The organism is Paraburkholderia sp. BR10954 (genome assembly GCF_040965775.1).
GTDB classification, from domain to species: Bacteria; Pseudomonadota; Gammaproteobacteria; order Burkholderiales; family Burkholderiaceae; genus Paraburkholderia; species Paraburkholderia youngii.
Map to the genome: position 1 here is coordinate 1 of NZ_JBFRCK010000014.1, position 191891 is coordinate 191891.

Genomic DNA, 191891 nt, shown 5'->3' on the forward strand with positions numbered 1-191891 from the left:
ATGATCCTCAGGAAGCTGAGGCTTTTTTACGCCGCTGTTCTGGCCGCTTTGCTCAACCGCTCAATCGCTGTCGAATACCAGCCGTGAGGGCAAGCGCCGTCCAAAACGAATTATTCAGACCCGACTACTGATTGATTGGCTTTGTCAGTTCATCAAGTCGATTCCTGGTAATTCTCGTCACGCAGTCCCAAAACTCGACGAATCGCATCTACGCATGTCCAACCTCATACACTTCCGCATAACATTCGTTGTCGCGATAGAGCTTCCAGCTCTCCTGCCCTCTCCTCTCCGGAAATACGGAAGTGCCTCGGGTTCGCTATTGGCTCGAAGTTCGTTGTCGCCGTCAGCCATGATCCGCTCGATTGCAGATACCTTCTTTTCGAGCGTCCGTGAAATGCGTTCGAAATCGTGCTGAGCGCAAGCCGAAACGGCCATTATCGCTACGGCATTTGCCGGTGAAATATTGAATACGGTTCTCCACGAAGCGTGACGAACATTTCGTCGAGATGCCATGTACTACCCGGCTTATGTCGCGCTAGCTCAAGTGGAAGCGGAAATACCATCGAACCGCGCAGCTGATGGCCCCAGCCGGAAAACGGTGACCGTGATAGAGCGACTTCGATTTCTTCATCACGCCATCTGATCGGCCTCGCAACCTGACAAAGCCCCAATATCTAGTCGGCGATGCGTAAGCGGCAAGCGAAACAATTAACTACAAGTTCGAGTACTTTCGGCGTACCTGTTGGGGGAAACAAGAGTACGTTCGATTCGGTCACGCGATCTCGTGCATCTCCAACGCGCTCGGCGTTAAATGATGTGCCGGATCGCGCATTCTGCTGTGTCAGCGGCGGTTGAAGCGTCTCACGACGCAATAAAAGATCCACGGATGGATCTTGAGCATGGTCATAGTGATGGAAAGCTTCAGATGCCGATCGGCAAACAGGCCAAACAGGTGCTTCACGCGCAGCTTCTCCGATACGCTTTGCAGAATAGGGCTCGCGAGGCGGTAGGTCGGCGCGGTGATCGCGGTCTGAAACGCGATCGCGCGGAATGCCCAGCTGTATTTGAGCCGGAAGAAGAGGCGCTTGTAGTCGGTAATCGGGAGGGACGCGGTATTTTTTTCCACGCGGTCCATGATGGCAAAAAGGTCGACGACCTGCGGGTTGAAGCGTCTCGAAATTCCTGATTCACGGATCATGTATGAATAGAGGTTGTCCGGAATGAGGCGCACCACTTTCGAGTTGGCGAGCGTTTGCACCGACACGCAAACGTCTTCGAAAATGAGACCGCACGGATGATCGGCTGCGACGAAGATGGAGCGGCGCACAAGCTTGTTCCAGCAAAAGGCTTGCAGCTTGAGTTCGAGAATTTTCTGGACGGCTTCCACGCCACTGATAATCCCGTCGCCGGAATCGATCCGAGCGTTGACGGCGCCATCGGGACTGATGCGCTCGGCGGCGAAAATGACGACATCGGCGTCGTGCTGGTCGGCTTCGCGCAGCACGGTGCAAATGAGATCGCGATGGACGTGGTCGTCGCTGTCAACGCAGAGCACATAGTCGCCCCGCGCTTCCGATGCTGCGATTTTTCGCGTTTCAGCGAGCCCTTTGTTGTCGATGTTTCTGATTAACTTCCACGAAATGCGATCCTGTTGCGCGAGAACCCGGGCGGCGATTTCACCGGAACGATCGGGGCTGCAGTCGTCGACGGCGATGATTTCGAAATCGGTGCAGGATTGTGACAGCAGTGAATCGAGACAGTCCTCGATATAGTCCTCGACCTTGTAGATAGGCAGCAGAACGCTGATTCTCGGTGCGGACATAGACAATGCTCCTGGAGGTAAACGAGGCGTGAACTACCCGTTGTATATCGCAAAATCCCTGCTTCGCGAACAAATCAACTAATCACGAATCATGTTGTGGGAGCAAATCGGGCCGACCTGAAGTGCCGGCAGTCTGGGTCTACCAAGATCGCCAGCAACTGAAATAATCAGACAATTAATCGCGTAGAACGAGACTATGCCCTCGCGGCGCAATCATAGGACAAAGTCGAGCAGCATGCGGCCAGGAACGAAGGTACTCTAAAAGACTAGAATGCATCGCTGTACCAATATATTGCAGGAATCGGCACAAATTGATGAGATATTGGCGTATTCCACCACTGCGGCAGTGGATCAGGCAAGTATGTCAAATAGGAATTTTTTAATGAAATCGTTGTGGCGATGATTAGACGAATACGCCAACAGATATCAATTTATCCGGTGTCGTCAAATTAGCTGGATAACCCGCGCCCCAATGCTATTCGCATGAATTTGCGAACGCCTTCATCGCGGCCGACCCTCTCTTCGGCGTTACTGATCAACCTCTGCATCACATCCGCGGGGTAGATTTCGTCGAAAAGCTGATCGGATCCAGTACTGGCAAACACGTGATGCAGGAATGAACCCTCTGGTGGACAGACCCGTTTGAACACGCCAAGCTTAACCACACGATTATTCCAAAGTTTAAGCGTATATGCATTGGTGCAAAGCGCAGCGCACTCTTCGAAATAGTGGGGCAAAAATACCTTATAATAGGAATCGGCATGCACCGGATAAAACACTTTTTCAGGCAAGCCGGCCTTTGCACCATAGACTTCCGTCAAAATATGGAAGCAGCAGCACGCCATTTTATATTCGTGTTTTCCATCGCTTCTACCCGTCGAATTACATCATGCAGCTGTGGATTCCGCGGGTCGAGGCGCAGGAGTGCGGTGCAAAGCAGATCCGGCTTTCCCCGGCCGACCAAGTCGCCCGCAATGGTCAAGTCGAATCGTTTCAGGAGAAGAATATCTGTGTCCGCCCAGATTTCATCCGTTTTGGTAAACATTATCAACCGGAAATAATCTGTGAAATGCGCCATTGAAGGAACGCCATTAACGGGAAAAGCGCTCAGCGAGTCGGCGGAAAGGATCGACCGGGCGTCCTTTTCGAGCACGCCTTTTGGCAAGTTGCTGATGGGTTTGTAACTATATACAGCGATTTCGGTGTCATTAGCAGTGAATGTATTCAAACAGGCGATTTCATAAGGAGATAATTCCGGACCATTCCAGAACGTTGCAAATTTTGCATCGCTCATAATTTACCCTCCTCGATTTGCTTCGTTGAGAGCATCGCTGCATACCATTGGAGGCTCGGCATGGCGTGCCGTACGCGAGAAGGTGGTCGCCTGGTAACGGACTACGCTATACGAGTTTATCCAGGACTAAATGCGATCTCTAGAGCATGTCTCTTTTCGCCCGACTAATGTCGCCAATGGTTGGGTATGGCAAATTAATCATTTAATCGAAAATCTCCGCCGTCGCCAAGTCGATCCTGACGTTCACCACAACTGCCGACGGCTTTGTCAGCTTGCGAGGCCGGTAAAGTGGCGTGATGAAAAAATCGAAATCGCTCTATCACGGTCATCATTTTCCGGCTGGGGTCATCAGCTGCGTGGTTCGATGGTATTTCCGCTTCCAATTGAGCCTGCGCGACATCGAAGAGCCGCTGTTCGAGCGCGGCATTCTCAACGGCTCGAGCGCCTTTCCGGAGCCGGATGTATTGGCCACGTTGTGCGCTTGATATGATGAAGCCACGGGAGATACTCTTTCAGCAACCTCATAAAACTGACGATATCTTGCCGTCGCACCGGATTGCTGCCCTTTACCGCATGAATGAACAACATTGGATTGCCCAGTCGACCGCTCGCATATGATTTGCCTACACCTCTTGTTTTGCCACGAATGACCTTTATCGGAGTGTCCAGCATCCCGTATTGGGCGAGCGTCTGATTCAATTCAAAACTTGGGCTCGTCCTTGAATCGTCTCCCATGCCGCTCCCAGCCGAACCGACCGGGCGTGTATGGAACACGGAAAAACGATCAATAATGCCAACCTTTCCAAAAGAGGCGACCCACTTGGGCCACAAGAAATCGAGGCCCCAGCCTGATTTGTTCATCCCGAAGCTGTGTTTTATCGCATGCAAAGCATTCGAAGATAAACATGGCATCATCAACTCCACGAAATTTGTTTCGCGAAATTCAAACTCCCTGTTTTGCAACGTCGTTTGGTGACCGAAATAGCTTCTCTCGTCGAGAGAGGGTTGCGCGAGTGCGAAATTCTCTCGTTCTACATACTCGAAGAAGTCGTTCATGGTTTGAACATCCGTCAGGATGTCGTCGTCCGGGAGCCAGATGTAACGATATTGCAGAATCAATTCGGCATTTTGCAACATGAAGTCGTTAAGACCTTCCCATTTTGATCCTTTGAATCGATGTATGGCTTTGGCAAAGATGTCTGCATAATCTTCGTTCTTCCCGTAGTAACTCAGCACCAAATCAAAGTTTGGGGCCTGTCCGCCGCTGAACCATTGCGGATGCAAGGAACTGTCTCCACACCTCAGAACGACCAGGTACTTGTTCATCTTTCAATTTCCCTATGCGTAGAAGCAGATTGCGCGGCACGTAAAAGACAGTCACTGGCGAAGAATTGCATTTGACTGACACCAACCGCGCGAAATCACGAAACGACACACTCCGCTCGGCGACGCGCGCCCTTGCTCATTTCCATAGCGTGCGCACTCGCCGATAGATCGCGCGACTTACCCGCTTCGACGCTTCAAGCGTCCCCTTGGTGGCCTGCGGCGGGTGATCTTCGAGCCAGCGCAACCGCGCTTCGATATCGCGTTCACGGTCCGCGTAGAGTGAAATCGGGAAGGGATGGCCAAGTCTCCCGTCGTACAGCGCGCGAGCGGCATCGACGATGTCGCGGTTCTCCTCGCGCTGGGTGAAGTACGCGATGTGAACGAATGGCACGCCGCGCGCACAGACGATTCTCAGCCGGTGCCGCGCACAGTACATATGCATCATGTGCTCGTCATCCTGCCCACCGTCGTCGATCATGTCCCATAACCCCTTGCGAAAAAGAATGCAGCCGATCGAATAGCGCGATTCTGCCGGCACTTCGCAAGGTTCGAGGTCCCGAGTGGCGGCGATGAAAGCATCAGGTTGCAGCGTGGTCCGTTCATGTAGCCAGCGCGCGATGTGCGGATAGCCCCATATCGTGCCATTGGTGCCTTTCTCGATCTGGTCAGCAGGGATGATTCGCATCGGATAGCGCTTGTCCCCGTCGGCCCCGACGAAATGCGGATGCGCCTGGTTCGTGAAGTACTCGCGTTCCAGACTCATCGCACGCATCACTTCAGGGAAGCCCCAGTTGTTGTTGTTGATGAGCGGGGTGACGTAGGCAAGCCCATTCCCGCTTTCCTTTTCCGCCGCGTCGTACGTGGCGAGCATCTTGTCGAGCCACCCGCCGGTGATCGGGAACGCGTCGTCGTCCACCTTGCAGATCAGGTCGATTTCGGCGAATGCCGGCTGCGAGAATAGTTTTTTGATCGTGCGATAAGGGGGCCCAGGCGGAATATCGTCGACGACACGAACGACGCCCGGAAAAAGCCTTGCGTAGCGCCGCGCGACGGCAAGCGTGCGTTCCGCGTCATAGCCGCCCCTGCAGTTCTGAAGCAGGATGAACTCGACGCCTGTCGGCCGGTACGCCATGTGACTGGCGAGGGTTAGTTCGAGCGCTGCGTAGTCGCGACAGAGCAGGACCAGAATAGCGACTCGCCTCGATGCCGCGTTAGAACGGGATGCAGTCATGCTTCTCCTTCGTAGGACGAGTACATCTTATTACTGCTCCTTTAGACGAGTGTTTCTACTGCTTTGAGCGCCGCACCAACGACCTGGTCCATGTTGTAATAGCGATACTGCGCCAGCCTGCCCACAAAAGTCACATCGGTAACTGTCTCCGCGAGCGCGCTGTAGCGCATGAACAATGCCTCGTTTTCCTTGCGTGGAATCGGGTAGTACGGCTCGCCTTCGGCTCGCGGATATTCCTTTACGATCGAAGTTCCTCGATGCTGTTGCCCGGTGAGGTGCTTGAACTCCGTAATCCTCGTATATTCGTGATCGTTCGGATAGTTGATGGTACCCGTCGTCTGAAAACGCTCCACGTCGCTCAGATGCTGGTGTTGAAAGTGGAGGCTGCGGTACGGAAGCTTGCCGAACCGATACCCGAAATACGCGTCGATCGGTCCAGTGTACACAACGTGCCCACATTCGATATTCGCTTTCACCACGTCATAGTCGGTCGACAGACGCAGGTCGATATTTGGACTGTCAAGCATCTTTTCGAACATCGCGGTGTAGCCGTGCGCCGGCATAAATTGAAAAGTATCGGTGAAGTACCGGTCGTCGTCGTTCGAACGCGTCGGTATTCGCGCAGCGACACCCGCTGACAATTCAGACAGATCGAGTCCCCATTGCTTGCGCGTATAGCCACGGAAAAACTTGTCGCACAGATCCGGGCCAACGCTGCTCAGCACCACGTCCTCGCTGGTCGTATTGACCTCTCGCGCTTCACGTACCGACTCAAGGAACGCGATCGTGTCCTGCTCGCTCAGATCGAGGCCATATAGCTTGTTGATCGTCGTGCGATTGATCGGTATCGGATACAGATCCCCGTCTACATAGGCCTTTACGCGATGCTCGTAGAAGCGCCAATCGGTAAAACCCGACAGGTACTCGAATATCCGCTTGCTGTTCGTATGAAAGATGTGCGGACCATACGGATGGATCAGCACACCGTTCTCATCCTCGCGGTCATATGCATTGCCGCCAATATGATTTCGCTTGTCTACGACTAGCACACGCTTGCCGCTTGCCGCCAGACGTTCGGCACAGACCGCGCCTGCAAAGCCGGCGCCTACGATAAGGAAGTCATAATTCATCTCTGCGCATCCTCGTATAAAAAGCTGGAATCTTGCATTTGATCAGGTGGAGAGCCATCAAGGCCGTAACCAGAAATTCGGTGGCAAACACTGACATTGCCGCGCCCTGAGCGCCATAAGCCGATGCAAGAGGCACGAGCAGGGCAAGGTTGATCAAGCCGCAGACGACCAGTATCTCGCTGACTCTCTTCTTCATGCCGAGCGGCAGCATCACCTGAACGCCCAGTACATTGTTTAGACAGATGAGCAGCGGCAGGAGGGCCATCCACTTAAGGACGATGACCGCTGGTTCGTACCCAGGGCCCACGGCGATGCGAATGATCAAATCGGCGCCGGCCCAGAGCGCGACCGAAGCCAGCAACATGGCCGAGCCCCCCAGGTAGAGCATCTTGCGCACCAGCCCGAACGCCTTTTCGGAGTCTTCGGAAAAGAGCGCCGTCACGCGCGGGTAAATTGCGTTGGCGAACGGTACGAGCGGCGCCTGGGCGACGTTCCGAATCTTGTCGGCTACGCCAAAGTAGCCAACAGCGACGTCTCCCGCAATAAATCCAAGCAACACGCTATTAGTGGTTGTGTACAGACTGATCGCTGCCGTGGAAATGAACATGTGCCAGCCTTCACGAAGCGCTTCGATGACGTCCGCCATGCTCGGCATCAAGGGGATGATCAGTCGGTTTTTTGCGATCAGGATCGATGCGACGACTCCGGCAGCAATCACGCTCATCGAACTGATGAGCGACGCGATCCACGTGTCGGCCGGCGAGTGCACCAGGAAGAACGTTAGCGGAAGCAGTAGCACCCGCGCGCTCAACGTGGAGACCGTAGTAAACGTCATCTGCTCCAAGCCCTGGAAAAGCCACTGTGGAAACAGGACCGTTCCGATAACGACCGGATAGGTAGCCAGCAGAACCGGCAGCAGTTCGCGCAATCTTGCTACGAAGAACGCCGCTACAAGCAGGATGGCGAAGCAGACCAAAGCGATAAGCGCCTTTGCGCCTTGCGTCGCCCAAAAGATCTTCGATACCGCGTGCCGATCTTTTTGGACCCGTGCGACGTGAGCAGTCGCTGACCAGTTAAAACCGTAGTCCGTCAGCAGCACGAGATAACCAACTAAGGCTTGCGCGAAGACGTACGCACCGAAGTGTTCCGGGCGCAGAACACGCAACAGGTAGGGAAATGTTGCAAGCGGCAGCAGCATGTTGGCTGCTTGCAGAACTGACAGCGCAACGATGTTGTGTCGGAGTGGACTCGTCATGAGTTAGCCGTTGTCAATACATCGATGAAGGATCGCTTGGAGACAGATCTTTATATCTCCTGGGCGGAGTGCGAGTAAGGTCTCCGCGGAAGCGAATACCTGATCAGGCCGACGCCGGTTGGGCCTTGCTACCGGCTCCCCGACTCTTCGTCCGAGGAAGCCACCGCTACCGGCAATAAGCCGCAAGTCCGCACTGGTCGGGCGCGGATGCGTCACTGTTGTCCGACTCGGATGAAATTCGTGGCGCACCGTAAACGAATCGCCACGAGAATCGCAAGGAACTGAAATAAGCAGACAATTGATTAGGTAAAACGGGTTTGTGCCGTTGCGGCGCAATCCCACGAAAGGTCGACCAGGTGCGGCCAGGAAACGAAGTACTTTAGAAATTTGTACATGCTTCGCTGCACCAATGTCAGCAACCGGCACAAAGTGGAGAGGTATTGGCGCATTCTCCACTTCGATAGTGGACCGGACAAGTATGTCAATAGCTATCTACACACCGGCGCGAGAGCGTCGCCATGGGATGGTTGGGAGTACCTTTCCGCGTGCGCCTCGCTGCTGCGGCTATTTCCGGTGACAAAGTAGTCTCCGCCACTCGTTCGGGGGCCTACCGTGGCCACTTCGGCGCCATCGGTCTAGCCGGTACGAGAGTCACCGCCACGAACAAGCGCTGGGCGCACTCGATTCGATAGATAGCAGCGCATGCTCTGCGTTATGTGCCAGATGACGCATTTCGCAGGGTCGGCGGCAATGGACGCTTCTCATGAAGCACTAGAAGACGTTATGGTGACGGAGACCTCCGGCCGCTCGTCGCATCGCGCTTGCCAGTCACGACATCCCATGCTCGGCGACCGTTCTTCCACAGCGTGCGCACTCGCCGATAGATCGCGCGACTGACCCGCTTCGACGCTTCAAGCGTCCCCTTGGTGGCCTGCGGCGGGTGGTCTTCGAGCCAGCGCAACCGCGCTTCGATATCGCGTTCACGGTCCGCGTAGAGTGAAATCGGGAAGGGATGGCCAAGCCTCCCGTCGTAAAGCGTGCGAGCGGCATCGACGATGTCGCGGTTCTCCTCGCGCTGGGTGAAGTACGCGATGTGCACGAATGGCACGCTGCGCGCACAGACGATTCTCAGCCGGTGCCGCGCACAGTACATATGCATCATGTGCTCGTCATCTTGCCCACCGTCGTCGATCATGTCCCATAACTGCTTGCGAAAAAGAATGCAGCCGATCGAATAGCGTGATTCCGCCGGCACTTCGCAAGGTTCGAGGTCCCGAGTGGCGGCGATGAAAGCATCAGGCTGCAGCGTCGTCCGTTCATGTAGCCAGCGCGCGATGTGCGGATAGCCCCATATCGTGCCATTGGTGCCGATCTCGATCTGCTCCGCAGGGATGATTCGCAGCGGATAGCGCTTGTCCCCGTCGGCCCCGACGAAATGCGGATGCGCCTGGTTCGTGAAGTACTCGCGCTCCAGGTTCATCACGCGCATCACCTCAGGGAAGCCCCAGTTGTTGTTGTTGATGAGGGGAGTGACGTAGGCAAGCTCGTTCCCGCTTTCCTTTTCCGCCGCGTCGTACGTGGCGAGCATCTTGTCGAGCCACCCGCCGGCGATCGGAAACGCGTCGTCGTCCACTTTGCAGATCAGGTCGATTTCGGCGAATGCCGGCTGCGAGAGTAGTTTTTTGATCGTGCGATAAGGGGGGCCAGGCGGAATGTCGTCGACGACCCGAACGATGCCCGGAAAAAGTCTTGCATAGCGCCGCGCGACGGCAAGCGTGCGTTCCGCGTCATAGCCGCCCCTGCAGTTCTGAAGCAGGATGAACTCGACGCCTGGTGGCCGGTACGCCATGTGACTGGCGAGGGTTAGTTCGAGCGCTGCGTAGTCGCGACAGAGCAGGACCAGAATAGCGACTCGCCTCGATGCCGCGTTAGAACGGGATGCAGTCATGCTACTCCTTCGTAGGTGCCGACGAGCACATTGTCTAAGGAACATACATGCGAGTATCGGGACACACTGAATTTGGCGTCGTCTACATCACGAATTTACGAACACCAAGAGTGCCGATACTAATAACCGCGCCTCAGGGTGCAGCACCGATCGCGGCTACTAAAGAGACAAGACGGGGACACGCCGGTTCATCATAGTACAAGCAACGATGAAATGAAGTCGCATTCCATAGCGCGTCGCCCCTCCTCTCGGCGGCGAACGGTTACTTTAAGTATTGAGGCAAACAACTGCCGACCGGTCACGATCTTGCGCACACAGCGCGCGAAGCGTTCTGTTCGAGCGCGAACGCCTGTAGCGCATCAGGCTCGACCGGCAATTCCGCGACAGGGATGGCGGTGGGCGGCATGGCCATCATGATGCCCAACTCGCTCTACGTTTAGAAGCCCGGGGAGCCTTGTATTTGCGTGCGAGAGCAACGTCGACTCGCGCGCGTCACCGCGACGGCGCGATGCGGCGCGCGCGCCGGGAACGCCTCGACGACATCGAATTGCGACGGGTCAGCAGGACGCGCGCAGCGGCGCGATACTGCGAATCACTGCGCAATAAAAGCAGAGTGGCTATGCTTGCGAAAAAGTTACGTATCGCTAACGGGTTTAGCAGTCAGAGGCCATAGGCATGAACCACGTGGTCGCCACCAGCGACGAAGACTTGCCCGTTCACGACCATCGGCGACGCGAAGTTGCCCTCGCCGTTTTGAGCTGGCGTGTATTGGTCGTGGAAGAGTATGGTCCCGTCCGCGGCATCCAATGCATAAAAGTCGTTGCCCAAACCGTCTGCGTAATACACCACACCATTTGCGGCGACGGGCGGGATAGCCGGGTTGAACGCGACTTGGTTCAAGCCGACTTGCGCCGTCCACACGGGTTTGGGGTTCACAGTACAGTTGCTGTCGATCGACAGTGCAATCACCCCGTGTTGGTATAAGTTGTTGCTCCCCGAACCGCCAGGGGACACGACGTAAAGCCGATTCAGCACCGGGTCGAATACAGGAAGGCCTATGTTGCTGCCGTCGGCTGAAGTTTGGGAAATCGTCAACTTTTCAATGGGGCCCTGCTGCTGAATAGTGGCTCGGTTATAAATGAACAGGTTGCCGGACTTGTTGTAGGCCGCGAGCATCGTCGGGCAGGTGGGACGCTGAAAGAGCAATGCTGTAGCGCCGAAGTCGACGTCCGAGAGGGGCGGAGAAAGCGGCGAGTTCGACGCGGCTACCGCCAGGGTCGGCGTGAGCTTCACGACGTGCTCCGCGAACGCGGCATTTTCCGGATTGGCGAATGCGTTGCCTGTGAGTGCATAGACGACCGTCCCATCGGGCGGAATCGATACGCCTCCCATACCCCATATACCGCCCCCATCTGGCCCGCTTGCGCCGGTTGGGTACCAGCGTTGCAGAATCGCAGCTGGGTTGGTAGTGGACGCGCGGACGACCTGTCCATGGTACGGCTCCGTATCGCAGGGGTCACCGGCTGTCCCCACGTATATCGACGAACCATCGGGACTGAGCGTCAAGCCGCCATAGACCATCGTTATTGGAGTAGCGTTGTTTGGGTCGAGAAGTAGCAGGTTGAAGCCCGGGAGATCCACGCCGGTCTGCAGGTTGTACGCATGCAGGTAGCCTCGCCCGCTCACAACGAAAATCCGGTTGTTGGCATGGTCGATGACGGGCGTGCCCTGCACCCCGATCTTGCCTTGGAACAGCCCCTGGCAGGCCGACGTCAAGATAGCTTGAGGGATAGGGGCGCTTTTCCAAATGATATTCCCTGTCGCGGCATTCAGTGCATATGTACTGTTCCCCTCTGTCCCAACATAGACGATATCGGTTGGCACCCCGTTGATCATCACCCCGACAGCCAGTACCGGCTGAGTCAGGATGGCACCGTCCAGCACAGGTGAGTCCCAGTGCTTTATCAACGTCCTAACGTTGGTCTGGGTGAGCACCGTCTCGACTGGGTTATACCCAGTCCGCTGCCTGTTCATACCATACGTCGGCCAGTCGGTTGTCGTAAAGGTTGGCGCCGCGACGGCCCCTGGTGTCCGGCTCAATGTAGCGGCAGTCGCTGTTTCGGGAGCCTGGTACGGCGTATCCACCGCCGGCCCGCGGTCGTCGAGGAAATTATTCGGATTGATCTTGTCTCCGCCGTTCTGTTTGTCTACGTCCGATCCATCGAGGGCGAAGGCTGGCGGCACTTTCGGTCCGACGCCATGCTGGTGCGGGCCATGAGGGAATGGGTCCAGTGCGTTTGACGACGCTTGAGCGGCTACCGCAAGACCCGGCGCAGATGCCGCAGCCGGTGCCGCGTTCGAACTTTGCGCTTGTGCGCCCGAGCCCGAGCCCGCCGCGCAGGCGAGGATCAAAACTGCGACGAGCCGAGATGCGTCGATAACGCTGTGTGCGCTTTTCATGTAGCCACCTCTTGCAAATATTGCTGTTAGCATTGGGTAGACGGCGCACCGCGACTTCTCGCCTCGAATCTACTACTTCATACGCGCTTTGCTAACGTGAGGTTAATCGTACGCCATCTAAACTCAACCGCAAGAAATGGCCGCGATGGACTACCGTCTGGCGGACGGGGAATTGTCCCTATTGAGTAATGCAAGGCTCAAACACCGTTCGGCTGCTTCATCCGAATGCGCGATTTCGCTGGAAGCAGATCGGCACATCCGGCCACCCCGTCCTGAGCCGTTTTCAATCGACGTGCCATCCGCCGCCGCTGCGCTGACGTTGCGGCCGAAGGCAAACCAAATGATCGATCGATCCATCGCCAAGCAGATTGTCGAGCTCATCAAGAGCGAAGGACTCGACGCCGGCGCGCACCTGCCCGCACAGATGCTCGCCGACCGTCTGCGCGTCTCACGTTCCCCCGTGAACGAAGCGCTCGCGTTGCTGCACGAGAAAGGCATCTTGACGCGGGAAAAGAATCGCGGCTTCTTCCTCGCGAAGCCGCTCTCCGAATCTTTTGCGGACGTGGACGACGAACTGCGCCTCGCCGAGACCGACGTCGTGACGCGCGCCTATTTCCAGATCGCCGACGACCGCCTGAAAAACGAATTGCCCGATGAATTCTCCGAGCAGCTGATCCGCACCCGCTACGTACTCACCAGCGCGCAACTGACCGCGGTGCTCGGCCGCATCGCGCGGGAAGGATGGGCCGAACGCAAACCGGGCTATGGCTGGCAGTTCTCGCCAATGCTGACCACGCCCGACAGCCTGCTAAAGTCGTACCGGCTGCGCCTCGCCCTTGAACCGGCGGCACTGCTCGAGCCCGGCTACCGGCTCGAGCGCAAGGTGCTGGAGCGGTGTCGCGAGGTGGAGAAGCATCTGCTCGCGGGCGGCATCGAAACGGATACCGCCGACCAGTTGCACGATCGCGGCGTGCGCTTTCACGAGTCGCTCGTCGAGGCTTCGGGCAACAGCTTTTTCATCGACACGATCCGGCGCGTGAACCGCGTGCGCCGTCTGCTGTCGTATCGCTCGATGCAGCATCGCGAGCGCTATGTCGAACACGCGAAGCAGCATTTGCATCTGCTGGAACTGCTGGAGCAGGAGCGCAACGAAGAAGCATCGGAAGCGATGCGTCAGCACCTGCTGCATACGCTCGACGCGCTGTCCCGCATCAGCGAACTCCTTGAACCCTGAGACCGCCCTTCGCCCTGAACGCGGTCGCCACGAGAACCTCCATGACTATCGATCCCTCCGTCGTCACCGCCTTCACGCCCAGGGGCAAGCTGCGCGCATCGATCAATCTCGGCAATCCGATCCTCGCCAATCGCCATGCGGGGTCCGGCGAGCCGTTCGGCGTATCGATCGATCTCGCGCGCGCGTTCGCCGCGAAACTAGGCGTCGAACTGGAATTGGTGGTATTCGATACTGCCGCCAAATCGGTGCAGGCCGTCAGCGAGGAACGCGCGGATTTCGGCTTCTTCGCGATCGATCCATTGCGCGGCGAAACGATTGAATTCACCGCGCCGTATGTACTGATCGAAGGCTTCTATCTGGTGCGCGACGACTCTCCGGTGCGGTCGAATCAGGATGTGGATCAGGCGCACAACCGGGTCGTCGTCGGCAAAGGCAGCGCGTACGATCTGTTCCTCACGCGCGAGCTGAAAGCCGCGCAGATCGTCCGCGCGCCGAGTTCACCGAGTGTCGTGCCGACGTTCATCGAGCAGCAGCTGGAAGTGGCGGCAGGCGTGAAGCAGCAACTCGAAGCCGATGCGAAGCAAACGGCCGGCCTGCGCCTGCTCGACGAGCGCTTCATGGTGATCCGGCAGGCGATGGGTGTACCGAAGAGCCGCGGCGAAGCGGCGGCTCGGGCGCTGCGTTCGTTTGTCGAAGAGGTGAAAGCGTCGGGCTTCGTGGCGGAATCGCTCGCGCGACATGGGATCGCCGGGGCGTCCGTAGCGCCTGCGGAGTAGCCGTCGGCTCCAAGCCGACAACGCGTAGCAAGCGGGGCGTAACAGAAAGGCGGAGCCGCGCCCGATACTTCGGCGCCGCGCCGCCACATACTACCCTGACCAACCCTCAAACGAGCGTAGTCTGCACATCCACGTTGCCGCGCAACGCTTTTGAATACGGGCAGGTCAAATGCGCGCGCTCGATCAACGCGTGCGCCACGTCCCGCTCGACACCGGGAAGACTGACGAACAGACGCGCCTGAAGGAAATAGGCGTCATCGGTGGTGCCGAGATCGATTTCGGCATCGACGCTCGTATCGGGGGGCAACGACACGTGCAGCGCGCGCGCCGCCAAACCGAGCGCACCGATGTAACACGCCGACCAGCCGGCAGCCAGCAACTGCTCGGGGTTCGTTCCAACTCCCGAGGTGCCGGGCGACGACAGCTTGATGTCGAGACGGCCGTCCGAGCTGCGCGCGGCGCCTTCGCGGCCGCCGGTCGTATGGGTCTTGCCGGTGTACAGCACGTTTTCGATGCGGGTCATGGTGGCTTACTCCTGTTGATCCAGTGATGTGATATCTGCAAATCCGGGCTCGAACTTGCGTTGGACGTATTTGAACGCGCCGACGTATCTCGCATGTGTCTGGATCAGCGGGTTTGGTATGCGCACGTATCCGTGGGCCGCGCTGATACATTGCGATACAAGGAGCGGCGCGCGGCAACTAGCGCACGCCATCGCGCCCGTCGCTTCATTCAGCGACGCCGGTCGAAATACCGCCGCAGCAGATAGTTCGCGGTCGAGCCATGCAGCAGCACCGACAACACGATTGCATCGAGCACCGCGGACAGCAGCGGAGTCATCGCGCCGCGCGCGTATTCGAGGCCGAACATCAGGTAGTAAAATGCGCCGACACCGCGAATCCCCATCCATGCCATCAGATACCGCTGGCTGCTGTCGATGCGCGCACCCATCATCGCGACGACGACGGACAGCGGCCGTGCGACGAAAAACAGAAACACCGCGGGCAACACGGCGCGCACGTCGAGCATCTCGCGCCAATGCGCAGACACGACGCAGCCGATGATCAACATCAGCGACAACTCCGCGAGCCGCTCCATTTCGCGCGTGAAGCCCATCATCGATTCGGCGAGGATCGCATGCGCCTTTTCCGGGTCTTTCGCGACATCGGCCCTTTCGCCGTGCTGCACCTCGTCGAGCACTTCGGACGGGTTCTTGTCGCCGGTCGAGCGCAATTCCTCGTGGCGCACGGCGACGCCCGCCACGAATACCGCCACGAACGCATACGCGTGCACCAGCAGCGCCGCGCCGTATGACGTCGCCATCAGCCCTAGCGCGAGAAAGCCGTCGAGACCGATCGCTTCGCCGTAGCGGGTGCGCAGCAAGAAGATCGCGCGCGCGAACACGATTGCGGATACGCAGCCGACCGCGAGCGCGCTGACGATCCCCCACAGCACCGAGCCGGCGAAATGCACGCCGCTGCCGGAGCCGAACAGCCTCGCGCCGGCAAGCGTCAGACCCAGCACCGCAAACGGATAGGCGGCGCCGTCGTTGAGCCCGCCTTCACCCGACAAAGCGAAGCGCACGGGTTCGTCGTCGCCGGCCTGGGTCACGCGCAGTTCATTGGCGAGCACCGGGTCGGTCGGCGCGAGCGCTGCCGCGAGGAACAACGCCGCGCCGTCCGCGCGTCCGGTCAGCCAGGCGGTGAAGCCGAACATCAAGGCAACGGTGACGATCATCGCGGGCCCGCCAAGCCGCAGAGGCAACCACCACAATGGATTGCGCAGCCGCACGCGCAGATGCATGCCGATCGAAAACAGCGACACGACGAGCCCGACTTCGGCGAGCGTCGCGAGCAGCACGGTATTGGCGAGCAGATCGACACCGACGAGCCCGGACACGGCCGGACCGACCGCCACGCCGACCAGCAGATAGATCATCGCGCCGGTCAGCGGCAAGCGGCGGATCGGACCGCGCGCGACCGCCATGAACGTGAGCAGTGCGCCGATCAGCAGGAACCAGACCGGTTCGTCTCTCATAGTGGAATCGCGCGCGCCCCGCCTGTTCGCGTTTCGTCTGGTCGCGGCTCAATTCGCCGGGTGGCGTGCCCGACTGGCCTGCCGTGCCCGCGCCGCCTTCGGTGCCCGCGTCTTTGCCGGCCTGCGCGAATAGCAACGGCGGCGCGGCGACAGCCGGCTGAGTCCCGGCCCACTCGACGGCTTGCGCGCAGATGAAGTCACTCGCAACACTGAACATCGCGGCAATGATCAAGCGCTGTACAACCTTGTTCATGAGCGGCTCCCCGGTTTGGATAAGCTGGATATGCACTGTCCGCTCCGCTGCAAGCCGTGTTCCTCGCTCATACACCGAATGGAAAAGTCTCCGCCGCGTGGTACTTCTCGTCGGCGGAAACGGGCAGCGTGGTCACCGCGCTGGTGCGATCGAACCACACGAACGCATCGAACTGATCGGCCAGCGACGCTTCCGCGTAGTGGCTATACCGCTCGGTCTCCGGACGATAAATCACGCCGATGAAGCGCTCCAGCAGCGATGCGCGCAGCCGTTCGCGCAGCGCGTCGTGCACGCCGGGCCGCAGGTCGAGCAGAAAGCGTGCGAGGCCAGTGGCGTGCATGCTGAATTCGACGCTGCCATCGAGCGATGGCCGCACGGTCTTCACTTCCATCGGTCCGTCCCAGTCGCTGGCCGCGGCGACCGTGCCGCTGTGCGTGCCGAAGCCGATCAGCGCCGCCGCGTCGCCGAACTGCGCGCGGCACAGCTGGCCCAAATTGATCTCGTCCTGCACGCGGCCCATCTGCGTGGCGCTCGCGTCGCCGATGTGCGAGTTATGGGCCCACACGACCACACGCGCCTGCGGCCCGTGACTGTCGAGCGCATGACGCAGCGTGTCGAACATATGCGTGTCGCGCAGATTCCAGCTTTGCGGTCCGCCGTAATACATCGCGCGATAGTAGTGCTCGGCGACAGCCACGAGCCGCGCATTCTGCGCCGCGTCGAGGAAGCGTTCGCCGTCTTCCCGTGCATAGTCGAGCCGGCTTTTCAGCAGATCGCCGAGCTGGGCGACCACGTGCTCTTCGCACTGCGCGTAGCCGCCGCTCAACGCGGCGCGCCCATACACGGCGGGATCTTTCTGCCACGGACTGAGGCACCCATAACGCCCGCGCGCGATGCGCGCCGCGGCCGGGTCGACGCTGTCCAGATAGCGCAGCACCGCGTCGATCGATTCGGACAGGCTGTAGATGTCGAGCCCGTAAAAGCGCGTCTCGCTGTCGCGGTGCAGGGCATTGTGCGAGCGCAGCCACGCGACGAAGCTCATGAAATCGGTGTTGCGCCACATCCAGGTCGGAAAGCGGCGAAACGGTCGAGACCGTTCGCCGGGCATCGGCCGGTCGCGCACATGCCGGTCGATGATCGCGGCATCGGGCCAGTCGGCCTCGACCGCGATCATCGAAAAGCCGTGCCGCTCGACGAGGCGTCGCGTGATCGCCGCCCGCGCGCGATAGAACTCCGACGTGCCGTGACTGGCCTCGCCGAGCAGCACGACGCGCCGCCCGGCGAAGCGGTCGAAAAACGCCGCGAATTCCGCGGAATCGATATCGGGTAACGGTTCGGCCGCGTCGCGAAGCTCGAGTTCGAGTGCGGCCGGCTTAGGCGCGGCCGGCTTAGGCGCGGCCGGCTCAGGCGTGGCCGGCCCAGGCGTGGCCCGCGAATCCGCATGCGGCACGCCGCCCGGCGCCGGCCAGCCGTCGTCACCGACGAGCGGCACGAAGCGCACGTCGGCGAATTCATGTTCGTCGTAATCGTGCTCGTCGCGCCGCACGATCTTCACGAGCCGCTGACGGCTCGGACTGCTGCCGACCGGCATCACGAGCCGTCCGCCGACCGCAAGCTGCACGCGCAGCGCCTGCGGCACACGCGGCCCACCCGCCGCCGCGATGATCGCGTTATACGGCGCATGCGCGGCAAGACCCGCGGTGCCGTCGCCGACATGCACTTCGACATTCTCGTAGCCGAGCCGCTGCAAGCGCTCGCGCGCGCCCTCTGCGAGGCTCGCGTCGCGTTCGATCGAATCCACCCGGCCCGCGATCTCCGCGGCAATCGCGGCCGCATAGCCGGAGCCCGTACCGATGTCGAGTACACGGTCGCCGGGCTGCAATTCGGCGGCCGCAAGCATCTTCGCGACGATGTACGGCTGCGAGATCGACTGTTCGCCGCCGATCGGCAGCGGCGTATCGTCATACGCGAAGTCGCGCAGATCGGACGGCACGAACGCTTCGCGTGGCACGCGCCGCATCGCCTCGATCACGAAGTCGTCGCGCACGCCGCGTTGCACGATTTGCCGCTCGACCATCCATGCGCGCGCTTCGTCGAAATCGCCCATCGCCGCCTCCTCGCGAATGCGCAGCGCTGCGCGCGCCACGCATCGCGACGGGGCCGCGCGCGAGTTCGCTGCTCTTCTACGCTTCAGCAATGAGCATACCGCCGGCTTGAACCATTGGCGATGCGCGAAACGTGAAGCGCGCGCGGACCGATCCTTGCTGAGCTTTTGCACGAACAAAACGCCGGTCCGAATCCGTCGCACAACAAGGGCGAAAATCATGAACGTTCCAATGCAGGTCGTGTCCTTCCTCAGCTCGCGAGGTCTGACGCTCGCGACCGCCGAATCCTGCACCGGCGGCCAGATCGCGTCGTATCTGGCTAGCGTGCCGGGTAGCGGTGCTTGTCTCGATGTCGGCTTCGTCAGCTACTCGCCATCAGGCAAAGCAGGTTTTCTCGGTGTGCGGGAAAGCACGATGAAGCAATACGGGCTCACCAGCGAAGCGGTCGCGCGCGAAATGGCCGAGGGTGCGCTGCGTCAGGAAGGCTGCTGCGCTGACATCGCGGTATCGAACACCGGGCTTGCCGATGGCGGCTCCGCTGACAGCCCGCCAGCGGGCACGCAATGCTTCGCATGGTCGTTCCGACGGCCCGGCAATCAGTTCGTCACGTTCGCCGAGACGCGGCGCTTTTCGGGCGACCGCAACGACGTGCGTTCGGCCGCCGCGCTGTATGCATTGTCGCGCGTCGAGCATTACTTCGATCAACTCCCGCGCATCGAGCGGGACCACTGAAGAGAGGCCCAACGATGAATCTGCACCCTTCCTTCGACACCGACGCGTGGCAGCAGGCAGTGATCGACGAACTCGGCGTCGAGCGCGATTTCGACGTGGCCCGCGAGCGCGAGCGGCGTGTCGCGTTCCTCAGCGACTGCCTGGCGTCGCAAGGCTTGCACACCTATGTGCTTGGCATCAGCGGCGGCGTCGATTCGTCGACTGCCGGACGCCTCGCGCAGCTTGCCGTCGAACGTCTGCGTGCCACCGGCTATGAAGCGCACTTCGTCGCGGTGCGTCTACCGTACGGCAGCCAACGCGACGAAGAAGACGCCGCGGCCGCCCTCGCGTTCATCTGCCCCGACGAAACGCTGACGGTCAACATCAAGGAGCCCGCCGACGCGATGCTGTCTTCGCTCAAGCGAGGCAACGTGCAGTACGTCGACGACTTTCACGAAGACTTCGTGCTCGGCAACATCAAGGCGCGGCAACGTATGATCGCGCAATACGCGATTGCGGGCGCGCGGGTCGGCGTGGTGATCGGCACCGACCATGCGGCTGAATCGCTGATGGGCTTCTTCACGAAGTTCGGCGACGGCGGCGCCGATATCCTGCCGCTGGCGGGTCTGACGAAGCGCCGCGTGCGCGCACTCGCGCATGCGCTCGGCGCATCGGAGCGGCTCGTCGAGAAGGTGCCGACGGCGGACCTCGAATCGCTGACGCCGCAGAAACCGGACGAAGACAGCTACGGCATCGGCTACCGGGACATCGACGACTTTCTCGAAGGCAAGCCGGTCAGCGATGAAGTATTGACGACGATTCGCCGCTTTTACATGGCGACGCGCCACAAACGCGCGCTGCCGGTGGCGCCGACGCGATCGTCGGCGTCGGTGTAGAGCGCGGCGCCCGCTTATCCGGCGCGCGGGCGTTTGGCGCGCTTCGGCGCTTCGATGTCCTCGCTCGGCGTTTCCTGCAGTTGCTGTTCGGGCGCGATGCGCGAGCCGCGGTCGCGATCGGCGGACTGATCGGTCGGCTCCTGCGGCGCGGCAGCGCCTTCCGCCTCGATCTGCCGGCGCGCTTCCTCCCAATGGTCGTCGGCTCTGCCTTCCGGCGACGGATCGTTTTCCCAGATCTGGTATGCCCGCGTGCGGATGCGGGCTTCGAGTTCCTTGTCCATATGTGTTTCTCCGTGAACGTGAGCGATGCCGCGGCACGGCGCCGCGCGCGCCGGGTCCGGATGACGGCGAGCGAAAGGCGAGCAAGGGTTGTTCCGCGCGGCGCGCGTTGGGTCGATGGCATCACGTCAGCAACAGAGCGGCTGCCACACAACTCCACCGTGTGCCGGTCGTGAACCGGGACAAGCGTTTGATGGGGATGCCGTCGTCACCGCGGCGGGTCGCCGCGCGCTACCCAGGCCGCGCGCTTACGCCTCGGGGCAGGCAAGGTCGGCCGCGACGATCCGCGCGCCGTACTCCTCGGCGGCGAGCCGCGCCTCCTCGATGCTGTTGAACGGGCCGACTTCGGGCGCGCCATCGAACGGGAACAGACGGCGGCCATCCACTTTACGGCTCACCAGCAGATCGGCATAGAAACGTCCATCGGCGCTGCGTCGCGCAGTGACGTAGATCGAAAAATCGTCGCGCGAGGCGATCGCTGCCGCCGGATACTGCGTGAGTTTCAGCTTTCTCCTTGACATGGCTCCCCCTGCCTGCATCAGGCGATCCAGTTTTGCCCTCCTGAAATCGATGTTAATGGACATGCAAACGGGTGCGTTCGTCCGTAAGTGTCGACTTATGAACGGGACTGTCGCAGCGACGCTTTAGGGTTTCCAATCAGGTCCTGTCGCCAACTGCCCGGCTGCCCGCCTGATCCAGCCGCGCTTGCAGCGTTTCCTTGCGCGCCGCGATCTTTTTACCGAGCCCCGCGAGATCGCAGCCGGTGCGCCGCAAGGCCGGAAAGAGCTCGCCTTCCTCTTCCTCGACGTGATGCCGCACCAGTTCGGCCATGACCTTGAACGTCGCGTCGAAGCCTTTGTCGCCCGGCTTCAGCGTCGTGAACTTCGCGATTAGCGTCTTCACCAGAAAATGCTCGACGTAGGCTTCATCGACATCGAGCTTGCCGTCGTCGGGTAGTGCTTGCTGCGCGGCCGGATACAACAGCTCTTCCTCGATGATCGTATGCATCGTCAGCTCTTCGCACGCACGCTGCGCCAGCGCGGCTTTGGCTTCGAGCGTGTCGCGCTCGTCACCGCGCGACTTGCCGAACGCATCGAACAGCTTTTCGACGGCGCGGTGATCGGCTTCGAGCAGCGCGAGCGCGTCGGGTGCGCTGGCGGTTTCGCGTGCAGCGGTGGGCTTCGTGTCGTTAGAAGCGGATTGCGTTGCGCGGTCGTTCATGGCGGCTCCTTTGATCGGTCAAGTGCCCGCATCGAGCAAACGCCGTACCGTGTGACCGGTCGCGTGGCGGTACGTCGATTGCTGCTGTTGGTCCGGCGCGGCGTGTTGCGCGCCAACCTCCCTCCCCTCTTTTCAACGCCCGATGAGAATCGCCCAGATCGCTCCGCTTTACGAAAGCGTGCCGCCGTTCGCGTACGGCGCGACCGAACGCGTCGTGTCGTATCTGACTGAAGAACTGGTCGCCCGCGGCCACGACGTGACGCTCTATGCGAGCGCCGATTCGACGACCGCCGCGCGGCTCGTGCCAATTTGCCCGCGCGGTCTTTGGCGCGACACGAACGTGTGGGACACGCAAACGCATCACGTCCGGCAATTCGCGCGCGTGATTCGCGACGCGGATCAATTCGACGTCGTTCATTTTCACGGCGAGCCATTGCATTTCGCGTGGGCCGAGCGCTTGCCGTGCCGTACGCTGACGACGCTGCACGGCCGTCTGCTGCCGCACGATCATGGCCCGCTGTTTCGCGAATTCGCCCGCGTGCCGGTGGTGTCGATCTCCGCGAGTCAGCGCCGGCCGGTGCCGTGGGCGAACTGGCAGGGCACGGTCCATCACGGCCTGCCGCTCGACGAGTTCTCGTTTCAGCCGATAGCCGGTTCCTACCTGCTTTTCCTCGGCCGCATGATGCCGGAGAAACGTCCCGATCTCGCGATCGAAATCGCCCGGCGCAGCGGCTTGCCGTTGAAGATCGCCGCGAAGATTCATCCCGGCGAGCGCGACTATTTCCGCGAGCGCATCGATCCGCTGTTGCGGCGCTCGACCACGTTCACCGAATACCTCGGCGAAGTCGGCGGCCTCGCGCGCCGGCGGTTGATCGAGAACGCATGCGCGTTGCTGCTGCCGATCGAATGGGACGAGCCGTTCGGCATGGTGATGATCGAGGCGATGGCGTGCGGTACGCCGGTGATCGCGTTTCGCCGCGGCGCGGTGCCGGAGTTGATCGAAGACGGCGTGAGCGGCCTGATCGTCGACAACGTAGACGCGGCCGTGCAAGCCGTTGCGCGCATCGACGGCATCGGGCGCGACGCGTGCCGCCACGCGTTCGAGCGCCGCTTCACGGCCTCGCGCATGACCGACGGCTACCTGACGATCTACGACGCACTGCTCGCACGCGACACACGAGACCATCCGCGCGCGACCGGCAGTCAGCCCGCGCCGGTGTAATCGCCGTTCAGTTGCGATCGGGCGCCTTGGTACGATCGTCATGATCGTCGGACTCCGTCGCATAGCGACGCGATTGACCGAGTTGCCGGCGCAACTCGTTCACCTCGTTCTTCAGATCGATCACGCGCAGTTCGCGGCCGATCGCCGCCTTGTTGAACCGCTCGAGTTCCTCGTTGCGCGCGCGCAGGTCTTCCTCGGCGCGCGCGCGTCCGACCGCGGCCCACGTGCGCTCGGCCATCAGTTCGAGAAACATCAGTTCGTCGGGCGCCCACGTGTGCGCGGTGTCGAAGTGCACCGTCAGCGCGCCGAGCACGCGACCCGACTGCACGAACGGCATGTTGGCCCACGCGCCGATGCCGAGTGCGTGGCACGCGCGCCGCTCGGCCGCGCTAGCGGCGGGATCGGCCATCACGTCGTTGCTCCAGCCGCTGCGGCCGGTGAACAGCGCGGCGGTGAGCGCAGGCCCGGCGTCGTTGATCGCGCAGCGGCGGCCCAGCATATCGGCCGTGCCCGCGAGCGCGTCGGTCGCGACGATTTCCAGTTCGTCGGGGCCACGCGCTTCCGAGTAGTTGACGCGCGCGGCGCCGAACTGCTGACGCAGCATCCGGATCGCCGTCGATCGGGTATTACGGTATCCGGACAGCCCGCGCAGCGCGTCGGCGAAGCGCATCATGAAATCGTGCATCGCGCTTTCGCGCAGCACTCTTTCCGCGTGCTTCAGGTCCGAGATGTCGGTGACCGTGACGGCCACGCCGCTCGTGCCGGTCTGCGACAGAAACGGGCGAATGCGCCGCAGGAACCATCCCCCGCTGGCGTTTCGCACCTCGGCTTCGCGCGGTGTCCCGCTCTGCATCACCGCGAGCACGTCGCGCAGGAAATTCACGTCGTCGACCTTCGGCGAAATATCGGCGATGCCGCGTCCGACGTCGCCCGTTTTCAGCGGAAATATCTCGCCGATCGAAGGCGTGAACCAGCGCACGCGCAGCGCCTGATCGAGAAACATCGCCATCACCGCACCGGCGCTCAGCACGCCGCTCTGCATCTCCAGTTCCGCGATCTTGCCGGTGAGCCGCGCATTGGCCTGGTTCAGGTCGTCGTTGACGAGATTGAGTTGCTCGTTCGCCGCTTTCAGTTCCTCGTTTAGCACCTGCAACTCTTCGCGCGACGCCTCCAGTTCCTCGCGCGAGATGCGGATCGCTTCGCTCCACTCGCTCGAAGCTGCGACGTCCGCAGCGTGGCTCGGCAGCGCAACGGGTTCGGTGGCGCCGGGCCGAATCTCGCGCGCGCGGGAAATGAACGATGCGAGCAGCCGCGGCGCGGCGCCGTTTTGCGCGCTTCGAATCGGTGTGAGCCGGATCTGGAACGCGTGCGTGACGTTCCCTTCTTCACGCAGGCCGTTGACGATCGTCGGCTGACCGTCTTCGAGCGCTATCTTCGCGGCCGCCTTCAGGCTCGACGCCAGTTCGCGCTGCGTCAGTTCGAGCAGGTTGTCGGTGGGTTGGCCGGCCGGGACGCGCAGGTATTTTTCCGTGTCGCCATACACCCGCAGCACGCGAAATTCGTCGTCGATCAGCACCGACGGGAAGTCACGCTGCGCATGCACGCTCGAATGACCGATGAAAGGCACGGCGCTCGCGCGCAAGCTTGTCGCGACACGCAACGGGAAGCGGACCTCGACGTCGCTCGCGGGGCCGGTCTTGCGGTAAATATGCCAACGGCTCGACACGACGTTGAAACCGCCTTGCCGCGACAACAGCGGTTCGCCCTTGCCGAGGAACAGATAGCCGCCCACCTTCAGCGAGTTGTGCAGCAGGAATACGACGCGCTTGACCGCTTCGGGGTCGAGATAAATCAGCAGGTTGCGACAAGTGACCAGATCCAGGTTCCTGAACGGCGGATCGAGCAGCAGGTCCTGCGGCGCGAATACCATCTTTTCGCGCAGGTGGCGTTTGACTCGCCAGTTGCCGTCGGTGGAATAGAAGAACTTCTGCTGGCGTGCCGAAGAGACGTTCTTCAGCGCGTCGCTCGAAAACGCGCCGCGGCTCGCGCGCGCGACGATTTCCGGCGACGCATCGGTCGCGAACACCTGGAAATCGATGGGACGGCCAGTCTTTTCCGCATGCTCGTGCAGAAGCATCGCGACTGAATACGCTTCTTCGCCGGTCGCGCACGCCGGTGTCCAGGCCCGTATGACATCGCTCGCGCGGCGCTCGCTCAGCATCGGCTCTATGACCTCGTGCCGCAGCACGTCCCAGGCGGGCGCGTCGCGGAAGAACTCGGTCACGTGAATCGGAATGCCGCGAATCAGCGCTTCGAGCTCAGCCGGGTCGTCGCGCAACAGCGACTCGTAGTCGCCGAACGATTCGGTACGCCGCAAATCCATGCGCTGCTGGATGCGCCACAGCAGCGGGGTCGCTTTGTAACCACCCAGATCGAAGCCCGCCTGCTTGCGGATCAGCCCGACGATCTCGTCGAGCGTTCGCGTGATCTCGCCGGTCCACGCGACTTCGTTGGCCGGCCGCACATAGGCGGGTGACGCACAGCGCAGCAGCTGTTTCGCGATCTCGCCGACCGGCAGGATGTAGTCGGCGGCGCCGCGCGAAATCACCGCTCTCGGCATGCTGTCGTTCATCGTGGTGACCGGGTCCTGCACGAGCACCACGCCGCCGGCCCGCTTCACGCAGATCGCGCCGGCCGCGCCATCGGTGCCGGTGCCGCACAGGATCGCCGCGAGCGCGTGCGAGCCGCGATCTTGCGCGAGGCTTTCGAGGAATGCGTCGATGGTGTCGATGCCGGGACGGCGGCTGCCGCCGTCGACCGGCCGCGTGCGAAAGAGGCCGCCTTCGAGAGTCAGCACGTCGTCGGAACCCGCGACGTAGACGTGATTCGGCTCGGGACGCTCGCCGTTGTTCGCGGCACGGACCGGCAGCAACGTCCACTTGCTGACCAGATTCACGAGCTCGTCCGATCCACCCGGCAGCTGGTGTTGCACGACGACGAGCGCAAGCGCAGGTTCGGCGGGCAAAGCCTGAAGCAGGCAATGCATCGCTTCGATGCCGCCGGCGGATGCGCCAATGCCGACGACGTGGCAGCTTTCCGCTGGCGCGGAAGCTTGAATCGGAGTCGCCATGAGTGTGAGCTTGCGCAGGAACGTCGTATCGTGCCGGCCATGTCCGGCACGCGTGTCCTTACATGTTCATCATATGCCTGTGCGTGGTTCGCGGCGCTTTCGTCCCGCGCGGCTGATTTGTGGCCGGGGCTGAAGACCGGTGTCGGCGCAAGGGACGTTTTCATCGGCAGCAGCGCAATAAAAATGCCCGGACGGCATATCGCTTGCTCATTACGTTGACTGACAGGAAAGGCCCGTTTTTCCGTCCCGCTTCCACGTCCCGGAGTCCACTTGAGCCACCGTGATTTCATCGTAATCGGCACGTCCTCGGGAGGGGTCGACGCGCTGCGTGCGCTTGCGTCGCAGCTTCCCGTCGATATGCCCGCCAGCATCGCCGTCGTGCTGCACATCGGCGCGCATGGCAGCATGCTGCCCACGCTTCTGAACCAGGCCGGCCCGCTGCCGGCCAAGCACGCGCAGGATGGCGAACATTACGCGCCCGGCAGAATTTACGTGGCGCCGCCCGATCGGCACCTCGTGGTAGACGATGGCCAGCTGCGGTTGCTGCATGGCGCGAAAGAAAATTTCGCGCGCCCCGCGATCGACCCGCTGTTTCGCAGCGCGGCCGCGCAGATGGGACCGCGCGCGATCGGCGTGATCCTGACCGGCCTGCTCGACGATGGCGCCGCGGGCCTCGAAGCGATCCAGGCGTGCGGCGGCACGACGCTCGTGCAGGACCCCGACGACGCGTTCGCGAGCGAGATGCCACGGCACGCAACGCCCTTCGCCGACCACGTGCTGCCGCTCCAGCAACTGGGCCCATGTTTGGTAAAACTGACCGGCGGCATTGCCAATCCGCCCGTAAATCTCGGCCCGGCGCAGCGCGAGGCCTCCGACCGCGTCGTCCTCGAACAGCGCGCGTGGCTGTCCGGCACCGCGCCGTTCGACGCGATCGAGGGACTGGCCACGCCATCGACTTTCACATGCCCCGAATGCAACGGCACGCTGTGGCGCATCACCGGTTCGCGCGTGATGCGTTACCGCTGCCATACCGGCCATGCGTATTCGGCCGCGTCGCTCGACGACGGCCGCATGATCGATGCGGAGATGTCGCTGCGCAATGCGCTGCGGGCGCTGCGCGAGCGCGAAATGTTCAGCCGCGAGCTCGGCGAACACTTCGCGGCGATAGGAGACACCGCCGCACAACAACGCGAGGAGGACAACGCCCGGCGCGCGGGCCACGCGGCCGAACTGTTGCAATCGATGCTGCTGGAAAAATGAGTGCAATGCGGGATAATAACGATCCGGGCCGAGCAAGAAATGGGCTCGTTGCCCTATAAAAATCCACCGCTGGACACTATCCTTTTCCAAGAAGGGACACGCAGCCATGTCAAAGAAGCGAGGGCAAACTCTGCCTAGCCAGGCACTCTATCCGATCGTCGGTATCGGCGCATCGGCAGGAGGGCTTAACGCGCTGACGGAATTCTTCGAGGCGCTGCCCGCGCGCACGTCGATGGCCTTCGTCGTGGTCGTTCACCTGTCGCCGGACCACGAAAGCAATCTGGCCTCGCTGCTGCAAAAGGTCACCAGCATGCCGGTGCAGCAGGTCACGGGCCCCACGCAAATCGAATCGGACCACGTTTATCTGGTCGCGCCCTCGTTCGAGATGATCATGGTCGACGGCTACCTGCGCGTCACACAGAAGCAGTCCGAAGAGGGACGCCGCGCGAGCATCGATCTGTTCTTCCGCACGCTCGCCGAGGCGCATCGCGAACGCGCGATCGGCATCGTGATGTCGGGTGCGGGCTCGGACGGCTCGGTCGGCCTGTCGCGCATCAAGGAAATGGGCGGCATCACGCTCGTGCAGGACCCTTCCGAAGCGGAATACGACAGCATGCCGCGCAGCGCGATCGCGACCGGCATGGCCGACTTCGTGATGACCGCGGCCGAGATGCCGCAGCGGCTGCTCGATCTGTGGTCCACCGCGCGGGAAATCCATCTGCCGGCCGTGCAGCCGGACGAGCCCGAGGAAGACACGGTCAACGAGTCGGCCGAGCGCGCGCTGCGCGAGATCATGGTGATCCTGCGCACCCGCACCGCGCACGACTTCCGGCATTACAAACGGGCTACGGTTCTGCGCCGCATCGAACGCCGGCTGCAGGTCAACGGCATTACGGATCTGCAGGCGTATCGCGATTATCTGCATCTGCACCCTGAAGAAACTCAGGCGCTGCTGCAGGACATGCTGATCAGCGTCACCAACTTCTTCCGCGACAAGGAAGCGTTCGACGTGCTCGAGCGCGAGGTATTGCCCCCCCTCTTCGAAAACCGCGGCGAACAGGACCGCATCCGCGTCTGGTCGGTGGGCTGCGCGACCGGCGAGGAGGCGTATTCGCTGGCAATGCTGCTGCAGGAGCGCTCGCTGAAGTCGCCCGAGGGCGTGTCGTTCCAGGTATTCGCGACCGACATCGACGAGCGCGCCATTGCATTCGCGCGCGTGGGCCTGTACCCGGACTCGATCTCGGCCGACCTGACGCCGGCGCGCATCCGCCAGTTCTTCACGAAAGACGCCGCCCACTACCGGATCAAGAAGGAACTGCGCGAACACATGCTGTTCGCGCACCACAACGTGCTCAGCGACCCGCCGTTCTCGCGGCTCGACATGATCTGCTGCCGCAATCTGCTGATCTATCTGGACCGCGAAGCGCAGATCGAAATTCTGAAGATGTTCCACTTCGCGCTGCGGCCCGGCGGCGTGCTGTTCCTCGGCAGCTCGGAGTCGGCCGACAGCGTGAGCTCGATGTTCACCGTGGTCGACAAGCGCAACCGCATCTATCGCGCGAACATGGCCGTGCGCGGCGACACGCCGGTGCCGATCGCGATTTCGGGCACGATGAGTTCGCGCCCCCTCGTCACCACGGTGCAGCCGCCGGGGCGCCGGCGCTTTTCGTTCGGCGATTTGCATCAACGGCTCGTCGAGCAATATGCGCCGCCAAGCGTGCTGGTGAGCCGCGAATCCGAAATCGTGCATCTGTCCGACCGCGCCGGGCGCTTTCTGCAATATTCGGGCGGCGAGCCGTCGCATAACATCGTGGCCGTCGTGCGTCCCGAACTGCGGCTCGAACTGCGCACCGCTATCTATCAGGCCTTGCACACGAACCGCAGCGTCGAAGCGCGCCGCGTGCGCATCGAACGCGACGGCCGTTCGTACTTCGTCAACATGACCGCGCGGCCGGTGCACGACCCGGAAGCGAACGCGGACTTCGTGCTGGTGCTGTTCGACGAGGTCGAAGACAGCATGGCCAACGCCGAAACGGCGTCGGTCGACGTGCAGAAAGACCCGATCATCAGCCAGCTCGAACGTGAGCTGCAACGCACGAAGGAGCAATTGCAGTCCACCATCGAGCAGTCGGAGACCTCGACCGAGGAGTTGAAGGCGTCGAACGAGGAATTGCAGGCGATCAACGAGGAACTGCGCTCGGCGACCGAGGAGCTCGAAACCAGCAAGGAAGAGCTGCAATCGATCAACGAAGAGCTGACCACGGTCAACGCGGAGCTGAAGTCGAAGGTCGAGGAAACCGGCAAGATCAACGACGACCTGCACAACCTGATCGCCGCGAACGACATCGGCACGATCTTCGTCGACCGCAACATTTGCATCAAGCGCTATACGCCGCGCGCCACCGACGTCTTCAGCATCATTCCGTCGGATATCGGGCGCTCGCTGCTCGACATCACCCACCGCCTCGAATACGACAAGCTCGCCGACGACGCGGCCGAAGCATTCGACTCGCTGCGCCTGATCGAACGCGAGCTGAAGAGCAACGACGGGCGCTGGTATCTCGCGCGCTTCGTGCCCTACCGCACCACCGAAGACCGCATCGACGGCGCGGTGCTGTCGTTCATCGACATCACCGGCCGGCGTCAGGCGGAAGACCGGCTGCGCGAAGGCGAGCGGCGCATGCGCATCGTCGCCGAGGGCACCAAGGACTACGCGATCATCACGTTCGACGAAAACGGCGTGATCAATAGCTGGAACGCGGGCGCGGAACGGATTTTCGGCTATTCGGAAGCCGAAATGATCGGCCAGTCCGCCGACATCCTGTACACCGACGAAGACCGCGCGGCGAACGTCGCGCAACGCGAGTTCGCCGAAGCGCGTCTGAACGGCCGCGCCGAAGAGGAGCGCTGGCATCTGCGCAAGGACGGCACGCGCTTTTTCGCGAGCGGTGTGCTGTCCCGTCTCGACGAGCCGGGCATCAGCGGTTTTGCGAAGATCACGCGCGATCTCGGCGAGTTCGCCAGCGACCCGACCTCGGGACGCGGCACCCACGTCGAAACGCTGCGCGCCGCGAGCGAGCGCGAAGCGCAGCGGCGCCGCGATGAATTTCTCGCAGTCGTGTCGCACGAACTCAAGCATCCGCTCAACCTGATTTCAGCGAGCGCCGAACTGATCGCGCGCGCGCCGGAAACGCGCCAGAACCTGAACGTGTCGCGCGCGACCGATACGATCCGGCGCACCGTGATCGGCCAGGCGCAAATCATCGACGACCTGCTCGACATTTCGCGCGTGCGCACCGGCAAGCTGTCGGTCGTGCGCACCGTGGTCGACATGCGCGAGATCGTGCAGCGCGTGTGCAGCGCGGTGCAGGACGATGCCGCGCAGCGCGGCATCGCGTTGAGCGTCGAGGTGACCGATGCGCCGGTGATCATTCATGCGGATCTGACGCGTATCGAGCAGATCGTGTGGAATCTGATCAGTAATGCGCTGAAGTTCACGCAGCGCGGGTCGATCCAGGTGTCGTTGCAGGTCAACGACCACGCCGAAGCCGTGCTGCGCGTCAGCGATACCGGCATCGGCATCGAGGCCTCGCTGCTGCCGCATATCTTCGAGATGTTCCAGCAGAGCCGCGATCCGGGCTCGCGCCGCGGGGGCCTCGGCATCGGCCTCGCGCTGGTGCGCGATCTGGTCAACCTGCACGGCGGCGCAGTGCGCGCGGAGTCGGACGGCGTCGGCCGCGGTGCAACGTTCACGGTGACGCTGCCTACCCACCGGCTCGCCACCCGCACGAGCGCGGGGATCGAAGTCACCGGCGAGCCGCTGAAAGGCACGCGCATCCTGATGGTCGACGACGACGCCGCGACCGTCGAAACCTTCAAGCTGCTGCTGGAAAGCGAGGGCGCCGAAGTGCGGACCGCGACGAGCGGTGAGGAAGCGCTGACGATCATCAACGGCAACGCGCCCGATATCATCCTGTCCGACATCGGCATGCCGGGCATGGACGGTATGGAGTTCATCGGCAAGCTGCGCGGCATGCCGGCGATGAAGTCCGTGATCTGTATCGCGGTCAGCGGCTTCGGGCAGCAGGCGGACGTCAGCGCAGCCGAAGATGCGGGCTTCGACGCGCACCTGAAAAAACCGGTGGTTCTCGAAGACTTGCTGAGCATTTTCGCGCGGCTGCGCAGTTGAATCCGCCGCCCGGCCGGCGCGCAGCGCGTCTAGCCGTTGCTTTGCGACGGCGATGCGTTGCGCGACCCGGCCCTTGCAACGGCCGCGTTGACCTTGATCGGCGGCTGCTTGTCGCCGAACGGCGGCTCGACGACGAAGCGCTCTATCACGCCCGGCTCGAACACCAGGCAGCAAGTCGATCCGCCGTACTGGAAAAACCCCAACTCATCGCCCTTTCGGACGCGCTGACCCGGCAACGCCTCGATCATGCACGACGACACGTCCGCCATGCCGACGAACACGCACGCCACCTGCCCCACCGCCGCATCGTCGCATTCGATCACGATCACCGCGCGCGCCGCGAGCGCCGTGATGTAGCCCTGCGAATCGTTGAGCCCGCTTGGGTCTTCGCCTTCGCTATCGGCGGTCGAATAGTAACTGCCGTCCGCCGCGTACGCGCGCGAGATCACGCCACTGACCGGCGCATGCCAGCGGTGATAGTTGAACGCGCTCAGAAAGGCCTGATACACCGAGCCGCCCTCGAAGCGCCGCGCCAGTTCGCGCTCGCGCGAGCTCAGCATGTCTTCGAGCGAATACGGCTGTGACTTGATCCAGAACGTGTCGCGCAGCTTCACGCCGTGCTGCACGTTGTACGGCGTCGCCTCGCACGCGCTGACGATCAGCTTGTCGTTGTCCGGCTCCTCGACCGGCCGCATGCCGGGACGGAAGCGCCGCGTGAAGAAATCGTTCCACGACGTAAAGCCCCAATACGGTTGCTCGGGATCGCAAGCGAATTGCGCGAGGCCGATCCGTTTGTCGGCCTCGGAGCTGAACCAGCCGTCAGGCGACGACGCATTTAAATGTTCGCGTGAATGCGGACCGCTCAGAAAGCCGCACCAGCAATTCAGCACGTGCTTGAGCTGCGCGTTGAGCGCCGGGTCGCGAAACAGTGCATAGCCGGACGGCATGCACATCGGCCAGTCGAGCACCGCGTTCAGCGGACAATGAATCAGATCGGATTCGCTGAACGGCGGCGCGTAGGTCATCAGGTAATCGACGAGCGTCATCAGCTCGTCGATCGTTGCATAGCCGAGCACGTAGCCTGCTTGCTGTGCCTGCATGATGGCCCGCGTCATATCCATGCGCAGCACCGGATCGCCTTCGATCAGCGCCGCGAGTTCCGCGACGGCACGCGTGCGTGGCGCCGTGCGCGCACGTTCGCGCGCTTTCGCGGCCAGCGCGGTCCGGTAGCGAGCGAGATGCGCTTCGTCGCGCGGCAGCCATCCTCCGAGCCGGCGCCGTTGCGTGCGCGGGCTCGCCACTTCGTCGTTCGTCATGCTTCTCCTTTCTTATCCGAGTTGGGGATCATTTGGCGCGCGGCGTGCCGAGGCCGTCGTCCGGTTCCTTGCGCCCGCCACGAATCTGCTCGACGCAGGTCGCGACGGCCTGGGCCACGTTGGCCACTTCCTGCTGCATGTCCTCGTCGCGATCGAGCGCCTCATGGCTGGTCGCATAAGGCTCGTAATAGCCGATAAAGCGATCGAGCCGCGACTTCGCGCCCGCTTCGACGAAGCCCATCCAGTCGAGCCAGTCGGCGAGCGCCCTGCGCGAGTCCTCGATGCCGGCCACGTCGCCATGCACGACGACCCCATAGGCCCGGCCCGCCAAATGTTTCGGATAGTCCCAGCCGGCCAGTTCAAGACGCTTCGCTTCGTCCGCTTTCTTGCCGTGCGTCGAGGAGGGGTCGGGATTGCCGCCGTCGGCGCAAACGAGGCGATCCATCATCAGCTTCAGCGGCGCGGACACCTGATACCAGTAGACCGGCGTCACGATCAGCACGCCGTGGCAGGCGGCAAAGCGCTCGTAGATGTCGTTCATCCAGTCGTTGACGAGCCCGAGCGAATGGTTCGGATAACAGCTGCAAGGCCAGTGACACAGCGGCATCGCGGTCGACACACAGCCTTTGCACGGATGAATGTGCAGGTCGCGATCGGAGTTCAGATGCGACAGGTCGAGGAAATCGACGTCGAAGGACCGGCGTTCGAGCGCCTGTTGCGCGATCTTCGCGAGCCGGAAGCTCTTCGACATCTCGCCGGGGCACGTGTAGTCGTTGCGCGAGGACGCGTTGATCACGAGCACGCGCGAGCGCGTCGCCGGATCGCGCTGTCGCGCCTGCGCCGCCTTCACGCGCTCGCTCGCGGCACGCCATTCGACCGACAGGTCGTAGTCCGGATCGGCGAATCCCGGGCCGGCCTTTTCGGTGACCGGCGCCTTGCGGCCTTGCGAGTAAGCATCCCACGCGATCGCTTCGAGCCGCGCGAGCGATTCGTCTTCCGCCCGAAATGCCGGGTCGTAGAAGCGGGCCATGAAGCGCTCGCGAAATGCGTCGCGGGACATTGCTTCGGTTACCTGACCTTTGCGGACTTCGACGGTACGGATGTGATCGGGCGGTTTTGCAGGCGGGCTCATGGCTGAAGTTGTAAGCGGTATTCGAACCGCAGGGCAGCAAGGGCTGTTCCAGCGCCGCCCCGTCGCGCGCCGCGACTGCGGAACGCAGCTTGCTGAGTGCGGGTATGGAATCGAACCAGCGCCTGCTCGTCATCTCACCGCATCTCGACGATGCGGTCCTCAGTTGCGGACTTCTGCTCGCCGCGCATCCCGGCACGGTCGTTTGCACGGTTTTCACCGCGCCGCCCGCCGAGAAGCTCACGACCGATTGGGACCGCGCGGCCGGTTTCGCCGACGCATTCGAAGCGATGCGCACGCGTCAGGCGGAAGACCGGGAGGCGCTTGGGCTGCTGTCGGCGATCCCCGTGCATTTGCTGTTCCGCGACGCGCAATACCATGCGTCGCCCGCTGCGGACGAGCTGATGACGGCGTTGAGCCAGACAGTTGCTCACGCGAAGCCCACGCGTGTCTTGATGCCGTTGGGTCTGTTCCATTCGGATCACGTTATGGTGGCCAATGCCTGTCTCGCACTGATGCGGCGTCAGCCAGCCACGCACTTCATCGCCTATGAGGACGTGCCCTACCGGCGCATGTCCGGCGTCGTGCAAGCGCGCCTATGCGACCTCGCGACACGCGGCTATGCCGCTGATGCGCCGCACACGTTGGACGTGCCCGGCACGACGCAACACGAGCGCATGAAGGGCGCGGCACTCGACGCCTACCGCAGCCAATTGCGCGCGTTCGGTCCCGACGGACAGGCAAGCCTCTTTTCGGCCGAACGCTATTGGCAGCTCAGCTGCGATGAATCGAGTCGGCATCCGCAAAACGCGTGACGCACGGCACGGGGTTTGCTTCGCCATCGCTGTCCAACCTCGAAGCGATCGCTTAGCATGCGAACAATAGCCGCCCACCCGCGCATTTCGGTCGTCGTTCTGACGCATAACCGTGCGGGCGAATTGCTCACCACCCTGGAACGTCTGCTCGCGTTACCCGAAAACCCGCCGATCATCGTGGCCGACAACGGCTCCACCGACAACACGGTCGCACTCGTCAAAGCGCGCTATCCGAGCGTTCGCGTCGTCGAATGCAACGGCAATCTCGGCGCGGCGGGCCGCAACCACGCGGTCGCGTGCGTCGAGACCGACTATGTAGCGTTCTGCGATGACGACACGTGGTGGGAGCCCGGCTCGCTCGAACGCGCGGTGCAATTGCTCGACGCATGGCCACGCGTCGGCGTGCTGAATGCGCGCGTGGCCGTCGGCGCGGACCATGCGACGGACCCAACCTGTGCGTTGATGAGCGCAAGCCCGCTGGGACGTGTTGGCCTGCCCGGGCCCGCTTTGATCGGCTATATGGCGGGCGCGTGCGTGTTTCGTACCGCGCTGTTTCGCGAGGTCGGCGGCTATGAGCCGCGCCTTTTCATCGGCGGCGAGGAAACACTCGTTTCCCTCGACGTGCTCGCCTCGGGACAGGCGATCGCCTACTGCGAGCAGTTGACGCTCCAGCATCGTCCGTCGCCGGTGCGTGACAGCGCGTTGCGGCGACGCATGCTCGCGCGCAATGCCGCGTGGGTGGCATGGCTGCGCCTGCCGTTGGGCGAAGCGATGAGCGCGACGCTGCGCGCCCTCGACGTGTTCGCGCGGGAAGGCACGCTGCTGCGCGACGGCATCGAATTGCTGGCTGGGCTTGGGTGGACCGTGCGAGAACGCCGGGTGGTCCCGCAGTCGATCCTCGCAATGCGCGACCGCGTGCGCGCGGCCGAACGCAATCTCGACGCGTCCGCAACGACGTCCGTCGGTGGCAAGTTCGACGCGCCGACCTGAAACCTGAATTACGCGCTTTCCTTATCCTGGCAACGTCGAGTCCGCGCTCGACGGCACAGGCGCGAGCCGACGGATCGCGGCGATCAGTTCTTCAGGCGGCACGGGCTTGTTCAAATGCGCGTCGAAGTCCGCGCCGCGCGCGTGCTGTTCGTCGAGTGCGTCCGTGTAACCGGTCAACGCAATCGCGGGCATTGGCCTGCCCGGAAAGGACGGCCGCTCGCGTTCCAGTTCGCGCAAGCGGCGCAGCACGTCGTAGCCATCTTCGCCCGCCAGCATCAGATCGCAGAGCAGCACCTGCGGCCATTGCGCCGGGTCCGTCGCGCGCAGCCAATCCAGCGCTTCGTGGCCGGATGCGAACAGCCGCACGCGTGCGCCGCTCGTGCCCAGCACCGCTTCGAGCGCGTCACGTGCTTCTTCCTGATCGTCGATCGCGAGCACGAAGAGGCCGTCGAGCGAAGCGGGCTCGGCCGAATCCGGTGCGGTGGACTCTGGCGGCTGCGCATCCGCGACCGGCAGCAAGGGCAGCATCGCGACATAGGCGAGCCGCCCGTTGAGCGGGGTCAACGTGAAGCTGCCGCCCGCCGCCGCCAGCGCGCTTTCCATCTGCCGCGCCATTGCCTGCGATAGCTCGGCCGGCTTGTCGCCCATGCCGAGCACGCTGAACCATACGTGATTGCCGTGGCGCTCAGCGCGCAGTGCGATGCGCTGACCCGGTGTCGCCTGCGCGATCTCGTTGCGGCACAACTCGGCGATCAACGGCTGCAGCACGCTCGGATCGCCGGTCACACGCAGTTCGTTGTCGGACGGCTCCGCGTAGACGACCACGCGCTGCCCGGCGATCTCGTCGTGCAACGCATCGATCACACCCGCCGTCAATGCGCTGACGCTGACCGACCGAGCAGTCAGCCGGCGCTGCGCGTGTTCGAGTTCGCCCTGCTGCCATTGCAGCGACCACATCTTCGCGTACACAGCGTCGCGCGCGAGCAGCTCACGATGCGTGCCCTGCTCGACCACCTGACCGTGTTCCATCACCAGAATCCAGTCCGCGTCGACGACAGTCGAAAGCCGATGTGCAATCACGATCGACGTGCGGCCTTGCGCGAGACGCGTCAGCTCGGTCTGGATCGCGCGCTCGGAGCGCGTGTCGAGCGCCGAGGTTGCTTCGTCGAACACGATGATGCGCGGGTCCTTCAGGATCGCGCGCGCGATTGCGATGCGCTGGCGCTCGCCGCCCGACAGCCGCACGCCGCGCTCGCCAACGCGCGTGTCGTAGTGATCGGGCAAGCGCTCGATGAATTCGTCGAGCTGCGCGGCGCGTGCGGCGCGCACCACGTCCGCGCGTGTCGCCGACGGACGTCCATACGCAATGTTGTAGGCGATCGTTTCATTGAACAGCACGGTGTCCTGCGGCACGATGCCGATCGCCTCGCGCAGACTGCGCTGCGTGACCTGGCTGATGTCTTGCCCGTCGATGCGGATCATGCCGCGCTCGGGCCGGTACAGCCGGAACAGCAGCTTGACGAGCGTCGATTTGCCCGAGCCGCTGCCGCCGACCACCGCGAGCGTCTTGCCCGGATACGCATGGAAGTCGACATCGCGCAGCACCTGACGCGCGGTGTCGTAGCCAAAATCGACGTGCTCGAACTCGATCAGCCCCGCGCCGACCTTCAGCGGCTGCGCGTCGCGTGCATCGATATCCTCGCCGACGCGGCCGCGCGCCGCCAGAATCACGAACATGCGCTCGACGTTGACGAGTGCGTCGTTGGTCTCGCGAAACACGAAGCCGAGCGTGTTCAACGGCATGCAGACCTGGATCAGGTAGGCGTTGACCAGAATCAGATCGCCGACGCTCATGCTGCCGGCCACCACGTGCTGCGCGGCGAGCAGCATGACTCCCGCCACCCCCAGCGCGATCACCGCGCTCTGTCCCACGTGCAACGCGGTCAACGCGTTCTGATTCGCGATGCGCGCGTGGACCCACTTTTCCAGCACGTCGCCGAGCCGTTGCGTTTCGCTGTCTTCGGTCGCGAAGTACTTGACCGTGTCGTAGTTCAGCAGGCTATCGACGAGCCGTCCGTCCGATTGCGCTTCCAGCAGATTGACCGCGCGCTGGAACGCGACGCGCCGCCGCGTGAACACGAACGTATAACCCGCATACAGCACGAAGGTCGCGACGATCACGAACATGAACTCGCGCGCGTAGGCGTGCACCATGATCGCGACGATCACCGCGATCTCGAAGAAGGTCGGCACGATCGTAAACAGCGCGGTGCCGAGCAAAAAACCGATACCGTCGGCGCCTTTCTGCACGTCGCGCACGATCGCGCCAGTCTCGCGCCGCGCATGAAAACGCGCGCTCAACCGATGCAGATGCGCGAAGGTCCGCTCGGTCAGCGCCGCGACCGTGCGCTGCACGACGATGCTGAACACGACGTCGCGCGCCTCGTTCAGCGCGTCGCCGAGAAAGCGCAGCAGCGCATAGGCGAGCACGAGAAACACCGGAAACGCCACATGCGCGAGCGGATGGCCGAGCTCATCGACGATGTGCTTCAGCGTGAGCGGCATCAGCACGGTCGCGAGCCGGGCCGTGATCATCAGCGCGAGCGCCCCGCTGGTCTGCCAGCGATAACGCCATACCGCATGCGCGAGATCGCCGACGATTCGGCGCGTCAGTTCGGAGCGAGGCGGCGGGGCGGAATTCGGCATGGGATCCTGGTCGGGGGCGCGCCCGGATAAAACGTCGCACAAATGGGACGGGAAGCAAGTCGCGCGCCCGGCAGCGAGCGAAAAATGACCGGCGTACAGCGCTCTAGCCGCGCACCTCTTACCTGTTCAATGCGCGCGATGCTGCGCCCATCCTAGTACCGCCGCGCCATCAGCGGTGCGAAGTTACATGATCGTATGTAGAAAAAGGGAACGCCACAGCGTTTCTCCCTTGGCACGAAAAAGGGCACGCCACAGCGCTTCGTCCGCGCGGGCCAACGTCCGCCGTCGTTTCTCGGCACCGCAAGAACCGAATGGCACAGCGAATGCTCGGGGCGGGGAAACGATTCCTCAATATCGAAGAACGCGCAACTCGGGAAGGAGTGCAAATGAAGATCGCCCTGATCAGTGAACATGCGTCGCCACTTGCTGTCGCCGGTGGCGTCGATAGCGGCGGCCAGAACATCTACGTCGCGAACGTCGCGCGTCAACTAGTGGAAATGGGCCATCAGGTCGATGTGTTCACGCGCCGCGATCGCGCACTGCTGCCCGAGCGCGTCGACATGGACGGCGTGCGCGTGATTCATGTGCCTGCCGGACCGCCGCGACAATTGCCGAAGGAACAATTACTGCCGTTCATGGACGAGTTCGCCGCGTTTCTAATCGGGTTCTTTCGGCGTGAAGCTCAGCCGTACGACGTGATGCACGCGAACTTCTTCATGTCCGGCCTCGCCGCGTTGAAGGTAAAGGCTGCGCTCGGCGTGCCGCTGGTCACGACCTTTCATGCGCTCGGCCGCGTGCGGCGCATCCATCAAGGCGCGGACGACGGCTTCCCCGACGAGCGCTTCGCGATCGAAGACGAACTGGTCGCACGCTCGGACGTCGTCGTCGCCGAATGTCCGCAGGACCAGGCCGATCTGCTCGAACACTATCGCGCCGATCCCGCGCGCATCCGTATCGTGCCGTGCGGTTTCGATGACGAGGAGTTCCGGCCCGTCGAGCGCGAAGCCGCCCGCAATGCGCTCGGCTGGAGCCCGCACGACTTCATCGTGCTGCAGCTAGGCCGGCTCGTGCAGCGCAAAGGCATCGACAACGTGGTACGCGGCGTCGGCGTGCTGAAGCACACCTTCAACGCGGCAGCGCGGTTGTACGTGGTCGGTGGCAATTCGGACGCGCCCAACGAAATCGCGACACCGGAGATCGCGCGCCTGCGCCGGATCGCACGCGAATCTGGCGTCGAGGAGCAGACGAGCTTCGTCGGCCGGCGTGGTCGCGCGCGGCTGCGCTACTTCTACAGTGCCGCCGACGTGTTCGTGACGACGCCCTGGTACGAGCCGTTCGGCATCACGCCGGTGGAGGCGATGGCCTGCGCAACGCCGGTTATCGGCGCCGATGTCGGCGGCATTCGCTATTCGGTCCTCGATGGCGTGACCGGCTTTCTGGTGCCGCCGCGCGATCCGCACGCGCTCGCCGCGCGTCTCGACCGCTTGCGGCGCGACCCCGCGCTCGCGCGCCGGATGGGCGAAGCGGGCCTCGACCGGGCGCGGACCAGCTTTACCTGGCTTGGCGTCAGCGAAGCGCTCGCGCAAATCTATGCACGCGCGGCAAAGCTCGCGCCGAGCAAAACATCGCTCGACACCGGCTCCGAGCCGGCGCAGCTACCGCTGCGAGCAGCGGCCGGAGCGTCGTTCGGTTGACGACGGCGCACGCCGCGCGAACGCGCACGGCGTGCGCATTTGGAACGCGCCGCGGCCGGTCCAGCGGCTACGGCGCGCCTTTTTCCGACTTTCGGCCCACGCTCGCAAATACCACCAACCATCATGACGGTACCCGCTGTGTTCATCGACAAGGACGGCACCCTGCTCGAAGACGTGCCCTACAACGCCGATCCCGCGCTGATGCGCTTCGCGCCTGGCGCGCGCGAGGCGCTCGCGCTGCTCGCCGCCTACCCTTATGCGCTGTTCTAGATCAGCAATCAGTCCGGCATCGCGCTTGGCAAGTTCGAAGACAAAGCGCTGTTCGCGGTCGAACGCCGGCTGCGGCAGATGTTCGCCGAGTGCGGCGCCACGCTCGCCGGCGCGTACTGGTGTCCGCATCATCCGGAGGGCAGCGTCGAGCGTTACGCGATCGTCTGCGACTGCCGCAAGCCCGCGCCCGGCATGCTGCTGCGCGCCGCCAAAGAACATGAACTCGATCTCGCGCATAGCTGGTTCGTCGGCGACATTCTCGACGACGTCGAAGCAGGCAATCGCGCCGGCTGTCGCACGATCCTGCTCGACAACGGCCACGAGACCGAATGGCGGACCGGCCCGCAGCGCACGCCGAATGCGCGCGCGGCCGATCTGCACGAGGCCGCGCAACGCGTCGTGTTGAACGGCGTGCCGCCGGGCAGCGCGGCACGCCGCAAGGAGGCGCCGCGGTGAACGCACCTCTGCCACTGGCGCCGCCCACGCTCGCTCATGCGCGCGTGCCCGATACGTCGCAGCCGGTGTGCTGGGGCGACGACGTCAAACGGATTCTGTGCGTGCGCCTCGACAATCTCGGTGACGTGCTGATGACGACGCCCGCGCTGCACGCGCTGCGCGAGTCCGCCGGAGATCGCCATCTCACGCTGCTCGCGTCGCGCAGCGGCGTCGCGCTCGCGCCGTTTCTCGACGACGTCGACGACGTGATCGAATACGACGCGCCGTGGGTCGCGCCCGCGTCGAACGTGACGCGCGATCTGCTCGACGATCATCGGATGCAGCAGCGGCTGAAGCGCGGCTGCTTCGACGCGGCGGTGATTTTCACCGTGTACAGCCAGAGCCCGTTGCCGGCCGCGATGCTGTGCTATCTCGCGGGGATTCCGCGCCGCCTCGCGCATTGCCGCGAGAATCCGTACGCGCTGTTGACCGACTGGCTGCGCGAACCGGAGCCGCAGCAGCGCACGCGGCACGAGGTGCAACGCCAGCTCGATCTGGTGCGTCACGTCGGCGCCCAGTCGAACGACACCGCCATGCGTTTTCGCGTGCCGCCCGCCGCGCGCCGGTCGCTCGACTCGAAACTGAGGACCCTCGGCATCTCCCGCCACGACGAGTGCATCGTGCTGCATCCAGGCGCGACGGCCGCGTCGCGCCGCTATCCGCCCGAGCGCTTCGGCGAAGTCGCGACACGGCTCGCGCGCGAAACCGGCGCGCCCGTGCTGTTGACCGGCGGCGCGAGCGAGCGAGCGCTCGTCGAGGCCGTGATGCGCGCCGCTGCTCCAGACGTGTGCGCGCAGCTATATGACCTGAGCGGTGCACTGACGCTCGCCGAGCTCGCCGCGCTGCTCGAACGCGCAAGCGTGCTCGTCTCCAACAACAGCGGCCCCGTGCATGTCGCGTCCGCGCTCGGCACGCCGGTCGTCGATCTTTACGCGCTGACCAACCCGCAGCACACGCCGTGGCAAACGCCGCAACGCGTGCTGTACCGCGACGTCGAATGCCGCTGGTGCTACCGCAGCGTGTGTCCGCACGGGCATCACGCTTGCCTGCTCGGTGTTCCGATCGAAGAAGTCGTGCACGCGGCACTCGAATTGCGGCACGCGCATGCGCATGCGCCGCGTCGTGGCGCAGTCGAGCGCGCGGGCCGCAGCGATGACACGAGCACGCCGTCGCTGACGGATCAGCCAACCATCCCCTGAACCCACTGCCACTGCTAACGCCATGTACACACTCGGAATCAATGCGGTCTATCACGACAGCGCGGCCGCGCTGCTGCGTGACGGCGTAGTGCTCGCCGCCGCCGAAGACGAACGCTTCACGCACGTCAAGCACGCGAAACGTCCGGTGCCGTTCTCGACCTGGCAGCTGCCGTTCGACGCGATCGACTACTGCCTGAAAGCCGCCGGCATCACGCTCGCCGACATCGATCACGTCGCTTACTCGTACGACCCCGCGCTGTTCGGCGGCATGCCGAAGAAGCCGGGCGCGACGATCGAGTTGCCGTTCGATCCGGCCGGCACGCGTCCGGACAACCCGTCCGCGTCGCCGTGGGACCCGCTGTTTCTCAGCTATATCGCGAACGCGAAGGGCCAGTTGCTCGACGGCGCGCCGCATCATCTGCGCAAGCGGTTCCAGGGCGTGGATCGCGAGCACGGCTTCGCCTGGCACTTCGTCGAGCACCATCTCGCGCACGAGGCGAGCGCGTTTCTCGCCGCGCCGTTCGACGACACCGCCGTGCTGACGATGGACGGCCGCGGCGAAGGCGTGACGACCAGCATGGGGCAATTCGTCGGCGGCGAGTACACGCGCCTGAAACAGGTCGAGCTGCCGCACTCGCTCGGCTTGCTGTACGAAGCGGTGACCGACTGGCTCGGCTTCCTGCACTCGTCGGACGAGTACAAGGTGATGGCGCTCGCGTCGTACGGCAAGCCGGCCTACGTCGACGTGTTTCGCGAGATCGTCAAGTACCGCCAGGACGGCAGCTATACCGTCGATGCGCCGCGTCTGACCGAGCGCTTCGGTCCCGCGCGCGAACGCGGCGGTCCACTCGGGCAACGCCACTTCGATATCGCCAATTCGTTGCAGCGCGTGCTCGAGGAGACCGTGCTGGAACTCGCGCACTGGCTGCATCGGCAGACCGGTTTGAGCCGGCTGTGCATGGCGGGCGGCGTCGCGCTGAACTGCGTGATGAACTCGAAGGTGCGCGACGCGGGGCCGTTCAGCGAAGTGTGGGTGCAGCCGGCGGCCGGCGACGCCGGCACCGCGCTCGGCGCGGCGCTGTGGACCGACTATCGCGAGCGCGCGGCGCGCGGCGACCGCAAGCGTCGCTGGAAAATGGACCACGCGTACCTCGGGCCGGAATTCAGCGAAGCGGAAATCGAGCAGTTCCTGCGCTGGTCGAAAGTGCCGTACCGGCGCCTCGACGATATCGCCGGTGAGAGCGCCGATCTGCTCGCGCAAGGCAAGGTGATCGGCTGGTATCAGGGCCGCACCGAATTCGGGCCGCGCGCGCTCGGAGCGCGCTCGATCCTCGCGTCGCCGATCGATCCGCACATGCAGGCGAAGCTCAACGAGATCAAGGATCGCGAAGACTTCCGCCCGGTCGCGCCGGTCGTGATCGAAGAGGAAGCAAACGAATGGTTCGTGAACGGCCAAACTGCGCCGTTCATGCTGTTCATCTTCGACGTGCGCGCCGACAAGGCCGCGCGGATTCCGGCCGTGCGGCATGTGGACGGCACAGCGCGCGTGCAGACCATCAACCGCGCGCAGCACCCGCTGTACTACGACCTGCTGGCCGCGTTCAAGCAGCGCACTGGCGTGCCGATTCTCGTCAATACGTCGTTCAACACGCGCGGCGAGCCGATGGTGAATTCGCCGCGCGACGCGGTCGAGTCGTTCTGGACTTCGCCGCTCGACGCGCTCGTGATCGGCCCGTTCCTCGTCGATAAGGCGGGGAGCCGCGTATGAACGCGTCGGTCATGTGTCCGGCGCCACTGCATGGCGGCGTGGCCGCGCGCTACAGCAGTGAGGATGCCGAGGAAACCGGCCGCACGCTGCGCACGCCGTCGTGGCCCGACGTGTCGGTGGTCGTGCCCACCTATCGCCGTCCCCAGATGCTCGCGAACTGCCTCGACGCGCTGTGCGCGCAGCAGTTCGCGCCGCATCGCTACGAGATCGTGGTCTGCGACGACGGTCCAGACGACGCCACGCGCGCCTGCGTCGAACGGTTCGCGCGCGAGCAGGCGCCGCGCGGATTGGAGGTGCACTACCTGCCGGTCACGCGCACCCAGGGTCCGGCCGGCGCGCGCAACGCGGGCTGGCAGTATGCGCGCGCGTCGCTGATCGCCTTCACCGACGACGACACGCTGCCCGATCCGCACTGGCTGACGGCCGGCGTCGCGGCGCTCGCTTCCGGCGCCACGGCGGCCGCCGGCAGGATCGTCGTGCCGCTGCCCGAGCTACCCGAGCTGCCGACGGATTACGAAGCGGACGCGAGCGGCCTCGCGAGCGCCGAGTTCGCGACCGCGAACGTGTTCGTGACGCGCGCGGCGCTCGTCGCGACCGGCGGCTTCGACGAACGTTTCACGTCGGCGTGGCGCGAGGATTCGGACCTGCAGTTCACGCTGCTTACCGCCGGCGGCCAGATCGTGCACGCCCGCGACGCGGTGGTCGTGCATCCGGTGCGGCCCGCGCGTTGGGGCGTCAGCATCGCGCAGCAGAAAAAGAGCCAATTCGATGCGCTGCTTTACCGCAAGCATCCCGAACTGTTTCGAACGCGCATCGGCTCGCGGCCGCCGCTGCTGTATTACGCGATTCTCGCTGCGGCGTTGCTCGCGATCGGCGGTGGGTTCGCGGATCTGCCGATTCTCGCGGGCGCGGGTGTGATCGCGTGGTGCTGGTTGACCGGCTATTTCTGCGCGCGCCGGCTGCGCGGGCGCAATCACGGCTGGCGCCACGTCGCCGAAATGATCTGGACGTCCATTCTGATTCCGTTCCTGTCGATCTACTGGCGGCTCTATGGCGCCATCCGTTTCAAGGTGTTCTTTCCATGACCGTACCCTCGCTGCTGGCGGCGCTCGCGCCGCGCCGTATCGTCGTGTTTCGCGCGCTGCAGCTCGGCGACATGCTGTGCGCGGTGCCCGCGCTGCGCGCGCTGCGCGCCGCCGCCCCCGCTGCGCATATCGCGCTGATCGGACTGCCGTGGGCGCGCGCGTTCGTCGAGCGCTATGCGGCGCTCGTCGACGAGCTGATCGTGTTTCCGGGCGCCGTCGGTTTTCCGGAGCAGCCCGAAACGGACGATGGCTTGCCCGCGTTCTTCGCGCGCATGCGCGACCGGCATTTCGATCTGGCGATCCAGCTGCACGGCAGCGGCGGCGTCGCGAACGATCTGCTGCATCGACTCGGCGCGCGTGCCGATGCCGGCTTCGTGCAGCCCGATGAGACCACGCGCGAAGGCTGCTTCATCGATTGGCCGGATGCGCTGCCCGAGCCAGAGCGCTATCTCGCGTTGATGAGCGCACTCGGTGCGCCGGTACACGACCGGCGCCTGACATTTCCGCTCACCGGGCCCGACCTCGATGAGTTTGCCGCGCTGCGCGCGTATCACGGCATCGAAGACGAGCGGCTCGTGCTGATTCACCCCGGCTCGCAATTGCCGTCGCGCCGCTGGCCCGCCGAGCGCTTCGCCGCCGTCGCCGACCACCTCGCAGCCGACGGCTGGCAGATCGCGATCACCGGCACGGCCGCCGAGGCGCCGCTGACCTGCGCGGTGCTCGGCGCGATGAGCGCGCCCGCGCTGCATCTGGCCGGTGCAACGTCGCTCGGCGGGCTCGCGGCGCTGACGGCGCATGCGCGGCTCGTGGTTTGCAACGACACCGGCATCTCGCACATCGCCGCGGCGATGGCGACTGCGTCGGTCGTGATCGCGTGCGGCAGCGACACGCGGCGCTGGGCGCCGCTCGATCATGCGCGGCATCGCGTGCTGGCCGACTATCCGGCGTGCCGGCCGTGCATGTTCCGCGACTGCCCGTATGGCCATCCATGCGCGCTGAACATCGGCGTCGATGAGGTGGTCGAGACCGCCCGCGAGCAGCTTGCGCGCGCACCGGGCGCGCAAGCTGGCGCGCCCGGTAGCCTGCATGAGGGAACCGTTTCACTGTTTTTCGAGGATCTGCACCATGCTGCGTAATTGCCGCCGACTGCGTGTGTTGACCTGGCACGTGCACGGCAACTACATGTACTACTTGAGCCAGACGCCGCACGATTTCTATCTGGTGACGAAACCGGGTCATCCGCCCGGTTACGCCGGCAAGGTCGGCGTCTTGCCGTGGGGCGATAACGTGCACGAGATCGCGATCGACGACGTCGCCAATCACGAGTTCGACGTGGTGCTGTACCAGCATCGCACGCACTGGGAATACGACCGCGAGCACGTGCTGAGCGCCGCGCAGCGACTTCTGCCGCGCGTCTACGTCGAGCACGATCCACCGCAGGAAAACGCGTTCGAGCAATGGCATTGGGTCGACGATCCCGGCACGCTGCTGGTGCACGTCACGCACTTCAACCGGCTGATGTGGGACTGCGGCGTCACGCCTACACGGGTGATCGAACACGGCGTCGTGGTACCCGACGGCGTGCGTTACAGCGGCGAACTGCAGCGCGGCATCGTGGTAGTCAATCATCTCGCGCAGCGCGGCCGGCGGCTCGGCGCGGACATCTTCAGCGAAACGCGCACGCGCGTGCCGCTCGATCTCGTGGGCATGGACGCGCAGCGGCTCGACGGTATCGGCGAAATCGGCAATCTCGATCTGGCCACGTTCAGCGCGCGCTACCGCTTCTTTTTCAATCCGATCCGCTGGACCAGCCTCGGCCTCGCGATCGTCGAGGCGATGACGATCGGCATGCCGATCGTCGGTCTCGCGACCACCGAGCTCGCGACAGTGATCCGTAACGGCGAAAACGGCTTCGTGCATACCGACGTCGATGCGCTCGTCGACGCGATGCTCGGGCTGCTGCGCGATCCGGACGAAGCGCGGCGGCTCGGCGAAGGCGCGCGGCGCACGGCGCTGGAGCGCTTTCATATCGACCGTTTCGCGCAGGACTGGCACGACGCGCTGCTGCACGTCACCGCGTGACGCCACGCCGCTTTTCAACGCCCATGCGCTCCAACCACAGGATCACGCACCATGAAAGAACTCACCCGCAAGCGCATTCTGGTCACCGGCGGCGCCGGCTTTCTCGGCTCGCATCTGTGCGAACGGCTCGTCGCGCAGGGGCACGACGTGCTGTGCGTCGACAACTTCTACACCGGCACGAAGGACAACATCGCGCATCTGCTCGATTGTGCGAACTTCGAGCTGATGCGTCACGACGTGACGTTCCCGCTGTATGTGGAAGTCGATGAAATCTATAATCTCGCGTGCCCCGCGTCGCCGATTCACTACCAGTACGATCCGGTGCAGACCACGAAGACCAGCGTGCATGGCGCGATCAATATGCTCGGGCTGGCCAAGCGCGTGAAAGCGCGGATTTTCCAGGCGTCGACGAGCGAAGTGTATGGCGACGCGCTCGTGCATCCGCAGAAGGAAAACTATTGGGGTCACGTGAATCCGATCGGTCCGCGCTCGTGCTACGACGAAGGCAAGCGCTGCGCGGAAACGCTATTCATGGACTATCGCCGCCAGCATGGTCTGTCGATCCGCATCGCGCGCATCTTCAACACCTACGGCCCGCGCATGCATCCGTCCGACGGCCGCGTGGTGTCGAACTTCATGATGCAGGCGCTGCGCGGCGAACCGCTGACCGTCTATGGCGACGGCACGCAGACGCGTTCGTTCTGCTATGTCGACGATATGATCGATGCCTTCATCCTGCTGATGAACAGCGCCGACGATCCGGGCGGCCCGGTCAACCTCGGCAATCCGCACGAAGTGTCGATGCGCGAGATCGCGCAGCGCATCGTCGCGGTGACCGGCTCCGCTTCGCCGCTCGAAACGCAGCCGCTGCCGGCCGACGACCCGTGGCACCGGCAGCCGGACATCTCGCTGGCCATCAAACTGCTCGGCTGGCAGCCCGGCATGTCGCTCGATGAAGGGCTGCTGCGCACCGCGCATTATTTCCGCGCGCGCATCGAGGCGAGTCGGCCGATGCCGCCGCAGCAGGTGGGGGAACGAGTCTCGTGACGCGCATTAAAAAAGAAGCGACCGCGAAGGTCGCTCGGGGAGCAGTGCCACGGAGGCCGCTCAAAAGCCATGCCGCGAAGGGCCTGCGGGCTATGGCATTGGGTTCATGAGGAACGGAGGGTGGACTCCGCGTCGCTCATCAGCACCGTCATCGGTCCCGCGCTCAACGCGGCCGAGATGATCGCGAGGCGTTCGGCCGGGCAATCGACCAGATCGACGCTCAGCGACTCGCGTCCGCCCGCGGTGTTCACGTGCGCGGACCAGCCGCACACGTGCGCATGGTGTTCGATCAGGCTCTTCCAGACTGCGACGACTCGGAGTGATCCCGGGCTTGCATAAACAGTCAGACGTTTCACGTTCATGGCTTTCATACGGCATCGCGCCGCGCCTCGGGTTCGGATCGCAAGGTTTGATAATGTGGTGTGTAGGTTGAGGTTAGACGTGTGAACTTTCAAAGCAAAGCATATGCCTCTGTCCGTAACTGATGTGTTACGGACAGGCAGCTTGTGCGCGCGTGCCAAGGCAATGTGGCGCTTTCCAGCAATCGGTTGTGCGAAACGCGCCAGGCGGGATGCCCGAACGGCGATGCGGTAAGAACTATACGAAAGAAACCGGCAGGTATTTTCTACATGGCTGGCGTGTCCGCGCGAATCCGCATCACGGTCTGGCGCGAAGTGCCGAAGCGTCGCGCGACTTCGCTGACCGACTGTCCTCTGCCGAGGGATTGCAGCACGCGTTGGCGCTGTTGCTCGGACAGCGACGGCGGCCTGCCCGTGTGTTTGCCGCTCGCGCGAACGGCCGCGAGACTATCGCGGCTCCGCAGGCTGCGGCACGCGGCATCGAGCCGCACCAGCGCGCGCAGCGCCTTCACCGCCGAAGGCTCGGGACGTCCGGCCAGATCGGTATGGCCGACCTCGACGCAACGCAGCGCCACGCCGGCCTTCCGGCACTGCATAACGGTGGCGAGAATGTCGCGTGCATTGCAGCCGAGCGCGGCCAGCTCGAGCACGACGAGCGTATCTCGCGGCGCGAGGCGCCGGATCAGACTCTGCAGTTCGGGGCGTTCGCGCCCCTGTGTGTAGGTCGGCAGATCCTCGACCACGAGCCGCGCGAGCGTGACCATGTAGCCCGCCTTGTCGAGCCGGATCAGCGCCTGCTCGTGGCGAACCGCATCGTGCGCGCCGAATAGATAGATATGTAGTTTTTCCACGTCGCCTTCGTAGTCGCGATCCGCCATTCGCGGCGCTATTGCACCCGGAATCCCGTTAGTTCGAGCGACGACGCTTGCACAGGTCGTCGCTCATCGCGCTCAGGGCTGCCGCTGGCCGCCCTGATGCGTCGGAGGAGTCTGGTTCTGTTGCTGCTGTCCGCTGTCTCGGCCGGGTTGCGCCGGGTTCGACGGCTGGCGATTCGAATTCTTGTCGGAGGTCATGAGGTTCTCCTATGTGAGATTGCGGGTGACCATGGCTAACCACGGCCATCGTGACTAACTCGCAATCAGCGTTCCCGGTCGCTGCGCCGCCGCCGCGTGAGACCGTTCGGCGCGGGCATGCAGGTGCCTGTCGACGCAAGCGACCCGGAGGAGGAATTTTGAAAGTGTATCAATCACGTTGAGCGTCCAACACGGTTGGCGCGCTTATTGGCGCGATTGAACGGTGATTGTGTGTGGGCAGTGGCCCGCGGAATATGGTGGGCAAGCAATCTGCCTGGCGCAAAGGAATGTAGCGCCCTGCTCAAAGCTGGGCGCACGAGGCGATCCAGATCCAGCCCGCTGCGAGGAAAGCGACGGCTCGCTCGCCCTTTACTGAACCTGGCTGCGCAGCGTCTTCGCGGCGGCAACCATGTTCGTCAGCGCCGGAATCACTTCAGCCCACTGGCGTGTCTTCAGGCCACAGTCCGGGTTCACCCATAGACGCTGTGCTGGAATGCGTTCCGCCGCCTTTTGCATCAATTGCACGATGTGCTGCTGCGTGGGGATGTTCGGCGAGTGAATGTCGTAGACGCCCGGGCCGATCTCGTTCGGGTAGTTGAAGTCGTCGAACGCGGCGAGCAGCTCCATGTCCGAGCGCGAGGTCTCGATCGTGATGACGTCCGCATCCATGCCGGCGATCGACGCGATGATGTCGTTGAACTCGGAATAGCACATATGCGTGTGGATCTGCGTTTCGTCGCGCACGCCGTTCGCGGTGATCCGGAACGACTCGACCGCCCAGCGCAGATACTCACCCCATTGCGCGCGGCGCAGCGGCAAGCCCTCGCGCAGCGCGGCTTCGTCGATCTGCACGACGCGTACACCGGCCTTTTCCAGGTCGAGCACTTCTTCGCGAATCGCCAGCGCGAGCTGGTAGCACGACACCGAACGCGGCTGGTCGTCGCGCACGAACGACCAGTTCAGAATCGTCACGGGGCCGGTCAGCATGCCCTTCATCGGCTTGTTCGTCAGCGACTGCGCGTAGCTGATCCATTCGACCGTCATTGCGCGCGGACGGCTGATGTCGCCGAACAGGATGGGCGGCTTCACGCAGCGCGAACCGTACGACTGCACCCAGCCGAACTGGCTGAACGCGTAGCCGTCGAGTTGCTCGCCGAAGTATTCGACCATGTCGTTGCGTTCGGCTTCGCCATGCACGAGCACGTCGAGACCGAGCGCTTCCTGTTCGCGCACGCTGCGCTCGATTTCCCGCCGCATCGCGTCCCGATAGCCTGCCTGATCGAGCGCGCCGCTCCTGAACTGGCTACGAGCGTGGCGGATTTCCACCGTTTGCGGGAACGAGCCGATCGTCGTGGTCGGGTATGCGGGTAGTTCGAGCAGCGCGGCCTGCTTCGCCGCGCGCTCGGCATAGGCGTGCTGGCGATTGCCGAGATTGGCGTCGATGCGCGCGAGCGCGGCCTTCACCGCCGGGTTGTTCACGCGCGGCGACTCACGGCGCGCGGCAACCGCGGCGGCATTGGCGGCGAGTTCATTGGCGACCTTATCGCGGCCACCGTTCAGTGCGGTGGCGAGCACCTTTAGTTCGTCGAGTTTTTGCAGCGCGAACGCGAGCCAGGAGCGGATTTCCGCGTCGAGCTTCTCTTCGCTCGCGAGATCGACCGGCACGTGCAGCAGCGAGCACGACGGCGCAAGCCACAAGCGCTCGCCAAGTTGGCGCGCGAGCGGCGCGAGCCATTCGAGCGCGGCGTTCAGGTCGGTCTTCCAGATGTTGCGGCCATTGATCGCGCCGACCGACAGCACGCTGTGCGCGGGCAGTTGACGCGCGGCCAACGCGATTTCTTCGCGTGCGTTGATTGCGTCGATATGCAGACCGTCGACGGGCAAGCCGCACGCAAGTTCGAGGTTCTCTTTCAGCTGGCCGAAGTAGGTAGCGAGCAGCAGCTTGACGCCGCGTTCCTCGAAGCCTTGATACGCGGTCACGAACGCGTCGCGCCATGCCGGATCGAGTTCGGTGACGAGCACCGGCTCGTCGATCTGCACCCACTCGACATCCATCACCTTGAAATAGTCGAGCAGCGCGCGATAGACGGGCATGATGCGAGCCAACAGCGCGAGTTTGTCGGAGTCGTCCTTCGCCTTGCCCAGCCATAGATACGTGATCGGGCCAATGATCACCGGCTTCGCCTTGACGCCCTGCTCGCGCGCTTCACGCAGCTGTTCGAGGAAGCTGGACGTGTCGAGGTTGAACGTCGTATCGGCGGTGAATTCGGGGACGATGTAGTGGTAGTTGGTATCGAACCACTTCGTCATTTCGCCGGCCGCGACGCCGCCGCAGCAGGCGGCGTGCTCTTCGGCACTCTGCGCCGAACGGCCGCGCGCGACGCGGAAGTAGTTGTCGAGCCTGTCGCCATGAAAGCCCTGCACGCGTGCCGGCAGATTGCCGAGGGTGAAGCTCATGTCCAGCACCTGGTCGTAGAACGCGAAATCGCCGACCGGTGCGAGATCGAGCTCGCTCTGGTCATCCCAGTGACGCGCGCGTAGTTGCGCGCCTAGCGCCTTCAGTTCCTCGCGCGACGATTCGCCCTTCCAGTAGCGTTCGAGGCCGAACTTCAGTTCGCGTTTTGCGCCGATGCGCGGGAAGCCGAGATTATGTGTCGTGACCATGGAGGCTGCCTTCCGATGAAAAAATGCAAGGAACGATGTAAGGATTGGCAGCCATGATAGGGGCTTCGTTCCATGACGAAAAATGGCATTATTTCATTTATCCATTAGTTTTGTTCATTCAAGTTGTCGGGGCGCTCGGATCGGGTAACGGCGTCGGTTAGCGTCTCAACGCGAACCGACGCCATGTTTTTTTGCCATCACGCGTCGACAATCGTTTCGAAACCGCCATAAATGAGCCGCTGGCCGTCAAAAGGCATTGGATCTTTATCTGGTTGCAGCCGCGGGTCGGCCATTACCGCTTTCATTCCTTCGTCTCGCGACTGGCGCGACGGCCAGACAACCCAGGAGAACACCACTGTCTCATCATCCTTGCGCTTGACCGCCATTGGAAACGACGTCACCTTGCCTTCCGGCACGTCGTCTCCCCAGCATTCGACCACCTTCAACGCGCCGTGCTCCTTGAAGACGGCCGCCGCTCTTTCGGCGAACTGTCTGTAAACTTCGCGGTTGGCTGTAGGCACGGGGACAACAAATCCATCGACGTAAGTCATTCGGAAACTCCTTTTTCCCATACGGACTATAGGTGCGGTCCGCAGCGCATCGCAACACGACCGCCCATACGTACGACGAGCGGGGAGTCAAGAAATCGACAATAGTCGGCCCATCGCGACGCGCGGTCTTTGTCCACCCGATAACTGGCGCGGCAGGCGTTCAAGCAGCGGGGTCAGTCCAAGGCTCTGCGCGACGTCGTTCACGCGTGCCGCCATCTCTGCCTTGGACGCGCCTTTCAATTGCAGAGAAAACGCAAGATTCTGCGCGACAGTCATTTGCGCATAAAGCGCGTAATTCTGGAACACCATCGCGATGTTGCGATCTTTCGGCGCGAACTCGTTGATCGATTGATCGCCCAGCATGATGTCGCCTTCTGTGACCGACTCCAGCCCAGCGATCATCCGCAGCAAGGTAGATTTCCCACAGCGCGACGGACCGACGAGCGCCACGAATTCTCCTTCGGCGATTTCGAAATCGATGCCGCGAATGGCCTCGTCCGCAACGTTCACAAACGCTACGACAATACCAAGCTGCTATGAAGGAGACCTCTGAAGGCATCGAGCGTCGGCTTGAAGAGCAGGCCGTCGTCGAAGATCGTGTCAGCGGGACGCAACGCCAGTTGCACGAGCCACAGAAACGGAAACAGCAGCACCACAAGTAGCGCAACGACTACCACCTCGCGTGCATGGCGTTGCAACGCCGCGCCCAGCCGATACATCCGCGTGCCCTTGCGGCGGCGGCCGACTGGTGCCGTGTGTCCGTCTTTGCTCGGTCCAGGTGCGCCGGGCAGATCGCGATTGATCGAAGTACCAGTTTGCGGCATGGCTATTCCATCCGAGTTTGCCGATCAGCCAGCTCAGCAGAAAGACACCGACGAGGACGACCGTCGCGAGCGCGCTCCCGTAGCCCCAGTAAGAGAAATTTGAACGCCTCGATGAAGCTGTAGTAGTTGGTGACTTCCGTTACGGTGCCGGGACCGCCGTGGGTCAACACGTAGATCAATGGGTACGCCTTGAAGCTGTCGATGAGCCGGAACAATCCGCAGACCACCAGCACCGGACGCAGGTATGGCAGCAGCACGATATAGCGAAACAATTGCCAGCGCCCCGCGCCATCGAGGCTCGCCGCTTCGAGCGGATCGTCGGGAATGGTCTGCAATGTGGCCAGCACCATTAGCATCGTGAACGGGAACCATTGCCACGTGTCGGCGGCGGCGACTGCCCACAGCGCGGTAGACGGATTCGCGATCAACGAACTCACCGGATAACCGGCCGACTCCAGCACACGATGCAGTGGGCTGATATCCGGCGAATAGAGGATCTTCCAGATCAGCGCAGCGACAATGGGCCATCGAGTGAGACATCCAGGCACGCATCGCCGAAGCGCTGGTCCGCAATTGCGCCCGGGCCTCGGCCAACCGTCGCAGACCGCTTCATGCGGCTCAGATAACAAACGCGGCCGGATCGGTCGCCGGACGCTTTGCGCTGTCAGACCGCGATGTCACCGTGAAACTTGTTCAAGTACAAATCGTCGAACTGCGCTTCCGTCCGCCTGACACGTTCGCGATTCTTGCCCAAGGTCGGGGATTTACCTATTTCCGTCATTGGCCCGCAGGTGCAACATCGCATTACATTGCATAACATCCATGTATACGAAACAGCCGTCTAAATGCACATACTAAAATGAAGGCGTGACGCTGCTGGTCGCACCCGCGCCGCTGCTATGTTGGGCCTGAACACACGGTAGTGGATTTGCGTTTATCGTCCGTAATGATCGAGAGGCGGAGGCACTGTTCACCGGCCCCGTTTCAGAAAACAAAATGACCAAACTAAATCGCAGATCATTTATCCAGACCTCAATTGCATCGGTCGGCGGATTGATGCTGACTCCTGCGTCCGCCTACGCGGATGCGACGGTGGCACAGAAGCCTCCAGCGCAGAGCCCCGCTGGTCCGGATGACATCGTTGCCCTTGCAGACTATTGTTTGCAGACCACCTATGACAACCTGCCGAGCGCGGTGATTGCCATAACCAAGAATCAGATTCTGGACACAGTGGGCGCGGCGCTAGGGGGCACCAATGAGCCAGGAGCCAAAGAGATACGCGAGTTCACCATCGATATGGCCGGTAAGCGCGAAGCCGCAATCTGGGGTACCAGCATTCAGGTTCCCGCCCAGGATGCTGCTCGCGTCAATGCAATCATGGCTGACGCTCTCGACTATGACGATACCTATGAGCGGTCTTTCATGCACCCCTCGGTCATCACGATTCCGGCCGCCTTAGCCGTAACCGATATGCTCGGCAATGTCAGCGGCAGGGATCTAATTACGGCTACGGCTTTGGGCGTGGACCTTGCCTGTCGATTGGCCAATTCGGCACAGCCTGGCGTCGATGCGTTCATTGTGGGCTGGCACAACACTAGCCTTTATGGATATTTCGCTTCAACTTTTGTCGCAGGTAAGCTGATGGGGTTGACGCGTGATCAGTTGGTATCCGCACTGGGTATTGCATTTCATCAAGCTTCGGGTAATTCCCAGGCACATCTGGACGGTGCATTGACGAAGCGTATGGGCGCTGGCTTCGCTTCCTATGCCGGCGTAATGGCTGCGCGTCTATCTCAGCGGGGCGTCCAAGGAGCCAAAAATATTCTGGAAGGTCGCCGTGGCTTTTATTATCAGTTTCACGGTAACAAGTATTCGCGCGATTTCCTCTTTGACGGACTAGGAAGTACTTTTGCCGCGACCGAGGTCTCGTTCAAACCATGGCCGTCGTGCCGCGGTAGTCATACGGCGGTGGATGCAGCGCTGACTATGTTTGCAGAGAACAAAATTGAAGCTCCCGATGTGGAAAGCATCACCATCTACAATGGCCCGGGCGAATATCTGCTTCTCGATTTTCCGCTTGGCAAAAAGCAGAACCTAACATCTGTCGTGGATGCGCAATTCAGCAATCCTTGGGTTGTGGCGTGCGCACTGGTGGACCATAAGGTCGGATTCGAACATTTCACTACGGCAGCGATCCGGCGCCCTGATCTGCTGGCAATGGTCAAACGCATTAACACGGCGGAAGACAAAAGCCTGGCACGTCCGGGTGGCGGACCCGGTGCTACACGCCTTGACGTTTCTCTGAAAGATGGCCGGACGTTTACCAAAACGGTGGCATTTGCCAAAGGCGAACCCAAGAATCCAATGTCGCCCGTCGAGTTCCGTCAAAAATTTCTCGATTGCACGAAAAAGGCGGGAATGAGTAGTGCGCAAGCCCAAGCGTTGATGGCCGACATTCAACAACTGGATACCCTGCCAAAGGCCAACACCTTGACCACAGCAATGGCCTTGTAGCCGCGATCCTGCAGGAATTATATGGGCGGATTTACTAATCCGCCCCTAAGGAATCGCGTCTTCCTCATCGTCGAACGGAATACATGCCAATACCGGGCATCCGAACGTCCACGCCGTGCCGGGATAGGAGGCCTACCGCTGCACCAAGGCTAGCTTGACCCCGACTCCGACGAACGCGGCCGCAAAGCTCCGGCGCATCCACTTGAGAACATCGGGGCGCGAAAGAATGCGGTCACGGACCCTCGCCGCGAAGACGCCGTATGCCATGAAAACGACGAACGTCATCGCCATGAAGACGAGCGATAGTTCCAGCATGCGAAGCGCAGGCTGGTTTTCGCCGCGATCGATGAATTGCGGCAGGAACGCTAAGAAGAAGATCGAGAGTTTAGGGTTGAGAATATTCACGAGGATCGCGTGCAAGATCACATCCCGGTCGGTGCGGGCGGGGCTGTCGAACGTGATCTTCATCGGTCCTTTTTCCTCGAGTGTTTCCCATGCAATGAAGAGCAGGTAGGCGACGCCCGCATATTTGATCGCTGAGAACGCGACAGCGCTCGCATGCAGGAGCGCTGCCAGACCAGTGATCGCCGCCACCATGTGCGGCAGGATGCCGAACGTACAGCCCAATGCTGCGACGATTGCTGCACGCGCTCCACGAGACAAACCAGCGCCCACTGTGACGAGTGCGCCGGTTCCGGGCGAAGCTACGACGATCAGCGACGTGACCAGAAATTCGATGCTCATGGCCTCTCCGTCGTGGATGCGCAAAACCAGAGCACACATGCGACGCGCGTTGGAATATCGCGGCGAAAACAGGGGAAAAGGAAAAATAGCAAGATCGTGCCTCGCGCCGGGGAAAGAGATTGAGCCTCGATTCTCGGCGTCGGCGGTCCGACGGTCTTGAACAAAATTGCAGGCGTAGGCGGTCAGCCGGCTCCGGTGGCGTACGCCCCCGGTGTCATGCCAAAACTACGGACGAACAGCCGCGTCATATGGCTCTGATCGGAGAAACCGCTCTGCGCGGCAGCTTCGGCGAGCCGCGCGCCATGACGGATCAACTGACGTGCGTGATGAATGCGGCGCTGCAGGATGTAGGCGTGGGGCGTGAGGCCGGTCGCTTTCGCGAAAGCGCGCAGGAACTGATAGCGGCTCAGCCCGGCTTCGTCTGCGAGTGCCGTGAGCGTCACCATCCCTGGGGGATCGTCATCGATCAGAGCGCGGGCCGAAGCGATTCCGGCTGGAATGCACCGATGTGTGGCGGATGCGGGCTGGAGCAAGCTAGCTAGCACAAGCAGCAAGGTCTCGTCTGCCCTGAGTCCGTGCGGGTCTGCAATCTTGCCAGTCATTGCGCGAAATAGCTGGCCGAATTGCGCTGCGAGTCGTCGGTCACTGACTTTTGGTTGGCTGAACTCGCAAGTCGCTCCTTTGCGGCCTTCCGTAATGTCCGCGGCCAGCTCGGCAACGATCGCGGGGTCGAGATACAGCATTCGCCATGAGCGCCCGCCGTCGCCGATCGGTGCCCCGTCATGCACTTCACCGGGGTTGACAGTGATTACGTCACCCGCACTGGCTTCGACAAGACCACGGCCGCTCGTCGATTTCTGTGCGCCGCGCTCGATCAGACCCACACCAAACTGCTCATGGGTGTGGCGGCCAAAGACGAGCGTGGTGTCCGCTTCCACAGCTTCGATACCGCTTCTTTGGCAGAGCAACAGCCTAAATTTGGTGCGTTTCATTTCGCTCATGACCTCCGGGTCTCGTCGCACCCACCCACGTTGCCAGTGCGAGTCATGTCATATCATGTATCCAACTGCCTGGATAGGGACCATGTCAATGGCCATCATGGCTCCGGCAATCGGCCACTCGATTCAGCAAAATATTCGGAAACCGTTGGTCATCAGTCGAACGTGATCAAGTCCTTGAAGATCAGTCGTCCCCAGTTATTTCCGCGTGCGTGCACAAGCAGTCCACCCTCCGAAAGCCCGCCAAGTTGGATTGGCGCAAAACCGAGTTTCTCCGCAAGCGCACCAATTTCCGCTGCGGCGCCGTCATCATCGCTCGCGAGGAACACGACTCTCCTGCCACCCTGCACGGCCGGGTCCTGGCCGAGGACGGCCGCAGCCAGATGATTGAAGCCTTTCACCAGCCTGGCTCCGGTGAACGCGTTCGCGACGAAAGCTGACGACGGGAGACCGTCGAGTTCCTCGGGCGGGGAGAACGTGTTCATCACGTCGACGATGAGCTTTCCCTTCCAGTTGGGCAGCGCCTTCGCGACCTCCGCGTATGACTCGAAACGAACAGCCAAAAAGATGATGTCCGCCTTGACGGCTTCCGCCAGGGTTTGGGGAATGATCGTATGTCCGATCGCTGCTGCATCGGAAGCAAAGCTTGCCGGGTCTCGCGTGGTTGCAACGGATACTTCGATGCCGTTGCCGGCGAACGCCCTGGCAAGTGCGTGGCCGATCTTGCCGAAGCCAATGATTGCGTAACTCATATGTTTCTCCATCGTTTCCCGGCGGGCTCAGAGCTTGTAGCCGCCGCTCGCTTCAATCGTTTGGCCGGTCACCCAATGGCCTTCATCGGAGGCGAGGAACGCCACGACGGCCGCGATTTCTGAAGGCTCGCCAAAACGGCCCAGCGCGATTTGGGCCTCGACCGCCTTGACGAGTTCGGGATTCGCCCGAAAATCGGCGTTCGCATCCGTTCGCGTGAAGCCCGGCGCTACGGCGTTCGCTGTGATGCCACGCGGCCCGAGCTCGATTGCGAGCGTATGGGTCAGGGTGTTGATCGCCGCTTTCGCCATCGAGTACACGGGCGCAGCCGTCACGGGCTTCGTGGCGGCTGCGGAAGAAATGTTGATGATGCGTCCACCATCGGCGAGTCGATCGAGAGCGGCCTGAATTATGAAGAACGGCGCGCGGGCGTAGACCGCCATCAGGGTGTCCCAACTCTCCGGCGTCGCGTCCTTGAAGCCAACCCAGCCGGAATTGCCAGCGTTGTTGACCAGAATGTCGAGGGCCTTGCTTCCGTTGCGCTTGATGAACTCGTCGTCGAGTCTCTCGAACAAGGCCGGCACGCTCGCCGGATCAACGAGATCCGCATGGATCGCGAACGCGCTGCCTTGCGCTTTCTCGATGGCCGCGATCGCCTCGTCCGCGCTGGATTTGCTGGCGTTGTAGGTTAGCGCGACTGTCGCACCATCCTTTGCAAGACGTTCGGCGATGGCGCGGCCAATGCCTCGTGATGCCCCGGTAACGAGAGCTGTTTTGCCCTTTAGAGATCGTGTCATCTGATTTTTCTCCTCAGAGTTGTGCCAAGCCGCCGTCAACGGCGACCTCGCTGGCGGTCATGAAGCTGCTGTCCGACGACGCAAGAAAGGCGGCGACCGCCCCGATCTCCACCGGATCGGCCATACGCTGGAGCGGCGTCATCCCTCCGTAGGCCTTCTGGCCCTCTTCGCCTAGCGCCTCCTTCGCTAGTTCGGTCGCCGTCGCCCCGGGCGACAGCACGTTTATCCGGATGCCAGTGCCCTTCAGGTCTTCCGCCCAACTCCGGGCAAGATTGCGCACCGCTGCCTTGCTCGCGCTGTAGGCCGTGAACCCCGGGGCTCCTGTGGTGCCAGCGCTCGATCCGGTCAGGATGATCGAACCGCCTGAGCTCATCAGCGGCAGCGCCTTCTGGACCGTGAAGATCGTCCCCTTCACATTGGTGTCGAACGTGTCGTCAATGTGCTGGCCGGTGATCTGTCCGAGCGGAAGCGGGCTTCCCGTCCCCGCATTTGCGAAGACGATGTCCAGGGTTCCGCGCTCGGCCTTCACCGCCGCGTAGAGCCGATCGAGGTCGGCCAGATCGGTGACCGAGCCCTTCACCGCGCGTGCATTGGACCCGAGGGCGATCACAGCGGCGTCGAGCGCTTCCTGCCGGCGGCCGAAGACGAAGACGAACGCGCCCTCCTCGATGAAGCGCTGAGCCGCAGCGCGGCCGATACCGGTAGCGCCGCCGGTGATCACGGCGGTCTTTCCCTTCAGTCTGTTCATGTCACGAATCCTTCGAAACGAAAGCGACAAACAGGATTCTGCGGCTCTTGATTCATGAAGCCAATTGACTAAATATGCATATTTCCCATCTAGTTTTCAGATAGCTATGCTCGACAACGTCACGATCAATCAACTTCGGGCCTTCGTCGCCGTGTGTGATCAGGGAAGCTTTTCCGGGGCTGCACGGGAGCTGAGGCGTGCACAGTCGGCGATCAGTCACGCGATCAGCGCTCTCGAGAGCGCCTTCGATGTGGCGCTGTTCGAGCGCAACACTCGCAAAGCGACGCTGACGGCTGCTGGCCGCAGCCTCCTGCCTGATGCTCGCGGTGTGATCTCGCGCACCGAGGAAATGAAGATGCGTGCGGTTGCCATTGCTGAAGCTGGGGTCCCACAGGTCTCGGTTGCCGTGGATAGCTACTTTCCACGTGCGCACCTGATCGAATGCCTGCGCACCTTGCAGGCAGACTTTCCAACGGTTGCAATCAATCTGCGCATGACGACCATGCAGGACGGCGAGCGTTTGGTTCGCGAAGGCATGTGCGCGTTGGCGGTGACGATCACGGACGTGCCAGAGCTGAGCCCCGGCACCATAGAAAGGCAGCATCTATGTGACGCGCAAATGGTGACCGTCTGTGGGCCATCCCATCCGCTGGCCTCAATCGCGGGGCCAATCCGGCGGGAGGAATTTGGCCGGCACATCCAGCTCGTCGTAACCGACAATCAGCCCGATGCGGAAAAGACCCAACAGGGGGTCGCCAGTGAACGCCAGTGGCGGGTGAATGACCTCGGCGCGAAGCACGATCTGCTCAGAGGAAGCTTGTGCTGGGGGCACATGCCGCGCCATCTGGTCGAGGAAGACCTCTTGAAGGGGACACTTGTCGAACTCCAACGGCGCGCATGGCACATGCGCCCCCTCACGTTCATGATCTCGCAGCGGCGCGGCTACTCGTTTTCCGAATGCGAGGCACGGCTGGTCGAACTTCTCGGCAATCGTGATCCTTCGCAAACGGTGGGAAGACCGAGGCCAGCGTAACGCGCGGCCGCTGTCGACAGCGACACAAGAAACGGGCGCACAATAATGCGTCGCTTACCTGGCCCCGGAGGAAACAATTATGTCGCTCGATCGCTATACCCTGCTCGGTCGTTCCGGCCTGCGCGTGAGCCCGATGTCGCTCGGCACGATGACGTTCGGCACCGAATGGGGCTGGGGCGCCGACGAAGCAACGGCGCAGCGGCTCTTCGATCTATACGTCGACGCAGGCGGCAACTTCATTGACACGGCTGACCTTTACACGGAAGGCACGAGCGAGCAATGGGTCGGCCGCTTCACAGCGGCGCGCGCGATGCGCGAGCGACTCGTGATCGCGACGAAATACTCGTACAACGCGCAGCCCGGCAACCCGAACGCGGGCGGCAACCACCGGAAGAACCTGCTTCGGGCGCTCGAAGGCTCGCTCAGGCGGCTCGGCACAGACTACATCGATCTCTATTACCTGCACACGTGGGACCGCATGACGCCCGCCGACGAAGTGATGCGCGCGATGGACGACGCCGTCAGCGCTGGCAAGATCCGTTACGTCGGCCTCTCTGACGTGCCAGCGTGGTATGCGGGTCGGGCGCAGACGCTCGCGGACTGGCGCGGTTTCGAACCAGTCGCTGCAATGCAGTTGGAATACTCGATGATAGAACGCAACGCGGAACACGAGTTCGCGGACCTTGCTACACACCTCGGCATGGGGCTCGTGGCGTGGAGCCCGCTTGGCATGGGCGTGCTGTCGGGCAAATACCGTCCGTCGCAAGACGCCCAAAACCAGGCCGCTGTAACGGGCAGTGGTCGCCTGCAGACGCTAGGTACCGCGCCGCCGCCCGGATTCGACAAGCTATCTGCGCGCAACTTTTCGATCGTCGCCGAGCTGGAGGCAGTCGCGCACGCTGCGAATCGGCCGATGGCCCAGGTCGCCCTGAACTGGCTGTATCAGAAACGGGGGGTTGCGAGCATCGTCGTCGGCGCGACGAAGGCCGCGCAACTCGAACAATCGCTCGGTGCACTCGACTTCGTGCTGGCGCCCGAGTTGATTGCCAGGCTCGACGCGGCTTCGGAGCCGCCCCACCCGTTCCCGTACTACATGTTCGCGGATGGTCATCAGGCACGCATTCATGGACAGGTCGATGTGGCCGCACAACCGCCGAATCATGCCGACTTTCAGCGAGTACCCGCGCCGCAGCCCACCGGGAAGTGAGCAGCACACACTTACCGTCGCAACAACCACAAGAGCACTGACACCACGACCGAAATCACGATGCACGTGACGATCGGGAAATGGAAATTGATACCGCCGCGAACGATATGGATGTCGCCAGGCAGCCGGCCGAACGGGATACGCACGAACCAGCGCCATCCGAGGCCGGCAAGCAGGCACAGCACGCCCAAAAGAATGAGGAAGCGGTTCATGGTGCTCGGTCACTCACGAAAAAACAAATCGTGTCGAGGTCCCCTATCGAGAATGGCTCCAGCTACCGCGTCCATTTTTCTTGGGTTGCCTGCTGATAGCCACGTCATCGACGCGCTCAAAGGAATCCGCCGCAGCCATCCCGTGGGCACGCAGCACCTCGGCCAGCGAATCGCGCAAGAGTGCGATCGGCCGCACGAGCCGTCCCGGTAGCGGGTGGTGAACGAGCCAGACCTCGACGCCTGATTCGAAATCCGTGACATCAATCACCTGCAACACGTCGCGAAAGGGGCTGCGCGCAAGCACTTCCGGCGAGACGATCCCGATTCCGAGTTGGCGCGCGACAAGCGATAGCTGCAAGTCGGAGCCGAACGCCTCGACGGCGATGTTGAACGGCAACCCCGCCCGCGCGAGCGCGCGCGACAGCGCCGAGCGCATGCCGCAGCCGTCCTGGTTGAGCACCCACGGATGCTGCGCGAGGTATTCCAGCGTGACGGGCGCTTTCGGCAGCCCAAGCGAACGCGCCGCGACGACGGCAGTCGGCATGAAAGCGAGCCGCGTACTGACCAACGCCTCGGGCAGCGCGATATCACCGGGCATCAACACGACAGCGGCGTCTACCTGCGCCAGTTCGACCGATTGCAGCAGACGCGGTGACCAGCCCGCCGTAACACGCAGCGTCAGCTTGGCGTAGGTTCCGCGCAAGCGGTCGAGCGGCTGTTCGAGCGCGAGGTCGGAGAGGAACGGCGGCACGCCGATGCGCAGTTCGCCTTCCGGCTCGCTGTCTGGGGACGCGACGGCCAGCAGTTCGTCGACGGCGCCGAGCACGTTACGCGCAAGCAGGTAGACCTCCCGCCCGGCGGCGGTCGGCTTGAGGGGCTTCTCCTGACGGTCGAGCAGCGCGAGAGCCAGTGTGCTTTCGAGGCTCTGGATGCGGCGCGTCAGGCCGGGCTGGGTTAGATGGAGCCGTTCGGCGGCAGCGACGATCGAGCCACACTCGACGACGGCCACGAACGCCTCTAGATCACGCGTGTTCAGAACAATCTCGCATAATCATTATCAATACATTTCAATTGTCGCATAACGATGCGACTTCTAGCATAGACCATAAGTCCTTCAACCGGAGCGTCGTCATGGACCGCCCCGCAGATCTTTCATCCTGTACCGTCGGCCAGCCGCACGCCGAACGCGCCGACGAGCGCCAGCCCGGTCAGCTCACCACGCCGATGACGGTTTTTTTCGCCACCGCAGTCGGTCTCATCATCATCAACCTGTTCGCCGCGCAGCCGCTCACCGGCCCGATTGCCACCACGCTGAATCTGCCGCATGCGCTCGGCGGCCTCGTCTCGATGCTGCCGCAGCTCGGCTACGCCACTGGACTCGTGCTGCTCGTTCCGTTGGTCGATCTGGTCGAGAACCGCCGCCTGATCGTGCGGACGCTGTTCTGCTGCGCATTGCTCCTCGCTGTGCCGATGTTCGCGCGTTCGGCGTGGGTGTGCCTTGCCGCGCTATTCCTCGCTGGCGCGACATCGACCGTGATCCAGATGCTCGTGCCGATGGCCGCGTCGATGGCGCCCGAGGCCCGGCGCGGCCGCGCCGTGGGCAACGTGATGAGCGGCTTGATGATCGGTATCCTGCTGTCGCGCCCGCTCGCCAGTGTCATCACGGCTTGGGCCGACTGGCGCGCGTTCTACGGCACGACCGCGCTGATCAATGCGTTGCTTGCGAGTGTGCTCATGCGGCGCCTGCCCTACCGCGCGCCACCGGTAATCACACGCTACGCTGCCTTGCTGCGATCGCTCTGGACGCTTCTCGCGCGTGAACGCATCCTGCAGCGGCGCGCAATCTCCGCCGCTTTGGCAATGGGGGCATTTAGCGCGTTCTGGGCGTCGGTCGGACTACGGCTCGCGCAGGCACCGTTCGGATTCAGCATGCACGGGATCGCGCTTTTCGCGCTCGCGGGTGCGAGCGGCGCGGTCGTCACGCCGCTCGCCGGCCAGGCGGGCGACCGCGGGCACGGTCGCAGCGCGCTTCTGTTCGCGCACCTGTTGATCATCGCGGCCCTTGTGCTGATCGCCGTGGCGGGATCGGGCGGACTGGGGTTCGCCCCGCAGGCCCACCCCCGGCTCGCGATCGCGGCGCTAGTCATCGGCGGTGCGGCGATCGACACAGGCGTCGTCATCGATCAGACGCTTGGCCGCCGCGCCGTCAATCTCATGAATCCCGCCGCGCGCGGGCGGCTGAACGGGCTGTTCGTCGGGGCGTTCATGGTCGGCGGCGCGCTGGGAGCGGCGCTCTCGGGAGCCGGATGGGCTGTCGCGGGGTGGCGCGGTGTCTGTGGCGTGGGCGTTGCATTCGCGGGAGCAGCCTTTGCCTACGGTGTCGCGGGCCGCTCCAACCGGGTGGGAACCTGAGGCCTGCAACGCAGTTGAGCGCGCGCGGCCCGGCGCGAACAATGCGTTCAAGGCAACCTACTGCCAAGGGTTAGGCGCATGCGAATCCACTACCGAAGCGGCGCGAGCTATTGCAGAGTGACCGCACGCTCGGTCAGTCTTTCGTTAAGCGAAAAAGGCATTGGAGACAAGCTGCTGATCACCGGCTCAGTTGCCCATCTTCGGACGTTCGCAGACATGCTCAGGCAGGCAGTCGGAGGCCGGCTTCCCCCAATCTGTCGTTGCTATGCCACCAGCCGACGCGGCTGAGACAGTTCTGCGTGCGCGCCCCAGTTCGCGGCAGCGCCTAGGGCGCTAGTTGCCAGCGCAGGATCGGGTGGGTCGCGCCCGCCGGTATAACCCACGTCCCGGTCTCACTGAAATCCCACGAGGCGTCAAAACTGGCCGGATTGCTCATCTGTGCGGTCGTGAGCCCGTTGGACGCCGATAGCTGCGCGCCGTATCCGCTGCTCTTCGTTCGCGTTGTCGTCTCCTTGTCCCAGTACACGTTGGACGCGAGCGGCACTCCAGCCGGTAAGCCCTGGACGGCGACGATGCCGCCATAAGTGCCATAATCCGGGCCCTGGAAACTTGGTCCCAAGACCTCGCCCGACGCAAACGACTGCTCGATGAGGCCGGTATTTGACAGAGCCAGTCCGCCAGCGCTGAATGGGCCGTACACTTGCCCCGTGGCATACGACTGCGAAATCGTTCCGTCGTTAGCGCCGACCAGACCGCCACCGGAGCCATGATTGCCGCCGCTCACATGCCCTGTCGCATAAGATTGCAGGATGGTACCGCCGTTGCCACCGACGAGGCCGCCGAGCAGGCCGGCAGAACCGACGAACGCGCTGCTCCACGAGCGCTCGATCAGGCCGTCGTTGCGTCCGACGAGTCCGCCGAGGACCGCGCCTTCGAACGCGCCGGAACCGCGGCTGCCGGTAGTGTAGGCGTAGGTAATCAAGCCATGATTCTCGCCGGCCAGAATGCCCAGCGGGAGCCCGCTCGGGAAATAGAAATTGGTCGCTATCCGGGCGTTGGTCATCCCGACATTGCGCACGACACCGGTCGGCCCGATCGCGCCGAACAGTCCCGTCGCCGGTTGCTCGGTCGAACTCTGATCAATCTGGGTGAACCTGTCGATCACATGGCTCATCCCGTCGAACTGGCCGGAAAATGGCGTGGTCGCATTGCCGAGCGAAGAGAAAGCGAAAGACGTATCGGTCGCACTGGCGTCGAGGTCTTTGCCGAGCGCATATGCGCCGCCGAGATCGAGCGCGATGTTCTGTAAATCGCCAACCGAATTGACCAGCTTGTAGCCGGTCACCTGGGCGATAAGACCGCTATACGGAGCTGCTGTCCAGGCGCTGTTCGCGACGATCGTGCCGGGACTGTAGCTGCCGTTCATGTCGTAGAGCGCGCTGACGATGCCGGTACTTTTCGACCAGTCGATGGTCCCACCGCTGGTCACGCTGCCGCCGTTGTCGATGCCTGACGCGTCGGCGCGTAAGGTCAGGTTGCCCGTACCGTTGTTCGCGATGGTCGTACCCGACGTCACTGAGACGTGGCGGTACGCCGCGAGCGTGAGCGAAGCCGGACCTGACCAGCGCAGGCTCGACGTGACACCCAGGTCGCCCGTTGCTCCGTTGGCGCCCGTCGCGGTGACGTTGACCGAGGTGCCATCGTTCAGGCTGCGGCGCAACGCGTGCGCGTCGGCATCATCGATCGTGAAAGCGGGGGTCAGGAGGTTCCATTGGCCCGCATCGACCACCGCGTGCCTGCCGAACGTCAGTTGTGCCGCCCGGGTATCGACCGTTCCGCCGCTGCCGTCCGCGTTGCCTGCGGCGATCCTGCCGAGTTGGTCCACACGGCCGCTGTCGGCCACCAGCCACACATGGCCGTCGCGGCTGGCCGTGCCCGTCGCGCGGATGCGCGTGCCACCACCTGCAAGCGCATAGACGTTGCCGTCGGCGGCCTGCAGGCTGACCTGCGCCGCGTTTATCAGCCCGTTGTTGACGACCGTGCCCTGACTCCCCGTCTGAACGAACACCTGCCGGCTGCCCGCTGAGTCCTGCAACAGCAACTGGCCCCCTGCGGCCAGTTCCGCCGTGCCGTTGGGCGCTGCCACGGTGCCGGCGTTGATGACTGCGTGTCGCGCAATCAGGAACACATCGCCGCCGCTCGAACTGATGCTGCCCAGGTTGACCACGCTTGCATCGGAGCCGCCCGAGAGCGTAAGCGCGCTGCTGCCGCTCATGAATGCACTGTTGCAGACATCGAGGGTGGACGCGACGAAGCGGCCACCGGTGCTGACCACACCCGACGGACCCACGACGATGCCCTGCGGATTGATCACATAGAGGCTTCCCGTTGCGCTGAGCCTGCCAAAAATGGCCGAGGGCGAACCACCCGTTACCCGGTTCAGGGTCGCGCCCGTGCCGTTGTCGAACGTCACGCTGTTGTGCCTGCCGATCGAGAAACTGCTCCAGTCGATCACGCCGCGCGTCGAACCCGGTTGCGTGATCAAAAGAGCGTTGCCCTGGTTAACTATCGTGCCAGTACCGGCAGTATATGTGCCGCCTTGCGGAAGGCGGCCCGCCGCGAACGCAACGGGTGTCAGGGACAGTCCAGTCAGCGAAATGCCGACGGCAAGCCAGATGCGGCCGCGCCAGTGCTGTCGACGCAGTGCGCGTCGCGAGGGCCAGGGTGGTTTCGAATGCGACATACAGCCCCCTTTCCGCTGCGTGCGGAATGGCTGCCGACGACCCGCAGAGTCGACCGGAAATGCATGAGTCGCTGTGTCTGAAGAATAGCAGTCGGCGTCGCCGATGCATGCCGATATCTCAACGTTTTGCGCCGTCCTGTGCGGACTAACTACGAAACCGTTCAGCGCGAAACGGACGCGCATCAGCAAAAGTCGGTGTCCCGGTCATCATCTCCGCCAACAGTCGACCGGTGACGGGCCCCAGCGTCAAGCCATGGTGGTTGTGACCGAATGCAAACCACAACCCGCGATGACGCGGCGCGCGCCCAATGACTGGCCGCATGTCGGGTGTGCAAGGACGCAGGCCGAGCCACGGACTCGTGTCGAGCCGCTCACCCAGACCGAAGCTCGGCCTGGCGATTCGCTCCGCGCGTTCGAGCTGGATGCCTGTCGGCCTGGCGTCACGCCGCGCGATCTCGACCCCGGTGGTGAGCCGCAACCGCCCTTCCATCGGCGCCACCACGTAGCCCTGCTCCGCGTCGACGAACGGCATCGACAGCATCTGGCGGGTAGGACGGTAGTGCATGTGATAACCGCGCTTCGCGCGCAAAGGAATGCGGTAACCAAGCGGCGCGAAAACGCGGTCAGACCATGAACCGAGCGCTACCACGACTTCTTTTGCGCTGATCCGGCCCGACGATGTCTGAACGTTCCACGCGCCCGCTTGCGCCGTTAGCGTGGCGGCGTCGCCGGTGAGCACCGTTCCGCCGCCTGCTTCGAAAAGACTCGCATAACCTTTGGTCAGTGCCCCGGGATTGACGATGCTCTTCGGGTCCTGCCAATGCAACGCGCCACAAAAGCCGTCCGCGAGGCCTGGCTCGCGCGCGGCCAGCGCCGCCGAATCCAGCACCGCGACCCGCAAGCCATAGGTCCTGGCAGTCATTGCGGCGGCCGCCGCCTGCCGCGAAAATTCCGCCGGGGTGCGATAGGCGTCGATCCAGCCGCTGTCGCGAATGAGATGGCCGAGTTGCGCGCGCTCGATGAGCCGATCATGTTCCGCAACGCTTTGCTGGATCAACGGCAACATGTCGCGCGCGGCCGCCATCAATCGCTCGGGCGACGATTCCCACCAGAAGCGCGCCAGCCAGCTCGCAAAGTGCGGCAACGCCCGATAGTCCCAATACAGGTCGGTCGAACGATTCTTCGCATAGCGCAGCAACGTGCTGAAATCGCGCGGAAAACCGTACGGAACGACCGACGAGCTTTCAATCAGACCCGCGTTGCCGAAGCTGGTCTCTTCGCCCGGAGCGCGCCGGTCCACCAGTGCCACCCGGCGGCCGCGATCCTGCAACTGCAGTGCGGACGATACGCCGACAATCCCGGCGCCCAGCACTATCACATCGAAATCCATAAACTCGCTTCGCTTTTTCTGTCAGGACTGGACGCCGGGCTGCCGCATTTTGCGCAGCAAGCCGGCGCGAAACCTCTGGCGCCGGCTCGTGGACCCGTTACTTCGCGATGATGTCGTTGTTGAAATACTTCTGCGAAAGACTGCTCAGCGTGCCGTCTTTCTTCAGCGCGTCGAGTGCGGCATTGACTTTCGCGACCAGCGCCTTGTCGGCCTTGCGCAAGCCCCAGCCGGTGCCCTCGCCGAGCGTTGCCGGATCGCTGAGCGGCTTGCCGACGATCGCATACTCGTGGCCCGCCGGCTTGCCGAGGAAGCCGTCCTGCGCAGTTTGCGCCTCCTGAACGGCAGCGTCGAGGCGCCCGCCGAGCAAGTCGGCGTAGACCTGATCCTGGTCCTGGTACGAGACCACCGTTACGCCGGCATTCGCCCAGTGAGCTTTTAGGAAATCCTCCTGCGAGGACCCCTGCAACACGCCCACCCGTTTGCCCTGCAGACTTTTCACGTCGGGCAACAGGCCGGAGCCACGTCTGGCCACCATCACGATCGGCACGATATAGATCGGCTTCGTGAATTCAATCGATTGCTTGCGCTTGTCCGTGATGTTCATCGCGGAATTGATTACGTCGAATTTGCGGGCTTCCAACGCGGGAATCAGTCCATCGAACGCGTTTTCGACCCACACGCACTTCACGCCCAGCTTCGTGCAGACCGCATTGCCGACGTCGACGTCGAAGCCCTGCAATTGCCCGCTCGGCGACTTGCTTTCGAACGGCGGGTAGGCTGCCTCGATGCCGAAGCGCAAGGTGTCCTGAGCCTGCACGCCGACGGTCCCAAGCGAGCCCACCAACGCAGCGGCGACGATAAGTGAAAGTTGAAGCTTCCGAAACATAAAAGGTCCCCTGGTGTTTGGGCGACGACGATTGAGGGCATGCGCGACGGTTGACCGACCCGCTCCGAGACATCGCATGAGGCATGCTGACGCGCCGGCCTCACACCTGCTCTGGATTGACAGTCTATTCTGGACAGATATAAAAGCAAGCAATTTCAAAAATAAATGTCCAGACTGGACTGTTTGACTTAGAATCGCCTCACCGCCGGAGCACCGGCATCGTTGTGGAGCGCAGTTCAATGATCCAGTCAGAAAACGCATTGCCCCTGATCGTCGACCAGCAAACCGTTCGCGAGGCGCTTCCTCACCTCGACGTGCGCAGCGTGTTGGCGCAGATGTTTCGCGCGCTCGGAAGCCACATGGCAGTGCAACCTCCGCAGACGCTGACTCCTTTCCCGCAGAACGCTGGCGACTTCATCACCTATCTCGGCGTGATGGCGGACGCGAAGGTGTTCGGCGCGAAGCTGTCGCCGTACATCGTCACGCAGGCGAAACCGATCATTACCGCGTGGACGGCATTGATGTCGATGGAAACGGGGCAACCGCTGATGTGGTGCGATTCAGGCTTGCTGACGATCGAGCGCACCGCCGGAGCGACCGCACTCGCGGTACAGCAACTCGCTGCCGATCATGCGCGCCAGCTCTCTATTGTCGGCGCAGGGGCGGTCGGACGGGCTCATGTGCGCCATCTGGCGTGGACACGGCCGTGGCAATCAATCCGGGTGTTTTCGCCCGGGCTTGCGAACGACACCGAAAAACGTGCGCAGCTCGCGGCGCTCGATGAAAGAGTCTCCATCTGTACAAGAATCGAAGACTGTGTCGCCGACGCCGACGTCGTTGCGCTGTGTACCTCGTCCGGCACCCCGGTGCTGCACGAAAACATGCTAGGCAAGCCAGCGCTCATCACGTCTATCAGCACCAACGTGGCGAACGCTCATGAGATTCCGCCCGCATGGCTTGCCGACATGGACGTCTATTGCGACTACCGCCGCACCACCCCAGCCAGCGCGGGCGAGATGAAGCTGGCTTCGCAACATCATGGTTGGCGTCCCGAAGCCGTGCTGGGCGATCTCGCCGAACTCATGTGCGGCGAAGCGACTAAGCCATCCTATCGAAAGCATGCGTTTTTCCGCTCGATCGGGCTGGGTCTTGAAGACGTCGCGATTGCCTATGAACTGTTCAAATATCTGACTGCTCGAGCGGGCATGTAAGTAATCGCCACGATCTTGCCGACGCGCCAGATCGCACCATGCCGCCGGGGCAATGGCAAAGGCCGTTCGCCGACATGCTGGTCGTCGTGCCATCGAGCAGAAGTACCGCATCGCTCGTGGCAAAATGCCGAACATTTCGGACCTTCCATACCGTCGCCCACCCAAGTGGACTTTCAGAAAGCTGCAAGCATCTATCCCTATGCGAAAGCCCAAGACAACGGCCGCACGTCGGCTACTTCTGGATCGCTACAGCCGTGTCGCCGATGGCATTGCGCTGTTGTTTTTCCCCTACGTCGAAATCGTCATTCATGACCTGCAAAGTCAAACGATCGCCTACATCGCCAATAATCTGTCGAAACGCGAACTCGGCGACGACTCCGCGTTGGAAGAGATCGACCATTCCGCGGAGTCCGGTACGGTCGGGCCGTATGAAAAAATCAATTGGGATGGGAGGCGAATGCGGTGCGTCAGCACGGTGTTGTTCGACGATGCCGGTAGCGCTGTCGGCGTGATGTGCGTGAACTACAACATCGCCGTCTTCGAAGACATCAAACATGTGATCGATCGTGTGATCTCCGGCGCCGGTGTCGTGAAGCAGCCCGAAGAGCTGTTCAAGGACGACTGGCAGGAACGCATCAACACGTTCCTTCACACATGGCTGCAGGAACGTCAGTTGGCGCTGAATTCGCTGACTCGCGACCATCGTCGCGAGATCGTCGAAGCGCTGTGGGCCGAAGGGGCGTTCAAGGGGAAGAGCGCTGCCAACTACGTCGCGAATGTGTTGGGGATGGGACGTGCCACCGTCTATCAGCACATTAGAGATTTGCGAGGCACGGCGACCTGATACGGGACAAACAACACCGACCCGACATGCACGCGATGGCAAGGGCGATGCCCGTTGCGACAGCGCGTGCCTCACTCTGCTCGTCTGAATTTCCGGCGATAGACTCCTGTGCCGGTGCCTAGTTGCGTGCGCCGTGACCGCCGCTGTGGCCCCCGCCCTGCTCGAACTGAGTACTGCGACCGTGGAACCCATGGTGAAAGCCGTCGCCATGGTCAAAGTCGTGGAAGCGGCGGAAATCGCCGCCAAGGAATACACATGGCTGGCCGCGAGACGGGCACCCGGCATAGAACTCACACGGATAAGCCGGATACGCCGCGCACGTGTTGTAATAACCTGGCTCCGCAGCGCAATCTATCGTGCCAAGCAGCAGCACGGCAAACAGAACCTTCCCCTTCATGATGCAAACCTGCCATACCCCGTTCTTTCAGTACTCATCGCCACTATTCACAGCCGTCGGCATGATGGCGCCGTCACCCGATGGCATGTTTTGCGTAACAGGTGGCGCGTTTTGCGTTGTCCGGTGCCGCTGTCATGGTCTTTGATCGCCTATCCGCTGCGGCTGCATCGACGCAATGACTGAAGTTTAGACCATTCGATCCAGTGAATAACCAGACCTGTGAGCAAAGCTCAGTCCGGAGGCAGCCGGTCACGTCTGGCGAGTTCCGCGACCGGCTGAGGCAAGGTCCTTCGTCCCGAACTTTGATATCGTCAATGGTCGGCGACTCGCTCCCTGGAGCCGCTTGCTGGAGCGATGATCCCGAACAGTCCATTTGTCTCCTTGTTAGGACCGGCCGAGAAGTACAGCGTGTCGGGGCTCGAATTGCGGCCGCCACCGAGTGTCAGAGTCCACAGCCCGTCGATTGCCAGCGGATTGCCGAACTCATTCTCCAACTGATCGACGAACCCGCCGTCATTGTCGAAGACATTGATTCGACCATCGCCGAAGTTGCCAATGAGAATCTTGCCGCTGAAGCGGCCGAACGCAAACGATGCGCGCGTGATACCCCACGGCGAGTCGAGCGTCCCTCGGCTTGCAAAGCGACGCAGCAGGTGGCCGTCGGTATCGAATACATCGACGAATCCACGACCGCGTCCTGCATCGTCGTCGTGCTTCTCTTTGTTCTGCTTTGCGTAGGTGACGAAAAGATCCCCATCGATGTTCGCGATGCCAAACGGCGCGTAGCCGGCTGGGATGTTCGGGTCGACGAAGCCGCCGTCAGTCGTCGCAGGCGTGAACAGGCCGTCTGAACCGTTCGGCCCAAAGACATCGATCCGACCCGAACGGAAGTTCGTCGCAAACAGGAATCCGCCTTGCGCATTCACTCCGAAGACGAGCGCCTTGTAGACAGCCCCGTTGGCGGCGGAGGGATTGGACGAGTTATCGACCGCGATCACGGCGTTGTTCGCCGGATTCAACCCACCGGCCCAAGCGGAAATCGTGCCATCTTCAGTTGCGAAGATGAATATGGCCGGGATCTTGGTACCTGGCACGAGAAACGCAGACGAAGGATTCCATACAATCCCGGTTGGCGCCGCGGGCGTGGGATTCGGTGGAGACTTCGGAAGGACGGGATGACAGGCGCCGGCCGGTACCACGTTGCCTGGCAGCGGGATGGCGACCTGCAACGCCGTCACCTTTGTCCCCTCGCCGTCATACAGCGTGGAGCAGCCGGTGGCGTTGTCGCTGATCCAGAATGGACTTCCTGCCGGACTAAAGGCAATACCCCAGGCGTTCTGCAAAACACCGTCGACCTTCGGGGCAGCACCTGCCACGTTGGACACGAGCGGTTTGACGACATAGGCATCATCAGCAGCGGCATGCCCGATTGTGAAACCGGCGGCGAGCACAATCACAGCCGCCTTGAAACCACGCGAGATCAGAGACATAGCTACCCTCCTCGGCACTGGCGAGACATCGCCGCAAGCTAAACGACCGCAGGACTTCGAATATTCCCGCTCTACACGAAGAATTCCGAAGCCACGACTTGCCACGACCGATTGCTTCAGAGTCGACGACGTCGATCTATCTGCATGGTGATGAAGTGAAGCGGGCACGGCAGATGAGCGAGTTCGGCAGGTGGCTAAAGTGCCTTGCTAAAAGCCGCATCGTGCACTAAAAAACATCTACCTACCTCGTACGTCTACTGGCCGCCCAGCCAATGCGGTGGGCGCCTCCACCCAGCGAACGCGACAGTCTATGAGTCTTCTCGAGCTCAGAGGCGTTTCCAGACATTTCGGCGCCATTCAGGCCCTGATCGACGTGACGCTCAGCCTGGAGCCAGGCGAGGTGGTCGGGCTCATGGGCGATAACGGGGCCGGGAAATCGACATTGGTGAAGGTGGTCGCGGGCAACTTTCCGCCTTCGCACGGTGACATTCTCATCGATGGAAATCCCGTGCATTTCAACAAGCCGATCGACGCCCGCACTCGCGGCATCGAGGTCGTCTATCAGGACCTCGCGCTTTGCGACAATCTGACGGCAGCCGCCAACGTCTTCCTTGGCCGCGAACTGCGGATCGGGTTCGGACCTATCCGTGTGCTCGATCACGCGACCATGTATCGGCGTGCGGGTGATCTGTTCAAGCAACTGAAGTCCGAGACGCGCCCGCGCGACCTCGTCAGGCAAATGTCGGGAGGGCAGCGGCAAGCGGTGGCCATCGCCCGCACACGCCTCTCTGAAGCGAGGCTCGTCCTCATGGACGAGCCGACCGCCGCAATCAGCGTCCGCCAGGTCGCCGAGGTGCTCGATCTCATCAAACGCCTGTCCGAACACGGTATCGCCGTCATCCTCATCAGCCACCGCATGCCTGACGTATTCGCCGTCGCCCACCGGGTGGTTGTCATGCGGCGCGGGCGCAAGGTCGCGGACAAGAAGACCGAAGCGTCCTCCCCGGAAGAGGTGACTGGTCTCATCACCGGCGCCATCGCCGCTGCCTGAAACTGCCTTGCCTCGGAGCCCCACATTGAACGACGCGTCGCGAAGGCCCCCCACAATGCCGCCATTGCTCGATGATCCACAGTCCGCGAGGACGCATACTCGCTGGTCGGGACTACTCGCAAGCCAGGTGTTCTGGGTCGTGCTGGCAACGATCGTTGCCTGTATCGCCCTATCGATTGCGACCTCGACCTTCGCGACCTCCGAGAATCTTTTCAACGTTACGCGAAACTTCGCCTTCGTCGCCATCGTGGCGCTGGGAATGATGGCGGTGATCGTCACGGGCGGCATCGACATTTCGGTTGGCTCGACCATCGGCATCAGCGGTATCGTGCTCTCGGTCGTCATGAACGCGGGCTACCCGATCTGGGCCGGCATCGGCATGGGACTACTGACCGCCGGGCTGGTCGGCCTCGTCAATGGCTTGCTGATCGCGTATCTCGGCATGCAGCCTTTCGTCGTGACACTCGCCATGCTGAGCGTCGGCCGCAGCCTCGCACTCGTGATTTCCCGCAGCCGGACCATTTTCGATTTCGGCCCTGACGGCAGCAAACTCCTCGCGCTCGGCGGCGGCGCGACGCTCGGCGTCGCCAATCCGGTGTGGTTCCTGATCCTGCTTGGGCTGTTGTTCTGGTTCGCGTTCGGCTGGACGCGCTGGGGCCGCTACGTGTTCGCGATCGGCGGCAACCGTCATGCGGCGACTCTCACCGGCGTACCGGTACGCCGCATCGTTTGCAGCGTCTACGTGCTGTGCGGCCTGATGGCGGGCGTCGCGGCGATTCTCGAAGTCGGCTGGCTGGGCGCAGTCACGACAGGCCTCGGCACGGGCGACGAGCTGCGCGTGATCGCGGCCACCGTGGTCGGTGGGACCAATCTGATCGGCGGGGTTGGCAGCGCCTTCGGCACGGTCGTCGGCGCGGCGCTCATCGAAGTCATCCGCAACAGTCTGATCCTGCTCGGCGTCGACGCGTTCTGGCAGGGCACGGTCGTCGGCAGCTTCATTGTCGTCGCGGTGCTCTTCAACCGGCTCGGTGGCGAGCGGCAAGGGGATTGAAGTGTCTCTGGACGCACCGGCCGCTTTCGAGCCGGTGCGCAGGACGCGGGACGCGTTACGAAGACTGTGTAAGCCGACATGGGCACCGTAGAGCCGGCGCCCAACAGGAGGAAGCTATGAAAAAACTGTGGATGTGTCTTGCTGCGGCTGGAGGACTCGCGATGCTGGCGTCCCCGGGCTTTGCGGCCGATAAGACCCTTGCGCTGGTCGTCAAGGGTCTCGACAACCCGTACTTCGACCTTATGCATCAGGGATGCGAACGGGCGAACAAGGAACTCAACAAGCAAGGCTACAACTGTTATTACACCGGTCCCGCGACCGCGGCCGACGAGAGCGCGCAAGTGCAGATCATCGACGACCTGCTGACCAAGGGCGTCGCGAGCATGGCGATCTCGCCCGCGAACGCGCCGGCTGTGGCGGAGGTGCTGCGCCGCCGCGGCGGATCGGTCCCGGTCATCACTGCGGATGCCGATCTGCTCCCGAAGGATGCGTCGCTGCGCAAGAGCTATGTCGGCACCGACAACTACGAGCTGGGCGCCAAGCTTGGCGAGCAGTTGAAGATGCTGATGCCGAAAGGCGGCAACGTCTGCCTCGTGATGGGCAATCCGGCAGCGGAGAACATCAATCAGCGGGCCCAGGGCGCACGCGACGTGCTATCCGGCAAGAAAGGCGTCAGCAAGCTCGCTGGCGAGAACGGCTGGCATGAGATCAGTGGCTGTCCGCTCTACGTGAACGACGACGCCGCGAAGGCGAACCAGATGATGCAGGACACGCTGACCGCCAACCCCACGGGCCTCGACGCCTTTCTGCTGGCGGGCGGCTGGCCGCTCTTCGCTCCGCAGGCCTTTTCGCAGGTCGTCGCCCCGATCATGGACAAGATCAAAAACGGCAAATTCGTGATCGTCTCGGCTGACACGCTCGGGCCCGAACTGCAGGCGCTCAAGGACCGCAAGGTGAATGTGCTCGTCGGCCAGCGGCCCGAGGAAATGGGCTACCGCGCCGCGATGGTCATGCGTGACCTCGCGGAAGGGAAGTCCGTGCCTCCGGTCATTCACACGGGACTCGACGTCTGCACGTGGAAGAACGCCGACACTTGCCTGAAGCATTGAAAGCCGGTGACCACGGCGACGACGAAGCCGTACTTCGCGAGTCCCGGATGAAATGGCCATCGAAATGGATGAACGCGGTTCTGGCAGTCGTCGCGGTCGCTGCACTGCTTGCCGTCCCGTTGCCTCGGCCGGTCAATCTTACGACGAGGATTGCCACCGTGATCTCGATCGAGCGACCGGATACGGTGGTTTTCGACTACGTAACGACACCCGCTCACTGGCCCCGCTGGCATCCGTCTTCGCTATCGGTAAGAGGGGCGATCGACCACTCGTTAAACGTTGGTGAACAGGTTGCGGAAGAATTTCGCGTGGCGGGTCGCCGGGGAAGCGTCCTGTGGACCGTCGCCGTACGGGACGTCCGCGCAAATGGGCGATTGTCGGCACGATAGACGGGAAGCCAGCAGGCACAGTGAGCTACGCTCTAACGCCCGTAGCGTCCGGGACACGATTCGAGCGCGAGTTCGTGTACCGCGCACCGACACTGTGGTTTGCGGTGTTAAATGTCTTGTTCGTTCGAACGAGAATCCAGCAGGAATCCGACGAGGCAGTCGCGCGACTGAAGAAAGCCTTGGAAACAATGCCGTAGCCCGGATTTTTTCCGAATCTTTTGTTCACACACATTGCACTACAGAACCTGGAAGGCGGCGAATGCGCCGCCCACGAACACTTGCTGCGAGAAGATCTGCCAGATGCCGCCCACTCGCACGCCAATCATGCACATGGATTGGCGTGGATTCGCGCCAGCGCCCGGCACCGGGTAACCATTTGGAAAGCCGGGGATGCTCCTCGATCAGGCGCGGTGCGCTTGGCCAGCCCGGTTAGCGCAGATCGTTAATCGAGCGCGCCTTGTACCAGACATTCCATTCATCGAACGACCGCATGATGCGTTTGCTCGAATGCTTGCGCGCCGCCACGCTGTCCGCAACGGCGACGATCTCCTTGATGAACAGATCCATCACGTCGATGTTGCCGAAGAATTCCGCGGTCGAGTCATGACGGTTCTCGAAGTACGTGTGCAAGGAGATGAAGTCGACCTGATCGAAGCAGTCTTCGAGCACGCGATCTTCCCGCGCTCCATAGGTCGGCATGTCATGGGTCGACGAGCCGCACGCCGCGAGTTGAATGGTGGGATCGACCGCGCGCATCAGTTTGGCCGTTTCGAGCGCGACGCGGCCGTACTCGTCGGCGGTCTTGGGCCGCGGCAGCCGAATAGCCGAACAACCATTGGCGGAAGCCGGATTCGTAGATGAACTGGACGAGCGGTCGCGATGCATTGTTCGGTCCGCCGCCGGTCAGCAATTGCGCCTGACCGAACAGCTGGAACTGGAACACCGCTTCGATCACCGCAACCAGCGCGACGGTGCGCCGGATCGACGGCAGCGTGATCGCTCAGGGAAGGTCGAGCGGCGCTGCTCTCCACCTTCCCCCATTCGTGGGCGCGGAACAGGAAAGGTTACCGGCGGGCTTGCGTTGCCATACGGACTGCAAGGCCCGCTAGCACGGTGCCCATCAACCAGCGTTGAAGCGTAATCCACGTCGGGCGGCTCGCGAGAAATCCGGCAATCGAGCCAGCCATAGTCGCAATGGCTGCATTCACGCAGACGCTGATCACGATCTGCGTTGCACCCAGCGCAAGCGATTGATGAAATATGCTGCCGTGCGACGGATCAATGAACTGAGGCAATAGCGACAGGTAAAGCACGGCGATTTTGGGGTTCAGCAGATTGGTGGTGAACCCCATCAGGAACAGTTTGCGACGGCTGTCCACGGGAAGATCGCGGACCTGAAATGGTGAGCGTCCGCCGGGCTTGACTGCTTGCCACGCAAGATAGAGCAGATACATCGCGCCGCCAAAGCGGAGCGCATCGTAGGCGTAGGGTATTGCGAGAACCAGAGCGGTGATGCCGAATGCGGCACACAGCATGTAGAAGATGAAACCAAGGGCGACGCCAGCCAAGGAGATAAGTCCAGCTTGACGACCTTGGCAGATGGAGCGTGAAATCAGATAAACCATATTCGGTCCGGGTGTAAGCACCATGCCGAATGCAACGAGACCGAATGAAAGGAAATGGCTTAGATTGGGCATCGAAAACTCCAAAGTTACGCGTATCGAAGGCGGCGAATTTTCATCCGTGATTTTCCATTAGCTTTGCGGGTTGCCGCCAGCAGATGTTTTGCGAGACTCAAGCGAACGGATGCAGCGCCAGTTCGAGAACACAGGACGATGAGGAATAGGAAAAAGCAACGGCGGAAGGTTTTTGGACTGATCTTCTGCCGCACGATCGAGCCCAACTACATTCCAGCGAGAGCGGGCACGACAGCCAGCACGACAAGCCGAGCTGGTCAATCCTGAACGCGCCACGGGCGAGCATATGAGAGACTCCGGTGCCGCTGAACGTGGTACGTTGCTGCTGTACGCAAATACGGCAGCGCTTACTGGCCTCTTGCCGCACGCAGCCGGCGATATTGAACGCGCCCCCGCAATCGACCACCGCTGCGGTGGCGCCCAGTTCCGAGGAGTTACCATGCCGCTCGCCACCGCCTCCGCACGGCTCGCCGCCGATGCCCCCAACTATCTCGTGGCCCTCGAAGCCGGCCGCCATGCGCTCGCTGGCGACGAAGGCCCGCACGAAGGCGGTCAAGATCGCGGGCCTGCCCCTTTCGAATTCGTGCTTGCGGGTCTCGCCGCGTGCACGTCCGCGACGCTGCGCATGTACATGCAGCGCAAGGGCTGGCCCGACGGTGCCATCGATGTGACCACGACGCTCCACGCGGACCAGGAGCGCAACCCGTACATTCGTCGCACCGTCAACGTGGATGCGCCGCTCGACGCCACGCAACGGGCTCGACTCGCGGAGATCTGCGAAAAGACGCCCGTCACGCTCTTCATCAAGCGCGGCACGCGCATTGACACCACGATGATAGAGCGGTGAAGAGCGGATGAACGCGTACTGCAGGCTAGTTCCCGTCATTGCTCTCATATGGTCGATGCGCTTCGGCAACTGACGTTTCCTCTCAGTGTTGCCAGAACAGGGCGGCCGGCTGCATACAGCCATCGGAGGGACATACGCAAGGGATTTATTTAGCCCTTCAAGTTCCATCCGATCGTGCCGCGCATCGAACAAGAGCCGCATCGGCGACAATCAAAAAAAGCGCGTCAATCAACATCGGCTCATCAACTTCGCCGCGACATTCTCACCTTGCGTGGGGCGCATTTCTCATTCAGATTGTCGCGCCACACGATCGGGATTTCCCCGTCGGATAGCCGTTATGACCTTCGTCTCGTGCACGATAGCGCGGCCGAAAACGAGGCGGCGGATTACCTTGACCCGCCCGAGCCCGAGCCCGAACCGCCTCCGCCGTAACCGCCTCCGCCCGAACCGCCTGAGCCGTGACCGCCTCCACCCGGACCGCCTGAGCCGTGACCACCCGCGCCCGAACCGCCTGCACCCGAAATGCCTGCACCGTGACCGCCCGCGCCCGAACAGCCTGCACCCGAGCCGCCTGCGCCCGAGCCGCCTGAACCTGAACCGCCTGCGCCCGAGCCGCCTGCGCCCGAACTGCCTGCTCCGGGACCACCTGCGCCCGAACTGCCTGCGCCCGAACCTCCGGCGCCCGAACCGCCGGCGCCCGAACCGCCTGCACCCGAACCGCCTGCACCCGAACTGCCTGCACCCGAACTGCCTGAACCCGAACTGCCGGCGCCCGAACTGCCTGCACCGTGACCGCCTGCGCCCGAACTGCCTGCGCCCGAACTACCTGCGCCGGAGCCGCCTGCGCCTGAACCGCCTGCGCCCGAGCTGCCTGCACCCGAACTGCCTGCGCCGGAACTACCTGCACCCGAGCTGCCTGCACCCGAACTGCCCGCACTAGAACTGCCCGCACCCGAACTGCCCGCACCGCGACCGCCTGCGCCCGAACCGCCTGCGCCCGAACTGCCTGCACCCGAGCTGCCTGAACCCGAGCTGCCTGCACCCGAACTGCCTGCGCCAGAACTACCTGCACCCGAACTGCCTGCACCCGAACTGCCCGCACTAGAACTGCCCGCACCCGAACTGCCCGCACCGCGACCGCCTGCGCCTGAACTGCCGGCATTCGAGCTGCCGGCACCTAAACCACCGGCACCGGAACCGGCTGCGCCTGCGCCCGAGCTGCCTGCACCTGCGCCCGAGCCACCGGCACCTGCACCAGAACCACGTCCGCCCGAACCGGCCGCGCCTGCACCCGAGTTGCCGGCATTCGAACCGCCCGCACCCGGACCGGCTGCGCCTACCCCTGAACCGCCCGCGCCCAAACCGCCTCCTGCGCGAGCGCCTGCAGGCTGCCTTTGAACCAGTTGCAGTGAAGCAGAATTCCGAGAAGGTGCGCCGCGAGTATTCGGAGAAGATGCACTGCGGTGATCGAGCGAAGCGGAAGACCGGCGTGGGGCGTGCTCAGCACTGCTAGTTGCAGATCCCAGCGCAGGAACTGGCGATGGTCCCGCGACATGATCGGACGAAGACGCTCGTGGCGTCGGCGATTTGGGTCCAGTGGTCCCGCTCGCATGCCGCTCGATTGCTCTCACGTCCGGCGCCGAATGGCGGCGAGCTTGTGTAGCGGTATAGCTTGCCTCGTCGGGCCCTCGCGTAACCGACTGCGGCGCAGCACTATCCGGAGTAGCTTTAGCGCCATGATCGGACGGAACGGAAAACGCAGGCGGGGCGAGTTCAGCACTGCCAACCGCGGTTGGGTGAGTGGGAGGCGGCAGCACGACATGCCCGAACCACGTCGTGTGTGGCGCTGGCGACGTGGTTTCGATAATCCCGAGCGCCTGATCATCGTCGAACCGATCGATTTGCGCGACCACACCCATGACGGCGACAGCCAACGCGCTTGCCGACCCAGCCCAAAGCGCGAGATGTCGGCCACGCGAAGGCTGTGCGGTATCGATGTCTGCATCCGGGCTACCTGCACCCGAACCCGGAAGCCCGGTCCGCCTGAACATTCCAACACGCTTTGGATCGTTTCGCCTGGTCCTTCCATTCACTACGTTCATCTGCCGTCCCCTTACGGAGAGCTCATCGAAATGAGCCGCGGTTCGGCCTGTTCGCCCACGGTTCCGTCACGGCAATGGGGAGCCGTGAACCAGTTTTTCTATCCTAAGCCTCTGAGCTATGAAAACGCCCGCCATCTTCGTGGCTGATCTGGACTAGTGGCCGGAATCGCCGTCCGGCGCACCTCTGCGCGATCCCTCCAAAGTCGGCGGCGACTCATGCAAATGCAGCATTCACTGTGCCTGATAGGTCGCATCCCAATGAAGCTATGAGATCGTGGACATAGCATGGGCATACACGGCTCAACAGGGTCCGTGCGGGGCGGGGTTGCGGTTTGTGTCGCCTTAATGCCGCTTGCGTTATGAGGCACTTTGCATGCGCATCACGCAGCGACGGTCACCTGAGCGTGACGGAGACAAACCGGCGAGCATTTTGACGCTGGATCAGCACCGATATCGCTTTCTTCGCCTTTTCTTCCGCTGCGCTCGCTTGCTCCCGGGATTCGATCAGCTCGCCATTGAAGGACAGGACGATATCGCCAGTGCGAATGCCAGCCATCGCCGCAGGTCCAGTCACCTGGTCCACCATCATCCCTTCCGGAAGATCATTCGCCCGCTTCTCGTCGTTGTTCAGCGGATGCATCGTCAAGCCAAGGCGATCCGGTGCGGCGCTTGCGCTTTGGGCCGGAGGGGGATTCGACGCTGCGTCAGGGGTTTGCACGGCGCTTGGGGTTGCGCCGGGCGCGCCGACGATGATTTCAATCGTCATCGGCTTTCGGCTGCGGATCAGCGTGAGCGTCGTCTTCGTTCCGGGCTGCAGCCCGGCCGCATACTGCGACAGTTCGGCCGAGCGAGCGATCGTCCTGTCGCCAATCTGCGTGATCACGTCGCCAGGCCTAAGGCCACTCGCGGCGGCCGGCGTACCAGGCGTGACGATGTTGACGAGCGCCCCGGCCGGCCGTTTCACGCCAATGGCCACCGCCAACCCAGGTCCGACGTCCTGAACCTCTACACCAGCAATGCCCGCCGGGCCATTGCTCTGGGTTTGCAACTGCGCTCGCACCTTATTCGCCGAGTTGATCGGAATCGCAAAGGTCAGGCTCGGGTACCGCTCCGCGTCCGGATAAACCTGCACGTCGATGCCGATCACGTCGCCCGCCCGGTCAAACAGAGGACCGCCCGAATTGTCGGGACTGGCGGCGACCTCGGTCTCGAAAAAGGGAAAACTGCTGCCGTCGGGCAACAGGCGCGACGTGGCGCTAACAATGCCAGTCGTAACGGTGTTCTGGTAACGGTCGGGCGATCCGATCGTCAGCACCTGTTCACCGACGCGCACGCGCGACGAGTCACCAAGCTTGACGGCCGGCAGCGTCGCAGCATCGATCTGAATCACCGCAACGTCGCTATCTGTGTCGACGACGAGCACCTTGCCTTTGAACTCCCGCCGGTCGGTCAGACTGACCGTGACTTCGTCCGCCTGATCCACCACATGTGCGGTGGTCAGAATGAGGCCATCGGGGCTGATGATGAAACCGGAGCCGGTGCCCGTTGTCACGCGAGCAATATTGCGTTGCGGCTCCGGGGATTGCGGGGCGACGCCGCTGAAAAACGCGGCAATCGGATCGTGAGGGCCGATGTCCTCAGGGGGCGGCGCCGATGTTTGCTTCTCTGGAGCCGTTGCGCGGATATGGACTACAGCGGGCCCGTATCGCTCGACCATGGTGGGGAAGTCAGATGGCGTCGTGGCATTGGCCGGTGCAACCAACTTCCCCTGGGCGGGCTTGGGTGAGGCGTTGTCGGCGGCGAGCGCAGCTGGCAAGAGGCACGGACAGCCGCCCAGAAGTCCAGCTACCACCGCAGCATGGAGCAAGGTGCGATTCAAGGTCCGGCGGAACACGGCGCCTCCGAGGCGGTCGTCATCGCAGCGTATCGAAGTCTGAAGCGACCAAGGCTAACAGCGATGGCGAACAGGACAGACGCTGATGAAATAATTCTATGCCTCTGGCGGCGCTCCGGTGTGACACGGCTCACCACGAAAGCAAAATCACCCAGTTCTGGCGCGCCAGAATATAGAGAATGACGTGGATGACCGAGACAGCTCGATACAACCCAGACCAGCTACGGATTTCGCGAGTCGCTTGACCACGGACCAGTGCAATTTCGTACCTTCCTGACTAAAGCTTAGCCGTTGACCGCTCCCGCCGCGCCGGGTTGTTTGCTCTTGCGGCGCAGTTCTTCGGTCGTTTCGCCTCCGCCGTGCGGCAGCCAGCCCGGCGGCTGGATCGCGTGATTGATCGCGATCCACGGGCTCTTCGCGTTGAACATATCGCGAATCAGCGTGGCCCAGTGCTCGAACTCGACGACGAGCGGGTTGCGCGACGTGGTCGGCGTCACGAGACCGTAGCGACACGGTTCGTCAGCGCGTTCTTCCACGTAGGTACCGAACATCCGGTCAAAGATGATCAGCACGCCACCATAGTTCGCGTCCAGATAATCGACGTTCGATGCATGGTGCACACGGTGGTGTGACGGCGTATTGAACAGATATTCGAACCAGCCCAGCTTGGGAATGTAGGTGGTATGCAACCAGCCCTGGTACATGAGATTGAGGAACAGCGTGAGCAGCACGACCTCGGGCTTGACACCCAGCCATACGAGCGGCGCGAAGAACAGCGTCGAGCCAGTCAGTTTGCCGGTCAGGCCGAGACGATAGGCCGTTGAAAGCGTCAACTGGTTCGGCGAATGGTGCACGGCATGCGTGGCCCAGAAGAAGCGCACGCGATGCGACGCACGGTGATACCAGTAGTAGCAGAACTCCATTCCGATGAAAAGCGCGAACACCATGAGCGCGCTATTGATGTCGACCGTAAAGATGCGATGGTCGTAGACGAAGCTGAAAACTGGCGTCGCGACCGAGATCGGCAGCAGCGACATCAGCCTGCGCGCGGCCAGGTCGAACAGTGAGATCCACACCTCGTGCCAGGCAAATGGTGAGGACGCACTCTTCCTGCGGCTCAGCACGACTGCTTCGATCAGCGAAACGACAACGACGACGCCGGTGACGACAAGAAGAAGTTTTGTGAAGGATTCCATGACGATGCCATATCGGGTGGTGGCGGGAGGTATCGTCTGCGGTGGTGAGGGGTCAGTGCATCGCATCGATACGCGCACTTTAGACAGGGTTCGCGTGACTGGCTACGCAAAAGGTATTTCACCGCGTGTCATGGGATTACTATTCAAGGGTCGCGGCGAACAAGGCGATGTGCCGCCGCTTCGCCCTCGTTGGCTTCGAGAGCATCCTACCGAATTATTTCAACAAACTTACATCGTGACTGCGCGATTATTGGCAACACGGCACGCGTAGCCTTCCCGAATCTTTTATTCACAGACGCGAGCCTGTCCCCTTCCCCGGCAATATAAGTTGCACCCTTTTGAACTAGACTTGGAAAATGGAAAATCGGGAACGGGAGTGTTAGCCATGAGTGAACCGTGCATCATCTCTGTTGCGATCACTGGCTCAGTTCCGCGCAAGAAGGACAACCCGGCTGTGCCGATCACGATCTCCGAGCAGATCGAAAGCACCCAGGAAGCGTATGAAGCCGGGGCATCCCTCGTTCATCTGCACGTGCGCGACGAACAGGAGAATTCGAGTTCCGACCGATCGAGTTTCGCCGCACTTCAGGACGGCATCCGCAAGCACTGCCCTGACATCATCATTCAGTTTTCGACAGGCGGTCGTGGCCGTTCGTTCGAGCAACGCGGCGCGATGCTCGACCTGCGCCCGGATATGGCGTCGCTCGCAACAGGCTCCGTCAATTTCCCGACTACCGTCTATGAAAATCCGCCGGACTTCGTGCGCGCGCTTGCGCAAACGATGCTCGACTACGATGTCAAACCGGAAATCGAAGTCTTCGATCTGGCGATGTTGTACAGCACGGCAGATCTCGTCCAGCAGGGGCTGCTGAAGTCTCCTGTGCACGTTCAATTCGTGATGGGTGTAAAGAACGCGCTGCCTGCGCGCCGCGAGATTCTCGAGTTCGAGGTCCAGCAACTCAAGACGCTATTGCCGGATGCAACATGGACCGCCGCTGGTATCGGACGGCATCAGTTGGAGGTCAATCATTGGACTCTTGAAATGGGCGGGCACTGCCGCACCGGTCTCGAAGACAATGTGCGCTGGGACAAGGACACGCTGGCAAAGAGCAACGCGCAACTCGTTGCACGGGTGGCCGCTTTGTGTGATGAATACGGCCGGCCGGTGGCAAGTGCGGCCAAAGCGCGCGAAATGCTCGATCTTCCCGCGAGATAGGCCGACTGGGCGGGCCACTCGCTCCCGTCCGGCGTCCGCGTACGGGGACACCTGAATGCGCTACTCAACCCGACCGGGGCTCCGAGCCGTAGGTATTCGCTCAATGCTCCCGGCGTCGGCTGTCGCTACCTTTTCAGGTTTGGCAGCCCGACCGCATAATCGCGCTACGATACGCGTCGCACTTTGTCGAATCTCATACCCCCTCATGCTCGAACGCTTTCATCTCACCCTGATCCGCGAAGTGGACCGGCAGGGCTCGCTCACGGCAGCAGCCGGAGCGCTGCATCTGACGCAATCAGCGTTGAGCCATACCGTCAGGAAGCTCGAGCAGCAGCTCGGCACGCCGGTCTGGGACCGTGACGGCCGCAACCTGCGCCTCACCCAGGCTGGCCAGTATCTGCTGTCGCTCGCCGATCGGCTGCTGCCGCAGTTCGAGCACGCCGAAGCGCGCATGAAGCAATACGCGAACGGCGAGCGCGGCACACTGCGCATCGGCATGGAATGTCATCCGTGTTACCAGTGGCTGCTGAAGGTCGTGTCGCCGTACCTCGCGCGCTGGCCCGATGTCGATGTCGACGTCAAGCAGCGCTTCCAGTTCGGCGGCATCGGCGCGCTGTTCGGCTACGACATCGACGTGCTCGTCACGCCTGATCCGCTGAAGCGGCCCGGCCTCAGCTTCGAACCCGTGTTCGACTACGAGCAGGTGCTGGTGGTGGCCGACGGGCATCGGCTGGCCAACGCGCGTTACGTGGAGCCCGAACAGCTCGTCGATGAAACGCTGATCACCTATCCGGTCGACACCGACCGCCTCGATATCTACAACCTGTTCCTGCGCCCCGCCGACGTCGCCCCGCGCCGTCACAAGACGATCGAGACCACCGACATCATGCTGCAGATGGTCGCAAGCAAGCGCGGCGTGGCCGCGCTGCCGCGCTGGCTCGCCGAGGAATACGCCGACCGTATGCCGGTGGTCAGCGTGAAGCTCGGCAAGGCCGGCATCGCCAAGCAGATTTTTCTCGGCACGCGCGATGCGGATGCGTCGCTCGACTATCTGGCTTCGTTCGTCGAGTTCGCACGCAAGTCGAACTGGAAGGGCTCGAAGCCGCGGCGCTAAAGGTTGCATCTCGCGGGTCACACGCGGACCCGCGTTCCGTCATAGCGCGCGGCACGCTTCCGCGCAACGGCGACACGCATCGCTGCAATCCTGGCAATGCTGCGCCGGATGACGCGCGCATTCGTCGGCGCAGACATCGCACAGGCGCGCGCAGAGGTCGCAGAAATCGCGCATGAACTGCGTGTCGCGCGCGAGGGCCTCCGAAGTCAAGCGGCACAGCGACGCGCAATCCATGTCGAGCCGGATGCATTTTTCCATTTCATCGAGATGCCGCTCAGCGATGCACGCGGAGTAACACCGGGTACAGGCGCTCGCGCAACGGTCGAGCGCGTCGATACAGTCCTGGGGGGTCATTGCGGGTCCTTGGCAGCCTCGTCGCGCAGTAGAACAGCAATCACCATGCCGTCTCGCGGTCACACCGTGCGACGCGTGAGCAGTTCGCCGATCGCGCGCGGCGGATTGATGGTGCGGCGAGTCCGCGGCTGCGCGCGTCAACCGTCCTCGCCCACTTCCTGCGGCTCGGGCAGATCGGGGAGGTCTTCGGTGGTTGGCGGCTCCGGTTCGCCCGGCATGTTCGGCAGGTCCGTGTCGTCGTCGTTGGCGGGCGTTTGTTGCACGGAATGCTGCGTTGCGCTCATGGTCTGCTCCTTCAGGTTTCGTTCGATATGCCTGTCAGTGAGCATGCGGCAGACCCGCGACGGATCACAATCGGCCAGGGACGCCGATGCGGCGCATGTGCGTCATGGGATCGGCATCGGGCGATTGGTTGCCGCTCTGTCCCGAGCGCCGTTTTCGAGTGTCAGCAGGCGGCCTATGAGCTCGCCCTTGAGCTGATGCAGCAGCGACAGCTCCCGGCGAGTCGTGTCGAGCGCATCCCGCAGCAGGGGCTCGTCCCGGGCGAGGCTTCCTTCCATTTTGGCCAGCGCGGATGTTCGCACCCTGATCTCGGTGCTTACGTTGATCATTTCCGCCAGCACATCTTCAATACGTTCCGTCATCGTCTCCCCCAACCTTCGGGTTATTTACCTTCACATTCGACGCCTAAGCCTCCTTCGAGCGGTGCTCCGTGAAAAAAGGCGATCACCCGACATTGCGGCGTGATCGCCATTAAGCGTTTCTGGAGAAACGCTGTCCCCGAATCCGTGGGGGACGTCGCAGTATACGAACACTATGTGGCGTCGTGCTGTGTCCTTAAGTGTCGGGTAACCGGACACCGCCCCAGCTCGACACCCGTCCGCAACTCATGAGTTATCAACACCCGATGCGTATGTCTGCGCGCCGCTGGCGCGACTATCATGAAGGTGGGCACGCGCTTATCATGCCCTTCACGCGCTGCCCGGGTGTAATTCAGCGGCCGGCACAGGTAACGATGCCGGCCTTTTTGTGTCAGCGCTGATCATCGAGTGGCCGTCAGCACGCGCACCGGAATCGACTTGGCACCCGGCACCTTGCTCTCTTTCGCGTAGTGCCACAGCGGCAGCAGCGGATTGCATTCCGGGTAATAGCCGCCGATGCATCCCTGCGGCACATCGAACGGCACGACGCTCAGCCCGTCGACGCGGCGCTCGACGCCGTCGTCCGCGATCGTCTCGAGGCCGATGCGATCGCCGTGTGCGAGCCCGCGCTTCTCCATGTCGGCGGGATTCATCAGGATCACCATGCGCGAACCCTTGATGCCTCTAAAGCGGTCATCGAGGCCATAAATGGTCGTGTTGAACTGGCTGTCGCTGCGCAGAGTCATCAAGCGCAGCGAATCGGGCTCACGCTCGGGCATGTCCGGATCTTCGCCGATCGAGGTCGGCACCATGAACTCGGCCTTGCCGCTTTTGGTCTTCCACTTGCGCTCGCGCGCGGGCAGCGGCCGTATCACACCGCCGGGTGTCCACATGCGTGACTCGAAGTCACCGAACATCTCGGGCCACGTCTTCGCCATTTCCAGCCGTACCCGCGAATAGTCGTCGCGCCACGCATCCCAGTCGACGCTGGAGCGCTCGCCGAGGGTCGCCTTCGCGATGCCCGCGACGATGAACGGCTCCGAGCGGATCGTCGGCGCGGCCGGTTCGACCATGCCATGCGAGCCATGAAAGTGCGCCGTGCTGTCTTCCATTGACACCGCTTGCGCGCCGCCCGCCTGCCGGTCGATCTCGATGCGGCTCAGGCACGGCAGCAGATACGAGCGCTGGCCGTGCACCAGGTGGCTGCGATTGAGCTTGGTCGCCACATTGACGGTCAGCCCGAGCGCGGCCCACGCCGGTTCGGTGCGCACCCGGTCGGGCACCGAGCGCACGAGGTTGCCGCCGAGGTTGATCATCGCGTTGACCTTGCCATCGAGCATCGCCTCGAAGGCTTCGACGATGTTCATGCCTTTCTCGCGCGGCGGCTCGAACGAAAACTGTTTAGCCAACTGATCGAGGGGCGCGAGTTCCGGCTTTTCGGTGATGCCGACCGTGCGCTGACCCTGCACGTTCGAATGGCCGCGCACCGGCGACGGCCCCGCGCCCGGCTTGCCGACATTGCCGCGCAGCAGCAGCAGATTGCACAGCATGCGCACGTTTTGCACGCCCATCCGATGCTGCGTGAGACCCATACCATAGTGGATCATCACCGCGTTCGCCTTCATGTATTCGTCGGCGGCCGCTTCGAGCGCGGCGCGCGGCAAGCCGCTCACGCGTTCGATGTCGTCCCAGTTCGCCGCGCGCGCGTACTGCGCGAACTGCTCGTAGCCGTTCGTATGCTCGCGGATGAAATCGACATCGAGGACGCGCGCGCCGCCCGTACTGACCGCGCGATCGTCCGCTTCGATCACGAGTTTGCAGATGCCGAGGATCGCGGCGGTATCGCCACCCGTCTTCACCTGATGGTATTGCGTGCTGATCTGCGTATCGGTGGGTGTGAGCATGTCGACCGGTGACTGCGGATTTGCGAAATGCAGCAGCCCCGGTTCGCGCAAAGGATTGAACGTGATGATCGGCACGCCGCGTTTGCGCGCGTCCTGCAACTGATGCAGCATGCGCGGGCTATTCGTACCGACGTTCTGGCCGAAGAAGAACATCAGGTCGGTCTTCTCGAAGTCGTCGAGCGAGACCGTGCCGACGCCAACGCCAATCGCTTCCTTGAGCCCGACGCTGGTGCTCTCGTGGCACATGTTCGAGCTGTCGGGCAGATTGTTGGTGCCGTACATGCGCGCGAAAAGCTGCAGCATATACGAGGTTTCCAGCGATGCGCGGCCCGACGTGTAGAACACCACGCTGGCCGGGTCGAGCGTGCGCAGCTCGGCGCCGATCGCATCGAATGCCTGCTGCCACGACACCGGCACGTAGCGGTCGGTAGCCGGGTCGTAGCGCAGCGGCTCGGTAAGCCGTCCCGCTTCCTCGAGATCGTGATCGTGCCACTTCGCAAGCTCGCTGACAGTGTGGACCTCGAAGAAATCCGGCGTTACGCGTTTGGCCGTCAGATCCCACGCAGTGGCTTTCGCGCCGCTTTCGCAGAACTCGAACGTATGCGGATCGGCCGGCTTCGCCCACGAGCAGCTGACACACATGAAACCGTCGGGCTTGTTCTGATGCATCAGAACCTGGCTATCCTTCAGCGGTGCTTTTTCCCGAAGCAGGATCGTCGCGACCGCCTTGACGGAACCCCATCCACCCGATGCGTAGGGATATGCAGCGCTTTTGGCTTCATTGCTCATGAGTGCACCCGTCTGGTCAAAAATGTCACGTCATGATGGGTTAGCACGTCACGTTCCCGGTTGCGGCGTCGGGCGTGCTACCCGTTTGCGCGGACGGGGAGGTGGTGGGCATGCTGACTGACCGGGATATCGTGACGCGCGCGGTAGCGCTAGGAGCGTCGGCCGAGGAAACGATAGAAGGAATCGTCAGTGGTGAACCGAGCTGCTGCTACGAAGACGACGACGTCCAGGCCGTCAAGGACAGGATGGCGGACGCGCAAGTCCGCCGGATTCCGGTCGTCGATCAGAGCGATCACCTGATCGGAATCCTTTCCCTCGGGGACCTTGCCACCCGCTCCGACGACGAAATTTCTTCAACGCTGGGGGCGATTTCCACGCCTTGCGAACCGGAGCGCTAAAGCTGCTTTATGCGCCGGGAATTCAACAGCCAGCCAATCGAAGGGTGCCGGCGTAGCCTGATCTATCCCCGGCGTACGTAGTGATCGGATACAACGTGGCGCCCGTCGATCCATGCAATCGCGAGTTCCGTCGCCTGGACGTGGGCGTCGTTCGGCTCCGCGAAATCTCCGTCGACGCCCAACGTCCGCGTTTCGCCTGTCGGGTCGGTCACGATGGCTGCCGCCCTATAGCGATCGCTGTCCGCGGGAGTGACGACTGATCGGATCAGCAAACCGCGGTACTTGGTAACTTGATCGGTTTTCATAGAGCCTCCGCCGAATACTGTCGCGCGGGCCGCGGATGCGGCCCGTATGCTGCGATCAGCCATTAACCGGAATACGCCGCACATGGCTCTGCGCGTCGGGTCGTTTTGCAACAGTTACTGTGAGCACGCCATTGCGAAAGTCGGCCGTGACCTTGTCAGGGTCTGCATCCGGACTGAGCTGTACGGAGCGCTGGAAAGTGCCCTGCCAACGCTCGCTATACACCGCGCCGGCCGACGATCCCTTCTTTTCACCGCGGATGGTGAGAACGTCCTTGTTCAGTGACACATCGACGTCCTTCTGTTCCAGCCCAGGCAGTTCAGCTACGACCTTGATCTCCTTGTCGGTTTCGCTGAGTTCGATGTTCGGCCAGCCAAAAGACGGCCCAAACGATGAGCCGAGACGCGCCGGCAGCTCAAATCCCCGGAAAAAGTCGTCGAACAGACGGTTCATTTCGCGATGCAGCGCGAACATGGGGTGATCGTCGCGTTGATGAGCGCTCGGAAGATTGCTGTCGCGATTCCACGGAATAAGGTTTCTGAAGTCCATCTTTCACCTCCGTCACTAGCAGGCGAGCGAGCAACGGCATGCCGCCTGTCCGTGCTCCTTGCCTATACGCACGAATAATCGGAAACGGACCCGCGGCATTGGCCCGGCCCAAACGGTTGACGTAGCAAACGGCATATGCCGACAATCTGACGCGGCCTCGCCCGGCCGCGAGTTCAGCGACGCTCATATCCGGGCAAGCGCGATTGCTGAATGCTTTCACGAAGCGCTGTCCTCCTCGCGCGCGTCGCGCACCTGCAAGACTCCAGCCTCGATGCGCACCGGAAACACCGCCACGTCTTCGTAGGCCGGCGGAGCCAGCACCTTGCCGGTCCTGATACAAAAACGGGCGCCATGGCGAGGACACACCACCTCGTCATCCTCGACGGCACCGCCCGTCAGGATGCCGCCGTCGTGCGGACAGGTATCTTCGATCGCGTAGCAGACGCCGTCGAGATTGAACACCGCTACCTGTGTGCCGTCCACGTCGACGCTGCGCACCGAACCGGGCGGGAAATCCGTCATCGCCGCGACATCGACCCAGTTTGTCATGTCAAAGCATTCCCAATTGCAGACGGGCGGCTTCCGACATCCGCTCTTTCGTCCACGGCGGTTCCCACACCAGCTCGACGCGTACCGTATTGACGCCTGCCACCGAATAGACGACATCTTCGATCGTCGCCGGAAAGGTCTGCGAGACCGGACAGCCCGGCGCCGTTAGCGTCATGCGTATGGACACGTTGCCCGTATCGCCGTCGACGTCCAGGCCGTACACCAGCCCCAGATCGTAGATGTTCACGGGAATCTCCGGGTCGAACACCGTACGCAACGCGTCGATCACACGCGAGCGCAGGTCGCCGTCGCCGGGCTCCGGCCCATCTGCCCGTTTCAGCCAGTCGAATGCGCTCATCCTGTTCACCTCACTTCCTCCATTAATTATTCCGTCGAGATAGTGCCGCACTCGTCATGCAACGCTGCATGGAGCGTATGCCATGCGAGCGTCGCGCACTTCACGCGCGCCGGGAATTCGTGTACACCCGAGAACACCGCGAGCTTGCCGAGGTGCGAAGACGCGTCCGCCGGCGGCGCCGTCATCATCATGTCGTGAAACGCCCCGAAGAGCGCCTCCATCTCCGATTCCGTGCGCCCCTTCAGCGCTTCGGTCATCAGCGATGCCGATGCGATGGCGATTGCACAACCTACACCCTCGAACCCAACGTCCGCCACGACGCCATCCTCGATGCGCAGATACAGCGTGATGCGATCTCCGCACAACGGGTTATAGCCCTCCGCCTTGCGATTGGCATCCGGCAGCCGGTGACGGTTTCTCGGTCTCCGGTAGTGGTCGAAAATCACTTCCTGGTACAGGTCGCGCAGACTGCTCATTGCCCAAATACCTCCTGCACGTGCGCCATTGCCTTGACGAGCGCCTCCACGTCGGCTCGCGTGTTGTACAGCGCGAATGACGCGCGCACGGTTGCCGGCACGCCGAAGCGCTGCATGACGGGCATCGCGCAATGATGGCCGGCGCGCACCGCGACGCCGTACTGATCGAGAATCGTACCGACGTCGTGTGCATGCACGTGGTCGAGCACGAACGACAGAATGGCCGCCTTTTCGGTTGCGGTACCGATCAGCCGCAGATGTGGCATCGCACGCATTGCATCGGTCGCATACGCGAGCAGCCCGGCCTCATGTGCGCCGATCGTTTCGCGGCCGATTGCATTCACATAGTCGAGCGCCACCGCGAGCGCAATCGCCCCGCTAATGTCCGGTGTGCCCGCCTCGAACTTCCAGGGAATGGCGTTATAAATGGTCTTGTCGAACGTCACCGAGCGGATCATGTCGCCACCGCCCTGCCACGGCGGCATCGCTTCCAGTCTGTCCGCCTTGGCGTACAGCACGCCGATTCCCGTCGGTCCATAAGCCTTGTGCCCGGAGAACGCATAGAAATCGCAATCGAGCGCGCGCACGTCGACAGGCAGATGTGCAACCGCCTGCGCGCCGTCGATCAGGACAGGCACGTCGCGCGCGTGCGCGGCCTCGATCATCCGCGCGACCGGGTTGATCGTACCGAGCGCGTTCGATACATGCGTGATCGCCACGATGCGCGTGCGCTCGGCGATCATCTGCCGGTAGGCATCGACATCGAGCGCGCCGCTGTCATCGATCGGCACCACCTTCAACACCGCGCCCGTCTGCTCGCATACGAGTTGCCACGGCACGATGTTCGAGTGATGTTCCATCGCGCTGATCAGGATCTCGTCGCCGGGCTTCGCGAGAGGACGCACATAGCTCTGCGCAATCAGGTTGATCGCTTCCGTCGTGCCGCGCACGTAGACGATTTCCTCCGCGCGCGCCGCATTGATGAAGCGCGCAATCCGTTCGCGCGCACCTTCGTACGCGTCCGTGGCGCGCTGCGACAACTCGTGCACGCCGCGATGTACGTTCGCATTTGCATGCTCGTAGTAGTCGCGCTGCGCGTCGATCACGGCCGAGGGTTTCTGGGTAGTCGCGCCGTTGTCGAGATACACCAGTGGACTGCCGTGTATGAGCTCGCGAAAAATCGGGAAGTCGCTTCGCCAACGCGCCACCGTCTCGTCGTCCGGAATCATCACAGGTTCGATCGGTTTCATACCAGTCCCCGAATGCGCTCACCTTCCGGCGTGCGCGCGAGCAGCATTTGCGTCAGTCGGTCGCGCACCGCCTCGATACTCACATGCTCCAGACTGCTGCGCGCAAACGCCCAGATGAGCAAAGCCCGCGCCACGCGTTCGTCGATGCCGCGTGAGCGCAGATAGAACAGCTGGTTCTCGTCAAGCTGGCCAACGGTTGCGCCATGCGTGCACTTGACGTCGTCGGCGTGGATCTCCAGTTGCGGCTTCGTGTCGATCTGCGCATCGCGCGACAACAGAAGATTGAAGTTTGACTGATGCGTGTCGGTCTGCTGCGCGTGACGATGCACGACCACGTTGCCGTTGAATACGCCATGTGACGCACCGTCGAGCACCCCGCGGTAGTGCTCGCGGCTCGTTCCGTGCGGTTTCTCGTGATCGATGCGCGTGTGATGATCGACATGCTGCCTCGCGCTCGCGATATACAGCCCGTTCAGTTCGGCGCGGGCGTCGGCGGCCTGCAGCCGTGTGTCGATCTGCGTACGCGAGAGTGCCCCACCGAATGCGAACGAGTGCGACGTGAAGCGGCTCGCCCGCTGTTGCGAGACGTCGACATGCGCAATATGGAACGCGCTGCGTGCTTCGTGGTGGACGCGGCAATGCTGCACGTCGGCCTCGTCGCCCGCCACGATCCTCGTGACGGAATTGACCAGATACGCGTCGTCGGAGAAACCGGCAAACTGCTCGACGATCGAGCACCGCGAGCGCCCATCCGCCAGTACCGTGTTGAATGGATGTATCGCGAGGCCGGCTTCGTCGGTCAGGAACAGCATGACGAGCGGCGCATCGATCGCACAGTCCGGCGGCAGCAGGACCACGTAACCGTCGCTCAGGAACGCCGTGTTCAGGGCCGCGAAGCCATCGGGCGCTGCCTGATGCGCAATGACGGCTTTCAGCCGCTCCGGTATCTCACGAATGGCACGCGTGAGACTGCCGAGAAATGCGCCGTCCGGCAAAGGCGGCATGCGCGACAGCTTCGGCATATGGCGGCCGTTGACGAACACGAGCCGACCCGCTGTCCCGTAGGGCACGAGATCGTCGACGATGCGCTCCACATCCAGGTCGTCGCTGCGGCGCGACGTGAAATGCCATGCCCGCTTCGCGATGGTCGCCACATTCGTGTACTTCCAGTCTTCGAGCCGAGTTGTGGGAAAGCCAAGCCCTTCGAATTTTTCGAACGCCTGGCGCCTCGCGCTGCGCAACCACGGAAGGTCCGCGCCGGGCAGCGTACTCGACAGGGTCTGGAAAGCCTGATGGAGGTACTCGAGCGTCGGTTCACTCATTTGACGTCTACTCCTCGCGATATCACGTATGACCGCCTCGTTTCAGTACGGGTTAGGTGGCCCAGAATCCGGCCCGTTCGGCGCATCGCCATCGAGCCATCCATAACCCTTGCGCTCCAGTTCAAGTGCCAGCTCGCGCGTTCCGGATTTCGCAATACGCCCCTTTGAAAGCACGTGCACGCAATCAGGCACGACATATTCGAGCAAGCGCTGGTAGTGCGTCACCAGGACGATTGCGCGGTCCGCATCGCGCATCTGATTGACGCCTCGCGCAACCACTTGCAACGCATCGATATCGAGCCCCGAATCGGTTTCGTCGAGAATCGCGAGGCGCGGCTCCAGCACCGCCATCTGCAGCACCTCGTTGCGCTTTTTCTCACCCCCTGAAAACCCTTCGTTGACCGCGCGATGCAGCAGGCTTTCGTCCATCTGCATGAGCGCCATTTTCTCCTTCACCAGTTGCAGGAATTCCATTGCGTCCAGTTCGGGGTCGCCGCGGTGCGTGCGCTGTGCATTCAACGCGGCCTTCAGCAAATACACGTTGCTGACACCCGGTATTTCGACAGGGTATTGAAACGCGAGAAAAAGCCCTTCGCGTGCACGCTCTTCCGGCGCGAGCGAGAGCAGGTCACGGCCCGCATACTGCACGCTGCCACCTGTTACGCGGTAATGCTGGTGGCCCGCCAGCACGTTGGCAAGCGTGCTCTTGCCCGAACCGTTCGGGCCCATGATGGCGTGCACCTCGCCCGCGTTCACACACAGATCGACCCCGCGCAGAATCGGCTTGCCTTCTACTTCAACGCTCAGTTTGCTGATTTCTAGCATGACCGTTGTCCCTGTCAGCCCGTGCTGCCTTCAAGACTTACGCCGAGCAGCTTTTGTGCTTCGACGGCGAACTCCATGGGCAGCTCCTTGAGGACCTCCCTGCAAAATCCGTTGACGATCATCGACACCGCTTCTTCCTCCGAAAGCCCTCGCTGTCGGCAATAGAAGAGCTGGTCCTCGCCGATGCGCGACGTCGATGCCTCGTGCTCGACCTTCGCGGTCGGGTTTTTCACCTCGATATAGGGAACCGTGAGTGCACTGCAGCGATCGCCGAGCAGCAGCGAATCGCACTGTGTGTAGTTGCGCGCGTCCTCCGCCGAGCGGGCAATTTTCACGAGCCCACGATAGGCGTTCCTGCCGTGGCCGGCGGAAATGCCCTTCGACAGGATAGTGCTGCGCGTATTGCGACCCAGATGCGTCATCTTCGTGCCGGTGTCGGCCTGCTGATAGTTGTTGGTGAGCGCCACCGAATAGAATTCGCCGACTGCGTTGTCGCCTTGCAGGATCACGCTCGGGTATTTCCACGTGATGGCGGAGCCTGTTTCGACCTGAGTCCACGAAATCTTCGAGTCCGCTTCACGGCAATCGCCACGCTTGGTCACGAAGTTATAGATGCCGCCGCGCCCGTGCGCATCGCCCGGATACCAGTTCTGCACCGTCGAGTAGCGGATTTGCGCACCCTCCAGCGCGACCAGTTCCACCACTGCGGCATGCAACTGGTTCTCGTCACGCATCGGCGCGGTACAACCCTCCAGATAACTGACGTAGGCTCCCTTGTCCGCGATGATCAGCGTTCGCTCGAACTGTCCCGTGTTCTGCGCGTTGATGCGGAAATACGTGGAAAGTTCGATCGGGCAACGCACGCCCGGTGGGATATAGCAGAACGACCCGTCGCTAAAGACCGCGGAGTTCAGCGCAGCGAAAAAGTTGTCGGTATGCGGCACCACTGAGCCGAGGTATTGCCGCACCAGTTCGGGATGAGTCTGCACCGCTTCCGAAAACGGACAGAACACGATGCCGAGCGCGCCAAGCTTCTCACGAAACGTCGTCGCGACCGACACGCTGTCGAACACCGCATCCACCGCGACGCCCGCGAGGATCTCGCGCTCCTCCAGCGGAACGCCGAGTTTCTCGTACGTGCGCAGCAGTTCCGGATCGACATCCTGCAGACTCTTCGGGCGATCCTTCGGAGCAATCGGCGCCGAATAATACGCAATGTCCTGATAGTCGATAGGCGGGTGCTCAACCGATGCCCAATGCGGTTCGTTCATCGTGAGCCAGTGCCGGTAGGCCGAGAGGCGCCAGGCGAGCATGAAGTCGGGTTCATTCTTCTTCGCTGAAATCAGGCGGATGACATCTTCAGACACACCGCGCGGCAACGTATCCGACTTTACATTGGTCACGAATCCGTGCCGGTATTCGCTCCGGATCAGCTCGTCGATTCTCGATACACTTGAACTCATGCAGACCTCCGCTTTCAGCGTTGCGGCGGCCGGATCGTGCGCTTGGGGCGATCACGGAATCACGTGTGCGTAGCCGCTGGCGGGCTGTCTTGACGGCTCCAATTGCGTCAAACAGCGTGATCCGCCTGGCGACTGCCGTAGCCAATAGCGGATAGCCGTGCATCGGCGAGGCTGCCAATACTCTCCACGATGTCCGGATCGCGTGCCATTGTGATCGTGATCACCGTGACATAGTCGGCAAGCGTGCTCATGCGCAACATGATTAAGCCTCCGCGAACCGTACCTGTCTGGTCTGGTTTCACATTCAACCCTAGCACCGCGCCGCCGCTGATAAAAGAAAGACATCACTGCGCGTGTACGTTCTCGCTGCTGTCGTCAACTCGGCCCTGTCGCGGCTTGCGTCGAGGTATGACGATTGCCGAGCTTGAACTCCCGCGAAAGTGTCTTCTGATCTTTGACACTAGAGAAGCGTAGTGCGCTGGACCATAGCGTAGTCGAATGCCGGTGCTCGGACCGGATCACGCGTCGAGGCGAATTACCGGGAACAACGTTCCAAAGCAGCTACTGCTCTGTGGGTCGCTTCGACGATTTCCACGCACTCTGCGTGACGACGGGTGTGCTCGATCGCTGCACACTCACCGGCGCGGCTCACTTGCGCCAGATCGGCGCGAGCTTTTTCCAGCGCCGCCGACGGTGACCCATTGTCTGCAATCAGCTTCGCCAGATCGAAGACCGTGCCGGAAGACAGTTCCACGTATGCCGGGCAAGCAGCGCTGGCGGCGCCGCTGTACACCGAGAACCCCGCAATGGCAAATACGACGCGTCGTGCGACGCTAGTAGTCAAATTTCTCATGGCAACGTCCTGTTTGCTCCTTACTGGGCCCAAGCCGATTCGTGTGTTGTTTGTATAACTCCAGCGTGCACGAAACGGCCTGCAAAAATACCCGCGTCAGTGCCGGAACTCCCCGCAAGCTTGCGCCCTCAGTTCCAACCTGGCGCTCCGTGGCCACCGCATCCTGCATTCCCGCTCCAACTCTACGAGATCGAAGATACGCGCTACCAACGGACTGAAAGCTTACTCGGACGCAGATTGTGCGGGTCGATCGGGGCGCTGGAATGTTGCGGTGACGCCCGACGTGGCGGTGCGATGAGTTTGGCGCTTTGGGCTTCGCGCCGGAATGTAAGACACCGTCGAACTAGGGGAATCTACCGAATACTTCGCGCTTGCGTTGTCAGGGTACCTGATATCAAATACAGGACATGACGACGGACGGACGGGCGCGTTTTCAGGACGCGCTTAATTTTAACCATAATATCAGCCTACCTGATATTTAATTGCCGCGCTCAGGCCGCTGCGCCGGCTCGGAGCGAAGACCAGGTCGTACCCAAGATCCACAACCGCAGCTCAACAAAAAAAGCAAACAACAGGTCCGGAGATATCACTACGCAATTGAAGTCGACTCACGTCCTCATGTTCGGTGCGCTCTGCGCGCTGAGCGCAGGAGCCTCGGCGCAATCGAGCGTCACGTTGTACGGCATCGTTGACACAGGGATCGAGTATGTCTCGCACGCGAACGCGAACGGCGACAGCGTCGTTCGCATGCCATCCGTTACCGGAGAGTTCCCATCGCGTTGGGGGCTGCGTGGCAACGAAGATTTAGGCGGCGGCTACAGCGCTGTGTTCACTCTCGAAAGCGGCTTCAACCTGCGCGATGGCAGTTCCGGACAGGGCGGCAGGCTGTTTGGACGCCAGGCGTTCATCGGCGTGAAGAGCCCGTATGGGACGCTCGCGTTCGGCCGTCAGTACACGATGACCTATCTCGCAGTCCAGGGCGCCGACATCATCGGTCCGGACATTTACGGCATGGGCTCGCTGGATGCCTATGTGCCCAACGCGCGCACCGACAACTCGATCACCTATCTCGGCTCGTACAAAGGCTTTACGTTGGGCGTGGGTTATTCATTCGGACGGGACGCTGCGGGTACCGGCAACTCGCCGGGACAAGGAACCTGTACCGGCTCCGTTCCAGGCCACGCCACGGAATGCCGCGACTGGTCCGCAATGCTCAAGTACGACTCGCAATATTTCGGCGCTGCCGCGTCGTACGAGGAGCAACGAGGCGGCGCGACAGCAGCCGCCAACTTCTTCGACGGTGTTGCGCCGACACCGCTGATCAACGCCGCGGACAAGGACGCCCGTACGCAACTGAGCGCCTATGCACAATATGCAGGCGCGAAGATCGGCGCCGGTTGGATTGGACGCCGCGTAGTGACCCAGTCGCCGAGCGTGCCCAATATCCGTTCGGACCTGTTCTTCCTCGGCGCTTCGTACATGGTCACGCCTGCATTCCTCCTCGATGGCGAAGTGTTTCGCATCATCAATAGCGACCACGATACCCGCGCCACGATGGGAACGTTACGCACCACCTATCTGCTGAGCAAGCGTTCGTCGGTCTACGCGCAGGCAGCGTATCTGGCGAACAGTGCGAAGGCGCGTTACTCGGTCAGCGGCGGCGGTAGCGGGACCACGCCGGGCGCGGGCATGGGTCAAACGGGCGTGATGGTCGGCATCAAACACATGTTCTGATACGGGTCGAAAATGAAACGAACTTCAATTGCTGTGTGCGTATCGGCCGTGTCCGCGATGCTGGCGGCCTGCGGCGGCGGTTCCGATTCCCTCTCCACCAGTGCGACGCAATTGCCTCGGCTCTCCGCCGCACAACCCGCGACGCTGTCGGGAGACTGCGCCGCGCTCGCCGCCAGGTTGACGTTTGCCAACACGACCTTCACCTCCGTCGCCGACGTGCCGGCCGGAACGCTCACGGTGGCGGGAAAGTCCGTCCCCGAACATTGCGTGATCGAAGGAAAAATGAATCAACGCACGAGCGCCGTTGACGGCCGGACTTATGCGATCGGTTTTGAAATGCGGCTGCCAATTGCGTGGAATGGCCGCTTTTTCTATCAGGCCAACGGTGGTCTCGACGGCAATGTGACGCCGGCGACGGGGGTGCTCAGTGGCGGGGGCCCGCTGAACAATGCGCTGAACATGGGCTTCGCCGTGATCAGTTCGGATGCAGGTCATTCCGGGTCGCAAAACCCGTTGTTCGGTCTCGATCCCCAGGCGCGTCTCGACTATGGCTATAACGCCGTCGCTACGCTAACGCCGATGGCCAAGCAGGTGATCAGGTTGGCCTATGGCAAGGGCCCCGACCGCAGCTACTTCGAAGGCTGCTCGAACGGCGGCCGTCATGCGATGGTGGCGGCAGCCAGATCTTTCGCGGATTACGACGGCATCATTGCCGGTGACCCCGGCTTTCATTTGCCAAAGGCAGCGATCGGGGAGTTGTGGAGCGCGCAACAGCTCGCTACCGTCGCGACCGCGACGACCTCGTCGGGCATTGCCGATATCACCACCGGCTTGACGACCACTGAAAGGCAGCTGATCGCATCGAAGATCATCGCGAAGTGTGATTCGCTCGATGGTGTAGCGGACGGGATGGTCCAGGACATCAAAGCGTGCCAGGCGAACTTCAATCTGGCCACCGACGTACCGACGTGTTCGAGCAATGGGCGCGACGGCAGCTGTCTTACGGCGGCTCAAAAGCAGGCGATTGGAAATATTTTCTCCGGGGCGAAAAACAGCGCCGGCACGGCGCTCTATGCAAGCTTTCCGTATGACGTCGGTATCAACGGATCAGGCTGGGCCGCGTGGAAGCAAGGCAATTCCATCAGCCTTGATCCGGCCGCGGCAGCCTTCGTGTTCACGTCGCCGCCGCAAAGCGCTTCGATCCTCGGTTCGATGGGTGCCTACGGTCTGAACTTCAGCATGGACAATGATGCGCCGAAGATCTTCGCCACCAGCGGGGTCTATTCCGAGTCTTCGTGGTCATTCATGACCCCGCCGAACGAGACCGATCTGAGCGGTCTGCGCAGCCGGGGCGCAAAGTTGATCGTCTATCACGGAACGAGCGATCCGGTGTTCTCGTCGAACGATACGACCGACTGGTATCAGCGCCTATCGACGGCTAGTGGCGGAGACGCAAGCAATTTCGCGCGGCTCTTCACGGTAGCGGGGATGAACCACTGCAGCGGCGGTCCGACGGCCGATCAGTTCGACATGCTGACGCCCATGGTGGCATGGGTCGAGCAGGGGCAAGCACCGAACCAGGTCATCGCAACGGCCCGCGACACCAGCAACGCGATTCCGAATAGCGAAGTGCCGACTAGCTGGGGTGCCGGGCGCACGCGTCCGCTGTGCGCCTATCCGAAGGTGGCCCGCTACACGAGTGGAGACGTGAACTCGGCGAGTAGTTTCACTTGCAGCTAAGGCACTGACTCTGACCTGGCGAGGGAATCGGCGCAGTCGGCCCCGGCCGATGCGCTGTCCCGTCCGTGCGGAACGCGACATGCTGCTCCTTGCGCATACCTCTGTCCGCGATCATCGGGCGTGCGTTTGCGCCCCCGCACTGGAGCGCTGCCATGAAAATGCGCGAGTACGAAATCGGTTCGCCGTGGTATCAGGCCGTCTGTGCGACGCTACGCCGGGCCGTCCCATCGGGGCTGTTGTCCGGGTGCCTGTCGGCGGCGACGGCCTCGGCGGCATCCGCGGACGCATCGGGCAGCCCGCTCGCGCCGATCAATGCGGTTACCCACTCCATGTGGCCGCAACGCGCGTTGCGCGAACGCGGCTTTAGCATCCGCCATACGGTGACCGGCTTCGCGATCCATCAGGCGGCCGCCATCTTCTGGGCATTCCTGTTCGAGCAACTCGTTGACCGGATGGCCGGCCCTGTCCCGTCACGACGGCCCGGCGCCGCCGCGCTAGCCGCCGCCGCGACGGTGGCAAGCGCGTACGTGGTCGACTACAAGGTGGTGCCCAACCGGCTCACGCCGGGATTCGAGGCGCACCTGTCGCGTCGCTCGCTCGGCAACGTCTACCTGGTGCTCGGCGCCGGCCTGCTCGCGGCCGCGCTGCTGCGGCGGCCGGATCGATGAAGACTGCGCGCGCAAAAAAAGCGACCAGCCTTTGACCGGCATGGTCGCCAGAAGCGCATTTGAGAACGCTGTCCCCACGAGTCCAAGCGGAGGACAAATCGAGTATAGGAAACAGGTCCGCACCGCAGTCTGTCCGTAAGCCCTGCGTCGCGGACAGTTCTCCACGCGAAACGCGGTCGCGCACCATCATCCTGCCATCTGCTCCGCCGGCACCGTCACCGAACGGCCCGCGAGCCGCTCGAATTCATCGACGTCGTGGCTGAAAAAATCCCGGTATCGACGAGCACGAGCCCCGCCGAACTTTCGACGAGCAGACAATGGCAGACCAGATGCCCGCGGCGAATCAACGATTCGGGTTGCCCGTTGAACAGCATGCCGCACAACGGGCAGGTCGAAATGCAGTTCAGATGGTGCACTCTCATGCCGCACTCCCCGTCTTGGTAACTCCATTCCCGCTTGACGCTTCCGCGGCAGCCGTTGCGCGGCACTCGCCGTATGCGTCATTCAGCGAACAGATCCGGTCCGAACACCTCGTAGTGAATCTTCGACTCGTGAATGTCCAGGTTTTTCAATGCGTCGTGCTGTAGCCGCATGAATGGAACCGGACCGCAGATGTAGTAGTCGGCGTCGGGCAACAGGATCTCGTCGCGCAGCTTGCCGAGGTCGATGAAACCGGCGTTGTCGTAGTCGCGGCCCTGCACGTCGGTATCGAGCGGCGCGTCATAAAACACGATCGCGCGGAAATTCGGCTGGGTGGCGGCGGTCTGCTGCAGACGGTCGCGCATCGCGTGCACCGCGCCGTTGCGTGCACCATGAATGAACACCACGCGCCGCTGCGGGTCCTGAATCGCGCGCTTCAACATGCTGACCATCGGCGTCAGACCGACGCCGCCGCTGATCAGTACGATCGGCGTCTTCGCATGGACATCGATGTAGAACGTGCCGTATGGCGCTGCCAGCTTCACCTCGTCGCCGACGTTCACATGATCGTGCAGCAGCGAGGACACATAGCCCGCCGGCCGCCCGGCCTCGCCGCTCTCGCGCTTGACCGAGATCCGATAGCTATGCCCATTCGGCACGTCGGACAAACTGTATTGCCGGATCTGCTGCAGGCCGAGCGCGGGCACATCGACGGCAATGCCGATGTACTGTCCGGGCTCGAAGTTGGCGACCGGCTGTCCATCCGTCGGTTCGAGGATGAACGACGTGATCACGCTGCTCTCGGGCCGCTTCTCCTTGACGACGAACGTGCGCCATCCGGTCCAGCCGCCTAGCTGCGCCGCGCGCGTTTCGCGCAATTCGGACTCCATGCCCATCAGCACGTCCGCGAGATTGCCGTATGCCTGCGCCCACGCGGAGATGATGTCGTCGGTCGCGGCGTCGCCGAGCACGTCCTTGATCGCGCCGAGCAGATGTTCGCCGACGATCGGATAGTGCTCCGCTTTCACGTCGAGGCTCGCGTGCTTGTTGGCGATATTGCGCAGCACCGCGGCGAGACTGCCGGGGTCCTCGATGTTCTCGGCGTACGCGTACACGGCGCGCGCGAGCGCTTCCTGCTGCTGCCCCTGCTCCTGATGCGCCATGTTGAAAACGTTTTTCAGTTCGGGATGCGCTTCGAAGAGCCGTCTATAGAAACGTTGAATGATCGTATAGCCGTGCGCGGCCAGAACCGGGGCCGTCGCTTTTACGATGTCCTTGGTTTTCTGCGTCAGCATTTCTTTCCTCCTGCAGTAGGACGACTGGTTACCTCGCTCGTGCGCGTAGCAGCGCGACTATCTGAGTCGAGTGCCTCGCTCACATGCAAGTTCCTGGGGCATTCGCCCGCTGCTTCAAGCCTATCCAGGCGACCATGCTGCTCAAACCGATGCCGGCTGTCCATATGCCGAAGGCCACGGACACGCCGATGACGCACAGCGTGCGCACGAGGTAGGCGATATCGGCCGCCGCGCACGCCATCGCGTCGGCTGACGACGCGATGCGAGCCGGCCAGGAACGCGGCATGCGCAGACGGATTCGCGCCGTCCAGCCGCGACGGCGCTCCGCATGCGTGGCACGGCGGATGGAAGACCCAAGTGCCAACTCCAATGGAGGTCACGATGTTCATGCACAACAAAAGGCTGCAATACACGGTTCGCGTCGGCACGACCAATCCCGGGCTCGCGAATCTGATGCTGGAGCAGTTCGGCGGGCCGCAAGGCGAACTGGCCGCCGCAATGCGCTACTTCACGCAGGCCGTTGCGGAAGAAGACCCCGGGCGCAAGGACATGCTGTTCGACATCGCCACCGAAGAGCTGAGCCATCTCGAGATCATCGGCTCGATCGTCGCGATGTTGAATCGCGGCGCGAAGGGGGAACTCGCCGAAGCGGTCGAACAGCAAGCCGAGCTGTATCGCAAGCTCAACGGCGCGGGCAACGACAGTCACCTTACCCAGGTGCTATATGGCGGCGGACCGCCGCTGACGAACTCCGGCGGCGTCCCGTGGAGTGCCGCGTACATCGACACGATCGGTGAGCCGACCGCGGACCTGCGCTCGAACATCGCCGCCGAAGCGCGCGCGAAGATCATCTATGAACGGCTGATCAACGTGACCGACGATGCCGGCGTGCGCGAGGCGCTGGGCTTTCTGATGACCCGGGAAGTCGCGCATCAAAAGTCGTTCGAGAAGGCGCTGTATGCGATCACACCGAGTTTCCCGCCGGGCAAGCTGCCGCCGCGACAGGAATTCGCGAGCGTCTACTACAAGATGTCGCACGACGGAGCGGTGATCAACACACCGTGGAACAGCGGCACCGGTCTCACGATACGGACCGGTGAACCGGCGGTGGATGGCGGCGACGGCAGTGCGTCGGTGGGACTCGAAGCGCAACAGGAAACCGCCGTGACTGCGATGGCCACGCGTCTGCGCTCCGACCCGTCGAGCGATCCGACGACCGGTGCCGAAATAGGCAGCGAAGTCCCGCGCAGCAACGAGGGCGGGTGATCGCTCAAGGCGCTGCCGCGGGTATCGTCAAGGTCCGAAAAACGTGTTGCAGAACTTGCCGGCCACGTTGCAGGCCGGTTGACCCGAAGGCTGCGCGGTGCCGGGTTCGGGCGGCGTCGCGCACGCGGCCGTCGCGGCGATCGCGAATGTCATGACGAGCGCTGTGCGCAGCGCCGCCGCGCCACGGTTTTTCGCAGCGCGCGCCGCGTCGCGGTGCGGATCACACCTCGCGGAATTTTCGCGCTCCCGCGCATCGATGGCGCGAGGGCAGCCTCGTCGGACGTCAGGCATTGCGCCCTCCTTCAACCGCCATTCACATTGACTACACTACGCCAAATCGGTCGCGAAAGGGTTTCTTCGAATTCGCGCGAAGGCGGGGCCGCGCGTCCCAGTATGGCTGTCCGAAATGTCACAGTTTCGGACATACGCCTCTATGCACCTTCTTGCGGTTGCCGGCGTATGCTGATTCCGGCGTTTTCCGACACGTCGACAGACCGGTACGACTTACTGTCGACCACGCGGAAAACGTACGTTCCGTGAAAAATTGACCGCTCCAGGAAAGACCATGCTGAGCCCTCATGAATTTGCGGTTTTGATGCTGGTGAAGGCGTCGCCGGAGTCCACCGATATAGAGCGCGAGGAGTTCAACGCGCTGCTCGAGCGCCAACTGGTCGCGCTCGAAAGCACACCGTCAGGCGCGCATCGTCCGCGCGTGACGAACCACGGCGAATCGTTGCTACAGACCCTGATGCGAAAACGTTGAGGCGGTACAGGCGCGCCGAGCGAGCGACGCGGTATGGTCGAAACGCTGACTCACGACAACGACTAACAACAAATCGGAGAGAACCTGTGAATGCCGCGCGTAACTATAACGACGCCGCCAACGAACTGAAGCACATCAGCACGATGGTCCAGCGCCTCGAACAACTCGTTAAACGCGACTGCCTCGACTGGCAGGGCACGGTAGTTGCAACGCCCGCTTACTGGCGTGCGCGCATCGAGGCCAATGCCGAACTGCCGCCGGCGCTGCAACCGCAAGCGCGCCTGCTGCTCGCGCGGCTCGCCACGCTCGAAGCACGCAGCGAGCGCCGTGGCCGTCGCGCATGATCGGCGCCACCGGCGCAATCACACACTTAGGCGACGAAGGACATGATGATGCGGACCTACGAATACCACGGGTTCACGATCGAGGTGACCGTCGAGGCGGATTTCACGTTGCGTCCCGCCGGGCGCGCGGCGGTACGCACGCGCTATGCGGCGGTGGTTCACATCTATCAGGCGGGTGCCGCGGTTGCCACGTTCTCGCCGCTGCGCTTCGACATTGCCGGCGGACGGCCATTCGACACCGAGGCCGATGCGTTGATGGGCGGATATAGCGCGGCGCGCCGAATCGTCGACGACCTGTTCGCCCATGCGGCGGATGCCGCGGACTTTGCGTTGAGCGCCCTTGCGAGCAGTAAAGAGCTCCGCTAGCGGGCGCCGGCATCCGATGGACCGATCGTCGGGCATCAGGAATGGCGCATGCGGTATCCGCGAGCACCCTTTCCGTGGAGAAACGCCATGTCCAATGACGCCTCATCGTTGTCGCCGTCGATTACGTCGATGATCCGCCTCGACCATATGCACGTGCTCGCCGCTTCGCACCGATACCACGCGTCCACGCCGTGGTGGCGAAAACGCGCGATCGTCAATGGCGTGTGCGATGCGCTTGAAATCCACGCGCAACTGGAGGAAGAAATTTTCTACCCGGCGCTAGACCGCGCGCTGGGCAACGACGAGACACTGACGAAAAGTCGTTCCGAGCACAACGAGATGCGCGCGACGATCGCAAAGCTGCGCGCAATGGGCCCCGAAAACGCCGCGTACGACGGGCTGTTTCTTCAACTGATCCGAGAAGTCGCCCATCACGTCGCCGACGAGGAAACCATCCTGCTGCCCGACGCCGAGCGCGTGCTGAAAAACGAACTGCAGTCGCTCGGCGCCGCGATGACGCGCCGCCGGATGCAGTTGCTCGGAGAGCGTCCGATGAACATTGCGATGAATGCGGCGGGCACGTTTCCGATCGCCACGCTGCTACTGGGATCGACCTTATTGCTCGCGTTGCGGCGCAGCCTGCCGAGGTCGCGTCGCGCGGCACGGACGCAGCGTCAATATGAGTAGCGGATGCGCGAACGACTGGCGCAAGCGGGCATCAACGATTCGCGCCGGGCGCCGCCGGCGTCCGCGCGCGCCGCTGTTTCGTCTTGTCGAGCGTGCCCGGGTCGACGAGCGTGGCCGCGACGCGGCGCGCATTCTCGGCCGCGATGTCCTGCGCGTCGCCCCACGACACGTGGCCACACGTCCCGCGTCGCTCGAAGACCGTGCCATGTCCGCCACCCCTCTCGGTCACGAGCACGATCCATTGGAAAGCACCTTCCGAATCTCTGATGACGGTCCAGCTTACGAGGAAGTCGGCCATCTCTATCGCCTGCACACGCATGTTCGGCTCCTTCGGTCCGTTGCATCGGACCGTTTTGAGCGGAGATGCGCATTGCGCGTGCCTGGCGCGGACCGCGCGCGCGTCGCGTTGCAATCCCCGCCTCACGGCCGCTGATCCGTGTCGGACCGATGCGGGTCGGGCTCGTCGCGACTTTGCGGCGAGCCTGTCAACACCGCGGGCAGCGAAGGATTCTCCGGTTGGGTGTAGCGCGCGTGGATCGCCGCGCGGATGCGCGCAAGGCTTTGCGCGGCATCGAGCGCGCTGTCCTGCTCGATGCCGCGTGCTTCGTCGGCCAGGTCCGCGTCGCCGATCTGCTGTTCGAACCAGCGCGAATAGTCGCCACGCTGGCGATGAAACTGCCATGTCGCCGCATCGACACCCTCGGCAATCTCGACGAACAGCACGAGGTTGTGCGCGCGCAGGTTCAGCGCGTTGTGCTCGCCGCGAAAGTAAAAGCTGCGCTCGGGAATCAGCAGCCCCTCAGCGTACTTGCGACGATGCCGGCGCTTTTCCTTGCGACCGGGCTCGAGCCGCACGAGCTGCGGCGGCGCGGCGGCGCTGACGCGCCATAACAGCGCGTCGCCTTTGGCGAGTTGCCCCCCGTCGCCGCTCGACGCTGGCGGCTCACGTCCACTTGCCGCAGCAAAGCGCTGCAAGGCCGCATGCGCGCCGTCGCCCATCGCGAGCACCGTGCCGACCTGCTGCAGCAACACCGGCGATAACTGCTCCGGCGACACGGTGACCGCGAGCGCCGTTTCCAGCGCATCCGGAATCGCCTGGTTCGCGCCGGCCCATTGCGCGGGAAACACGTGATGCGCCTCTTCGAACACGAGCCAGTGCGGCCGCCCGGTGCGCGTGCGCAGACGCTGCACCTGCAACAGCAGATTCGCGCAGAACAGCGGCCGATCCGACGGCGGCACCCGCAGCAGATTGAGCGCGATGGCGGGCCGCGCCGGACGGCGCAGCAACTGCATCGCCTCGTCGATCGACGGTGCATTGCCCGCATCGCCGAGCACGAAGGTCGCATCGTCATTGTCATAGTCGCCTTCAGGATCGACGATGCACATCTGGCAGCCCGCGCCCGCGAGCCGTTCGAGCAGGCCCGCCGTCGCGGTGGACTTGCCGCAGCCCGATTCACCGACGAGCAGCACGACGCTGCCGTACGCGGGCAACGACACCGGCTCGCTGTCCGGCGCATCACAACGAGGGCCGAGCACGATGCGATTGCGCGGCGACGCGTCGGCGATGCTGCGCAAATCGTCGGCAACGAGTGCGTCGATCAGTTCGGCGACGCCCGCGCCCGCGACGCCGCCCGTCACGATATCGGCGTGCTTCTTCAACTCCGGCAACGCGTTCGCGACAGCCGCCGCGAGGCCGCACGCGTCGAGCAGCGCATGGTCGTTTTCCGCGTCGCCGATACCGGCCACGTTCAGCGGCGACAATTCGAGATCGGCGAGCGCCGCGCTCAGACCGCTCGCCTTCGACACGCCCGGCGCCACGATCATCACCGCGTCGCCGTTGAAGATGATCCGCAATTCGAGCCCGAGGTCGCGAATTACATCGAGCGCGACATGCTCATGGGGCTTCATCGTCGCGACCAACGTCTGGCTGACGCTGAAAGCGTTGGGTGCGCGCCGCCGTAACTCCGCGACGAAATTCTCCGGCGGTGCGGGTGCGAGCAGACGGCGCGCGCCATCGGCCGGGCAATACAGCACGCCGCCGTTTTCCGCGACCACGCGCGAAAACAGCTCGATGCGCGGGCAGATCGCGAGCAGGTCGTCGAGCTCCCGTCCGCTGACGAGGATCGCGTGACGGCCCGACGCGCGCAGGCGTTCGAGTGCGGCCCACGTCGAATCGGCGACTCGGCCGTCGCTGGCGAGCGTGTTGTCGTAGTCGGTTGCGAGCGCAAAAAATCGCATGGTGCACGACTCCTTCGATCGATTCATGCGTGCGCTCAGCAAGCGCTGTACCCCGTGACCCGCGCCCAACGGTATGGTGCTTGCTGCGGGTCGTGTCGAAGCGGCGGAGCCGCCGCCAGCCTGCCCCGAGGAACCCTGATGTCCATGCCCATCGATGCCGTGACCCTCGCGCGAATGCAATTCGGCTTCACGATTGCTTTCCACATCATCTTTCCGGCGCTGTCGATCGGTCTCGCGAGCTACCTCGCCGTGCTCGAAGGCGCATGGCTCGTCACCCACAAGCCCGTATATCTCGCCGTCTACCGCTACTGGCTGACGATCTTCGCGGTCGTGTTCGGCATCGGCGTCGTGTCGGGGCTCGTGATGTCGTATCAGTTCGGCACCAACTGGGCGGGCTTTGCGTTTCGCGCGGGTCCGATCGTCGGGCCGCTGATGGGCTACGAAGTGTTGACCGCTTTCTTTCTCGAGTCGGGCTTTCTCGGCGTGATGCTGTTCGGCATGAAACGCGTCGGCCCGCGTCTGCACTTTCTCGCGACCGTGCTCGTCGCAATCGGCACGCTAATGAGCGCGTTCTGGATTCTCGCCGTGAATTCATGGATGCAGACGCCGCAGGGCTATGCGATCGTCGACGGACGCTTCTTTCCGGCCGACTGGTTGCGCATCATCTTCAATCCGTCATTTCCGTTCCGGCTCGTACACATGGTGCTGGCCGCGTATCTGAGCGTCGCGTTCCTCGTCGGTGCGGTCGGCGCCTGGCATCTGCTCGGCGATTCGCGCAATGTCTGCGCGCGCCTGATGGTGTCGATGGCGCTATGGATGGCCTGCATCGTCGCGCCGATCCAGATGGTGGTCGGCGACCAGCACGGTATCAACACGCTCAAGCACCAGCCGGCCAAAATCGCCGCGCTCGAAGGCGACTGGCTCGCGCGTCCCGGTCAGCCGTTGATTCTGTTCGGGTTCCCGAACATGCGCACGGAGACGACCGACTATGCGCTCGAAATACCGCATCTCGGCGCGCTGATTCTGACGCACACCTGGGACGGCTCGATCGCCGGCCTCAAATCGTTCCCGCCGTCCGAGCGCCCGTTCTCGCCGGTCGTGTTCTGGGCATTTCGCGTGATGGTCGGACTCGGCATCCTGATGGCGCTGCTCGGACTGGGCAGTCTCGCGTTGCGCTATCGAAGGACCCTGTACGAAGCGCGCTGGATGCAGCGGATCATGGTCGCGATGGGGCCGGCTGGTCTGATCGCGTTGCTGTGCGGCTGGACCGTCACCGAAGTCGGCCGGCAGCCGTACACGGTGTACGGTCTGCTGCGGACGGCCGACAGTGTGTCACCGATCGCCGCGCCCGGCGTCGCGGTATCGCTCGCGAGCTTCGGCGTGGTGTACGCGATCGTGTTCGGCGCGGCCGTGGTCTTTCTGTTCCGGCTGATGGCGGCGACGCCCACGCTCGACACGCCCGGCCCCGCGAAGGACAAGCCGCATCGCAGCGCCGGCATCACACCGGGCCCAGCACAGGCACCGTCCGTCCCATCAACTCCGAGGAGTCACGCCGATGACGACAGGAACGTTTGATCTCGCTTTGGTATGGGCCGCGATCCTCGCGTTCGCGGTGCTCGCATACGTGCTGCTCGACGGCTTCGATCTCGGCGTCGGCATCCTGTTCGCGGTCGAGCACCACCGCGACGACCGCGACGTGATGGTGAATTCGATCGCACCGGTATGGGACGGCAACGAGACGTGGCTCGTGCTCGGCGGCGGCGGCTTGTTCGCGGTGTTTCCGCTTGCCTACGGGGTGATTCTGCCGGCGTTCTATCCGCCGATCATCGCGATGCTGCTCGCGCTGGTATTCCGCGGCGTCGCTTTCGAATTCCGCTTTCGCGCGATAGGTCGCGGCCGCGCATGGTGGGACGCCGCGTTCTTCGGCGGCTCGGCGCTCGCGGCGCTGTGCCAGGGGCTCGTGCTCGGCGGCCTGCTGCAAGGTATCGAGGTCTCGGGGTTCTCCTATGTGGGCGGCTGGTGGGACTGGCTGACCGGCTTCACGATCCTGTGCGGTCTCGCGGTGATGGCCGGTTACACGCTGCTCGGCTCGTGCTGGCTGATCTGGCGCACCGAAGGTCCGTTGCACGAGCGTTGCCGGCGACACGCGCGCACGATGGCCGTCGCGGTGCTCGCGCTGATCGTGGTGGTCACGCTATGGACGCCGATGCTGCCCAACTCGCTGACGGCGCGCTGGTTCCGCTGGCCGGACCTGCTGTTCACCGCCTGGGTACCGGTGCTGGTCGTGCTGCTTGCCTTCGGATTTTTCCGCAGCCTGTCTGCGCGCCGCCATCTGTTGCCGCTGCTGTTTGCGTACGGCATCTTCGTGCTGTGCTACGCGGGGCTCCTGATCAGTCTTTATCCGAACCTCGTGCCACCGTCGATTTCGTTCCGCGCGGCGGCAGCGCCGCGTGCGAGCCTGCTGTTTCTGCTGGTCGGCGCCGCGATCACGGTGCCGATGATTCTCGGCTATACCGTGTATGCGTACTCGGTGTTCAAGGGAAAGATGCGCGCGGGCGAGGGGTACCACTGACATGTGGCGCCGCCTTGCGCGGTTCGCCGGCCTGTGGCTCGCCGGCGTCGTCGCGGTCGCGACGGTGGCGGGTGTGTTGAAGCTTCTGCTGCGCGCGGCCACGCATTGAGCGTGGCGCGCGCTTGCAGTGTGATTACCGCGGCGCGACTACGGCAACGTATAGGCTACCACGGAGTCGCCCTGCTTCGTGCCGAGCGAGCCATGTCCGCCCGCTACCACCAGCACGTACTGCTTGCCGTTGCTGTCGGCATAGGTCATCGGCGTGGCCTGGCCGCCGGCCGGCAGACGCGCTTGCCACAGTCGCGCGCCGGTGCGCACGTCATAGGCGCGCAGGTAGTAGTCGAGCGTGCCGGACAGGAACGCGACGCCGCCGCCGGTGGTGATCATGCCGCCGAGGCTCGGCACGCCGAGCGGCATCGGAATCGGCAGCGGCGCGCTATCGCGGATCGTGCCATTCTTGTGCTCCCAGACGATATGCCCCTGGCGCAGATCCACGGCGGCCACGTAGCCCCAGGGCGGCGATTGACACGGAATGCCGAGCGGCGAAAGGAACGCGTTCAGTTCGAAGCCGAATGGCGTGCCGAGCGCGAGCTTGATGCCGCTCGTTTCGCTGCCCTTCTGTTCGCCGCTGTTCGAACCGATCTGTGCGCGCGGAACCAGTTTCGACGTGAACGCCATATAGCTCGGATTCAGGATCAGCACCTGCCGCACCGGATCGACCGCCACGCCGCCCCAGTCGAATACGCCGAAGTTGCCTGGGAACACGAGCGAGCCCTGCTCCGATGGCGGCGTGAACATGCCGTCGTAGCGCAACGACTTGAACTTGATGCGGCACCACAGCTGATCGAACGGATTGGTGCCCCACATGTCGTGCTCGTGCAGCCTTGGCGGCGCGAAGTTCAGCGCCGAGTACGGCTGCGTCGGCGACGTGTGGTCACCCGGCGCCGCGCCGTCCGGCACCGGACGTTCGGTGATCGGGATGATCGGCTTGCCGGTCTGGCGGTTCAGCAGGTAGATGCTGCCCTGCTTGGTCGATGCGACGATCGCCGGTTGCACGCCGCTCGCGGTTTGCAGATCGACGAGCGACGGCTGGCCGCCGACGTCCATGTCCCACAGGTCGTGGTGCGTGAACTGGTAGTTCCACACCATCCGGCCGGTCGCGAGATCGAGCGCGACGATGCCGGCTGCGACCTTCTCGGAAGCCGGTGTGCGCAGGCCGCCCCACTGGTCCGGCGTCTGATTGCCGAGAGGCAGGTAGACCATGCCGAGCTTCTCATCGACCGAGAACACCGACCACATGTTCGGCGAGTTGCGCACGTAGATCTGGCCCGATGCAATCGGCTGCGTCTTGTCCGGATTGCCAGCGTCCCAGTTCCATACGAGATGACCATCGTGCACGTCGAACGCGCGCGTGACGCCGGACGGCTCGTTGGTCGATTCGTTGTCGGTCACGTGGCCACTGATGATCACGAGGTCGCGCGTGACGGCGGGCGGCGACGTCGAGTAGTAGCCACCAGGCGTGAACGGCCCGATGTGCGTGCGCAGGTCGACTACGCCGTTGTTGCCGAAGTGCGGGCACAGCGCGCCCGTGTCGGCGTTCAGCGCGATCAGGCGCGCATCGGCGGTCGGCACGAAGATGCGGCGCGGGCACTCGCTTGCAGTTGCGGCCCGATCTTGCGGCGTGTTCGGCACCGGCGCCGGCACCGTGCCCTGGCCCGCCGCCGCCGCGCTCGCCGGGCTCTCGGTGGCTACCGCCGCGCTGGTGCGCGCGGCGTCGGCGGCGGCCGGCAGCGGCGGATAGAGCGCGTCGTCGTGATAGGACACGCCACGACAGGTCATATGCTCCCAGTGCTTGAAGCTGCCGATTGGACTCTGGATGTGCGGGTCGTAACGCCACAGTTCGTGGCCGGTCGCGGGGTCGAGCGCGATCACGATGCTATGCGGCGTGCATACGTACACCTTGTTGTCGACCTTGATCGGCGTGTCTTCGTAGGTGGTTTCGGTCGGGTCGCCTCGACCGGCTTTGTCGCCGGTCTCGATGCGCCATGCCTCCTTCAGCTTGCCCGCGTTCTCCGGTGTGATCTGCGCGAGCGGCGAGTAGCGCTGGCCGAGCGGCGAGCCGCCGTAGTCGCTCCAGTCCGCCGGCTTGCGATTCGAGTCGCCGGCAAGCGGCGCGTCGGCAGGCGCTGCCGACGTTACTTCGAGCTGGCCGGGGTGATCGTACGGGTGGTTGAACGCGGTGACGATGCCGAGCAGCACCGCGAGCACGACCGCCCCCGCGAGCGGCAGCACGCCTTCGCGCGGCGCGGCGGGCGGCCCGAGCGCGAGCCGCTTGCTCACCGGTGGCAGCAGCAGCCAGATCGCGAGCACAACCCACACCCAAAGACGTGGCAACAATTGCCAGAAATCGAAGCGCGCCTCGACCACCGCCCAGATCGTCGATGCGAACAGCACGATCGCGAACACGAACAGCGCAGCGCGCCGGCGCAGCCACAGCAGCACGCCGGTCGCCGCGATCGCGATGCCGGCGACCAGGTAATACCACGAGCCGCCGAGCATCGCGAGCCGGATACCGCCGATCGCGAGCAGCACGCCAATCACGACGAAGACGACGCCCGGCACCGCGAGCGCGACCGGGAGCCGCGCTCCACGTGGGGACCGGGTCGCCGGCGAGCCCTGAGCTGGCGGGGGCGGCGATGGAGTTTGCGGGCTACTCATTGCCCACGCCCTTCGAGACGTCGGCGGGGCTCTGATACTGCTGGTCGGGCAGATCCTGGAGCCGTTGCAGCACGTCGTCATCGGCGCCATTGGCTTTCGCGGTTTCGATGAGGCTGTCCTTGTCGGCGGGATAGGAAGCGCCCTTCAGCGCTTTCTGCACGTCGATGAACGGGTTCAGCGGGCGCTCGCCCGTGGTCGAACGGGAGTTGGTCATTTCGTTCCCCTGATGGGTTGCGTGGAAGGAAGATCAAGTGCTGGCCGGGGGGGGGCGCGTCACGGCGGCGCCGAGCCCGGTGCTTGCACGTCCGGCGTGTCGCGTACCGGCTGCTGCTCCGGCTGTACATCCGTGCCGGGCATCGCTTCGGGTACGCGCGGATGCTCGTGCCTTCGCATCCGGCGTGCCTGTAGGACGCCGGGCTGCGCGCTGCGATGCGCGCTAACGGTCTGCCCGACTCGTGCTCGCCGATCGCGATCCGCTCGGGCCGCTGCGCGCGTGCACCCAGCGGCCGCGTGACCCGTGGATCTGTCCCATGCTCAGCAGCCGTCAGAGCCGATGGCGTTGGTCAAGAATGGCGTGCCGCGTTAGAAAAAATCCACGCTCGCGCAGGCGTCGTTGCGCTTCAACGCTTCGACGCCAACAGCTTCCGGTACACCTCGATGTACTCGTCGGCCATGCGTGCCGCGGTGAAGCGCCGCTCGAAGGCTTCGCGACAGCGCGCGCGGTCCAGCTCGCCGATCCGGTTCACCGCATCGACGGCCTCGTCGACACTATCGACGATGAAGCCGGTCACGCCGTCGTCGATGATCTCGCGGACCGAGCCGCGGTCGAATGCGATCACCGGTGTGCCCGCCGCCAGCGCCTCGACCAGCACGAGCCCGAACGGCTCGGGCCAGTCGATCGGAAACAGCAGCGCCCGCGCGGCGCCGATGAAGCGATCCTTGTCACCGCCACCCAGCTCGCCGCGATAGCACACATGCGGTTGCCGCATCAGCGACGCGACCTCGTGCTCGTAGTAGACACGATCGCCGTCGTCGATCTTGGCCGCGATTTCGAGCCGCGCGTTCGCCCGGCGCGCGATCTCGATCGCGAGATCGGGTCGCTTGGTCCGCGCGATGCGGCCGACGAATGCCAGGTAGTCGGACGGCGTGCGGCTGAAGGTGTGAAGCTCGCGCGGCAGGCCGTGATGGACCGTGCGCTGCCACGCGAGTTGCGGCAGCGGCGCGCGCTGCGCGTCGGAGATCGATACCAGCGGTACGTCGCAAAACTCGCGGTACAGCGCCTCCAGACCGGGGATGTCGAGCCGCCAATGCAGCGTCGTCACGTGCGCGCAGCCGAGCCGCCTGCCGAACGGGAAGCTCGTGTAGTCGGTATAGAAGTGCACGATGTCGAAGTCGGCCGAACGTTGCACGACCCGTTCGAGCATCGCGACATGAAACGCCTGCGGGTCGGCAGTGTTCTCGAGCTCGCGCAGCGGCCGCGGATAGACGGACACGAGATGCGCGCGCGTCAGCGAGTCGCCGCTCGCGAACAGCGTGACCTCATGGCCGAGTTCGACCAGCGCCTCGGTCAGCCACGACACGACGCGCTCGGTGCCGCCATAGGCGACGGGGGGCACGCGCTCGTAGAGCGTCGACACTTGCGCGATGCGCATGCGAGCCTCCGTCGTTGTTCCGCCGTGCAGACCACGGTCGTCGAGCATCGATCATTCCTGACGCGCGGTGAACGATGGTATGGCGCTTGCGGGGTGTCGACCGAAGCGTGTCATCCGTCCCGCTTCGTTTCATCCCGTTCCACTTCGTAGAGGAGAAAAACATGAAGCGCGTTACCGCCATTGCCGCACTGTGCTGTGGGCTTGCCGCTATCCCTCATATCGCCGGCGCACAAACCGAGGCCGCCTCGACCACGAGCGCCAATCCGCTGCCTCAGGCCGACAAGGACTTCGTGCAGGCGGCGAGCATGTCGTCGTCGACCGAAATCGACGCGGCCAAGCTCGCGACGAAGAACTCCAGCGACAAGGATGTGAAATCGTTCGCGCATCACATGATGCTCGATCACACGAAGCTCACGGCGCAACTGAAGATGGCTGCGCCACACGGCGTCGCGGTGCCGAAGGACAATTCCGACACCACGGTGCTGGACTCGCTGAAGGGCCTGCATGGCAAGGAATTCGATCAGGCGTATATCCAGAAGGTCGGCTTGCAGGGACACGAGGACGCGCTCGGCGCATTCAAGAAAGAAATCTCGGATGGCCAGAACGCTGATCTGAAGAAGGCCGCGCAAAAAGCGCTGCCGACCATCGAGGAACACTACAAGATGGCGCAGGATCTCGCGACGAAGAAGGGGGTGACGAAGTAACGCCGAAGCCAGGTACCCGCGCCATTCGTGTAGTCCGGTAAAGCAGGCCGCGCTAGAAACTCATCGCGAATCCGAACGACACGCCGTGCACGTTGCGACCGAACACGTAGCGCACCATCGCTCGCGTGCGGGTGACGATGACGGGATATCTGCTGCTATCGAGTTCGAGGCCGACTCCCAGCGACGTGAGGTCGTTGAAACCCAGCACCCCGGCACTGTCGCCGAAATAGTGCGAGTAAGCGGCTTCGAGTACATAGCGGACTGGCCGGTCCAACGCGTGCCAGCCGGTGGGCGCGCGCCAGCGTGTCCATAGGCTCACTTGCTGTGCGGTGGCCGAGCCCTGAACGGCTTGCGATGAACCGCCGAAACTGCGCAGGTAAATATCGGTCGCCCGCAATTCGGCGTCGATTTCGTAGTTTTCGCGGTAGTGCTCGTAGTCGAGCATCAGGGAGCCGCCATAGCCGTAGGCATCTAGCGAGCCGCTCTCGAGGAACTGCAGGTTGCTGTCGGTGACGTGATTGAACAGCGTCTGCCCCACCTTCAGGTCACTCGACACGCGCCCGATCGTACCGTTCAGGATCGGACGGAATGCCAATTCGTCGGTGATGCGGAAATCCCAGCCTAGGCCGACCGTGCCGCTGAAAGTGTTCCACCTGGTGGGCACCGCGCGCTGCTGGGCGCCATCCGTGGCGATGAAAACCGGATCGTAGCGGCTGTAGGCGAGCGTGCCCTCCATGTACAACGGAAACGACCTGCTGAGCGTGAAGCCGCCGCCGAATTGGGTCTGCCCGAAGCCGGGATTACCGGTCAGGCCGTTATTGACCGACAGGTTGCTGGTCGTGACGTCCGGAACCGTCGTGTAGCTCATGATCGCGAGCACAGCGTCCGCGTGCTGCTTTACATTGCCGCCAATCACGGTATTGCTCGACAATTGCCCCGGCACGACCTGCGCGTGCGAGGCGCAGGACAGCAGGCTCAAAGGCACAGCGGCACCGGCGCCCAATGCGCGAAGCGACCAACGCTTCCGAAGTGCCGGCATAGTCAAACAACCTCGCCATGTGTCGACGACGAGATTGCAGACTGACTTGCAGGCTCACTTGCACGCTCACCCACGGCGTATCCAACCAGCATCATGCACTCCTGTCAGTCGGCCAATTGTGTTCGTCTTCCGCGAAGTCGCGATTCCGCTGCACTGAAACTGGTGCACGCAGTCGATGCGACTCCGGCGGGCGTTGCGCCGCTCACAGCACCTGGAAGGTCTGCGCTAGTATGTATAGAAATACCCGAAGTGAAGTTGTACGGCAATACGGGCATATCTTCAGTCGCTTGCCTTGGCGCTCGGGCAAGGGACACCACCCACTTCCCCACGGAGCATCGTTATGTCCACCCATTCGGTCCCGAACGACAAACCCGTCAAGATCCCCGGCCCGGACCATCCAATCACGATCGAGCAGCACCGCGCACGCGTGATCGTGATGGCTGGCGGCCAGGTGATCGCCGATACACACGACGCGTTGACGCTGCGCGAGGCCCGCTATCCGGCCGTGCTGTACATCCCCCGAAAGGACGTGGACATGAGCCGGCTCGAACGCACGGCGCACGCGACTTATTGTCCATACAAAGGCGATTGTGCCTACTTCTCGATTCCATCGGCCGGCGAGCGCGGCACCAACGCGGTGTGGACCTACGAGCACCCTTACGACGCTGTCGCGTCGATCCGCGAACATCTCGCGTTCTACCCTGACCGCGTGGATTCCATCACGCAGGAGCCGGCCGCTCATTAGGCGGACTCGCGCGGGTTATTTGCCCGGCAATCCGGCGCGGCGTGGCGGTCCCTGTTCCGCCACGCCCTCGCGGCATTTGACCACCGACCGACGAAACGGCACGGACTGCGATAACCCGTGCCGTTTTTTATGCTTGACGACTCGCGCGGATCACGCGCGGAATCGAAGCCGATTCACAGTGCCCGCGCGTCGAACGGATCACACCGAGCTTAACAAGACCTTAAGACTTAAGTATCGCCAAATAAAAAAACCAAGGTCACGTAAATGACTTTTTTACGGTTCAAATTCGTCCCGCTTTACCCAAATTCGTTGTCAAGCAAAGGACGAGACATGAAACCGATTACGAAATGGAAGCGTAAGCAAAGCGCAATGTGCGCCGCCGTCGCACTGCTCGCCGGGCTGTACTCGGCAGTCGCGACCGCCGGCGACGATCACGATCACGGCCGCGATCACGAGCGCGATCGCGCGTCGGTCAAGCATGTGCTGCTGATCAGCTTCGACGGTCTGCATGAGCAGGACGTCGCGCGTTGCATCGGCGCGAACACCTGCCCCAACCTGGCGCTGCTCGCGAAGTCAGGCACCACGTACACGAACGCGCATACACCGGGACTGTCGGATTCGTTTCCGGGCCTCGCCGCACTCGTGACCGGCGGCTCGCCGAAGTCCGCGGGCCTGTTCTACGACGTCTCCTACGACCGCACGCTCTATGCGCCGTCCGATACCGGTTGCACGGGCCCGACCGGCTGGAATGTCGTGTTCGATGAAACCACCGGCATCGACGGCGAGAACGGCGGCGCGCTGATCCATCTCGACGGCGGCGGCGCGTTCAATCCGCAGGCGATTCCGCATGCGCTCGTCAATGGCGTCTGCACGCCCGTCTATCCGCACAACTATCTGAAGACCAACACGGTCTTCGAAGTGATCAAGGGCAACGTGAACGGCGCGCGCACCGCGTGGGCCGATAAACACGCGTGGGGCTACGACTGGCTCAACGGACCGTCCGGCACGGGTGTCGACGATCTTGCGCGCACCGAAATAAATTCGATCGATCCGGATACCAATACCAACTATCTCGACACGTACACGCACACGGAGAAGTTCGACAACTACCATGTGCAATCGCTGATCCATGAAATCGATGGCAAGGATTCGACTGGTCAAAAGAACGTCGCGGTGCCGACCGTGTTCGGCGCCAACTTCCAGACGCTGAGCGTCGCGCAGAAGGCCACGGTCGTGTCGGGCGGCGGCTATCTGGATGCGAGTTTCACGCCGGGTCCGCAGGTGGCCGGTGCGATTGCGTATATCGACGACGCGTTGGGACGCATCGTGTCCGAACTGAAGCAACGCAATCTCTATTCGTCGACGGCGATCATCGTGACCGCGAAGCATGGCCAGTCGCCGACCGATCATTCGAAGCTGGTGAAGAACGGCGATACGCTGACCAAGCTGCTAGAAGCCAACAACTATCTGGATTCGGGCGGCGCTTTTGGGCAGAACGCTACGACGAGCGGCAACCTGAACGATGGCACCGGGCTCGTCGGCACCGGCATGGTGCAGACCGACGACGTCGGTCTGATCTGGCTGCGCGATCAAAGCCAGACGGCCGCGGTCGTGAAGACGCTGAAAGACAATCTGAGCTGCAACGCGCCGGGGATTTGCGCGGACGGTCCGCAGGCGTACATCCTGTCCGGCCCGCAACTGGCGAGCCGGTTCGGCGATCCGTCGCGCGGCCGCACGCCCGACATCATCGTTCAGCCGAACCCAGGCGTCATCTATACGTCGAGCAAGTCGAAGGACGAGGAGCATGGCGGCAACGCGCCCGACGACAGCCATCTCGGTCTCGTGATGTACGTGCCTCATGCGCATCATGCCGGGAAGGTCAACGACGAGCGAGTGCTGACCACGCAGGTCGCGCCGACGATCTTGCGTCTGCTCGATCTGAAGCCTGAGCTGCTGCATTCGGTCGCGATTGAAGGAACGCGTCCGCTGCCGGAGTTCGATCGCGAAGACTGAGTGCTTACTGTAGTCGACGTATTCGAGTAGCGAGCTGCGCCGCGATCGGTGTTGGAACGATCGCGGCGCGGTCGTTTTTTGCCGGGGTCCAGCCGCGCGGACCTCGCGTGCCGGCGCGTGCGAGAATGGGAGCCGCCTGATTTTCGCCAAACAGGCGCGCGTCGATCGCCTGACAAGGAGCCGCGCTGCCATGAACAACATTGCTCTCGGATGCGTAGCGGTGCTGGGGCTGCTGTTATTTGGCCTCGGCTTGTCGGTATCGATGATGCGTTTTCGCGAACGCACCACTGCGGGCTGTGCCGACGATCCGGCCGACCTGTTGCACAAGCTGGTTCGGGCGCATGGCAACACAGCGGAATACGCGCCGTTTCTGGCGGTGCTATTTCTCTTTCTGGGCGCGAGATCGCCGTCCACGGTGACGGTGTCGCTGATGGTCATCGCGACCTTGTGCCGTTGCTTGCTCGTCGTAGGGCTTGTCGCATTTTCGACGATGGCGAAGCCCAACCCTTTGCGCTTCGTCGGTGCGATTGGGACTTATGGCGCAGGGATTGCATTGTGTTTGGCGTTGATGAGCTGAGGCACGGTCCGGACCGACGCCCGCAATCAAAGGCCCGCAGCCAGCTCGTCGCGCCAACTCGTAATCGGGCGCCGGCTCGCGCTTTTGCTAGTCCCTTTCAACACTTCGCATTCTGTGCTTCCGTCGGTTCGCGTGAACCGGATATCGAATATCTGCGCGCCTACCTTGAGGTTTCGCAAGGTCAGCGTGTCGATCCAGGGGGGCAGCACCGGGTCGACGTACAGTTGCCTGCGCGGCGCGTCGGGCTGAAGACCCAGGATCGCATACACGAGCGAAAAAATCGATCCCGCGGCCCATGCCTGCGGCACATTTGCGCCCATGTACTGCACCGGAAAGCTCGCCTCCGTGCGCTGGAGGCCTGCAAATAGCTCGGGTAACTGGTTCAGCGCGAAATAGCCGCCTGCATCGCAGATGTCTTTCGCGATCCGTCCTGCCTCGCCGGCAAAACCATAACGCTTGAACCCTTCGGCGATGAGTCCGTTGTCATGCGGCCACACGGCGCCCTTCTGATAAGAATGCGGATTGAAGGCCGGATGTTTCGACGACAGTGTGCGCACGCCCCATCCGCTATACATGTCCGGCTTCATGAGTCTTTGCACTACTCGGCTCGCGCGCTCGGGCGGAACGATTCCCGACCACAGACAGTGGCCCGGATTGGAGGCGATGCTCATCACCCGTTGCTTGTCGCCATCGAGGCATAGTGCGTAGAAACCGGCGCGTTCGTCTCAGAACGCGTCATTGGATCGCTCGTACTAGTAGGCGGCTTTCGCGCGCAGCGTGGATGCACGGCGCTTGTCATAGAGCAGGTCGTAGATCGCGGCCATACGAAGCCATGCGTCATACACGTAGCCTTGCAGCTCGCAGAGCGCCTTCGGTCCTTTGACGAGCATGCCGTCGGGGTACACCACGGCATCACCGGCATCTTTCCAGCTCTGGTTTTTCAGGCCGTTCGTCGAACGCGTCTCGTACTCCTGGAACCCGTCGCCGTCACGATCGCCATAGTTGTCGATCCGCTGTCACGAAAGTCGTCACGCTTCGTGGCTTGTCGTGCGCCGAGCGCTGTAAGCGTGCCGCGCGCGAACCGCGAGTAAATCAGCGCCGTCTTCCCATTCCACCGCCGCACGACGCGCTACCAACTATCACAAAGTCTGATGCAACCTGTAGAACGGCGCAAGGTGACGGCGCAGGTCATCAGCGTCGAACCGATGATCGATCCCACGCAGAAGGTGGTTATGCGGGACATGACTGTCCAGGGTTAAATGAATAGAAGAGCCTATCCTGACCGCTTGCCTGTTGACCCATCATGACGATGCACTCCCGTCGATCGATGTCTTCCAGGATAGCCAAAATCTCGCTTCTTGGGCGGGTTTTTCAACAGAATCAACCCGAATGCGACGTTCGCTGTTGCGTTTCAACTGCCACTTACACTACTTACATATGGAAAGTGGCGCTTCACTCGGCTTCTGCGTTAAATTGGCTTCGACCTGTTTTGCATATGTTCAGGCCGCGCCAGGACGGTCAGATTTCATCTGGCCTTCGTGTAAAACCGCCGTGGTGTTGGCAGGATCTCACAGGATTCCTCGGCCTGTTCATTGCCATCCGCAGTGCTGACACACCTATCCAGGACAAACCCGCACCATTCGATCGTTATATGTGGGGGCGCGCACCGAGACCACCAAATATCTGTCGACTCAGCGGGGCTTTGCCTCTATTACTTGGGTTGTCCGACTGCGAGGGCATCGTCGCAGGCAACCCGTCGATCTGGAAAACCTCCACCCCCGCTTTGGGGTGCGATACGGCATCGCCCGCGCTATTTCCGCCTATCCCGACTTCAGCAAAACGCTGTCCGACAATCTTTGCAAACTTGCGTCAGAACCATGACTATGAGCTTAAAGGGCAAAAATCTCGCATCGGCGGCACTTCAAAGCGGTTTCGACGACAATGAGCCAGCCACCGCGAATCGTACGAGCATTTCCGCGTTGGCACCTTCTGTCACTGTCGTGATGGCCAACTTCAATGGCGAGAACTGGATCGGAGAGGCGATCAGGTCGGTCCAGAGACAGAGCCTCGCGGATTGGGAACTGATCGTTGTTGATGATGCGTCAACCGACGCCAGCACTGAGATTGTCCGCGCCGCTGCTGCTAACGACCCACGTATCGTTCTCCTCACATCTTCTTCCAACGCGGGGCCCTCGGTCGCGCGCAACCGTGCGCTGGCATGTGCGCGAGGACGCTGGATCACGATCCTCGACAGTGATGATGTGTTTGCGGACGGACGCCTTCAGTCGATGCTCGCAAGGGCCGAATCGGACGGCGCGGGCATTGTAGCGGACGACTTGCTCATCATGAGCGAAAGCGGCTCGCTGACCGGGTATTCGCTGCTTGGCCTGCGGACCGCGAGGACCGTCGATGCCGTTGCGCTTGTCAAAGCGCCGCAACTCGGCTATCTGCAGCCCATGATCAGAACCGAACTGCTGTCCGAGCTTCGGTATGACGAGCGGGTTCGCTCCGCCGAAGACTTCGATCTTTTGTTGCGCATGTTGGTCAGGCACGACGCGGAAATGGTCGTCTATCCGGCTATGGGTTACCACTATCGCAGACGTGATGATTCGCTTTCCACAGACAAGTCAGCGGATCGACGGGCGCTTCGAGGCATGCTCGAAGCAAACGCGCGTTTCCGCGCATCGCACGCGCTGTCAGGAAGGTTGGCCCACGCGTGTGCGCATCGGCAGCGAACCCTCGAAACCCAGCTTCGCTGGGTCGATGTCACCGAGGCAGTTCGTGAAAGGCGTTTCGCACAAGCCTTTCGGCACACAATGCATCACCCTTGGGTCCTCAGTTGCGCCGCGCGATTCCTTGCGAAGCATTTTCACTTTCTCGTACTCAGAAACAAACGCCGCGCCGTGACTTTGGGACTTTGAGCTGAGACGCGACGGATGCCGGCACGCCCCCAACGGAGGGTGCGGGCGCCCTTTGGGGCGCGGGCGATGCCTGCGATTTTCCAGAACAGCGTGGCTCGAGGCGGCCGCTCAGGGCGGCATTTGATCAGATACATGCGTGCAAAATTTACCGCAACTTCAGCACGGCCACGTCCCATTTGAACCGCGTCGACGCGTGTGTGATACGGACACGATCGAGTTCGTCGAAGGCCGCCTTCAACCTGTTCCACGTCCGTATTCCGTCGTCGTGATACCAGATACTGACGATCAATAGCCCACCGGGCGCGAGATAGCGCGCGAGTCGACGAATCTGTTCCTCCGGTTCTTCCAGGTAATAAAGCATCTCGTTGAAGACGATGACGTCGAATACCTGCGAAGGCTCGAAGGTAGCGGCATCGGCGACGGCGAACTCCGCTCCATCGATATTCGCCTGGCGGGCCTGCTCAATGGCGACTTCGGAAAGATCGACGCCGAAATAGCTAGAAATCGAGGCGCCCGAAAGCCAACTTGCAAGAACGCCAGCGCCGCATCCAACGTCGAGCACTCGCGCGGCGGGTTTCAGGTGCTTGCAATACCCGGCGATCACGCTATAGCGGGCAATCTCCTGCGTCGTCCCCAGATAATCCCAGGTGCCCGAGCCGTACGCCTGATTCCACGTCGCATCCGAGATTGAGACGCTGTGAGCCGGCAGTATCCTGGCCTTGATCGCTGGGGGAACAAACCTTTTAACAGGCCACTTGATGGCTTTACCGAGGAATCCGTACACTCCTCTTCTATCTGTCGGATCAAGCATGGTCGGCTCTCATGTCAAAACAACTGACGCTACGCGGCTTCTTCAGGCCAGCACCCGATATCCCCGCGCGACTTCAGGTGCGCGGCAGAATCGTCATTAAGCCTGTGCTGTAACGGACTGTCTGTCGCGATTGCTCGGATTGGCCAGCAAGCGTTCGAAGACGTTGCTGGTGATACGGTCGACGACAGCATGACTTTCGGCGTGCGGATCCATGAGGACGCGAGCCCAATCTGTCGTGCCTGCGTTGAAGACGATGCCCGGCTGAACTCCTCTTCCACCCGCCCGCTGCAGCACGCCAAATACGCCGCGTCCGCCGACGTCCCATCCGTTCAGCGCGCTTGTCATGCCAAGCACGTGGAAACCATTGGGGTTCGGCGGCAAGCCGTCTACTTCGTAGCCCACCAGACGATCTTCGGCACCAAAAATGTCTCCGTTGTTCAACTCCGTACCGGCGAGCGCCCAGTGACTCGCGTCCTCGACCCGGAATCCGGTTGCTGGGCGCTCGCGCCGGATCCAGCCACCACGCAGTAGACGCCATTCTCCCCACCAGCCGCCGCCATAACCATAACTGAGCCCGATCAGGTCGCTTTCGTCGTGACCGGGCCAATTTTCCGCGAGGCGAGTCACGCGCAGTTCGGGAGCATGAGGGCTGCCGCGCGAAAATTCGATTGGCCGATAGCAGGTGTTTCCACTAAAGATCGCGTAGTGTCCGCCGTTTGCAATGAAGCCGGCCATCCTGTCACGCATGCGCCTGCTCCAGTATTCATGATGACCCACGCTAAGCACGCAGCGATACTGGGTTAGATCAAGCCGGTCACCATCATCGAGATCCAGGTCGGAGTAGAAGTCGCAAGCAATGTTCTTCGCCTGCAGCCAGCGCACGAACTTCGCGTCCCAGTGTGGGAACTGTTGGCGCGGGGACCGAGGTTCATAGGGGTCGGCAGGCTCGCCGAACTGCGCCCCGAAGCCGCCACCTGGTCTTAGCAGGGTCACGGTCGTGACAGGTTTCTTACGTCTAACGGGATCGTGATAAAAACCGCCGCCGCCGATCGAGTTGTACGCTTGATACGTCGCGACAGGCACGATGTAAGCGACCGACGCCGATGGTCGCGGAGGGCGCGCGACCAACAATGCCATACTTCTGCTGTCCGGCGGCAGCCCGTATAGAGGCTCATGCGCGGCGCAGTTGCGCCCCAGCGGGCGCACGGGCTCGCCGTTGGCGCGCACCTCGTGAGCCACCGCGACATAGACCCCCGACGTCGCATCGGCTCGATCGAAGCGAAACCGGAAGCTCGGCCACCGCCATGCAGCGTCGCAACGCGTTGCGGTTCGTCCGCGCGGCGAAGTCAGCACCCATTGGCCACTCACGCTGTCGCAATCCATCGCGCCGCGGTCCTCTACAAGGATGCCGCAGTGGAACTCGAGCGCTTCTCCGATGCCTTGCCGGTAGATTGCAACAGAAAAGCGGCGCCCTGGCTCGACGGCGAGTTCGAAAATGCCGCCGGCATCGTAGGCGGGCGCGAGCGGATATAACCTCATCGATCACTTTCTCCGATCTTTGACGAAGCTGCACGTGGACGAGATGGCGGGTCATAGTGGCAACCATGTCCCGCACCGGGCCAATTTGACGCGGGGTTACTCACTGCGACGTGAATGCTTTGGGCGCCCTTTGGGTCTGTTCGGAATTGGCAAAATGATACCGCCCGCGCTCCGCTTTCAATTACACGGTATGCGACATAAGATACGCGGTATGCGCCGAGTGACATCGAAATGCTTGATCACCGGGCTGTTCAACGCCATCAAGCGACATTCGCCCCTCCCGTTAGACGGACGTTCAGACGTCGGCACCGCATTGCAAATGGTCCTTGGCCTTTGGGACACGAATGCCGGTATCGTCCGTCGCCATAGACTGTCCACAGCACGTATCACAGTCGACTGCAGTTTCGCGTTGATTTCGTAAAAGCATCCGGAGATGCCGCTACGCGCCAAGCGCCCACGAGCGCACAGAATAAAAGCCGAAGAAGGCACAAAACGCAGAGATATCGGCATACATTTGCGACGCCAGCGGCTATTCTTCAGACGCTGCGACTAATGCGTTTCCGGTCGGCTCTGCTGGTCGTCGGCAGCCATTCCGCGTCCCACGCGGAAAGGGGGGGCTATGTCACGTCCAAAACGGCCCGCGCGACGCGCACTGCATCGTCGGCAGTCAATCGCACGCATCGGGCTCGTCATCGGTATTTCAATTACCGGGCTGTCCTTTGCACATGCGACGCTCGCGGCGGGCGCCCTTCCACAAGGCGGCGCTTACGTGGCCGGCACCGGCACGATAGCAAGCCAGGGGAACGGCCTCGTGGTTACCCAACCGGGTTCGACGCGTGGCGTGATCGAATGGAACAGTTTTTCCATCGGCAGGAACAACAGCGTGGCGTTCGACAACGGCTCGGGCGCGACGCTGAACCGCGTGAAGGGCGGCTCGCCCTCAGCCATCTTCGGCAGGCTCAGTGCAACGGGCAGCCTGTATGTGATCAATCCGCAGGGCATCGTCGTGGGGCCCTCGGGCGTGATCAGCACCGGTGGCCGTTTCGTCGCGTCAACCCTTGATGTCTGCGACGACGCGTTCATGCAGGGCGGTGGCTCCATTACGCTGTCGGGCGACGCGGACGCAAGCGTGATCAACCTCGGCAAGATCAGTTCGAGCGGCGGCGATGTGTTCCTGATCGCGCGGGGCGCCGTCATCAACGCCGGCAATATCTCAGCACCCAACGGGACGGCCGAACTGGCTGCAGGCGAACAGGTGCTATTACAGGACTCGGGCAGCAGCAAACAGGTGTTCGTGCAGACGGGCAGTCAGGGCACCGTGATCAACAGAGGGCACATAAACGCCGCGCAGGTCAGCCTGCAGGCAGCCGACGGCAACGTCTACGCGCTCGCGGGCGGCGGCACGCGTATCCGTGCGACGGGCACGGCGAATCGTCACGGCCACGTGTGGCTCGTCGCCGATGGCGGCCGTGTCGAGCAGTACGGCAAGATCGCCGCGAGCAACGCGGATGGCAGCGGCGGAACGGTCGACACGCAAGCGGCACAACTGGCCTTCGGCAAGCACGCAGCCGTTCACGCGGGCCAATGGAACCTGCTGACGCCTACTTTCACGATCGATGACGCCGCCGCGCGCACCTTGCAGCGCAGCCTGAACGCGGGCACGTCGATCGATGTCACGACGACAGGCGCGAACGGCGCAACGGGCGATCTGGGCGTCGCTTCGAGCCTGGGCTGGAGCGGTCCGGCTTCGCTCACGCTCGCCGCGTATCACGACGTGTCGGTGGCGACGGCCACGACCATCGCGAACTCCGGTGCGGGCAACCTGACGTTGCGCGGCGACGCAGCCGGCATCGACAACGGTGGCAGCGTTAACAACAACGGGACGATCGACTGGTCGCGCAGCACGGGCATCGTGAGTGCATTGCATGACATAGCTGGTGGATACTTACCGGGAAACATTCTCTCAAACAGCACATGGTCTGCCGCTCCAGACAGTGGTCTGGTGACGCAAGTTACCGCCTATGCGCTGGTGAATACCGTCTCCGATCTGGGGGCAGTTAACTTCAACCCTTCAGGCAACTACACGCTCGGCAGGGACATCGACGCCACGCCCCCGCCCGGTGAATTGAGTCCGACCGTGGCTTCGTTCTCGGGCCAGTTTGATGGCATGGGACACACGATTTCGAATCTTTGGTTATCTGAATCGCTTTTCGGGGACATCGGGTCTTCGGGCGTCGTTCGGAACCTCAACATTCAGGGCACTGCCAACTTGCCCAAGTCTGACGCCTGGGCGGGCTTTCTCGCAGACAGGAACGACGGCACGATCGCATCCGTGCATTCAAGCGGCAGTGTTACTTCAATCGGCCGTCTTTCAACTGGAGGACTTGTGGGCTTGAACTTCGACGGCACGATCACGCGTTCGTCAAGCACCGCCGACGTTTCGTCTGATTCAGCGACGGGAGGCCTGGTCGGAACAAACAGCTTCGGCGTAATCCGGCAATCGTTCGCATCGGGCGATGTCACCTCGACCCATCTTCAAGGAGCGGGCGGTCTGGTCGGCTACAATTTTGGCGTTATCACAGAGTCTTATGCGACTGGAACAGTTCATGTGCAGCCGCAATGTGACACCGTCAATGCGTGCGGGGGTGGGTTAGTTGGCGGGACTTCAGGCACGATCAGTCAGTCGTTCGCAACCGGCAAGATTGACCAGCCATCCGGACCTGCGGGCGGGCCGGGCGGCATCGCGGATTACAACGCAAATTACATCGCGTCTTCCCCGGGGACCATCACAAACGATGTCTACTGGGATACGCAAACGACAGGCGCGCCAGTCGGCGTCCGCACCACGATCCTGGGCGCGAACCTGGGTAACGCTCAAGGCTTGACTACTATGCAGATGAGCACGCCGTCCAGCTTCGGTTCGACATACAACTTTGGCCCAGGCGGTGTTTGGGCGATGCCCGTTGGAGCGACGCATCCGATATTGCAGTGGCAACTGGCGCAATGAGACCGGCTGCTATCCACAACCATCAGCGAACAGTCATCCTGTTGCATTGTGGCGGTAGTGGGTCAACCAGCAGCCGCGCCACGACTGCCTATCGGGTCAGTCAAGGTCGAAGACGAGTTCAACCGGGCAGAGAACGGCCATCAACCCACGCGGGAGCGCGAGCGGCGCATGCGAGGCTTTCGCGACCCGAAGCGTACGCAGGCCTTCCTGTCGAGCTTTGGTCCGATCCGGCAGCACTTCGCACTGGAACCACATGGGCTGCGCGTTTTTCTCTATCGTAAACACCTCGCGGCCCGGTTCGTCGCGTGGCGCGAATTTACCAATGTCACCCAGACTCCGTCGAATGTCTTCTGAGCCGCAGTGCGTTATGGATCACCATCGACGACGTCGATCAAGTTGACAGTGCCGATCGAACCAGTCGAGCGTCTGGGGAAAATACGACTTGAGCGCGCTGCGCAAGCGACTAGTGAAGCGGACATTGAAGTCCAGCGGCGCTCATCCAGCACGCTGCTGGTGGCCACCGCGGCGCTGCGCTTCCTGTACCACGTCACGCTCAAACGCGGGTGGTCGGTCGATGAACTCCCGATAGCGCGCGGACGCCACGAAGCCACCCGGCCGAAGTTCGGCGATATCGACAGCAGTACCAAATCCTCCCGACAAACTGTCGAGATGGACGACATCGAGCGCGTGGCCTCGATCCGAATCTGTGCAGCTATTCGGCAGCCGTTCGCGGGGTTAGCCTGCGCACCTCATTTGATGAAAAGCATAGTTTTCCTACGCAATCGCTGACGAGCGATGCAACGAGTGCGCGCCGGCCACGGTGCAGCCGCTTCACGAACGCCGGTAGAGATAGGTCATACCCGAAGCTCGGAACCGCAATGGTTAGACGAGGTTTGATCTGACGTTTGACTGCCACCGCGCCACGCTGTGAATACTGGGTACGCAAAAATGTTGAAGCAGCGTCACCAAAATGCCATTCCGCCTGATTACGCTGACTTGAGCCTCTCACGCTGGTTCCATCGCAGTTTCGCAAGCTGACTGCCGTGTCGTCCTCAACAAATCGCTTGATGGTCAATCCTGTCGAATGGCAATGAATCTGAAGGAGTCCCAAAATGGAAACGCCGAAACCAAATCGAATTGCCCTTGCCGCACTGTTGGTAACTGCGGTGAGCAGTGGACTGCTGCTCTCGACACCCGCCCGTTCCGATAGTGAATCCTCCACCAGAACGCCTATCAAGCACATCGTCGTGATCTTTCAGGAGAACGTCTCCTTCGATCACTACTTCGGCACCTATCCGCACGCGAAACCAAACACGGACGGCACGCGCTACTTTGGCAACCCGAAGGAAGATACGCCAAGGCCAAATACGCTATTGAGCGCGGGCTTGCTGACCAACAATCCCAACGGCCAGAATCCGTTCCGGATTGACCGCAGCGTACCCGTGACCTGCGATCAAGATCACGGCTACAGCGACGAACAGTTCGCGTTTCACGGTGGATTGATGGATCGCTTCCTCACGCACAGTTGCAACGATGCGATACTCGGTCCGAACAGCACACTGGGCTACTACGACGGCAACACTGTCACCGCGCTGTGGAACTATGCGCAGCATTACGCGATGAGTGATAACTCGTTCGGAACGAGTTTCGGTCCGTCAACGCCCGGTCTTCTCAACCTCGTGGCCGGCACGACTTACATGGGAACGATCACCAACAACATTCTGACGAGCGGCAACATTGCCAATGGCGGCACCAGCGGAGCGGTCATTGGCGATCCGGATCCGGCCGGTGACAAGTGCTCCGATCCCAAGCGCACTCAGATCACGATGTCAGGTGAGAATATTGGCGATCGGTTGAATTCCGCTGGTCTTACCTGGGGCGCGTTCATGGGAGGCTTCGACAACTGCGCGGCGACCCATAACAACGTCGCCGGCGCCAGTGTCGTCGACTATATCCCCCATCATGCGTTTTTCCAGTATTGGAAGAGCACGCAGAATCCGCAGCACCTGCCACCGAGTTCCGATGCCGCGATTGGCAAGTTGGATCAGGCCAATCATCAATACGATTTGCATCGGTTCTACACAGCGATCGCGCATCACAACCTGCCGGCGGTGAGCTTCCTCAAAGCACGAGCGTTCCAGGACGGCCACGCCGGATATTCGGATCCGCTGGACGAACAGATGTTTGTCGTCGATTTGATCAACGCCCTCATGCATTCACCGGAGTGGCGTGAGACCGCGGTCATCGTCGCCTACGACGACTCGGATGGATGGTATGACCATGTGATGGGCCCCATCGTTTTCCAGTCCAACGTGCTGGATGACCAGCTTCTCCCGCCCGGAAACTGCGGTCAGCCAAAGGCCAACGATCCTGCAAGCGGTACCCAGAACGGGCGCTGCGGCTACGGCCCCCGGCTGCCGCTGCTGGTGATATCGCCGTGGGCCAGGACCAACTACATCGACCATCAGGTGACCGACCAGTCGTCGATCATTCGTTTCGTCGAACACAACTGGAACCTGCAGCCTATCGGCGGCGGTTCCGCGGATGCGGTTGCGGGGTCGTTGAACGGGTTCTTCGATTTTGACCATGGTCCGCGTGCGGGACGTCTGATTCTCGACGACCGCACGGGCCAGATCGCTTCGTTCGATCAGTAACTGCGGCTATGCGTGCGGGCGGCATCAGTCCTCGCACGCATCTCGGCGGCTCAATCATCATCCGCCTGAACAAAGGTCCTGACTATGAGCCGGCATCGGACGATTCGAACCTCTCGATTTTATTGCCAGCGAAGACAAGGTGGTCGGCCTTCTTGCGCGGCGCTTCGGCGTGCCGCTCGCGCCAGCGCCGCACGAACGAGCTGACACGGCCATAGCTGCCGGCATAGCCCTGTTCACGGATTGCCTCGAACATGAAGCGCGCCGTGCGCCGGTCACGCTTCGGTCGATGACTGTCCGCCCGGAGCCAACCCGTCAATTGCGCAGCCCAGTCATCGATGACACTGGGACTGGTGCGCTTCGGATACTTTGGATTCCCGTGGACTGCATAGAAACCGCTAGGTCCGAAACGACAGCAAGCACGGTCATTCCTGATCCGCCATCCCATTTTGTGGCCACGCTTATTTCATCTATCCCGCGCAGCAACTCCTTTAACGCGAGTGGCTTCTTGAGACGTAGATCGCCAGGCCCGCGCTCGACTTGGACGACCGCATGGCGTTGCGTGCGGCGCTATTTCAGGGTCGAGCTAAAAAGGCGGCAAGCTCAATCGTCCTGCTGGCGCCGAACCGACAACCACGTCCCCGCCGGACAACGGAGCCAATAGCCGCTCCACACGCGGCCGCGCCACCGCCAACGCCGTCCCGATCCCACCCACCAGCCCCACCCCGTACAAGGCTAGAAAGGCCGTATAGGACATCGCCGGGGCGATAAGGCGCGCCACGCCTACAAAAGACGCATAGAGCCACGACACCGAACTGATGGCCCCCAACAAGACGCATATCGTCGCCGCCCGACGTGGGCGACGCTGCGGTGTGGTCAGCATCGGAAACGCGACTCGATGCAGCAGCAAGCCGTTCGCCGTCAGCAGGCATACCACTGTCAGCTTTGCAGCCAGCTTCGGCTTGGAGACCAGCACAGCCATATGTAAGCCGGTGCCAAGCAGGATCATAGCGACGCCCGTTATCCAGAGCAGGCCGAGCAACCCTGCAATGGTACGTCCGGTGGCTTCCAGTCTGACGGCATCAATGCGCCGAGCTGTGAGCAGCGCCACGTCTTCCCGCAACACGCGCGCGATGGCGAAGGCGAAGACGAGGGTGTGGCTATATAACAAGAGCTGGCGAGCGGTGATGGTAAGCATGTTCATGACGGGCCTCACTTCCTTATGAGGGTTTCGCGGACCGACTCCTGGCCGGCGGTCGGTGATCGTTTTTTGAGGCGCGTGGCCTTCCAATTTCCGACCAGAGCCCACTGTGCCGACGGTTGCATTTAACGGCTTGCCTGCTCGACCGTTCTAATCGTCAGTCCGGCTGGTGAGCGTCGCGGCTACTGCTCGACAAAGCTTCGGGAATCTGGCCAGCTACTCCCCGTATGATCTTCCGGCAGTTCCGGGCGCTTCGTTGCGACACAACGAACGTCAACAGTTTTGCGAACTTGCTCACGGCAGGGTCTCTCATAGGGTCTTGTCATTTTTTGATAGTGCAAGGAAGATGATAGATGGGCCGTATGTTTTTACTACGCACGTTGGGAAAAAACCTGTTGTGTTGTTTGTGTTGTGTTGGAAAACGAACATAACGAGGAGAAGTAAAAAACGGTTCTAGAGCTACGCGAGGAGGTTGTCCTCGCAATCTTTTTATTCAACAACAGCGTATCTGTCCCGCTGCTGCGTGTGCTGACCGATCGCGGCACGGAATACTGCGGCAATCCCGAGCATCACGAATATGAGCTGTAGCTGGCCGTGGAGGATCTCGATCACACTCGTACCAAGGCCAAGTCGCCGAGGACCAACGGGATCGTCGAACGGCTGCACAAAACCATGCTCAACGAGTTCTATCGTGTGGCCTTCCGAAAGAAGATCTACGAATCGATAGACGTGTTGCAGACTGATCTTGATGCGTGGCTCGACCAGTACAACAATGAACGTGAACATCAGGGACGATGGTGTTACGGCAAGGCCCCGATGCGCACCTTTCTCGATTCACTGCAACTCGCCAGGGAGAAACTCATTCCCCATTGATCGCGTCTTCTCTGTCGGCCCAGACTACCTGTCAGATCGAGTTTCAGCTAACACACTTCAGCTATGGGATTCGTGAAACAGGGGCGAGGTCACTTTCCGGCCCTGAACGCTCCCCAAGATCATTGGAAAGATAAGGAATTGAAAGCGTCGCAGCCGCAGAGCAGGCAGGGCCGCGCCGTGGAAAAGTGCTCATCGTCCACCACCCTCTGGATGTTCGTCGCTTCGGATTCGCAGACCGCGAAAAAAGTAACCTGCGGGCGCCTTTTTTTCGGAAAGATAAACCTAATTTCCGCCGTGCTCTAACCTCCGGCCCACTTCCTGCCGACATCCAGTAGTATCTCTTACCTGATGAGACGCTCGAAAAGGTAACTATTACCTAATCACTATCGCTTATTCCCTTTTTGCGAATTCGCTCGCTGGCTGCGCAAAGGCAGGTCAAGTGAGGATCGCTCCGGTAATCGAAATCCCTCCGACAAGCAGTTCGATAGAAAACGCGGCGCCTTGATGAACGCCTGGGAGCCGTCGTCCGATCGTATTGCAGCGGTTTGATAAGCATACCGAATTAAAAGGTGCAACCACTTTCTGGCGCACGTCAGGCCTGTGTGACTCGAGTGCTTACCAACTGAATTTGGCCGGGTCTTCCGGCTGCGGATTATTTCTGTGATCAATCGACGACGATTTCTCGGCTGCCTGACGGCAGCTGCAAGCAGCTATGTACTGGTGGCGTGCGGTGGCGGGAGCAACAGCGACGCCACTGCGCCTGGCAGCAACAGCAGTGCGGCCAAGGCAAACGCCAGCGTATCCACCTCACCTAACGGCACGACGACCCCGCCGGCAGCGTCCATTGTCGACGCCTCCGGCATCGTGTGGACGACCTCGAACGGGTATATCTACAGGAACGGGACCAAAGACCCCTACTCGTACAACGTCACAATGCTGCTGTGGTACAACGGCAGCGTCTTCCAGCAGAACACGAGCGGGGAATATTATGTGTGGCTTGGGACGGGGTGGACAAACTCTGTCGATCCGCGCCTCATTGCGGCCAACGGTACGACTTCTGCCAACGGCACGACAACCCCGCCGGCGTCCGCCATTGTCGACGCCAGCGGCAGTGTGTGGATGACCGCCAACGGGTATATCTACAGGAACGGGACCAAAGACCCCTACTCGTACAATGTCGTGATGCTGCTGTGGTACAACGGCAGCGTCTACCAGCAGAACACGAGCGGAGATTTCTATCAGTGGATTGGGTCGGGATGGACACCGGCTTCCAATCCCTGCCTCGGGGGCACTTCGGCCAGCGGCACGACAACCCCGCCTGCGGCGTCCATTGTCGACGCCAGCGGCATCGTGTGGATGACTTCCAACGGGTATATCTACAGGAACGGGATCAAAGACCCCTACTCGTACAACGTCGCGTTGCTGCTGTGGTACAACGGCAGCGTCTACCAGCAGAACACGGGCGGGGATTTCTACAAATGGCTTGGGACGGGCTGGACACCCTCTGTCGATCCGCGCGTCGGGGGTAATATTTCGGCCAACGGCACGACAACCCCGCCGGCGACGTCCATTATCGACGCCTCCGGCATCGTGTGGACGACCTCCAACGGGTATATCTACAGGAACGGGACCAAAGACCCCTACTCGTACAACGTCACAATGCTGCTGTGGTACAACGGCAGCGTGTACCAGGAAAACACGAGCGGCAATTTCTATCAGTGGCTTGGGTCGGGATGGACGTCGTGTATCGATCCGCGCCTTGGCGGCACTTCGGCAGACGGCACGACGATTCCGTCCGCCGCCTACATCATCGACAAGTCCAGCAACATCTGGACGCTTTCGAACGGCTATATCTACAAGAACAAGGTCAAGGATCCGTCCTCCTCCAACGTGAGCCTGCTGTTGTGGTATGGCGGCATGATCTACCAGTCGGGGACGGGCGGGCAGTTCTCTGTCCTGACATGGAACGGTAACTGGTTACCGTGTACGGACCCGCGTATCGCCGCGGCGGCGACGCCGGGCGCGTTCTACGGCATCAACGGGCACTACGATTATACGTTTACGCCCGCGCAGGTCGTCGGCGCGCTGCGTGCGCTAGGATGCACGACGTATCGCGTCGGCGTTTTCAACACGCCGACTCAGATAAACGCGTTGGTAGCCCTGGCAAGCGCTTTCAAGTCCGCCGGACTGACGCTTTTCCCGCTCGTCGAATACGGGCTCCGTGACACAAACAACAACCTGTACACGAGTGAATCGGCGGCCTATCAGGCTTCATTCGCAGGAGCTGCGGCGATTGCCACGGCGCTGGCGCCGTATGGCGTCACGATGTACGAATGTGGCAATGAACTGACCCGCGACGGGGCGATCATCCTGAATTCGGCAACAGCCGGAACAGGCAGGGGCGACTTCAACAACGCGAACTGGCCGATCATGCGCGGCGCGATGCGCGGCATGATCGATGGCATCAAATCCGTGCAGCCGAACGCCAAGTGCGGTATCAACTTCTGCGTGGCGGACGTCGCCGCTTCCGACATGCTCTGGGATGGCTTGCAGCCGAATGGAACGAGCGGTTACCCTAAGGTTCGCTGGGACATCACGACGTGGCACAACTACCAGCCTTATGGCGATATCTTCGATGTAGGCTCGGACGGTGCCGGTCCAGGCTTCAACCTGCCAATCTACTGCAAGGCGCGTTATGGAGTGCCGTTCATCATCTCCGAATGGAATGCCGCCCCCGAAGATACCGAAGCGTTCCGCGCGACCTACGTCAGTCAGCAACTCGGCGAATTCTATGCGGCGCGCAAGACGTCTGCGGTTCAGTCAGTGATGTACTACGACTTGACGAGTGGTGACCAGACGTTCGGCATCGTCTCGAACAGTCTGGTACCGATCCAGCCGACTTACGGTGCGTTCCAGAGCTTCGTCGCAGCGAATCCTGACACCTGAGCCGATGCGGACGCCAGAGTCGGTATTCGCGATCGTCCCGGCACTAGCATGTCTCGATATGCCGAATGTGCGTGAACGCTAGCGTTTTCACACCTGGCTTCTGCGTTTGAGAAGGTCCGCAATTGCGTCGGCAGCGAACGCTTCGAACGCTGCGAACGCAAATCACGACTGGGACGACCGGAGCTTTCTTGAGTCTGCGGGTGACACGCATTGGTGGCGGCAATCACGGTTTCGATTCCGCAAATGGCTCAATGAGACGGGATCGCTTCGGAGTTTGACAATGGGGGCTACACCGGAACCCGCTACTAATTTCGGGGACGTGCGGAAAAGCTGCGCGTCATCGTTCAACGTTTTTCTAGTTCTAGAGGTTTGATATGGGAAGTCTCAGCATCGGTCATTGGCTAATCGTTCTGGCCATTATTGCGCTTGTTTTCGGCACCAAGAAATTACGTACCGCCGGGTCCGACCTGGGCGGTGCCTTCAAAGCATTCAAGGAAGGCATGGGTGGTGGGGCACCGTCGACCACTAATGCAGCCGCGGCCCAGCCGACGATTGATGTTCAGGCGAAGGATGTAATCGCGAAGTAACGGACCCGCCACATTAGCATCCAGAGCCACAGCCTCCGGTTTATAGAAATTCGCTCGTTTCTGCGGTGTGCTCGGTACAAGCCCCGATCTCGCCGATATCCTGCCAGGCGGCCGCGCCGAGATCGTCCCACTCAATGTCAACAATAACGAGCCTGCGATGCCGGCTCCAAAGGCAGTTGATGGTTGAGAGTGTGAGTTCGGCGATGCAGGTAGCAGGCGTCCGGCCGCTCGATAGCTCCACCGTCGGCAATCCGCCACATTGCTGACCTAAAATCGAGCCCGCTCCAATGTCGGCTCTGGCGTGCAATAGCCATCGCATCTCTCCCTGCCCGCAGCCCTCGATACGAGAACGTGACGCCCGCATAACGCTGACCCTAATGTTTCTCGCCCGCGAAGCGCCCAGCCGAGTCTCGACAGATTCCGTCATTAGCGCTCGGAACTTGAGGCATGTTGCGAGTTGGTACCCATGTGCCCCTCAGGGTGCGCCCCGCGATTTGTCTTGGTAGGGCCGTCACCTCACTGGAACCATAGTTGCACCCGGTAAGACCGTCAGTGTTCAGAGTCGGTGACAGCCAAATCCAGCACTGACATACCGTTATGAGAGAATCTTCTCCCTGGATTTCAGCTCGGACTTCTTTAACGATTCTGCAGGTGCTTTCCTTATAAAATAGCGACGCGCTGCCTCGTTACTCAAATCTTGCGACGACGCTGCGGGGTATTCCCGTTGGACAACGTCTACAAGCGACGAAGCCAGTTCCTGGGGTACTCCAAGCAGCATGAGTCGTGACACCGCATCAATCGCCGACTTCACGCATGTGTACGTCGATATCACCACGCGGAGACCGACAACTATCACCGACAGCTTCAAGACGGCGCTCCATAGGCTTCGATCGTACGCCAGCTGAATTACGTCCATCGCATGGATTTCTGGTCGCATGCTCGGAACGACCCCTTCGGAAACGCGGCGACTTCGTGCGGACTTCATTCGGGACGTGGATTACATGGCAATCGCACCGCAGGCCGTGCAGATGACTTCTTGTTCGGCGCGTCGCGTGACCTATCGCTCCATCAGTATTCCTCTATTATCTGGTCGCATTCCTCGACAGCGTCAACGTCAGCATCGCGCCACTGCTGACTTCGCGGTTTCTGTTTTAAAAGCCCGCGTAGACGGCCTGTCTTCGATTCACATCATCCATCAGAGCGCCGACCATTTCCGCCGCGTTTTGCCGACGCAAGACCACTCGCTCGACAATCCGACATGCGCCGCAATTTTAGGTTCATCGCCGTAATTGCCCGACAGTTGTTTGACTAACCGCTCGGCAAAGCCCCGATACTTCTCCCACGGAATGGTCGTCACCGGCCGCATGCGACCGCGTGGTCCACGCTTGCGGATGATGCGGTGACGGAGGAAGACGAAGCCGTCGTTCACGTGTGTGATATGGGTCTTCTCCGTATTCAGCGTGAGCTTCAGTTCGCCTTCGAGGTGAATGCTAGACACCGTCGGGTGTCGCATAACAAAACGTTTACCCGCCCCCATCAGACGCTAATTTGAAGGTCACCGCGTCGCGATGCCAGATCGGCGAGAACCCTCCGGTCAATCGTTACTGACAATCCGAAATGGTGCGCCGCAGCTCGATTTCGGCGTTTGGAGCAGACTCTGTTGCGCGTGAATGCGGCGCGGGCCGTTGGTGCAGACTTTGTTGTGAAACGGGACAATTAAAGCTGTCGAAGAAACTACATGAAGTTCTCGGCTCCAGCGACCGGACTGTCCGTAAGCTGAGTAGTTAGGCAAGAGTAGACAAAATGCGCCGAAAGTCTGTCGGACCCCCTCTACGGTGCTCCGCGCATCGAAAGTTTACGTGATAGTCTGTCGAGACCCCGACAATCAAGGGTCCTAGCACCACCACGGGGCCCCAAGCGAAACTCACGCTAAGAGCGGCTAACACAGCCTGGACATCAAGCCCAAGGTTTCGTATCCTGGGCGCATGTCCAGAAGAAAAATCAGCAAGGACTGTGGGCGGCGCTGGAACTGTTGATTCCGGCATTTACGCTGTCACCCAAAGGCGGCCGTCGGCGCACAGTTGACGACCGCGCATCACTGTACGGCATCCTGTATGTCCTGCCAACGGGCATCCCAAGGGAAGACCTGCCGCAGGAACTGGGTTTCGGCAGCGGCATGACATGCTGGCGACGGCTACGAGACTGGCAGGCCGCAGGCGTGTGGGAGCAACTGCATCTGGCAATGCTTCGCCGGTTGCGTGAACACGACCAGATTGATTGGGAACGGGCGAGCCTCGATGCTGCCAGTGTTGCCAGCCCCCGGGAGGGCAGGAAACCGGCCCCAACCCGACAGACCGGGGAAAGCTCGGGTCGAAACGGCACATCGTTGTAGACGCGCGCGGCATCCCACTGGCCATCAGGGTCATAGTGCTTTGCTTTCCTTGGCTGCTGCCGTTATCTGCTCGCGCTTCGTTGACGACTTGTGTTAGCGGCTCTAAGTACGCGGATGAAGCTCGTCTAAAAACCAAGCTATGTTTTCCTGCAGCTGTTTCGCATCGGACTTATTGGGATCTTTCGAAACAGTCTTTGGTCTGCCCTTCTTAGCTCTAGAGACCACCGCTTTGTTCGACAGGTTTGCCAGTGCCTTGCGCTCTTCGCAAGTCATGGAAGCCTCCAGCACCTTCATATCGACCAGATTCCGACGTTCCTGTTGCCGGTCAACGTCGTCGGTCAGGCTTACCACGGCCTCTATCGGGCACCACAAGTCCTTGCGCGTCTTTCGAAAGTCACCGTACAGCATGGACAGAGCCTCCACATCGTCGCGGAACGTCGCGTATTCCCGGCTCTTATAGGCCCTTTCCAACGCTGGATAATCGACCTCCCTTTTGTTCGCAAATTCGCTTTCGAATGCAATGCAAAGAAGTTTCACAACATTGCGCTTTATACCACCAGTTAAATTATGGATTGCTTGCGCGTCGTTTTCGGGGTCAAAGGTATAGACGTCTGGGATAATGTTGCGAAAACGACTAAGCAGTATTTTCCAGTCCTCACTATCGTTGCGATCCGGGTAGAGAATTTGAACTTTCCCAAGCAACCGATGCCGGTCCTCTTGATTGCGCGAGTTGAGCTTATGCAGCAGACTAAAGTTCGCGATATAGACAGCCGGGACCCCTATGTAGCACATTGCCAGGATCATCTGCGTAACCCGGGCACTCGCGTCACTACTTTGCGTGGCGAACTGGAATTCGTCCAGTAACACGAGCGACCATCCATCCCTGTATGCCAATCGACGAAGGTACTCCGTCAATACATCAACACTCCCTTCCCGGTCTGCGAAGCGAGTAAGAATACCTCTCGGTGTGCTGCATGAACGCACTGTGACTGATCGGTAGCTCGTGAGTGGGACGCCCGTCAGATCTTCAACCTGGATCTTGGGAAGAGAGGGCAAGAGGCGTTCGAGAGCTAGTAACAACTTGCTCTTTCCAGTACCCGCTAGACCTGTCAAGCACCAAGGGAAACAAAATTCCGGAAGTGGCGGATGCGGGCGATGCACTCCTTCCACAAACGCACGACAGCTCTCGTATATCTCGAGACTGTGACCCCATGCTATAGCCACCCATAGTAGTAGAATGTCTAAGCACTGAGCATTAGGATAGAACGTTTCCGATAACGCCCTTTCCAAGCGACCAATGGCTTCGAGCGCTGACATATTGCCTATGTTGGGAATGGGCTCCGGCTGCACTTCCACTCGCTTGCGGATTTCCTCTCGATTCAAGAGCGGAGTAAAGCGGGAAACCCATGGAGTTTGATTGACGGTCATTCCGCTTATTTCCTTCTGGAGGTGTATTGGTCGACGTCGTGCGCCTCCCGACGGGAGGCCGCGGTCTTCTTCGGATGACCGGCCCTACGGGTTCCGCTATCCCAACTCATCCCACTCTCCTGCTCGAATCGGTCAAGCGACTCAGCCAACGAGGCTAATTTGTGCACTCTGAATGCGGAATCAGTCGTCGCGCGTTCAGCGTTCCATTCAGAAAGCTCGAGAATGGATATAGACAGCGATTCGTCGTCCCCGCGAATCGGTAGTTGAGCATCCAAGCGCAAAATCTTATTGTCCACCTCGATCCATACGTGCCGAATATTAAGGTCTTGCATGTAGCCTTGGACGGCCATCCTTTTAGGGTGTAGGCGTGCAACACGATTGAGCAGACCACTCGCTTTTAGCCCATCTGAATGATACTTCAGGTCATCGAGATAAACCCCGTCCGTTTGCGCTGTCATTCCGACCGGTGTCAAGAACGTTCGTACCGCGTCCGCGATGCTCATTGGAATGCCTGAAGTCCGTAGATTTCGTTCGTAGTATTTCCACAATTCATGAGGGGTTGGCAGAACAGAGGCCAACTCCGCTTCCATCGGCATGCGCGCCGACATATCCGCTGTGTGGTTGTATTTAATTAGCGCGTGTATTTCCCGCTTGGCCAGGTTGACGACCGTATGGTTGCTTGCCACGTAGTGGGGTTCACCTTCGAATCTGACGTTGCGAGGATGCGATGATTCCACAGTCGCTTTGGACTGCCCGGAATATGCCGGCGTGATGTCTCTGATGGGCAGTCGGGCGCCTTCAGGCGCAATCAGGTTTTCGCTCGAACCGACACCGCGGTCTGTTTTGTAATGCGGTGGCAGGCCCTGGGTCTCCCACATGCCGGGCTCAAGACGAATCCCCCACAGGGCGCAAAGGTATTGTTTCGGGACAGCCATAGAGAAAAGCGCCATGCGATATGCGCTCGCTCGCTCCGCTGCGAAGGAAAATCCTATGCCGAGTTTTGCTCCGCACAGCACGTCGCGCGCGACCACTTCCCACAGTGGAGGCAGTATGCTGCCTTCCACGTAGCCCTTTGGCCTGTCTGCGAGGAGATTGCCGTCGAACTCTACTTCTTCTAGCAGATAAGCCACCTCTTTGGAGAACCGCCCCTTCGAAGGAGAAAGACTTCTTCTATGTCGGGCCGATCCCAATCTGTTCTTCTGTATGTTCTCTATTCCAACCTCTTTGTTCACGATATATTGAAACTGCCTGAAGGTTGGAAAAGGCTCATCTTTCGGATGGTAGAACTCTTTTGTTCCGCGAGGTACTTTCATGGCTTCACCTCCCTGATTTTGCATCCAAATTTCTTAATCATCGTTTCTGCGTAAATGTTCCCCATCGTCTTGCCCGGTGATTCGAATTGCTCGTAGCCTTCAATGCACAGGTCCGCCATGCCGCGGGTCATCCGATGGCCGTATCCCTTTCCAAACGCTTTCGATGGAGCGCCTTGCTTCTTGGTTGCGCAGCCATTCTTGGTTGTGCACCTATTTCGGTCCCAGCGACCGATGTTGTTGAACGGTGGTAACAGCGCCCATCTATTTCGCCCAAAGCAAATGTACGTCAGCACCCATGTGCGATACCGCGTCTCATTTTGGCGCGGCGTACAAACCTTTGCGGCCGCGTTTATAGCGGAATCGACATCTTCAGCGGAAAAGAATTCTTCCAGGTTGTCAATAACCGGCTGAATTTGCAGGAGACGACGGTCGGTGTAGTCTCTATATGAAAGCTTTGAGTTTGGCCGTTCGGCATCAATCTTGTCCAAGTTCTTGCCTTCGAGGCGCTCTAACCATGGCGGCAAAGTGGAAGGGTTTTCGGATGCGACAAGTTCGCCCCGAGACAAACCACCTTCAAATTTGTCACGTGAAATCGTCAGGGCGTGAGCCGTCGTACCCTCGAAGAAAACGAGCACTACTCGCTGAGTTTTCCGCGAATCCCCTGTGAAGTAATAGCGTGTCGCTTTTCGAATCTGGCCAAATCCATCAGGGGCGGTAATTTGAGCGCCTATAGTTAGCATGGGGACTCCGAGAACCAGTCTGCATACTTCACCAGAACATCCTGCATTTCTGGCCTCAGCGGACGGTCAATCAGAACTGGCTGGAAGAGGTCCACTCTTAGCTTCCTAAACCAGATGCCCTGAAATAACACGTTTCTGCAATCGTCAACGGAATATTTACCCGCACCGGTCAATCGAAAAATTAGTTCGCTGGGCGGCGTCTCTGTCTCAAGGCAATGATGAAACCGAGCCAGCAACTCGGCCTGTTCATCGCCTGAAAGGGATACTTCGCGGCAGTGATGAAGAAACAGTTGTCGGAGATTTGCGCGAACATTCCAATCGATGAGATCGGACGCCAGAAGAATTGTGCGAATTGCCGCATCAGCGTAGTAGGTGCACTCCAACTCATGTCGGGGAAGCAAACTCTCAGGAAATTGGTCGCGTCTTTTCCCGGTGCCAATTGGGCGCTTGAATCTGATTTCGCTATCCTTTACCGACCAATTGATGCAGCAATAGTCGCCTTCCGGCTTGCAAAATGCCAATAGGAAGTCTCCGACGTAGGGAAATACGAGTTCACATGGTCTGCCACCGGGGCCTGGACCCCATACTCGTGGCAGCAGATGGGTGTATCCGAGGCGCTCTGCGACGTCAACGATTCCCCTGAGTGGCGCTAGTTTGCCGGCGATGGCGCCCGGGAAGTTGTGGAGCGGGTGGGGCCGACCATGAGGCATCATCGCCAGCTGCTCCTGCACTCCGACGACCCCTGGATGATAGAGGGCCAGCAACAGCGCATGGCTCTCTTGCGCAGAAAGAACATGTATGTCGCGCCCCGGCACCTTCATTGCTCTGAAAGTGAGAGCGTGAGAGATGTTTGGTGCTTCTCCTCGAACTGCCCGGATGGCAGGTTGGTATTCGCTTCCCCAGCCGGGATCGCGCTGACGTTCCATGATGATGAGCAAACGCTCGAAGCTTGGGCGCCGGGTTCCCATTTCGTATCTCCCACGTCATCTCTCGACGACGAAACCGCCCCGGTCCGGCTGTCGATCCGCTCACTGGCGAGCAGGATTCCCACTTGACAATCGGGCGTTGTATGCTATATATTTGCCTATGATGGGGCGTTTGTGTCCGTACAAATTGCAATACGATGGTAGGACAAAATCTCCGGAGAGACAAGCTGTGCCTCGCCCAATCTTCAGACGATTGCAGACGGATCGGGCCGCCGTCGTTGAGGCGTCAAGAGGCTCACGCAAAGGAGATACGAACGCAGCGTGGCCCAGGTTGGGCATGCACCTGTCGGACGCTATTGGGCAATCGGCTAGAAAGCAGCCGGTTTTTTTGGCAACTCAATGTGCTCGATCGAGGGCCGTGCGTAAGGGATGCTGGAAGACTTGTTGAGCAGCAATGCTGAAGCGACCTATCGGCTCACTGAGGAGGCATCCCTTGATTCGCTCAAGGTTGCAGCAAAGGTGACCATGGCTAATTTGCAGGCTAGGAACAATAGGCCACTTCGCGGCCGTCCTTTCGGCGCTGCGTCGCGACAATCGCTCCATTCGGTTGACCCTGCAGCGCATTGGTCTTAGAAGACCCTGCGAGCTCATCTAATGCCCATATTGCTTAAGCCGGCTCAAGACGAGTTTCTTCTAGGGGTTATTGGTCGACTGACCCATCTCAACATCGGAAGCTCTTGCGTTGAGACGATGCGCAGTCTTGTCGCTCACTTCGAGCTGGAAGAGAAACACAGGCCCGCAACTGGTCGCCACCATCAGACGGAAGCGTACCTCGAGGCCCTCGCATCGACTTCCGGCAAGTCCGTATTTGAATTTCTTTTCGATCACTCGAACTTTGCGGCCCAGGGAGTTATGCCTACGCCAGCGGTCGCGGCCCCGTGGCTTTATAGGCGGATGCATCGGACGAAAATCAAACCGTATTCACATCGCACACGTCTTCAGCTTTGTAAAAAATGCCTCCCGGAGCAGGTGCGAAACCTCGGATTTCCCTTTTGGCATCGACAACACCAACTAGACGGCATTTACTGGTGTCCGGTCCATGCGACCCCACTGCTGGCTCTTGATGGTTGGCCAGCACAAGACACACTGATCCCGGTGGCAACTGTCGCCTCACAGCGGACGCCTGCCTCAGCAGCAGATTTCGAGAAGTATCCAGTTCTCCGAAGCGTTTGCGATGTAATGACCGGGTTTCTTCGGCACCCCCTACTGGACAATGTCACGCGCATCGACGATTGCCTTCGAGAACAGGCGGTAGCGCGAGGTCTGTGTCGTCATGATGGTGATCCAGCAATGCCGAGCGATTTGTCGTTTTTGACTGACCTCGCCTTTAACGCGTGTCCCGCATGGTGGCTCCGCAAAGTCTTTCGTTTGCGGAAAGAGACGGCCCGAATTGGAGACTCGGCTCTCCACAACGTGTTTTCGGGCAGAGGCCGAGCATCTTCGGTAAGCTACGCCTTAGCATTAGCACTTTTATTATCGCCTAGAGAGCGAGCTGATATGTTAGACCGGCCGTCTGATCCGTCGAGCTAATAGTCACGCGGCCCCGCACAAGCACATATGGCGGCAATCAATGTTGAGCCGCAGGCTGATAGTCGCCGCAAGAAAATTGAAGGACTGTTAGCTCGCGGGGAGCCGCATCAACATTGCCGCCCAGAGCACAGCGGTGACTCTATGGCGTCCCTGCTCCCACCAGAACGCATGACTTGGACTCTCGCGCAGAGCGCCACGAAATCGCCTGGCGCCTCGAAGAGGAAACTCAATAACAACAAATGTTTCACTGGATAATGCGGTGCGGGCCATCTCATAAGCAATCTTGCGATAGACCCCCCTCGCCCCCCCCCAACTTCTCCGATTCTCTCAGGAAACAGCTGAAGGATACTCCCGTAGTAAGCAGTGAACGCGTCTCGAAACTGCTCTAACTGAACGTCGCCTTTAAAAGTGACCCAACCTCGAGCCTTGGTCTGAAGCCGATAGATATGGCGTAACGATTCGCCGTCGAGCCATAGACCATCCAACCGCCGTATGAAGTTCGCCCACTCAACAAGTCGTGTCAACTGCCTGCAGCAGGACAGGCTCTCATCAAGACCATTCGCTACGGTTTGACTATCGAGAACATCAGGCAAGCAATACTCGCCCAATAGGACCGGACGCAGGGATGGATCGGCAACTCTGAGCCACTGGTGATGGATGAGACAGGAAAAACTCGACGGCTGCTGATGAGATTCCATCCACCACCCATGTCCGCGTTGACTCAATTGTTCGACGACACAAGCCGAACAGAACCTGAGAGGCCTTATTATGTTGAGTCCGGCCTTCCAGATCCCAAGCGTTCGATCTAGCTCTCCAGATGGCCCTCCGTAAAGCAAGTAACGACGAACTCCCTCCCTGACGTAGTTCGGCAAAAAGGGCGCATGAAACCCGAATAGCGTACCGCGCCTAAGCACGTCAGACAGTGTGCCGAATGCTCCTCCGGTTATGCTGTGAAAATGGACCAAACGGGACGGAAAGCCACTCGTGAGGCCTGCAGTGGGGTGTCCAAACAACAGTAGACTGGTGGCTCCAACGTCACCGCCGCAGTTCAGGCGATGGAATCGGGCGCACCAGCTATAAACCGTCTCCCCCGGCAACACGGCAGGGATGCAGCATGTTGCAAGGTGCTCAGCCGCGGCCGCGTCGACATCCGTCGTCACTGGTAACACCAACCTATCGTCTATACATGACATGATTTGCTTCGCAGTAGCGTTGCGTGCCAGCTGCTCGCAGGTCGACGCATCTCATCGGACGAGCGTGATACCCGAGCTAAGGCGTGACTGCGCTGTGGTTGGTGTTCGTATTCGGTGTGTTCGGAGACACTCTCTGAATCACCGCCAGCGAATGGGTAAGCGCATGCCCGTCACAACTGCTAGGGAATGATTTCGTCACACACTAAGGCTCGTCACGCTGCGTGGTGGGGACCCCTATTGGCTATCTGTCGAATTTTGCCGCTGGGGGCCGCAAGCGCTTTTCTTAGTCTGAGACAGGTCAAGGAGCAAGGCTTGACCGAGTCCGAACCTGAAACTGCGAGCGCGCGCACACCGGCGCCAGCCGCCCCGAAAGCGGCTGCTTAACGTAGAATGACCGGTTTGTTGTGATTTCTGTGCCCGGTCGCCGCGGAGAGCACGGGGAATCGATAGCCAATTCCGCGTGTATTTCCACACGCGAATGTTAGCCGGAATTTGGGAAATAAACAAGGGCTTTCGGTGGAACGAATCGAAATCTGGTCAAAGTTGGCTTCTCGCGCAGCGCGGGTCCTGCTCGTCCGCAAGGACGTCAGCTATGCGGGGCTGGCCTCCGAACTCTCTCGATTGGGCCTGGATGAGTCTGCTCGCTCCGTCGAAGGGAAGATCCAGCGCGGGACCTTCCGGTTCAGTTTCTTCTTGCAGTCGCTGGTTGCGGTTCAGGCCGATTGCCCGGCGCACTGGGATTCTGCCTTAAAGGTCCGCGGAGACTGGGAGCACCGCGCAGCGGTCTTGGTTCGGCATGAACTCGAGCTTCGCCCTTGGCTAACGTGGGAAGAGCTCGCGCGTCGCCTCTCTGTCATAGGCGCGCAGGCGGAGCCTGACGCGTTGGCTGCGCAAATTCGAGGCGGCGCCTTCCCAACCACTCTGTTTCTTCAGTGCGCTGTGGTATCGGCATTCGAGGGTCTTGAATTATTTTTGGACCGATCCGACCTGCGAGCCGCCGCAAAGCAATGCATGCTGGCTCTTTGAGCAACCAACCCCCCGTTCGGCATCGCCCACATCCTTCCTTGCCTCTCCTTCAAACTCGTCTATATTAGAGTCAATAGCGTGTGAAAACACACGCTGAATGGCGCGCCGATCGTCGCCTGATGCAGCCCCCCTTCTTCGCGGGGATTTACGCGCCAGCCGGTGGTGGGCCGCCAAAGTGGCGCAGAAACATGATGTTGAGCGCGAGGTGCTCCGCTACAGCAGAGTGCGGTCGGTACCGGGCAGACCGTTGCTTCGTCACAGCTTGGGCGGCATGAGGCGGTGCTGCCGTTAAGTCGTTGAGTGCAATCGGGGGCTGTTTTAGCCGGGCGGCGCTCGGCCTTGAATGGAGGCAGCAATGCCAATCTGGAACGTCGCACCTGTGAGCGAAGAACCCGAGGTCTCGTTGTCACATTGGCGCATCCTTGAGACGGCGGAGGGATCCAGGCATTTCGTCGGCAAAAAGCGTCCCGCCCATACTGGCCGAGTTAGCTCGATGCTATGCAGCTTCGACCCCTTGACCTTACGTGGCGCGACTCATACAGGTCGCGTCTACCAACTAATAGGTCAAAGTGGTCGGGATATCGACGCTCAGTATGTATGGGAGCGGTGGTGCGAGGTCAATGAAGTGGCGTCTTACACCGACGTCACCGAGCTGTTGCTCGCCGGTGCACAATAATGACAACGCCGGCCGAGCGTACGAAAGCAGTCTTGGAGACGCGTGGTTTCCTGAACGTACTCGCAACCGCAGAGCAAATTACTATCCCAGGTCTGGTTCAATCGGTCGCGATGGGGCTTCTTAGACACTATCCGCTGGACGTAGACCTAGAGGTGTCCGCTCTGGCGCTACCGAGGATCTGGGCTCCCCCAAACAGCAGTAGTCGCGAATGAGCGTTCAATACGTCATACATACGTTTACGGTTGCCGCAATCATGGCGATTTGCCTGACCACACCACAGGTCGAGTGAGTTCGGCGATTGCCACCTTTGATCCCTTGGTCTTACGCGGCACCACTCGCTCAGGCCGCGTACCACCTGATAGGCCATAGCGATTGGGATGAAAACGCACAATACGTTTGGGAGTGCTGGCGCGAACTCAATGGCGTGACTTCATACTCCGACGTCCATCCTGCCTATATCCAGGACATGGACAGATAAGAACTAGTGGTCCACAAAGTAACAACGATGACCGGGACTGAAAGTGATGAACACGGCAATCTCTCACGTCACGATGCGCGATTTCTGCATCTCGTGCACGTCGAAGCCGTGGCGGCAGTTTTGTTCGACCCCGTGGCAACTCTCGCGTTTCTTGACGTTCCTGATGCCGAACTGGGGCGACTCCTCAAAACCCGCATTATGGAAGTCGTTGGTATGTCCACCGCGTTGAACATCGATCTCCGCGCAATCCATGGCCCGAGCCCTGAGGAGGCCAATTGCGCCAAACTCGCTCCGGACCTTCGCATGGGCGAGCGCCGTTCTCTTGTTGACGACGGGAAGTTGCTACGCACGTCGAGGTACTGTGCGGCGTCGGGAATTTCGGAGCGGAAACTGAGCAGAGCAGTCTCCGCCGGTCGGATTTTCAGTGTCGATATAGAGGGCGAGCCTTGCTATCCGGCGTTCTTCCTGGTGAGGGATCTCGACCGCAAGGACTTAGCGAAGGTAGTCCGACGGCTCGATGGCCTGACCGGATGGAGCAAGTGGGAATTTCTCACGTCGCCAAACATGTCGCTCGGCAATATGACGCCACTACAAGCACTCATGCACAGGGAAGTGAAGCAAGTTTTGTCAGCTGCTCGGGCTTTCAAGGAAGGATCCATTCTGGCCACCGTAACGGCGAAGGCGATCGGCGTGCTGGGGTCGAAGGAAGCAGCAAAGCATTGGCTCGCTACACCAGCCATTGCCTTGGACCGTTGCCGGCCGCTCGACCTCCTGCACGACCCGAACGGCGTTGAAAGTGTCATGACGCTGCTCGTTCGCATTGACCACGGGGTGTACACATGAGCATGGGCCGAATAGTTAGACGTGGCTTTCACGCAGCGTTGTTGAGCGGTTTGGCGCCGGTTTTTAACCGAATTGCCATAGTCGATGGTCAGTAAAAAGCTGCAAATTTTTGAGGCGCACAAATGACAGTCGGCGAACTTATCGACCTGCTTCGACAGGCAGACCCCGGTAGCCGTGTGCTCTTCTTGGGCGAATACTCCGATCGTGATGAAGCTGATGAAATTCAAGAGGTTGTGATTCCGAGCCAATTATGGACACACGAGCGGGGCACCTACGCTGGCGAAAGATACGACGTTTGGTACCCAGGACCGCGTGCCAGGCGTGAAGAGGGATACAGCGATGTGACACATGAGGCGGAGAGTGTCGTAGTGCTCTCAACGGGACCAACCAATCTGCGATTCCCCTGAGAGTTGAACGAACATCGGCGAACGGTGCTGCACAATGATGTTCGCGACTTACGATACACAAGAGGCACCTATGGCAACCAAAGGGTGGAGCCCTGACGACTCGGCTAGACTGGTGCGCCTCGCGCGTGTCCTGGCTCGCGCTGCCGAGGTGTTTGACGATCTCGATTTGGCACTCGCCTGGCTTAAGACACCGGTTATTGCCCTGGAACACGCCACGCCACTGAGCCTCGTAGACACCGACGTTGGCACGGAGAGCGTGATGGATGCGCTGGGACGTATCGAGCACGGCGTGTTTGCGTGATGCGTTCGTAGCGTGCATCCGCGGAGAACCACTGGAGCACAAACACCATGCGCGTAAAGCTCGAAATCCCATCCCGGGTCGAGATGGAGAAGCGGGCGGTGAACGCTGTTCTCAACAATACGAAATGGCTAACCGCCTAGAGGGTCGCAGTCGGGACCGCTTCGTGGCTGGCCCCCGCGCTATGTTGCCGAGAGGGGAACGCAGGAACCTCTACGCCCCGACGAACTCGATCGACGAAACACTAGACACGCTCTGCGTGCGTCAATGCGCTAACAACGGAGAGACGAGGTGAGACCAGAATTGAGTGCCCAGTTGCGTGCCGCCTACGCGCTGATCTTTAATGTCGAGCCGATTGCCAATCCGGACGATCCCGACATGCCTGCCATACCGTCGGCATTTGCGAGCTGGGGCTTCGAGTGCGCGGATGGCTGGTTTGACCTGATCGATGTCCTCTGCGCGACGCTACAGAATGCGACCGCAAACGGTGCTCCGCAAGTTGTTGCCACGCAGGTCAAGGAGAAATTCGGCGTACTCCGCTTCTATGCCAATGGCCACAACGCGGTACAGGAGGGAATGATCGAACTCGCAGAAATGATCAGTGCGCGGCTCTGCGAAGTGTGCGGCAATCGAGGCCGTGTTATTCGAGACCAGTGGATCAGGACGCGTTGCCCCGAGCACGAACAAAACTGAAGAGGCGTCTTGGCGAGGTACGTCAGAGTGAATGTCGGCGGCCGGAACCGTTTTGCACCATGCCGCGGCCTCGCATGGTGTAAAACCGCTCCCGCCTTCCCAAGCTGCCCGGGATTAAACTTTTGCAAGACCAATAGCCGGAGACCAAAATGCGCCTCGAAATCGGCCTCATCTTCGCACTTGCCATCGTTGTGGCGACGGGCGGCGGCCTTGCCGCCTGGGCGCTCTGGCTGAAGGCACGGAGGTAGCGAGATGAGCACGAAAGCAACGCTCCGTTGGCAGGACCGGGACGGCAATTTGCCGCCGTGGCAGATCTATGAAGAATTGTGCGAAGCGGACGATGTCGTCTATCTTGAGTTCGAGGGTGTGAGAGTCGACATCACGATGATCGACGGGCCCTACCAGCGGGCAGGCACTGTCCGGCTAGAGTTGGCCTCCGGGACTGCGCGGCAGCTTGGCATCCTGCCTCCTGACTGGAAACGTGACACGAAGTGGTCGGATCCTGACGCGATCCAGCGCGGCATCAAGCAGGTGCGGCGGCTGTCGCAGAAGAAGACCGACGAGGGCGGGTCGGAGGAGCCATGAGCACAAAAGTCACAATCGAGCGTCAAGAGCAGGAGGACGGCGCGCCCGGCTGGCACTTGTATGAGGAGCTGCTGGACGCGGAGGACTTCGTGTATTTGGAGCTCGACGGTGTGCAGCTTGACGTTGGCGTCGGCCGCGGCGGCTCGCTGGCCGGGTCTCCAGTCGACACGGTGCTGCTCCGGCTGCCGACAGCTACAGCGGTGCGGCTCGGCTTACTGCCGCGTGGGTGGCCACGTAGAGCTATAGGTAAGGTGACAACATGAGCTTGGAAACCGGTTTGTGATACCTCCTCGTCGCATTGAGATCTGAGCGCCGTCGGGCAACGACGTCCTTGTGAAAGCGTGAACCATGAGCCTCGAATATCGTGAGAAGACCGTCCGCGAGGTGGCTGCGTGTACGTGCGATCGGTGTGGTCGCCGGATGACCTCCGATGGAGGTGACGACAATGAGTGGTACGAGAAGGTGTCGCTTGCCTGGCGCGGCGGCTTTGGTTCAGTGTTCGGTGACGGCAACGAGTTGCGCCTCGACTTGTGCCAGCGCTGCGTCAAAGAGACCCTTGGCGAGTGGATCAAGGTCGCACACCCGGAGTTCGGCTCGCGCGAAGGATTTGACGAGCGCGAGGCAAGCAACGAATTCGTCGGAACGCATGGATTGCCGGTGTCGCCAGAGGCGTTCGAAGCGTTCCGGGCAGCCCTGGATGCGCCGCCGGTGCCTAACGAGCGACTGATTCGCCTGATGAGGAGCTGTTTCCCGGCCCGGGAACAAAAGAATGGAGTGTCGGTGTCGCGAGAGGACAGCGAGACGGCGCACCTGTTGCGCTCGCCCGCTAACGCGGAGCATCTTGGGCGATCCATCACGGCACTGGCTGGCGCCGTGAGATTGCTAGTCACCCGGCGCGACGGGCCGCCGGCGCTCAGGGCGCGCCGGCTCGCGCAGGTGCTGAGGCTCGTGTGGCAATCCGACAAGGACGCCGCTGCGTGGCTCACGACCGAGCATCCTGAGCTGGGTGGACGCACGCCGCTCGAGGCGGCGAGGTCAGAATCGGGCGCGCGGCGTGTCGAGCAGATCCTCCTCCGGATTTTTTTTGGCATCCCCGGCTAAGTTGTCGTCATCCCATTTTCAGTAACTTTCTGGAGCCTCCCGTCATCGGACCGGGTTCGGCCATGAGGGGACGTTCGCGTATGCATCTTGAACGTCGGCAATGGAGCCCTTTTGCGACGACCGTCGATGTCTCACGGGGGCTGAGGAAGATGTGAGTCTCAAAGCGCCACTTTCAAACGCTCCGGGTGCTGCACGGGCCAAGGAGATTGGCTGAGTCTGAGAGAGCGGGCCCGCCGCTCCCTCATCCCGTGACTCTCGTAGGGCTACCCCGTCCAGTAGAACTAGAAGTACGTTCGTACGCCCAGGCCGAACGTATAGCCAGAGCTGGCTCCATTTTTTCAGGGAAACAGCCGGGACTGGAGTGAATATCGCGGCGGGACTTCAGCGGGATTCGGCGTGCATTGCCTTCTTGACGCCTTCATCCCTCATAGGCTCGTTTCCTCCGGTGACGTGGATGGCACCCTCCGGCGCCTTCATGTCGTAGCAGCTCTTGATAAGCTCACCGTCTTTCATGACCAGGGAAATCCTCGCCGGGTCCTGCAGCACTTTCAGGTCTTCAAGCGGGTTGCCGTCGACCAGAACGATGTCTGCGTAATACCCTGCCGCCAGTTTCCCGATGCTGTCCGGTTGCATCATCAGTTCGCCGCCAAGGCTGGTTGCCGACAACAGTGCTTCCTTCGGCGTCATGCCTATGTATTTCACGAAATGCTCGAGGTCCCGGGAGTTCGTACCATGCGGCATCCACGCAAAACCGTAGTCGCCGCCCGGGAGAATCCGGATGCCACGCTTGTGCATCTTGGTGAGCGTCTCCGATGCGATTTCCAGTTCGCGCGCGTACCCCATTTTGGTCGCGACTTCTTCCGTGATGCCCCACTTCTCGGCGTGGTACAGCGTGCTGACAAGCCACCCAATTCCGGGAGCCACGAAGTGCTTATCCTTGTTTGCTTCGAGCATGTCGAGCGCTTCTTCGTCCGCGAAGCTTGCGTGGAAGACCAGCTCCAGACCGTGACGGACACACTGCTTGACCGATTCGCTTGAGCGGGCGTGAGCGGCAACTCGCTTGCCTGCGCGTTTCGCCTCCGCAGCCAGCATCGCTATTTCTTCCTCGGAGAAGGGCGAGACTTCTGCGGGGATACCTGCGATGTATTCACCTGAGAGGTTGATTTTCAGCTGGTCAACGCCGTATTTGATGAACATGCGCGCAGCACGTCGCACTTCTTCTGGCCCGCTGACAACCTCACCGAAGTTCAGTTCACGGAACGGCAGATGAGGCAACGTGTTATCACCCAGACCTCCGAGTGTCGTAATTTCCTGGCTGCCGGCCAGATAGCGCGGCCCAGGGAACTCGCCGGCGTTGATTGCATTGCGCAACACGACGTCCAGGCGCGGCTTCGCGGCAGCAGCGCCGAGCGCAGACGTGAAGCCCATTTCGAGATAGCGCTTTGCCACCCTGACGCACCACAGGATGTGTTCTTCCGGCGGCATGAATTGAATTGCCGACAAAGAAGGCTGGTCATTCCACGAAAAGTGGGTGTGCGCCTCGGTCATGCCTGGCATGATGAACCGTCCGCGCCCGTCGATGGTGTGCGCTCCAGCTGCATTCACCCTCTCGCCGTTCTTTGCTACACGTGTAATCCGATTATCTTCGACCAGAATTTCGCCGATATACGGGTCGGCGCCAGTGCCGTCGAAAATGTTTACGTTGGTAAAAGCGATTCTGTTCATGTCTCCTCCGATAGGTGGGGGACTTACTGCATTGACTTGTAGAAGGCCTTGAGCTCTGCGGCACATTCGGCGGGCTTTTCGAAGGTCGTCCAATGACCGCAGCCTGAGAGGACTGTGACCTTGCTTCCAGCGACGCGCTCGCCAATTGCCTTTACCGCGGCCGGTTGACCCACACCATCTTCATCACCGGTGACCAGCAACGTCGGTACGGAAATCTTTTCGACTTCGGCTGCTTGCGCGCCCGCCAGTGCCTCGCAGCTTTGCGCGTAGCCTTCCGGCGACTGGCGCATCACGCTTTCCCGCACCAGTGCGACCGTGACTGGACGCTGAGCCTTCGTCTCAGCGCTCGTCGCACCCTTGACGATTGCGTCGGCAATTTCCTGCACGCCCGCGATGCCTTTCTCTCGCGACAGCGCTGCTCGAGCCTGAATGCCCGGGCGACCCTGGTCCGGAGGGGCAAGCAGCGGCCCAAACAGCGCCAGGCTCTTCACGAGTTTTGGGTGTTTGATGGCCAGATGCTCCGCGACGATAGTGCCCATCGAGTGTGCGACGACGTGCGCTTTCGAGATGCCCAGTTCGCCCAGCACAGCAGCTAACGTCTCGACGTACAGGTCGATGGACAGCGGTTGTGAAGGGAGCGCCGAACGCGCGCTACCGGGCAGCTCGGGACGGACGACTTTCATACCCTCGAAGGCGGAAAGAACTGGGGTCCAGTTATTCGACGAACCACCGAGGCCGTGAATACAGACTACCGCCTGTCCATCGCCGTCGACTTCGACCGCGATGTTCTTGACCAGAGTCGTTGTCATTCACCCACCTCATTTTCCAGCACGCCGACGTTCTCGATTTCGATGCGAACCACGTCACCCTGTTGCAGGAACTTCGGCGGGTTGAAGCCGATACCAACGCCCGCCGGTGTGCCGGTTGCGATGACGTCGCCCGGTTGCAGTTCGATACCAGCGGACAGCGTCTCGATAAGCGTCGGGATGTCGAAAATTAGCTGTTTGGTGTTCGAGTTCTGGCGCAGTTCGCCATTCACCCAGCACCTCACGTCAACGTTCTGGCCGTCGACTTCGTCGGCGGTGACAAGGTACGGTCCCATCGGACAGAAACCGTCGAGCGACTTGCCGATGAACCATTGGCGGTGGAGCTTTTGCAGGTCCCGGGCCGTAAAGTCGTTGATTACGGTATAGCCGAAAACGTACCCCATTGCGTCCGCCTTCTTGATTCCACGGCCTGCCTTGCCAATAACGACCCCAAGCTCCGCCTCGTAGTCGAGCTGGCTGGTGACGCCGACGTGGCGGGGAATCTTGACGCCCGGTCCAATGACGGTGCTTGCCGGCTTGGTGAAGATGACGGGCGCTTCCGGGGCGTGTTCGCCGTCCTTGGCGCTGCTGTCGAAACCCGATTTCTGGAATTCGGCCGCGTGCTCGTGATAGTTCTTGCCCACGCAGAAGATATTGCGACGCGGCTGGTCGATAGGCGCAAGTACGGTGGCGTCGCTCAGCGGACGGCCTTCGCCGCGCGGGCGAAGGTCTCCCTTGAATTGGCTGAATGACTGGACCAATTGGACCATATCGCCGTTAAAATCCGGGACCAACGCCGACACTGGCCAGAAGACCGATTTGTCGACATCCACGACTGCAATCAGCGCTGCGCCGTCAACATGGAGGTTTGCGAGTTTCATGAATTGGCTCCTGAGTTAGTCCAATTGGTTTGCGTATGACGTACTGTAGAACCATATTGGACCTCTTGCAAGTAGGGGTTAACCAATAAATCAACCAATTGGTACATGATGTGGTAAGATTTAGTCAATGCAACAGGGGAGCATTGCGATGGGAGAAGTCGAGGCGAAAAGCCCAGTGAGGGCGACCGGTGCGAGAGCGTTGGCGGCGTATCTCTACGATGAGATTGCGTCTGGCCGTATGGGTGACGGCGTCAAACTGCCCGCTGAACGTCAATTGAGCGAGCAGTTCGGTGCGTCGCGTGGCGCTGTAAGGCGCGTCCTGCAGGACCTGAAGGACCGTGGCCTGATTACGCAGTCTGTGGGCAGTGGAACCTTTGTGCTTCCCGGTGCTGCGAAAGCATTGCCGCCGCCGGAAATCGTCATCAACGAGATTTCCGAAACACAGACCAGCCCCGCTGAGCTGATGGAGGCGCGGCTTCTCATCGAACCGCTGATGCCGAAGCTGATAGCGCGCAACGCCACGTCGTCCGACTTCGCGCGGATGATGGAATGCATCGAGCGGTCCGAAGCGGCGCAAACGGTAGAAGAATTTGAGCACTGGGACGGCGAGTTGCATCGTACGTTCGCGCTGGCGACACACAACACTTTCTTCCTAAAAGTGCTTGAGTTGACCAATCGAGTTCGCGAACAGGGCGAATGGGGGCGACTCAAGCGCCACTCGCTAACGCCCGAGCGACGCAAGGAATACGAAGCACAGCACCGGGCGATTGTCGAAGCGCTACGTGACCGCGATGCAGATGAGGCTGGCGAGGTGTTGACAGGGCATCTGCGTCAGATTCAGCGCAACTTGTTCGGTATCTGACGGCCCGGGCCCAAAGCCGAGGCTGCGCACTGCGCCACGTCCCATGCGCTAGCGGTGTCGAGGCTTAGGAGTTCATTTTGGATATTTGATGGCCGATTTACGTCACCGGCCGGCCGCAGTACGTCAACTATCTGCCGTTCGCAACGTCAGCCTGAAGGACAACAACGGGTCGGCTTGAGCCGATCGCATCAGGCTGGAAGGCTTCGGAACAAGCAGTCAGCGTCGTGTCATTTACCTGCCGGCGGGATATCCGCCGATTTCACGTCGTTACGCGGCGATACCCGCCATACAGCGTTACCGACGTCGTCAGCCACGAGCAACGCGCCGTGCGCGTCAAGCGCGACGCCAACGGGTCGACCCACGGCGTAGCCATCTGCCGTCAGAAAGCCGCTCAGGAATTCCTCAGGTACCCCGGCAGGTTTTCCATCGACAAATGGCACGAACACCACCTTGTATCCGGTACGCGGCTTGCGATTCCATGATCCATGCTGACCCACAAAAGCGCCTCCGCGATAGTGAGCCGGGAACAGCGTCCGGTCATAGAAGACCAGACCCAGCGAGGCCGTGTGATTGCCGAGGGCATAGTCGGGCACGATAGCCTGTGCAACCAGGTCAGGGCGCTGCGGTTTGACGCGGGTGTCGATATGCTGGCCGTAATAGCTGTAGGGAAAGCCATAGAACGCGCCATCTTTCACGGCGGTCATGTAGTCCGGAACAAGATTGTTGCCTAGATCGTCGCGCTCGTTGACTGCTGTCCACAATGCGCCGCTATCCGGTTGCCAGGCAAGTCCGTTGGGATTGCGCAATCCTGTCGCATAGGGCCGCAAGCAGGCTGTGTCGATATCGAATATAAGGATTCGCGCTCGACCTTCTTCGGCTTCGACTCCGTTTTCTCCCGCGTTGCTATTCGATCCGACGGTGATGTACAGGTGCCTGGCAGAGCGATCCGCCAAAATATTCTTGGTCCAATGATGGTTGATCGGCCCCGCCGGCAGGTCGGCGACCTTGACGCCGCGGCTCGTAATCTGGGTAGCGCCCGTTACATAGTCGAAGCGCAGCAGAGCGTCCGTATCGGCAACATAGAGTTGATTGCCAATCAACGCCATCCCGAACGGTGAGTGCAGGCCGCGCAGAAACACGGTCTGCGTCTTTGCGACGCCGCTGCCGTCCGCGTCGCGCAGTAGCACGATGCGATCGGGACTCTGCACACCGGCGCCCGCGCGCTTCATGACCTGCTTTCTGACCCAGCCGAACAGGCCACTGCCTTCATCGTGCTCTTTTGGTGCGTCGCTTTCCGCTACCGACACGTCACCGTTGGGCAGCGTGTAAAGCCAGCGCGGGTGTGCGAGGCCACTGGCAAACTCGGTGACGGCAAAGCCGGCGGGAGCGATGGGCATGAAACCTTCAGGGCGTGCCTGAACCGGCGCGATGTTAACCATTGGAACCAATGCCGATCTTGGAGCCGGCATGGCCGGCGACGCGCCGAAGCCAGTATCGCTTGAACTTGATGGTCCGACGGCGCAGGAGGCTAGCGGGATAATCATTGACATAACCACACGGCCTAGCACGCGCATGCGGATTCCACTCAATGAGCGTTGGTTGATATGTATAGAGGGATAGCAAGAAGCCCGCCCGTGACGTTGCGTGCTTAGGCGGAAACTCCCGCTAGATTCGGGCGGAAGACCGTCGACTCCGGCTTTTCGATCCTGCATGCGTTACGGTGGCAACCATACGAAAGCGGCATGCGCCCAGCATCCGGATCGTCCCTGCCGAGCGTCAGGTTGATCTGGTCCCCGACAAACGGACGCTATACGGTTGATAAATGAGCCTTGTGGGAGAAAGCGATGAAAGCGGTACCGAGGCGGAAGCACACGGAGCAGTTTCGCGCAGCAGCGGTCGAGAAGGTGATTGTGGGCCGGCGAGGATTGCGGGAGGTTGCGCGAAGTCTGGAGATGTCGGATAAGACGCTAGCGAACTGGGTGGGCGATGCGCGTAAGGCGGACGCGCCAGTCAAGCGTGGGCAAAGGCCACCCGTAACGGATCTGGAGGCTGAGAACGCACGCCTGAAGCAGGAGAATGCACGTTGGCTGGAATATCAATGGAAAGGTGGTCCGCCCCGAGCCCTCTCCGCCTGGACGCGAACGCAGGTGCGTGTTTTGCGAGCATCGAACCGTTCCCATGGCACTATGTGCGGTTTACGGACGTCGTCGCCGGTCAACGCGCGCGATGCAATTACCGGCGCCGGGGAGATCCGCATCAATGTTTCCTCAGCGAGGCTGAGCGATAACGATCTTGGAACATTGAGGGCGGGACGCTATGTCAAGGTCAGCGTTACGGACACGGGGAGTGGCATGTCTTAGGAGGTAGTCGCCAGGGCGACTGAGCCCTTCTTCACGACAAAGGAACCGGGCAAGGGAACCGGACTGGGGCTGAGCCAGGTGTACGGCTTCGTCTCACAGCCGGGCAGCGGCATGACGATCGGAAGCGAGCCCGGTTCAGAAACGACCGTCGCGCTTTTCTTTCCGGTCGATGAAGTCAATGCCGCCGGAAGAGCGGACGGGCATGCGATGGAAACCGTACTGGTCGTCGATGACGACCCGAAGTCCTGGAAGCGACGGCAGAGCTTTTTCGGACCATCGGTTACCGGGTCATTACGGCGGGCAATGCAGACGAGGCGCTCGCGCACTTCGCGAGCGGCTCCCGTATCAGTTTCCTGGTCACAGACGCCGTCATGCAGGGCAGCATGAATGGCATTGAACTGGTCCGGACTGTGCGACGCAAACATCCGCGCGTGCGTACCATAGTTGCCTCGGGGCACACGCCTAAGATCGAGCAGTACCAGATTATAAACGGCGTCGGTGAAAGCCAGTTCGACCTCGCCCCGCCACGTGAATCGATCGCCCTCGCCTCACGGCCTCAACCAGAGCTTCGCCGATCATTTCGTCGGCGACCAGCAATGATCGCGAGGCACGGCGTATTCTTTCGTCCCTCTGTTCATCACGAAACCGACACACCCAACAGACGCCCAATGCCGAATGTGAACCCAGCAGCGACAAGCCCAATGACGACCTGGCGAATCGCGGAAAAGCTGGCACTGCGTCCATTGAACAGTGATGTGAATACGCCGATGGCCGCCAATGCGATAATACTCAGGCCTATGCATTGCACGATCGCCGGGGTGCCGGACGTCCACAGGAATGGCATCGCCGGGAAGATGGCCCCGACCGCAAACAAGAAAAACGAAAAGCCCGCTGCAGTCCACGGATTGCCACCGAGTTCCGCCGGGTCCAACCCGAGTTCCTCACGCGTGAGCGCGTCCAGTGCCTTGTCCTTGTCGCGCATGATCTGTGCTGCCACGCGCTTCGCTTCGTCGCGCTCCAGGCCTTTGGCGCGGTAGATGAGCCTCAGTTCATGCTCCTCCGCGTCCGGAGTGTGTTCAAGTTCGTCGGCTTCCAGGGCGATCTGCGTTTTCGCAAGTTCGCGTGCATTGGTGACGGACAGCCATTCTCCAAGTGCCATCGAACAGGCGCCTGCGATCAGTCCCGCCAGTGCCGTGAGCAGAATCGCCTTGTTGCCTGTACCGGCGCCAGTTACACCCATGATCAGGCAGAAGTTCGATACCAGTCCATCGTTGGCACCGAGCACGGCGGCGCGGAGGTCATTGCCAGATGACACGCCGCGATGCCAGGATTCCGCTTCGGCAATCTCGGCCCCCTTGGTCGGTTCCGGCTTGTCCGCGTTCACCATGCCCTGCACCACGCTAGCGTGCTGCCGTTCCTCTGCGGACATTGTGGCGGTCTCCGGGTTGCCCGCATATTTATTCCGGTCCGCAAATTCGGCGGCTGCAAGCGTAGGCAGCACAAATTTCGGACCGAAGACACGAACCAGACTCTTCATCATGAAAGTCTTGACACTTTGCCCGTCTGGGACGGGCTGTCCGTTCGCTTTCAGCTTGTCAGCCCATACCTTTGCATGGGTTCGCTCCGCTGCGGCGAGCTCGCCGAAGACCTGCTTCCGGTCAGAGTCTTTTTCGACGCGCGCGAGCGTTTCATAGATCGCCGCGCTATGTCGTTCGTCGGCAAGATGCGCACGGTAACGCTTGAGTTCCTTTCTGGAGGCCATGATGTCGTCCGATTGGGTTGTCGGTAACGGAGCTGCTGCTCTGGACGCAGTCCGGCGCGCGGGCGGCAATCTATCGGCGGCGTTTCGAGGGTTCACCGGCTTCTTGCCCGTCTTGCAGGAAGCCAGCGAGGAAGCATCGTGATCAGGACGTCGTCTTTGAGGACAATATGATGGTAAAGAGCAGCGAACGCGTGAAATCCGGCAAGCCACATGATCGTGTCGCCGAGCCATTTGTGGACCGCAGCAAGCGCTGCGCCCGTGTCATGTGAAGTGCCGAACAGGGGTGAAATATCAGCACCGGCGACGAGCGTCAAGGGATGTCCTTCGAGCCACGCGCCAGCGACGGCAGTCATCGGAAGTGCGAGCAGAAGCAGAAAAAGCATGGATTGGACGGCTATTGCCGTGATACCCATCCAGCGTGAAACGGAGGGTGGCTCGGGACGTGTATCAATCATTCGCCACAGCAAGCGGATGACGGTGAGCGCGAACACACATAATCCAAGCGTCTCGTGGAGTCGCCGGTCTATCTCGTGGACGGACGAATACACGCGCTGTTCGGGTCCGCCTGGCCCGTAGACAAATGCGACGAGGACAAGTATCGCCGTACACCAGTGAAAGAATTGCGTGATAGATCCGTAACGGGTTCCAGAGCTACCCATGGTTTTTCCCTTTGCTCGTTAGCAGAGTGCCATTACATTAACCCACGCGAATGCGCGACGGGCAACGACACAGGTAGCTGACGTGGCGCATACATGTTCATGGGCTTACGGCATCGCGGTAGCTGACGCCGAGCACAAACCCTGGAACCGGCTCGGTTCCAGCAGAGGACTGGCTACTTGTGTCAGCTTGACAAGCGAAGCGCGAGTTCGTGGCGATTAATATTTACCTCTCCGAGCGTCGGCCCGCAAACAGGGTCGATATGCGTCATGACGCTCAGTACCGGATGCTTCTCGACAAGTTCGCGCTGCACAGCCGTCGAGATTTCATGTGCCTCGACCAGTGACAACCCTGCATCCACTTCGAGGTGAACGTCAACCACGATCATGTCGCCCATCTTGCGCGTTCGAAGGTCGTGGAAGCCTGCGAGGGCGGCCATTGCAGCCAGCGTCTCCCGGATAGCAGCGACCTCGTCCTCGTCTGCCGCGCGATCCATGAGATCATTCAAAGCGGCCCATGCAAATTGCCAACCCATGCGGGCCACCATGACGCCCACGATAAGGGCCGCGACAGGATCAAGAATCGGGTAGCCGAGCAGGCTGCCGACAATGCCGACAGCTGCGACCAGCGACGAGGCGGCATCCGACCGTGCGTGCCAGGCATTCGCGGCGAGCATGCTCGACCGAACGCGCCTGGCAACTGCGAGCATGTAACGGAAAAGCAGTTCCTTCGCGACAAGCGCGACCAATGCGACCCACAAGGCTGCCACGTGCACGCGTGGTATCGCCTCGGGATGGCGGAACTTCACTACGGCGGTCCAGAGCATTCCAGCGCCGACGGCAAGCAGAAGCAGTCCAAGAAAGAAAGATGCAGCGTTCTCGAAGCGTCGATGTCCATAGGGATGGTCGTCATCGGGACCCTTCCTGCTTTGCTGACCTGCGAACAGCACAACAAAATCCGAAATGAGGTCTGACAGCGAGTGGACACCGTCGGATAGCAAAGCCTGTGACCTCGCGACCACGCCAATGACAATTTGCGCCAATGAGAGGAGCAGGTTCACGCAAACACTTACCATGATGCTGCGTTGGGCCGCCGCGTGGTGCTCAATTTCGATCGTATGTTTAGCGCTCATGCGTCAGGCTCCGGACGTCTCCGACTACACGCGGAGACCAGAAAAATCAACGCGCGAATTATCGCATAACCAATCAAAAAATCCTATAAGTCGTTGATTTTTATATAAAATAAACGACAACGATTCGCAGTCTCCTTTTCCTTTCGTTGTCCGTGCAACAGGACGTCAGTCCGGGTCCAATTGACCGCTGCGCCCTCGTAAGCACCCATCGGGTCATGGCGGTGTGGAGGACTGCTTCACGCCCTGAGTCAGTCCGTCAAGCTTTTGGAGGAGGAAGCGAGATGCTTGCAAGAAGAGTGGAGCCTCGCTTCCTCAATGCGTTTAGATAAACGCTTTCGTCGTAGCGTGTCCCGGTTCGCCAGCAACGATAGAGGATGCGTATCCATTTGAATGCCAGCCGCGCGACGACCATGCGGCAGAAGACACAACGGCCGGTGCAGTTCGAGATTACCGAGCAGACCCGCGAAAGCGTCGCGGCGTGGATAAAGTATGCGGGGCTGCATGCAACCGAATTTCTGTTCCCAAGCCGGATTCACGACTCTCCGCACCTGTCGACACGACAGTACGACCGGCTGGTTCATCGGTGGATCGCGTCAATCGGCCTCGACGACACCGCCTACGGCACCCACACGATGCGTAGGACCAAGGCGTCGTTGATCTATCGTCGCACGAAGAACCTCCGGGCTGTCCAGTTGCTGCTCGGCCATACGAAACTTGAAAGTACAGTGCGCTACCTCGGCATTGAGGTAGATGACGCACTTGAAATGGCGGAACAGACTAAGGTGTAGATGCTCGGGCGGCCGGTTAGCGAGCGGTCGCTGACCGGCCACCAGCGGCCGCTCGAGGTCGTCGTCCAGTTTGGTTAGCCGAGGTCTCGTCCGCACTCGCTCAATGGCCGGTCTCCGACGAGCGAGTTGCGGATGGCACCGCCTCAACCCGGCCATCTACGGACATTAATCGGTGCCTTCGCCTAGGCATTCGAGCGTCTGCTGGCCCTTCCATGCCTGCCATGCGGCCTTGTCGAGTGATAGGCGATTGCGGGCGCTCAGCGGCATAGCCGAGCGACCGAACCGGATACTCCCGCTTTTCAGACGACGCCCCTTCCGCTAGTGGCGTCACTTGACGGTGATCGTCCCCTTCATCCCTGCCTCGAAGTGCCCGGGTTGCAGGCAGGCAAAATCGAACACACCAGCATGGGAAAATCGCCACACCAGATCACCGGTTTGCCCAGGTTCGACCGTCACGCTATTGGCGTCGTGATCCATCATGTCCGGCATCGCACGCATCATGTCGGCGTGCTCCTTCAGTTCCTGTTTCGAGCCCAGCGTCATCTCGTGACGTACGTTGCCGGCGTTTTTCACAACGAAGCGGATCGTTTCGTCTTTCTTCACAGCGATCGTCGGCGGCTCGAAGCGCATGGAGTCGAGCATCGAGACGGTGATCGTGCGCGTAGCGTCCTTCGTGTGGGCAGGTTTGCCGACGGATAAGGCTTCATCGTTTCCGTGGGCCAGCGCAGTGGAAGTCATCAGGGCAAGCAACAGACCGGCAGCAGCAAGCATTGACTTGAACATCATCGAATCCCCCTTTCCGGCTTGCCCGCACGCGGAGGGAAGCCCGCCTCGCGCAGCGCAGAACCGATCTGTTCTTGCGGCGCGGAGGTTTGGACATGCGCGAGCCGGGTTGACGGATCCGCCGTGATGATCGCGCTCGGATCGATCGACTGAATCGCGCGGCTCACGGCGCGTGCACAACCGCCGCAGGTCATGTTATCGAGGTGGAACTGCATGGAGAACTCCCGGTGAAATGGAGTTCCGAGCTTACACATTGCCATCGTTGGAAGGTCAAGCGACACGAACATCCCGGACAGCGCGTTCAGGTGCCATTTCGGCATGAGGCCAGACGGTGACCTTCGGCAAGTCCGACGTAAGTTCGAGCGCGAGTTATGGCCCGCTCGTGGCGTCAAGCGGCCATGGGCGCGGCGGGTGCGCAAACTACTGTACGGGGACTATCATAAATTCCGTTCCCTTATTCTCACCTCCTTGCTGACGCTGGAATGAGCGGCGCCGCGACGCTATTAAGTAAATCTGCGAGCTTCGCGGCAGCGCCGGAGTTGGATGCTGTGAGGGCAATGCGTGGAAAAGTGGATGCACGGTGCGACGTAAGAATTGGAGGATTGAAAATGAGCGACCAAGGCAGTAAAGACGCGGACTCCCACCAATGTTCCCATGATCACCACGCGAATCCGAATGCTTCTGCGCCTGAAAGCGATGCCGTGCACGAGCACAACAATGGCCATGCGACTCCCACCACCGCGACGCAATTGAAGGATCCGGTGTGCGGCATGACGATTACAGGAGAATCGCAATTCCATAGCGAACACGATGGAGTCCGGTACTTCTTTTGCAGTGAGTCGTGCCGGGGGAAGTTTCAGGCGGAGCCTCTGAAGTATGTCGCGCCCGCACCCGTGGACGTGGCAGCCGCCCCAGAAGGCGCCATTTACACGTGCCCGATGCACCCCGAAATTCGCCAGGACCACCCGGGCAATTGCCCAAAGTGCGGCATGGCTCTGGAGCCCCTCATTCCAGGGTTGGACGAGGAAGAGAATCCTGAACTCGTTGACTTCCGCCATCGCTTCTGGTGGACGCTGCCACTGACGGCTGTGGTGTTCATCTTGGCCATGTTTGGGCATCTCCTTGGCTGGATGGAAGCGTCTACCCAGAGTTGGGTGGAACTGGTTCTCTCAACTCCCATCGTCCTCTGGGCCGGCCTGCCGTTCTTTCAGCGCTGTGTGCAGTCATTCATCAATCGCAGCCCCAACATGTGGACGTTGATTGGACTGGGCACGGGCGCTGCCTATCTCTACAGCGTCACCGCGACGGTTGCGCCTGATGTCTTTCCGGCAACCTTCACAGCCCACGGGCGAATCGGGGTGTACTTCGAAGCTGCGGCGGTCATCATCTCGTTGACGCTGGTCGGACAGTTGCTGGAATTGAAAGCGCGCTCGCAGACTTCGGCTGCTATCAAGTCGCTGCTCGGCCTTGCACCGAAGACGGCCCGACGTATCAACCGGGACGGCAGCGAGGAGGATGTGCCACTCGCCCACGTACATGTTGGCGACATGCTTCGAGTCCGGCCTGGCGAAAAGGTGCCGGTCGACGGCGTTGTGACCGAAGGTTCGAGCGCCCTGGATGAGTCGATGATTACCGGCGAGCCGATTCCAGTGACCAAGCGTGTTGGCGAGCACGTCATCGGCGCCACGATGAACACCTCGGGGAGCCTGGTCATCGAATCTGAGAAAGTCGGCTCTCAAACGGTCCTGTCCCAAATCGTTCAGATGGTCGCCCAGGCGCAGCGCTCCAAGGCGCCGATGCAGAGGATGGCCGACAAAGTAGCGGGAGTATTTGTTCTGGCGGTGGTCGGTATTTCACTACTCACTTTCTTCGTCTGGGGCTTTTTCGGCCCCGAGCCGAGCTGGGTGTATGGTCTTGTCAACGCGGTCGCCGTCCTCATCATTGCTTGTCCGTGTGCTCTTGGACTTGCAACCCCAATGTCCGTCATGGTGGCGAGCGGCAAAGGTGCATCGAACGGTGTCCTGTTTCGTGATGCTGCGGCCATTGAGCATCTGCGGAAAGTCGATACGCTAATTGTTGACAAGACTGGCACCCTGACTGAGGGGCGACCGACGTTCGAGCGCGGTCTCGGTACAAACGGTTTCGCGGAAGACGAAGTGCTCCAGTTGGCGGCGAGCCTGGACCAGGGCAGCGAGCATCCTCTTGCGGCAACGATCGTCGAGGCGGCTCGTCGGCGAGGTCTTGCACTCGAGAAGGCGGAGCAGTTCGAGTCCGGAAGCGGCATTGGGGTGCGAGGCATTGTTGGAGGCAGGAAACTCGCACTCGGCAACACGGCTCTGATGCAAGCGGAGGGAATTGCGACGGTCGCTCTGGCCAGCGATGGTGATGCGTTACGCGCCGAGGGCGCCAGCGTAATGTATCTGGCCGTTGACGGGGAGCTCGCAGGGATTCTCGCGTTATCAGATCCAGTGAAGGCGACTACGCCGGAAGCGGTTGCCAAGCTTAAGGAAGAAGGCATCCACGTTGTGATGGCTACAGGAGACGGCGTTGCGACGGCGAAGGCCGTGGCCGCCAAACTGGACATTGAGGAATTCCATGGGGAGGTAAAGCCGGCCGATAAGCTGGCTTTGGTGTCGAAGCTCCAACAGGACGGCAAGGTTGTCGCGATGGCCGGCGACGGAATCAATGATGCACCGGCGCTCGCCAAGGCCGATGTAGGCATTGCCATGGGGACAGGTACTGATGTCGCTATGAGCAGTGCCCAGGTTACCCTGGTGAAGGGCGACCTGCGCGGCATTGTCCGCGCACGGAAATTGTCCGAGGCAACAATCCGGAACATGAAGCAAAACCTTGGCTTTGCCTTCGTCTACAACGCGTTGGGCGTTCCCTTGGCCGCGGGGGTACTGTACGCACCCACGGGTATGTTGCTGTCGCCCATGGTTGCCGCACTGGCGATGAGCCTCAGTTCCGCATCGGTGGTCACGAACGCATTGCGCCTCCGGAAGGTCCCGATTTGATGCTTCGTCCGGGCGGGGGATGACCACCCCTGAACAACGGATCCTGGGGTCCGTACTCATCACTTCATCTGCAACGCTCCAGCTGCTCACGCAGCGTCGAATGTGTTGCAGCGACCGGTTGAATCCGCATCGGAAAATGGCAGTTCCTTTTCTGATAGCCGCTACACACGATGCGGAAGCTGAGTGGCTCTTCAGGGTCGCGTCCAGCCGATTGCCAGTTCCAGTTCGATTTCTGGGCCAGCTCTTCGGTGAGTCTCTGCCGGCTCTTTGTGCCGCCGACGTTTGGTAAGCCGGACAGCTCGTGTAGGGGCCGAAAAGGTTCATGCATGAAGAAAAGCCGCAGACATGCTGCGGCCAAAAACACACACGTCGCGCAAGGGGCGCTGACGTGGGTTCCATCGTACACATCCACGCTTCTAAAGCAATCAGGTATCTCGTCTCGCTATATGCGAGAGGCCGCGTCACCGGATGTGCAGTGGGGCCGACGTATGAAATCCGGCCGCAAACGTTGCAGAATGGCCACAGTGCCGGTTGTCTGGAACCGCGGCGGTTATCGGGACATTCACTCGATAGCGTTCCGCTGCCGAGAAAACCGGCCCTCCCTTGTAGGTCAATAGCGGCCCACTGTGCTATTTCTGACGTTGGAAGCGCTTGACTGCGGAGCGCGGTTCACTTAACTCTGAACTCACCCCCAGCGAAACAAAACGTACGCGGCGCCCGCAGCGCCGGGGCGAAGGGTCACGGCGGCCACAGAAATACTAGCCGCAGGCGACGAAAGCAACCGTGTCCACTTCCTGGACGTGGAAGCAGCGCGATAACGGAAACATGACTTCGGCTGCTAGAACCGAAGATTTTTGCGGTAAATCGTGGGCTCATTGCGCGATGCCGGGTCAAGGTCAGCTATGCCTCAGGACCGGCCGTCGCGGTAGCTTGAGTTCGACCGGCAACAACGGGTCGGAAGTACGCGCTGACGACTGTCCGCTCCCGGGCCGCCAGATTCCACTGGCCGCTTTCCGGCGATGAAATTGAAGAGCGGGCTGACGCAGCCCGACCCACTTCAGCCGGACGCCTTTCTTCAAAGCGGCCGCTCAGGATAGTCGGGCATGCATTAAGCCCCATTCAATTCGTCGGAAACGCCGGAATGGGACCGACGGCACCTACGTCAGTTGAGACGCTGACCGCCCGCCAACGATCTGCATCGGCTGCTCTCGTTTGCTCCGCCTGACGCGCAAACTGGAAAGCGTCGCTTCCGAGCAGAATGTGCGGCGGTACTGTCGTACTGTCGGCAATCTGGAGGATAACCTGTGCGACTTTGACAGGGTCCCCTGACTCATTGCCCCAATAGCCTTCCATCTGTTTCATGCTTGCACCGACCGTTGGTTCGTAGTCCGGCAACAAGACCGGTCGGTCTGCGTGCGCACGCTTTCCCCAATTGGTACGCATTGCACCCGGCTCAAGGGCGGTAACCTTGACGCCGAAAGGTGCAGTCTCCTGCGCCAGACCTTCGGTGAAGCCACCAACGGCCCATTTAGACGCGAAATAGGCCGCGTTCCCCGGGAACGCCGTGCGACCACCCAATGAAGAGATCTGGATGATGTGTCCACTTCGCTGCCGCCGCATGACCGGTAGCGCCGCGCGGGTGAGGTTCACAACTCCGAAAAAGCAGGTCTCCACCAGTCGGCGAAACTCGTTCGAAGGAACCTGCTCGAACGGGCGTGTATCCCCGTACCCTGCATTGTTCACGAGCACATCAAGTCGCCCGAAGGCATCGACGGCTGCCTCGACCGCCGCCTGGCCTTGAGACTCGTCCGTGACGTCGAGCTCGACCGCGCGGACATTCGCGCCATACAGACGCACCAGTTCGTCCAGCTGGCGGAGGTTGCGGGCGGTCGCGACGACCTGGTTGCCAGCGGCCAGCGCAGTCTCGGCAATGATTCGACCCAGACCACTCCCGCTCCCGGTGATAAGCCAAACTTTCGACATTTTGAGTTTCCTTCCATTTAATAAGTGACTAGCCAGTCATGTAACAGTTAAAAAATTTACTGCAGTGCCTTCCACAGGAACTCGAATGTCGACATGCAGACCTGTTCGGCATGTTTCGGGTTTCGATTCATGAAATCCATCGCCGTGCTTGCCAGCGACTCCACCACAGCTCCGACGAACGCCGGATCCTGATCCCGCAACGCGCCATGACGGGCGACCTGACGGATCAGGTTGACGGACCGATGGGCGGCAGCAAGCCCAGCCATTTTTGTCGATTCCAGCACGTCATCCGATACGCTTAACTGGGCGAGGACTCGACGCTTCTCGCCATTGGCTGCGCCCCACTGAGTCCACCGCGTCCATATGTGCAGCAACTGCTCGCGCTCGTCCCCCGCGTTCGATAGGCCATCGTCAACGGTGGAAATCAGTTCTTCCTTGATCTCGAGATAGAGCGCGTTGAACAGTTCGACCTTGGTCGGAAAGTACGTGAACAGGGAGCCATTAGGCACCCCCGCTTCTTTCGCAATGGCGGCCGTAGCCGCGCCCAGGCCTTCGCGTGCGATCAGCCTGATCGCACTGTCAATGAGGGCCTGGCGCTTCGCCTCACTTTTCGGTCTGGCCATCGTGTAAGTCGCTCCAACTTTATTTGATAAGTGTCTGGTCAGTCATTTTATGCGTCACTGGAGAATTGTCAAGCGATTCGCGGTTGGCGTCTCGATTGGTGACCATTCAGATGACGGGCGTGAGCGGCCGATTTTTGCCGATTGCGAACCAGCTTTAGGGCAGCCGTCGGGCGACTCTATCGAGAGATTTGCCGACCATCGTTCCCGTGAGATTTCCACGCGTTCGACGGGCAACGAGGCTCGTCCGCCTGCCCTCGCCTGTATCTGGAGGAATTAGGGAATAAACGGACCTCGTGAATAGTCTTGCAAGGAGAGCACGCACGGAAGAGGTGGTCAAAATGGACATCATCGACATGGCCCGCGCATCGGGCATGGCAGTCATCCTCGACGGCAGAATAGGCCGCGAGGAGTATATGAGCGTATGCGGTTCGATATCGGCGTTACAGCGATTCGCCGAAGCTATACTTCACCGCGCAGCGAATCAGAACGAAGCCATGCCGCAGCGCTCAACGGCGGCTAACCCGTCTGGCCGGTTACCTCGGCGCTTGATTCGATTCCACACGGTGCACCTTACCCGCCCGAAGCGGGAGCGCCTCGCTCACCAGAAGGCGGTCGACAAGGCGGTAGTCGGCACGTCCGCCGCTACCGCGAATTGAAGGTTAAGGTGCAATCCATTCTGTACCGTTTGCAATTCGGATCAGGTGTGGTCCTGCTCATCTATCTTCTTCTCCCACCTGGTCAATCGTGCACTCGGGATCGGGCCACTCGATCTTGCCAGATACGGACCCGCATTGGCGCTGCGACTCTGGCGAAGCAAGCCTGACACGATCGCGCTGTACGGTGCTGCGTCGCTGGCGTTCAGTGTCGAGGAAGCCGTTTCGGGTGTAATGCGGAAGACAGGCGATACACCGTCTTCGAAGACAGACAAGGCGAATACGCCAGCGCTGCCGACGATGCGATGCACCTCGTCCTCGTGACGACTGTGTCCGTGACCATGAACATGCCCGTGACCATTACTGTGGCTGTGGCCGTGGTGGCCGCCACTCAGCAGCCAGACGCTCGCAAGATTGACCAGCAGCCCAAGCACCGCAATGGGAATCGCCTGGCCGAAGTGGATGGGTTCGGGCGAGAGAAAGCGCGAAACGGCTTCGTACCCGATCAGTAGCGCGATCATGGCGAGTACGATGGCGCTGGTAAAGCCCGCGAGTTCGCCCAGCTTGCCGGTACCGAATACGAAACGGTTGTCGGCCGGGTGCCTGCGCGCGTAGGTGTGGTCTTCGAGAGCCGCCTGGTCGGGTGGAGCTCGCGACACGCCGATGCTTCACCGTTTGTCTCGAAAGTTTGACGCCATCAGCTGATTCAAGAAGTGGTCGCGTTATCATGGCGCCGCTGCGCGAGCTGCTCCGCCGTCACTGGCCTCTGATACAGATATCCTTTGGCGAATGGCACTCCGGCCGCGCGCAACGCGGCATGCTGGCTCTCCGTCTCGACACCTTCCGCAATGACCTGTAACCCATAGTGCTTCGCGACCGAGACGATGCCCGCAATGAGGTCGCCGCCGCCCGTATCAACCTGGCTGACAAACTGCCGGTCAATTTTCACATAATCAAACTGGAAGCGGCTGAGCAGATCGAGGTCGCTGTGCTGGGTGCCAAAATCGTCGATCGCAAACCTGACTCCCTTCGCCTTCAACGCGTTGAATATAGCTTCGGTGCGGACGCTTTGTTCAAGCAGGAACCGTTCGGTCAGTTCCAGAACAAGACTGACACCCGCTGGCAGCGCGTCGGTCATGGCCTCCACCTGCGCGACGAAGCCCTTGCGCTGCATGTCACCGGGAGCGACGTTGACCGCAAGCCGTAGCGGGAGTGCGGGTGGGCGCCGGCTGATCTCGGCCACTGCCGTATGCATCACGAACTGCGTGACCGGCCCGAGCATTTCGCTGGACTCCACCTCCTCCATGAACGAGGAAGGGCTTATAGCGCCCCACCTCGGGTGATGCCACCGCAACAACGCTTCAACGCCAACCAGTTCACGGCTTGCTGTTTCGATAATCGGCTGGTACACGACATGAAACTGCTTGCGACGAAGCGCCTGACGCACCGCGTTCAGCAGCAGCCGCCGCGGCGCATACGCGAGCAGATAGGTGGCCGCAATCAGGCAGTCAAGCACCATTCCGAGCGCTACCCCCCGAGCCTGTATTCCCACTGCGTCCGGGAGATGAAAGCCGCGGAGGAGGACACGAGGATGACAAAGGGCCATTTACGCGAGGTGGCCCGCGTCGAGTACGCTGGCAACGGTGCCGAAGCCGGCTCGAACGCGCCGCGCGCATTTAAACGCCCTGTGTCCCTGACTGACATCGACGCCATCTGCGCCCCGTATCTGACACCGTGCGCAAGCGCGTCCGTGAGATAGTCAGCTTCAATGATCGACAGGACGCCAGTACCGGGGGCTGTCCTGTTGAACATCGCAAGCACGGGCACGCCCGGCTGATACCGTGTCTGGGGAAGAAGACCGATGCTGTCGCCGCCATCGGCCCTGAACGGGTAAGCCGATAGCGGAATATCGATCGGTCCAAGGGCCGAAGAGCAGTAAAGGCGGCCGCCGGATACGAGCGCGACTGCGCGGACATAACGCAGATAGGTCTCGAGTTCTGCCAGTGAGGCGGCGACCTGGCCGCACGGTTGGCCGGCAAGCGCCGCAAGCTCGCTTCTGTGCCCGGAACTGACACGGTCCAGAATCTGGTCGATTGATTCAACCAGATCGCTACCGATCAGCTGCTCGTGCCTGGCTATCCGCGCCTTCGCCTGATGTTCGCTGAACATGATGGCAAGGATCATGACTGACGCGCCGCACATCACACACAGGAACAGCGACAGGCGCGGCGCCATGCCCCGGAAGATCCTGGCGGGACTCGCGGGGTGAGACGAGGATCTGGGCATTCTGGACATGGCGTATATAAAGAGCGGGGAGCGCCAGACGCTCGTTGTATCAATTGTCAGTGCGTGCGTTCCCGGGGCGTGAAATGACGTTGTAATCCGGTTCGGATGTACGCCTCGCCGGGCTTGTCGCCGAGCAATATCTCACCGGCCCCGGCCCGCCGCCGTGCGACCTGCATGATTGCGCGCTGTTGCATTTCGACCTCCGACAGACGCACTGGCCCGCTGGCCTCCATGTCTTCCGCAAACAGATCCGCAGCGCGTTGCGACATGTTCGCCATGAATTTCTCAGCCAGCTCCTGTGGCCCGACCTTGAGCGCGACGATGAGTGCCTGCACGTCTATGTCCCTGAGCAACCGCCGGACAGAGCCCTCATCCAGTGCGAGCAGTTTTTCGAACCCGAGGATCTCGTCTACGATCTCCTGCGCCAGCTGGTCGTCGTACTCACGAATGTTGCCGATCGCCAGGTCTTCCTGCCGGTTCGAGAGGTCATTGATGATTTCCGTAGCGACGCGAGGTACTCCCATTTCCCGGCGTTTTGCGGTGATGCCGCCCGCAAGCAGTTCGTTTAACGAATCGTCGAGTTCGCGTAACGCCGCGGGATGGATGCGTTCCAGCGTGGCGATCCGCAGGAGCACATCATTGCGGATGCGCTCAGTGAAAGACGCCAGAACGCCGGACGCATGCCGGGGCTCGAGATGCACAAGCACCGTCGCAATGATCTGCGGGTGCTTGTTCCCGACGAGTTCTGCGGCGACCGGCGCGTCCATACACTTGAGGCTTCCGATACCGCTGATCTCGCCGCCGACCAGGATGCGGTCGACAACGGCAGCGGCCTCGTCTTCACCCATTGAGCGGTTCAGCACAGACCGGACGTACTGGTCCGCGTGCAGTGAGAACGTGGTCTGGGTTTGGGCCTGTGCGATGAAGTCGCACACCGCGTCATCGACGTCGCTGCGGGCAACGTTCTTGAGCGCGGCCATCGCCGCGCTGATCTTCTGTACCTCACGCCGGTCGAAATGGCGAAAGGCCTCGGCTGCCTCGTCGGGACCGAGTCCCCTCAGCAGCATGGCTGCCTTGACAACGCGCTTGCCGTTCATCGCACACCCCGCGAGCGTGAAAAGCGCAAGGAGGGCTTCCGGGCAGGTACCGCTGGCGCGTCGCCATCACGACGGTCATCTGCGCAGACGAGCCGGCTACGGGAAATCCATGCATTAGTCACGCAGCGGTTCTCCCCGGCGCGCCACGCCGGCAGCCACGTACGCATAGGCGTCGCGCCCTAGCCGCCCAACTTCACGCCAGATGGCAGGCGGGCATTGGCGCCCCGTCGTGTAAAGTTCGATGATGTCCTCACATATTGTTATCAGCCGGCACAGGGCGATGTGGCCGTCACTTGTGCCGGTGCCTTCGTTTGGACCCACGATGACCCTTGCTGCCTGCGTTTGCTGAACCAGCGCCTGCCATTGTGAGTCGGGCACCTCAAGCCCATACCCCCCGAGCTGCGCAGTCGCGCTTGAGAGAATGTAGAGGTCCGCCAGCAGCCGTGCGATGTCCGGCTGCATTGCGACGCGGGCTTCAACGCCGTCCGGTTTGACGCGTTTCATGTCCGGCCCTCCGTCAGCCCTGCGGCAAGCTGGAAGGGGGCGCGCTGCCCGCGCTGGCCGAAGCCACGGCGCTCCGTGCGGGGACGGGCCGCATGCATGAAATTTGTCGTCCGGTAGCGGGTCTTCATCTGCAGCATGACGCGCGGGCCGTTGCTGGAGAAACGCCAACACAATCGACTGTGCCACACGTGTTCACGCCGAATTCCTTCTATTCGTCAATTGACGTGAACCAACCTTCCTCCGTGGCATCCCCGAGCAGGTCACGTAGCGCGCACAATCGCCGCCGGCCTTGGACCGTGATGTCAGTACCATCGTCGGCAGCCGTCGGCACCTTTAATCGTATACATAAAAGCTGATGCGAAGCTTAAGAGCCCGGCTTTGGCGGCCGAACAGCCCAGGGCGAGGAGAGCCCTTGCAAGGGGGAGCAACGGTTCGAGCGCTCTAAATGGGGTGCACTTAAGATTCGGCTTTTTCGTACGTTTAGCGGCGAGATCGTCAAGCTACGGTTACGCATTGAAGAGCAGGTCAGATAAGGGGAGGCCGACCCCGGCTTGACGGTTTTTGCGTGCCGGTCTGACGCTGACCGGCGTGCGCACGCGCAACTCAAACGGCTGCGCCGCCCTGCCAAGGGACGTCCCAACAAAAGAGTAGCGGTCGACGAGAGGTTCGCTGCACTCGCGTGGCCACTTCGGGCTGTGATGTGAACTCGGATCCGGAGCGAATCATCAAGGGGCGAACCGTTAGGATATTCCATCATCGAGCTGACGAATCGAGAGGCGGTGCTTCTTATCGCCAGCGTGCCTCTGCAGTTCCTGCCGCCGGGATCCACGTCTGTGCGCATTCGTAGGCCTGGCGCCCGATCCGGCTCGCTCTTAGCCACAGGCCGGGCGGGCAGCGACCCTCGAGCCGACTTGTTTCAAGAATTTCTTCGCAGACCTGAACCAGTTCGTACAGTCCTCGGAATACGCAATTCTCCTTTTCGGCGTTCAGCTGATCCATCACTGCCCTGGCTCGCCGCGTTCCCTCAAGAAGACGTCGCCATTGGGGATCGGTGAGCTCGAATCGAGAGCCGCCCAGCTGGGCGGCGGCACTTGAAAGCAGGTAGAGGTCCTTGACGGCATTGGCTATGTCCCCCGGTCCCTCGGGATCCTTCCCGTCGCGCACATCGTGTTGTGCGGAGCAGATGTTGTCAGCGGTCATGGTTGAGTGCACGCGCCTGTGTGCGCAGACTGGTCGCGGTCAGCGTCCGCCGCCGAAAACTCGGTCTGACGGCCACCGGTTCGTCTTGCCGTGGCCTCAATAAGAGCGAGCAGGTTGGACAAGCGGTGGCGATCCCGCGCGGACAGCCCGGGCAGCAGGAGGAGCTTTTCTGCCTGGGCGGTCCAGTATTCGCGACGCATCAAAGTCGGCCGGCGAACGAGCGTATTGACGGAACTCTCAAGCTGTCTGATTTCGTTTTCCAGGACCACGATATTCTCCACTGTGAGCACGACGCCGCCGAACCTGCATTACCAGTGCGTGGCCATCAGCCAGAAAAGGATGACGACACCGACAAGCACCGCGAGCCACCCCAGTAGGCGATCAATGGGCATAGACTTCGATGGAATTCTGCGACGGGCGGAGGGGTGTGTCTTCTTTCGCTATCTCTGCTTCACCGGGTAGCTGGAAGATGGATACTGCGGATGCCAGACCGGTCGCCTGGTTGGTTAGCGATTGGGAGGCCGCAGCCGCCTGCTCGACGAGGGCCGCATTCTGTTGTGTGACGGCGTCCATCTGCGAAATCGCCTTGCCCACCTCCTGAACGCCAGAACTTTGTTCGCTGGAAGCTGCGGCGATCTCGTGGATGATCGAATCCACGTGCTTTACTGCACTGACGATATCGCGGATCGCCGAACCCGCTTCGGACACGAGCATTGTTCCATCATCCACCCGGGCGACGGATTCATGAACAAGCGCCTTGACATCTTTCGCCGCCGCTCCGGCCCGCAAAGCAAGGCTGCGGACTTCGCTCGCAACGACGGCGAAGCCCCGGCCCTGCACGCCCGCGCGCGCGGCTTCCACCGCCGCGTTGAGCGCAAGGATGTTCGTCTGGAACGCGATTCCCTCGATGACGCCGACGATTTCGGAAATCTTCGCTGACGACTCCGAGATGTCCTGCATGGTATGGACAACCTTGCCGACGACTTCACCGCCCCGATCGGCGATCGCGGACGCCGTGCCGGCAAGGTCATTAGCGCGGGCTGCATTATCTGCATTGTTGGTAACCATGGAGGTAATCTGCTCCATGCTCGAAGCGGTCTGCTGCAGCGACGCTGCCTGTTCCTCGGTGCGACGGGAGAGATCACTGTTGCCGACAGCGATCTCCTGCGCGGCCAGCAGGATCGATTCCGATGACTTCTTGATAACCGTGACCACATTCGCGAGCTGGACGCGCATCGACTCGATCGCGAACAGCACGCTTCCCTCGCTTGCGCCCCGTGTGTTGACGTGTATCGCGAGATTACCGGCTGCTATGCGATGCGCGACTTCTGCAGCGTGCTCCGGATCGCCGCCAAGAGAGCGCCGCAGAGTGCGGTTCAGCACCACTGTTACTGCGCAAAGCACGAGCGCCGCAACCACCAGGATCAGCCCGGCGCCGAGCAGGGAGCCGTAGAACGCGCTGTCAATGTCGTCGGTGTAAGTCCCGTTCAGAAATACCCAGCCCCAGGGCTTAAATACGGCGACTCGCGTCAGTTTTGGCACCGGCTGTTTCCCGCCTGGTCTCTCCCACACATAGCGGATGAAGCCGCCGCCACTGGCTTTTGCAACAGCGACAGCATCGCGGTATAGCGGGGTGCCATTAGCGTCCCTGAATTCACCCAGCGTCCTGCCGATCAGTTCGGGCTTGAACGGATGCATCAACATCCTGGGCTCTTCCGTCATGACGGTGTAATAGCCGTCCTTGCCGTAGCGCATGCCCCTGATTCTCTCCAGCGCCTCGTGCTGCGCGACAGCGTGCGTCAGGACGCCGCGTTTTTCCAGTTCAGCGTACTGGCCTGCAAGGCTTACAACGTTATCCGCATTATTCGCGAGGTCCTGTTTGCGCTCTTCGACACGGACCTGCCGGAGGGACCAGGCATCGAAGACCGTGACGGCAGTCAGGCAAGCAAGGCTTACATACAGCGGTATCAAGAGTTTCCGCGCAAACGTTAGCTTTCTCATGTTTATCGCTGTTTACCGTTCGTGGTTTACGCCGGGTAACGGTGATTTTCGTTAAAACTTGAGCGGGGTAAACGCTCAAAAGATCGGCTGTTTTTATACCGGTGCAGTGCCGCGGTGCGCCGGCGGTTGCTTGGCGGTGGTTGCGCTCTGGACGGAGAATCGCCGCCGTCGTAGGCATGCATTCAATTCTCGTTGCCTGCGCCTTTCATTGGCCGCTGGCTGTAGCTGCTTGCGCGTGCCGGCGCTCCGGGCAGCAAGGAGAAAATGGTCGCACATAGAACCGAATCGCTAACGGGCTTTGTGAGATAGATGGTTTCCGCAGCGGTGACGGGTGCGGCCGGCCATGCCAAAGAGGAAGGGAGCGCCAGAATGATGGGCACATGAGCGAGCTTCGGGTCTTTTCGAAACAGGCGACACAATGCGACGCCATCAAGCCCCGACAATAACCAGTCAGTGACAAGAACGTCCGGAGGAGCGCCCATCGCCAGCGACAAGGCCACCTCGCCAGTGGGTGCCCAAACGACCGCCAGGCCGTTCAAGCGAAGTGCCGCTGTCCGTGCTCGCGCGATTGCCTCGTCTTCCTCGGCCAGCAGTACGACGGGCTTTGAGTTGGTCTGGTTCAAGGGCTGATCGTAGCTTAGGGTAAAACGATGTGAGCACTGTTCGCACCCGCCCCGCATTCCCTCGACGGGCGCTCCACCGGCCGTTGTTGTGAAAACTGTTCTTCTGCATTTGCAGTTTTGACGTGTAATGGCCGTATGCACTCAATCGAGCCGCGGCGAGGCGTTTGCGCCCGTTCACCGTCGCTCACCGCGCCGCAGCTGCTTCCACTTGAAGCATGTGTCGGAAATACTGGTCGTTCAAGCGGCTGCCTCAGCTTGCAAACTCCATCTCCCGTCGTTTGGCTCAAAAGTCGGTGCGGAGTCGGCATGAGGCAGTGGCTCAACGTTGCGCACTCAGCAGGAGCGCATCGCTGAGAGGCTAAATGCGCGAGGATTGAAAGGCAACAGTTGCTTGAAACAGCCTTGCTGGACAAGCCTTTGAATGGCAACGCACGGAGAGTGTCTACTTGAACTTCGTTCGATTTCGCGGAGCGGCACGGCACGCATTCAGGCGGGCAGGGGTGCTCTCCGCGCGGTCGATGATGAGTCAGTCGGTGTACCTCACTTCGCCGAGGTACGCGCCGTTCCTGTCATACACGTCGTCCCCGACAAAACGCCCGACATAACGGCCATCATGTGTCAGAGGTCGTCGCCATCCCGACAACCAGAGCCCCATCCCCGCCCTAAGGTTCACACCCAACCCGGCGTGACGGGCGCCCGTTATTTTCAGCACCGACCCTTCAGCCCGGCGCACGGCGCGCCGTTAACGATTACACGACTCTCTTACATGACTCTCGCCGCGTGCGCGCTCACGCCGGCGGCCGCCGTCCCCTCCTTCAGGTTCTGGCCGAACATTTACCTCGGAATGGCTAGGGCTTTTTACGCCGGCCTTTAAGGGGCCGGTTTTTTTCGGCCAGCCGACGGTGCGGCACGCCAGGCACGTTGGTGTGCTAAGCGCCAGCACGCCCCGGAGAGCCGTTTCATGTCGTTTTCAAACATATTTGTTCGGACACCCCGGCCATGGACCACCAGGCGTGTCCACGTCGACGGCGCAATGTTGCGCGTGCTCGTCGTCGACGACAATCACAACGCGGCCCTTGCTCTGGCCGCCTACCTGGCTTTGAAGGTATGGACGCCCGCGTTGCTTTTGGCGGAGCTGAAGCGATTGAGATGGGGCGCGACTGGGTGCCCCATGTCATCCTGATGGACATCTCGATGCCGCAGTGCAACGGCTTTGAGGTGGCCCGGGCGCTGCGCAACGACCCCCGCACCGGCTGGATCGCCCTCATCGCCCGTACCGCGCTGGATGAAGCCGAAGTGCGCCGGCAACTGGCGGGCCAGGAATTTGACGGTTACGCCCAGAAAGGCTGCCCGCCAGACCCGCTCGTCGCACTCGTCAGATTGTTCGCCCGGTGAGGTCCTGCGGGGCGGCCATCTGGCGCCTTGGACCCGAAACGTACATTAAGTCCCCTTCCAAGGTCGCTCCCTTGCTGTGTTCAGTCGGCCCGGCTAGCGTGCAGACTAGGGACAAAAGTAGCTGAAGCGAGCCACCGCCTCAGCGGCCTCGTGTCGGTCGTGTCGCCGAAGTTCTTCCGCAAGCAGGTTCTGGAATACGGCCAGTTCGGCTTCTCCGTATGTCTCGCGAAATTCCGCAAGCGTCTCACAGATAGCGCGCTCTTCCGTCCTGGCAGTCAACGTGCTGCTGATATACGAACGACCGCGCGCCAGCTCGAGGACGTACGCCTGGCGGGCGTGCATGAACGCGACGTCGCGCGATTTCCCCTTTGGCATACGGTTCTCCCCCTTCTTCAGGCGTCGCGCGGCCTCCAAGGAGTCGCCGGAGGTCGGGATAGTGCGCCTTGCGAACGAATCTACCATCCGATCCTGAAGGAAAAATAAAGGCCGCTGCTCTCGCACGGCTGCACACGACGCCTGCCGCTTTTGAGCAGAGTAGTGACTATTCACGAAACCGCCCGAAGGACCGAAACGGTTGGTTTGGTGCATTCGCCGATGGCCCGGTGGCAACCTGGTGCCATTGGTCGCCATCAGGCAGAGCCCGGCCATGAGCGGCCGCCCGCGAGCACTGTGACGTAGACATCCGAATGTCTCCTGCGCACATCCAAGCTGGCATTCCATTCGAACGCCCCCCGGCAGGTTGAAACTTTCTGGCTCGATGCGCCGCGCTGGCAATGCTCCCTTCAAACCTTGCTCGACCCGAGCACATACCCCGGTGCCCTATATCAGGTACAATAGCCCCCTACGCTATTTTTGGGGCTAGCCGTGAGCCATACGATTCGCGAAAAACAGAAGCTGCTCAATCGGGTTCGCCGCATCAAGGGCCAAGTCGAGGCAATTGAGCGCGCACTTGAGGAGGAGCGCGGATGCATGGATGTGCTCCAGCTCATCACCAGTAGCCGCGGCGCGATGAACGGGCTGCTCGCGGTGGTTCTCGAAGACCACATCCGCACGCATCTCGTCGACGCAGAACCGCACGACGACGCGCACGGCAGCGGCACCGAGCAACTGATCGAAGTGGTGCACAGCTACTTCAAGTGAGAGAGATATGAGCCAATTCGAGGACACCGCGTTCGGGGCGGGACACGATCACATTTTTCTGGGCGCAGCCCACGAAGACAACGAGCGCAGAACCTGGATGGTGATTGCGCTGTGCAGTGCAATGATGGTGGCTGAAATTGTCGGCGGAAGCCTCTTTGGCTCGCTGGCACTCGTCGCCGACGGTCTGCACATGTCGACACACGCTGGAGCAATGCTCATCGCCGCTTTAGCTTATACGTATGCCCGCAAGCATGCCGGCGATTCCCGCTTCGTGTTTGGCACCGGCAAGCTGGGAGATCTTGCGGGCTTTACCAGCGCAATCGTACTCGCGATGATCGCGCTGCTGATCGCGTATGAAGCTGTTTCGCGGTTTCTCTCCCCCGTGCCCATCCACTTTGGTCAGGCGATCCCCATCGCCGTGCTCGGACTGCTGGTCAATCTTGCGAGCGTCTGGTTGCTAAGCGGCGGTCACCACGGCCACAGCCATGGACATAGCCACGGGCATGGCCATGGTCACGAGGACGAACATGGTCACGAGGAAGAGGCGCATCACATTTCCGGTAGCGCCGGGGTACTCGCCGTATCGATCTTCGAAGACGGTGTACCGCCTGTCTTCCGCATTACAGCCGAAACAGGTTCCTCGAAACTTAACGCCGATGCTGTTTCCGTTACGACGATCCGCCCCGACGGCGCGCGCCAGACATTCGCGTTTGCCGATCGCGGTGGCTATCTGGAGTCAAAGGACGACATTCCTGAACCGCATGCATTCAGAGCCGTTGTTCGCCTGCCCGATGGTGAACATCAGGTCGAGTTCGAAGAACACCAGCACGAACACGACGATGCACAAGCTGCCGCACACCGTGACCACAACATCCGCTCGGCCTATATTCACGTCATTGCTGACGCCGCGGTTTCCGTGTTGGCGATCATCGGACTGCTGCTCGCACGTGCGTTTGGGTGGGTCTGGATGGACCCGCTGGCGGGTGTGATCGGCGCACTGGTGATTGCGAACTGGTCTTGGGGCTTGATGCGCGATACGGGCGGCATTCTGCTCGACATGAATGTGGACAAGCGTATGTCCGAGAGCGTCCGTCATGTCATCGAAGACAACGGCGACACCGTGCTCGACCTCCATGTCTGGCGGGTCGGTCCGGGGCATATGAGCGCGATCGTTTCGGTGGCCACCGATGAAGCGCTGCGCAACCCGGGCTTCTACCGCGCAGCACTCAAGCGTTTCAAGGGACTGTCGCATGTGACGGTCGAAGTGAACCCGACCCGCGCTGTGGCCTGAGCGATGGCAGTCAAATCGCCATGCATCGATGTCTGTGCGTTCGATGGCAAATCCGGGCTTTGCATCGGCTGCTTTCGAACGTTGGACGAAATCCGCGGCTGGAAGAAGATGACGGACCACCGGCGTCATCAGATACTCAATGAGAAGACCCGGCGACAGGCGAAAGTAGCACGCGCGGTGCAGATCGCTGAGGTGAAAAGCTGAAGGAATAGACACGTTGAGTGCTCGGGATGTCCGCAGTACAGCATCGTGGGCCGATGGCCGCGAAGGCGAAAGCGGGCCGATCGACTCCGGCTCCGGCACCACCACACACGCGCTCAAGCCCTCGGATGGTGGAGCAGTTGCGGCCGCATTTGATTAGCGGCCATTTTTTATTTCTCGGACGGTGGCTTCATGAGGGCGGATACCGCTGCGATCAGTCCGACCGCGTTCACCGGTTTTTGCAAGAAGATATTGTGCAAGGTTGTCTCAGGGACGCCGGTAAAAACTTCAGACGAGGTGAAGATAATCGGGACAGCGGCAAGGCGCGGGTCAGCACGGAATGCGACGCACAACCCGAGCCCGTCTAGACGCGGCATGGACCAGTCCGTGACCAGTAAATCGGGCGTGGCCAACTGCGCCAGTGCGAGCGCGGCTGCACCGTCTCGTGCCCAGACGACTTCGAAGCCGTTCTGTCGCAGCACCGCCATCCACGCGGCTGCGGATTGGGGATCGTCTTCGGCTAGAAGAACGACCCTGGGCCGCTGTTCCATTGTTCGGGCCTCCGTCGAATCTGACGGCTGGCAGCAGGTAACGTGCCCGAGAGGGCGGACCGGCCCTGTCCGTCAAACGGTCATCTGCCGGCTAGTGCGTAAGTTGTCCGCAAACCTTCATCGCAAATGGGACTGCGGACCTGTGACTTTGTTGCCTTCACGTTGGCGCACTTTGGCAATCGAAGTACCGCGCCAGCAAGAACTGCCACCAAACGCTCATGAATGGGTCAAATCGCCCGACAACTGGCCGACGACACCATGCAGTTTGCGTTTAGAAGGAGTTGGGGCGGCGTATGCTAGCAACATCGGTAACGGCCGGCGCCTGCTTATTCTCTGCGGGGGACACGAACCGGTCGCCGAATCCATTTTCGTTATTTCCCGCGTGCGAGGTTTCGCTGCCACGCTTGAGAAATGCGCAGATGCGGTACGGGCCCTGGTCGAATCAACCCACAACTGGTGGTCCTCGATGGCGAATGTCATGTCGCATCCAAATTAAAAGCGATCGAGTTGATCAATAGGCACTGCCCGCAATGCCGCGTCGCGGTCCTGTCCACGACGCCATCCCCTTTCGCAACATGGCCGGGTGTTGATGCGGTCATCGATCGTTCGGCGTCGCCGAAGCAGATACTCGAATGTTTCTGCCAACTGATTGATTGCCAACTCGGCGAGAGCGCTGCTCTCGCGCCCTCCAACCCGATATTGGCCTATTGTCGGCAGGACCTGTAGCGTACGACAAACAAACGCGGATTCAGTCCGGGATTTCGCCCCATGACCCTTTCGGAGCAACCACGTAGCCGCCGCGGCTCTTGTGCCGTGAGACCGGACATCTCGAACCTGCCCGGGAATGGGCGATGCTCTAAGTTGACACCGATAGACGATGCACCGGCCATCGTTCAGCGTGGGGCCGGTCAGGAGCAGTGCATGTCCACAATCTTGGCCGTTGACGACGACGCCGCATCGCGCGAGGCGTTGCAGGCCGCGCTGGAATCCGCTGGACACGAGGTTTGCGCTGCAAGCGACGGGATGGGGACCCTGCGGGCTGCCATCGGGATGGCGCCCGACGTGATTATCTCTGATGTAAATATGCCTCTGCTTGACGGCCCCGATGCAGTCAGAATCCTGCTTGCATTGCCACGGTTCCGCAGCGTTCGCATCGTTCTGATGTCTGGCGCAGAACCGCCTGCCGGGGCACCTGCCCACGTTGTGCTTCGCAAGCCAATTAACTCTGAACAACTCGCTCAAACGCTGGAGGACATCGCGCGCGCACCACCTGTGCCGTCCCTCGCGGCTACGGCTGCTGCGCGCAGCGTCCCACGCGACGGAGGCTGGGACCGAGCGCTGGCGATCGCCGCGCTGGGTCCGCCCGACAACCGTTGTGCGCAGCACATCTGCAGAGGTATCGAACTCATGCATGATCAGGCGCTTCGACTCGGACGGCTGACCGGATCGGGGCTAAACGCGGAAGAATCGGGGAAGCTGTACGTACGCCTTGTCGATAGCGTGGCAACGCTCGTTCAGCTCTTGCCGGAAGAACTCGCTGGTAATCTCCGGCCGAAGAAGTGACATGAAAGCGCGTCGATTAGGTCACTGTCTGGATGGCACCTCGCAGACTGGCTGATTTCGTCACGGGAAATCTCCAGCCGCGTGCCAGAAAAAAACGGGGAAGGGTCCGGCGCCCGGACGCGCGTCGAGGTGGCTGCGACCGGGCCTGTCTCAGTGCCGCCTAGGGCGACGAGTTCGGTGCAGCCGCTGCACAACAACAGCATCAGAAATTGACAACGTCAGAAACGCGATGAGACCGATGGCATTCAGGCCAACGCCGCTGACCAGTAGCGCCATTGCACCTCCCGAGAACGCGAGCGGCATCTGCAAAAGCAGCAGGCCAGGGACCAGGAAGCCATAGCGGCGTTGAATCCGCCAGATAGCAGACCATCGCGGGAACCCGAGGCAAGACTGCACCGCGCAACGCTTAACCGTGCCCGTTCCGGTGGCCACAGCCCAGTTAGCGCCGAGTTGACGACCTAAACGTAGTTGTCAGGCGCCCGGTGGACCAACGATTTTCTGGTTCCACCGGGCGCACCAAACCGACGACGTTTTATTGCGCCCGTGCTGCCTGACGTTGCGTGTCTTCCCGTTGAGCTTCCGGTTGAGCGTGTTGCTTCGCGAGGTGCCTGCCGACCATGCAGCCACCGACCGCACCAACGACAGCGTGATGCCCTGCATAATGCCCAGCGACTCCGCCCACGACCGCGCCCTTGAGGCAGCCCGCGGCGTTTGCCGTGCCTGCCGTCATGAAGGCCAACGTCGCTACAATCAAGGCGATTCTTATCGGGCTAGCTTTCATTCGAAGATACTCTAAGGTTGGATTTGTCGGATGTGGCGCCTTCGGGCGTCGTTTCAATACCCGCGCCAATCACGATGCTCGCGCCACTCATGTTCACGCCATTCCTGGCGGCGCCATTCACGTTCGCGCCACTCACGGCGCTCGCGCCATTCTCGGGTTCGCCAGTCGTCATCCCCGCCGTATGCAACGGCGACTGGCGGCGGCGCATATACCACGGGAGGCGGCGGTGCGTATACCGGCTCTGCCGGCGCATAGACTCCGACCGGAATGCCGATGCCTACGCCAATGTCGACGTGCGCCGACGCGGCAGTGGACGCTGCCAACGCGACAAGACCGAATGCAACTCCAACGATTTTCTTGTTCATTTTCCCTACTCCCCGCACATTCGAGTGCGATGTCAGTGGTAACGGTTCGGAGTGTAGGAGGGGCCGTTGGACACATGTGAAACGGCGGTGCGAGATTGGTAATGCGGCATTACCGACTCACGCGACGCGCACAGAAAGACAAGCAAGACGCACACTTTACGGTGCGCTCCTTCCGTTCGTGATGATGGAAGAACATCCGTGTACCCGCGGAAATGGTCGATGCGTTTGCTGTTGCCAGAGAAAGCACTCAGCATCGCGTCCCGTTTCGCCAGATGGGCTTCCCATGGCACCCGGAGAGTCCGACAAGAGCCACTTTCTCGGGAAATGGGTTCATCCGCACTGACCGGAAATTTCGTTCATATCCTTGCGAATTGCACTGCAGTCGGTGGTTTTGATTCCGCTTCGTTTGTCGTATACCGAAGCTGGCGACGCTGCGCGACGTGTGTCTCGGGCGCGAGCGCAAGCCGGAGTTACATCGCAAAGGCAGACTGGCGTCCGCCCGTATGCACGTGGCCATCGGCGCAGTTGCCGGCGTGGACTATACTGCCTTCATCGTTACGCGTGAGACCGCGATGGACGACGAGACCGAGCGGAACCATCTGTTATTGGCAGAGCGCCACATACATGACTGCGTCCGGCGAATCCGTTCGCAGCAAACCTTGTTGGCAAACGACAGTACCCAACAAAACGCAGGCAACGAGTTACTAGCGGCACTGTTCGACAGTCTCCGGGCGGGACTTGAACACCGGCGAATAATCCGACACGTCCTGCTTTTCAAGCACCGTTGATTTTTCTCGCTTCCCCGAAAGCGGTTAGACGGTTGGACGGAGTTTCTCGGCGTCGGACAGCTCATTCCGAGCCAGCTGGAAGTTGAGCTTTCAGAAGACCATCACAAACCCGTAAGCCGGTCCTGTCGACACTGCGGCGAGTCATCGAGCGAACATCGCTGATGCTTGGCCCTGCCACCTTCCAGAGGGCGCCTAGTGCGCAAGGGTTGGGCCGCCGCTCTACATCACCACCTCACGGTCGCATCTTCGGAGGACAGCAGCTAGCACCCACGATTTGAAACCTCGCGGGCGATGGAACGTTCGATGCCCGAATCAATGTCATTTGCAGCAGGGCACAGCCATGGACGCGTCGAACTACCTGAACCCGAAGACCAGGGAGGAGCATGTCGCGCGTTACATCACTCAAGGGCTGCATGCCCTCTGTGTGCATTCGCGAATGCGAGCGATGTCAGAAGGAGAAGAAATCGAACTGAATTTCGAACCGGAGATATATGCCCTCATGCGAGCGCTCGAGCTACTTGGAGTGGACACGCAAGAGCCCCTTTCCTACAGTCGTCCGGATCGACCTCCTCCTCTTCCCTGATTTCGACTTGGACCCGGGGCAAGCGACGACAGATTTTGCTAGCCGTTGCGCTGCCGGGAGGGCGAACGGTCCTTGGCTGCGTCCGACCAAAAAGAAAAGCCCGCTCGGTTGGCGGGCTAAATCTATATCGGAGACATGGAGGAGACAGGCTCAGCATAAACCCTTACGGGCAATCCGCAACCAACTTGTCTCACCTCGACAACGCCGAGGAGCTTGGCGCGCGGCTTGCGTTTCACCGGTCCGGAGGGCAACACCATGAAAATCGCCGTGTTCTTACAACCCGCGAAGTATCAGACTCAATCTGTCGATAGTCGGCTGCCAGCGAGGCGCATCGTAACGGTCCGTCACGGTGTGTCCATCCTGGCACATGGCGAAAACTTTGCGCTTTGGCCGATGGGCGGTGGCAAGGAATGGCAGCGCGCCTACACGCCTTTACAACCGGGCGGAGGTCGCAAGGGCGTGTTGCGGCGACGACTTTCGGGCGACGATGACTCGCCGCGGCGGGGCAAGTGATATGGGTCGCTGGAGTGGTTCGCGAACCGCGCGAGTCCTGGCTCCGCCGGTAGGGCCCGGAAGGATGCCGCTTTTGATTGAGCCGCAACTGGCCACGCTAGTCGACCGCCATCCGGCTAGTGGCCACTGGTCGTACGAAATCAAGTTTGATGGCTACCGGATGCTGTCGCGAATCGAGAATGGTGACGTCAAACTAATCACCCGTAATGGGCATGATTGGACCTCGAGAATGCCGCGTCTGCGGGCAGCTCTTGAAGCGCTTCCGGTCGACAGCGCCTGGCTGGACGGAGAAGCGGTCGTACTCGATGCGGCCGGCAAGCCGGACTTCAATTCATTGCAGAACGCCTTTGACCGTCGCAGCACTTCAGACATCGTCCTCTTCGTCTTCGACCTTCTGTGGCTCAACGGTTCCGACGTACGGGAGCGACCGCTTCGCGAGCGACGGGCGCTGCTTCGCGAGGTCATGCACGAGGCGGAGAGCCCGTTACTCCGTTTCTCGGATGACTTCGCAGAGGACCCGGGGTCGCTGGTCGCGTCTGCGTGCAAGATGCAACTCGAGGGCATTATCGGGAAGCGCGCAGATGCGCCGTACCGCTCAGGCCGGTCGACAGACTGGATAAAGCTCAAATGCAACTTGCGACAGGAGTTCGTCGTTGCTGGCTTTTCGCGCGTCAAAGGCGCGAAGTCCGGCGTCCGTTCCCTTCTGCTCGGCGTCTACCAGAAGGATGGCTCGCTGCGATATGCAGGTCATGTCGCACCACATCTATCAACCGCTCAAAGCGGGAGGTTTGCCAGGCGCGCGGCTGCACTCGCGCAAGAGGAACCGGTCTTTTATAACGCCCCGGCGCCCGAGCGCGACCGCGAGTACCACTGGCTGAAGCCAGACATCGTCGCCGAAGTCTCGTTCCTGGAATGGACTCCATCCGGCGAGGTGAGGCATCCGGTATTCCACGCTATTCGCGAGGACAAGCCTGCGAGCGCAGTCACGGAAGAAAGCGTTGTTGAAGACCCAGCATCCGGGGTTGTCCGTTCGACGCGCGAAAGACCTGGCCCGCGGGGAACTGTGCTCATCCGCGACATCAGAATCTCCAACCCGCAGCGGGTGATGGACAATTCGTCAAAGCAGACCAAGTTGGACGTCGTCAGGTATTACGACGTCATAGCTGCGTATTTCGGATGAACGTGACCGGCCGTTTCGGGATCGTGACCGGCGATTTCGGCAACGTGACCGGTTATTTCGGGAACGTGACCGAGCGGACCGGATGGCTGGATTGGCGTTGCGCATGACA

Annotated in this window: 172 protein-coding genes and 16 pseudogenes; 81 read left to right on the plus strand and 107 right to left on the minus strand. The window is 61.4% G+C overall.

Annotated features, from left to right (window positions below; all coding sequences use genetic code 11):
- Positions 1-458 precede the first annotated feature (458 nt).
- The 4 genes and pseudogenes from AB4Y34_RS19920 to AB4Y34_RS19935 form a co-directional block, all read right to left on the minus strand.
- Positions 459-631: pseudogene (locus AB4Y34_RS19920) on the minus strand (IS6 family transposase); the annotation flags it as partial.
- 210 nt (positions 632-841) lie between these two features.
- Positions 842-1822 carry a glycosyltransferase family 2 protein gene (locus tag AB4Y34_RS19925; RefSeq protein ID WP_368716955.1) on the minus strand — a complete coding sequence of 327 codons (981 nt, stop codon included), beginning with the start codon at positions 1820-1822 and terminating at the stop codon, positions 842-844.
- 449 nt (positions 1823-2271) lie between these two features.
- Entirely contained in the window at positions 2272-2643 is a 372-nt protein-coding gene (locus tag AB4Y34_RS19930) for a hypothetical protein (protein ID WP_368716956.1), read from the minus strand.
- Complete coding sequence (locus tag AB4Y34_RS19935; RefSeq protein ID WP_368716957.1) at positions 2640-3116, minus strand: hypothetical protein; 477 nt, start codon at positions 3114-3116, stop codon at positions 2640-2642. Before AB4Y34_RS19935 ends, AB4Y34_RS19930 begins: the two co-directional genes overlap by 4 nt.
- Before the next feature lie 296 nt (positions 3117-3412).
- Here AB4Y34_RS19935 and AB4Y34_RS19940 point away from each other — a divergent pair.
- Positions 3413-3544 (plus strand): annotated as a pseudogene (locus tag AB4Y34_RS19940) (IS6 family transposase); the annotation flags it as partial.
- A gap of 1 nt (position 3545) precedes the next feature.
- On the opposite strand, the gene AB4Y34_RS19945 reads toward AB4Y34_RS19940, so the two are convergent.
- The 6 genes from AB4Y34_RS19945 to AB4Y34_RS19970 all read right to left on the minus strand — a co-directional run bounded on the left by AB4Y34_RS19945 (position 3546) and on the right by AB4Y34_RS19970 (position 12466).
- Positions 3546-4442 (minus strand): DUF707 domain-containing protein, encoded by an 897-nt coding sequence (locus AB4Y34_RS19945; RefSeq protein ID WP_368716958.1) that lies wholly within the window; start codon positions 4440-4442, stop codon positions 3546-3548.
- A 136-nt stretch (positions 4443-4578) separates the two neighbouring features.
- On the minus strand, positions 4579-5673 hold the full coding sequence (locus AB4Y34_RS19950; protein WP_368716959.1) for a hypothetical protein: 1095 nt from the start codon (positions 5671-5673) through the stop codon (positions 4579-4581).
- Between the two features lie 41 nt (positions 5674-5714).
- The gene (gene glf, locus AB4Y34_RS19955; RefSeq protein ID WP_368716960.1) at positions 5715-6803 is read right to left on the minus strand and encodes a UDP-galactopyranose mutase; all 1089 of its coding nucleotides are present in this window, start codon (positions 6801-6803) and stop codon (positions 5715-5717) included.
- A complete protein-coding gene (locus AB4Y34_RS19960) occupies positions 6793-8058 on the minus strand; it encodes a flippase (RefSeq protein WP_368716961.1) in 1266 nt (421 codons plus the stop codon). Before AB4Y34_RS19960 ends, glf begins: the two co-directional genes overlap by 11 nt.
- Positions 8059-8839: 781 nt before the next feature.
- Positions 8840-10006, minus strand: coding sequence for a hypothetical protein (locus tag AB4Y34_RS19965; RefSeq protein WP_368716962.1), 1167 nt, complete (start codon positions 10004-10006; stop codon positions 8840-8842).
- A gap of 660 nt (positions 10007-10666) precedes the next feature.
- Positions 10667-12466, minus strand: a complete 1800-nt coding sequence (locus tag AB4Y34_RS19970; protein ID WP_368716963.1) for a PQQ-binding-like beta-propeller repeat protein — start codon at positions 12464-12466, stop codon at positions 10667-10669.
- Between the two features lie 340 nt (positions 12467-12806).
- Between AB4Y34_RS19970 and AB4Y34_RS19975 the strand changes: the two genes are divergently transcribed.
- Together AB4Y34_RS19975 and AB4Y34_RS19980 are read left to right on the plus strand one after the other, a co-directional pair.
- Positions 12807-13700 carry a GntR family transcriptional regulator gene (locus AB4Y34_RS19975; RefSeq protein WP_368716964.1) on the plus strand — a complete coding sequence of 298 codons (894 nt, stop codon included), beginning with the start codon at positions 12807-12809 and terminating at the stop codon, positions 13698-13700.
- Between the two features lie 41 nt (positions 13701-13741).
- Positions 13742-14476 carry an ABC transporter substrate-binding protein gene (locus AB4Y34_RS19980; RefSeq protein WP_368716965.1) on the plus strand — a complete coding sequence of 245 codons (735 nt, stop codon included), beginning with the start codon at positions 13742-13744 and terminating at the stop codon, positions 14474-14476.
- A gap of 106 nt (positions 14477-14582) precedes the next feature.
- Here AB4Y34_RS19980 and AB4Y34_RS19985 read toward each other — a convergent pair whose 3' ends face one another.
- The 3 genes from AB4Y34_RS19985 to AB4Y34_RS19995 all read right to left on the minus strand — a co-directional run bounded on the left by AB4Y34_RS19985 (position 14583) and on the right by AB4Y34_RS19995 (position 18873).
- The gene (locus AB4Y34_RS19985) at positions 14583-14999 is read right to left on the minus strand and encodes an organic hydroperoxide resistance protein (protein WP_368716966.1); all 417 of its coding nucleotides are present in this window, start codon (positions 14997-14999) and stop codon (positions 14583-14585) included.
- Between the two features lie 209 nt (positions 15000-15208).
- Complete coding sequence (locus AB4Y34_RS19990) at positions 15209-16513, minus strand: cation:proton antiporter (RefSeq protein WP_368716967.1); 1305 nt, start codon at positions 16511-16513, stop codon at positions 15209-15211.
- A gap of 320 nt (positions 16514-16833) precedes the next feature.
- Entirely contained in the window at positions 16834-18873 is a 2040-nt protein-coding gene (locus tag AB4Y34_RS19995) for a protein-L-isoaspartate(D-aspartate) O-methyltransferase (RefSeq protein ID WP_368716968.1), read from the minus strand.
- A gap of 217 nt (positions 18874-19090) precedes the next feature.
- On the opposite strand from AB4Y34_RS19995, the gene AB4Y34_RS20000 reads away from it, so the two are divergent.
- Both AB4Y34_RS20000 and nadE read left to right on the plus strand, forming a co-directional pair.
- A complete protein-coding gene (locus tag AB4Y34_RS20000) occupies positions 19091-19603 on the plus strand; it encodes a CinA family protein (protein WP_368716969.1) in 513 nt (170 codons plus the stop codon).
- Between the two features lie 14 nt (positions 19604-19617).
- Entirely contained in the window at positions 19618-20478 is an 861-nt protein-coding gene (gene nadE, locus AB4Y34_RS20005; protein ID WP_368716970.1) for an ammonia-dependent NAD(+) synthetase, read from the plus strand.
- A gap of 14 nt (positions 20479-20492) precedes the next feature.
- Here the strand turns inward: nadE and AB4Y34_RS20010 are convergent, their stop codons facing one another.
- The 3 genes from AB4Y34_RS20010 to AB4Y34_RS20020 form a co-directional block, all read right to left on the minus strand.
- Positions 20493-20759 carry a DUF2934 domain-containing protein gene (locus AB4Y34_RS20010; protein ID WP_368716971.1) on the minus strand — a complete coding sequence of 89 codons (267 nt, stop codon included), beginning with the start codon at positions 20757-20759 and terminating at the stop codon, positions 20493-20495.
- 246 nt (positions 20760-21005) lie between these two features.
- Positions 21006-21278 (minus strand): DUF6723 family protein, encoded by a 273-nt coding sequence (locus AB4Y34_RS20015; RefSeq protein WP_176111751.1) that lies wholly within the window; start codon positions 21276-21278, stop codon positions 21006-21008.
- Between the two features lie 136 nt (positions 21279-21414).
- Positions 21415-21978 (minus strand): hemerythrin domain-containing protein, encoded by a 564-nt coding sequence (locus AB4Y34_RS20020; protein ID WP_176380547.1) that lies wholly within the window; start codon positions 21976-21978, stop codon positions 21415-21417.
- Positions 21979-22120: 142 nt separating this feature from the next.
- Between AB4Y34_RS20020 and AB4Y34_RS20025 the strand changes: the two genes are divergently transcribed.
- On the plus strand, positions 22121-23200 hold the full coding sequence (locus tag AB4Y34_RS20025) for a glycosyltransferase family 4 protein (RefSeq protein ID WP_368716972.1): 1080 nt from the start codon (positions 22121-22123) through the stop codon (positions 23198-23200).
- 7 nt (positions 23201-23207) lie between these two features.
- On the opposite strand, the gene AB4Y34_RS20030 is transcribed toward AB4Y34_RS20025, so the two are convergent.
- The gene (locus tag AB4Y34_RS20030; protein ID WP_368716973.1) at positions 23208-26330 is read right to left on the minus strand and encodes a CheR family methyltransferase; all 3123 of its coding nucleotides are present in this window, start codon (positions 26328-26330) and stop codon (positions 23208-23210) included.
- Positions 26331-26600: 270 nt separating this feature from the next.
- Here AB4Y34_RS20030 and AB4Y34_RS20035 point away from each other — a divergent pair, with 270 nt between their 5' ends.
- Together AB4Y34_RS20035 and AB4Y34_RS20040 are read left to right on the plus strand one after the other, a co-directional pair.
- Positions 26601-27590 carry a chemotaxis protein CheB gene (locus AB4Y34_RS20035; protein WP_368716974.1) on the plus strand — a complete coding sequence of 330 codons (990 nt, stop codon included), beginning with the start codon at positions 26601-26603 and terminating at the stop codon, positions 27588-27590.
- A gap of 106 nt (positions 27591-27696) precedes the next feature.
- Positions 27697-31779 (plus strand): CheR family methyltransferase, encoded by a 4083-nt coding sequence (locus AB4Y34_RS20040; protein ID WP_368716975.1) that lies wholly within the window; start codon positions 27697-27699, stop codon positions 31777-31779.
- A 29-nt stretch (positions 31780-31808) separates the two neighbouring features.
- On the opposite strand, the gene AB4Y34_RS20045 is transcribed toward AB4Y34_RS20040, so the two are convergent.
- Both AB4Y34_RS20045 and AB4Y34_RS20050 read right to left on the minus strand, forming a co-directional pair.
- Positions 31809-33095 carry a phosphatidylserine decarboxylase family protein gene (locus tag AB4Y34_RS20045; RefSeq protein WP_368716976.1) on the minus strand — a complete coding sequence of 429 codons (1287 nt, stop codon included), beginning with the start codon at positions 33093-33095 and terminating at the stop codon, positions 31809-31811.
- A gap of 28 nt (positions 33096-33123) precedes the next feature.
- The gene (locus AB4Y34_RS20050) at positions 33124-34155 is read right to left on the minus strand and encodes a flavodoxin family protein (protein ID WP_176380541.1); all 1032 of its coding nucleotides are present in this window, start codon (positions 34153-34155) and stop codon (positions 33124-33126) included.
- Positions 34156-34331: 176 nt separating this feature from the next.
- On the opposite strand from AB4Y34_RS20050, the gene AB4Y34_RS20055 reads away from it, so the two are divergent.
- Positions 34332-35039, plus strand: coding sequence for a PIG-L deacetylase family protein (locus AB4Y34_RS20055; protein WP_176380540.1), 708 nt, complete (start codon positions 34332-34334; stop codon positions 35037-35039).
- 57 nt (positions 35040-35096) lie between these two features.
- Positions 35097-36029 carry a glycosyltransferase family 2 protein gene (locus AB4Y34_RS20060; RefSeq protein ID WP_368716977.1) on the plus strand — a complete coding sequence of 311 codons (933 nt, stop codon included), beginning with the start codon at positions 35097-35099 and terminating at the stop codon, positions 36027-36029.
- Positions 36030-36050: 21 nt separating this feature from the next.
- Here AB4Y34_RS20060 and AB4Y34_RS20065 read toward each other — a convergent pair whose 3' ends face one another.
- The gene (locus AB4Y34_RS20065; RefSeq protein ID WP_368716978.1) at positions 36051-38735 is read right to left on the minus strand and encodes an ATP-binding cassette domain-containing protein; all 2685 of its coding nucleotides are present in this window, start codon (positions 38733-38735) and stop codon (positions 36051-36053) included.
- A gap of 386 nt (positions 38736-39121) precedes the next feature.
- Here AB4Y34_RS20065 and AB4Y34_RS20070 point away from each other — a divergent pair, with 386 nt between their 5' ends.
- From AB4Y34_RS20070 to AB4Y34_RS20105, 8 genes and pseudogenes are all read left to right on the plus strand, one after another.
- A complete protein-coding gene (locus tag AB4Y34_RS20070; protein ID WP_368716979.1) occupies positions 39122-40429 on the plus strand; it encodes a glycosyltransferase family 4 protein in 1308 nt (435 codons plus the stop codon).
- A 123-nt stretch (positions 40430-40552) separates the two neighbouring features.
- Positions 40553-41155 (plus strand): annotated as a pseudogene (locus AB4Y34_RS20075) (D-glycero-alpha-D-manno-heptose-1,7-bisphosphate 7-phosphatase).
- A complete protein-coding gene (gene waaF, locus AB4Y34_RS20080; RefSeq protein ID WP_368716980.1) occupies positions 41152-42393 on the plus strand; it encodes a lipopolysaccharide heptosyltransferase II in 1242 nt (413 codons plus the stop codon). The pseudogene AB4Y34_RS20075 and the gene waaF overlap by 4 nt, the downstream one beginning before the upstream one ends.
- 22 nt (positions 42394-42415) lie before the next feature.
- Positions 42416-44161 carry a carbamoyltransferase gene (locus tag AB4Y34_RS20085; RefSeq protein ID WP_368716981.1) on the plus strand — a complete coding sequence of 582 codons (1746 nt, stop codon included), beginning with the start codon at positions 42416-42418 and terminating at the stop codon, positions 44159-44161.
- Positions 44158-45246, plus strand: coding sequence for a glycosyltransferase family 2 protein (locus AB4Y34_RS20090; RefSeq protein WP_368716982.1), 1089 nt, complete (start codon positions 44158-44160; stop codon positions 45244-45246). The genes AB4Y34_RS20085 and AB4Y34_RS20090 overlap by 4 nt, the downstream gene beginning before the upstream one ends.
- On the plus strand, positions 45243-46382 hold the full coding sequence (locus AB4Y34_RS20095) for a glycosyltransferase family 9 protein (protein ID WP_368716983.1): 1140 nt from the start codon (positions 45243-45245) through the stop codon (positions 46380-46382). The genes AB4Y34_RS20090 and AB4Y34_RS20095 overlap by 4 nt, the downstream gene beginning before the upstream one ends.
- Complete coding sequence (locus tag AB4Y34_RS20100) at positions 46372-47328, plus strand: glycosyltransferase family 4 protein (protein WP_368716984.1); 957 nt, start codon at positions 46372-46374, stop codon at positions 47326-47328. The genes AB4Y34_RS20095 and AB4Y34_RS20100 overlap by 11 nt, the downstream gene beginning before the upstream one ends.
- A gap of 51 nt (positions 47329-47379) precedes the next feature.
- Positions 47380-48375: a UDP-glucuronic acid decarboxylase family protein gene (locus tag AB4Y34_RS20105; RefSeq protein WP_176123652.1), complete on the plus strand. Its 996-nt coding sequence runs from the start codon at positions 47380-47382 to the stop codon at positions 48373-48375.
- A 104-nt stretch (positions 48376-48479) separates the two neighbouring features.
- On the opposite strand, the gene AB4Y34_RS20110 is transcribed toward AB4Y34_RS20105, so the two are convergent.
- The 8 genes and pseudogenes from AB4Y34_RS20110 to AB4Y34_RS20145 form a co-directional block, all read right to left on the minus strand.
- The gene (locus AB4Y34_RS20110; RefSeq protein WP_368716985.1) at positions 48480-48746 is read right to left on the minus strand and encodes a hypothetical protein; all 267 of its coding nucleotides are present in this window, start codon (positions 48744-48746) and stop codon (positions 48480-48482) included.
- A 254-nt stretch (positions 48747-49000) separates the two neighbouring features.
- Positions 49001-49585 (minus strand): recombinase family protein, encoded by a 585-nt coding sequence (locus tag AB4Y34_RS20115; protein ID WP_309240673.1) that lies wholly within the window; start codon positions 49583-49585, stop codon positions 49001-49003.
- Between the two features lie 99 nt (positions 49586-49684).
- Positions 49685-49807: a hypothetical protein gene (locus AB4Y34_RS20120; RefSeq protein WP_013094087.1), complete on the minus strand. Its 123-nt coding sequence runs from the start codon at positions 49805-49807 to the stop codon at positions 49685-49687.
- Positions 49808-50176: 369 nt separating this feature from the next.
- Complete coding sequence (gene metE / locus AB4Y34_RS20125; RefSeq protein WP_368716986.1) at positions 50177-52471, minus strand: 5-methyltetrahydropteroyltriglutamate--homocysteine S-methyltransferase; 2295 nt, start codon at positions 52469-52471, stop codon at positions 50177-50179.
- 197 nt (positions 52472-52668) lie between these two features.
- Positions 52669-53022, minus strand: coding sequence for a DUF1428 domain-containing protein (locus tag AB4Y34_RS20130; RefSeq protein ID WP_368716987.1), 354 nt, complete (start codon positions 53020-53022; stop codon positions 52669-52671).
- Between the two features lie 105 nt (positions 53023-53127).
- Positions 53128-53547: pseudogene (locus AB4Y34_RS20135) on the minus strand (ABC transporter ATP-binding protein); the annotation flags it as partial.
- Entirely contained in the window at positions 53538-53846 is a 309-nt protein-coding gene (locus AB4Y34_RS20140; protein ID WP_255208870.1) for a hypothetical protein, read from the minus strand. The pseudogene AB4Y34_RS20135 and the gene AB4Y34_RS20140, both read right to left, overlap by 10 nt.
- A gap of 2 nt (positions 53847-53848) precedes the next feature.
- A complete protein-coding gene (locus AB4Y34_RS20145; protein ID WP_368716988.1) occupies positions 53849-54394 on the minus strand; it encodes a carbohydrate ABC transporter permease in 546 nt (181 codons plus the stop codon).
- A 448-nt stretch (positions 54395-54842) separates the two neighbouring features.
- Here AB4Y34_RS20145 and AB4Y34_RS20150 point away from each other — a divergent pair, with 448 nt between their 5' ends.
- Positions 54843-56360 (plus strand): MmgE/PrpD family protein, encoded by a 1518-nt coding sequence (locus tag AB4Y34_RS20150; RefSeq protein ID WP_368716989.1) that lies wholly within the window; start codon positions 54843-54845, stop codon positions 56358-56360.
- A 132-nt stretch (positions 56361-56492) separates the two neighbouring features.
- Here AB4Y34_RS20150 and AB4Y34_RS20155 read toward each other — a convergent pair whose 3' ends face one another.
- The 5 genes from AB4Y34_RS20155 to AB4Y34_RS20175 form a co-directional block, all read right to left on the minus strand.
- On the minus strand, positions 56493-57104 hold the full coding sequence (locus AB4Y34_RS20155) for a LysE family translocator (RefSeq protein ID WP_368716990.1): 612 nt from the start codon (positions 57102-57104) through the stop codon (positions 56493-56495).
- Positions 57105-57286: 182 nt separating this feature from the next.
- On the minus strand, positions 57287-58096 hold the full coding sequence (locus tag AB4Y34_RS20160) for an AraC family transcriptional regulator (RefSeq protein ID WP_368717081.1): 810 nt from the start codon (positions 58094-58096) through the stop codon (positions 57287-57289).
- A gap of 161 nt (positions 58097-58257) precedes the next feature.
- Positions 58258-58854 carry an NADPH-dependent F420 reductase gene (locus tag AB4Y34_RS20165; protein WP_368716991.1) on the minus strand — a complete coding sequence of 199 codons (597 nt, stop codon included), beginning with the start codon at positions 58852-58854 and terminating at the stop codon, positions 58258-58260.
- Positions 58855-58881: 27 nt separating this feature from the next.
- Positions 58882-59649, minus strand: a complete 768-nt coding sequence (locus AB4Y34_RS20170) for an SDR family NAD(P)-dependent oxidoreductase (RefSeq protein ID WP_368717082.1) — start codon at positions 59647-59649, stop codon at positions 58882-58884.
- Positions 59650-59662: 13 nt separating this feature from the next.
- Positions 59663-60397 (minus strand): SDR family NAD(P)-dependent oxidoreductase, encoded by a 735-nt coding sequence (locus AB4Y34_RS20175; protein WP_368716992.1) that lies wholly within the window; start codon positions 60395-60397, stop codon positions 59663-59665.
- 106 nt (positions 60398-60503) lie between these two features.
- Between AB4Y34_RS20175 and AB4Y34_RS20180 the strand changes: the two genes are divergently transcribed.
- On the plus strand, positions 60504-61430 hold the full coding sequence (locus AB4Y34_RS20180) for a LysR family transcriptional regulator (RefSeq protein WP_368716993.1): 927 nt from the start codon (positions 60504-60506) through the stop codon (positions 61428-61430).
- Positions 61431-61509: 79 nt separating this feature from the next.
- Positions 61510-62637, plus strand: a complete 1128-nt coding sequence (locus AB4Y34_RS20185) for an aldo/keto reductase (protein ID WP_176111716.1) — start codon at positions 61510-61512, stop codon at positions 62635-62637.
- A gap of 11 nt (positions 62638-62648) precedes the next feature.
- Here AB4Y34_RS20185 and AB4Y34_RS20190 read toward each other — a convergent pair whose 3' ends face one another.
- Positions 62649-62849 (minus strand): DUF2905 domain-containing protein, encoded by a 201-nt coding sequence (locus AB4Y34_RS20190; RefSeq protein WP_176122749.1) that lies wholly within the window; start codon positions 62847-62849, stop codon positions 62649-62651.
- A 43-nt stretch (positions 62850-62892) separates the two neighbouring features.
- Positions 62893-63885, minus strand: coding sequence for a LysR family transcriptional regulator (locus AB4Y34_RS20195; RefSeq protein WP_176380523.1), 993 nt, complete (start codon positions 63883-63885; stop codon positions 62893-62895).
- A 95-nt stretch (positions 63886-63980) separates the two neighbouring features.
- Here AB4Y34_RS20195 and AB4Y34_RS20200 point away from each other — a divergent pair, with 95 nt between their 5' ends.
- Complete coding sequence (locus AB4Y34_RS20200; RefSeq protein WP_368716994.1) at positions 63981-65261, plus strand: MFS transporter; 1281 nt, start codon at positions 63981-63983, stop codon at positions 65259-65261.
- A gap of 325 nt (positions 65262-65586) precedes the next feature.
- Here the strand turns inward: AB4Y34_RS20200 and AB4Y34_RS20205 are convergent, their stop codons facing one another.
- From AB4Y34_RS20205 to AB4Y34_RS20215, 3 genes are all read right to left on the minus strand, one after another.
- Entirely contained in the window at positions 65587-68004 is a 2418-nt protein-coding gene (locus AB4Y34_RS20205; RefSeq protein WP_368716995.1) for a filamentous hemagglutinin N-terminal domain-containing protein, read from the minus strand.
- Positions 68005-68149: 145 nt separating this feature from the next.
- A complete protein-coding gene (locus AB4Y34_RS20210) occupies positions 68150-69394 on the minus strand; it encodes an NAD(P)/FAD-dependent oxidoreductase (protein WP_368716996.1) in 1245 nt (414 codons plus the stop codon).
- 97 nt (positions 69395-69491) lie between these two features.
- Positions 69492-70280: an ABC transporter substrate-binding protein gene (locus AB4Y34_RS20215; RefSeq protein ID WP_176111711.1), complete on the minus strand. Its 789-nt coding sequence runs from the start codon at positions 70278-70280 to the stop codon at positions 69492-69494.
- Between the two features lie 239 nt (positions 70281-70519).
- On the opposite strand from AB4Y34_RS20215, the gene AB4Y34_RS20220 reads away from it, so the two are divergent.
- The 3 genes from AB4Y34_RS20220 (at position 70520) to AB4Y34_RS20230 (ending at position 72915) form a co-directional block, all read left to right on the plus strand.
- Positions 70520-71491: an ornithine cyclodeaminase family protein gene (locus AB4Y34_RS20220; protein ID WP_368716997.1), complete on the plus strand. Its 972-nt coding sequence runs from the start codon at positions 70520-70522 to the stop codon at positions 71489-71491.
- Positions 71492-71690: 199 nt separating this feature from the next.
- Entirely contained in the window at positions 71691-72335 is a 645-nt protein-coding gene (locus AB4Y34_RS20225) for a transcriptional regulator (RefSeq protein ID WP_008923557.1), read from the plus strand.
- 190 nt (positions 72336-72525) lie between these two features.
- The gene (locus AB4Y34_RS20230; protein WP_368716998.1) at positions 72526-72915 is read left to right on the plus strand and encodes a hypothetical protein; all 390 of its coding nucleotides are present in this window, start codon (positions 72526-72528) and stop codon (positions 72913-72915) included.
- 128 nt (positions 72916-73043) lie between these two features.
- Here AB4Y34_RS20230 and AB4Y34_RS20235 read toward each other — a convergent pair whose 3' ends face one another.
- On the minus strand, positions 73044-74222 hold the full coding sequence (locus AB4Y34_RS20235; protein ID WP_368716999.1) for a TIGR03118 family protein: 1179 nt from the start codon (positions 74220-74222) through the stop codon (positions 73044-73046).
- Positions 74223-74532: 310 nt separating this feature from the next.
- Between AB4Y34_RS20235 and AB4Y34_RS20240 the strand changes: the two genes are divergently transcribed.
- The 4 genes and pseudogenes from AB4Y34_RS20240 to AB4Y34_RS20255 all read left to right on the plus strand — a co-directional run bounded on the left by AB4Y34_RS20240 (position 74533) and on the right by AB4Y34_RS20255 (position 78019).
- Positions 74533-75273, plus strand: coding sequence for an ATP-binding cassette domain-containing protein (locus tag AB4Y34_RS20240; protein ID WP_176122759.1), 741 nt, complete (start codon positions 74533-74535; stop codon positions 75271-75273).
- 55 nt (positions 75274-75328) lie between these two features.
- On the plus strand, positions 75329-76324 hold the full coding sequence (locus AB4Y34_RS20245; protein WP_176122760.1) for an ABC transporter permease: 996 nt from the start codon (positions 75329-75331) through the stop codon (positions 76322-76324).
- 116 nt (positions 76325-76440) lie between these two features.
- A complete protein-coding gene (locus AB4Y34_RS20250) occupies positions 76441-77433 on the plus strand; it encodes a sugar-binding protein (RefSeq protein ID WP_368717000.1) in 993 nt (330 codons plus the stop codon).
- Between the two features lie 149 nt (positions 77434-77582).
- Positions 77583-78019: pseudogene (locus AB4Y34_RS20255) on the plus strand (SRPBCC family protein).
- Positions 78020-78251: 232 nt separating this feature from the next.
- On the opposite strand, the gene AB4Y34_RS20260 reads toward AB4Y34_RS20255, so the two are convergent.
- Positions 78252-78707 (minus strand): hypothetical protein, encoded by a 456-nt coding sequence (locus AB4Y34_RS20260; protein WP_368717001.1) that lies wholly within the window; start codon positions 78705-78707, stop codon positions 78252-78254.
- Between the two features lie 179 nt (positions 78708-78886).
- A complete protein-coding gene (locus AB4Y34_RS20265) occupies positions 78887-79519 on the minus strand; it encodes a LysE family translocator (protein WP_176380515.1) in 633 nt (210 codons plus the stop codon).
- 439 nt (positions 79520-79958) lie between these two features.
- Between AB4Y34_RS20265 and AB4Y34_RS20270 the strand changes: the two genes are divergently transcribed.
- From AB4Y34_RS20270 to AB4Y34_RS20280, 3 genes are all read left to right on the plus strand, one after another.
- The gene (locus AB4Y34_RS20270) at positions 79959-80366 is read left to right on the plus strand and encodes an OsmC family protein (RefSeq protein WP_018435075.1); all 408 of its coding nucleotides are present in this window, start codon (positions 79959-79961) and stop codon (positions 80364-80366) included.
- A gap of 337 nt (positions 80367-80703) precedes the next feature.
- On the plus strand, positions 80704-81306 hold the full coding sequence (locus AB4Y34_RS20275; protein ID WP_368717002.1) for a hypothetical protein: 603 nt from the start codon (positions 80704-80706) through the stop codon (positions 81304-81306).
- A gap of 880 nt (positions 81307-82186) precedes the next feature.
- Positions 82187-82615: a hypothetical protein gene (locus AB4Y34_RS20280; RefSeq protein ID WP_368717003.1), complete on the plus strand. Its 429-nt coding sequence runs from the start codon at positions 82187-82189 to the stop codon at positions 82613-82615.
- Positions 82616-82862: 247 nt separating this feature from the next.
- On the opposite strand, the gene AB4Y34_RS20285 is transcribed toward AB4Y34_RS20280, so the two are convergent.
- The gene (locus AB4Y34_RS20285; RefSeq protein WP_368717004.1) at positions 82863-84362 is read right to left on the minus strand and encodes a trypsin-like peptidase domain-containing protein; all 1500 of its coding nucleotides are present in this window, start codon (positions 84360-84362) and stop codon (positions 82863-82865) included.
- A gap of 284 nt (positions 84363-84646) precedes the next feature.
- Positions 84647-85558, minus strand: a complete 912-nt coding sequence (locus AB4Y34_RS20290; protein WP_368717005.1) for a sterol desaturase family protein — start codon at positions 85556-85558, stop codon at positions 84647-84649.
- A 385-nt stretch (positions 85559-85943) separates the two neighbouring features.
- Here AB4Y34_RS20290 and AB4Y34_RS20295 point away from each other — a divergent pair, with 385 nt between their 5' ends.
- Together AB4Y34_RS20295 and AB4Y34_RS20300 are read left to right on the plus strand one after the other, a co-directional pair.
- Positions 85944-86774: a 3-keto-5-aminohexanoate cleavage protein gene (locus AB4Y34_RS20295; RefSeq protein WP_368592212.1), complete on the plus strand. Its 831-nt coding sequence runs from the start codon at positions 85944-85946 to the stop codon at positions 86772-86774.
- Between the two features lie 205 nt (positions 86775-86979).
- On the plus strand, positions 86980-87888 hold the full coding sequence (locus AB4Y34_RS20300) for a LysR family transcriptional regulator (RefSeq protein WP_368599236.1): 909 nt from the start codon (positions 86980-86982) through the stop codon (positions 87886-87888).
- A gap of 39 nt (positions 87889-87927) precedes the next feature.
- On the opposite strand, the gene AB4Y34_RS20305 is transcribed toward AB4Y34_RS20300, so the two are convergent.
- The 4 genes from AB4Y34_RS20305 to AB4Y34_RS20320 all read right to left on the minus strand — a co-directional run bounded on the left by AB4Y34_RS20305 (position 87928) and on the right by AB4Y34_RS20320 (position 91576).
- Complete coding sequence (locus AB4Y34_RS20305; RefSeq protein WP_176122768.1) at positions 87928-88242, minus strand: four-helix bundle copper-binding protein; 315 nt, start codon at positions 88240-88242, stop codon at positions 87928-87930.
- Positions 88243-88379: 137 nt separating this feature from the next.
- Positions 88380-88526 carry a hypothetical protein gene (locus tag AB4Y34_RS20310; protein ID WP_176122769.1) on the minus strand — a complete coding sequence of 49 codons (147 nt, stop codon included), beginning with the start codon at positions 88524-88526 and terminating at the stop codon, positions 88380-88382.
- Between the two features lie 102 nt (positions 88527-88628).
- On the minus strand, positions 88629-88886 hold the full coding sequence (locus AB4Y34_RS20315; protein WP_176380509.1) for a hypothetical protein: 258 nt from the start codon (positions 88884-88886) through the stop codon (positions 88629-88631).
- A gap of 398 nt (positions 88887-89284) precedes the next feature.
- Positions 89285-91576 carry an FdhF/YdeP family oxidoreductase gene (locus tag AB4Y34_RS20320; RefSeq protein WP_176380508.1) on the minus strand — a complete coding sequence of 764 codons (2292 nt, stop codon included), beginning with the start codon at positions 91574-91576 and terminating at the stop codon, positions 89285-89287.
- 74 nt (positions 91577-91650) lie between these two features.
- Between AB4Y34_RS20320 and AB4Y34_RS20325 the strand changes: the two genes are divergently transcribed.
- Positions 91651-91974, plus strand: coding sequence for a CBS domain-containing protein (locus AB4Y34_RS20325; protein WP_368717006.1), 324 nt, complete (start codon positions 91651-91653; stop codon positions 91972-91974).
- A gap of 62 nt (positions 91975-92036) precedes the next feature.
- On the opposite strand, the gene AB4Y34_RS20330 is transcribed toward AB4Y34_RS20325, so the two are convergent.
- The 11 genes from AB4Y34_RS20330 to AB4Y34_RS20380 all read right to left on the minus strand — a co-directional run bounded on the left by AB4Y34_RS20330 (position 92037) and on the right by AB4Y34_RS20380 (position 99922).
- Positions 92037-92279: a hypothetical protein gene (locus tag AB4Y34_RS20330; RefSeq protein ID WP_176365457.1), complete on the minus strand. Its 243-nt coding sequence runs from the start codon at positions 92277-92279 to the stop codon at positions 92037-92039.
- Between the two features lie 55 nt (positions 92280-92334).
- Positions 92335-92826, minus strand: coding sequence for an Hsp20/alpha crystallin family protein (locus AB4Y34_RS20335; protein WP_176365456.1), 492 nt, complete (start codon positions 92824-92826; stop codon positions 92335-92337).
- Positions 92827-93042: 216 nt separating this feature from the next.
- Complete coding sequence (locus tag AB4Y34_RS20340; protein ID WP_176122774.1) at positions 93043-93375, minus strand: non-heme iron oxygenase ferredoxin subunit; 333 nt, start codon at positions 93373-93375, stop codon at positions 93043-93045.
- 1 nt (position 93376) lies between these two features.
- Positions 93377-93733 carry an SUF system Fe-S cluster assembly protein gene (locus AB4Y34_RS20345; RefSeq protein ID WP_176380504.1) on the minus strand — a complete coding sequence of 119 codons (357 nt, stop codon included), beginning with the start codon at positions 93731-93733 and terminating at the stop codon, positions 93377-93379.
- Between the two features lie 26 nt (positions 93734-93759).
- Complete coding sequence (sufU, locus tag AB4Y34_RS20350; protein WP_368717007.1) at positions 93760-94209, minus strand: Fe-S cluster assembly sulfur transfer protein SufU; 450 nt, start codon at positions 94207-94209, stop codon at positions 93760-93762.
- Positions 94206-95459, minus strand: a complete 1254-nt coding sequence (locus AB4Y34_RS20355; RefSeq protein ID WP_368717008.1) for a SufS family cysteine desulfurase — start codon at positions 95457-95459, stop codon at positions 94206-94208. Before AB4Y34_RS20355 ends, sufU begins: the two co-directional genes overlap by 4 nt.
- A complete protein-coding gene (gene sufD, locus AB4Y34_RS20360) occupies positions 95456-96781 on the minus strand; it encodes a Fe-S cluster assembly protein SufD (protein ID WP_368717009.1) in 1326 nt (441 codons plus the stop codon). The genes AB4Y34_RS20355 and sufD overlap by 4 nt, the downstream gene beginning before the upstream one ends.
- Positions 96782-96823: 42 nt before the next feature.
- Positions 96824-97606 carry a Fe-S cluster assembly ATPase SufC gene (gene sufC, locus AB4Y34_RS20365; RefSeq protein WP_368717010.1) on the minus strand — a complete coding sequence of 261 codons (783 nt, stop codon included), beginning with the start codon at positions 97604-97606 and terminating at the stop codon, positions 96824-96826.
- A gap of 14 nt (positions 97607-97620) precedes the next feature.
- Positions 97621-99069, minus strand: coding sequence for a Fe-S cluster assembly protein SufB (sufB, locus tag AB4Y34_RS20370; RefSeq protein ID WP_368717011.1), 1449 nt, complete (start codon positions 99067-99069; stop codon positions 97621-97623).
- Positions 99070-99176: 107 nt separating this feature from the next.
- Complete coding sequence (locus AB4Y34_RS20375; protein ID WP_368717012.1) at positions 99177-99329, minus strand: hypothetical protein; 153 nt, start codon at positions 99327-99329, stop codon at positions 99177-99179.
- 275 nt (positions 99330-99604) lie between these two features.
- Complete coding sequence (locus AB4Y34_RS20380; RefSeq protein ID WP_368717013.1) at positions 99605-99922, minus strand: hypothetical protein; 318 nt, start codon at positions 99920-99922, stop codon at positions 99605-99607.
- A gap of 618 nt (positions 99923-100540) precedes the next feature.
- On the opposite strand from AB4Y34_RS20380, the gene AB4Y34_RS20385 reads away from it, so the two are divergent.
- The 3 genes from AB4Y34_RS20385 (at position 100541) to AB4Y34_RS20395 (ending at position 104064) form a co-directional block, all read left to right on the plus strand.
- Complete coding sequence (locus AB4Y34_RS20385; RefSeq protein ID WP_368717014.1) at positions 100541-101656, plus strand: porin; 1116 nt, start codon at positions 100541-100543, stop codon at positions 101654-101656.
- 12 nt (positions 101657-101668) lie between these two features.
- Complete coding sequence (locus AB4Y34_RS20390) at positions 101669-103396, plus strand: tannase/feruloyl esterase family alpha/beta hydrolase (RefSeq protein WP_176380497.1); 1728 nt, start codon at positions 101669-101671, stop codon at positions 103394-103396.
- 152 nt (positions 103397-103548) lie between these two features.
- The gene (locus AB4Y34_RS20395) at positions 103549-104064 is read left to right on the plus strand and encodes a hypothetical protein (RefSeq protein WP_368717015.1); all 516 of its coding nucleotides are present in this window, start codon (positions 103549-103551) and stop codon (positions 104062-104064) included.
- A gap of 269 nt (positions 104065-104333) precedes the next feature.
- On the opposite strand, the pseudogene AB4Y34_RS20400 reads toward AB4Y34_RS20395, so the two are convergent.
- The 3 genes and pseudogenes from AB4Y34_RS20400 to AB4Y34_RS20410 form a co-directional block, all read right to left on the minus strand.
- A pseudogene (locus AB4Y34_RS20400) lies at positions 104334-104486 on the minus strand (MBL fold metallo-hydrolase); the annotation flags it as partial.
- A gap of 78 nt (positions 104487-104564) precedes the next feature.
- Entirely contained in the window at positions 104565-105779 is a 1215-nt protein-coding gene (gene hmpA / locus AB4Y34_RS20405) for an NO-inducible flavohemoprotein (protein WP_176380495.1), read from the minus strand.
- Positions 105780-105858: 79 nt separating this feature from the next.
- A complete protein-coding gene (locus tag AB4Y34_RS20410; RefSeq protein WP_176380435.1) occupies positions 105859-106065 on the minus strand; it encodes a hypothetical protein in 207 nt (68 codons plus the stop codon).
- Between the two features lie 95 nt (positions 106066-106160).
- Here AB4Y34_RS20410 and AB4Y34_RS20415 point away from each other — a divergent pair, with 95 nt between their 5' ends.
- The gene (locus AB4Y34_RS20415) at positions 106161-107045 is read left to right on the plus strand and encodes a manganese catalase family protein (protein WP_176380494.1); all 885 of its coding nucleotides are present in this window, start codon (positions 106161-106163) and stop codon (positions 107043-107045) included.
- Between the two features lie 27 nt (positions 107046-107072).
- Here the strand turns inward: AB4Y34_RS20415 and AB4Y34_RS20420 are convergent, their stop codons facing one another.
- On the minus strand, positions 107073-107336 hold the full coding sequence (locus AB4Y34_RS20420; RefSeq protein ID WP_368717016.1) for a hypothetical protein: 264 nt from the start codon (positions 107334-107336) through the stop codon (positions 107073-107075).
- A gap of 274 nt (positions 107337-107610) precedes the next feature.
- On the opposite strand from AB4Y34_RS20420, the gene AB4Y34_RS20425 reads away from it, so the two are divergent.
- From AB4Y34_RS20425 to AB4Y34_RS20440, 4 genes are all read left to right on the plus strand, one after another.
- Complete coding sequence (locus AB4Y34_RS20425; RefSeq protein ID WP_368717017.1) at positions 107611-107808, plus strand: hypothetical protein; 198 nt, start codon at positions 107611-107613, stop codon at positions 107806-107808.
- 86 nt (positions 107809-107894) lie between these two features.
- Positions 107895-108152, plus strand: a complete 258-nt coding sequence (locus AB4Y34_RS20430; protein WP_176380491.1) for a hypothetical protein — start codon at positions 107895-107897, stop codon at positions 108150-108152.
- A gap of 42 nt (positions 108153-108194) precedes the next feature.
- Complete coding sequence (locus tag AB4Y34_RS20435) at positions 108195-108518, plus strand: hypothetical protein (protein WP_368717018.1); 324 nt, start codon at positions 108195-108197, stop codon at positions 108516-108518.
- A gap of 87 nt (positions 108519-108605) precedes the next feature.
- The gene (locus AB4Y34_RS20440) at positions 108606-109205 is read left to right on the plus strand and encodes a hemerythrin domain-containing protein (RefSeq protein ID WP_368599214.1); all 600 of its coding nucleotides are present in this window, start codon (positions 108606-108608) and stop codon (positions 109203-109205) included.
- Positions 109206-109236: 31 nt separating this feature from the next.
- Here the strand turns inward: AB4Y34_RS20440 and AB4Y34_RS20445 are convergent, their stop codons facing one another.
- Entirely contained in the window at positions 109237-109524 is a 288-nt protein-coding gene (locus tag AB4Y34_RS20445) for a hypothetical protein (protein WP_176380489.1), read from the minus strand.
- A 101-nt stretch (positions 109525-109625) separates the two neighbouring features.
- The gene (locus AB4Y34_RS20450; RefSeq protein ID WP_368717019.1) at positions 109626-111443 is read right to left on the minus strand and encodes an HAD hydrolase family protein; all 1818 of its coding nucleotides are present in this window, start codon (positions 111441-111443) and stop codon (positions 109626-109628) included.
- A gap of 138 nt (positions 111444-111581) precedes the next feature.
- Here AB4Y34_RS20450 and AB4Y34_RS20455 point away from each other — a divergent pair, with 138 nt between their 5' ends.
- The 3 genes from AB4Y34_RS20455 to AB4Y34_RS20465 are packed head-to-tail and all read left to right on the plus strand — an operon-like array spanning position 111582 to position 114124.
- Positions 111582-113018: a cytochrome ubiquinol oxidase subunit I gene (locus AB4Y34_RS20455; RefSeq protein WP_176380487.1), complete on the plus strand. Its 1437-nt coding sequence runs from the start codon at positions 111582-111584 to the stop codon at positions 113016-113018.
- Positions 112999-114015: a cytochrome d ubiquinol oxidase subunit II gene (cydB, locus tag AB4Y34_RS20460; protein WP_368717020.1), complete on the plus strand. Its 1017-nt coding sequence runs from the start codon at positions 112999-113001 to the stop codon at positions 114013-114015. Before AB4Y34_RS20455 ends, cydB begins: the two co-directional genes overlap by 20 nt.
- A gap of 1 nt (position 114016) precedes the next feature.
- The gene (locus AB4Y34_RS20465; protein WP_368717021.1) at positions 114017-114124 is read left to right on the plus strand and encodes a DUF2474 domain-containing protein; all 108 of its coding nucleotides are present in this window, start codon (positions 114017-114019) and stop codon (positions 114122-114124) included.
- A gap of 38 nt (positions 114125-114162) precedes the next feature.
- Here the strand turns inward: AB4Y34_RS20465 and AB4Y34_RS20470 are convergent, their stop codons facing one another.
- From AB4Y34_RS20470 to AB4Y34_RS20480, 3 genes are all read right to left on the minus strand, one after another.
- Entirely contained in the window at positions 114163-116733 is a 2571-nt protein-coding gene (locus tag AB4Y34_RS20470) for a glucose/quinate/shikimate family membrane-bound PQQ-dependent dehydrogenase (RefSeq protein ID WP_368717022.1), read from the minus strand.
- Positions 116726-116947: a DUF2795 domain-containing protein gene (locus AB4Y34_RS20475; RefSeq protein ID WP_176380485.1), complete on the minus strand. Its 222-nt coding sequence runs from the start codon at positions 116945-116947 to the stop codon at positions 116726-116728. Before AB4Y34_RS20475 ends, AB4Y34_RS20470 begins: the two co-directional genes overlap by 8 nt.
- Before the next feature lie 406 nt (positions 116948-117353).
- Entirely contained in the window at positions 117354-118385 is a 1032-nt protein-coding gene (locus AB4Y34_RS20480; RefSeq protein WP_368717023.1) for a glycosyltransferase family 4 protein, read from the minus strand.
- Between the two features lie 161 nt (positions 118386-118546).
- Between AB4Y34_RS20480 and AB4Y34_RS20485 the strand changes: the two genes are divergently transcribed.
- Positions 118547-119089: a DUF4142 domain-containing protein gene (locus AB4Y34_RS20485; protein ID WP_368717024.1), complete on the plus strand. Its 543-nt coding sequence runs from the start codon at positions 118547-118549 to the stop codon at positions 119087-119089.
- Between the two features lie 52 nt (positions 119090-119141).
- Here AB4Y34_RS20485 and AB4Y34_RS20490 read toward each other — a convergent pair whose 3' ends face one another.
- Positions 119142-120128: a hypothetical protein gene (locus AB4Y34_RS20490; RefSeq protein WP_368717025.1), complete on the minus strand. Its 987-nt coding sequence runs from the start codon at positions 120126-120128 to the stop codon at positions 119142-119144.
- Positions 120129-120468: 340 nt separating this feature from the next.
- On the opposite strand from AB4Y34_RS20490, the gene AB4Y34_RS20495 reads away from it, so the two are divergent.
- The 3 genes from AB4Y34_RS20495 (at position 120469) to AB4Y34_RS20505 (ending at position 123463) form a co-directional block, all read left to right on the plus strand.
- Positions 120469-120873 (plus strand): DUF427 domain-containing protein, encoded by a 405-nt coding sequence (locus AB4Y34_RS20495; RefSeq protein WP_368717026.1) that lies wholly within the window; start codon positions 120469-120471, stop codon positions 120871-120873.
- A gap of 330 nt (positions 120874-121203) precedes the next feature.
- Positions 121204-122886: an alkaline phosphatase family protein gene (locus AB4Y34_RS20500; RefSeq protein WP_368717027.1), complete on the plus strand. Its 1683-nt coding sequence runs from the start codon at positions 121204-121206 to the stop codon at positions 122884-122886.
- Positions 122887-123076: 190 nt separating this feature from the next.
- Positions 123077-123463, plus strand: coding sequence for an MAPEG family protein (locus tag AB4Y34_RS20505; RefSeq protein WP_368717028.1), 387 nt, complete (start codon positions 123077-123079; stop codon positions 123461-123463).
- A gap of 26 nt (positions 123464-123489) precedes the next feature.
- On the opposite strand, the gene AB4Y34_RS20510 is transcribed toward AB4Y34_RS20505, so the two are convergent.
- From AB4Y34_RS20510 to AB4Y34_RS20520, 3 genes and pseudogenes are all read right to left on the minus strand, one after another.
- Complete coding sequence (locus AB4Y34_RS20510; protein WP_368717029.1) at positions 123490-124134, minus strand: amylo-alpha-1,6-glucosidase; 645 nt, start codon at positions 124132-124134, stop codon at positions 123490-123492.
- Positions 124135-124215: 81 nt separating this feature from the next.
- Positions 124216-124371: a hypothetical protein gene (locus tag AB4Y34_RS20515; RefSeq protein WP_255208864.1), complete on the minus strand. Its 156-nt coding sequence runs from the start codon at positions 124369-124371 to the stop codon at positions 124216-124218.
- 252 nt (positions 124372-124623) lie between these two features.
- A pseudogene (locus tag AB4Y34_RS20520) lies at positions 124624-124768 on the minus strand (IS5/IS1182 family transposase); the annotation flags it as partial.
- 578 nt (positions 124769-125346) lie between these two features.
- On the opposite strand from AB4Y34_RS20520, the gene AB4Y34_RS20525 reads away from it, so the two are divergent.
- On the plus strand, positions 125347-126384 hold the full coding sequence (locus AB4Y34_RS20525) for a glycosyltransferase (RefSeq protein ID WP_255208863.1): 1038 nt from the start codon (positions 125347-125349) through the stop codon (positions 126382-126384).
- A gap of 145 nt (positions 126385-126529) precedes the next feature.
- On the opposite strand, the gene AB4Y34_RS20530 is transcribed toward AB4Y34_RS20525, so the two are convergent.
- Together AB4Y34_RS20530 and AB4Y34_RS20535 are read right to left on the minus strand one after the other, a co-directional pair.
- Positions 126530-127195, minus strand: a complete 666-nt coding sequence (locus AB4Y34_RS20530; RefSeq protein ID WP_176380479.1) for a trans-aconitate 2-methyltransferase — start codon at positions 127193-127195, stop codon at positions 126530-126532.
- 96 nt (positions 127196-127291) lie between these two features.
- On the minus strand, positions 127292-128578 hold the full coding sequence (locus AB4Y34_RS20535) for a N,N-dimethylformamidase beta subunit family domain-containing protein (protein ID WP_368717030.1): 1287 nt from the start codon (positions 128576-128578) through the stop codon (positions 127292-127294).
- Positions 128579-129353: 775 nt separating this feature from the next.
- Here AB4Y34_RS20535 and AB4Y34_RS20540 point away from each other — a divergent pair.
- From AB4Y34_RS20540 to AB4Y34_RS20555, 4 genes and pseudogenes are all read left to right on the plus strand, one after another.
- Positions 129354-131741, plus strand: a complete 2388-nt coding sequence (locus AB4Y34_RS20540) for a filamentous hemagglutinin N-terminal domain-containing protein (protein ID WP_368717031.1) — start codon at positions 129354-129356, stop codon at positions 131739-131741.
- A 120-nt stretch (positions 131742-131861) separates the two neighbouring features.
- Positions 131862-132095: pseudogene (locus AB4Y34_RS20545) on the plus strand (IS6 family transposase); the annotation flags it as partial.
- Positions 132096-132143: 48 nt separating this feature from the next.
- Complete coding sequence (locus AB4Y34_RS20550) at positions 132144-132530, plus strand: hypothetical protein (protein WP_368717032.1); 387 nt, start codon at positions 132144-132146, stop codon at positions 132528-132530.
- Between the two features lie 323 nt (positions 132531-132853).
- Complete coding sequence (locus tag AB4Y34_RS20555) at positions 132854-134395, plus strand: phospholipase C (protein WP_368717033.1); 1542 nt, start codon at positions 132854-132856, stop codon at positions 134393-134395.
- A gap of 145 nt (positions 134396-134540) precedes the next feature.
- Here the strand turns inward: AB4Y34_RS20555 and AB4Y34_RS20560 are convergent.
- Positions 134541-134765, minus strand: a pseudogene (locus AB4Y34_RS20560) (IS21 family transposase); the annotation flags it as partial.
- Between the two features lie 213 nt (positions 134766-134978).
- Positions 134979-135596, minus strand: coding sequence for a hypothetical protein (locus AB4Y34_RS20565; RefSeq protein ID WP_176380474.1), 618 nt, complete (start codon positions 135594-135596; stop codon positions 134979-134981).
- 507 nt (positions 135597-136103) lie between these two features.
- Here AB4Y34_RS20565 and AB4Y34_RS20570 point away from each other — a divergent pair.
- From AB4Y34_RS20570 to tatA, 3 genes and pseudogenes are all read left to right on the plus strand, one after another.
- A pseudogene (locus tag AB4Y34_RS20570) lies at positions 136104-136466 on the plus strand (integrase core domain-containing protein); the annotation flags it as partial.
- A 660-nt stretch (positions 136467-137126) separates the two neighbouring features.
- Positions 137127-139412, plus strand: a complete 2286-nt coding sequence (locus tag AB4Y34_RS20575) for a hypothetical protein (protein ID WP_368717034.1) — start codon at positions 137127-137129, stop codon at positions 139410-139412.
- A 374-nt stretch (positions 139413-139786) separates the two neighbouring features.
- Positions 139787-139999, plus strand: a complete 213-nt coding sequence (gene tatA / locus AB4Y34_RS20580; protein WP_176380473.1) for a Sec-independent protein translocase subunit TatA — start codon at positions 139787-139789, stop codon at positions 139997-139999.
- A gap of 40 nt (positions 140000-140039) precedes the next feature.
- On the opposite strand, the gene AB4Y34_RS20585 is transcribed toward tatA, so the two are convergent.
- Together AB4Y34_RS20585 and AB4Y34_RS20590 are read right to left on the minus strand one after the other, a co-directional pair.
- A complete protein-coding gene (locus AB4Y34_RS20585; protein WP_368717035.1) occupies positions 140040-140318 on the minus strand; it encodes a hypothetical protein in 279 nt (92 codons plus the stop codon).
- Positions 140319-141278: 960 nt separating this feature from the next.
- Positions 141279-141482: pseudogene (locus AB4Y34_RS20590) on the minus strand (group II intron reverse transcriptase/maturase); the annotation flags it as partial.
- A gap of 540 nt (positions 141483-142022) precedes the next feature.
- On the opposite strand from AB4Y34_RS20590, the pseudogene AB4Y34_RS20595 reads away from it, so the two are divergent.
- Positions 142023-142417: pseudogene (locus tag AB4Y34_RS20595) on the plus strand (transposase); the annotation flags it as partial.
- Between the two features lie 76 nt (positions 142418-142493).
- Here AB4Y34_RS20595 and AB4Y34_RS20600 read toward each other — a convergent pair.
- The 4 genes from AB4Y34_RS20600 to AB4Y34_RS20615 form a co-directional block, all read right to left on the minus strand.
- On the minus strand, positions 142494-143258 hold the full coding sequence (locus AB4Y34_RS20600) for a hypothetical protein (protein ID WP_368717036.1): 765 nt from the start codon (positions 143256-143258) through the stop codon (positions 142494-142496).
- A gap of 566 nt (positions 143259-143824) precedes the next feature.
- Positions 143825-145132 (minus strand): hypothetical protein, encoded by a 1308-nt coding sequence (locus AB4Y34_RS20605; RefSeq protein ID WP_368717037.1) that lies wholly within the window; start codon positions 145130-145132, stop codon positions 143825-143827.
- Entirely contained in the window at positions 145129-145872 is a 744-nt protein-coding gene (locus AB4Y34_RS20610) for a hypothetical protein (RefSeq protein WP_368717038.1), read from the minus strand. Before AB4Y34_RS20610 ends, AB4Y34_RS20605 begins: the two co-directional genes overlap by 4 nt.
- Positions 145866-146840: a hypothetical protein gene (locus AB4Y34_RS20615; RefSeq protein WP_368717039.1), complete on the minus strand. Its 975-nt coding sequence runs from the start codon at positions 146838-146840 to the stop codon at positions 145866-145868. The genes AB4Y34_RS20610 and AB4Y34_RS20615 overlap by 7 nt, the downstream gene beginning before the upstream one ends.
- Before the next feature lie 612 nt (positions 146841-147452).
- On the opposite strand from AB4Y34_RS20615, the gene AB4Y34_RS20620 reads away from it, so the two are divergent.
- The gene (locus AB4Y34_RS20620; protein ID WP_368717040.1) at positions 147453-148388 is read left to right on the plus strand and encodes a TniQ family protein; all 936 of its coding nucleotides are present in this window, start codon (positions 147453-147455) and stop codon (positions 148386-148388) included.
- A gap of 107 nt (positions 148389-148495) precedes the next feature.
- Here AB4Y34_RS20620 and AB4Y34_RS20625 read toward each other — a convergent pair whose 3' ends face one another.
- A complete protein-coding gene (locus tag AB4Y34_RS20625; RefSeq protein WP_368717041.1) occupies positions 148496-149581 on the minus strand; it encodes a TniQ family protein in 1086 nt (361 codons plus the stop codon).
- 516 nt (positions 149582-150097) lie between these two features.
- Between AB4Y34_RS20625 and AB4Y34_RS20630 the strand changes: the two genes are divergently transcribed.
- From AB4Y34_RS20630 to AB4Y34_RS20665, 8 genes are all read left to right on the plus strand, one after another.
- Entirely contained in the window at positions 150098-150607 is a 510-nt protein-coding gene (locus tag AB4Y34_RS20630; protein ID WP_368717042.1) for a DUF6471 domain-containing protein, read from the plus strand.
- Positions 150608-151282: 675 nt separating this feature from the next.
- Positions 151283-151495 carry a BPSL0761 family protein gene (locus AB4Y34_RS20635; protein WP_368717043.1) on the plus strand — a complete coding sequence of 71 codons (213 nt, stop codon included), beginning with the start codon at positions 151283-151285 and terminating at the stop codon, positions 151493-151495.
- 293 nt (positions 151496-151788) lie between these two features.
- Positions 151789-152604 carry an antitoxin Xre/MbcA/ParS toxin-binding domain-containing protein gene (locus AB4Y34_RS20640; protein ID WP_368717044.1) on the plus strand — a complete coding sequence of 272 codons (816 nt, stop codon included), beginning with the start codon at positions 151789-151791 and terminating at the stop codon, positions 152602-152604.
- Between the two features lie 441 nt (positions 152605-153045).
- A complete protein-coding gene (locus tag AB4Y34_RS20645; RefSeq protein ID WP_368717045.1) occupies positions 153046-153312 on the plus strand; it encodes an antitoxin Xre/MbcA/ParS toxin-binding domain-containing protein in 267 nt (88 codons plus the stop codon).
- Between the two features lie 288 nt (positions 153313-153600).
- The gene (locus AB4Y34_RS20650) at positions 153601-154002 is read left to right on the plus strand and encodes a hypothetical protein (RefSeq protein ID WP_368717046.1); all 402 of its coding nucleotides are present in this window, start codon (positions 153601-153603) and stop codon (positions 154000-154002) included.
- Between the two features lie 252 nt (positions 154003-154254).
- Positions 154255-154587 (plus strand): hypothetical protein, encoded by a 333-nt coding sequence (locus AB4Y34_RS20655; protein WP_368717047.1) that lies wholly within the window; start codon positions 154255-154257, stop codon positions 154585-154587.
- On the plus strand, positions 154584-154850 hold the full coding sequence (locus tag AB4Y34_RS20660) for a hypothetical protein (protein WP_368717048.1): 267 nt from the start codon (positions 154584-154586) through the stop codon (positions 154848-154850). The genes AB4Y34_RS20655 and AB4Y34_RS20660 overlap by 4 nt, the downstream gene beginning before the upstream one ends.
- A gap of 85 nt (positions 154851-154935) precedes the next feature.
- Positions 154936-155688, plus strand: a complete 753-nt coding sequence (locus AB4Y34_RS20665; RefSeq protein WP_368717049.1) for an antitoxin Xre/MbcA/ParS toxin-binding domain-containing protein — start codon at positions 154936-154938, stop codon at positions 155686-155688.
- 381 nt (positions 155689-156069) lie between these two features.
- Here the strand turns inward: AB4Y34_RS20665 and AB4Y34_RS20670 are convergent, their stop codons facing one another.
- From AB4Y34_RS20670 to AB4Y34_RS20680, 3 genes are read right to left on the minus strand one after another with little or no spacing between them, the layout of a single operon-like run.
- Entirely contained in the window at positions 156070-157413 is a 1344-nt protein-coding gene (locus AB4Y34_RS20670; RefSeq protein WP_368717050.1) for an amidohydrolase family protein, read from the minus strand.
- A gap of 23 nt (positions 157414-157436) precedes the next feature.
- Positions 157437-158222, minus strand: coding sequence for an alpha/beta fold hydrolase (locus AB4Y34_RS20675; RefSeq protein ID WP_368717051.1), 786 nt, complete (start codon positions 158220-158222; stop codon positions 157437-157439).
- The gene (locus AB4Y34_RS20680; RefSeq protein ID WP_368717052.1) at positions 158219-159100 is read right to left on the minus strand and encodes a fumarylacetoacetate hydrolase family protein; all 882 of its coding nucleotides are present in this window, start codon (positions 159098-159100) and stop codon (positions 158219-158221) included. The genes AB4Y34_RS20675 and AB4Y34_RS20680 overlap by 4 nt, the downstream gene beginning before the upstream one ends.
- A 148-nt stretch (positions 159101-159248) precedes the next feature.
- Here AB4Y34_RS20680 and AB4Y34_RS20685 point away from each other — a divergent pair, with 148 nt between their 5' ends.
- Positions 159249-159962: a FadR/GntR family transcriptional regulator gene (locus tag AB4Y34_RS20685; RefSeq protein ID WP_368717053.1), complete on the plus strand. Its 714-nt coding sequence runs from the start codon at positions 159249-159251 to the stop codon at positions 159960-159962.
- 227 nt (positions 159963-160189) lie between these two features.
- On the opposite strand, the gene AB4Y34_RS20690 is transcribed toward AB4Y34_RS20685, so the two are convergent.
- Positions 160190-161536, minus strand: coding sequence for a sorbosone dehydrogenase family protein (locus AB4Y34_RS20690; RefSeq protein ID WP_368717054.1), 1347 nt, complete (start codon positions 161534-161536; stop codon positions 160190-160192).
- Between the two features lie 270 nt (positions 161537-161806).
- Between AB4Y34_RS20690 and AB4Y34_RS20695 the strand changes: the two genes are divergently transcribed.
- Positions 161807-162322 carry a transposase gene (locus AB4Y34_RS20695; RefSeq protein WP_368717055.1) on the plus strand — a complete coding sequence of 172 codons (516 nt, stop codon included), beginning with the start codon at positions 161807-161809 and terminating at the stop codon, positions 162320-162322.
- 290 nt (positions 162323-162612) lie between these two features.
- Positions 162613-162729, plus strand: a pseudogene (locus AB4Y34_RS20700) (hypothetical protein); the annotation flags it as partial.
- A 230-nt stretch (positions 162730-162959) separates the two neighbouring features.
- On the opposite strand, the gene AB4Y34_RS20705 reads toward AB4Y34_RS20700, so the two are convergent.
- From AB4Y34_RS20705 to AB4Y34_RS20720, 4 genes and pseudogenes are all read right to left on the minus strand, one after another.
- Positions 162960-164084, minus strand: a complete 1125-nt coding sequence (locus tag AB4Y34_RS20705; RefSeq protein ID WP_368717056.1) for a VIT1/CCC1 transporter family protein — start codon at positions 164082-164084, stop codon at positions 162960-162962.
- A 92-nt stretch (positions 164085-164176) separates the two neighbouring features.
- Positions 164177-164743 (minus strand): cytochrome b, encoded by a 567-nt coding sequence (locus AB4Y34_RS20710; RefSeq protein ID WP_368717057.1) that lies wholly within the window; start codon positions 164741-164743, stop codon positions 164177-164179.
- A gap of 182 nt (positions 164744-164925) precedes the next feature.
- A complete protein-coding gene (locus tag AB4Y34_RS20715; protein WP_368717058.1) occupies positions 164926-165873 on the minus strand; it encodes a cation diffusion facilitator family transporter in 948 nt (315 codons plus the stop codon).
- A gap of 256 nt (positions 165874-166129) precedes the next feature.
- Positions 166130-166270, minus strand: a pseudogene (locus tag AB4Y34_RS20720) (IS110 family transposase); the annotation flags it as partial.
- Here AB4Y34_RS20720 and AB4Y34_RS20725 point away from each other — a divergent pair.
- Positions 166266-166661, plus strand: a pseudogene (locus tag AB4Y34_RS20725) (tyrosine-type recombinase/integrase); the annotation flags it as partial. The pseudogenes AB4Y34_RS20720 and AB4Y34_RS20725 sit on opposite strands and share 5 nt — an antisense overlap.
- Before the next feature lie 327 nt (positions 166662-166988).
- Here AB4Y34_RS20725 and AB4Y34_RS20730 read toward each other — a convergent pair.
- Together AB4Y34_RS20730 and AB4Y34_RS20735 are read right to left on the minus strand one after the other, a co-directional pair.
- Entirely contained in the window at positions 166989-167447 is a 459-nt protein-coding gene (locus AB4Y34_RS20730; RefSeq protein ID WP_368717059.1) for a plastocyanin/azurin family copper-binding protein, read from the minus strand.
- Entirely contained in the window at positions 167444-167659 is a 216-nt protein-coding gene (locus AB4Y34_RS20735; protein ID WP_368717060.1) for a heavy-metal-associated domain-containing protein, read from the minus strand. The genes AB4Y34_RS20730 and AB4Y34_RS20735 overlap by 4 nt, the downstream gene beginning before the upstream one ends.
- A 393-nt stretch (positions 167660-168052) precedes the next feature.
- Between AB4Y34_RS20735 and AB4Y34_RS20740 the strand changes: the two genes are divergently transcribed.
- The gene (locus AB4Y34_RS20740; protein WP_368717061.1) at positions 168053-170461 is read left to right on the plus strand and encodes a heavy metal translocating P-type ATPase; all 2409 of its coding nucleotides are present in this window, start codon (positions 168053-168055) and stop codon (positions 170459-170461) included.
- A gap of 1119 nt (positions 170462-171580) precedes the next feature.
- Here AB4Y34_RS20740 and AB4Y34_RS20745 read toward each other — a convergent pair.
- Together AB4Y34_RS20745 and AB4Y34_RS20750 are read right to left on the minus strand one after the other, a co-directional pair.
- Positions 171581-172444: an oxidoreductase gene (locus tag AB4Y34_RS20745; protein WP_368717062.1), complete on the minus strand. Its 864-nt coding sequence runs from the start codon at positions 172442-172444 to the stop codon at positions 171581-171583.
- A gap of 56 nt (positions 172445-172500) precedes the next feature.
- On the minus strand, positions 172501-173067 hold the full coding sequence (locus tag AB4Y34_RS20750; RefSeq protein ID WP_368717063.1) for a TetR/AcrR family transcriptional regulator: 567 nt from the start codon (positions 173065-173067) through the stop codon (positions 172501-172503).
- A 338-nt stretch (positions 173068-173405) separates the two neighbouring features.
- Here AB4Y34_RS20750 and AB4Y34_RS20755 point away from each other — a divergent pair, with 338 nt between their 5' ends.
- A complete protein-coding gene (locus AB4Y34_RS20755; protein WP_368717064.1) occupies positions 173406-173723 on the plus strand; it encodes a hypothetical protein in 318 nt (105 codons plus the stop codon).
- A 197-nt stretch (positions 173724-173920) separates the two neighbouring features.
- Here AB4Y34_RS20755 and AB4Y34_RS20760 read toward each other — a convergent pair.
- The 9 genes and pseudogenes from AB4Y34_RS20760 to AB4Y34_RS20800 form a co-directional block, all read right to left on the minus strand.
- Positions 173921-174355: pseudogene (locus AB4Y34_RS20760) on the minus strand (cation transporter); the annotation flags it as partial.
- 71 nt (positions 174356-174426) lie between these two features.
- Positions 174427-175239: an EAL domain-containing protein gene (locus AB4Y34_RS20765; protein ID WP_368717065.1), complete on the minus strand. Its 813-nt coding sequence runs from the start codon at positions 175237-175239 to the stop codon at positions 174427-174429.
- Positions 175240-175247: 8 nt separating this feature from the next.
- Positions 175248-175955: a CSS-motif domain-containing protein gene (locus AB4Y34_RS20770; protein ID WP_368717066.1), complete on the minus strand. Its 708-nt coding sequence runs from the start codon at positions 175953-175955 to the stop codon at positions 175248-175250.
- A 107-nt stretch (positions 175956-176062) separates the two neighbouring features.
- Positions 176063-177103, minus strand: a complete 1041-nt coding sequence (fliG, locus tag AB4Y34_RS20775; RefSeq protein ID WP_368717067.1) for a flagellar motor switch protein FliG — start codon at positions 177101-177103, stop codon at positions 176063-176065.
- 114 nt (positions 177104-177217) lie between these two features.
- Positions 177218-177607, minus strand: a complete 390-nt coding sequence (locus tag AB4Y34_RS20780; protein ID WP_368717068.1) for a hypothetical protein — start codon at positions 177605-177607, stop codon at positions 177218-177220.
- A gap of 786 nt (positions 177608-178393) precedes the next feature.
- Complete coding sequence (locus AB4Y34_RS20785) at positions 178394-178807, minus strand: hypothetical protein (protein ID WP_368717069.1); 414 nt, start codon at positions 178805-178807, stop codon at positions 178394-178396.
- Positions 178804-179088 (minus strand): hypothetical protein, encoded by a 285-nt coding sequence (locus tag AB4Y34_RS20790; RefSeq protein ID WP_368717070.1) that lies wholly within the window; start codon positions 179086-179088, stop codon positions 178804-178806. The genes AB4Y34_RS20785 and AB4Y34_RS20790 overlap by 4 nt, the downstream gene beginning before the upstream one ends.
- A 100-nt stretch (positions 179089-179188) precedes the next feature.
- Positions 179189-180808 carry a methyl-accepting chemotaxis protein gene (locus tag AB4Y34_RS20795; RefSeq protein ID WP_368717071.1) on the minus strand — a complete coding sequence of 540 codons (1620 nt, stop codon included), beginning with the start codon at positions 180806-180808 and terminating at the stop codon, positions 179189-179191.
- A 182-nt stretch (positions 180809-180990) separates the two neighbouring features.
- The gene (locus AB4Y34_RS20800) at positions 180991-181431 is read right to left on the minus strand and encodes a response regulator transcription factor (protein ID WP_368717072.1); all 441 of its coding nucleotides are present in this window, start codon (positions 181429-181431) and stop codon (positions 180991-180993) included.
- Between the two features lie 1107 nt (positions 181432-182538).
- On the opposite strand from AB4Y34_RS20800, the gene AB4Y34_RS20805 reads away from it, so the two are divergent.
- The gene (locus tag AB4Y34_RS20805; protein ID WP_368717073.1) at positions 182539-182826 is read left to right on the plus strand and encodes a PleD family two-component system response regulator; all 288 of its coding nucleotides are present in this window, start codon (positions 182539-182541) and stop codon (positions 182824-182826) included.
- Positions 182827-182931: 105 nt separating this feature from the next.
- Here the strand turns inward: AB4Y34_RS20805 and AB4Y34_RS20810 are convergent, their stop codons facing one another.
- Positions 182932-183474: a hypothetical protein gene (locus AB4Y34_RS20810; RefSeq protein WP_368717074.1), complete on the minus strand. Its 543-nt coding sequence runs from the start codon at positions 183472-183474 to the stop codon at positions 182932-182934.
- 216 nt (positions 183475-183690) lie between these two features.
- Between AB4Y34_RS20810 and AB4Y34_RS20815 the strand changes: the two genes are divergently transcribed.
- Genes AB4Y34_RS20815 through AB4Y34_RS20825 form a run of 3 tightly spaced genes read left to right on the plus strand, consistent with a single transcriptional unit; the run spans position 183691 to position 185461 of the window.
- Entirely contained in the window at positions 183691-183966 is a 276-nt protein-coding gene (locus AB4Y34_RS20815; protein WP_028362895.1) for a metal/formaldehyde-sensitive transcriptional repressor, read from the plus strand.
- Between the two features lie 7 nt (positions 183967-183973).
- Positions 183974-185257 carry a CDF family Co(II)/Ni(II) efflux transporter DmeF gene (dmeF, locus tag AB4Y34_RS20820; RefSeq protein WP_368717075.1) on the plus strand — a complete coding sequence of 428 codons (1284 nt, stop codon included), beginning with the start codon at positions 183974-183976 and terminating at the stop codon, positions 185255-185257.
- Positions 185258-185260: 3 nt separating this feature from the next.
- A complete protein-coding gene (locus tag AB4Y34_RS20825) occupies positions 185261-185461 on the plus strand; it encodes a DUF1289 domain-containing protein (RefSeq protein WP_368717076.1) in 201 nt (66 codons plus the stop codon).
- 167 nt (positions 185462-185628) lie between these two features.
- Here the strand turns inward: AB4Y34_RS20825 and AB4Y34_RS20830 are convergent, their stop codons facing one another.
- Positions 185629-186009 (minus strand): response regulator, encoded by a 381-nt coding sequence (locus tag AB4Y34_RS20830; protein ID WP_368717077.1) that lies wholly within the window; start codon positions 186007-186009, stop codon positions 185629-185631.
- Between the two features lie 921 nt (positions 186010-186930).
- Between AB4Y34_RS20830 and AB4Y34_RS20835 the strand changes: the two genes are divergently transcribed.
- Entirely contained in the window at positions 186931-187572 is a 642-nt protein-coding gene (locus AB4Y34_RS20835; RefSeq protein WP_368717078.1) for a response regulator, read from the plus strand.
- A gap of 532 nt (positions 187573-188104) precedes the next feature.
- Here the strand turns inward: AB4Y34_RS20835 and AB4Y34_RS20840 are convergent.
- Together AB4Y34_RS20840 and AB4Y34_RS20845 are read right to left on the minus strand one after the other, a co-directional pair.
- Positions 188105-188353: a hypothetical protein gene (locus AB4Y34_RS20840; protein ID WP_255208801.1), complete on the minus strand. Its 249-nt coding sequence runs from the start codon at positions 188351-188353 to the stop codon at positions 188105-188107.
- Positions 188354-188406: 53 nt separating this feature from the next.
- The gene (locus AB4Y34_RS20845) at positions 188407-188718 is read right to left on the minus strand and encodes a hypothetical protein (protein ID WP_176379890.1); all 312 of its coding nucleotides are present in this window, start codon (positions 188716-188718) and stop codon (positions 188407-188409) included.
- Between the two features lie 1626 nt (positions 188719-190344).
- On the opposite strand from AB4Y34_RS20845, the gene AB4Y34_RS20850 reads away from it, so the two are divergent.
- Positions 190345-190602, plus strand: a complete 258-nt coding sequence (locus AB4Y34_RS20850; RefSeq protein WP_368717079.1) for a hypothetical protein — start codon at positions 190345-190347, stop codon at positions 190600-190602.
- 64 nt (positions 190603-190666) lie between these two features.
- Positions 190667-191782: a non-homologous end-joining DNA ligase gene (gene ligD / locus AB4Y34_RS20855; RefSeq protein ID WP_368717080.1), complete on the plus strand. Its 1116-nt coding sequence runs from the start codon at positions 190667-190669 to the stop codon at positions 191780-191782.
- Positions 191783-191891: the final 109 nt, after the last annotated feature.

Coding starts and splice junctions, on each gene's coding strand:
- AB4Y34_RS19925 (WP_368716955.1), bottom strand. CDS start 1,822: ATGTCCGCACCGAGAATCAGCGTTCTGCTGCCTATCTACAAGGTCGAG.
- AB4Y34_RS19935 (WP_368716957.1), bottom strand. CDS start 3,116: ATGAGCGATGCAAAATTTGCAACGTTCTGGAATGGTCCGGAATTATCT.
- AB4Y34_RS19945 (WP_368716958.1), bottom strand. CDS start 4,442: ATGAACAAGTACCTGGTCGTTCTGAGGTGTGGAGACAGTTCCTTGCAT.
- AB4Y34_RS19950 (WP_368716959.1), bottom strand. CDS start 5,673: ATGACTGCATCCCGTTCTAACGCGGCATCGAGGCGAGTCGCTATTCTG.
- glf (WP_368716960.1), bottom strand. CDS start 6,803: ATGAATTATGACTTCCTTATCGTAGGCGCCGGCTTTGCAGGCGCGGTC.
- AB4Y34_RS19960 (WP_368716961.1), bottom strand. CDS start 8,058: ATGACGAGTCCACTCCGACACAACATCGTTGCGCTGTCAGTTCTGCAA.
- AB4Y34_RS19965 (WP_368716962.1), bottom strand. CDS start 10,006: ATGACTGCATCCCGTTCTAACGCGGCATCGAGGCGAGTCGCTATTCTG.
- AB4Y34_RS19970 (WP_368716963.1), bottom strand. CDS start 12,466: ATGAAAAGCGCACACAGCGTTATCGACGCATCTCGGCTCGTCGCAGTT.
- AB4Y34_RS19975 (WP_368716964.1), top strand. CDS start 12,807: ATGATCGATCGATCCATCGCCAAGCAGATTGTCGAGCTCATCAAGAGC.
- AB4Y34_RS19980 (WP_368716965.1), top strand. CDS start 13,742: ATGACTATCGATCCCTCCGTCGTCACCGCCTTCACGCCCAGGGGCAAG.
- AB4Y34_RS19985 (WP_368716966.1), bottom strand. CDS start 14,999: ATGACCCGCATCGAAAACGTGCTGTACACCGGCAAGACCCATACGACC.
- AB4Y34_RS19990 (WP_368716967.1), bottom strand. CDS start 16,513: ATGAGAGACGAACCGGTCTGGTTCCTGCTGATCGGCGCACTGCTCACG.
- AB4Y34_RS19995 (WP_368716968.1), bottom strand. CDS start 18,873: ATGGGCGATTTCGACGAAGCGCGCGCATGGATGGTCGAGCGGCAAATC.
- AB4Y34_RS20000 (WP_368716969.1), top strand. CDS start 19,091: ATGAACGTTCCAATGCAGGTCGTGTCCTTCCTCAGCTCGCGAGGTCTG.
- nadE (WP_368716970.1), top strand. CDS start 19,618: ATGAATCTGCACCCTTCCTTCGACACCGACGCGTGGCAGCAGGCAGTG.
- AB4Y34_RS20010 (WP_368716971.1), bottom strand. CDS start 20,759: ATGGACAAGGAACTCGAAGCCCGCATCCGCACGCGGGCATACCAGATC.
- AB4Y34_RS20015 (WP_176111751.1), bottom strand. CDS start 21,278: ATGTCAAGGAGAAAGCTGAAACTCACGCAGTATCCGGCGGCAGCGATC.
- AB4Y34_RS20020 (WP_176380547.1), bottom strand. CDS start 21,978: ATGAACGACCGCGCAACGCAATCCGCTTCTAACGACACGAAGCCCACC.
- AB4Y34_RS20025 (WP_368716972.1), top strand. CDS start 22,121: ATGAGAATCGCCCAGATCGCTCCGCTTTACGAAAGCGTGCCGCCGTTC.
- AB4Y34_RS20030 (WP_368716973.1), bottom strand. CDS start 26,330: ATGGCGACTCCGATTCAAGCTTCCGCGCCAGCGGAAAGCTGCCACGTC.
- AB4Y34_RS20040 (WP_368716975.1), top strand. CDS start 27,697: ATGTCAAAGAAGCGAGGGCAAACTCTGCCTAGCCAGGCACTCTATCCG.
- AB4Y34_RS20045 (WP_368716976.1), bottom strand. CDS start 33,095: ATGACGAACGACGAAGTGGCGAGCCCGCGCACGCAACGGCGCCGGCTC.
- AB4Y34_RS20050 (WP_176380541.1), bottom strand. CDS start 34,155: ATGTCCCGCGACGCATTTCGCGAGCGCTTCATGGCCCGCTTCTACGAC.
- AB4Y34_RS20055 (WP_176380540.1), top strand. CDS start 34,332: ATGGAATCGAACCAGCGCCTGCTCGTCATCTCACCGCATCTCGACGAT.
- AB4Y34_RS20060 (WP_368716977.1), top strand. CDS start 35,097: ATGCGAACAATAGCCGCCCACCCGCGCATTTCGGTCGTCGTTCTGACG.
- AB4Y34_RS20065 (WP_368716978.1), bottom strand. CDS start 38,735: ATGCCGAATTCCGCCCCGCCGCCTCGCTCCGAACTGACGCGCCGAATC.
- AB4Y34_RS20070 (WP_368716979.1), top strand. CDS start 39,122: ATGAAGATCGCCCTGATCAGTGAACATGCGTCGCCACTTGCTGTCGCC.
- AB4Y34_RS20085 (WP_368716981.1), top strand. CDS start 42,416: ATGTACACACTCGGAATCAATGCGGTCTATCACGACAGCGCGGCCGCG.
- AB4Y34_RS20090 (WP_368716982.1), top strand. CDS start 44,158: ATGAACGCGTCGGTCATGTGTCCGGCGCCACTGCATGGCGGCGTGGCC.
- AB4Y34_RS20095 (WP_368716983.1), top strand. CDS start 45,243: ATGACCGTACCCTCGCTGCTGGCGGCGCTCGCGCCGCGCCGTATCGTC.
- AB4Y34_RS20100 (WP_368716984.1), top strand. CDS start 46,372: ATGCTGCGTAATTGCCGCCGACTGCGTGTGTTGACCTGGCACGTGCAC.
- AB4Y34_RS20105 (WP_176123652.1), top strand. CDS start 47,380: ATGAAAGAACTCACCCGCAAGCGCATTCTGGTCACCGGCGGCGCCGGC.
- AB4Y34_RS20110 (WP_368716985.1), bottom strand. CDS start 48,746: ATGAAAGCCATGAACGTGAAACGTCTGACTGTTTATGCAAGCCCGGGA.
- AB4Y34_RS20120 (WP_013094087.1), bottom strand. CDS start 49,807: ATGACCTCCGACAAGAATTCGAATCGCCAGCCGTCGAACCCGGCGCAA.
- metE (WP_368716986.1), bottom strand. CDS start 52,471: ATGGTCACGACACATAATCTCGGCTTCCCGCGCATCGGCGCAAAACGC.
- AB4Y34_RS20130 (WP_368716987.1), bottom strand. CDS start 53,022: ATGACTTACGTCGATGGATTTGTTGTCCCCGTGCCTACAGCCAACCGC.
- AB4Y34_RS20140 (WP_255208870.1), bottom strand. CDS start 53,846: ATGCCGCAAACTGGTACTTCGATCAATCGCGATCTGCCCGGCGCACCT.
- AB4Y34_RS20150 (WP_368716989.1), top strand. CDS start 54,843: ATGACCAAACTAAATCGCAGATCATTTATCCAGACCTCAATTGCATCG.
- AB4Y34_RS20155 (WP_368716990.1), bottom strand. CDS start 57,104: ATGAGCATCGAATTTCTGGTCACGTCGCTGATCGTCGTAGCTTCGCCC.
- AB4Y34_RS20160 (WP_368717081.1), bottom strand. CDS start 58,096: ATGAAACGCACCAAATTTAGGCTGTTGCTCTGCCAAAGAAGCGGTATC.
- AB4Y34_RS20165 (WP_368716991.1), bottom strand. CDS start 58,854: ATGAGTTACGCAATCATTGGCTTCGGCAAGATCGGCCACGCACTTGCC.
- AB4Y34_RS20170 (WP_368717082.1), bottom strand. CDS start 59,649: ATGACACGATCTCTAAAGGGCAAAACAGCTCTCGTTACCGGGGCATCA.
- AB4Y34_RS20175 (WP_368716992.1), bottom strand. CDS start 60,397: ATGAACAGACTGAAGGGAAAGACCGCCGTGATCACCGGCGGCGCTACC.
- AB4Y34_RS20180 (WP_368716993.1), top strand. CDS start 60,504: ATGCTCGACAACGTCACGATCAATCAACTTCGGGCCTTCGTCGCCGTG.
- AB4Y34_RS20185 (WP_176111716.1), top strand. CDS start 61,510: ATGTCGCTCGATCGCTATACCCTGCTCGGTCGTTCCGGCCTGCGCGTG.
- AB4Y34_RS20190 (WP_176122749.1), bottom strand. CDS start 62,849: ATGAACCGCTTCCTCATTCTTTTGGGCGTGCTGTGCCTGCTTGCCGGC.
- AB4Y34_RS20200 (WP_368716994.1), top strand. CDS start 63,981: ATGGACCGCCCCGCAGATCTTTCATCCTGTACCGTCGGCCAGCCGCAC.
- AB4Y34_RS20205 (WP_368716995.1), bottom strand. CDS start 68,004: ATGTCGCATTCGAAACCACCCTGGCCCTCGCGACGCGCACTGCGTCGA.
- AB4Y34_RS20210 (WP_368716996.1), bottom strand. CDS start 69,394: ATGGATTTCGATGTGATAGTGCTGGGCGCCGGGATTGTCGGCGTATCG.
- AB4Y34_RS20215 (WP_176111711.1), bottom strand. CDS start 70,280: ATGTTTCGGAAGCTTCAACTTTCACTTATCGTCGCCGCTGCGTTGGTG.
- AB4Y34_RS20220 (WP_368716997.1), top strand. CDS start 70,520: ATGATCCAGTCAGAAAACGCATTGCCCCTGATCGTCGACCAGCAAACC.
- AB4Y34_RS20225 (WP_008923557.1), top strand. CDS start 71,691: ATGCGAAAGCCCAAGACAACGGCCGCACGTCGGCTACTTCTGGATCGC.
- AB4Y34_RS20230 (WP_368716998.1), top strand. CDS start 72,526: ATGGTGAAAGCCGTCGCCATGGTCAAAGTCGTGGAAGCGGCGGAAATC.
- AB4Y34_RS20235 (WP_368716999.1), bottom strand. CDS start 74,222: ATGTCTCTGATCTCGCGTGGTTTCAAGGCGGCTGTGATTGTGCTCGCC.
- AB4Y34_RS20240 (WP_176122759.1), top strand. CDS start 74,533: ATGAGTCTTCTCGAGCTCAGAGGCGTTTCCAGACATTTCGGCGCCATT.
- AB4Y34_RS20245 (WP_176122760.1), top strand. CDS start 75,329: ATGCCGCCATTGCTCGATGATCCACAGTCCGCGAGGACGCATACTCGC.
- AB4Y34_RS20250 (WP_368717000.1), top strand. CDS start 76,441: ATGAAAAAACTGTGGATGTGTCTTGCTGCGGCTGGAGGACTCGCGATG.
- AB4Y34_RS20260 (WP_368717001.1), bottom strand. CDS start 78,707: ATGCATCGCGACCGCTCGTCCAGTTCATCTACGAATCCGGCTTCCGCC.
- AB4Y34_RS20265 (WP_176380515.1), bottom strand. CDS start 79,519: ATGCCCAATCTAAGCCATTTCCTTTCATTCGGTCTCGTTGCATTCGGC.
- AB4Y34_RS20270 (WP_018435075.1), top strand. CDS start 79,959: ATGCCGCTCGCCACCGCCTCCGCACGGCTCGCCGCCGATGCCCCCAAC.
- AB4Y34_RS20275 (WP_368717002.1), top strand. CDS start 80,704: ATGACCTTCGTCTCGTGCACGATAGCGCGGCCGAAAACGAGGCGGCGG.
- AB4Y34_RS20280 (WP_368717003.1), top strand. CDS start 82,187: ATGCCCGAACCACGTCGTGTGTGGCGCTGGCGACGTGGTTTCGATAAT.
- AB4Y34_RS20290 (WP_368717005.1), bottom strand. CDS start 85,558: ATGGAATCCTTCACAAAACTTCTTCTTGTCGTCACCGGCGTCGTCGTT.
- AB4Y34_RS20295 (WP_368592212.1), top strand. CDS start 85,944: ATGAGTGAACCGTGCATCATCTCTGTTGCGATCACTGGCTCAGTTCCG.
- AB4Y34_RS20300 (WP_368599236.1), top strand. CDS start 86,980: ATGCTCGAACGCTTTCATCTCACCCTGATCCGCGAAGTGGACCGGCAG.
- AB4Y34_RS20305 (WP_176122768.1), bottom strand. CDS start 88,242: ATGACCCCCCAGGACTGTATCGACGCGCTCGACCGTTGCGCGAGCGCC.
- AB4Y34_RS20310 (WP_176122769.1), bottom strand. CDS start 88,526: ATGAGCGCAACGCAGCATTCCGTGCAACAAACGCCCGCCAACGACGAC.
- AB4Y34_RS20315 (WP_176380509.1), bottom strand. CDS start 88,886: ATGACGGAACGTATTGAAGATGTGCTGGCGGAAATGATCAACGTAAGC.
- AB4Y34_RS20320 (WP_176380508.1), bottom strand. CDS start 91,576: ATGAGCAATGAAGCCAAAAGCGCTGCATATCCCTACGCATCGGGTGGA.
- AB4Y34_RS20330 (WP_176365457.1), bottom strand. CDS start 92,279: ATGAAAACCGATCAAGTTACCAAGTACCGCGGTTTGCTGATCCGATCA.
- AB4Y34_RS20335 (WP_176365456.1), bottom strand. CDS start 92,826: ATGGACTTCAGAAACCTTATTCCGTGGAATCGCGACAGCAATCTTCCG.
- AB4Y34_RS20340 (WP_176122774.1), bottom strand. CDS start 93,375: ATGACAAACTGGGTCGATGTCGCGGCGATGACGGATTTCCCGCCCGGT.
- AB4Y34_RS20345 (WP_176380504.1), bottom strand. CDS start 93,733: ATGAGCGCATTCGACTGGCTGAAACGGGCAGATGGGCCGGAGCCCGGC.
- sufU (WP_368717007.1), bottom strand. CDS start 94,209: ATGAGCAGTCTGCGCGACCTGTACCAGGAAGTGATTTTCGACCACTAC.
- AB4Y34_RS20355 (WP_368717008.1), bottom strand. CDS start 95,459: ATGAAACCGATCGAACCTGTGATGATTCCGGACGACGAGACGGTGGCG.
- sufD (WP_368717009.1), bottom strand. CDS start 96,781: ATGAGTGAACCGACGCTCGAGTACCTCCATCAGGCTTTCCAGACCCTG.
- sufC (WP_368717010.1), bottom strand. CDS start 97,606: ATGCTAGAAATCAGCAAACTGAGCGTTGAAGTAGAAGGCAAGCCGATT.
- sufB (WP_368717011.1), bottom strand. CDS start 99,069: ATGAGTTCAAGTGTATCGAGAATCGACGAGCTGATCCGGAGCGAATAC.
- AB4Y34_RS20375 (WP_368717012.1), bottom strand. CDS start 99,329: ATGTTGCGCATGAGCACGCTTGCCGACTATGTCACGGTGATCACGATC.
- AB4Y34_RS20380 (WP_368717013.1), bottom strand. CDS start 99,922: ATGAGAAATTTGACTACTAGCGTCGCACGACGCGTCGTATTTGCCATT.
- AB4Y34_RS20385 (WP_368717014.1), top strand. CDS start 100,541: ATGTTCGGTGCGCTCTGCGCGCTGAGCGCAGGAGCCTCGGCGCAATCG.
- AB4Y34_RS20390 (WP_176380497.1), top strand. CDS start 101,669: ATGAAACGAACTTCAATTGCTGTGTGCGTATCGGCCGTGTCCGCGATG.
- AB4Y34_RS20395 (WP_368717015.1), top strand. CDS start 103,549: ATGAAAATGCGCGAGTACGAAATCGGTTCGCCGTGGTATCAGGCCGTC.
- hmpA (WP_176380495.1), bottom strand. CDS start 105,779: ATGCTGACGCAGAAAACCAAGGACATCGTAAAAGCGACGGCCCCGGTT.
- AB4Y34_RS20410 (WP_176380435.1), bottom strand. CDS start 106,065: ATGCCGCGTTCCTGGCCGGCTCGCATCGCGTCGTCAGCCGACGCGATG.
- AB4Y34_RS20415 (WP_176380494.1), top strand. CDS start 106,161: ATGTTCATGCACAACAAAAGGCTGCAATACACGGTTCGCGTCGGCACG.
- AB4Y34_RS20420 (WP_368717016.1), bottom strand. CDS start 107,336: ATGCCTGACGTCCGACGAGGCTGCCCTCGCGCCATCGATGCGCGGGAG.
- AB4Y34_RS20425 (WP_368717017.1), top strand. CDS start 107,611: ATGCTGAGCCCTCATGAATTTGCGGTTTTGATGCTGGTGAAGGCGTCG.
- AB4Y34_RS20435 (WP_368717018.1), top strand. CDS start 108,195: ATGATGATGCGGACCTACGAATACCACGGGTTCACGATCGAGGTGACC.
- AB4Y34_RS20440 (WP_368599214.1), top strand. CDS start 108,606: ATGTCCAATGACGCCTCATCGTTGTCGCCGTCGATTACGTCGATGATC.
- AB4Y34_RS20445 (WP_176380489.1), bottom strand. CDS start 109,524: ATGCGTGTGCAGGCGATAGAGATGGCCGACTTCCTCGTAAGCTGGACC.
- AB4Y34_RS20450 (WP_368717019.1), bottom strand. CDS start 111,443: ATGCGATTTTTTGCGCTCGCAACCGACTACGACAACACGCTCGCCAGC.
- AB4Y34_RS20455 (WP_176380487.1), top strand. CDS start 111,582: ATGTCCATGCCCATCGATGCCGTGACCCTCGCGCGAATGCAATTCGGC.
- cydB (WP_368717020.1), top strand. CDS start 112,999: ATGACGACAGGAACGTTTGATCTCGCTTTGGTATGGGCCGCGATCCTC.
- AB4Y34_RS20465 (WP_368717021.1), top strand. CDS start 114,017: ATGTGGCGCCGCCTTGCGCGGTTCGCCGGCCTGTGGCTCGCCGGCGTC.
- AB4Y34_RS20470 (WP_368717022.1), bottom strand. CDS start 116,733: ATGAGTAGCCCGCAAACTCCATCGCCGCCCCCGCCAGCTCAGGGCTCG.
- AB4Y34_RS20475 (WP_176380485.1), bottom strand. CDS start 116,947: ATGACCAACTCCCGTTCGACCACGGGCGAGCGCCCGCTGAACCCGTTC.
- AB4Y34_RS20480 (WP_368717023.1), bottom strand. CDS start 118,385: ATGCGCATCGCGCAAGTGTCGACGCTCTACGAGCGCGTGCCCCCCGTC.
- AB4Y34_RS20485 (WP_368717024.1), top strand. CDS start 118,547: ATGAAGCGCGTTACCGCCATTGCCGCACTGTGCTGTGGGCTTGCCGCT.
- AB4Y34_RS20490 (WP_368717025.1), bottom strand. CDS start 120,128: ATGCCGGCACTTCGGAAGCGTTGGTCGCTTCGCGCATTGGGCGCCGGT.
- AB4Y34_RS20495 (WP_368717026.1), top strand. CDS start 120,469: ATGTCCACCCATTCGGTCCCGAACGACAAACCCGTCAAGATCCCCGGC.
- AB4Y34_RS20500 (WP_368717027.1), top strand. CDS start 121,204: ATGAAACCGATTACGAAATGGAAGCGTAAGCAAAGCGCAATGTGCGCC.
- AB4Y34_RS20505 (WP_368717028.1), top strand. CDS start 123,077: ATGAACAACATTGCTCTCGGATGCGTAGCGGTGCTGGGGCTGCTGTTA.
- AB4Y34_RS20510 (WP_368717029.1), bottom strand. CDS start 124,134: ATGAGCATCGCCTCCAATCCGGGCCACTGTCTGTGGTCGGGAATCGTT.
- AB4Y34_RS20525 (WP_255208863.1), top strand. CDS start 125,347: ATGAGCTTAAAGGGCAAAAATCTCGCATCGGCGGCACTTCAAAGCGGT.
- AB4Y34_RS20530 (WP_176380479.1), bottom strand. CDS start 127,195: ATGCTTGATCCGACAGATAGAAGAGGAGTGTACGGATTCCTCGGTAAA.
- AB4Y34_RS20535 (WP_368717030.1), bottom strand. CDS start 128,578: ATGGATTGCGACAGCGTGAGTGGCCAATGGGTGCTGACTTCGCCGCGC.
- AB4Y34_RS20540 (WP_368717031.1), top strand. CDS start 129,354: ATGTCACGTCCAAAACGGCCCGCGCGACGCGCACTGCATCGTCGGCAG.
- AB4Y34_RS20555 (WP_368717033.1), top strand. CDS start 132,854: ATGGAAACGCCGAAACCAAATCGAATTGCCCTTGCCGCACTGTTGGTA.
- AB4Y34_RS20565 (WP_176380474.1), bottom strand. CDS start 135,596: ATGAACATGCTTACCATCACCGCTCGCCAGCTCTTGTTATATAGCCAC.
- tatA (WP_176380473.1), top strand. CDS start 139,787: ATGGGAAGTCTCAGCATCGGTCATTGGCTAATCGTTCTGGCCATTATT.
- AB4Y34_RS20585 (WP_368717035.1), bottom strand. CDS start 140,318: ATGCGATGGCTATTGCACGCCAGAGCCGACATTGGAGCGGGCTCGATT.
- AB4Y34_RS20605 (WP_368717037.1), bottom strand. CDS start 145,132: ATGAAAGTACCTCGCGGAACAAAAGAGTTCTACCATCCGAAAGATGAG.
- AB4Y34_RS20610 (WP_368717038.1), bottom strand. CDS start 145,872: ATGCTAACTATAGGCGCTCAAATTACCGCCCCTGATGGATTTGGCCAG.
- AB4Y34_RS20615 (WP_368717039.1), bottom strand. CDS start 146,840: ATGGGAACCCGGCGCCCAAGCTTCGAGCGTTTGCTCATCATCATGGAA.
- AB4Y34_RS20620 (WP_368717040.1), top strand. CDS start 147,453: ATGCCCATATTGCTTAAGCCGGCTCAAGACGAGTTTCTTCTAGGGGTT.
- AB4Y34_RS20625 (WP_368717041.1), bottom strand. CDS start 149,581: ATGTCATGTATAGACGATAGGTTGGTGTTACCAGTGACGACGGATGTC.
- AB4Y34_RS20635 (WP_368717043.1), top strand. CDS start 151,283: ATGACAACGCCGGCCGAGCGTACGAAAGCAGTCTTGGAGACGCGTGGT.
- AB4Y34_RS20640 (WP_368717044.1), top strand. CDS start 151,789: ATGACCGGGACTGAAAGTGATGAACACGGCAATCTCTCACGTCACGAT.
- AB4Y34_RS20645 (WP_368717045.1), top strand. CDS start 153,046: ATGATGTTCGCGACTTACGATACACAAGAGGCACCTATGGCAACCAAA.
- AB4Y34_RS20655 (WP_368717047.1), top strand. CDS start 154,255: ATGAGCACGAAAGCAACGCTCCGTTGGCAGGACCGGGACGGCAATTTG.
- AB4Y34_RS20660 (WP_368717048.1), top strand. CDS start 154,584: ATGAGCACAAAAGTCACAATCGAGCGTCAAGAGCAGGAGGACGGCGCG.
- AB4Y34_RS20665 (WP_368717049.1), top strand. CDS start 154,936: ATGAGCCTCGAATATCGTGAGAAGACCGTCCGCGAGGTGGCTGCGTGT.
- AB4Y34_RS20670 (WP_368717050.1), bottom strand. CDS start 157,413: ATGAACAGAATCGCTTTTACCAACGTAAACATTTTCGACGGCACTGGC.
- AB4Y34_RS20675 (WP_368717051.1), bottom strand. CDS start 158,222: ATGACAACGACTCTGGTCAAGAACATCGCGGTCGAAGTCGACGGCGAT.
- AB4Y34_RS20680 (WP_368717052.1), bottom strand. CDS start 159,100: ATGAAACTCGCAAACCTCCATGTTGACGGCGCAGCGCTGATTGCAGTC.
- AB4Y34_RS20685 (WP_368717053.1), top strand. CDS start 159,249: ATGGGAGAAGTCGAGGCGAAAAGCCCAGTGAGGGCGACCGGTGCGAGA.
- AB4Y34_RS20690 (WP_368717054.1), bottom strand. CDS start 161,536: ATGCGCGTGCTAGGCCGTGTGGTTATGTCAATGATTATCCCGCTAGCC.
- AB4Y34_RS20695 (WP_368717055.1), top strand. CDS start 161,807: ATGAAAGCGGTACCGAGGCGGAAGCACACGGAGCAGTTTCGCGCAGCA.
- AB4Y34_RS20705 (WP_368717056.1), bottom strand. CDS start 164,084: ATGGCCTCCAGAAAGGAACTCAAGCGTTACCGTGCGCATCTTGCCGAC.
- AB4Y34_RS20710 (WP_368717057.1), bottom strand. CDS start 164,743: ATGGGTAGCTCTGGAACCCGTTACGGATCTATCACGCAATTCTTTCAC.
- AB4Y34_RS20715 (WP_368717058.1), bottom strand. CDS start 165,873: ATGAGCGCTAAACATACGATCGAAATTGAGCACCACGCGGCGGCCCAA.
- AB4Y34_RS20730 (WP_368717059.1), bottom strand. CDS start 167,447: ATGATGTTCAAGTCAATGCTTGCTGCTGCCGGTCTGTTGCTTGCCCTG.
- AB4Y34_RS20735 (WP_368717060.1), bottom strand. CDS start 167,659: ATGCAGTTCCACCTCGATAACATGACCTGCGGCGGTTGTGCACGCGCC.
- AB4Y34_RS20740 (WP_368717061.1), top strand. CDS start 168,053: ATGAGCGACCAAGGCAGTAAAGACGCGGACTCCCACCAATGTTCCCAT.
- AB4Y34_RS20745 (WP_368717062.1), bottom strand. CDS start 172,444: ATGTCGAAAGTTTGGCTTATCACCGGGAGCGGGAGTGGTCTGGGTCGA.
- AB4Y34_RS20750 (WP_368717063.1), bottom strand. CDS start 173,067: ATGGCCAGACCGAAAAGTGAGGCGAAGCGCCAGGCCCTCATTGACAGT.
- AB4Y34_RS20755 (WP_368717064.1), top strand. CDS start 173,406: ATGGACATCATCGACATGGCCCGCGCATCGGGCATGGCAGTCATCCTC.
- AB4Y34_RS20765 (WP_368717065.1), bottom strand. CDS start 175,239: ATGGTGCTTGACTGCCTGATTGCGGCCACCTATCTGCTCGCGTATGCG.
- AB4Y34_RS20770 (WP_368717066.1), bottom strand. CDS start 175,955: ATGGCGCCGCGCCTGTCGCTGTTCCTGTGTGTGATGTGCGGCGCGTCA.
- fliG (WP_368717067.1), bottom strand. CDS start 177,103: ATGAACGGCAAGCGCGTTGTCAAGGCAGCCATGCTGCTGAGGGGACTC.
- AB4Y34_RS20780 (WP_368717068.1), bottom strand. CDS start 177,607: ATGAAACGCGTCAAACCGGACGGCGTTGAAGCCCGCGTCGCAATGCAG.
- AB4Y34_RS20785 (WP_368717069.1), bottom strand. CDS start 178,807: ATGACCGCTGACAACATCTGCTCCGCACAACACGATGTGCGCGACGGG.
- AB4Y34_RS20795 (WP_368717071.1), bottom strand. CDS start 180,808: ATGAGAAAGCTAACGTTTGCGCGGAAACTCTTGATACCGCTGTATGTA.
- AB4Y34_RS20805 (WP_368717073.1), top strand. CDS start 182,539: ATGGACGCCCGCGTTGCTTTTGGCGGAGCTGAAGCGATTGAGATGGGG.
- AB4Y34_RS20810 (WP_368717074.1), bottom strand. CDS start 183,474: ATGGCCGGGCTCTGCCTGATGGCGACCAATGGCACCAGGTTGCCACCG.
- dmeF (WP_368717075.1), top strand. CDS start 183,974: ATGAGCCAATTCGAGGACACCGCGTTCGGGGCGGGACACGATCACATT.
- AB4Y34_RS20825 (WP_368717076.1), top strand. CDS start 185,261: ATGGCAGTCAAATCGCCATGCATCGATGTCTGTGCGTTCGATGGCAAA.
- AB4Y34_RS20830 (WP_368717077.1), bottom strand. CDS start 186,009: ATGGAACAGCGGCCCAGGGTCGTTCTTCTAGCCGAAGACGATCCCCAA.
- AB4Y34_RS20835 (WP_368717078.1), top strand. CDS start 186,931: ATGTCCACAATCTTGGCCGTTGACGACGACGCCGCATCGCGCGAGGCG.
- AB4Y34_RS20840 (WP_255208801.1), bottom strand. CDS start 188,353: ATGAAAGCTAGCCCGATAAGAATCGCCTTGATTGTAGCGACGTTGGCC.
- AB4Y34_RS20845 (WP_176379890.1), bottom strand. CDS start 188,718: ATGAACAAGAAAATCGTTGGAGTTGCATTCGGTCTTGTCGCGTTGGCA.
- AB4Y34_RS20850 (WP_368717079.1), top strand. CDS start 190,345: ATGAAAATCGCCGTGTTCTTACAACCCGCGAAGTATCAGACTCAATCT.
- ligD (WP_368717080.1), top strand. CDS start 190,667: ATGCCGCTTTTGATTGAGCCGCAACTGGCCACGCTAGTCGACCGCCAT.